A 173,807-nucleotide genomic window follows, 5' to 3' on the forward strand; every position below is an offset into this window, starting at 1 on the left:
GGGGGAGCGGTCCCCGTGTGGACCCTGGCCGCCGTGCTGGCGCTGTGGGGGTTCGCCGCCTGGGGTTTCGCGGCGCCGATGAGCGCACGGCTGCTGGGGTTGGCCGGGGAGGAGGGGACCGAGGCGTTGGCCCTCAACACCGGCGGCCTCTACGTGGGCACGGCCGTGGCCGGAGCGCTCGGCGGCGTGGTCGTCTCCTCCCAGGGAGGGGCCGGGGTGGCCGCGACCGCCACCGCGATCGGCCTGCTCGCCTTCGTCGCCATGGCGCTCTCCGTCCGGCGTTTCCCCACGTCCGGCCAGGTCGGAACGGTACGGGAGGACACCCTTTCGTAGACTGGCGTCCGGTTCGAGGAGAGAGGGGGACGGCATGCGGATCGGAGAGCTCGCCGAACGCACCGGGGCCAGCCCGCGGTCGTTGCGGTACTACGAACAGCGGGGCCTGCTCGCCTCGGAACGGTCCGCCAACGGCTACCGGGAGTACGGCGCCGACGCGGTGGAGCGGGTGCGCAACATCCGGCTCCTGCTGGAGTCCGGACTGACCTCGGAGGACGTCCAAGAGCTCCAGGCCTGCCTGGAACTGGACCTGGTCCGTGAGCCCGCCTGCGCCGAGGCCGTCGCCCTGTACGAACAGCGCCTTCAAGCGGTCCGGGAGCGGATCGACACCCTCACCGCCACGGAGCGGCGCCTGGAGGAACGGATCGCGGAGCTCTAAGAGGACTCGGCGGCCAATCCGACGGCGTGGGCCACCAGGGCCGCGTTGTCGAAGGCCTCCGAGCCGTCCGGAAGCCGCATCGTGTCCTCCAGCCCGATCCGGATGTCGTGGCCGATGTCCAGGGCCGTTTCCAACATGGGCCAGGCGGTGGCGTCCGAACCGTGCAGGGTCCTGGGCGCCGTCACCTTCGCCCGGTCCAGCAGGGACTCGATCCGCTCCGCGTTGCGCCGGGCGTCATCGACCCCGACCTGGGTCGGCTCCACCAGCACCGACGCCACCTCGAGCCCCGTGGCGATCAGAATGCGGGCCGCCTCCACCGTCCACACCCCGGCCTCGACCGCCACCCGGCGGTCGCCCAACAGATGGACCAGATCCACCGAACCGGCCTCGTGCAGGTTCACCGAAACCGAGTCGGGCAAGGCCGGGGACGCCCACCGTTGCACCAGGTCGTAGCGTCTCCAAGGGTCCGATTCGGCCGACAACGCCGTGGTCAACGACACCGGGACGTCCGGACCGTCGGCGCGCAGCCGCTCCATCAGCGCGGACACCACCGATGGTTCCAGTGACTCCGCCCCTTCGGGATCGCGCGGATGGACGTGGATCGCGGTCGCGCCCGCCTCCACCACGGCGTGGGCGTCGGCCACGATCTGGTCGACGGACACGGGCAGCGAGGGGTGGGCGCCCGGCCGGCGATCACCGTTGAGACAGGCGACGATCCTCATGGAGTCTCTCCTTACGGTGCTCTGTAAGCGAATGTGCCCGTTCGCACCCGGGTACAAGCCCCCCGTCGGATCCCCTGGCAGGATGGCGGGCATGAGAAGACCTCTCGCCCTCGCCGCGGCGGCCCTGTTCGCCCTCGCGCCCGCAGCCCCCGCCTCGGCCGATCCGGAGGCCCCCGACGACGGGACCGGCGGCCTGGACTACCCGCGTGGAGGCGAGGGCCCGGAGGGGTCGGAGATCGCCTTCGAGTTCCAGGACGAGCGCATCGCCGAGTCCAGTGGGATCGCCCCCTCGCTTCGCCATGAGGGCGTGTGGTGGACCCACAACGACAGCGGGGACTTCCTGCCCGAGGTGTTCGCGGTGAACGAGGAGGGGGAGACCCTCGCCACCGTCACCCTGAACGTGGAGTTGCGGGACTGGGAGGCGATCAGTCTGGCCCAAGGCCCGGGCGGGGAGCCCGAGGTGTTCGTGGGCGACATCGGCGACAACTTCGCGGGCGGCTGGACCGAGGTCCGCGTGTACCACTTCGTCGAACCCGAGGTCCTGGCCGACGTGACCCTGGACCCGTCGGTGCTGACCTTCACCTACGAGGACGGCGGCCGCGACGCCGAGGGGATGATGATCGACCCGCGCGACGGCCGGCTCTACGTGGTGTCCAAGGAGTTCGCGGGCGGTGTGTACGCGGCACCCGAGAACCTGGACCCCGAGGGTGGGAACGTCCTGTCCCGGATCGACTCGGCCCCGCTGTTCGCCACCGACGCCGCGTTCAGCCCCGACGGCACCCGCTACGCGATCCGCACCTACTGGGGCGTGACGATCTACGACGCCTCCGACGGGGTCCCTGGGTCCTCCCTGGGCTCCTTCGACCTGCCGGAGATGGAACAGGGCGAGTCGGTGGCCTTCACCCCGGACGGGACGGCGCTGATGGCGGGTACCGAAGGGATGAACTCCCCGGTCTGGCGGGTGCCCTTGGAAGGGAGAAAGCTCCCCGAGATGGTCGCCGTCGAGGAGGAGGCCGCCGCGAGCGACGAGGCCGAGGAGCCGGAGAGCGCCGGGGCCGGGACCTCGATCGGGGCCCTTCCGCTCATCCTGGGCGGCGCGGCCGTGGCCGTCGTGCTGATCGGCGGCATCGTGGTGCTGGCCCGGCGCGGCTGAGCCCGGAACGTCGGTGCCTCCGGGTAGGACGGGGGCGAGGGAGCGGCGCATCCGTCGCTCACGTATCGCGGGAGAAACGATGGCACTCGACTACCAGATCGTCATGGACTGCGCCGACCCGATCGCGCTCGCGGGGTTCTGGGCCGAGGCTCTCGGCTACGAACGCGAGGACAACAGCGCCCTCATCGACCACGTGGTGGCCCAAGGGCTGGCCGGGGAGGACGACTACACGCTCCTCGACGGGCGCAAGGCCTGGGTCGCGATCTCGGTGATCCGGCACCCGGACGACCCGGTGCACGGGTTCACCGGGGCCGGGCTGGGGCGACGCGTCCTCTTCCAGCGCGTGCCGGAGCCCAAGACGGTGAAGAATCGCGTGCACCTGGACCTGCGCGTGGGGCCGGAACGGCGCGCGGAGGAGGTGGCCCGGTTGGAGGCGTTGGGCGCCACCGTGGTCGCCGAGGTCGAGGAGCCCGGGGCCTCGCACGTGACCATGCGGGACCCCGAGGGCAACGAGTTCGACGTGCAGTGACGCCCGATGAGGTCCCCCGGGGCCGACTCCGGCCCCGGGGGACCTCCCCGGGCGAGCTAGTCGACGGGCTGGGGGTCCAGGAAGTGTTCGCGGCACAGGAAGGCGTGCCGGGAGAAGTCGGTGAACACCCCGTCCACGCCGACCTCGAAGAAGATCTCGTACTCGGCGGCGAAACCCCCGTAGTCCTTGGGGTCGCCGTCCGAGCGCAGGTCGGTGGGCAGGAAGTGGTTCTCGCTGCGGAAGGTGTAGGGGTGCACCAGCAGACCGGCCGCGTGGGCGTTCTCCACCAGGTCGGTGGGCTCGCCCAGAGCGCCCTCCTCGTCGGTGGGGACGATCAGGCTCTTGTGCGGGCCGATGGCGTGCGCGAAGGTCGCCACCTCGGCCAGACCGTCCGGCGTCGTGTAGTGCAGCCAGTGCTCCTCGGTGCCCATCAGGTACACGAGGGGGACCCCGGTCTCGGCGAGCCGGCGCAGGCTCTCGGCCTCGAAGGACTGGAGGAAGACCGGCACCTTCGGCTCCTCGCCGACCAGCTCCGCCTCGCGCAGCGCCGCGATCAGCGGCGGCTCCAGGTCCAGGCCCTGGGACACGTGGTAGGCGGGGTGCTTGGTCTCGGGGTAGATCCCGATCGGGCGCCCCAGCTCCTTGGTGAGGGAGAAGGCCAGCTCGATGACCTCTTGGAGCGTCGGGATCTCGTAGACGCCGTTCATGACCGCGTTCTCGGGGCGGATCTTCCCCATGCGCTCGATTGCGCGCAGGGTCTTGATCTCCGCGAGGGTGAAGTCCTGGGCGAAGAAACCCTCCACCGTGTGGCCGTCGATGGTCCGGGTGGTGCGCCGGTCGGCGAACTCGGGACGGTCGGCCACGTCCGTGGTGTCGCCGATCTCCTGCTCGTGGCGGCAGATCAGGTGACCGTCCTTGGTGGCCACCAGGTCCATCTCGATGAAGTCGCCACCGTGCCTCGCCCCCAGTTCGTAGGAGGCCAGGGTGTGCTCGGGCCGATGACCCGAGGCGCCCCGGTGGGAGATGATCTTGATGGGGGGTTCCTTCTTGTTCCTGCGCACAGTCGAACCGTCCAGACAAGCGATGAGCGGAAGTGAGATGAGGAGGCCGACCCACGTGCGGCGGGTCGGCCTCCATTCTCCAATGGTGTGGGACCGGTTCAGGACAGCCTGGTCAGGACGTGGTCGACGCACTCGGTGAGGGCGTTGACGTCACTGGGCTCGACCGCCGGGAACATGGCCACGCGCAGCTGGTTGCGGCCCAGCTTGCGGTAGGGCTCGGTGTCCACGACGCCGTTGGCGCGCAGGACCCGCGCGATCTCGGCGGCGTCGACCTCGTCGGAGAAGTCGATGGTGCCGACCACCTGGGAACGCTTGGCCGGGTCGGTGACGAACGGCGACGTGACCGGGGTGCGGTCGGCCCAGTTGTAGAGGATGGAGGAGGACTCGTGGGTGCGCGCCACGGTCCACTTCAGCCCGCCCTGGTCGTTCATCCACTCCAGCTGCTCGGCCAGGAGCAGCAGGGTGGCCACGGCCGGGGTGTTGTAGGTCTGGTCCTTGGCGGAGTTGGCGACCGCCGTGGTCAGCGAGAAGAACTCGGGGATGTAGCGACCGCTCGCGGCGATCTCCTCGACCCGGGCCAGCGCCTTGGGCGACATGATCGCGATCCACAGGCCGCCGTCGGCGGCGAAGCTCTTCTGCGGGGCGAAGTAGTAGACGTCGGTCTCGGTGATGTCGACGGGCAGACCGCCCGCGCCACTGGTGGCGTCCACGAGCACGAGGGCGTCCTCGTCGGCGCCGGCGACCCGCTTGATGGGCGCGGCCACACCGGTGGAGGTCTCGTTGTGGGTGAGCGCGTACACGTCCACACCGGCCTCGGCGACGGCCTCGCCGTGGCTGCCGGGGTCGGTGGAGATGACCGTGGGCTCCTCCAGCCAGGGGGCGCCTCCGGCGACCTTCGCGAACTTGGAGGAGAACTCGCCGAAGGCCAGGTGCTGGGACCTGGACCGCAGTAGGCCGTGGGCGGCGATGTCCCAGAAGGCGGTGGTGCCGCCGTTGCCGAGCACCACCTCGTAGCCGTCGGGGAGGGAGAAGAGGTCGCGCACGCCGGCGCGGACCCGACCCACGAGGGACTTCACCGGCTTCTGCCGGTGAGAGGTGCCCAGGTAGTGGGTTCCGGAGGAGGCGAGGGCATCGAGTTGGGCGGCGCGGACTTTGGAGGGGCCGCTCCCGAAACGGCCGTCGGCGGGCAGCAGGTTCGCGGGAATCTGAATCTCGGTCACACCGATCAGGGTAGTGGTGGGGCGGGTGATACCGCCGGTCAGGGCGGGGATCAGGGGCGTGAGAAAACGTGACCGATGTAAGGGATCGTCACAATCGATGGCTCTGGCCGATATAGGCCAATGGTTATTCATGTCCATTAGGTGCGAATCGGGCACCCCTGCTGTCTAATAAGGCCTCCGCTGAAGGTGACGAGCGCCACGATCGCGGAGGAGGGGGTGTGACGTGACCGACCGGAAGTCCGATGAGCGGAGTCCCGTGAGGACCCTGGGGGCCTCGAAGGACAGGCCTCGTTTCCTTCAGATCTTCGACGAACTGCGCAGGCGTCCGTCCCGGAGCCGCGACCGGGCCCTGCGCAGGATGGCCTCCCGCGCGACCCGTCGTCACGTTCCGGAGCGTGGCGCCCTCCAACGCGGTGACCTCGCCGAGCCCCCTCCCGTGCTCGACCTGGTCCTCGACCGGGACTCCGACCGCGCGAGGGTCCAGAGCATGCTCGTGGAGAGCTGTGCGGTCGGTCCGGTCTGGACCCTGCCCCTGGGGGGTCCGACCGCCGACACCGAGGTCGAGGAGAAGGACGAAGAGGGCGCGGAGAACCCCTCCCGGTCTCGACCCGCGAAGAGAGCCTCCCTCCGGCGGTCGCGTCTGCTGTCCCGGTGGTCTCGACCCGCGCCGGACGAGGTCGTTCGTCCGGCCCTCGCCCCTCCTCCCGGAGAGAGGGAGGGTCCCGAGGCCGACGTCACCACCGACCAGCTCTACGAGCTGATCGGGAGCCTGGTGGACGGCGGCTTCGCCTGGACGCGGAGCGAGGAGGGCCGGAAGGAGCTCGTCCCGCCACGGCGCCGTCGTTTCCCGCCCTCACCCCGGCTGCCCCGGCTGCACTCCCTCCTGTGGCTGCACCGTTGCGGCCTCGGCTCGAACGAGGACGACGGTGGCCGGGGAGTCCCGGACCGTCGGTTGGAGAATGACAGCCGCTCACAGATCGAGGTGATCGGCAGGCTGCGCGAGACGCGCCTGGAGGCCGCCGTCGAACAGCGGGACCGGGCCTTGGAGGAGGCCTCCTCGTCCACCGACGACGGGAGGGGGCGACGTTGGACGCTCCTGTACAAACGCGCCCTGGTGCACTGGCGCAGGGCGGCGTGGAGCGCCACGGCCGTCTCCCGGTGGGTGACACGGGTGTCCGAGAAGGCGACCTTCGGCCTGCTCGACGAGAAGCTCCTCACCCCACTCTCGTTCCTGGTCTCCCTCATCGTGGCCGCCACCCCCTTCGCCTTCCTCGGCCTGGCGGCCCAGCGGCTCAACGAAGTCGCCCAGCGGTTCAACGACCTCGTCTCCCTGGCGTCCGGGTTCCTCCTGGCCGCCGTGTACCTGCTCACCGTGTTCTTCTTCTTCCTCCCCTGGCGCCCCTACCTGTGGCTCGGCGACTACCGGAGCACGTTGGACGAGGGGGCGCGCAAGAGCTCGGACGGAACCGGGACGGGTCGTCTCGGCCGTTCCCGGGTCCTGGGCCTTCACCTCTTCAACGAACTTCACCACCCCGACCGTGATACGGGAAGGCTCGGAGCCGGCAGGGGGGAGAAGGGGACGCTTCCTCCCCCCGCCCACCGGATCGCCGTGAGTGCTCTGCTCGACGACCTTCACCGCCTCTACGGGGCCTCATCGCTGTGGCGAGGTGGTGCGCGGGACGCGCGTCCGGTGCTGATCTACGACCAGCGTGAGCTCGGCCCGGTCGGTCGTTACCTCGTCCGCCTGATCGAGGACGAGCGTCTGCGGCGTGCGCTTCCCGACCCTCTACTGCTGGTCCAGATCCGTGACGGTGAGCGCCCCGCGCTGGTCTCGGAGTCGATCGAGAGTGCCAGGTACGGTCACCTGCCCGAGTACGACGGGTCCGCCAAGACCTCACGAGAGGTCCGCGCGTGGCTTCGCGATCGCCATCTGGCCGGAACGCTCGGTGTCTCCCGGGTTCTGACGACGAAGGTCGCGCCTCTGGCCCGGGAGACCCGGGAGCGGAGATGGCACACCCCGCCCGCCTGGGTCCCGACCCGATCCGCCTGGGCTACCCGTGCGCTCGGAGGATGTGCCGTGGTCGTCGCGCTCGTGCTCTTCGCTCAGGAGGTCGTGAACCCCCTTCAGACGATGATGGGATTCTGCGTCGGTGAAGGGGTGACCAAACCACGGGGCATCTTCAGGGTCGACCGTTCATCGGGTGGTCCGGGCGCCAAGGAATGCGTCGGGGTGACCTATGGCGAAGTCAGGTTCCATGGTCGGCTGGACGGTGTCATCGAACTCATCCGGGAGCAGAACGAGGAGGTCGACAAGAGCGGAGAACCCTACGTCACGATCGCTCACATGGCGGACATGAGCGCTTCTACCAAGGAAGGCAAGGAAGACTACGCCCTCGCCGGGGTCCAAGGGGAACTTTTCGGGATGGCCCTGGCGCAGAGAGAGCACAACGAGGACCCCGGGGACAGGCCCATGATCAAGCTGCTCCTGGGCAACGCGGGTGAGGGTTGGGCACACGCCGAGACCACGGCGGAGGAGATCGTCAGAAGGGCGAGGAACGAACGGTCGGGTATGGACCGTCCCATCGCGGCGGTCGGTTTCGGGCAGAGCCTGGTCCCCAACGGCACCGCCATACAGAAGATCTCGGAGGCCTTCATCCCGATCGTGGGGACCACCGCGACCTACGACGACGTGGCCTTGTCCGAGCCCTGGGGGCACAGCGGGTTCTACTTCCCGATCGCGCCCTCCAACAGCCGGATCGCCGAGCAGGCCGCCTACTGGGCCCGGCACGGGGCCTCCTGGAAGGACGGCGACTCGGAGGAGGGCCTGCCCGCCCACGCGACCGCGGTGGCCATCGCCCACAACCCGCCTCCCCCGGGGGGCGAGAAGGAACACGAGCAGTACGGCCCACACCTGGCCGAGAGGTTCATGGACTTCTTCGAGGGCTTCGACGGAGAGCCGTGGAGGGGTTCCGAGGGCTTGGGCGAGTCCGAGCAGGCGGGCGTTCTGCTCTACCAGGAGGAGCGTGAGGGGGACGGGCCCACACTTCGTGAGGTGGTGAAGAAGGTATGCGCCCCGAAGGAGCCACCGGAACTGCTCTACTACGCGGGGCGTGCTCAGGACTTCAAAGCGTTCTACGAGGAGTTCCGGAAGTCCGCGTGGGAGGCCTGTCATAGAGGGGAGATGACCATCCTGGGGGGCGACGACGTCTCCAAGTTCATTTCCGATGAGGAAGTGCTGATCGAGGGCAATTCCGAGCGTCATCGGGTGTTCTACACGCCGTTGGCGCCCAGTGATTCCTGGGGCGTCCAGGCTGAGGAGGGCTCCGGGGCCGATGATGAGAGCGTCGAGAACGGTGATGAGAACGCCGGGACCGATGACGAGGAGTTCTACGACGAGGTCCGGGGGCTGGTTGCAGAGTCCCAGGGAGTGAAGAAGGAGCCGGAGGAGGGCGAAGAGGAGACCACCGAAGAGGATCCGAAGGCGAGCGCCAAGGAGGAGGGGGCAACAAGAAGGCGCCCTCTTACGCACACGCCGTCGTGGGCTACGACGCCCTGAACGTGGTCAAATGGTCTCTGTCGTCGGTGGGTTCCGAAGGAAACGTGTCATGGGCCCGAAAACTCCTGAGAGGAGTAGGGATGGATCGCTCCGCCTTCCTGAACTCCGACGAGGGGTACGAGAAGGAACGGAACGAACTTTACAGAGAGATCCGGGGCACCGAGTTCACCGGGGTCTCCGGCTACATCGCGTTCGGTTCGGGCCAAGAGGATGAAGGAGATGAAGGGGGTGAAGAGGGCAACAGGGGGAACTGGCTCGGCGGGCGGATGGTGCAGTTGGTGCTGGCCGGCGCGGAGAGGTACAACGAGGACACCGAACGTGGGCAGCGCCAGCACGTGATCCAAAGATGCGGTCTGCGCAACGCCGACAAACCCGAAGAGGGTGAGCAGTGCGTGCCTGTGGAGCTTCAGAGGGGCGACTGAGCGCCGTGTGGTGTAAGGGGCGCGCGCCGGGCCGCGGGGGCGATTGGCTCCCAGAGGCCCCGGCGCGAGATCATGCCTTCTGTGGACGACCAGAACCCCGCCGAACTGCGGAAACCGTACATGGGTGAACCCTTGCGCCGATCCGACCTGGCCGAACTGCCGATGACCCAGTTCCACCTGTGGTTCGGCGAGGCCTATGAGTCGGGCCTGGCCGAACCCAACGCGATGGTGTTGTCGTCGGTGGAGCCGTCCGGCTTCCCCCGGTCCCGCACCGTCCTGATGAAGGGCTACGACGGTTCCGGGCTGCGTTTCTTCACCAACTACACCTCGCGCAAAGGGCGGGCACTGGACGCCGACCCGCGGGCGTCGGTGGTCTTCCCCTGGCACGCGATCCGCCGTCAGGTGCTGTTCGCGGGCACGGTGGAGCGTCTCGACGACGAGGAGAACGACCGCTACTTCGCCTCGCGGCCTCGCGGTTCCCGCCTGGGGGCCTGGGCGAGCGAACGTCAGTCTCAGCCGGTGGACGACCGTGAGGAACTCGATCGGCTCTTCCACGGCTTCGACACGGTGTGGGGTCTGGACGACCCGATCCCCAGACCCGCCTACTGGGGCGGCTACCGCCTCGTCCCCCACGAGGTGGAGTTCTGGCAGGGCGGACAGGACCGTATGCACGACCGTTTCCGTTACCTGCTCCACGAGAACGGTGCCTGGGGCATCGATCGCCTTGCCCCCTAGGCCGAGGGGCCGTCGGGCGTGATGTCGGTCGCTTCGTACACGGGTTCGGAGATCGGCGGGGTCGAAGGACCGCTCGGGCCGGGGACGGGGTACTCTGCACACCTGTGACCTCAGGCCCTTGCGAGGCGGAGATCACATGGAACGACCGTGTCCGCATCGTGAGACATCGTCGAAAACCATGCTCGGCACGTCACGATATGCTGGAATCATCGGTGGTCGCTCGCGCGGTCCTGCGGACGTCCCGGTCCCCACTCGGCCCCTTGGGAATCACTCGGTCCCGGCCCGTGTTGTGCCAGACCCGCCGTACCCGCCGTGACCGTGCGTCGGGCGCAGAGCCTTGGGAGGGGAGTCTTGACCGCACACGGGCTGATCGACACCACGGAGATGTACCTCCGTACGGTCTTCGAGCTCGAGGAGGAGGGCATCGTCCCGCTTCGGGCCCGCATCGCCGAGCGCCTGCGCCAGAGCGGACCCACGGTGAGCCAGACGGTCGCCCGCATGGAGCGTGACGGTCTCCTCCGGGTCGAGAACGACCGGCACCTCGTGATGACCGCCGAGGGACGCCGACTGGCCACCCACGTCATGCGCAAGCACCGCCTCGCCGAGCGCCTGCTCGTCGACGTGATCGGCCTCCCCTGGGAGGACGTCCACATCGAGGCCTGCCGCTGGGAGCACGTCATCTCCGAGGCGGTGGAGGAGCGCCTGGTGACGCTGCTCAACGCCCCCTCGGTGTGTCCGCACGGCAACCCCATCCCCGGCCTGGACGAACTGGGCCTCGAGGGTTACGCCCCCGAGCCGTTCACCGACGACTCCATCGTCCCGATGGCGGACGTCGTCTCCAACACCGACATCACCGTCACCGTGCGTCGCATCAGTGAGCAGCTTCAGCCGGACGCCGACATCATGCTCACTTTGCGCGAATCCGGGGTACAACCGGGACAGGAAGTGGTGCTTCGTGCCGCGGACGGCGGGGTGCGCGTCATCGGCGAGAACGGGCACACCGACCTGCCCGAGGGCGTCGCCGGACACATCTTCGTCGCCAAGCCGTGAAACGTTCGTACACGTTGATCGGTTGCTCATCGGGATTGTCCCATTGCGCTGCGGGAACGTTGACGGTGTTGCTACGCTCGCCCCAAGGTGCGGTCGTTCGGGGTACCCGGAGCGGGCATGTATGCAGCTCATGACGGCGAGGTGGCGGCTAGATGACACGGTGGGGTGAGCCCTTCCGGGAGAGCGATGCGCTCGCCACGGCCGAAGTCGTCGACCAGGCGCAGATCGCCATCGTCGTCATCGACCGGTTCAGTCTCCTGCGGTACTGGAATCCCTACGCGCGCGAACTCTTCGGATTCGTCGACGGGCGCGACTACGTCGGCATGTCCCTGCTCGACATCGGCATCCACGAGTCCGACCGCGAACACGCCTCCCAGCTGGCGCGCCGCGTCCTGCGCGGAGAGCCCTGGGAGGGCACGTTCGCCGTGCTCAAGGGCGACGCGACCTGGATCCACGTCCGTGCCCAGGCGGTGCCCATGCTCGACGAGGCGGGCGAGGTCGACGGCATCGCCCTCATCGCCCGCGAGGCGTTGCGCAGCGGCCGGGTCGAGGAGCAGTACGGACTGCTGGAGCGGATCGGGAGCCGGTTGGCCGGCTCCCTCGAACTGGACTCCACGGTCAAGGGCGTGGCGGGCATCCTGGTGCCCCAGTTCGCCGACCACTGCTTCATCGACCTCTATGACCACGAACGCCTGGTCAGACAGGTGTCGGTGCACGCCGAAGGGTGGGAGCCCCCGCCCCGTACCTGGTACGAGGTCGGCGACGAGGTCCGCTACCCCGAACGCCACTTCGTCACTCAGTCGCTGCGTCGACTGGAGACCGTGGTCAGCAGCGAACACCTCTACGAGAGCTCTCCCAACGACCGTTCCGACCGGGTGTCCCGCCAGGTCGGGGTCACCTCCGCCATCGCCGCCCCCCTGCGCGCCCGGGGCGAGGTCCTGGGCGTGCTGACCCTGGCCCTGTCCGGACTGTCCCCGAGACAGAAGAGCAGCTACGGCGGTTTCGACCGGGATCTGGTCGGCGCCATCGCCTCCCGCGTCGCCCTGGCCATCGACAACGCCCGCCTGTACGAGGAGGAGCGCGGCACCGCTCTGGCCTTCCAGAAGAGCCTGCTCCCCAGCGACTTCCCGACCCTGGACGGGTTGACCCTCGCCCACCGCTACCTGCCGGCCGGACCGATCAACGGTCGCGGTCTCCAGGCCCAGGTGGGCGGCGACTTCTACGACGCCATTCCGCTGTCGGCCGGGCGCGTGGGCCTGGTCATCGGCGACGTGGAGGGACGGGGCCCGCACGCGGCGGCCGTCATGGGGCAGCTGAGGGCCGCCCTGCGAGCCTTCGCCCAGGCCGACCGGGAGCCCGCCGACATCCTGCGCGAGCTGGACGAGTGGGTGCGTCGACTGGGCGTCCCCGACGGTAACGGCGGGGTCTGGATCCCCAGCGTCAGCTGCCTGTACATGGTCTACGACGCCTGGTCCCGGGAGCTGTCCTACGCCAACGCCGGACACGCCCCGCCACTGCTCGTCACCTCCGACTCCGTGGAGACCCTGGACCTGGAGGTCACCGACCGCATGCTGGGCGTGCGGGCCAAGGGCGGTTCGGGCGAGGACATCGTCTACCACCAGGCCGATCTGCGGCTGCCCATCGGCGCGACCCTGGTCATGTACACCGATGGTCTGGTGGACCGCAGACCCGTCGGCGGGGAACCCGACCCCGAGGGCGCTCTCGTGCGGCTGAAGGAGCGGGTCTCCGAGGTCGCCGACAAGGACGTGGAACAGATCGCCGAGGCGGCCGTGTACAGCGTGCCGGGCGAACTGGAGGACGACACCGCGCTGCTGGTCGTGCGCACGCACTCGGAGGAGCTGGCGCTGCGCGAGGGCTGGTTCCCCTCGGAGGCCTCCACGGTGGGCGCCGCCCGTCATCTGGCGGCCGACACCTTCAAGGAATGGGGCGTGGACCGGGACCAGGCCGAGCTGGCCTGTCTGCTGGTCTCGGAGATCGTCACCAACGTGGTCATCCACGCCACCCCGCACCCGGTACACCGGGAGTTCACCGGCGCCGGGGTGCTGGACTCGGAGAGTCCCCTGTCCTCGAACGGCGGTGGGGCCGACGAGTTCGACGAGGACTGGAGCGACCTTCTGGAGGCCGTCGCCGAGGAGGACGAGTCCAGCGAGGATCCGGCCGAGAAGGAGTTCCTGCTCCGACTGCGCCGGGGGGCCAACGCGATCTGGGTGGAGGTCTTCGACCACGACCTGAGACTGCCCCGGATCCGTAGCGCGGCCGCCGACGACGAGGGCGGCCGGGGTCTGTACCTGGTGGAGCAGCTCGCCAGCCGGTGGGGGTCTCGTCCGACCCCGGACGGCAAGGCCGTGTGGTTCGAGATGCCCATGCACGCCGACGGCTCCGAGGGCACCGACGGGGACGCCCGAGAGGAACCGGAGCGGGCCGCCGAGAGGTGACCGACGTGTCGCGAGGGGGACCGGAGGACTCTCCGGTCCCCCCTTTCGCGTTCTCGGCGGGGGCACCCTCGAGCGCGTACGGTGTCCTTCCAGTGGCTTTCTGTGCGGCGGGGGTTTGAAACCGTTCGCTCCCGCTGGTCGGGACACCTGGCGCCCTAAACCTTTTTCAGGCCACCAAAAAATGACCCGCGCGACCTTGTTTATCCGTAGTCGTCTGGTTACTTTATTCAGTGGTAAACGGTTGTCGTGTGCCCTGGAAAGGCCCTGGAGGCATTGTCATTCGGTCGTTCGAAAGTGGTCGCCGCTTCTCTGGAGAGGGATCGGGTTCCCGGTCCCGCCGGGGTCTCGGGGCCTTCTCGGTTTCCCGAATCGGCTATGTCGCAGGGTTTGTCGGGTGTCGGTCGAAGGGTTTCGGGGGCTCTCCCATTTCCCCGAAGGTCATCGCACCGTCGACCCGTTCCACCGTCGAAGGGGCCTCGAACCGTTCTCGTCGCGAGAATCCCCGGACTCTCGGGGATGCGGTCGCGCGCCATTCGGGACCTGGTCCCATGGGTGCGGTCGAAAGCGCGGCCCCCTTCTCCCGAAGGGAGAGGCCTCCTCGTGGTGGTCCCTCCCCGAGGGAGGGCACGGTCGTGGCCGTCGTCGTCTGAGGGGGTCTCGCCGGAGCACACGTCGACGCCATCGAGACCGAGGCCCGGGCGGCCGGTCCCCACCCGCCTACGGGATCGTCCGTTCGTGCCTCGCCGGTCGTCCGAGCACCGTGGACCCACCACCCTCGGGTGGTGGGTCCACGGATCGTTCGATGTCGGGTGAGGGGTGCGGCTCAGCGCCAGGACCAGGCCCACAGCAGCAGGCAGACGAACATGAAGACCACCACGATCCCGGGGGTCGACCAGGGGACGTGGACCTTCCTGCGAAGCCTGCGGACGCCGATGATCAGCAGTACTGCCAACAGCCCCATCACGATGAGGCCGTCCCACGCTCCGCTCATGACCGGGACCCTTTCGGACGGGGGTTCTACAGGCCCAGGCCTCGGCCGACGATCTCCTTCATGATCTCGGTGGTGCCACCGTAGATCGTCTGGACTCGCGCGTCCTGCCAGGCCCGTGCCACGGGGTATTCCATCATGTACCCGTACCCGCCGTGAAGCTGAAGGCACCGGTCGATGACCCGGTTGCACATCTCGGTGGTCCACCACTTGGCCTTGGCGGCGTCCTCGACGGTCAGTTCACCCCGGTTGAGCAGCTCGACCCCGCGGTCCACGTAGGTTCGGGCCAGATCCACCTCGGTGGCCGACTCGGCCAGGACGAAACGTGAGTTCTGGAAGCGTCCGATCGGGCGGCCGAAGGCGGTGCGGTCCCGGCAGTACTCGATCGTGTGCCGCAGTACGAAGTCGGCGGAGGCCACCGCGCAGGTGGCGATGGAGAGCCGCTCCTGAGGGAGGTTCTCCATCAGGTGGATGAACCCCTGCCCCTCGGTCCCGATCAGGTTCGAGACGGGGACCCGTACGTCGTCGAAGGACAGCTCGGCGGTGTCCTGCGCCTTCATGCCGATCTTGTCGAGGTTGCGACCCCGGGTGAAGCCGGGCATGTCGCGTTCGACGGCGATCAGGGAGAAACCCTGGGCCCCCGCCTCCGGATCGGTCTGGGCGACCACGATGACCAGGTCCGCGTTGATGCCGTTGGTGATGAAGGTCTTGCCGCCGTTGAGGACGAAGTCGTCCCCGTCGCGTACGGCGGAGGTGGTGATCCCCTGGAGGTCGCTGCCGGTGCCGGGCTCGGTCATCGCGATGGCGGTGATCAGCTCTCCGGAGGCGAATCCGGGGAGCCAGCGGCGCTTCTGCTCCTCGGTGGTCAGGCCCACCATGTACGGGGCCATGACGTCGTTCTGCAAGGTGATGCCGAGGCCGCTGGCGTGGGCCCGACAGATCTCCTCGTTGACGATCTGGTTGTAGCGGAAGTCGTCGAGGCCGGCGCCCCCGTACTCCTCGGGGACCCCGTGCCCGAGCAGCCCGACCTCACCGGCCCTGACCCATACGGATCGGGGCACGATGCCGTCCTTCTCCCACTGGTCGTGGAACGGGACGACCTCCCTCTTGAGGAACTCGGCGACGGTTTCTCGGAAGAGGTCGTGGTCGGCGTCGAAGAGTTCCCGTTTCATGCTCTGCTCCAGAGGGTGTCGGGGGTCACGTTGTTCCCACACGTTAACCGAATCAGATTCGGTTTTGAAGTGCGCGAGGCAAGCCGGGGCAAAGTTCCCGTCCGCGTGGGCGGTTCCCCTGAGAAGGGGAGGAACGGGTTCCTACTCTGGCCGCAGCGGGGCCGCCGTCCGGGGCGGCCCGCCGGACCGGGGGAGACGATTCGATGGCACGCGCCGGCACCGCCGACCGAGGGGGACGGGACGGCCGGCACGGCGGTCGCATCGCGCTGATCATGACCTCCCTGATGCTCACCGTCCTGCTCTCCGCGCTGGACCAGACCATCGTCTCCACCGCGCTGCCGACCATCGTGTCCGAGTTGGGCGGGCTCAACCACCTGTCCTGGGTGATCACGGCCTATCTCCTCGCCGTCACCGCCTGCACTCCGCTGTGGGGCAAGCTCGGCGACCAGTTCGGCCGCAAACGCCTGTTCCTGACCTGTATCGCGGTGTTCCTCGCCGGGTCGGCGTTGTGCGGGGCCGCCCAGGACATGCTGCAACTGGTGCTGGCCCGCGGCTTCCAGGGCATCGGCGGCGGCGGGTTGATGGTGCTGGCCTCCGCGATCATCGGCGACGTGGTCTCTCCGCGCGAACGGGGCAAGTACCAGGGGCTCTTCGGTGCGGTCTTCGGGGTCTCCAGCGTCGCCGGACCGCTGCTCGGCGGCCTGTTCGTCGACCACCTGTCCTGGCGCTGGGTCTTCTACATCAACCTGCCACTGGGGCTGCTGGCCTTCCTGACGGTGCTGTGGGTGCTGCCGAGCCGGAGCCCCGTCGGACGGCAGAACATCGACTACGCGGGCATCGTCCTGATCGCGGCGACCGCCGTGTGCTTCACCCTCGTCGCCTCCTGGGGCGGCAGTGTCCACTCCTGGCTGTCATGGCAGATCATCGGCCTGTCCGCGGCCGGAGTGATCTTCGGGGTCGGATGGTGGTTCACGGCCCGAAGGGCCCCGGACCCGGTCATGCCGCTCGGTCTGTTCCGCGACCCCACCATCGTCGTCTCCATGGGCATCAGCCTGTGCGTGGGCTTCGCCATGATGGGTTCGATGGCGTTCCTGCCGCTGTTCCTCCAGATCGTCCACGGTCTGTCGCCCACGGCCTCCGGGCTGCACCTGCTGCCCATGGTGCTGGGCATGTTCCTCACCTCGATCACCAGTGGACGCCTGGTCACCCGTACAGGCGTGTACAAGCCGTACCCGATCGCGGGCATGGCGCTCACCTCGCTCGGCCTGTTCCTGATGTCCCGGATGGGCCCGGAGACCTCCCTGGTGGAGATGGGGCTGTACTTCTTCGTCCTGGGCTCCGGTCTGGGACTGGTGATGCAGGTGGTGGTCGTGGTCGTGCAGAACGCCGCCTCCTACGACAACCTGGGTGTCTCCACCTCCGCCGCGACCTTCTTCCGCTCGATCGGCGGCTCGTTCGGCACGGCGGTGTTCGGCGCGGTCTTCGCCGGACAGCTCGCCGGGAATCTGGCGGCACGGGCCGGCGCGCTCGACCTTCCGCCGGGGGTGGACCCCGCTCGTCTGGAGAGCGACCCGAGGGCGCTGGACTCCCTCTCCCCGGCGACCCAGGCCGGTTTCCTGGAGGCCTACGCCGACGCCATCGACACCGTCTTCCTCTGCGCGGTCCCGGTGGCCCTGGTCGGGTTCGTCCTGGCGATCTTCCTGAAGCAGATCCCGCTGCGGACCACGATCGGCACCCCGGACCTGGACGAGACCGTCGCCCCGGTCGCCACCCCGAGTCGCACGGCGATCGAACAGGTCGAGAACGAGATCTACCGGGCCTGCGGGGCGGAGGGCGCCGAGACGATGTACGGGCGTCTGCGCGAGGCCGCGGGGCTGGACCTCTCCATCGAGGCCTGCTGGGCGCTCAGCCATCTGGGCGTCAAGGGGCCGATGACCGCTGCCGAGCTGGCCCGGATGTCCGGACTGCACGATTCCCGGTGGGAGGTCGCGCATCGAGAGCTGCTGGAGGCCGGATACCTGGTGTCCGAGGAGGAGCCGTGGGAGTTGAACTGGCGCGGGGAGGACGCGGTCCGAAGCCTGTACGAGGCGCAGCGCACGGCTCTGCGTTCCCTGCTCGCCGACTTCGGGCCGGACGAACATCCCGACGTGTTCGAGGTCCTGGAACGGGTCACCGGGGGCACTCTGAGCGCCGAGAACGACATCGGTGGCCTGGGGCGTTCGGGGGAGTCCTCCTGACGCGGACGGCCTCACGCGGTCGGATCGGATGGAAAGCGGGGGGCGGGGTCTTGCCGGCCCGGTGAAACCGAATACAGTTCGGTTTATCAGGACGTCACATCCACGCCCTTTGGAGGACCCCGTGGCCGAGGCATACATCGTCGGCGCAGTACGTACCCCCGTCGGCACCAGGAAGGGCGCGCTGGCAGCCGTGCACCCGGCCGACCTGGGAGCCCACGTCCTCAAGGAACTCGTCGAGCGCACCGGGGTCGACCCGTCCGCCGTCGAGGACGTCATCATGGGCGTCGTCAGTCAGGCCGGCCCCCAGGCCCTCGATCTGGCCCGTACCGCCTGGCTGTCGGCCGGGCTGCCCGAGACCGTCCCCGGCGTCACCCTGGACCGCCAGTGCGGCTCCTCCCAGCAGGCCGTCCACTTCGCCGCCCAGGGCGTCATGTCCGGCACCCAGGACCTCGTCGTGGCGAGTGGAGTGGAGAACATGGGCATGGTGCCCATGGGCGCCAACGTCCAGTTCGCCATCGACAACGACCTCCCGCTGTACGGCGAGGGGTGGATCGAGCGTTACGGCTTCCAGGAGATCTCCCAGTTCCGCGGCGCCCAGCTCATGTGCGAGAAGTGGGGCTACAAGCGCGAACAGCTGGAGCGCTTCGCCCTGGAGAGCCACCGACGCGCCGCCGTCGCCTTGGAGGAGGGCCGCTTCGACTCCCAGATCGCCCCGATCGCCGGGGTCTCCCGGGACGAGGGCGTGCGTGCCGACACCACCATGGAGAAGATGGCCGGCCTCAAGCCGCTGCGCGAGGGCTGGGAGCTGACCGCCGCCGTGGCCAGCCAGATCTCCGTCGGCGCCGGCGCCCTGCTCATCGCCTCCGAGCGGGCCGTCGAGCGGCACGGTCTGACCCCGCTGGCCCGGATCGTCCAGCTCTCGCTGGTCGGCGACGACCCGGTCTACATGCTCACCGCTCCGATCCCGGCGACCAGGATCGCCTTGGAGAAGGCGGGTCTGGGCATCGACGACATCGACGTCACCGAGATCAACGAGGCCTTCGCCCCGGTCCCGATGTCGTGGATCGACGAGCTGGGCGCCGACCCGGCCAAGGTGAACCCCAACGGCGGCGCCATCGCCCTGGGCCACCCGCTGGGCGCCACCGGTTCGATCCTCATGACCAAGCTGGTCAACGAACTGCACCGCACCGGCGGCCGTTACGGCCTCCAGACCATGTGCGAGGGCGGTGGCCAGGCCAACGTCACCATCATCGAACGGGTCTGACCCCACGCCTCGACGGGGCCGCCTCCCATCCCGGGACGCGGCCCCGTTTCCCTCCGAGGCGCCTTCTTGATTGCAGGCATGCATGCATCTAACATGACATCATGAGTCAGATGACATGGAGAGCCGAGGAAGAGCTGATGCGCCGGGTCAAGTGCTCGGCCGAACGTCGTGGCGTCAGCTTGAACGAGTACGTGACCAGGGTGATGCGGGCCGCCACCGACCCGGACCTGGAGAGTGACGAGGCTCGGGCCGTTCGCGCCAAACTCGCGCAGGCCGGGCTGCTGGACTCCTCGGGAACCGAACGCTCTCGCCCGAGCCGCGCAGCGGTGGAGAAGGCACGTCGAGCCGCGGGCGGAGGAACTTCGTTGGAGGATCTCGTGACGGAAGGGCGTGAATGAGCGTCTTCGCCGACACGTCCGCCGTGGTGAAGCTGTACGCGGAGGAACACGGGAGTCAGGCCGTCCGTGCCATGGCCGCTCCTCTGGTGGTCTCCCAGATGACCAGGGTCGAGGTGCCCGCCGCTCTGTGGCGTAAACACAGGATGGGGGAGCTCGGGGTCGAGGACACGAGGGTCCTGGTGGCCGAGTTCGAAGCCGACTACTTCGGTGCCCCCGGTGAGGAGCGGCGCTTCTCGGCGGTCAGGGTGACGGCCGAGATTCTGGAGGAAGCGGTAAGGCTCACCGCGGTGCACGGACTGAGGGCCTACGACGCCGTCCAACTCGCTTCGGCGAAGGCGGTCCGAACGGTCGATCCGAGCTGTACCTCTTGCGCGGTGTTCGACAAGAACCTGAGGGCCGCGGCCGTGATGGAGGGGTTCTCCCCGGTCCCCGAACAGACCTTTTGAAAGCCGAGCGGGTTTGAGCCCGTGCCTCGACGGGGCCGCGTCCCACCCGGGACGCGGCCCCGTCGGCCGGTTCAGGGCAGGACCACCTTGATGTTCTCGAAGAAGGCCTCCAGCTCTCCTTCGCCATCCGACCAGGAGCCGTAGGGTTCGGAACACTGGAAGACGTAGTGCAGTTCGTCATCGCCCTGCCAGTGGACCCCGACCCGGGCGCCGGAGTTCTGAGCCTCGTCGAAGACCTCCATGCTGGTGAGCTCGACGGTCTCGCCGGTGTCGGTCGAGAGTTCGACCGGGTCGATGGTGGTGACGGTGGCCTCGGCGACGTTCCCGCCGATCTGCACGGCCACCATGTCCGTCCAGTACCCGGCGGCCTCCTCCTCGGAGTCGAACCGGGCGGCCTGCCCCTCGGTGTGGGCGAGCGTGACACTGCAACCGTCGAACAGGAAGCCCTGCGAGTCGTCGTCGGCCTCGAGGACCGACCACTCGGGGATCTCGTCGGGCACGTACCAGGCGTAGTCGCTACCGGCCGGGACCGGTGAGTACTCCCTGTCGTCCACGGCGCACCCGGTGGTCAGGAGCAGGGTCGAGGCTCCGATGAGAAGAGCGGAATTCTTCGCTGTGCGGGGGATCGTACGCATGGTGACGAATCCTGCCAGAAACCTCCGACCTTCACCGTGTCGATGTCGGAGAGGAGAGGCCCTCTCCGGCCACGCCGTTCTCCAGACCGAGCCAGACGGCCATCTCCTTCAACTGTTCCACCAGCTCGGGCATGGTGTCGGCAGGGGCGTCCGGCTCCAGGGTGACCCGACGGGCGAGCAGGGTGCCCGAGGCGCGGTCGGCCTTGAGGTCCACCCGGGCCACCAGATCGTCGCCCAGCAGGAACGGCAGGACGTAGTAGCCGTGCACCCGTTTGGCGGCCGGTACGTAGATCTCCAACCGGTAGCGGAAGCCGAACAGCTCCTCGGCCCGATCACGGGTCCACACCAGCGAGTCGAACGGACTCAGCAGCGCGCGGGCCCGCACCTTGCGCGGGATCCTGGCGTCCCGATGCAGGTAGGCGGGGCGCCCCCAGCCCCGGACGGTGACCGGGATCAGCTCTCCGGCGTCCACCAGGTCGGCGACGGCCTTGCGGGATTCGCCCGCCTTGAGCCGGAAGTAGTCGCGCAGGTCGGGCTCGGTGGCCACCCCGTGCGCGCGGGCCGCGATGGAGACCAGGCCGCGATGGGACTCCTCCGGGGTGGGGAGGGGCGCGGTGTGGATCTCGGCGGGGAGTGCGCGTTCGGGCAGGTCGTAGCGGCGTTCGAACTGGACGTTGCGTCCGTTGGAGGTGAGGTCGCCGATCCAGAACAGGTATTCCAGGCACTTCTTCACCTCGGACCAGTTCCAGCCCCAGTGGTCCTTGCGGCGCGGTGCGTCGTGCGCCAGGGCCGCCTCGACCTCGCGGGCGGTGGCCGGGCCGATCCGGGCGACCTCCTCGTGTACCGCGGTGAGCAGTTCCGGCCGCTCCTCGCGGATCCCGTTCAGCCACCCGACCCGTTCCTGCGCGCGGTTGCGTTCCATCCGGTGGCGCATCAGCAGGTGGGTCGAGGGCGGCACCAGGCTCGCCTCGTGGGCCCAGCACTCGACCAGGCGGGCCCGACCGGAACCGACGGTGGAGGTGGCGGCCCGGTCCAGCAGGGCGGTGTCGTAGCCGCCGAGTCTGGCGAAGATCGGCAGGTACTGGCTGCGGGCCAGGACGTTCACGCTGTCGATCTGGAGGATCCCGATCCGGCCCAGGACCCGGGCCAGGTGGGCGAGGGTCGGTTCCGCCCTGGGGCGCGGGTCGGCGAAGCCCTGGGCGGCCAGGGCGATCCGTCGGGCCTGGGGCAGGGAGAGTTCGGCGTCGCGACGAGGATGGGGTTCGGCCATGCCGTCAACCTAGTCCGTGCCGACGACATTTCTCGGCACCTCTCTACGGAAAAGAGCTTTTCTCCATTTAGGGTGTCCGAAAGGGGGCTCTGGAAGGCTGAATCCCCACCAAGGGGGGTTGGGAAGTCGCTATGACGTCGGATTCCTCCACTTCCTCGAAAAAACCTTGTGCACGATGCGAACCGGAGGGGGCGAGGGCCCGTCCAACGCAACGCGACGGAAACGGACCGATCATGTGCCGGGAGTCGCGTGACCCCGGTGCGGAGGACGGCCGCACCGGGGTCTTTCCGTATCCGCCCACCGAGCAACGCTCGATGACGCCGTCGCGGAGGTCCGAGCGCAGGTCAGAGCGGGACGTCGGCGCGATGATCTAGCCTTTGGCTGTGCGTATCGCGACATGGAATGTGAACAGTGCCCGCGCCAGGGCCGAACGGATCGGCGACTGGCTGGACCGGAGCGACATCGACGTCGTCGCCATCCAGGAGACCAAGGCCCGTGACGACCAGTTCCCCGCCTCGGTCTTCACCGACCGCGGCTATGAGGTCGCCCACCACGGGCTCTCGCAGTGGAACGGGGTCGCGATCGCCTCGCGGGTGGGGCTCGACGACGTGCGGATCGGGTTCCCCGGCCAGCCCGGTTACGGCGACCCCGAGGAGCGCGAGGCCCGGGCCATCGCCGCCACCTGCGCGGGCGTCCAGGTGTGGAGCCTGTACGTGCCCAACGGGCGTGAGGTCGACCACCCCCACTACGCCTACAAACTGCGCTGGTTGGAGGCTCTGCGCGAGGCGGGCGTCGCCCGGTTGGCGGAGGACCCCGAGGCGCAGATCGCCTACGTCGGCGACTTCAACATCGCCCCTCAGGACGACGACGTGTGGGACATGGCCGCCTTCGAGGGCCTCACCCACATCACCGAGCCGGAGCGGTCGGCCTTCCAGGCCCTGATCGACGCGGGGTTCGACGAGGTCGTGCGCGAGCACACGCCGGGTCCGGGCGTGTACACCTATTGGGACTACAAGGGGTTGGCCTTCCCCAAGCGTAGGGGCATGCGGATCGACTTCGTGCTCGCCTCGCCCGCGCTGCGGGCCCGGGTGACCGGGGCCTCCATCGACCGCGAGGAGCGCAAGGGCAAGGGGGCCTCCGACCACGCCCCCGTCATCGTGGCCCTCGACGGGGCCGATGACCGGCCGGTCGACCGGCAGAAGAAGTAGTGAGGACGACGGTGAACGCGAACACGGAGTCGAGAACGCCCGCGGTGGCGGTGCTCGGCAGCGTCAACATGGACCTGGTCGCCTACGTGGACGAGGTGCCGGGCGGCGGCGAGACCGTCACCGGGACCGACTTCCGTCAGGTCCCCGGGGGCAAGGGCGCCAACCAGGCGGTGGCGGCCGCGCGGGCGGGCGCCCGGGTGGCCTTCCTCGGCGCGGTGGGCGACGACCTCTTCGGCGCGGAGCTGCGCGCCGATCTGAGGGAGAAGGACATCGACGTCACGGGTCTGCGCACCGTGCCCGGGGTGTCGGGGGTGGCGCACATCGTCGTGGACGGGCGCGGCGGCAACCGCATCATCGTGGTCCCCGGGGCCAACGGCGAGGTCACCGGGGTCCCCGAGGAGCACCGGTCGCTGTTGGAGGGGGTCGACGCCCTGTTGCTCCAGCTCGAACTGCCGATGGAGGCGGTGACGGCGGGCGCGCGGCTCGGCCGTGAGAAGGGTGTGCCGGTCTACCTGACGCCGGCTCCGGCGCGGGAGCTGCCGGACGAGCTGCTGGCGCACGTGGACGTCCTGGTGCCCAACCAGCACGAGGCCGCCGCGATCACCGGGTACGACGAACCGCGCGCGGCGCTGGCCGCGCTGCTGGAGCGGGTGCCCGAGGTGTTGTTGACGTTGGGCGAGGACGGTTCCCTCTACGGCCGTCGCGGGGAGGAGCCGGTGGCGGTTCCGGCGCGTCGGGTGACGGCGGTGGACACCACGGCCGCGGGCGACACCTTCTGTGGTTCCTTCGCGATCGCGCGCGCGGAGGGACGTTCCCCGCGTGAGGCGATGGAGTTCGCCGCGGCGGCGGCCGCGATCTCGGTGGGCCGGCGCGGAGCCGGTGCCTCGATGGCGTCGCGGGACGAGGTCGAGGCGCTGCTGCGCGGATGACGACGGGGCCCTTCGGGGCCTCGTTCGTTTCGGGCGGGGATTCCTACGGCTCCGGGTGGGGACGGCACCCGGAACGGCTCAGGAGATGTGCCCGATCTGACGCAGGAAGTCGTCGGGGTCCTGGTCCTGGATCCGGACCTCCAGCACGATGTCCACGTTGTCGCCGACCATCCGGCCGCCCCAGGGGAGCGGTCCGCCGTCTCCGACCTCGAAGTCGGAGAGGGAGAGCCGGGTGGTGGCCGAGAAGAAGTGGCCGTAGGTGCCCTCGGGGTCGCCGTAGTCGGGGGCCTCGCCGACCCATTCGGTGCTCAGGGTGACGGGGCGGACCACGCCGTGCAGTTCCAGGTCCCCGTGGAGGCGGAAGGAGTTGCGGCGGCGGTCCGGCTCCACCCCGGTGGAGGTGAAGTACAGGCTCGGGTGGTTCTCCACGTCGAGGAAGTCGGCGGAGCGCAGGTGCGCGTCGCGGGCGTTCACCCCGGTGTTGAGACTGGCGGTCTCGATCTCGACCTCGACGGAGGACAGCGTGGGGTCGTCGGCCACGTGGATCCGTCCGTGAGCCTGTCCGAAGGTCCCCTGGACCCGGCCGAAGCGCAGGTAGTGGGCGACGAAGATGAGGCTGGAGTGCAACGGGTCCAGGTACCACGTACCCGGTCCGGGGCCGAAGGCTGCAGGGGTGGATGCCATTGGCGAATGCTCCCTATTTGTCTGGTATGCGTGTTTCGTCCACATACCTTAGGTGCGATGTCCCACCGGTCGATCTGGTTCCGACCGGTCGTTCGCGAGACATTCGACTCGCCTCGAACACCCTCCGGAGCCTCTCCGGACGGCCGGGAGGGCCGGAGCTAACGCCCCGACCCTCCCAATGGTGACCTCGATCACATGTACTCGGGGGCCTCCACACCGAGCAGGTCCAGACCCCGGACCAGCACCCGCAGGGCCACGGCGACCAGGGCCAGCCGCGACTCCCGCTCGGCGTCGGTCTCGGCGGTCAGCACCGGGCAGTGCTCGTAGAACGCGGTGAGCGTCTGCGCCAGCTCGAACAGGTACGTGGACAGGCGGTGCGGCTGGAGGAGGTCGCCGACCTGCTCCACCACGGCGCCGAAGCCCAGCAGCTTGAGGGCCAGGTCGCGCTCGGCGCGCTCGGAGACCGTGATCGGACCCTCGATCCGGGCCGGGTCCACCTCTCCCTTACGGAAGATGGAACGGATCCGGGCCTGGGCGTACTGAAGGTAGGGGCCGGTGTTGCCGGTCAGCGCCAGCATCCGGTCGAAGTCGAACACGTACTCGGTGTCGTGCGAGACCGACAGGTCCGCGTACTTCACCGCGCCGATGCCGACCTTGCGGGCGATCTCCGCCCGGCTCTCGGCGTCCAGGTCGGGACGGTTCTCGGCGACCACCGCGGCGGCCCGCTCGACCGCCTCCTCCAAGAGCTGCATCAGCCGGACCGGGGCGCCGCTGCGGGTACGCAGGATCTTGCCGTCGTTCCCGAGCACGTTGCCGATCTGCACGTGCGTGGTCTCCACGCTCTCGGGCAGCCAGCCGGCCTTGCGGGCCGTGGCCCAGACCATCTTGAAGTGCATGGCCTGCGGGGCGCCCACCACGTACAGGATGCGGTCGGCCTTGAGGTCGTCCACCCGATAGCGGACGGTGGCCAGGTCCGTGGTCGCGTAGCCGTAGCCGCCGTCGCTCTTGCGGATGATCAGCGGCACCGGCTTGTCCTCACGGCCGGTGAAGCCGTCGAGGAACACGCACAGGGCGCCGTCGCTGATCTCGGCGATGCCCTTGCTCTCCAACTCGTCGCACACGTCGGCGAGCATGGCGTTGTAGCCGCTCTCACCGGCGAGGTCCTCGTCGGTGAGGGTCACGCCCAGCTTCGTGTAGACCCGGTTGAAGTAGACCTTGGACAGACCCACGAGCTTGCGCCACAGACGCAGCGTCTCCTCGTCGCCGCCCTGGAGGGCGACCACCCGGCGCCGGGCACGGGCGGCGAAGTCGTCCTGGCCCTCGCCCGAGGCGTCGAACTTGTTGCGGGCCGCCTGGTAGAAGGCGTTGGGGTCGGTGGTGAGCAGGTCGGCCTCGTCGGAGGCCTCGCCGACCTCCAACAGGTGCTCGATGAGCATGCCGAAGGGGGTGCCCCAGTCACCGATGTGGTTCTGCCGGACGACGTTGTGGCCCAGGAACTCCAGGGTACGGGCGAGGGAGTCGCCGACCACGGTGGTGCGCAGGTGACCGACGTGCATCTCCTTGGCCACGTTGGGCGCGGAGTAGTCGATCGGGATGTTCAGGCGCTCCTGCTCGGGCACGCCGAGACGGTCGTCGGTGAGGAGGCGACCGGCCTGCTCGGCGATCCAGTCCTCGCGGAGCGTCAGGTTGATGAAACCCGGACCGCTGACCTCGACGTCACGGCAGACGTCGGACACGTCCAGATGTTCCATGATCGCCGCGGAGACCTCGCGGGGCTTACGGCCCAGGCGCTTGGCGAGCGCGAGTGCCGCGTTCGCCTGATAGTCGGCGAACTGGGACGGGCGGATGACGGGGTCGGTGTCGGCGAACTCGGGGCCGAAGGCGGCGCCGAGGGCGGACTGGACCCGTCGCGAGAGTACTTCCTGCGGGTCGGCCATACCTCTAAGCCTACCGACCGGCAACACCTGTCCCTACTGATATGAGGGAGGACACGATGCGGACTCCACGAGGGATGGAGGCCGCGATCCCCCGCCCCGGAACAGGGGAGGGCCGAAGAAGGGAGAGTCCATGGAGGAACACTGGGATCCGGACGCTCCCGGGGTGATGACGTTGCCCTCGGGGCGGCTGGTGCGAGGTCGGGCGTTGGCCCTCCCGCTCCCCGAGGGGCCGCGCCCGGGGTTCGCGCTGTATCTGCTGGACCAGGAACCGCCGACGGTCCCCTGGGTGTCCCGGTGGGTGCGCTGGGAGGACTTCGGACTGCCCTTCGACGATCGTGACGCCGCGGCCCGATTCCGGGAGGCCCTGGAGCGGGCGGGCACGGAGCGCGTCGAGGTGGCCTGCCTGGGCGGGAGGGGGCGTACCGGTACGGCGCTGGCCCACCTGGCCGTCCTCGACGGAGTGCCCGCGGAGGAGGCGGTCGCCTACGTGCGCGAACACTACTCGGCGGCGGCCGTGGAGACCCCCGAGCAGGAGGCCTACGTGAGGGCCTTCGAGGGCTGAGGCGGGCCGGAACGGTCGGTGGTCACTCCGACTGGCCGCGGCGGTGGAGCCAGTTCGGGGCGCGGTGCTGCACACGCCGGCGGACCTGTTCGTCGACCCGGCCCCGCGCCAGGTCGTGGGCGAGCCGGCAGGCCTGGGCGATACCGGTGGGGTGGCTGTCCCCGTGGGCGATCACCACCGTGCCGTTCAGGCCCAGCAGGGCGGCTCCGCCGTAGGTCTCGCTGTCGAAGCGGTCGCGCATCCTGCGCAGGGCGCCGCGCTGGAGGACCGTCCCCGCCTTGGCCAGGGGGGAGGAGGTCAGCGCCTCCTTCACGGCGTTCAGGGTGAACTCGGCGGTGCCCTCGACGGTCTTGAGCGCCACGTTGCCGGTGTGCCCGTCGGTCACCACCACGTCCACGCGTCCGGCGAGCAGGTCGTGTCCCTCGACGTTGCCCCGGAAGTCCATGCCCTCCGGCCCCTCGGCGGCGGCGGAGAGCAGTTCGACGGTGCGTCGGATCAGCTTGTTGCCCTTGCCGGGTTCCGAGCCGATGGTCAGCACGCCCACACGGGGGGCGTCGATCCCGAAAGCGGTCCGCGCGTAGGCGCAGCCCAGGTGGGCGAACTGGACGAGCATCTCCGGTTTGGCGTCGGCGTTGGCGCCGGCGTCCACCAGGATCGTGGGGGTGGGGAGGGTGGGAAGGGTCACCGCGAGTGCGGGGCGCAGTACGCCGGGCAGGGTCCGCAGGCGCACCGTCGAGGTGGCCACGATGCCCCCGGTGGACCCGGCCGAGACCAGGGCGTCGGCGTCGCCGCGTCGGATGAGACGACAGGCGACCGCGGCGCTGGAACGGGGGCGTCTCCAGCTCGCCAGGGCCCCCTCGTGCATCGCGAGCTCGTCCTCGGCGTGCACCACCGGGACGTCGCGCAGGGCGCCCTCCTCGGCGAGCAGGGCGGCGATCTCGGTGCGTCTGCCCACCAGCAGGACCTTCAGGCCGTGTTCGCGGACGGCGGTCACGGCCCCCCGCACGATCTCGTCGGGCGCGTTGTCGCCGCCCATGGCGTCCACCGCGATGATCGGCGACGACGTGAGCGGAGCGGGGAGGTCCGGGTCGGATGTGCCACTCATCTCGGTCGCTTTCTCACAGGGTGGATCGGTGGTCCGGGGAAGGTGACGGGACACCCGTTCACGCGGCTCGGAGGGGGCGTGGGCACGGGCCGCGCGCTCCCTTTCCAGGGTGCCTTCGAGTGGGGTGTCGCCACGTTATCGCGTCGCCCTCGTCACGTCCGTGTGTGGCGCGTTCGTACACTCATGCGAGGATACTTCCAGTATGTCCAGGTCAGAGCTGGACTTTGCGTGAGATGGGTACAAATCCCCTAGTCGGGGTATATCCGCTCGCTGGTTCCGGTGTTCGGGCTACTCCGTGCACAGGACATAACCGAATTTCCATCCCCGGGTGGCCCGGTACCCGTATGCCGGCGTCCCCGGATCAGGGCTGCCCTCCTTCTCCGGAGGGCCCCTGTCTACCGCAGGAGAGGAGAGGCGTGAGCGTTACGCCAGACGTGGCACAGGGCCCGTCCGCCGGACGTCGGTTTCGTGCCTACACGACGAAACACCTCGACGAGTTCACGGCGCGAGCCGGGCTCCCCGCCGATGAGCGGCTCGCGGTCAAGGCGGTGGCGCATGTGCTGCCGTTCCGCGTCAACAGCTACGTCATCGACGAGCTCATCGACTGGGACGCCGCTCCGGACGACCCGATCTACCGCCTGGTCTTCCCGCAGGCGGACATGCTGCCCCACGAGGACGTCTCCAGGATCGCCGACCTGCTGACCTCCGGCGCCGGGCGCAAGGAGCTCAACGAGGCCGCCAACCAGGTGCGCGCCAAGCTGAACCCGCACCCCGCGGGCCAGATGGACCTCAACGTGCCCACGCTGGGCAACGAGGAGCCCATCCCGGGGATCCAGCACAAGTACAAGGAGACGGTGCTCTTCTTCCCGAAGCAGGGGCAGACGTGTCACGCGTACTGCACCTACTGCTTCCGCTGGGCGCAGTTCGTCGGCGACGCCGACCTGAAGTTCGCGTCGGGCGAGATCGACCAGATGGTCGAGTACGTGCGTTCGCACCCCGAGGTCACCAGTGTTCTGTTCACCGGTGGCGACCCGATGATCATGGGCGAGGGGGTCATCTCCCGCTACATCGAGCCGCTGCTGGAGATCGAGCACCTCGAGGCCATCCGTATCGGGACCAAGGCGCTGGCCTACTGGCCGCAGCGCTTCACGACCGACCCGGACGCGGAGGACACGCTCCGTCTGTTCGAGAAGGTCGTGGCGTCGGGCAAGAACCTCGCGTTCATGGCCCACTTCTCGCACCCGAACGAGATGCGTCCGGAGCTCGTGCAGGAGGCCGTGCGTCGGATCCGCGCCACGGGCGCCGTCATCCGCACCCAGGCGCCGCTGATCCGTACGATCAACGACGACTCGGCGACCTGGGAGAGCATGTGGCGCACGCACCTGCGTCACGGCATGGTGCCCTACTACATGTTCGTGGAGCGCGACACCGGCCCGCAGGACTACTTCGCGGTGCCGCTGGCCGAGGCCTACGACATCTTCCGCGGTGCCTACCAGAAGGTCTCGGGCCTGGCCCGGACCGTCCGAGGCCCGTCGATGTCGGCGACCCCGGGCAAGGTGTGCGTGGACGGCGTGACGGAGATCGCGGGAGAGAAGGTCTTCGTCCTCCACTTCATCCAGGCGCGCGACCCGGAGCTGGTGGGTAAGCCCTTCTTCGCCAAGTACGACGAGAAGGCGGCCTGGCTGTTCGACCTTCAGCCGGCCCTGGGCGCCACCCACTTCCCGTGGGAGAACGCCCCGGTCGGAGACAACGGCCTGGTGGACCCCACTCGCCTGTAGGCCGGGTCCGAGGTCCCGTCCGCCGCCCCTTACGGCGGCCGGGGCCGTTCCCGCGCCGCCCCTTGGGCGCGGGCCATGGAGAACAGACGGGGCCCGGCACCTGGTTGGTGCCGGGCCCCGTTGCGTGTGAGCGCCGTGGACGGAAGGTGGCCGTCGCAGGACGGGAGTGGACCGCGCGGCCGGCGGCGCACACACGTTTTTTCCGTTGTGGTCTGTGGTTCGTACGAGGTCAGCCCAGGAGGGCGTCGAAGTCGCCCGTCTTGGCCCCTCGTACGAAGGCCTCTATCTCGGCGGAGGTGTAGACGAGCGCGGGGCCCTCGGGGTCGCGGGAGTTTCGGACCGCGATGTCCCCGTCGGGGAGGGTGGCGATCTCGACGCAGTTCCCGTCCGGGTTGCTCCAACTGCTCTTGGTCCATGTGACCTGCAGCCGGTCGGCGGGAACGCCGTTGTAGATCGGGTGCATCCTCAACCTCCTGGAACTTCGGGGGACTGGTGAGCGGGTGTCCACGATGGCTCCAGCACGCCGTGCCCGTCAGGGCCGGGCCACCATGGCCGGACGTCTCGTCCGAGAATCGGTCCGCTTCTTCCAGGGTGGTCCTCTGTCTCCTTCCGAGCCCACAGCGTAGCTCATGCACGTGCATCCGTGATTGCATCAGTAAAAACTCATGTGCACCCCATAAGGGGAGACAGGGTGAAAGGCCAGGTCATCGCGGGTTTTCGTGTTGCGAGAATGGCCGGGTGTTCTTGGATCGTTCTCCACTCGTGGCCAAAGGTGGACACGGTGAAAGTCGATGTCCAGAGCTCAGGGTGATCGAACGATCACAGAAGGTGTCGACCTCTGTGCGACGAAAGGCCCCGGTCGGAGCCGGGGCCGTGGGGATCGCGGTGTCGGGAGGATCAGTCCCGGTGGAGCTCCAGGAAGCGCTCGAGGATGCCCTGGGTGTCGGAGGGGCGCGGGGCCTGGGTGGCGAGGTGGTCCATGGTCTGCGCGTAGCCGCTGGTGTCGTCGAACTTGTCGAAGTACAGCGCGCTGTTCAACTGCTCCAGATAGACCACGTCGGGGAGCTGCGGTGTGGGGAAGCGCAGGATGCTGAAGGGGCCGCCGGCCGCCGGGTGGCCGCCCATGGCGAAGGTGGCGATCTGGATCGTGACGTTGGGGCGGCGGGACATCTCGATGAGGTGCTCGATCTGGCCGCGCATCACCCGGGCGTTCCCGTAGGGGCGGTGCAGGACCGCCTCGTCGATCACGGCCCACAGCCGAGGGGCGGTGTTCTCGGCGTCGTTCTCGATCGTCAGGCGGCGCTGGCGATGCATGCGCATGTGCACTCGACTGTCGACGTCCTCGTCGGAGGTGGCCGTGCGGGAGAGCCGTATGACGGCGCGCGCGTAGTCCTCGCTCTGGAGCAGGCCGGGGACGAACTGCACCTCGTAGGTGCGGATCATCGAGGCGGCCTCCTCCAGGCCGACGTAGACCCCGAACCAGTGGGGCAGTACGTCGCCGTACTGGTGCCACCAGCCCTGGGCATTGGCGCTGGAGATCAGCCCGAGAAGTGCCTCTCGCTGTTCGCGATCATCCACTCCATAGAGTTTCAGCAGGTCATCGACATCGCGATGTTTGAAACTGACCTGGCCCAACTCCATTCGACTGATCTTGGCGTGGGAGGCGCGGATCGCGTAACCGGCGTCGTGCCGGGAAATACCCTTCTCCTGGCGCAACCGCCTGAGCTGGGTGCCCAGCAGAATGCGCAGAACGGTCGGGCCACCACTGGAATTGGCCAGAAAATCCTGTGTGACCTGGTGGTTCTGTATCGGATCGGCTACCACTTCGCCTCCCTAGAGCGGTATTGGCGTGAGCGGCGGCTCAGTATACCTACGGAGTTCCCTCTCGAACGGTACTCGGACCCGTTTCACCGAAGGTCCAAGGTCCCCTTCTTCGCATCTCCGGTAACGGAGGTGAATTCTTCGAGTCGCCCCCTACCGATGGGGGGAGTTCGTCCTATAGGGTTGCCGAACGTTGAGCTGCACGTGCATCTGTGTCTTACGTCTGTAAGGCACGCAGGGGCACGGAGGCGGTGGACGCGTGAACCGACATCACCCGTGAGGACAGTGATGAACGTAGAGCTGATGCCCCTGGAACCGGCCGCCGGGGCATCCTGGGACCCCCCCTCCCCGGCGGAGGCCTCCAAGGCGGTCCCGGGAGGTTGGTGGGATCCCTCACTCGGGAACCTGCGGATCGACGAGGGCACCCTCGGGGTCGGCATGGCCGGTCACGCCTACGCCGCGGTCCCGACCTCGGTGAGCCGGGCCCGTCGCTTCGCGGTCGCCTGCCTGGCCGAATGGGGGATGCCCGCGGCCGCCGACGACCTCGGCCTCATCGTCTCCGAACTCGTCGGCAACGCCTGCCGCCACGCGGTCACCGGTCGAATCCCCTCACGCACACGCGTCCTCCTCCAGCTCCGTCCGCTCCCCTCCATCGACGCCGTCGTTTGCATGGTCTCCGACCCCGAGACCCGAGGGCCCGCCCAGGCGCCGACGGACCGGTTCGCCGAATCCGGACGAGGGCTCGGCCTGGTCGCCGCGTTCAGTCGAGAATGGGGTTGGAGCACCGTCGCGGGACAGGGCAAGGTCGTCTGGGCGATCTGCGGTTCCGAACCACGCTGACCGGGAACACCCCTCCCCAGGGAACGGAGCGCGCTCGGGGGCGGGGATCCACGGCTCGGGCCTTCGACCCGAGTAGGCTGTCGGTGCATGTCGGTATTTGCCCGACAGCGACAGAGGATCCCCACAGACCCCGAACAGCGGGAGTAAGGCGTGGCCGTACTGGACTCGGACCGGGAGCGCTTCCCGTGCGATGGTCTCGCCGTCGTGCGCTTGGAGGGCGAGATCGACATCGCCACGGCCGAGGACGCCTACGTCCGTCTGCGTGAGGCGGTCCTGGAGAGCTGTACGGTCGTCGACCTGTCCGAGGTCGGGTTCATCGACGCCTCCGGGGTCAACGCCCTGGTCGGGGCGACGCGTCTGGCCACCGGCCTGGGTCGTCACCTTCTCGTGGCCGGACCTCCCGGGCAGCTCCGTCGGATCCTGGACGTCCTCGACCTCAACGACCTCCTACCGACCCACCCCGACGCCGAGGCCGCCCGGGCCACGCACGTCACCCACGCGCTGTCCTGAACGGCCCCCCGAGAGGGGCCGAACGACGACGGGGCGCGCCCGGCGGAGTACCGCCCGACACGCCCCGCCCCTCGAGGACGTGAGCCCTACTCCACGGTCACGCTCTTGGCGAGGTTGCGCGGCTGGTCCACGTCGTTGCCCTTGGCCAGGGCCAGTTCACAGGCGAACACCTGCATCGGGATCGTCGCGACGATCGGCTGGAGCAGGGTCGGCACCGCCGGGATCTCGATGAGCACGTCGGAGTACGGACGCACCGCCTCGTCGCCCTCCTCCGCGATCACGATGGTGCGGGCGCCGCGGGCGCGCACCTCCTGGATGTTCGACACGATTTTGTCGTGCAGCACCCCGCGCCCCTTCGGGGAGGGGACCACGACGACGACCGGGAGGTCGTCCTCGATCAGCGCGATCGGACCGTGCTTGAGCTCGCCGGCCGCGAACGCCTCGGCGTGCATGTACGCCAGCTCCTTGAGCTTGAGCGCGCCCTCCATGGCGACCGGGTGGCCCACGTGGCGTCCGAGGAAGAGCACCGTGCTCGCGTCGGCGAGGGAACGGGCCAGTTCACGGACGGGCTCGACCGTGTCCAGGACCTTCTCGATCTGCTCGGGCATGGTGGCGAGCTGGGCGATGACGGCGTTGATCTCGTCGCCGAACTTCAGCCCGCGGACCTGGGCCAGGTAGAGGCCGACGAGGTAGCAGGCGGCGAGCTGGGTGAGGAACGTCTTGGTGGCGGCCACCCCGACCTCCGGGCCGGCGTGCGTGTACAGCACACCGTCGGACTCGCGCGGGATGGTCGACCCGTTGACGTTGCAGATGGACAGGACCTTGGCGCGCTGCTCCCGGGCGTAGCGGACCGCCATCAGGGTGTCCATGCTCTCGCCGGACTGGGAGATCGCGATGACCAGGGTCTGCTGGTCCAGGATCGGGTCGCGGTAGCGGAACTCGCTGGCGACCTCCACCTCGCACGGGACCCGGCACCAGTGCTCGATCGCGTACTTGGCGATCAGGCCCGCGTGGTAGGAGGTGCCGCACGCGATGATGACGATCTTCTCGACCGTGCGCAGCTCCTCCGGGGTCAGACGCATCTCGTCGAGGGTGAGCCGGCCGTCGGTCGAGACGCGGCCCAGGAGGGTGTCGGCGACCGCGCGCGGCTGCTCGACGATCTCCTTGAGCATGAAGTAGTCGTAGCCGCCCTTCTCGGCGGCGGAGGCGTCCCAGTCGACGTGGTACTCGTTCACCTCGACGGGCGTGCCGTCGTAGTCGGTGACGACCACGGAGTCGGCGCGCAGCTCCACGACCTGGTCCTGGCCCAGTTCGATGGCGTCACGGGTGTGGGCGATGAACGCGGCGACGTCGCTGGCCAGGAAGTTCTCACCCTGGCCTCGGCCGACGACCAGCGGCGAGTTGCGGCGGGCGGCGACCACCAGGTCGGGGTCGTCGGTGGAGACGGCGACCAGGGTGAAGGCGCCCTCCAGACGCTTGCACACATCGCGCATGGCGCCGGCCAGGTCACCGTCGCCCCGGCGTCCCAGCTCCACGGAGAGCAGGTGCGAGGCGACCTCGGTGTCGGTGTCGGAGAGGAACTTGCAGCCTTCCTCCTCCAGCTCCTGCCGGAGGGCGGCGAAGTTCTCGATGATGCCGTTGTGGACGATCGCCACACGGTTGCCGTTGTCGACGTGAGGATGGGCGTTCACGTCGTTGGGGGCACCGTGGGTGGCCCAACGGGTATGCCCGATGCCGGCGCCCTCGCCGGTCACGGGGTTCTCTTCCAAGGCCTTCCGAAGGTTGGCGAGCTTGCCCGCCCTCTTCTCGGTGCTCAGGGCACCGTCGCCCAGGACGGCCACACCCGCGGAGTCATATCCGCGGTACTCCAACCTTGCCAGGCCGTCCACGACGACCTCGAGCGCCGGTTGCGGCCCGACGTAGCCAACGATTCCGCACATGGCCGACAGCGTAAGCGAAAAGGGTGGGCGAATCGACCAACCAGCGTGTCATACCACTGCTTGTTTTCCCAGGTAACGGTATAGACCATTTGGTGTATGGGGGGTAGACCACGCAGGTGGGGCCGCTGGTCGAGACCACGAGTGGAACCGGTTCTACCCGGCTCGGCGCGGGCGAAAAAACCTTCGCCGACATGCGGACGAACATGTGGTTTCGGGCACGTTCCGGCTTCAGTCGGGAAAATGGGGGACCGTCCGCCCGGAGTGGGAGGGCGGCTCGTCTAGGGTGGTCAACCGTGTCTCACGCGACGAAGAACGGCTTCTCCTCGCCCTACGTGGAGTTGGACCGCACAGCCTGGGCCGCGCTCCGCGCCTCCACGCCCCTATCCCTCACCGAAGCCGACCTCAACGAGCTTCGCGGGACCAAGGACCCCACCTCCCTGGAGGAGGTGAGGGACATCTACCTGCCGCTGTCACGGCTGCTCAACCTCTACGTGGGCGCCACCCAACAGCGACACGCCGCCGTGCGCGCCTTCCTCGGGGAGACCGGGCGGCCCTCCCCGTTCATCATCGGGGTCGCGGGCAGTGTCGCCGTGGGCAAGTCGACCACGGCCCGGCTCCTGCGCTCACTGCTCGCCCAGTGGCCCAACCACCCCGACGTCGAGCTGGTCAGCACCGACAACTTCCTGTACCCCAACGCGGTCCTGAAGTCGCGCGGCCTCATGCGCCGCAAGGGCTTCCCCGAGAGTTACGACCGGCGGGCCCTGGTCCGCTTCGTCTCGGAGATGAAGGCCGGCGCCGACCGGATGGACATCCCCGTCTACTCCCACCTGCACTACGACATCGTCCCCGACGAGCGTCAGACCGTGCACCGCCCCGACATCCTCATCGTCGAGGGCATCAACGTCCTCCAGCCCGCGACGGCCGGACGCCTGGCCGTCGCCGACTTCTTCGACTACTCCATCTACGTCGACGCCAAGGTCGAGAACGTCCGCAACTGGTACCTGGACCGCTTCCTCGAACTCCGCCGCACCGCCTTCTCCGACCCCCGCTCCTACTTCCACCACATGGCCACGACGATCGGCGAGGAGGAGGCGCTGGGGTTCGCCTCCGATACCTGGTGCACCATCAACGAGGTCAACCTCGTGGAGAACATCCGACCCACCCGGGGCCGCGCCACACTGGTCCTGTTCAAGGGGGAGGACCACCGGGTCAGCCGGGTCCGTCTGCGCAAGACCTGACCAGAGGGCGACGAAGGCGACGAAACGGGCGGCCCCCGCCCGTTCGGGTAGGCTTTCTCCTTCGGCCTCGTCACCCCACGGGGTCTTGTACGCGCTCATGGATCGGAACGAACCGGGCCTTCACGGCGACCGGGGCGGGACCGCGCGTACGCGCGAAGCCGCGTCCTGTCCCGCCGACATCCGAGGTCCTTCATGACCGCCACCGATCCCACGATCGCGCCCGAAAACCCCGAACTCGTCGCCGAACGCCGTCATCTGGCCGCCGCGCGCGCCGCCCTTCGCCGTATGCGCGAGGAGGTCGACGCCACCGAGCTGCTCTTCGGCGACGTCGTCAAGGACAAGGTCACCGACGCCGCCCTGCGCCGCGGTCGGGAACGCCGCCTCGCCGCGCTGTCCGACATCCCCGACGCGCCCCTGTACTTCGGTCGCCTGGACTTCGACCAGGGCACCGTCTTCCTGGAGGAGGACGTGAGGCCGGACGAGGAGTACGACCGGATCCACATCGGCCGCCGCCACGTGCACGACCCCGAGGGCCGCCCCATGGTCCTGGACTGGCGGGCGCCGATCAGCATCGCCTACTACCGGGCCACCCCCGCCGACCGGATGCTCACGCGTTCCCGGCGTCGCTACGGCTTCACCACCACGACCGGCCCCGACGGAGAGCCCGAGAGCCACCTGACCGCCTTCGAGGACGAGGACCTCCTCGGGGGAGGGCAGGGCGACGGCGTCGGCGGAACGCTCCTCGACGCGGAGATCGAACGCCCCCGCACCGGTCCCATGCGCGACATCGTCGCCACCATCCAGCCCGAGCAGGACGACCTGGTCCGCGCCCCGCTGGAGACCACCCTGTGCGTCCAGGGTGCTCCGGGCACCGGTAAGACCGCCGTGGGCCTGCACCGCATCGCGTACCTGCTCTACACCGAACGCGCGCGCCTGTCCCGTTCAGGGGTGGCGATCATCGGACCCAACCGCTCCTTCCTCTCCTACATCCGCGACGTGCTCCCCGCCCTGGGCGAGGTGGACGTCCACCAGACCACCGTCCTGGAGCTCATCACCCGGGATCTTCCCGAACGCTCCCGTCCCGCCAAGGGGTGGGTCGGACGCACGGAGACCCCGAGCGCGGCGCGGATCAAGGGTTCGGCGGTGATGGCCGAGATCCTCCGTCGCGACCTGTGGTCCCACCTGCGCTCACCGGAGGAGACGATCGTGGTCCGCAGGGGAGCGCGCCGATGGCGCCTCTACCCCGAGGACGTGCGCCCGCTCCTCACCGAACTGGCCGAACGAGGGATCTCCTACGGTTCCGGCCGCGAACTGCTCTCGCACCGCATGGCGCACGTACTCCTCACCCTGATGGAGTCCGAGGGGGAGGTCTGCGACGACCGCACCCACACCAGGGTCCGTCGGGATCCGGCGGTGCGTGCGGCGGTCACCGCCCTGTGGCCCAAGGTCGACCCGCTCAGGATGGTCTTCGGTCTGCTCACCGATCCCGAACGGCTGGCCCGGGCGGCCGAGGGGCTGCTCGACCCCGAGGAACAGGCCGCTCTGCTGCTGCCGGGCAAACCCCGGGGGCCCAAGTCCGCCCGATGGTCGGAGGAGGACCTGACCCTGGTGGACGAGGCCGCCTCACTGATCGAACGGCCCTCAGGTATGGGGCACGTGGTCGTGGACGAGGCACAGGACCTGAGCCCGATGCGGTGCCGGGCGGTCGGCCGGCGCGGTGGTTCCGGTTCGTTCACGGTGCTGGGCGACATCGCCCAGGGGACCGACCCGTCGGCGGCGCGTCACTGGTCGACCCTGCTGGAGCACCTGGGCAGGCCCGATGGCCACCTGCACGTCCTGGACCGGGGCTACCGGGTCCCCGCTCAGATCATCGACTTCGCGGCCGGGCTGTTGCCGACCATCGCCCCGGGGCTCGGCGCACCCGTCGCGGTGCGCCGCTCTCCCGGCTCGTTGCGGGTCGTACCGACCACCGAGGAGGAGCGGAGCGCCGACCTGGCCCGGGCCTGTCGTGAGGCGCTCGAAGGCGACGGCTCGGTGGGGCTGATCGCCGCCGACGACCGACTCCCCGCGCTGTGCGAGGCCTTGGCGGCGGAGGGGGTGGAGGCACCCCCGATCGGCGAGGTCGGTCTGGACGGCGCCCGTCTGGTCGCCGTCCCCGCGAGCCTGGCCAAGGGTCTGGAGTTCGACGCGGTGGTGGTCTCCGAACCCGCCGAGATCGTCGAGGCCGAGGAACGCGGGGCCAACCGGCTGTACGTGGTGCTCACCCGCGCGGTGGGTTCCCTGCACGTGGTCCACGCCCGCCCCCTCCCGGAGCAGCTCGTCTGACCGATCCCCCGGACGCGTCGGGCCTCTTTCGGGGGGTCCGGCGCGCTCGCCGGAGAATCGTATGAAACCTCACACCGGTTTTCCACGTCGGACCGGGTGCGACGGACACGCGAGAAGGGGGAACGGTATGAGGGGCGTGGTCCTCGACGATCTCAGGAGGCCCTCCGGTACGGGGGACCCGGGGCTGGACCGGCGACTGTGGCGGGCGATGGAGGGCGTGGGGACCATCGATCCCGAACGGGCCGTCGAGGACCTGCGCGACCTGCACCGGGAGGTGGTGGAACGGGTGGGGGCCGGCCACCCCGAGGCGCTGACGGTCCGTGTCCACATGGCGTTGTGTCTGGAACGCAAGGACGACCCGGTGGGCGCCGCCATCGACCTCAGCGGTCTGGTGGGGGAGCTGTCCGAGGACATCGGCCCCCTGCACCCGCACATGCTGGCGTTGCGCGCGGAGATCGCCCGCCTGTGGGGCGAGTCCGATCTCGTCGACCTGGCCGCGGACAGCTACGAGAGACTGGCCCGCCTGCTCGAGCAGGCGCGCGGCGCCGACGACCCGGGGACGCTCGCCGCCCGTGAGCGCTTCGCCTGGTGGACGGGGAAGACCGACCGCCCCGAGGCGACGGCGGAGGCCTACGACGACCTGCTCGACCGGCGACGCCGGGCCCTGGGACCCAACCACCCCGAGGTGTTGGAGACCCGGACCGAGCTCGTGCGGTGGCGTCTGGCGGCGGGGGACCCGGTCGGGGCGGCCCGGTGCGGCGAGGACGAGGTGGCCGCCTACGAACGGGTGCGGGGCGCGGGCCACCCCGACACCCTGGCCGCTCGGTCGCGGCTGGTGCGTTCCTATGAGGCGGCCCACGACCCGGCGGGCGCCGTCCGGGCCTGTGAGGGGCTGCTCCGGGCCCGGCTGATGACCCAGGGTCCCGACGAGCGCGAGGTCCTCAACACCCGTCGGACGCTCGCCCACCACCGAGTCTCCTCGGGCGACCCGTTGCGCGCCGAACGGGACTACGAGGAACTGCTCACCGACCTGGCCCGCCTCCTGCCCGCGGATCACCGGATCACCCTGCTCACCCGGTTCGGCCGTGCGCGTCTGCTCTTCCTCCTCGGGGAGACCGAGACGACCGGGGCGGAGCTGACCGCGATCCTCCCCGACCTGGAGCGGGTGGTGGGGGAGGATCACGAACACGTGCTGGAGGCCGGCTTCCTTCTGGTGGCCTCACGCGTCACCACCGGCGACGCGGGGGAGGCCCTCGACGAGGCGGAGGCGCTCCTGCCGAGGCTGAGTCGCCGTCACGGCGACCGCCACTACGCGACCCTGTTCGTCCGCTCGCAGGTCATGGAGGGCCGGGGCGATCCCGCCGCGCTCGATGTCCAACGGGAGTTGCTCCGTGAATGGGAGAGGCTGTTGGGGCCGACCCACCCCAACACCCTGGTGGTCCGGTTGCGTCTGGCCACCGCGGAGGAGCCGTCGGGGGAGCCCGACCGAGGGCGCCTCGACGGGCTGTACGAGGAGTTCGTCCGGTCGCTGGGGCCCGACCACGGGCTGACGGTGATGTTCCGGGCGCTGCTCATCACCATGGACGAGGACGAGCCCACCGCGCTCGAGGAGCTCGGCGAGCTGTACCACGGGTGCGTACGGGCCCTGGGGACCGACGCCCCCGGCACCCGGGCGGCCCTGGAGGCCTACACCGAGTGGCTGGGGTTCGTCGTCGGTAGAGAGGGGGCCCCGGAGCGGCCGGAGCGGCGCCCCGCGTGACCGGTCTAGGCCGCGCGTTCGGGGATCCGGCGGGCCCGGCGGGTCCGCTTCCACTGTCCGGGCACCAGGCCCACCGCCAACAGCCACAGGGCGACCGTCACCAGGTGGAGACGTTCGGCGAGACCGAGCGCGACGCCGGGGGAACCGTCTCCGGCCGAGGCGTACAGCAGGGACGCGAGTACCAGCACGACCACCACCGCCACGGCCTGCGCAGCGGTGATCAGCGCCAGGACCGGCCAGGCGCGCTCCCCGGCCCGACGCCGGTCCAGGGTGAGCGCGATCGCCGACACCAGCGCCGCGAGGATGGAGATCACGGCGATCGGGGGCTGGACGGCCGTCGCGCCGTCGACCCCCTCGACCAGGGTCTCCACGGCGCACGCCGCGTCCGTGGAGACCACGCACCGTCCGGGCAGCAGGGAGGCGGCCAGCGAGGCCGCGCCGAACACGGCCATCGACCACCAGGCGATCGTCAGGAGTCGGCGGGGGCGCGTGGCCCCCAGGGTCAGGCCCAGGCCCGCGGCGAGCATCACCAGGATCGCGGCGGTCCGATGCGCGCTGTCCAGGAAACGGCCGAAGGAGGAATCGGGATCGGCGAGCGCCCCGCTCGTGGAGTCCGGGCTCCCGGCGAAGACGATCTCCAGTGTCCACAGGCTGTAGACGAGGGCGGCCATGACCGCGGCCACTCGCCCGTCCCGGTAGTCCCAGTGCAGGGTGCTGGTGTTCGAGTAAGGCATCGCGTCCCCAATCCGCCGATGACTCTTCTATACCTCTCGGACGCTTCGAAACACCCGTACGGTTCCATCCCCGTGCGGACACCGGCCGTTCTGGGACCCTACGTCACCCGACTCGCTGCGGCACCGTTACCCACGGGTGCGTGTTCGAGCGGCATCATCGTGGAACATCACGGGAACACCGGTCGGGCCGGAACCGGAGAAGGCCATCGACGACCGACGGAAGGGCGCATGGGATGAACGGCGCATCCACGACACGATGGATGGTCGTGGGGGTGGACGGCAGCGATTCCAGCAGACACGCGCTGGAGTGGTCGGCCCACCAGGCCTCGCTCCGCGGTCTGGGGGTGCTGATCGTGGCCGCGGCGCGCCCGTTGACGACCGACGGGTTCGAGGTATGGCCCGAGACGGAACCGCCCGAGGGCGGGGACGAGGGGGCCGGGGCCGGGCGGTTGCTCGACCACGCCCAGGACTGGGTCTCGCGGCTCTTCCCCGAACTGGCCGTGCGGACCCGATTGTCGTTCGACCGTCCGGCCCGTGCCCTGGTCTCGGCCGCCTCCGAACCCGGGGTGGCCGCGGTCGTGGTGGGTTCGCGAGGGCTGAGCGGGATCGCCGCCGCGTTCGTGGGGTCGGTGGGGATCGAGCTCGCGGCCCGCGCCCCGGTCCCCGTGATCGTGCTGCCCCGGGACCACGCCGCCGCCTACGGGGTGCGCAGCCGGGTCATCGTGGGTGTGGACGGGTCCGAACCCGGCCGTCGGGCGTTGGAGTTCGCGTTCGCCCAGGCGGAGTTCGCCGACACCGAGCTGGTGGCGGTCAGCGCCTGGCAGCCGCTGGTGGCCTTCGCCGCGGCGACCGGGCCGATCCCGCCCGAGTTGTTCGACGACGCCACCGCGGCCGAGGCGGCGCGCCAGGCCTTGGAAGAGGAACTCGCGGAGCCGAGCCTGCTCCGGCCGAACGTCCGGGTGAGCACGCGCGTGGTGCGGGCCCATCCGGTGGTCGCCCTGCTGGAGGAGGCCACTCCGGCGGATCTGATCGTGGTGGGCTCCCGGGGGCGTGGCGGGTTCCGCGGCCTGCTCCTGGGGTCGGTGAGCCACGCCGTCCTGCACGGGGCGCGGGGTCCGGTCGCCATATTGCGCTGAGCCCGTCCCCGGCGTCGTTCGCGGTCAGGGGGCCGGGCGCGACGTCGCAGGGTGTCGCGCCGGGGCCGTCGCACAGGTCTAGTCGCGATGCCGGCGGGTGAGATCGGGTATGTGACGAACAGCACCGAGTGTCGGTGTCGACCGGGCGTTTTCCCCGTGTGGTGGGAGAAACCGCCTCCGAGCAGCACCGAGAGGGGAGCGTTCGTCCCTGCTTCGGTGCACGGACTCGCGTGACCGAATCGCCTGCTGTGCAGTGGGATCGGGGGTTTTCGCGACCCAAGTTTAGACCACTGGCCTAGACCAATTGGTCAGTGTTGCCACTCGTCGTTCATGATGCGAGGGATCTCGTAATTCGAAGAGGAGTCGTTGTGACCGCTGACGTGGGTATCGATCTGGGCGTAGTCCCGACCAAGAACGAGGAGCTCGTCGCCTGGGTTCGCGAGGTCGCCGAGCTCACCAGGCCGGACGAGGTCGTGTGGTGCGACGGGTCCGAGGAGGAATGGACGCGACTGACGGACCTGCTCGTCGAGCAGGGCACGTTCACCCGCCTCAACCCGGAGAAGCGCCCCAACAGCTTCTACTGCACGTCCGACCCGACGGACGTCGCCCGTGTCGAGGACCGCACCTTCATCTGCTCCGAGCGTGAAGAGGACGCGGGTCCCACCAACAACTGGATCGCCCCCGACGAGATGCGCGCCACCTTCGGCGAGGTCTTCAAGGGCTCGATGCGCGGCCGCACCATGTACGTGGTGCCGTTCTGCATGGGCCCCCTCGGCGGCGACATCTCCCAGCTCGGCGTCGAGATCACCGACTCCCCCTACGTCGTCGTCTCCATGCGCATCATGGCCCGCATGGGCGAGGCCGCCCTGCGCCTGATCGAGGAGCGCGGCGACTTCGTCAAGGCCGTCCACTCCGTCGGCGCCCCGCTGGAGCCCGGCCAGGAGGACGTCGCCTGGCCCTGCAACTCCACCAAGTACATCTCGCACTTCCCCGAGACCCGTGAGATCTGGTCCTACGGCTCCGGCTACGGCGGCAACGCTCTGCTGGGCAAGAAGTGCTACGCGCTGCGCATCGCCTCGGTCATGGCCCGCGACGAGGGCTGGCTCGCCGAGCACATGCTGATCCTCAAGGTCACCTCGCCCGAGGGCGCCTCGCACTACGTCGCCGCCGCCTTCCCGAGCGCCTGCGGCAAGACCAACCTGGCCATGCTCCAGCCGACCATCCCCGGCTGGAAGGTCGAGACCGTCGGCGACGACATCGCCTGGATGCGCTTCGACTCCGAGGGCCGTCTGCGCGCCATCAACCCGGAGGCCGGCTTCTTCGGCGTCGCCCCCGGCACCGGCGAGAAGACCAACGCCAACGCGATCGAGACGCTGTGGGGCAACAGCATCTTCACCAACGTCGCGCTGACCGAGGACGGCGACGTGTGGTGGGAGGGCCTCACCGAGGAGGCCCCGGCCGGTCTCACCGACTGGAAGGGCCGCCCCTGGACCCCCGAGTCCGGTGAGCCCGCCGCGCACCCGAACTCCCGCTTCACCACCCCGGCCGGTCAGGCTCCGACCATCGCCGACGAGTGGGAGGACCCGGCGGGCGTGCCGATCTCGGCCATCCTCTTCGGCGGCCGTCGCGCCACCGCGGTCCCGCTGGTCAACGAGTCCTTCAGCTGGCAGCACGGCGTCTACATGGGCGCCAACGTCTCCTCCGAGAAGACCGCCGCCCAGGAGGGTTCCGTCGGCGAGCTGCGCCGCGACCCCTTCGCGATGCTGCCGTTCTGCGGCTACAACATGGGCGACTACTTCGCCCACTGGGTGAAGCTGGGCCAGAGCGCCGACGAGACCAAACTGCCGAAGATCTTCTACGTCAACTGGTTCAAGAAGGACACCGACGGTCGGATCGTGTGGCCCGGCTTCGGTGAGAACAGCCGCGTCATCAAGTGGATCATCGAGCGCCTCGAGGGCAAGGCCTCCGCCGTGGAGACCCCCATCGGGTACGTTCCGACCACCGACGCCATCGACACCGAGGGCCTGGACATCTCGGACGAGGACATGCGCTTCGTCCTCGACGTCGACCGTGAGATCTGGAAGCAGGAGGCCGCCCTGGTCCCCGAGTTCTTCAAGACCTTCGGCGACCACCTTCCCGCCGAGCTGTGGGACGAGTACCACGCGCTGCTCGACCGTCTGGAGAAGTAGCGCCTCCATGATCGGCCCCGCTTCCGCGCACGGGGCCGACCGACCACGGGGCGCGGACACCGCACGGTGTCCGCGCCCCGTTCGTGTGTCCGGCCGGTGCTCGGCGGTCCTCCGGGGCATCGGGTGATGTGTCCGGGCAGATCATGACATGGGGGAAACCGCAGGTCCGAGCGTGGGCACGGCCCGATGGCGCTTTCCCCTTTTCCACCCGGGCGGTGCCGTACGGCGTGCTAAGGATGGTCCGTCCTCTGCCGAGAACCCCCGGGAAACCCTCATGCTCACGTCGTTCGTCGTCATCGCCGTCCTGGTCGCCATGGTCGGTGGTGCCGTGCTGGTCGCCCGGCGCCACCGGATCTCCGGAGACCTCTCCGGTGGTGCTGTGGGCGTCGTCATCGCGCCCTGCGTCCTGTCCCTGTACCTCGTGGCCGCCGCCATGGCCGTGGTCATCGGATGGGAGGACTACAAGTCGGCCGAGGACGACATGATCGCCGAGGCCGGCGCGGCCCAGGCCCTGTACTGGAGCAGCACCGCGTTCCCCGGCGAGGAGGGCGAGGCCGTCCGCGGTCACCTGCGCGCCTACCTGTCGACGGTGGTGGAGGACGACTGGCCGCTGATGGAGTCGAGCGGGGAACTGAGCCCCGGTGGCGACGACGACCTCGCCATGCTGTCCGCCTCGGTGCGGACCCTCTCGGTCTCCGACACCGGCGACGGGTTGGACCGGTTGACCGCCCGCCAGGAGCTCACCAAGCTCAGCGACGCGCGCGCCCAGCGCGCCGACGCGGCCGAGGACGGGATTCCCGTGGCCCTGATGGCCATCACCGTGCTGTCGGCCGTGGTCATCGCGGTACTGCCGTTCGCCATGATCCAGAAGGGGACCAGGACCGCCTACTTCTGGGCCGGGGTGAACCTGGCGTTCCTGTTCGGAACGGTCGTGCTGTTGCTGTTCATGGGCAACCCCTACAACGGGGTCCTGGCCAATGATTCGGGGGCGATCGAGGACGCCGTGGAGGGGTTCGATCGCGCCGACCTGACCTTGGAGCGACCGTGATCGTCGCCGCGTGACCCGGGGCCCGTCCCGCCGTGCCACGGCGGGACGGGCCCTTCGTCATCCGACCGCGCCGGCCGCCACGGCGCGACCGCCGCCGACGGCCGCGCCCACGGCGACGATCGCGACGACGACCATCGTGCGCATCGGGGTGAACGCCTCGGAGGACTCGGCCGAAGCGGACGTACCGGTGTCCGGAAGGAGCGCCTCCTGGACCGGGGGCGGAAGGTCCGCGGGCGCTTCGGGCTCCTCCGCCGGCGTCTCGAACGGGTCCTCTTCGGAGGGCGGGGCCGACTCGGGCGGTGCCTCCGAGACCTCCGGGCCGGGCTCGTCCGCCTCGGGCTCCTCCGGCTCGCCGGGGGGCACACGCGGCGCCTCCGAGTCGGGCGGCGGCGCCGGTTCCTCCGGCACGGGCTCCTCCCGGGGCGGCTCCTCCGGGGCGGGCGGCTCTGGAGACGGGGGCGGCGGAGGCGGTGGCGTGCATATCGGAGCCCGATCCGTGTGGATGACCACGTGGGTGCCGTTGGCGCACACCACGACGTGCGGGCCGGGCCGGATGTCGACGTACGCGTTCGGGGTCTCCACCTGGGTGCCGGAGGGGTCCACGTCCACCTGTGAGGCGCCGGCGTCGGTGTCCGTCTCCGACGGCATGACCCGCGTGGCGGGGGCGGCCCGTTCGACGAAGGCCGACACGGGGCCGGCCGTGATCGCGAGCGCTCCCGCCGCCAGGCAGACGAGGGCCGAGACGCGACGGCGGGTGGCGGGGGTCCGTTTCCTCAAGGGGCGGTTCCGGTGCGATGCGGGGGGAGAGGAGGGGGGTCGTGACTCCTCGTGCTTCTGTCTGTTCACACGGTGATGCTACGGGGCGGGGGCGCTCCCCCAAGACGGAATCGAGCCGGTCCTAGGGGGAGTGCAGGCGCAGGACCGCGTGCTCGGCCCACTCCGGGGGACGGGTGAGACGGGAGACGACCATCATCGTCAGAAAGGCCAGTGGAATGGTCCAGGCGGCGGGCTGGGCCAACAGCACCGTGACCCATCCGGGCGGGGTGGAGAACAGGATCGACCAGCCCACGGCGCCCGTGGCGGTCACCCCGCCCACGATCAGGCCGGCGGCGGCCCCCGGCAGGGTCAGACGACGCCACCAGATGCCCAGCACCAAGAGGGGGCAGAAGGTCGACGCGGCCACGGTGAACGCCCACACCACCAGGACGTTGATGTCGATGGTCCGGGCGGGCAGCGCCAGGAGCACCGAGACACAGGCGCCGATCACCACCGCCAGCCGTAGCCGGGGCACACTGCCCTGGAAGAGGTCGTGCGAGAGCCCTCCGGCCAGGGCCAGCAACAGTCCGGAGGAGGTCGACAGGAACGCTCCGAAGGCGCCCGCGGCGACCAGCGCGGTCAGGAGGGTGCCCACCGCGCCCGGGGCGGCCTGGGCGGGCAGGACCACCGCCACGGTGTCGGTGCCCTGGAGCATCACCAGTTGGGGGGTGAGCACCCGGCCGAGCAGTCCGTAGACGGCGGGGAAGAGGTAGAACAGCCCCAACAGGGCGATCACGCCGACCGCGACGCGGCGGGCGGTACGCGCGGTCGGGCTGGTGTGGAAGCGCATGATCACGTGCGGAAGGCCCATACAGCCCAGGGTGATGGCCAGCAGGGTCGACCAGGTCTCGAACAGAGGTCGCCCGCCCACGCTCAACAACGGGGTGCTCCACTGTTCCCCGCCCAGTTCCGGTAGTCCCTCCGGGTGCGGGATCCCGGTGCCCTCGGGGAAGACGTACTCGGTGCCCGGCGCGACCGTGTGCGCCCCCGCGGACAGTTCCCGCTCCCCGCCATCGGCCGTGACGACGGTGACCGGCTCGTCGAGGGTGAAGTCGGTGGGGACGGAGAACTCGACCCGGGTGTCGGCGGGGAAGTGGGTGCCCCACTCCGGGTGCAGGGCCTCGGCCCGGGTGTCGGCCCCGGCCTGTACCACCAGGTAGATCGCGGGGACGGCGAGGAAGATCAGCTTGACGACGTAGTGGAAGGCCTGCACGTAGGTGGCCGAGCGCATGCCGCCCGCCGCGATGGATCCGCTCACCACCAGCCCCGCCAGCACCACGCCCACCCAGTAGGGGGTGTCGCTGACCAGGCTCAGCACCACACCCGCGCCCTTGAACTGGGGCACCAGGTACAACAGCATGATTACCAGGACCACGCAGCCGCACAGCTTGCGCAGCCGGGGCGCGCCCAGGCGGTACTCGGCGAAATCCGGGACCGTGAAGGCGCCCGAACGTCGCATCGGACCCGCCACCAGGGCGACCACGGCGACGTAGCCGGCGGTGAACCCCACCGCGTACCACATGGTGCCCAGACCGTTCTTGAGCAGCAGCCCCGCCAACCCCAGCACGGAGGCGGCCGACAGGTACTCGCCCGCGATCGCCAGGGCGTTCCAGTTGGGGGACACCCGACGGGAGGCCACCAGGAAGTCCGACGTGGACCGGGCGGCCCGCACCCCGTAGACCCCGATGATCAGACTCGTGACGAGCACCAGACCGATGGCCGGTACCGCAGCCGTCATGAGGCGACCTCGGCGTCCCCGGCCTCGCGCGACCCGTACGAGGGGTCCTCGCCCGGTCGGACGTCGCCCTTCTCCTCCTCGGCCCTGCGTTCCAGACCCTCGGCCGACCGCACGTGCCACAGGGCCAGGGCGAGCAGGGCCGGATAGATCGCCACCGTCAACAGCAGCCACGAGACCGGGACCCCCGACCACCTGAGCTCGCCGAGCGCCGGGAACAGGGCGAAGGCCCCGCTCAACCCGAACAACAGGGTCCCCAACGCCACCACCGTGCGTATCGCGGCGCGGCGCTGGGCCTTGAAGAGGGTGCGCGCCGCCAGGGTGTCCACCGGTCCGGGCACCGGTTGCAGGTGCTGGACCGGCCGGTTGCCCCGGGCCAGGGCGATCCTCGTCTGCGGGCTCGTGAGCTTCTCCCGGCGCGGGCTCACGGTTGCTCCTTGGCCGTCCCCGACGGACGCGCGGTCGCCGAACGGCCGAGCTGGTCCCGCTTGGCCGCCTCCAACAGACGGGCGCGCAGATGCCGTCCGTGCCTGCGGCTCACCGGGACGTCCCCGGCGGGGGTCCCGGCGACCAGCCCGGAGGATGAGGTCACGCGCAGGTCCCGGACCCAGGGGATGGCGATGAGGAAACCGCGGTGGACCCGGACGAACCCGGCGGCGGCCCACACCTCCTCCAGGTACGACAGAGACAACCGGATCAGGTGGGTGCCGTCGGCGGTGTGCAGCCGCACGTAGTCGCCCTGGGCCTCCACGAACTGCACGTCGTCGCGTTTGACGAACACGGTGCGTCGGCCGGTGTCGATCTGGACCACGTGCAGGTCCTCGGCGGGGGAGGAGTGCCCGCTCGGGTTGCGCAACTGGGCGATCCGTCCCACCGCCTCGGCCAGCCGCTCGGGTCGGATCGGCTTGAGCAGGTAGTCCACCGCCCCGATCCCGAAGGCCTCCACGGCGTGCGCCTCCGAGGCGGTCACGAACACGATCGACGGGGGGTCCGACATGACGGTCAGGACCCGGGCCACGTCCATGCCGTCCAGCCCGGGCATGAGGATGTCGAGGAAGGCGGCGTCGATGGTCCGCGTGCCCAGCAGACGCACCGCGGTGGCCCCGTTGGGGGCCACCAGGACCTCCGACACCTCGGGCATGTCCTCCAGCAGGGCCGCCATCTCCTGGCGGGTGGAGGACTCGTCCTCCACCACCAGGACACGGAGTTCGGGTCTCATCCGACCACCACTCCGGGGGCGAATCTCGGTACGCGCACGGTCACCTTCGTCCCTTCTCCCAGCGCGGTCTCGATCACCAGACCGTACTCCGGTCCGTAGACCGCCCGCAGACGCTGGTCGACGTTGGCCAGACCGACGCCGCGCGACTCCGGCCCGGTCCCGGCGAGCAGGGCCCGCGCGAGCTCGGGGTGCATCCCCACCCCGTCGTCCTCGATCTCGATCACGCACAGGGGTCCCTCGCCGAAGCCGGACACGCTGATGTGCCCGCGCCCCTCCTTGCGCTCCAGTCCGTGCCGGATCGCGTTCTCCACGATCGGCTGCACCACCAGGAAGGGGACGGCCACGGGCAGCACCTCCGGGGCCATCCGCACGGTGATGTCCAGCCGGTCGTGGAAACGGGCCCGCTGGAGTTCGAGGTAGGTCTGGGTGGCCTCCAATTCGTCGGCGACCGTCGCGTAGTCGCCCTTGTCGGAGAAGCCGTACCGCAGGTAGTCGGCGAAGTCCGAGAGCAGCCGGCGGGACCGGTCCGGATCGGTGCGGACCAGGGCCGCGATCACGGCGAGGGCGTTGTGCACGAAGTGCGGGGAGATCTGGGCGCGCAGGGTGCGCAGGTCGGCGGCGGCGATCCGGGCCCGCGCCCGTCGCAGCGCCGCGTGGTCCAGGTTGTCCGACACCAGGGCGGCGGCGGCCTCGACGTCGGCGTCGACGGGATCGCCGATCGCCACCAGGGCGCCGTCGAGCTCGTCGGCGACGTGGAGCGGCACGGCGCACATCGAGGAGCCGTCGGCCGTACGGGCGCGTACGCCACCGCCGTATTCGAAGACCTGGGCGAGGACGCCGTCGATCTCGGCCGCGTCCGGCCGTGTCCCGTTCGAGGTGACGGGTCCGTCGAGGTCGGCCAGGAGGACCCCGTCCACGGACAGGAGGCGGCGCAGGCGTCGGGCGGCCGCGCCGACACCGCGGCCGTGCAACCCGTCACGAAGGTCGGCTCCCAGGGCGTGGATCTGACGCATCAATTCCACACTCGCCCGGTGCTCCGACGTCGTGGGGCGTCGGGAGGGGGAGAACCACGACAGCCACCGATACGACACGGGCCGATCCTATCGCCGTGCTCTGTGTCGACGGTCACGTCCGGGTCTCCCTTTCCCGACGAAGGAACGCACGGACCCGCCGGTCCCCGAAGGAGACCGGCGGGCCGGGGGTACGGGCGGCGTCGTGGACCCCGCCCATGACGGTCAGTGGTCGGCGGCCTTCTCCGCCCCCGCGCCGGTGAGGGCGCGGACCTGGAGCATCGCGAACTTCTCGTAGTCGCGCTCCTTGGACATGTAGGTGCCGACCACGGCGCAGAGCAGACCCAGCGGCACCGACACCAGGGCCGGGTTGGGCAGCGGGAACCACGCGAAGTCGACGTTGGGCATGAGCGCGCTCTCGGAGCCGGAGACCACCGGCGAGAAGAACACCAGACCGACCGCGCCGATCAGGCCGCCGTAGATACCGGCCAGGGCCCCGGTGGTGTTGAACCGCTTCCAGAACAGGCTGAGCAGCAGCGGAGGCAGGTTGGCGGACGCCGCGATGGCGAACGCCAGGGAGACCAGGAAGGCCACGTTGAGGTTCTGCGCGAACACCGCCAGCACGATCGCCACCAGGCCCACGAACCACGTGACGATCCGGGCGACCTTGACCTCCTCGGCGCCGGTGGCCTTGCCCCCGCGGATCACGGAGTTGTAGAAGTCGTGAGCCAGGGAGGAGGACGAGGCGATGGTCAGACCGGCCACCGTCGTGAGGATGGTCGCGAAGGCCACGGAGGCGATGACCGCCAGCATGATCGAGGCGAACAGCGAACCGCCGATGTTGGAGCCCACCGCCTCGGCGAGCATCGGCGCGGCCGTGTTGCCGGCCGGGTTCTGTTCGGAGATCGTCTCGTGTCCCACCAGGGCCGCGGCCCCGAAACCGAGGACGAGGGTCATCAGGTAGAAGACGCCGATGAGGCCGATACCCCAGTTGACGGACTTACGCGCGGTGGTCGAGTCCGGGACCGTGTAGAAGCGGATCAGGATGTGCGGCAGACCCGCGGTGCCCAGCACCAGGGCCATGCCGAGGCTGATCAGGTCCAGCTTGTTCCACATGGTCTGGAGGGCGTCGCCCGGGACCTCCTGGCCGTACACCTGGCCAGGCTGGAGGAACGCCTCGCCCTTGCCGCTGTTGGAGGCCGCGGCGTCCATGAGGGCGCCGAAGTTGAAGCCGTAGATCGACAGGGTCAGCATGACCAGGAAGGCGACCGCGACCATGAGGAAGGCGGCCTGGACGATCTGGACCCAGGTGGTGCCCTTCATACCGCCGAAGGTCACGTAGATGACCATGAGCAGGCCGACCACGACGATCCCCATGATCTTCGCGACGTCCCCGGACATGCCCAGGTAGGTCTGGTCTCCCTGGATCCCCAGCAGCAGGGCGATCAGGGCGCCCGCGCCGACCATCTGCGCGATCAGATAGAAGATCGACACGGTCAGGGTGGAGACCGCCGCCGCGGTACGGACGGGGCGCTGTCGCATCCGGTAGGACAGCACGTCGCCCATGGTGTAGCGGCCGGAGTTGCGCAGCAGTTCGGCGACCAGCAGGAGGGCGATCAGCCAGGCGACGAGGAAGCCGATGGAGTAGAGGAAGCCGTCGTAGCCGAAGAGGGCGATGGTGCCCGCGATACCGAGGAAGGACGCCGCCGACATGTAGTCGCCGGCGATGGCGAAGCCGTTCTGGGGGGCGCTGAACCCGCGGCCTCCGGAGTGGAAGTCCGTGGCGGTGTGGGTGCGCTTGTTGGCCCAGGCGGTGATGGCCAGGGTGCCGACGATGGTGATGAGGAACAGGACCATGGTGATGGTCCTGCTGGCCCCGGTCACCGCGCCCTCTTGGGCGAGGAGGAGTCCGCTGGAGAGGATCACCTGTTCTCCTCCGACTTCTTCTCGGCGAGCCCCATGAGCTCGTCACGCAGTTCGTAGGAGAGCGGGTCGAACCTCTTGCGGGCGTACCAGGAGTAGAGGATCGCGATCCCGAAGGTGGTGACGAACTGGAGCAGCCCGAGCAGGAGAGCCATGTTGACCCCGCCGGCCACCTCGATCGCCATGAAGTCGCGGGCGAACCCCGAGAGCACGACGTAGAGCGCGTACCAGAGCAGGAACGCCACGGTCATCGGGAAGACGAAGACGAAGAGGGTGCGACGGAGTCGGTGGAAACGCGGGTCGGCGTGCATCGCGACGAACGCCTCGGTCGGGATGGGCTCGGCCGAGTGGGCCTCGTCCTCCCGTGGTGTCGGTGTCGGATCCTTCGCCGACGATGACGATTGTGTGGCCATGCTGCTCGTTACCTCCGGGGGATGGGCAGGGGTCGTGTGCGCCGACGGGTGCCGGTTCCCGATATGTGACCTGGGTTACCCGGCACTGTAAGGAGGGGCACTCGCCCTGAGCAGGGGGCTCGCGCGGGCGAGCGCCGAACGCGGACGCGGAGCGTCGAGCGGTCGTCCACCGTGCGACCAACGGTCACCTGAAGCGCCGAACGGTCGCCGGGCGGTCGCGTCCGACGTCGGACACGACGCCCGACGATGGTGACCGACCCCTCCACCCACCCCGGAATCCCCCCGTGAAGGGGGCCGTTGTACCGTTCGAGCACCTGTGGACCCCGGACGAGGGCGCCGTACCCGGTCATGACAAGACGGCGCGCACCGATCCCTGCGTTCGTGGAGGTAACAGGTCATGGCCTGGCTCGTACTCGTGATCTCGGGTCTTCTCGAGACCGCCTGGGCGGCGGCGCTCAACGCCTCTCAGGGCTTCACCCGTCTGTGGCCGTCGGTGACCTTCGTGGTCACCCTGGCGCTGAGCATGGCCGGTCTGGCCTACGCGCTGCGCACCATCCCCCTGGGCACCGGCTACGCCGTGTGGGTGTCGATCGGTGTGGTCGGCACCGCTCTGATCGGCTCCTTCTTCCTCGGGGAGGGCTTCAGCCTTCCCAAGGCGCTGTGCCTGATCGCGATCGTGGCCGGTGTGATCGGCCTCAAGCTGCTCCACTGAACCCCGGGAAAGACCCCGCCCCGGAACGTCCGAGACGTTCCGGGGCGGTTCCATGTCCGGCCTCAGGCTCCGGCCAGGAGCTCCTCGACCACGCGGCCCACGCCGTCCTCGAAGCTGGACGGGGCCACCCGCAGTCCCAGCTCCGGGGCGAGCAGCCCCGGGTGTCCGCTCTCCATCGCGTAACCGGATCCGGCCCAGGTGAGGGCGGAGAGGTCGTTGGGCATGTCGCCGAAGGCCACCACCTCCTCGCGGGCCACCCCCCACTCCTCGCACAACAGGGCGAGGGTGCCGCCCTTGTTCACCCCGGCCGCGCTCACCTCCAACAGTCCGGCCCCACCGGAGTAGGTCACCTCGGCCAGAGGGCCGACGGCGCTCAGGGCCGCCTCGTACATCAGGTTCACCGGGGTGCCCGCCGAACGGACGAGGAGTTTGGCGACCGGGGAGGCCGCCTCCAGCAGGGCGTCGGTGTCGTCGAGCACCCCCGAGACCCCGTCGGGCGACATCCACCATTCGAGCGCGTAGTCGGCGTCGTGGTAGAAGCCCGTTCCGGTCTCCACCCCGAAACCGAGGTCGGCGTCGGGCAGGGAGGCGCGGATCTTGGTGACGAGGGTCTCGGAGAGGGAGGGGTCGATCGCTCGGAGCAGGGGGTCCCGGCCGGGGATCCGGGCGTGGGCGCCGTTGCCGCAGACCACCGCGGCGCAGTCGAACAGGGCGGCGATGTGCTCGGTGTCCCGAGGCGGTCGGGCGGTCACGATCACCACCCGGACGCCCGCCTCGATGGCGGAGTTCAGGGCCCGTCGGTTGCGTTCGGAGACCTCTCCCGTGCGTCCGAGGAGGGTTCCGTCGAGGTCGGTGGCGATGACACGAGGAAGGACCATGGACGCATTATGGCGGTCGAGAAGGACGGTTTCGAGGGGATACCGATGCTTCTGACGTCCGCCCGTCAGGAGGGCCACCGGGCGGGGATCCGCTCGATCACGCCTCCCCGGAACACCTCGTACAGGTCCAACGACTCCAGATGGACGTAGCCGATGTGGCAGTCACAGCTCGTGAGAGGGCAGGCCGAGGGCCCCAGGCGCGCGCGGAAGGAGCCGTCGTACAGGTTGCCCAGCGGCACGTTCACGAAGTGACACCGTCGTACGTTCCCCTCGCCGTCCACGGACAGCACGGTGTCACCCGTACGACAGGGAAGACCCCGGGCGGGGTGAGGGAGGCGACTGTAGTGGAAGTGCGGATCGATCGCCTGCCAGAGGGCCGCCTCGGCGTCGGTGTAGGAGCGCCCCTCGGCGGCGTTCACCCACAGGTACACCTCCTCGGGCAGATCGGCGCGCATCCGCCGGACCGCGTCCAGGTGTTCGGGCAGACCCACCGTTCCCACGCTGAAGCGCACGCCCATGGCGGTCAGTTCGCGGGCCTTGGCGAGGAAACGCTCGTGCGCCACCTCGCCGGGGTGGTAGGTGGCCCACAGCGCCGCCTTCGTCCGGTCGCAGTCGGCGAGCCAGCCCGTCCGTCCGCTCAGGTTGGTCTGGATCGCCACCCGCTCCACGTGCGCCATACAGCTCAGCCGGGTGATGGCCCGCCGGTACCAGGAGCGGACCAGCCCCTCGCCCCACGGGGTGAAGAGCACCGAGATCCGGGTTCCGGGGTCGGCCTCGGCCCGGGCCGCCACCCAGTCGGTGAAGCGTTCCAGGGCGGCCCGGTCCACGCGCAGGGTCTCGGGGGAGTCCCGACGTTTGGCGAAGGGACAGTAGGGGCAGTCGTAGTCGCAACTGGCCAACGGGCCCCGGTAGAGAAGGGTGAGGTGCTCCGGGAGAGGGGCGTGCGAACCCGGCCCCGCCCGGGGGGACGGGTCGGGCAGGTCGACGAGACGGTTCGAGGTCATCGGGTCACCCGGCCTCGTACTCGTCCATGAGCCGGTTCACCCGCGCGGAGAACAGGTCCGGTCCGATCGCGTCGGAGTGGGCCAGGCCCTCCTCGGTGAGACGGAGCGTTCCGGAGTCGATGGAGTCCTCCCCGGGGACCAGCCATCCCCGGGCGTTCAGGGCGGCGAACTCGGTGGGCAGGTCGGCGGCCGGGTGGGAGCCGAACCGCTCCGTGTAGGCGGCCACGTCCAACCCCTCCACCCGCAACAGCGACTGGAGCACGTGGCGGCGGCGACGTTCCTCCTCGTCCAGGTGGAACCCCACCTCGGCCCGGGTGAAGTCCTCGGTGTCCCGGCCGACGTAGTCCTCGATGATCGACCGCACCTTCCCGATCCCCACCGCGTAGTCGAAGGAGTAGTGGGTGCCGCGGGTGTAGGAGCGGGCACCACAGCCCAGACCCACCATGCCGTCGGTCTGACAGGAATGGTCGGGGAGGACCGTCGTCGGTGCGTCCGCCCGACGGAACATCCGCATGGACACCTGCTCGTATCCGCGCTCGCGCAGATGGTCCCGGCCCTGGCGGTACAGGGACAGACGGTGGTCGTCCCAGGCTCGGGCGCGACGACCCAGACCGGTGAGCGGGCGCACGTAGAGCGGGTAGAGGTAGACCTCCTCCGGTCGCCACGACAGCGCCGTGTCCAGCGAGTACCTCCAGGTGTCCGGGGTCTGCCGCTCGATGCCGTAGATGAGGTCCACGTTGAGGTCGGCGCGGGTGTGCTCGCGGATGGCGGCCAGGGCGAGGTCCACCTCCGCGCGCTTCTGCGGACGGCCGGCGGCGTGCGCCTCGGGGTCGAGGAAGCTCTGCACCCCCATGCTGATCCGGGTGACGCCGAGCGACTCCAGGACCCGGAGCCGATCCGGGGTCGCGGTGGCCGGTGAGGTCTCCACGGACATCGGGATCCGCTTCAGGTCCACCCCGAAGGCCGATTCGATGATGGCGTAGGTCCGCGCCAGCTCGTCGGCGGTCAGGTAGGTGGGGGTGCCGCCGCCCAGGGCCGCGCGGGCGAAGGAGGCGCCTTCCGGCAGGCCGGAGACGACGGCCTCGGCCTGCCGCTCCATGGCGTCGAGGTAGGCGGTGACCTGTTCGGCCGGCGGGGTGGAGCGGGTGAACAGGTTGCAGAAGCCGCAGCGCATCTCGCAGAAGGGGATGTGCGCGTACAGCGACAGCGCGCCGACCTCCTCGTCCCGCCACAGGTCGGCCAGGCGCGGCCGTTCCTCGAACGGGCGATAGGCCGTCTTGTGCGGATAGGCGTACACGTACGAGCGGTACGGGGAGTCCGGGCGCACGGGCTCGGTCATCGGGACGACGCTCACGCGTTCTCCTCCTCGTGGACGTGGCCGTGCGGCAGGACGGCGTGCGTGTAGGGGACCGTCCACACGACCTCGTGGCCGATCCGGTGGCCCGTGTGCCCGTCCTCGCCGTAGGCGGTGCCGTGGTCCGAGCACACGATCGCGAAACAGGGGCGGCGGGCGGCCATCGCGGTGAGCAGCGGGGGCAGGTGGCGGTCCACGTACTCCAGGGCGGCGGCGTGGCTCTCCCTGGTGTCACCGGCCTCGCGGGTCGCCCCGGGCAGATGGAACCAGTTGGGCTGGTGCAGGGCGGACACGTTGAGCAGGAGGAAGAGGGGGCGCTCGGCGGGGATCGCCGTGGTGATCGAGACGGCCCGCTCCACCTGGTGCTCGAAGGAACGGGGGTCGGTGACCCCGAAGGACTCCTCCCAATGGCTCTCGGCGAACATGTCGGGCAGCACCGACCCCAGGGCCGAACGGCGGTTGAAGAAGCCGGTACCGCCCACACAGGCCGTGTGATAGCCCTCGGCGGCCAGGCCCGAGGCCAGGTCCGGGGTGTCGAACGTCCAGGTGCCCGGGGCGGTCGAGACGCTGCCGGGGAAGGCGGCGGCGAACAGGCGGGGGTGAGGGCCGGGGGAGGAGGGGGTGGGCAGGAACCCGGCGAGCATGGCCAGGTGGGAGGCGTAGGTGAAGCTCGCGGGGGAGTGCCGCTCCTCCCAACCGCCCTCGGGGAGCAGGCGGGCCAGGTTCGGGATACGGCCGGCGTCGGCGAGTTCGACCGCCACGTCGTACCTCAGGGTGTCCAGGGTGAGCAGCAGGATGTCGTGCGTGCCCACCACGGTGTTCATGTCCGGTGTGGCTCCGGGCCGGACGGCCCCGGTCGTGCTGGTGTTCAACGAGGTTCCAGTGTGGGTGAGGACGGATATCGGGACTCGGGGGACGGGGTTCGGCGGGGCGGTACGGGGAAACGACCGGTCGCCAGGGCGTGCAGCTGTTCCGCGTGGGTGCTCCGCCCCTCGTGCAGGACCCCGGGGAGAAGGTCGCCGAAGGCGTTGACCTCGCAGATCGTGAACCGACGACGGTCGGGTGAGATCAACAGGTCCACCCCGGCGTGCAGAGTGGAACCGAAGACCGCGGCGGCCCGTTCGGCGACGGACATCGCCTCGCCCCAGGAACCGGGGCCCATGCTCGAGCGCAGCGCCTCCAGGTCCCCTCGGGCGTTGCCCAGGTGCAGGTTCGTCAACGGAGAACGGGACGAGCGCACCACCACGTGGGTGGCACGACCCGCCACGACCAGGACCCGGAGGTCCACCACGCGACCATCGAGGGAGGCCTTGGGCGACCAGCGTTCCACGTGCGGGCCCTCGGCGGCCAGCGCGTCCACCACCGCCGCGACCTCGGCCTCGTCGGTGTAGGTGCGCAGGCGCAGGGAGTTGTACAGCTCCGCCCGACCGTCCTCGGAACGGCGCAGAGCGGCGGAGGTGACGGCCCTGACCCGGCCCCCCGAGGCCGTCGACAACGCGATCACCCCGGACGCGGACGAGCCGTGCGCCGGTTTGACGAACACCCGGGGCATCCGGTGCTCGGCCATGAGGGAGCGCAGGTGCCCGTATCCGGTGATCGGTCCGGGCAGGGCCGGCGGCACCGGGTTTCCCGCCGCCTCCAGCCGGGCGTGGCAGCGGCGCTTGTCGCACATGTCCACCAGGTCGGCCGGGTCCTGGAGCAGGTGGGCGTCGGGGGTGGACGCCACCACCGTGGACAGCCGTTCCAGGGCGCGCACGAACCCCCGGTGCTGCTCGGCCGCCCCCTCCACCCGGTAAAGGTCCGGATCGTGGGGGAGCCCGCGTAACAGTCGCGCGGTGGCGGTGTCCTCGCCGGCCGAGTCGACCCGCACCAGGGCGCTCTCGGGCAGGCGCACGGTCGCGGAGGGGTCGGCCAGCTCGTGCCAGGGGAGCACGGCCGGTTCCGGTAGACCGAGTCCCCGGGCCGCCTCGGCGAACAGGGCGCGCCGCCGACTGCCCGGCACGCACACCACCACCAGGGGACGGTCGATCGACGGTAGGGGCACGGTCACTCGCCCACGGACGGGTAGTAGGTGAAGAGGTCGTCCTCGTCGCCGCGGACCTCCCGCCGATCGGAGAGGTCGACCCGTACGCCCGTCTCGGCGAACGCGGCGCGCACCCGCTCGGTCTCCTCCTCCGACAGGTAGTGGTGGTGCAGGTCCAGGCTCTCCAGATGGGCCAGGAGCGGCACCGAGGCGATCAGGTGCTCGACGTCCTTCTCGCGCAGGGAGCCCAGGGAGAGGTCCACGGAGGTGAGCCGGGCCAGGAGCGGCGACGCGGTCAGACGGCGCGCCCAGTCACCGGTGTCCTGCGCGTTGCGCAGGCCCAGGTGGCGCAGGTCGGGGAAGGCCTCGCCGGACAGGATCGGCGCCAGGTCCTCGGGAACGACGTCGTATCCGTAGTGCTCCACGCCCAGCCACAGCTCCAGCCGTTCCAACGGGAGCGGGGCCGACGAGACGATCTCGCGCACGACCCGTCCGGGCAGACCGCCGCTCTGCACGGTCAGGGAGCGCAGAGAGGGGTGCGCGGGGACGTGCAACGCCAGTACGTCGGGGTCGACGTAGGTGTCGCCCACCCCGCGGACGGCCAGTTCCTCCAGAGCCGGATAGGCGACCAGGAGCGGGGCCAGGTCGGACTGCTGGAGCCACGAGATCTCGCTCATCTCGAAGGTGATGTCGCCGAGGAACAGGGAACGCAGCGCGGGGAACGCGGCGGCGTGCTCGATGAGGGCGTCGCGCGCCCCGGCGGAGGAGAGGTCGTTGCCGCCCTCGATCCCCCAGTCGCCGATCACCAGGGCGGTGACCTTCGAGGTGTCCACCTCCTGGACGAACCGGTCCACCGTGCCGAGGAACCCCTCCTCGCCGTACATGGAATGCAGCCGCCAGACGACCGAGGACGGCGTGGGCCGGTCCTCCTCGTCCTCGAGGAAGTCGACCACGGGAAGTCCCGCGTACTCGGTGAGGCGCTCGCCGATCATGGACGCTCCTTCGTCGGGGAGGGGAGAGGGGTGCGGTCGGAACGCGGCGCGCTCACTCGCCCACGGCCGGGTAGTAGAGGTCCTCGCCGGAGAAATGGGAGGGCTCGCGCTCCTCGCTCAGGTCGACCTCCACTCCGGAGGCGGTCAGCGCCTCGCGGAGCCGGTCGCGCGTCTCCTCCGGGAGGTAGTGGTGGTGCAGGTCGATCCGGCGCAGAGCGTGGAAGGCGGGCGTCTCCATCAGGATCCGCGCCCCCTCCTCCCGGAGGGTGCCCAAGGACAGATCCAGGGACTCCAGACGGGCCAGGATCGGGGCCGAGGCCAGGACCCTCACCCAGTCGTCGGTGTCCTCCGCGTTGCGCAGGCCCAGGTGGCGCAGGCCGGGGAAGGCCTCGCCGGACAGGAGCGGGGCCAGGTCCTCGGGGACGGCGTCGTAGCCGTAGGTGTCCACCCCCAACCACAACTCCAGGTGCTCCAGTCGAGGCAGGTCGGAGGAGCAGAGCTCCCGGCACGTCCGCCCGCGCAGGCCGCCCGACTCGACGATGAGACGTCGCAGTCCCTCGTGACGGGGGACGTGCAGCCGCAACACGGTGTCCTCGGTCGGCTCCTCGTCCGAAGCCCGGTACTGGGAATCGCCGGTACCGCGCGTGACCAGGGTGTCCAGCTCGGGGTAGGCGGCCAGGAGCGGAGCCACGTCCGTGTGGTTCAGCCAGGACACCTCGCTCTCCTCGAAGGTCACGTCGCCGAGGAAGATCGAGCTCAGGTTCGGGAACGCGTCCCGGTGCCGGATCAGCAGGTCACGGGCCTCCAGGTAGCCGGGCTCGTCCTCCACCGAACCGGTCATGCCCACGACCAGGGCGGTGATGGGCGTGGTGTCCACCGCCTCGAGAAAACGCAGGAAACACGGACCGAACTCCTCCTCCGGTTCGTAGGACTCGACGCGCAGCCGCCAGGCCCACGCGGCCGGATCCTTCGCCGCCTCGATCCACCGATCCCGGTGCTCCTCGTGGGTCAGGCCGGAATCCCCTCGCGGCAGGGAGTACTCGTCGAGCCCTTCGGCGGGGAAGTCCACCACCGGCAGGCCGGCGAACTCGGTCAGGTTCTGGTTGATGGTCATGCGCTCTCCTGGGTGTGCCGCGGATGTTCCATGTCTAGCGCCTCGCGGGGACAAACCCGGCACACCGTGCCGTCGCGGCCACCACCTCCTTCTCCGAGGCCGGGGGAGGGGGAGAACCGCGCGGGGCCCCGGCGCTTCGACAGGACAACACCGCCGCCCGGTGTGAGAGTTATGGCATGGCTACACACAGTGAACTGCGCGACTTCTGGGAGCATCGCCTCGAAGGGGACTGGACCGAGAGCGGGGTGGGCTACCGCGCTCTGGGCAGGCCCTTCAACAGCTGGATGTACAAGGTGCGCGAGGAGGTCTTCCTCCGCGAGATCGGTCGTCTCGGGCTCGGCGGGTCCAGTGTCCTGGACGTGGGCAGCGGCACCGGCTTCTACGTGGGGCTGTGGGACCGACTCGGCGCCGGCGAGGTGACCGGCTGCGACATGACCGACGCCGCCGTGGAACGCCTACGGGGACGTTTCCCCCGCCACCGTTTCGTCCGGCAGGACGCCTCGGAACTGGACGCCTTCGGCCGGGCCGACTTCGACGTCGCCTCCTGCATGGACGTGCTCTTCCACATCACCGACGACGACCGCTACGCCTCCGCCTTCGTCCAGCTCGGCCGGGTCGTGCGCCCGGGCGGCACCCTCATCATCTCGGAGAACTGCCTCCAACGCCCCGAACAGCGCGGCGAGCACCAGGTCAACCGGACCCTGGAGACGATCACCGCGGTGGCGGACAAGGCCGGGTTCGACATCGTCCATCGCGTACCGATGCTCATGTTGATGAACGCCCAAGTGGACGCCTCCCTGCCCTGGCGCAAGGTCTGGGGGGCCTTCCTGCGCGCGGTCACGCTCACCGGGCCGACCGGATGGCTGGCCGGAGCGGCGCTCTACCAGGTGGACCGCCGGCTGGTCCGCGGGCGTACGGAGAGCCCCACCACCGAGCTGCTCGTCCTCGAACGTCGCGAGGACGACTGACCTCGAAAGAGAGATCGGCGATACGGGCGATTCGCGGCCGGTGTCCTGCTGTGCGCAGGTATACGGTGGGACGGAACCTGTGTCGGGTCGCCGTCATGGGCGGTCCGCGGCGGACGTCCTGTTCCGGGAGGCGACCGTATGCTGAGACGCTCGACCGTCATGACCTGGGTCCGGCGAGGACTGCTGGGCCTGCTCGCCACCCAGGTCGCCGTGGTCGCCACCCTCATCGGGATCGATCACTGGCGCAAGAAGGTGCGCCCCCACCGGGCCGGTTTCCCCCGCACCGAACCCGCGTCGATACCGGTCGGCGACAACACCGCCACGGTCTACACCTACGGCACGGACCTCTTCGAGGACATGCTCGACGCCATTCGAGGGGCGAGGCGCCGCATCCTCTTCGAGTCCTACATCGTCAAGTCCGACGCCGTGGGCCAGGAGTTCAAGGCCGCCCTGATCGAGGCCACCGAACGCGGTGTGGAGGTGTACGTCGTCTACGACGGCTTCGCCAACCTCGTGGTCCCCCGACGCTTCTTCGACTTCCCGCCCTCGGTGCGGGTCCTGCGCTACCCCGCCTTCCGCGTCGGCGTGCTGTTCCTGAACGTGCGCAAATCCGGCCGTGACCACCGCAAGATCCTCACCGTGGACGGTGAGGTGGGGTTCGTCGGAGGCTTCAACATCGGTTCCACCTACGCCATCGAATGGCGCGACACCCACCTCAAGGTGGCCGGGCCCGCGGTGTGGGAGTTGGAGAACGCCTTCATCGATTTCTGGAACACCAACAAGGGCGCCCGCGAACCCGAACTGGAGGGGCTCGGCCAGGCCGAGTGGGACTCCCGCATCCGGGTCCACCGCAACGTGCCCGAACTCCTCATCTATCCGATCCGGGCGATGTTCCTGGAGGCGGTGGATCGGGCCAAAACGCGGGTGATCTTCACCCAGGCCTACTTCATCCCCGATCGGGAGCTGGCCAAGGTCCTCATCGAGGCCGCCGAACGGGGGGTGGACGTCAACGTCCTCGTCCCGGAGAACTCCAACCACGTCGTCGCCGACTGGATGGCCCGGGGCCGCTACGCCGAGCTGCTCCGGGGCGGAGTGCGGCTGTGGCTCTACCAGAACGCCATGGTGCATGCCAAGACCGCCACCGTGGACGGCCGCTGGAGCACCATCGGCACCGCCAACGTCGACCGGCTCAGCCTGACCGGCAACTACGAGATCAACGTGGAACTCTTCGACGAGGACGTCGCCGCGCACCTGGAGCGGGTCTTCACCACCGACCTCACCAACGCCCGGGAGCTGACCGAGGAGGAATGGCGGAGCCGTCCCTTCATGGCCAAGTTCAGCGAGATCGTCCTCATGCCCTGGCGCAACCTCCTCTGACCCCCGAGAACCGGGGGAAGAGGGCTAGGGTGGGTCCCCCGCGCCCCCCGTCGTCCCTGATCACACGACCCGACACGGAGTGCCCTCATGGCGTTCGACCTCGACTTCGACGACCCTTCGCTCAAAGCGGCGCTCACCCTGCACGAGGGACAGGAACGTCAGGGGCCGGGCTCGCGGGCCACCACCGAACTGCTTCTCTCCCTGGCCGCGCCCCTGCCGGAGCGGCCCCGCGTACTGGACCTGGGCAGCGGCACCGGCGCGGCGACCCTGATCCTGGCCGGGATCGAAGGGGCGCACGTGACCGCCGTGGACGTCTATCCGCCCTTCCTCGAACAGCTGAGGACGGCCGCGGAGGCCGCCGGGGTCGCCGACCGCGTCCACGCGCGACACGGATCGATGGACGCCCTGGACGACCTGCCCGACGGTTCCCTCGACCTGATCTGGAGTGAGGGCGCCGCCTACAACATCGGCTTCGGCTCGGCGCTGGCCTCCTGGCGTCGGCTGCTCTCCCCCGAGGGAGTCCTGGTGGTCACCGAATGCGGGTGGCTCACCGACGCCCCCTCGAAGGAGGCCCGAGCGTACTGGGACGCCGCCTACCCGCTGCGCGGCACCGGGGAGAACGTCGAGCAGGCCACCGCGGCCGGCTACACGGTGACCGCCACCTACCTGCTCCCCGACAGCGACTGGGTGGAGGCCTACTACGCACCGTTGGACGCGCGGGCCGCCATGATCGACCCGGAGGACCCGCACGCGATCGCCGCCGCCGAGGACGTCCGCAGGGAGATCCGGCTGTACCGGGAGCACGGCCACGAATACGGCTACGTCGGCTACGTGCTCCGACCCCGCCGTTCCTAGCCCCTCTTCTTGGGCGGGGCCAGGTGGGGGAAGTCGCGCGGGAAGAACACGTCGGGCTTGGCGCGCCTGGGTCGGGGTCCGCCCCAGTGCTGGGGTCCCGGCTGGGGGTCCCTCGTGAGCGCCGACGCGATCGCCGAGGGCGACCCGCCCCTCTGCCGCCCCCGCGATCCGGGGGCCCGCCCCGTCTCCCGTTCGGTCCGGTCGTCCTCGCCCGCCATTCGCCCACTCCCCGTTCGACCATGGTCGCGACCCCTCCGACCTGGTCGGTCGGGTCTCCATGATCGACGTCCGAGGGCTCGAAGCGACGTTCCGACACGACGCGCCGGACGATCTCCTCCCCGAAGACCGCCCACCTTGTCCGCCCCGGTTCACCGGCAGCCGTTCTCCCGTGGGCGGAAAGGGACACGGGGAGAGGGGTGGGCGGGCGGGTTTGTGAGGAGTTGGCCGCCAGTAGGGTGAATTCTGGTGCGGGAAAACGACGAGGGCGCCACCTCCGAACGGAGATGACGCCCCACGGTTCTCACGGCGGCCCCGGCAGGATTCGAACCTGCGGCACCCGCTTTAGGAGAGCGGTGCTCTATCCCCTGAGCTACGGAGCCATGATGATCACCAGAGACGGAGGTTACCCCGTCTCGGGGTCAAGCCTAACCCAGGATGGGCGTGCATGGGGTGCCGATTGGTGTTCGGCGGGTGCCTTGGGGGCACGCTGTGTACGTGGCACAGTACGCTGACCTACGATCGGTTGTCCTGGTGACGGTGTGATGTTGTTCATGTCGCGTGTCGCGATTATGGCAGGTTGAGCGTTACGGTCACTGTGGGTTGATGGATGTGACAGGTGTTGTCGCTCTGACGACCAGGTCTTCCACGGAAGGCGGGCCGGGGTGCCGCCCATCGAGGCGGCCGACGGCCCCGAGAAGCCACCTTCAGCCAGATCTGTCCAGTGTGTCCGCATGTGGACATGTAGTACCTTGCCTTGCGGTCACGAGTAGGTGTTCGAGGAAAATGCAGCCGGAGGATCTTCGTGCCGTTCACTTCTGATTCGGCGCGGCGCAGGTCCCGCGCGCCGGGTACCGGGGCGTTGGGCGCCCTGGGGACGCTTCAGCGGGTCCGGATGACGCAGGCGCTCACACTCGTCCTGTTCACCGCTCTGCTGGTCGTCCCTCTGCCGGAGTCGGGCCTGGAGCCCGCATCCGCGCAGTCGAGCCTGGAGGAACTGCGTAACAACGCCGAGGAGGCGTCCAAGGAGCTGGAGAAGGCGACCGACGAGTACGTCGAGCGCCAGGAGGAGCTGGAGAAGGCCCAGGAGGAACTGGTCGACACCCTTCACGAGCTCCAGCGCATCGAGGTGGACCTCGGTGAGATGCGCGAACCGCTCGCCCAGTTGGCCAGCACCATGTACCAGCAGCCCGAGGCCGGGGTGCTGGGCATCCTCGCGGCGGGCGACCTCGACGAGGACCTTCAGACGCAGTCCTACGCGGCCAAGCTCTCCGAGGACAACCAGGCGCTCATCCAGGACGCCACCGACCTGCGCGAGGAGCAGATCGGCCTGGCCGGCGAAGCCCAGGACCTCCAGACCTTCACCCAGCTCGAACAGGCCGAGCTCGCAGCCAAGGTGGACGACCTGCGCGCCCAGTCCGAGGAGAGCACGAACGCGCTCACCGACGAACTGGAGTCGCGAGGGCTGGACCCGGACACCTTCATGGCCGCGGCCGACTGCGACCCCTCGGCCGCCTCCAAGGCGGACGGCTACCCCAACGGCCTGCTGCCGAAGGAGGCCCTGTGCGAGCTCTACGACGGGCATTCCCTTCGAGCGGACGCCGCCAAGGCCTTCCTCGAACTGAACATGGAGCACGTGGAGCAGTTCGGCGAGAACATCTGCATCACCAGCTCCTACCGTGACCTGCCCAACCAGCACCGTGTGTACGGCGAGGTGCCGCCCGGTTTCGCGGCGGTCCCGGGCACCAGTAACCACGGTCTGGGACAGGCGATCGACCTCGGGTGCGGCATCCAGAACTTCCGCTCCGACAAGTGGAACTGGATGGAGACCAACGGGGGCCGCTACGGCTGGATCCATCCGGCCTGGGCCAAGTCCAACCCGTTCGAACCCTGGCATTGGGAGTTCGAGGGTTAGCGTTACCGAGAACGCGTGAGGGCGGTCCCCGCGGGGACCGCCCTCACGCGTGTGCGGGGTACGTGCGCCTAGGCCGTGGTGGTGATCTCCGGGGTGACCTCGCCGGTGCAGGCGGGGCAGCGGCTGGCCTTCTTGTTGATCTCGGTGAAGCAGAGCGGGCACTCGCGGGTGCTGGCCTCCTCAGCCTTGATCAGCTTCTCCAACAGCTTGCTTGTGGGCAGGACCACGAAGAAGTACAGGATCGCCGCGGTGAGCAGGAAGGAGATCAGGGCATCGATGAAGGCGCCGTAGAGGAAGCGGCTGCCGTTGATCTCGAAGTACAGGTCGCCGAAGGTGGGGACACCCCCGAAGATGCCGAGCAGCGGGGTGATGAACCCTTCGGTGAACGCGGTGATGAGACCGGAGAAAACGGCGCCGATGACGACCGCGACCGCCAACTGCACCAGGTTGCCCTGGAGCAGGAACTTCTTGAAGCCTTCCATGGAAGCTGCCCTACGTGATCGGGATTGTTCTGAGGCGTCCCCTTGGACGCCTGGGACAGCTTTCACCACCTTTGGTCATCGGTCAACCGCGGATGGTGACGGACAGTCGTGAAGTGGTCGCGTGTCCGGCCAGGAGGCGGGCCTCGCCCGGGGTGGCGGCGATGAGGATGAGCGCCCCGCCCTCCCCACCGGAGCCCTCCTCGGGTATCGAGAGCACGGGGCGGTCCTCGACCACCTCGGTCGCCGGCCCCGGGCGCGAGGACGGGCTCGAGAGGTCGTCGCCCCCTCGGGCGGCCAGGACGTCCACCCGGCTGCCGGGGGAGAGCAGTGACACCGCCCCGGGGTCGGAGACCCGGACCGGGACGGCGACCAGGCCGGGACCGTAGGGGAGGGCCGGAGGGTCTCTCAGGCGGGCGTCGGTCAGTACCTCACCGGCCCGCACCGGGGCGTTGGGCGTCAGTCCGGCGGCCCGGCCTCCGGGCCGGAGCGAGCCCTCGGGGAGAAGACGGTCGGGCAGCTCCCGGGTGTCGAGGTCGGTCTCGGTCAGGGGAGCGGAGGCGTCCAGATCGTGGGCGGCGACCAGGACCTCGGTGACGGGCTCGGGAAGGGGACGGAGGACGAGCACGGCGCAGATCGCGGCGAGCGCGGTCAGCAGCGCCGCCACGAGGCGCCGATACCGCTCCAGGAGTCGGAGAAGGCCGCGACGGTGGCGGTAGGGGGTATCGGCCATACCTCCAACGCTAGAACGGCGAAGGGCGGTCGGGGCGGTTGTCCACAGGGTGGATCTCCGGCCGTCGGGTTCCCGGACACACGAAAGCGCCGCCGAGGGGTCTCGGCGGCGCGGCCACGGTCAACGGTGCGGTGGCTCAGCTACCGCTCGCGCCACCACTGCCGGCGGTGGCGGTGGTGGAACCGGTGCTCTTGGTGCTGTTCGAGGAGTCCTTGGCCGCCCCGGAGGCGCTTCCGGAATCGGTGGACCCGGTGGCGGCACCGGACTTGGCGGTGTCGCCGGAGCCGCTGTCCTTGCTCTCGGAGGAGCCGGTCAGCGCCGAGCTGTTCGTGGTGCTCTTGCCGCTGTCGGTGCGGTAGAAGCCCGAACCCTTGAAGACGATCCCCACGGCCGAGTACACCTTGCGCAGGCGCCCCTCGCACTCGGGGCAGACCGTCAGAGAGTCGTCGCTGAAGCTCTGTACGACCTCCATCTGGGCGTCACACTCGGTGCACGCGTACTGATACGTAGGCACTGTTCCAAGTCCTCCTTGCCGGCACTCACGCCCGTTGACTGCTAAATAGTACGCGTTCGCCGACCAGGGCCGCGACAGCCCCTCGTCGACGTCGCGGAACGGAGGAGGGGAGCCGCGTGCCCGACCCCGTCGGGACACGGACGAAGACGTCAACGTTCCAGGTGGTCGGCTTAATCCCCGGTCGCCGTGGCAAGGGCCGGAAGGAGAGGGGTGAAGCGGAGCAGCCCCGCGCCCGGGCTCACCACCGCGTCCATCGGGCGATCGTGCGGTTCGGTGGGCACGGACTCGACGAGGCCCTCGTCGTGGACCAGGGCGAGGGCCGGGGCGTCCGGTCTCTTGTACTCCAGGGCGCGGTCGTACCAGCCGGCGCCCCGTCCCAGACGCATGCCGCGGCGGTCCACCGCCAGGGCCGGACAGATCACCAGGTCGGCCAGGCCGAGCGCCTCGGTGCCGCGGCGGGGGCCGCCGGGTTCGAGCAGGCCGTGTCCGGCGGGGACGAGGCTCTCGGGCCCCTCGTAATCGGCCCAGTCCATCGGACCGTCCGGTCGGAAGATCGGGAGCAACACCCGTGATCCCTCCCTCCACAGATCCTCCACCAGGCCTCGGGTGTCGGGTTCGCCGCCCACGGAGTAGTAGCAGGCGATGGTGCCGCCGAGGGGCGGAGCGGGCAGCCTCAGCAGGACGGAGCGGATCGCGGCCCCCGTGCGAGCGCGCTCCTCGGGGCTCCGCGCCCGGCGTGCGGAGAGGAGACGTTCCCGCAGCGCGCGCTTGTCGGATCGGCTCCGAGCGTTCGACTCACCCATGGGGCCAGTGTGACATCGTGCCGTCGGGGAGGGCGTTCGTCACCCCTTCGGTGAACCCAGGGTGGCGTTTTCGACGCCTTCACCCGAAAGGGCGGGGACTTCTCTCCGCCACGACCGGTGAGCCGCCGCGTGGACCTCGATATCTGCCCTAAAGTGCCTGTCCATGAGCGCCGACATCGACCGAACGCGACCCCTGTCCTCCGAGACCGTCACCAAGGCGGTCGTCCCGGCGGCCGGGCTGGGCACCCGCTTCCTGCCCGCGACCAAGGCCACCCCCAAGGAGATGCTGCCGATCGTGGACAAACCCGCGATCCAGTACGTGGTGGAGGAGGCGGTCGAATCGGGTCTTCACGACGTCCTCATGATCACCGGACGCAGTAAGCGTTCCATCGAGGACCACTTCGATCGGGCCTATGAGCTGGAGGAGGCCCTCGCGGCCAAGGGCGAGGAGGGCAAACTCCGCTCCGTCCGCGAGTCCAGCGACCTGGCCCAGGTCCACTACGTCCGCCAGGGGGAGCCTCGCGGGCTCGGGCACGCGGTCCTGTGCGCGGAGGCGCATGTGGGCGACAACCCCTTCGCGGTGCTCCTCGGCGACGACCTGATCGAGTCGGCGGACCTGCTGCGCCGCATGATCGAGGTCCGCCAGGAGCACGGCGGGAGCGTCGTCGCGCTCATGGAGGTGGAGCCCGAACAGGTCTCCCTCTACGGGTGCGCGGCGGTGGAGCCGACGGAGGAGGACGACGTCGTCACCGTCACCGATCTGGTCGAGAAGCCCTCCCAGGAGGAGGCGCCCAGCCGCTGGGCGATCATCGGCCGTTACATCTGCGACCCCGAGGTCTTCTCCGTTCTGCACCGCACCCCGCCCGGCCGCGGCGGCGAGATCCAGCTGACCGACGCCCTGTTGGAGCTGGCCCGCACCAAGCCCGAGGACGGGGGCGGTGTGCGAGGTGTCCTGTTGCGCGGGCGCCGCTACGACACGGGGAACAAGGCCGACTACATCCGCACGGTGGTGGACTTCGCCTGCCGCCGTCCCGACCTGGCCGAGGAGCTCCTGCCCTGGCTGCGCGAGTTCGTGGACCGTCAGGGTGAAGGGCGCGTCTGACCCGACCGACCGGGTGGGGGAGGGCCGGGTCCGGGCCCTCCCCGGCATGGATGGCCACAATGGGAGGGGAGCGTGTCCCGTGTGACGGAACGCTCCCAGTGAGTCTCACGACCCGGAAGGACCCCATGAAGAGCGTCGAACGGCACGTCTCCGATCTGCTGGAGCTGGTCTCCGTCCCCGAGGCGACGGAGCTCGACCTGCTCCGGGCCCACGGGACGGTGCTGGCCGAACCGGTGGTCTCCACCGTCTCCCTCCCGGGTTTCGACAACTCCTCGATGGACGGCTACGCGGTCCACTCCGCGGACCTGGACGCCGCCACCCCCACCTCCCCGGTCCGACTTCCGGTGGTGGCCGACATCCCGGCCGGCGACCCCTCTCCCGGGGCCATTCGCTCCGGCCTGTGCGCCCGGATCATGACCGGCGCCCCGATGCCCGAGGGCGCCGACGCCGTCGTCCCGGTCGAGTGGACCGACGGCGGGGCGGTCGAGGTCCTGATCGAACGTCCGACCGAGCCCGGGGCGTTCGTACGTCGCAGGGGCGAGGACGTGGAGGAGGGCGCGACGGTCCTGAGCGAGGGCGCCCTGGTCGGAGCGGGTGAGATGGGGGTGCTGGCCGCGGTGGGGCGTCGAACGGTCCCGGTCCGTCCCCGTCCCCGGGTGGTGGTGCTCTCGACCGGGGAGGAGCTGGTCGAACCGGGACACCCCCTCGGCCCGGGCCAGATCTACGAGTCGAACAGCTACATGATCGCGGCCGCGGCCAAGGAGGCCGGCTGTGAGGTGTACCGCCACGGCTTCGTCGGCGACGACCCGGAGAGCGTCCGGGACACGCTGGAGGGGCTGCTCGTCCGAGCCGACCTGGTCGTGACCACCGGTGGGGTCAGCATGGGCGCCTACGACGTGGTCAAGGAGGTGCTGAGCCGGCAGGGGACCGTCGAGTTCACCTCCGTGGCCGTGCAGCCCGGAAAACCACAGGGGTTCGGCGTCATCGGCCCGGACCGGACACCGATCATCACGCTCCCGGGCAACCCGGTCAGCGCCTTCGTCTCCTTCCACCTGTTCGTCCGTCCGGTGATCCAGAGGCTGCGCGGGCTCACCCCCGGACCTCTGCCGAGTGTGAGCGCCCGTCTGACGACCGACGTCACCTCGCCCAAGGGGCGCCGCTCCCACCTCCGGGCCGTGCTCGGCCCGGAGGGCGAGGGCGGACACACGGTCTCTCCGGCGGTCCGGCAGGGGTCGCACCAGCTCTCGGCCCTGGCCGACGCCGACGGTCTGCTGGTCGTCCCCGAGGAGACGACCGAACTCGCCGCCGGGGAGCTCGTCGAGGTCCTGCTCCTGCCCGGGCGCTGAGCCGGGGGAGGTCACGGGCTCCTGCGGGAAGTGGCGTCGCGAAGGAGTACGGTCGTCGTGGGGCGCGTCACCACGCGCCCGCCGCGGCCCGCCGTCCGGTGGGTCGTGCGCTTTGTACGCGAAGACGACGGGTGACCCCGATGACCGACACCCCGCAGCCCGAGGCGCATCCCTCGGGCCTCACGCACATCGACGAGTCCGGCGCCGCGCGCATGGTCGACGTCTCCGGCAAGCAGGTCGGAGCGCGCTCCGCCACGGCCACCGGGCGGGTCCTGCTCGCGGCCGAGGCCGTGGCCGCGCTGCGTGAGGGGGAGGTGCCCAAGGGGGACGCCCTCGCGGTCGCCCGCATCGCCGGGATCCAGGGGGCCAAGCGCACGCCCGACCTCGTTCCCCTGTGCCACCCGATCGCCGTGCACGGGGTCGATGTGGACCTGACGGTCGTGGACGAGGGGGTGGACATCACCGCCACGGTGCGTACCGCCGACCGTACGGGCGTCGAGATGGAGGCGCTCACCTGTGTGATGACGGCGGCGCTCGGACTGGTCGACATGGTCAAGGCGATCGATCCCGAGGCCGAGATCACCCGGGTCCGGGTCGAGGAGAAGGTCGGCGGCAAGAAGGGGCACTGGAGGCGTGGTGCCTGAACCGGCCGGGAGGATACACCGTGTCGCGGTGATCACGGCATCGAATCGTGCGGCGGCCGGGGTCTACCCGGATCGCTCCGGACCGGTCGTCGCGGACCGATTGCGGGCCATGGGGTGTTCCGTGCTGGGTCCCTGGGTGGTGCCGGACGGCCCTCCGGTCGGCGAGGCGCTCGTGCGCGCGTCGGACGAACGAGTGGACGCCGTGCTCACCACCGGGGGCACCGGACTCACCCCGCAGGACCGTACTCCCGAGGAGACCAGAGCTCTGCTGAGCTTCGAGATCCCCGGTGTGGCCGAGGCTCTGCGCTCCGCGGGTCGGGAGAAGGGGGTGCCCACGGCGATCCTCTCGCGTGGGCTCGCCGGGGTCGTGGAACGCGACGGTCACCGCATGATCGTCGTCAATCTCCCCGGGTCCCGGGGCGGTGTGAGCGACGGTATGGACGTGTTGGAACAGGTGCTGGGACACGCCATCGACCAGCTCGGCGGCGGCGATCACCCTCGGGTGAATGAGACCGGAGAATGACCGGAATCACATCCCGGGCATTCCGGTAGTAGAGAATTCCTTGACCTGAGACCGTCTTTCGGTGCTGGAGTGAATGGAGTTTAGAATCAGCCGATTCCTGTGTGGAGGGGGCGACGCCCGCCACCGCACACCTTCGGAGTGGAATACTGGAAGGTGTCACCGACGACGGGAGCAGGGGTGCGCCCAGGTCCGGTGTCGCATCCGCGCAGGGCGGTGCAGAGGGCCTCGGAGGGATGACGTGAATCGCAGACAGAGGTGGCCGGTCACCCTGCGGGAGGGGCCGATCGCGCTTCGTCCGCTGCGACTTCGCGACGCCCCCGAGCTACGGGACACCCGGGCCCGCAACGCCGAGTGGCTGCGTCCTTGGGAGCCGACCTATCCGGAGATGCCGCTGCGCACCACCGGCCTGGCCCCCTATGTCGCGATGATCCAGGCGATCCGTCGCGAGGCCCGACAGGGGTTGTCCATGCCGTGGGCGGTCACCTACGAGGAGCGCTTCGTCGGTCAGCTGACGATCGGTGCCATCGTGTGGGGTTCGGCCAGGTCGGCGCAGGTCGGTTACTGGATCGACAGCGCCCACGCGGGGCGCGGTATCACCCCGACGGCGGTCGCGCTGGCCGTCGATCACTCCTTCTTCCACGTCGGACTCCATCGGATCGAGGCCAACATCCGTCCCGAGAACCGTGCCAGCAGGCGTGTGGTCACCAAACTGGGCTTCCGAGACGAGGGCGTGCGCCGTAGACAGTTGCACATCGACGGGGCCTGGAGAGATCACATCTGCTACGCGCTCACCGCGGAGGAGGTCCCCCAGGGGGTCCTGCGCCGTTGGTACGACGGAACCCCTTCCGGGCCGTCCACAGAGGGTGGTTCCGGCCCTGGTTCCGCTTTGGGGCCACAGGGCCCGAACGGCGGCGGGGAACCACGCGATCCGGCGAGTCCGTACCCGAGGCCGAACTGAACATGACAGCATCACGGGTGCATCCGGAGCTTAAACCTCTCTTTAAGCACAATGCTTCATTACTTTGCGTTGAAATGGTGCTGCTCTATGCAGTCATGCCCTGACCTGGGCTTTCACTCCGGGAGGTGGAACGACCGAAACTGAGGGTCCACAATCTTGCGACACTCCGGGTGGAATGTGGCGCATTTATGGACACGGGGTCGTACCGTGCGGAACATAGACGCATTGACGATGCGGGCAACGCGTGGATATGGCGCACGGGATTCGATCCCGCCCCGACCGGGGGCAGGAACGATGTTCCTCCGGGGAACGTCTCTACTCCCGGAAGCAGGTCCAGCCACGCGCGGCGCGGTGTCGACGAAGTGTCGATCAACGTTCAGTGGCCGTCATCGTGAGGAGGGGTGATGAGCAGCTCTCCTCTGTACCTCGCCATCGTGGTGGTCTGGCTCATAGTCCTCGTCCCGATGCTGTTGCGGAAGGATCCCGTGGACCCGGTCCACGAGGACGGTCGCAGGGAGGACGAGGAACCCGAGGAGCGGGACGAGGTCTCCGATTTCGTCGAGGACGACGAGGACCCGGACCTCACCGAGACCCGGGTGATGAGGCGTTCGGAGATCGACGACGTCGAAGACGACGAGGTCGAGGAGACGGGCCGGGACGAGGTCCCCGTGCTCCCCTCGCCCGTCCCGCGGGCCAGGGTCATCGCCCGTCGTCGCCGTCGCACCAGCGCGCTCACCCTGCTCACCGTCGCCACGATGGTGGCCGTCGCCTTCGGGCTCGGCCCCTGGTGGGTGATGGCTCCGCCGGTCCTGCTGCTCTCAGGGCACCTGGTCCTGCTGCGCGAGGCGGCCAAGGCCGACGCGGAACGTCGCCGGGCCTACCTGGCGGCACGACGGCGGGCCGCCGCGCGAGAGCGGGTGCACCGGGAGCGCGAGGCCCGCGAGGCCGAACGCGAGGCCGAGGTCATCGCCCTCAAGGAGCGACGCAGTCAGGTCTACGACCAGTACGCCGACGCCCGTCTCAGGGCGGCCGGCGACTGAGCCGGTCCGGGCGGGCGAAGGCACGTTCGGACCACCCGGACTTTCCTGCTAATGTTGATCTCGTCTTCGGGGCTGTGGCGCAGTCCGGTAGCGCACCTCGTTCGCATCGAGGGGGTCAGGGGTTCGAATCCCCTCAGCTCCACCGAAGAGAAGAGACCCGCGTGGTCGACGGAGGATCTCCGTCGCGCGCGGGTCTCTTCGTTCTACCCGAAGTGAGGTGGGGCCCGGTCTCGCGAGACCGGGCCCCACCTCGTGGGCGGTCCGAACGGGGTGTCGCTGTTCCCTGAGGCGGGAGTGCGTCCGGACCTGAGCCCCGAGTGTCACCGGCGAAGCGTCTATCCCCTGTCGCGGGGGCCGGTTCGTGGTCACCTTACCCGCGAAGTCGCCCGAAGTACCCGTCCTTCGGGTGTTCCGAGACGAACGCCTAAATCTTTACAGTGGCAACTTACCGGCGTATAGTTCCATCCATGGCAGACGGATACCACCACGGGAACCTGCGGGCCGCCGTTCTGGAACGGGCCGCCCGGGTCATCGAGGAGAAGGGGCCCTACGGCTTCAGCCTGCGTTCTCTGGCCACCGACCTGGGGGTCAGTCACACGGCCCCCCGTCACCACTTCGGCGACCGCCAGGGCGTGCTCAACGCGCTGGCGACCGAAGGGTTCGCGGAATTGGCCGAACGGTTGAGGGCGAGTGCGGGGGACGGAGGCGGCTTCCTGGAGTCGGGTGTCGCCTACGTCGGTTTCGCCGAGGACCGGCCGGCGCACTTCACCGTGATGTTCGAACCCTCGCTCCTCGATCTGGACGACGCCGAACTCGTCGCGGCCCGCAGATCCGCCTTCGCCGAACTGCGCTCCGGGGTGCGTTCTCTGGGCGAGGAGGTGACGGACGAGCCGGCCGCGATGGTGGCGGGCTGGTCGATCGTGCACGGGATCGCGACCCTGGCCCTCACCGGGAACCTGGACCGTTCCGGTGCGCGAGACCTGTTCGAGGGGGCCGATCTGTCGACCATCACCCGACGCAGTGCCGGGCTCCTGTTCGGTCCGTCGGGGCCCCCTGAATCGGAAGGATGACCGTCATGTCCGCCCCAGTGCTTCTCGTAGCGGGGATCGTCCTGCTCACCGTGGTCGGGATCGCTTATGGAGGTTCCTTTCTCCTGCGTGTGGTCGACGGGGGTTTCCCCGCCAACGATCTCCAGCGGTCCTATTTCCGTGCCGGGCACGCCCACGCCGGTGTACTGGTCATCCTGGGTCTCGTGGTGGCGATCCTGACGGATCAGCCCACCGTCCCCGGATGGGGCGTCACTCTGGGGCTTCTGGTGCTCCTGGCCGCCGTCCTGATGCCCGCCGGCTTCTTCCTCTCGGTGGTGGGCCGCGATCCCGCGAAGCCGAACGGGTTTCGCCTGTTGATCGGGGCGGGAGCCGCCTCCCTGGTCGTCGGGCTGGTCGGCGCGGGTATCGCGCTGATCCTCGCGGGGGCGGGTCTGGGCTGACGGGCCCGTCGGCCGACCCGTGGCTCGGAGGGGGCTGTTCGGGGTGCTCGTCGCGCCCTGGGCGGCCCCTCTTGTTTCATGGTGCTATGTGTCAAAAGTGACAGATCATACAAGGTTTAGTGTTTGTCCGTAATGAGTAACTATGAGAAGTAAGGGCGTGTCGCATCTCTGTGGCGAGTTCGTCGATTCGCTACGTAGCGTGATGACCATCTTCGGGTGAACAGTCTGAACAGTGGTGTTATATGACTGTTTTTCCGTATCGTCCCCCCGGGTATGCCGCCTGTTGACGTCGGAGCACGCGAGACGGCGCGAGGAAACCCGGACGTAGGGGACGAATCGCTGACTCCGAGCGACAATAGCGGGCTCGTTACTCATTGTTATGTCCGGATCCTTGGACTTTGCTCTTCGTGGGTCTTGTTTTTGCAGGTCACCGGGGATGGTGTCTTCTGGTTGATTCAATCAACTCCCGGTTGAACTGCGAAAACGTCGTGTTCTGTGACTATTCAGAACCCGGTGGTGCGACCATTGGTGTCCGCTGGGCCTTAGAATGATGAATATTCTTCTTCGGGTCTTGTGAAGCCCGCCGAGATAGGACATCTTGGTTCCGGGATGGGCTGGAAACACCGAGAAAGGTAGATGCCATGACCGCGTACGCGAAGAGCAGCAGCAAGAACAACGGCGGCTGGAGCTGGTGGTAACCGGCGCCGCCTGACGGTTCCGTAGGGGGAGCGCCTCCTTGTGGGGCCGTCGAGCACCGGGGCCCGATCGACCTGTGTCGGCGGGCCCTTTCGTATGCGATGAACCGGTGGGGCCGTTCTCGGCCGAAGGGATTTGACCGTTCGCCCCGGCGGGTAGGAGACCTTTACGTCCGACGGGCCGTGCACGGGTCCCGCCGATCCGAACCGAAGGGGCGATCAATACCAGTGTCCGATTCCCCCCGACAGCAGCCAGACGGATACAGGTCACCCGAGGAGACACACGGCGAGGGCGGATACGTGCCACCGGTGGAGCCACGGCCCGGCCCCGAGGAGAGGCCGCCCCCGCAAGGCTCCGAGAGCCGGGTGGAGCCCGTCCCGGGGCGCCCGGCGCCGACGATGGCGGGAGAGGGCTTCCGGCGCACGACCAGAGCTCGGAACAAGGTCATACGAGCCGAACGCGGCCGCGGTTTCTGGCACCTGGCCATCGGAACCGTGTTCTACGTGATGGTGGTCGGCGGCATGGCCGACTACGTCGAGCCGGGGACGCGGATCGGCGCCCACCTGGTGTTCTGGCTGCTCATCGGGCTCGGATTCTGGATCGCGGTGGCCCGTGAACGTCGTCACGACTGGGGGCCGCGCCCTCGATGGCCCTGGGCGGCGGCGGCCCTGGGCGGGGCGGTGGCGGTCGAGCTGCTCATCCTGACCATGGGTTCGCCCATGATCATCGTGGGCTCGGTGATCCTGCTGGCCCTGGGGTCGTTCTTCCTGATGCTGGTGGGCTGAACGGGGGAGGGGCTCAGGTGGCCTCGTCGTCGAAGGGCGGACGCTTGCCGTTCAGGCGGGAGGCCGGCTTGGGCTCGTTCTCCTCCTCTTCCTCCCAGAAGTGCTTCTGGATGAAGCGCTTGGGGTTGAGGTCCTGGACGTCGAAGTCCTTGTACTCGGGGCCGAGCCCCGCCTTGATGTCGTTGGAGGCGGAGTTGGCCATGGTGCGGAGTTGGCGGAGGACGCGGCCCACCTGCTGGGCGGCCTTCGGGAGCTGGTCCGGGCCGAAGATCAACAGCCCGAGGAGCAGGAGGAGGACGAACTCCCCTCCACTGATGCCGAACATGTGATGTCCTCGCCTTCGGTGCTGACCGGCTTCAAGCAGGTTAACCGGTATCGCCACGCTTGGGTAACCGTGTCCCCCTCCAAGGCTCGAACGCCCCTGGTAACGGGGTCCGGCCCCCCGCTCGGGGGAGCGGAGGGCCGGGAAAACGCACGTGTGACGGTCAGACCGTTCGAACGTCCGCCGCCTGCGGGCCCTTCGGGCCCTGGATGATGTCGAACTCGACCTGCTGGTCCTCTTCCAGGTTCCGGAAGCCGGTGCCCGCGATCGCCGAGTAGTGCACGAACACGTCGGGCTGACCACCCTCGACGGCGATGAACCCGAAACCCTTCTCAGAGTTGAACCACTTCACGGTGCCCTGAGCCATGTGCTCTCCCTTGGGGACTACGACGGGGCCGCACCCTGCTGGCCCCGGGTCGCCGGGCGCCGCACCGAAGAAGGGACATCCCGAATCGATAAGCGCCCACGTGAAGTTCCGCGAGGCGCCTTGGGCATCCATGGAAACTACAACAGCAACCGGTTGCCGACAGTACCAGGGAGACCCGGGCCCTGCCGAGGCTTTTCCGCTGTGAATCCGCGATACCGAAGTGTCCTGTTTCGGCTACTCGAAACTGTTGATTTCCCGCCCTTGTGCCACTAATGGAGTTCGGTTCCGGGGAACGGTTTACGCCGTTCCCCGGAACGGATCATGAGGCGTCGCGCCCGTAGATCCATACGTCGAACCACAGCCGGTCTCCCCAGGTCTCCTCGGGAAGCGGATAGGCCGACAGAACCGGATAGAGGTAGGCGAAGTGGGCGATGATCAGGAGCACCACCACACCGAAGACCACGCCCCCCAACGCACGCGTATAGGGCGCGAAGCGTGGACTGTCGTCTCCGGCCCCCATCAACAGCCCCAGCGCCAGCACGATGCCCAGCACGAGGAAGGGCAGGATCGGCAGCGCGTAGAACAGGAACATCGGACGTTCGGGGTAGGCGAACCACGGTAGCCAGCCCGCGGCGACCGCGAGCAGTACCGCTCCGGCCCGCCAGTCGCGGAAGGTGATCCACCAGCCGAGCATCACGACCAGGGCGATGATGCTCACCCACCACACGATCGGGGTGCCGATGGAGACCACCGAGGTCACGCACTGTCCCTCGCCGCACCCGACGGCCTGGCCGTCGTAGTGGAACATCACCGGGGTGCGCATGATCAGCCATTCCCACGGCGCGGAGATGTAGGTGTGATCGCTGGTCAGGTTCTCGTGGAAGTTCATCATCCGGCCGTGGTAGTCGACCAGACTCCACAGGGCCTCGATCGGCTTCACCAGGAAACCGGGGATCCAGTCGGGGGCCATGCCGGCGGCGTACTGCCGGTTGTAGCCACCGCCGGTGATCAGCCAGCCGGTCCAGGAGACCAGGTAGACGATCCCGGCGACCACCACGGTCTGGAGGAAGGCGGGGATCGCGTCGTAGCCCAGCCAACGGCCGAAGGGGCGTCGCTGACCGACGCTGCGCCGCGCCCCGTAGTCCCAGGCGACGGTGAGCAGACCGAAGGCCGCCACGAAGAACAGGGCCGACCACTTGGTGCCGATCGCCAGACCGAAGCACAGACCGGCGGCCAAACGCCACCAGCGCATGCCGAGGGCGCCCACCATCGTCGTATCGACCCCGGCCTCCGCCAGGCGGACCAGCCGTTCCCTGGTCTTGTCCCGGTCGATGACCAGACAGGCGAACCCGGCCAGGATCCACAGGGTGAGGAAGATGTCCACCATGGCGATACGGCTCAGGGTGAAGTGCAGGCCGTCCAGGGCCAGGATCAGACCGGCGGTGCACCCCAGCAGGATCGAGCGGGTCATCCGTGTGGCCAACCGGACCAGGATGAGCACGGAGAACACCCCGGCGAGAGCGGAGGCCACCCGCCAACCCTCGGGGTTGACGGCCGTGCCGAAGGGCATCAGGCCCCACAGCTGGTCACCGAGGGCGATCATCCACTTGCCGACCGGCGGATGGACGATGAAGTCGCCGCCGCCGGTGAAGATGTTCGGATCGCCTTGGGCGAGCAGGGAGTCGGAGTTCTCCACCGTCTCGTGCTCGTAGCCGTGCGCCCAGAGCGCGAAGGCGTCCGTGGCGTAGTAGGTCTCGTCGAAGTAGATCCGGTCGGGCCGTCCGAGGTTGAAGAACCTCAGGGCTCCGGCGAAGAGCGCGACGATGACCGCCCCCGCCCACCCCACCCACCAGGGGCCGGGCATACGGGGGACGAAGCGGGAGCGGAGGTCGGAGGGCCGGGCCGCGGCCGGTGGGGTCGAGGGCTCGGCCTCGCTGGAAAGTGCGGTGGTGGTCATCTCGGCTCGTAGGTTGGGGTCAGAGATGGGGGTCCGTTGCGGACGGGCCGCGAAACCGGGTTTCGGTTGGGTCGCTCACGGCCAACCGTAGCGCGACAGGACGGGGATCACAGTGGTTGAGGGTGTTGACGGGACATGGCGCGTCGGGAGGCTCGTCCTGGCCGGGTTGCCCATCGGGAACCTGGAGGACGCGCCGCCCCGGCTTCTGCGCGCCTTGGAGGAGGCGCGCGTGATCGCGGCGGAGGACACCCGGCGGTTGAGGCAGTTCGCCTCCCGCGCCGGGATCCGCCTGGGCGGGGAGGCCGGTGCCCGCGTCGTGTCCTACTACGACGCGAACGAGAGCCGCCGGGGCGAGGAACTCCTCGCCGACATCCGCCGGGGCGAGGAGGTCCTGGTCGTCACCGACGCGGGGATGCCCGGGGTGTCCGACCCCGGCTACCGGTTGGCCGCGGCCTGCGCTGCGGAGGGTGTCCCCGTCACCGCGATCCCGGGCCCCTCGGCGGTGACCACCGCCCTGGTGGTCTCCGGACTGCCCACCGACCGATTCTGCTTCGAGGGCTTCCCCCCGCGCAAGGGCCTGAAGACGTACCTGGACGAGTTGGCGGGTGAGCGTCGCACGATGGTCTTCTTCGAGAGCCCGCACAGGATCGCCGCCACCTTGGAGGCGATGGCCGCGTCGTTCGGGGCCGAACGCAGGGCGGCGGTGTGCCGTGAGCTCACCAAGACCTACGAGGAGGTGCGCCGAGGCGGGTTGGGCGAGCTGGCCGAGTGGGCCGCGGACGGGGTCCGCGGTGAGATCTCGGTGGTGGTGGAGGGGGCCCGCCCCACCGCGGAGACGACGAGCGACGCCGACCTGGTCGCCGCCGTGTCCGCCTTGGAGGACGAGGGCGTGCGTCGTAAGGAGGCGATCGCCCGGGTCGCCAAGGAGACCGGGATCCCCAAGCGTCGGGTCTACGACCTCGCCCATGGGGTGGTGGAGGCCGAGTGAGCAGGGTGAGAACCGGGTAAAGCCTCGCGGGCGCCGGGAACCCCGAGACCTCCGGAGCGTCATATCCATCAGGCGATATAAGACGAGAAGAGGACGTCGTCATGCGTAGTGAGCTCTTTCAAGAGGCCCAGGAGATCCAGCAGCCCGGGATGAGGTTGCAGAACCGCAAGATGCTGAGGGTGGGCCTGGGCGCGGACGCGCACCGAGAGTTCTACGCCCGTCAGGGCTCGATGGTCGCCTACCAGGGCGCGATCGACTTCGCCTACTAGGGCGCCGGCAGCGTCGGTCGGTTCATGAAGAAGGCCTTCACCGGTGAGGGCCTGCCCCTGATGAAGGTCTCGGGACAGGGCGACGTGTTCCTGGCCCACGAGGCCTGGGACGTGCACCTCATCGACCTGGAGGAGGAGTCCCTCACGGTCAACGGGGCCAACGTCCTGGCCTTCGAACCCACGCTGGGCTGGGACATCAAGAGAATCCAGGGCTTCGGCGGGATGGTCTCCGGCGGTTTGTTCAACACGGTCTTCACCGGTCGAGGACGGGTGGCCGTGGCCTGCCATGGAGCGCCGGTGCTGCTCCGGGTCGACCAGCCGACCTTCGTCGACACCCAGGCCGCGGTCGCCTGGAGCAGCTCCCTCGAAGCCGGTATCCGCAGCACCGTCAAGGCCGGCGCGTTCATCGGCCGGGGCAGCGGTGAGGCCTTCCAGCTGGCGTTGGAGGGCCGGGGCTTCGTTCTCGTCCAGGCCTCCGAGGGAGCCCCCGCCCCACCGGTGGCTGACCGGGACACCACGGACACGAAGGGGCCCCGATCCGAGACTTCGGATCGGGGCCCCTTCCTGCCATGTGGGCCGGAGCCTTCCGCCCCGGGCTGCCGAGGGCCCGGGGCGGACGACACCTCCTAGACGACGGCGCCGTCGTCGGCGTCGCGGGCGGCCTTGGCCGCCACCTTCTGCTTCGCCTTGCGCTCCTTGAGCACGTGCGGTGGCGGGGTGTTGTCCCACTTCTGTAGGAAGATGGCGATCGGCACCGCGACGAACACGGTGGAGACCACACCGGTGGTCAGACCGACCAGCATCGCGATGGAGAAGTCCTGGAGCGAGGACCCACCGAGGAAGGTGAGGAAGCCCAGGATGATCCACGCGCCGACGGTCGTGTTCACCGTACGCGGCAGGGTGTTGATCACCGCGCGGTTGGCGATCTCGACGAACGAGGACTTCTCGTCCCTCGCCCATTCGTCTCGCACCCGGTCGAACACCACCACCGTGTCGTTGACCGTGAAGCCGATGACACTCAGGATCGCGGCGAGGAAGACCCCGTCGATGGGCTTGCCCAACCAGACGAACAGGCCGATGACGAGCACGATGTTGAACGCCAGCGACAGCATCGTGGACACACCGAAGGACCAGCGGAAACGCCAGGCCAGATAGATCATCTGGAGGGCCAGGGCCGCGCCGAGCGCGATCAACGCCCGGTTGCGCAGTTCGTCGCCCATGCTCGGGCCGATCAGCTCGTCGCTGACCAGTTCCACACCACCGGTCGCCTCGTCCAGGGCGTCGGCGATACCCGCCGCCTCGGGGTCGGAGATGTCACCGGTACGGACCGAGATGTCGCCGTCTCCGGCCTCTTGGACCACCGCGTTGTCGGCGCCGGGGAAGTCCAGCCCGGAGATGACGTCGCGGGCCTCGTCCACCGAGATGTGATCGTCACCGGTGACCTCGTACTCCATGACACGACCACCGGTGAACTCCACGCCGAGGTTGGTGTCCCGCACCAGCGGGGCGGCGATCGCGGTGACCGTGATCAGGGCCGCGACGATCAGGCCGACGCGGCGGTAGTTCATGATCTGCGGGTTCTTCTCGACCATCCAGGAGCGGACCGCGCCGATCCGGCTGAGGCCGCTGACGGCGGGGTGCTTCTTGATGATCGCGCGACGCACGGCCCACTCCACGAACACGCGCGCGATGATCAGCGCGGAGATCATGGAGGCGATGGTGCCGATGCTCAGCGTCACACCGAAGCCCTGAATGGTTCCGGAGGCGAAGAAGAACAGCAGACCGGCGGCCAGGAACGTGGTGACGTTGGTGTCCAGAACGGCGCTCCAGGCCTTCTGGCCACCCTGGACGAACGCCTTCTCCAGGCTCGGCGGCACCGCGCGACGGCGACGTCGGGCCAGGGCCCCGGTCTCCTTGCCCTCCTCGTCGGGGTCCTTGAGCCCGGCGGACTTGTTGGCCTCGTACGTCCGCTGTTGGCGTTGGTACTCCTCGCGCGCACGTTCGAAGATCAGAACGTTCGCGTCGATGGCCATACCGATCGCCAACACGAAACCGGCCAGACCCGGAAGGGTCAACGTGGCCCCGATGGCGACCAGCGCTCCGTAGGCGATCAGGGTGTAGAAGGCCAGGGCGATCGAGGCCAGGAAGCCGACGAGCCGGTAGACCAGGGTGATGTACAGGGCGGTGAAGGCGATGCCCAGCACGGCCGCGATGGCGCTGGCCTGGATGGCGGCGGCGCCCAGGGTCGGGCCGACGGTCTGGCGCTGCACCTCGGTGACCGGCAGCGGCAGCGAACCGCCCTCGATCAGCACGGCCAGCTCGTTGGCGGTCTCGCTGGTGAAGTCACCGCTGATGGTGGTCTGGCCGCCGGCCATACCCACGTCACAGGCGGTCTCCGGGGTCACCTGGGGCGAGGAGATGATCTGGTCGTCCAGGACGATCGCCACACGCCGGCGCGGGTCGCCCTCCTGGAAACAGGCGGCCTGACCGGTGAGCTCCTGCCACTGATCGCGGCCCTCGCCGCGGAAACCGACGTTGACGACCCACTGGGCGCGGTTGACGCTGTCGAGCGCGGCGTCGGCGCTGGAGACCCGGTCGCCCTGGATGGCGGCGGCGCCCAACTGGAGCGCGGTGCCGTCCTGGTCGGGCAGGACCATCGCGACGTCCTCGGGGTTCTCCGCGGAGGGACCCGCGGGCGCCTGGGGCATGCCCCCGCCACCGCCCAGAAGGTCCTGGAGCTCATCGGGGGACATCTCCGCGGGGTCGCCGCCCTCGGCCGGAGCCTCCTCTCCGCCGTTCTCGGAGTCGGAGGGGGCACGCGCCTCGTCGGAGGGCGGGTTGGCGAAGTCGCCGCCGCCCTGGGGCGCCTGCACGCCCTGGCCGCCGGCCTCGCCCACGCCCAGGACGGGGTGGAAGGAGAGCTGAGCGGTCTGGCCGACGATCTGCGCCGCCTCGGCCGGGTCCTGCACGCCGGGAAGCTCGACGATGATGCGGTTCTCACCCGAACGGGACATGTTCGCCTCGGCGACACCGAGACGGTCGATGCGCTGACGCAGCACCTCGACGACCTTGTCGGTGTTCGCGGAGTCGGCCTTGGTGCCGTCGGGGCCGTCCTGGGTCTCCAGGACGATCTGGGTGCCGCCGCTCAGGTCGAGACCCAGACGGGGTGGGATGAACCACGCCGCGCCGAACGCGACGAGGATGACGAGAAGGGAGATGAGCGCGCGCAGCCAGCGCGCCCCCGCTCCCGTTTGACTGGACAAGGGGTGAACCTCTCACTGCGGATGGTGGGTACCGGTCGCGTGCCCGGCGGCGCCGGGTCCACCCGAGACGTTACGGGCGACCCTGGGCCGGAACGAGGACGCGAAGGTCCGACGTCGACGCGCTCGGGGCGGTCGACGGGACCGACCGGGATGGTCGGAGGGTGGCGTGCGCGGTGAGAGGGGGCGCTCGGGTGGGCGGCAGACCCTCCGCCTCGACCTGTGGTGGTACGCGATCTTGGGGGGGAAGGGGCAACGGCCACCAGGGCTGGTCCCACACCGCCAGGCGCAGGGCGCACGGGGGGACGACATCGGGCAGGTCCCGCAGCATCGGCCGCTGGTCGCAGCCGGAGGCGGCGGGGCCGAGGGCGACCGTCTGTGAGCCGAGGTAGGGCCCCACCTCCTGATCGGTGGAGGAGGAACCGGTGTCGGCGGTCTCCGCCGCGGAGTCGATCCGACCGATCTGCGGCGGAAGGCTCGCTTCGGCGCCCCCTGGCGGGTTCGAGGCCAGGGGGAGAGCCAGAACGACCAACAGCACCACGCCGGCGATCAACGAGGCGGTGCTTCGGGCAGGGCGGGGTAGGGCACGGGCAACCGTGGTGACCACCGCCTCGGACCGGGTTGGAGGGTCGTACTGGTTCCGCCGGTACTCCGGTGGCACACGGCGGCGTTGAGCAGAGCATACGGGTAGGGGACCTCCCCGGGGAATCGCCGGTTCCGTCCCTGTGGACGAAGGCCCGTGAACACGCTGGACGACGGGGAAACCGGTACGCGGACACCCCGCTCCGCCTTTAGTCTTGAGTCATGTCGTCGAAACGCCACATCCTGACCGCGGTCGCCTGGCCCTACGCCAACGGCCCGCGCCACATCGGCCACGTCTCCGGCTTCGGGGTCCCCTCCGACGTCTTCTCGCGCTTCCAGCGAATGTCGGGTCACGACGTGCTGATGGTCAGCGGCACCGACGAGCACGGCACCCCGATCCAGGTACTGGCCGACCAGGAGGGCGTGAGCGCCCGGGAACTGGCCGACCGCTACAACCGGATCATCGCCGAGGACCTGGTCGCCCTGGGCCTGTCCTACGACCTGTTCACCCGGACCACCACCGGCAACCACTACGCCGTCGCCCAAGAGCTGTTCACCACGCTCTACGACAACGGCTACGTCTTCACGCGCACCACCAAGGGCGCGATCTCCCCGTCCACCGGACGCACCCTGCCGGACCGCTACATCGAGGGCACCTGTCCCATCTGCGGCTACGACGGTGCCCGCGGTGACCAGTGCGACAACTGCGGCAACCAGCTCGACCCGATCGATCTGCTCTCCCCCCGGTCCCGGATCAACGGGGAGACCCCCGAGTTCGTGGACACCGAGCACTTCATGCTCGACCTGCCGGCCTTCGCCGACGTGCTCACCGAGTGGCTCAAGGGCAAGGAGGGCGAATGGCGTCCCAACGTCCTCAAGTTCTCCCTGAACCTGCTCGACGACCTCCAGCCCAGGGCCGTCACCCGTGACCTCAACTGGGGCGTGCCGATCCCGCTGGAGGGGTGGAGCGAGAACGCGAACAAGCGTCTCTACGTCTGGTTCGACGCGGTCATCGGCTACCTGTCCGCCTCCATCGAGTGGGCGCGTCGCGTGGGCGAGCCCGACGCCTGGAAGCGCTGGTGGCAGTCGCCGGACAGCGAGTCCTTCTACTTCATGGGCAAGGACAACATCGTCTTCCACTCGGTCATCTGGCCGTCCATCCTGCTCGGCGCGAGCGGCGGGGGCGACCGGGGCGGCGACGCCGGACCGCTGGGCGAGCTGAACGTCCCCACCGAGGTGGTCTCCAGCGAGTTCCTCACCATGGAGGGACAGAAGTTCTCCTCCTCGCGCCGCGTGGTGATCTACGTGCGCGACTTCCTGGAGCGCTACTCCGCCGACGCGCTGCGGTACTACATCATGGCCGCGGGCCCGGAGAACCAGGACACCGACTTCACCTGGGCCGAGTTCGTGCGGCGCAACAACGACGAGCTGGTGGCGGCCTGGGGCAACCTGGTCAACCGTTCCATCTCGATGGCGGCCAAGAACCTCGGCGAGATCCCCGCGGCGGGTGAACTCACCGACGAGGACCGCGCGGTCCTGGCCGCCTCCGAGGAGGCCTTCGCCACGGTCGGGGCCCGCCTGGAGCGCTCGCAGTTCAAGGCCGGTCTCCAGGAGGCCATGCGCACCGTCGCCGAGGCCAACAAGTACATCTCCGACCAGGCTCCGTGGGCGCTCAAGAAGACCGACCCCGAGCGGATGGCCACCGTCCTGCACGTGGCCCTCCAGCTGGTCCAGGACGCCAACACCCTGCTCACCCCGTTCCTGCCGGCCGCGGCCAACAAGGTGTACGCGATGCTGGGCGGGACCGGCACCTGGACGGGCATGCCCCGTCTGGAGACCGGCCACGACACCATCGGCGGTTCCGAGGAGAAGGTGGACTATCCGGTGATCACCGGTGACTACGCCGACAACGTGGCGCGCTGGGGGTCGACGCCGATCGTCCCGGGCACCCCGCTGAACCGCCCCGAGCCTCTGTTCGCCAAGCTCGACCCCTCCGTGGTCGACGAGGAGCTGGCCCGCCTGGCCGGCCCCACCGAGTAGGGGCCTCGACGCTCAGGGCCCGGACCCCGGGGTTTCTCCGGGGGCCGGGCCCTTTTCACGCCTCCGGCCCCCGTTCCCAATTCCGACGTACGGCGTCGAGGGCCTCGTCCAGGGTGCGGCCGAGCCGGAGGACGTGCCCGATGTACTCCCGGGCGGCGGGGTCCAGGCTCGGTGAGGCCGGAGGCAGGGCCGTCGGGGCCCTCCCGAGGAGGGCGAGCGCCCGTTCCCGGGCATCGGCGGTGACCGAGGTCCCGTGTCGCCTCCGACTGGAGAGCACCCCTACGCCCTCCAGCTCCCGATAGGCGCGCGCGGCGGTATTGGGCGCCACACCGAGGTCGCCGGCGAGTTGCCGGATGGCGGGCAGGCGGGTCCCGGGGGACAGCTCACCGGAGGCCACCAGGGCCAGGACCTGGCGACGGATCTGTTCGTAGGGCGGGAGCGGATCCCGTGAGTCCACCTCGACGATCATCGGGGCGCCTCCGAAGACGTGATCGCCGGCGGCCGCCGGGACGAACGCAGAGGGGCGAGGGACCGACGCGCGGTCCGCAGGGTCACGGCCGCCCACACGAGGACACCGGCGACGGACAGGACGGTGCCGGCCAGGACCAGGAGCCCTCCCGGCTCGTAGGGGCCGGGAAGCCAGGCCCACGAATCGGGGCTCGTGTCCATGGGGTCGCACAGGGCCGGATCGACGGGCAGCACGGCGTGAGCGGCGCCGGGGACGAGGTCTCCGGCGAGGACTAGTTGCGCGCCGAGGACCGCGCCCACGGTGCGTCCGGCGGACAGCAGGCGCAGGGCCCGGTCCGCGTCGGGCTCCAAGGAGGCGATCGCGGGCCGTGCCGCGGCGACCAGGACACCGATCACGCCCACGAGGGCGATCGCCGGGGCGATGACGCCGATCATGCCCAGAGCCACGGTGTCCTCGGCCTCGGAGATCCCGAGGGTGATGGAGGGGTGGCAGTCGGCGGCCCCGCCGGCCAGGTACTCGCCGCGGGCCACGACGAACCCGCCCACGGTCACGGCGACGGTGGCCAGGAGGACCGTGACCGCGACACCGGGGGAGAGGAGCGCGCCCGGTCCACGCGGCCGCAGTTCGGCCCGCCGGACGCGGGACCTCAGCCTGAGCAGCAGGTTCGCGGAGAGATCACCGATCACGATCGAGGACAGGACGACGGCGATCAGGATGGAGGACATCGTCATGAACCCGTCGCCGCCACTGACGAGCAGGAGCGTGACCCCGGCCACCACGGTGGCCAGGAATCCCAGGAGGGAGGCGGTGCACCAGCTTCGCGCGGTCGCCCCTTGGTCGAGCGGTTCCCCGTGGGCCTCTTCGAGGAGGGAGGCCTCGCGTCGGGACCGTACGAGCAGGACGAGGCCGATGACCAGGATCACCACCAGCAGGGTGATGGTCGCCCACCCCCGGATTCCGGTGAGGTACTCGGCCGTGAGGACCGCGACGACGGCTCCGACCAGGAGAGGTACGGGTCCGGAACGGTTCCGGCCTTGAGGGGAACCGGCCCGGATGGTCCGTATGGGCAACGCGATGGCGAGCAGCGCGCCGACGAGGGCGATCCAGGGCAGAGCGGATCCGAGTGACGGGGCCAGGTGGTCGACGACCAGGGCGGGGGTGGGCTCCGGCATGGGCGGGGTCCCTTCGTGGGGCGGGCCGGTGTTCATTGACTCAATGTATTAAATCATTGAGTCAATGAAGTGTCGATCCCCGGCGGATCCGCACCGCCGGCGCGCCTAGAATCACCACGACGACCGGCGAGAAGAAGGTGGGACACGTGGGCAAGCGCAGTGGCAAGGCGGTCGAGAAGCGCAACGCGCAGACGCCGCCACCGGCGCCCGAGGCACTGCGGGTGCGGGTGGCCGACAGCCACACCCACATGGACATGCAGACCCCCGAGGTGGAGGAGATCATCGCCGCGGCCGAGGCCGTGGGGGTGACCCCGCTGATCCAGGTCGGGGTGGACCTGCCCTCCTCGCGCTGGGCGGCCGAGATCGCCGCCGTTCACCCCGGGAAGGTCTGGGCCGCGGTCGCGCTGCACCCCAACGAGGCCCCCCGCGTCGTCCACGGGGACGGCGCCGAGGGTGTGGAGGCCGACGACACCGACTGGACGGGCAAGGCCCGCCCCGCCGGAGGGATCGAGGCCCTGGAGAAGGAACTCGCCGAGATCGACGCGCTGGCGGGTCTGGACCAGGTCGTCGCGATCGGCGAGACCGGGATGGACACCTTCCGGACCGGTCCCGAGGGCGCCCGGGCCCAAGAGGACTCCTTCCGCCGCCACATCGCCATCGCCAAGAGACACGGCAAGGCGCTGATGATCCACGATCGCGAGGCGCACGAGGACGTCCTGCGGATCCTGGAGGAGGAGGGCGCCCCCGAACGGGTGGTCTTCCACTGCTTCTCCGGAGACGCCGACATGGCCCGCGTCTGCGCCGAACGGGGCTACTTCATGAGCTTCGCCGGCAACGTCACCTTCGCCAGCGCCGAATCCCTGCGCGAGGCGGCCGCGGCGGCCCCGGCCGAGCTGATCCTGGTGGAGACCGACGCGCCCTTCCTCACACCCAAGCCCTACCGGGGACGCCCCAACGCCCCCTACCTGATCCCGATCACACTGCGCACGATCGCCGAGGTCAAGGGGATGGACGAGGACGGACTCGCGACGATCGTCGCCGAGAACGCCCGCCGGGCCTTCGGCCTCTGAGGCGAGGCCCGGACAGGCGCGCTCTACAGGCCGCCGCGCTTGTGCCGGGCGCTCTCACGGCCCTGGCGGGTGAGCTTCTTCCACTCCCGCTTGCGCTCGGCGCGCAGACGGACGTCGTTGCGGGTCCGGTTCCACTCGGCCTCGCGCCGGAGCCTGAACCAGCGCTCCAGCCGGGACGCGTCGAGTTCTCCCTCGTCGACGGCCCTGTTCACCGCGCAGCCGGGCTCGTTCCGATGCGAACAGTCCCGGAAGCGGCACAGGTCCACCAGGGCGTTGATGTCGGAGAAGGTGCGATCCACCCCCTCCTCGCCCCCGGGCACGTCGATCCGGCGGACGCCGGGGATGTCCAGGAACAGGGAGCCGCCGGGCATCGGGACGAGCCGACGGTGGGTGGTGGTGTGCCGTCCCCGACGGCCGTGGCGGATCGCTCCGGTGTCCATCACCTCGTGACCGGCCAGGGCGTTGAGCAGGCTGGACTTCCCGGCGCCCGAGGTGCCCAACAGCACCCAGGTACGACCGGGGAGCAGCCGTTCGGCCAACTCCGCCAGCCCGTCGCCGGTGTGCGCGCTCACCGCGTACACGTCGGGTCCCATGGTGACGGCCTCGACCAGCTCGACGACCTCGGGCAGTCGTTCCCCGGCGAGTTCGGACTTGGTGACGGCCACGACCGGGGCGGCGCCACTGGCCCAGGCGAGGCTGAGGAAGCGTTCCAGGCGGCCCACGTTGGGGCCCTGATCGGCGGCCTCGCAGATGAGGACCCCGTCGATGTTGGCGGCCAGGACCTGGTCGTGGGAGTCCTTGGCCACGCCCTGGCGGACCAGGGTTCCGGAACGTTCCAGGACGGCCTCGACCGTCCAAGAGTCGCCGGAGCGTCGAAGGGCGACCCAGTCGCCGCTGGTGGGAGAGGTGGATCGGTCGGTCTCGGCGGCCTTGCGGACCCGCGGTGACAGGTCGGCGGTGGCGGCCTCGGGCATGGCGACGCCCACCGAACCGCGTCGGGCCTCGGTGACCCGGGCCGGGCGGAGTTCGTGCGCGTCGGCCAGGGCGTCGAAGGCCTCGGCCGTTCGGGTGTTCCAGCCCAGAGGGGCCAGAGGGTGAAGGGTCCGGTTCTCGGGCAGGGCGGAACCGTGTTCGTGGTGACTCACGTCGTCGCTTTTCTGTGCGTCGCGAGTCGTGGCCGCCGGATCCTCGAAGGAACGGGGCGGCGGCTCAGGACTCGCCGGTGGCGAAGGAAGGACTCTGGTGGGGGGTGGACACGAGAACGGGCATCGTGTGCTCCTCTCCGGTCGTTCGTTCGCCCGGCGATCCCGGGCTCGGTTCGGTCGACACTAGATGGGACGGGGCCGGGCGCGCCACCGGTTTTTCTCCGGACCCGACCCCGCCGGTCAACGGGTCCGCGACCACACGTCGTCGGTGGCGGGAGGCGTGGTCGTGTTCACGGCGCTGTGCCTGGGCGCGTACTCGCCCGGAGACGCGGCCGCGGTGGTGGGTTCGGGCTCGCGCGAACCTCGGCGCGCGGGATCGCGGGACTCGTCCTCGGAGTCGCTCAACAGGAGGAGCAGGCTACAGATCAGCAGGAGGACGAACAGCCCGATGATCATCGGGAGCAACAGGTCGAGCGCCTTCAACCCGTCGGGCGGGCCGACCGTTTCCACGTGCGGTTCGGTGACGTACACCCCGCTCATCCCGGTGTAGTGCACGGCGGTGATGGTCAGCGCCAACAACAGGGACGCGAGCGCGATCGCGCCGTAGTGGCTCAGCCGACGCGCCCCCCACAGTACGGCGGTGGCCGCGAACACGGCGATCACGGCGGAGACGGCCACGGGAACGGGGTCGTGGTGCAGGTCCCCGTGCAGATTCATCGACGCCATGCCGGTGTAGTGCATGGAGACGATCCCGAGTCCCAGCAGGACCCCGCCGGAGAGCAGCCGGACGGCGCCCCGGAACCGGATCACCAGGTACAGGGCCGCGCCCATGACGAGAATCGGGACCAGACCGCTGATCACGGTCAGCAGGGCGTCGTACCGGATGACCGTCCCGGGGACGCTGTAGCCGAGCATGGCGATGAAGTGCATGGACCACACGCCCATGCCGCCGAGGGCCAACGAGGCCAGGGCCAGCCACTGGAGGCGGAAGAGACCGCTCGCCCGGCGTGCCCGTGAGGCGAAGGACAGCCCGAGGAAGGAACCGATCGCCGAGACGGTGTAGGCGATCGCGGGGGTCAGCCAGTCCTGGGGGAGAAGATCGGCCACGTTCTCTACTCTCTATGTCACAGGTCACAAAAGTGACCTCCGTCCATGGATCGTAGAGACGAAAGTGGTCCTTCACCAGGGGGAACGCCCGTTTTCACATGACCTTTTGTGGCCATCGGCCTTTTATGGTCCCGTTCCGGCCGAAAAGGGTCTTCCTCGCTCGCGGTGGGCGAGGAGACGGTCACGGGCCGGGGTGGTCTCCGGCCTCGTTCCGCGTCCGGGACGAGCGCATGCCCTCGAAGGCGATGCGGGTCAGGGTGTCGGCGATCTCCTCACAGCCCAGTCCCCGGTCGGGCTTGTACCACTCGACGATCGAGTTGACCATGCCGAACAGAAGCCTGGAGGCGACCGCGGGGTCCACGTCGTCGCGGATGTCGCCGTCGACCACGCCCTCGCGGACCAGGTCGGCGATCAGGTGGTCGAATCGGCGGCGGCGCTCCAGGGCCCGCTTCTCCACCTCGGTGTTGCCCCGTACGCGCAGGAGCAGGGTCACGTGCGGAAGCTCCTCCACCAGGACCCGGACGCTGCCGCGCATCACGTGTTCGAGCCGGTCGATCGCCGGACCGGTGGTCGCCCCCTCCTCCCGAGTGACGGCGAAGAGGGCGTCCATGGCCAGTTCGAGGGACTGGCGCAGGAGCTCGGTCTTGCCGGAGACATGGTGGTAGATCGCGGACTTGGTCACGCCGAGGGCGCGGGCCAGGTCCTCCATGCTCGTGCCGTCGTACCCGCGCTCGTTGAAGACGCGGGCGGCCACGCGCAGTACGGAGTCGGCGTCGTGTCCCGGCCGGCCTGACCGGCGCCTTCCCGTGGAGCGGGCCGTGGACTGTTCTGGTGCGGAAGTTCGGGCCACGGTTGTCGAACCTACCTTGCGGCGGGAGCGGGACGTGCGGGGACGCGTTCCTCCCGGATGTGTCATGTGTCCGGATTCGTTCACTGAACGAAAGGTCGGTAGGTAATCCAGCATAGACCCGAGGGTCCACAAGGGGAAGTTCGGCGGGTCGGCGGGTCTCCTCGGGGTGGAGACGGGGCGGCGGGGCGCTGTTTTTTGTCTCTTTTATATCGATATATCCATGATCGCGAAGTTCGCCTGTGCCGCAATCGGCCGTCGCGCGTTAGGGGACCGTTAATCCCCCTTGTTGGCACACAGGACACAGGAGTAGCTTTTTCGGGCTTTGCCGCTGAAAGCCATTGATTTTCGTGAAACGGAAAAAGAGATCCTCATGGCCATGAGTCGTAGGGGTGCTCTCAAGGCATCCCTTCTCGGCGGCGTCGGCGCCGCCGCCGTGACCGCTTTCCCCACCTCGGCCTGGGCCGACCCCATCCCCGGCGCGCCCTCCGTACGAACCCCGGCGGAAGCGTTGCGCCTGCTCAAGGAGGGCAACCGGCGCTGGAGACGTCACGCCTCCTCCCACCCGAACGAGGGGAGAGGTCGCCGGGAGGAGATGGTCGGCGGCCAGAACCCCTTCGCCGTCGTCCTCGGCTGCGCCGACTCACGGGTGCCCCCGGAACTGGTCTTCGACCGCGGACTCGGTGACCTGTTCACCATCCGCTCCGCGGGACAGGTCCTCGACGGATCCGTCCTCGGCAGCATCGCCTACGCCGTCGAACACCTGAGCACGCCCCTGATCGTCGTCATGGGCCACCAGAGCTGTGGCGCGGTCGACGCCGCGGTCGAGGCGCACCGGACCGGCGAACTCCCGCATGGACACGTCGGAGGACTGGTCGCCGAGATCCTGGAGGTCGTGGAGTCCACCCCCGACGACGGTGAGGACTTCCTCGACGACTGTGTGAGGGCCAACGCTCAGCACATCGCCGACCTCCTCCGGGAGGACGACGAGATCGGAGGATCCGTGGCGGAGGGGCGCGTACAGATCGTCGCCGCCCGGTACGGCCTGGAGGACTCCCGGGTCTCCTGGCTCTGAGGCACGGCACTGTACACGGAGGAGAAGAGGGCGGACCGAAAATCGACTTACTACCCTTTCCAGGAAGGGGCAGGTCAAACCGCTGGTGAGCGATGAATACGGGAAAAGTCTGCGGAAGGGTGCGAGTGCGCCTATTCTCGTGGTGTCCTCAGGGATGTCGTCCGATCCGCCCGTGCGCCGACGGGGGCGGTCCCGTCTTCGCGAAGGAACCCCGTGTACGCCATCGATCACCAGATGCGACAGATGTTCCGGACCCCGGGTGTGAGCGGTGTCTGCCTCCTCGACTGGCGGAGCGGCCGTGTCCTGGAGCACCTCGGCGAATCCGAGGGGGCGACGGGCACGGCCGCGATGCTTCGGGCCATCGACCGAGGCCCTCTGTGCGTCGCCCAGGCCGTCGAGGACGTGATGATCACCGAAGGCGACCACCATCTCCTGTTCGCCGTCATGCGCGGCTCCCGGTACTGCGTACAGGTCCGCGTCGAACGTGAAGAAGGGGACGTCGCCCTCGCCCTTCGGCGCCTGAGACACTTGGCCGACAACACCGAGCTGCCCACCCGGGACCACGGGAGGCCGCCCCGCAGAGGCCGGGGTGGACACCCCCGCGTCAGGGCCAAGAGCCGTGTGGACCGACCCGTCCTGGAACGGGTCCTCACCGGCCTGCGATCCCTGGCCGTGGCCGGAGTGCGCCCGGCGATGACGGTCACGTGAGACGCTCCCTCGCCCCCCGGGCCCCGATCACGAGGCCACCGCGCCGATCGGCCTCGGGCATCGGTCCGACCGAGGAGAGAAGAGGGACATGCCCAATATCGAGATCGGGCTCCGCGAGATGATGCGGATCGAGGGGGCCATGGGGGCGGCGGTGGTCGACCACGACAGCGGTCTGCCCCTGGGAACGCTCACCTCCAACGACTCCTTCGACCTCACGGCCGCCCTGGCCGCGAACACCGAGGTCATCCGGGCCAAGGCCGGAGCCCTGGACGAATCAGAGGCCGCCCACCGGATCGAGGACATGCTCATCACCCTGTCCGGGCAGTACCACGTCATCCGGCCCGTCACCGCGCCCACCAAGCGCGACCTCTTCCTCTACCTGGTCCTGGAGCGTTCCGGAGGCGACCTGGCCTCGGCCCGTGAACGGCTGGGAGAGATCGAGCGGACCCTGGAGGTCTAAGGGCCCGCAGGGCCCACCCGCGGTAAGGGTGGAAGGGACCATCGGCCTTTCCACCCCGGCGGGTATGGGGGAGAATGCGGGTGACCACCCCCCAGCCATCCCAGGGAGACCGGCATGTTCCGGATCGCCATCAGTCGACTCACCGACGACGGCCGCCGCATCACCCCCGAACACCGCGGCACGGCCCTGTCCGTCGACGAGGCGGTCCACGCCCTCCGCGAGGTCCTGCCCACCGTGGACACCACCGCTTTCCAGAGCGACGCCGTGCAGCGCTCGGTCAACCGGGTCAACGACTTCCGCCACGACGTGGCCACCGCCGACGGCTCCCACTACCGCGTCGTCATCGCCCCCATGATGTGACCCGCCGACCTCACCTCCGCCGCGAGGGCGCGGGCCTCAGATGCTCGACCAGGGCCTGGAACCGGTGCCAAGCGTCCGGCTCCACCCCGTCCCCGATCCGGTACCAGACCGTCGGGGTCATCGGCGGACCGAACGGCACGCCCTTCACCGGCCCGGTCAAGGCGCGCTCCCGCCCCGCCGCGAGCACCCCCTCGGTTCCCACGGCCGACCCGATGGGGACCGGGACCCCCGCCCACTTCGGCGGGTAGAGCAGATCGGCGCGGCCCAGAGCACGCCGCACCGTCATGGACGACAGCCCGTCACGGTCGACCAACTCCCGGACCAGGGGTTCCAGGACGTCCAGGTCGGGTTCCTCCGTGTGCCCCACGGTGAGAGCGACGTGCTCGCGCACCCCCGACGCCGTACGCGAGAACCGCAACCGCCCCGCGAACGGCCGCCCGCTCCCCGGGATCCCGCCGAACCCCACCGTGCTCTCCCGCGGCATCCGATCACGGGCCAGGGCGGTCACCGAAGCCGTGTCCCACTCGTAGGCGAACGGCTCCGCCAGACCCCACACCGCCGGCGCGGCCCCGGCCAGACGCTCGGTCAACAGCTCGGTGGCCCCACCGACCACCAGAGCGTCATGGACCGGATGGTCCACGCGTAGATCCACGTGCAGCAGAACACCGCCGAGATGCTCCTCCGCGGCCCGGAAATCCGGATGCGGCCCCTCCTCCGCCCGCGTCGACGGATCCGGGACGTACCCCTCCTCGTCCCGCCACACCAGAGGCAGACCGTTGAACCCGTCGTAGTGGCGGCCGTCCGCCGTGCGTACCACCCAGGTGGCGTTCGGGTCGCTCAGGATCCCGCGCAGGGCGTGTGTCAGGGAGCTCGTGGACGGGGTCACCAATTGCAGGCCGAGCCCCTCCCGACCGAAGCGGGCCAGCGCGTCCACCGTCCAACCGGAGAACGACACCACCGGACGATCCTGCACCAGGACCACGTTCTTCCCGGTCACCGTGCTCACCGCGGGATGGTCGGTGCCCCCGAGCAGCCACGGGTCCCTGGCCAGGCGTGACTCGGGCTCCCACACCCTCCCGCCGTGCGCCCCGACCAGATGGTGGGCGAACCGGCGGACCAGGGCGAGCGTGTCGACGTCCTCCAACTCGCCGCCACGAGCCTCCACCCACCACGGCTGGGCGGGCAGATCGTCGGTGAACCCCTCGCCCAACAAGCGATCGATCTCGGTGGCGACGGCGTTCCGCTGCGCGGCCTGCACCGCCATGACCAGCCGACCGGAATCGTCCCGCAACTGCACCACGGTGCCCTCCGCGATCAACCGGACCCGCAGAGCGGGGTCGGCCGCCGCGAGGGCCTCCAAAAGCGAACGGCGGCCGGGGCTCTCCGCCAACACGGCGATCACGTCACGGCTCAAAAGATGCCTCCGAAAAGGGGGAAGGGGCGGGTCAAGTGGGGAATTCTCCGTACCAGGAGTTCTCGAGCAGATGCTTGGGGAGGTAGCCGGATTCGACATCGAAGTGGAAGTCGGGGTCTTGTTCTGCGGTGTCGTATCCCAGGCAGGCCAGAGCGAGCAGGGGGAGAGAGAACATCCCTTTGATGTCGTTGATCCGGTCTCCGGTGGTCCAGTAGTCGCCGTGCAGGGCGAGCCCTTGGGCCAAGGCCTGGTTGTATCGGTCGCTGTCGCGTTGGACGAGGCGGAGGAAGGTGTTCATCGGGGGGAAGGTGATCTTGTTCAGGTACTCGGGGTCACTGATCTCGGCCCGCTCCGGGGTGGACAGTTCCATTGCCGCGGTGAGGTTCTCGGCCAGGCCGGGCCGGTTGAGGACGAAGTCCTGGAGAGCGGCGGCCCAGTGGTAGGAGGAGGGGTTGTAGCGCGTTCCCTCCGACTCTCCCGCTTCGCGTAGGAGGTCGACGGGGATCTCGCAGAGGTCGCGGTAGCGCTGTTGTTCGCGGCAGACGACGGCGAGGAAGAACGCTTGCAGCCAGTTACCGACATTGGTGCAGTACCAGGGGCCGATGGCGGTGGTGTGGCGGAGCTTCCGGTTGATCATCAGCTCCAGAGGGGTGCCCTCGGGGTTGGTGGTGATCTTGAACATCGCGTACTGCATCTGCATTTCCGTGACCCAGGCCTCCCAAGTGGAGACCAGGTCCACTTCGGGGTCGGCCACGGTGCTGTAGATGGTGTCGGAGCCGAACGCACTCACCATCAGATCGACACTCTGTGGTTTCGTTTCAAGAAGATCGGAATAGAATTCTCGGTCTTCCCTTGAATCCTCTTCGTGGTCGGGTTCTGCTCGATGAGAGAGATCATGGCTCGGTACTAGGATAGAGAGCGCCTTTCCCAGGTTCGGGAGAGAATGTTCTCGGGGAGGTAGTCGGAGTTGAACCCGGGGTTGAAGTCGGGAACCCGGGCGCTTATGTCGAAAGCCAGGCATGAGATCCTGAGAAGCCCTAGGGGTATCACTCCGTTGAGGTCCTTTTTCGCTCCTCTGTTGCTGTCTGGTAAGAGTGAAATTTTTGGAAACCTTGAGCGAGGGCTCTGTTGAAGTCTTCGGTGTTATGTTCGATTATCCTGTAGAATGCATTGATCTGAGGGAAGGCGATGCTATCAAGAAATTCTCGCCCCTGAGGTCCGCTTCCGCTTGGGGAGGATAGTTGAAATGAGCCAATAAGATTTTCGGTGAGCTGAGGGCGATCAAGAATGTAGTCTTGAAGGGCTGAGATCCAAGGGTAGATGAATTCATGGTACCTGGCTCCGCCTGCGTCGGCCGCTTCGCGCATGCTTGCCACCGGAACTTTGCAAAGAAAAGAGGCTCGGTCTTGATCGCGGCAGGTAAGCGCGAGGAAGAACGCATCAAGCCAGTTTTTGGCGTTCGCCGAGTATGAAGGGCCAGTTCCCTCCAAGATCCTCTCTTTTCCATTGATCACCCTCTTTATTTTCTTTCCTTCTGGGGTCTGGCTTATTGCGAATACTGCCTCCGCGACTTCCGAGAATGTTGTCCAGGATTCCCATGTTTCAGCCTTGTGGGATGCAGGATCCATGGCCAGGTTCATGTATGCATCGAGACGTACTGAAGCCAGAACAAGGTGAGTTACGGAGGAGTTGAGTTCGAGGAGGTCTACCTGCTCACTCCTTGTTTCGTTGCTCTCCTTGATCTTTGATCGGTATGCGGAGAGGCTCGCATCGTGGCGAGAGATGAATTCAGGCATCCGGGACTCTGCTCAGGTGGTAGAGGCGGGGTGCCAGGTGGTTCTCATGGGTGCTCTGGGGGTGGAGTGACCTTACTTCCAAATTCATCCATCTTTTTATATTCATCGCAGAGCCGCATGATCTCCCTCAGCGCCTCTCGCCAGTCTTCAAGATCTTCTGCCTCGGGCTCATATCCCGCATCTCAGTGCCCGAAAATTAGATCGTCTAGTTGGCGATTGGTGAGGCTTGAGTCGATTAGTTTCTGTGCTCCATCTCTTGCCCCGTCTCGCACCCCTCCAGTCTATAGTTATTCTCGAAGACCTCTTCGAGGGTGCTCCCTTCGATTGTCCAGTCCTGGTGGAAGAATGTCTCGAACGCGCGTTTGATGTCGGCGAGGTGTTCGCCCTCGCTCGGGTTCATCTCGCTGGAGAAGTGGCCAGATTCCACCACCAGTGACCTTCCGGGATTTTTCTGGGCGCCACTTCAGGGAACCCATGAGCGTGGGGGAGTACCTCGCGCAGTGCTTCGTCCAGGGCTTCGATGTCCTCGACGTCCACCAGAGAGAAAGTCAGGCCCCCTAGATAAATTTCAAACAGATTTTCCAGAGCCGACCGATACAGGCAGGCCGAGTACCACCAGTGTTCCATGGGGGCGGAGGTGTAAGTCTGGGTACGTGAGAGGTAAACCCTGATCTCATCTGCCCGGGCTACGGCGTACTCCGCCAAGCGGATCCTCAGCTGGTCGCTTATATTTGATTCGCTCTCCTGAAGTCTGGCGCCCCACAGTAGAAGTAGCGGTCGATCTATCGGTACGCCATCATCGCTCAGGTCGGAAAGGGCCTGATCTGACAGTTCATCAGCCGTTCCCCCAAAGAGGTGAACTGGTTCACGAAGAAAGATGGGCCAGCCGTAGGATTCGAAGTAGGATCGGCCATCGGTCTCTACTTTTACTTCTACCGCCAGGTTTACAGAGACGGTCGATGTTTCGCTTGGATGGCGCTGGAAAAGCAAGATTCGAGTGCCGTCCGACCTCAGTTGGTCATCTATCAGAGATCCTTCACGGACAGTAACCGAAGCCGAATTCAGGTAGGCCCTCACGGAGATATCGGCTACGCGTTCTTCCACAGGTAGTTCGTGTAGCCTACGCTTGCTCTGTGTGGCAGCGACGATGGGGGAGTCGAACTGTAGCTGCTGAGAGCTCGAGCGCAGAGCCCGAACCAGGTCGAACTGATCCATGGCGGGATCAACTGTGACACCCGGACGATCGAGTTCTGATACCTGGGACAGGTCGCGATCCAAGTGGCGCTGTACCAACCCAGGGTCGGAGAGCAGCTTCTCCATCGCGCGTTCTTCAGGTGTTCTTCTATTCTCCATCGGATCTACAGACCGTCCCAATGAACGTATTCAAGGCGTTGCCTTATTTCTTCCTCGCTCATGTCCTGTTGTACGGGAGAGCGCCACCACCAGTGACTTTCCGGAACCCAAGCAGGGATTTCTTTTTCCCTGATGGGTGGCGCCTCATCGGAGACGTCTTTCAGGATTTCATCGATGTCTTCGATCTCCTCGATGTAGAGGTCGTGAAAATCTTCCCTCTGTGATTCACTCCAGATCATGAATTCTTCAGTGAATACTTCTAGTGTGGATCTCATTTCGCAGGCGACCTTGAAGCCACCGAGTCTTCCAAGCTCTGCATAGTTAGAGCACCTGGCGAGGTAGAGGTAAAGGCCGACTCTGTTGGGGTCGGTGGAGATAAGCTTGGAAAGCTCCCTTTTGAATGCTTCCGTGTGCTCATCTTTGATGCTGTTTCTCTTGATCTCTCGGCTTAATGGGACTAGGGCATCTAGTATTCTCCCTATTTTAGCCCCCTTGTCTATGCTCTCCTTGTTTAATGCGCTTATTATCTTGCCCATGTTGTCTTTGATGGCTTGGTGTTTGCGCATCGTTCCTCTTTTGCTGGATGCTACATCCTACCAAATGTGGGCACCAGGACTCGGCCGTCCGGTGCAACGATCAAGCGCGCTTTGATGGTGTACTGTTTGTCATTGGGATCTTTGAGAATGTCTCCATTTTTATCTGTCGAGCGCTCAAATACCATCCTTCGGGATCCATCTTCAGATATGCTCTCTTCGATCAATTTTCCACTTTGTAGTGTCGCTTCCAGGCTGTCTAGATAGTCTTTGACTGATCTCTGCGAAAATTCTGCCGCGATCCCTCTTCCTGTGGGTGGTATTGTTATTTCGGATTCTGGGAGTTCTTTGTAGTGTTTTCTGGCGTGATAGGCGGTCGAGTTTGGATCCCCCATGCTGATATTGCCCGCTTCTTCTCGTACTTCCTGTACAAGGTTTTTGAGAGGCTGGTTGGGATCGACTCTCGTGGTCGTTGTTCCACGCTCATTCAGGACGACTTCCCGATCTGCGGCCATGCGTGTTTCCAGTAGATCATGATTCTCGATCATCATGTCCTTGACGGGCTGCCTTGCCTGTTTCTTGGTGATCTTCTGGCTCTCCATGGCGTTTTCAACTGTTTCGTTGAATGTCGCCTTGTAGTACTCGTACCTATATGCAAATTGTCGGGGGTTGGATGATCCTTCGAGGGCGAATTCGACAGCCTTCGGATGGAGGATCTTGTCGACTTTCGACCCGCCGATCAGGTCGGCGTTCACGGTGGTGGCCAGGCGTTGCCACTGGTCCCCATCGCGCGGGTTTTCTCCACGTAGCTTGAGGATCGCCTCGTCCGACATCGCATCTCGAAGGCGGTTCTCAAGTTTGTCGGCTTTCTCGAGCTTTTTCCCCAGATCCGGGTCCAGAGGGTTGGATATATCTGGAGAGTGGGGAGCATCGCCGTTCCCGCTTCCGGGTGAATCTCCCGAGGTGCGGGTGCTTGGAGGGGTGCTCCCGTTCGCTCTGTCGGCTGACTCCGGGCTGGTGGGTGGTCCGATTTTTTCTTCGCCGTGACTCGAAGCTCGATGGCCGGTGCCGTCCTGGTTGTGGGCGGTGGGGGAGCGGTCGCTCATGTTCGCGCCGTGGTCGCCGCCGCGGTTGTTGTCGGAGGCCTCGTTGCCCGGGCCCCGGCCGCTGCCGGTGCCGTCGATGCCGTCGGCGCGGGCGTGGAGTGGGGAGGACGGTGGTCTGTTCGCCGCGGAGGCGTCGAAGGTGTCGTTGTGGCCGCCGCCCGCTGGAGTGAGGACACGGGAGCGGTCGCCTTCGGGACCGTCGATGATCTCGCGGGCGGTCCAGGTGCCCTCGTCGGAGGCCGGGGTGTCGTTCGACCGGGTCTTGTTGTCCCGGTCGACCTGGTCGAGCGCCCTCTGGTTCTCGGTTCGGAGCCGGTCTCCCAGGGTGGCGTTGTCCGGGTGGTTGACGATGTCCTCGAAGGTGAGCATGTCGTCGACTCGAGGGTCCTCCGCGGGGCGACGTTCCTGCCCCGATGTCTCGGAGCGGTCCTGCCCGATGGGTCTGGAGGGGGTAGGACGTCCACCGCCCGCCGCCTCGCCGGAGCCTGTCCCGCCGCTCTGTTGGCTGTTGTACAGCCGCTCCAGGGAAGCGCCGATCTCGGAGACCTGCCGGGGGTCGAATCCGCTGAGGTCGGAGGAGTCGAAGTTCAGGTTCGCGACAGGGGATCCGTTGCCGCCGAAGTTCGGCAGGTTCATCGATGGCGAGGAGATGTTCGTTTCCACACCGTCGCCGCTGCCGCCCCGGCTGCCGGAGCCTCCCATCCCGTCCACGATGGACATGCCGCGCCAGGCCATCAGGGGCACGCCCACCACAGCGCCCACACCGGTGGCGGTGAGCGCGGCGCCGCCGACCAGGCCGACGACGTTCAACGCGGCGGTGCCGATCACGTATCCGGGACGGTCGCCCCACTCCTCCCAGGGCACCACCGAGTGCGCCAGATCCCGCCAGGCCCCATGGATGGTGTCGGTGCCGGACCAGCCCAGCGAGTCGGTTTCGGCGTCGTACATCCCGATGAGGGAGGCGGCCGACGTGAGGTTGTCCCAGTGGTACTCCTTGAGGGCGTCCCCCCAGGACATCTCGAACCAGCCCTCGGAGGAGTGCATGCCCAGCATGGCTCCGGTGCCCTGGACCGCGTCCACGCCGAAGTCCCACACCGCGTCGAGCGCGTCCTGATGCCAGTACTGGTCCGCGGTGCCCGGCTCGCCCCACACGGAGGGGATGTCGGCGTCGGTGTCGATCGTGTCGAAGACGAAGGCGTCGGGGTTCGTCGTGGCCTGACTGGAGGAGCCGCGGACGAACACGGTCCTCCCGACGATCCCCCGGCTGATCGTGTTGGCGCAGATACGTTGGGCTCTCTCGTACCACTTGATCAGAGCCAGGGCCTCGTCCCGGTAGGCGTTGCTCTTCTCGACGTTGGAGCTCGTACTGGTGAACCAGTGGTCGGACTTCTTCCAGTCCTCCTCACTCAGCATGCGCTCTCGGAAGGCGGCGGCCCGATTTCTCAGGTCGTTCCATTCCATCTTGATCTCGCGGACCTCGTCGGCGAAGTCCTCCAAGGCCCCCGCCGCCCGGTCGGTCCCGCTCTCGACATCGCTTCCTTTGGCGGAGACAGGGGCCAACGCGCCGAGGAGATCCTCTGATTCGGGTGCGGTGTAGCAGGCGGAGAGACCGCCCCAGGTGGAGACGATGTCCTCTCCGGTCTCCGCCACGCCCTTCCCCGCCTTGCGCAGGGCGGAGGCCTGGTTACGGAGTTCGACGTGGTCGGTGGTGGGGATGGGGAACGCTGAGGGGTCGATGAGGCCGTCGCAGTCCTGGAGGGGCGCGGGCACATCGAGGATGCCGGTCATACGGGGGGCTCCTGGCGGGGGTGGGGGACGAGGTCAGGAGGGGTCAGATGTTGGGCGGCGGGGGAGGCGGGGAATCGGGGGGAGGGACGACCCCCGCGTTGCTCTGGGCCTCGGCCGCCATCTCGAGGTTGCCGTTGACGTAGGCGGTGGTGGCGTCTCCGGCGCCCTCGACCCCGCTCAACGTCTTGGCGGCCATCTCGCCCATCACCTCGAAGTAGTGGCCGCAGAACTCGCTCAGGGCGATGCTGATGGGGACGCTGTCCGCCATCTCGCTCACGGTCTCGGCGGTGGTGGCGATGGTGTCCATGTCGCCGACCAGTCCGTCGGTGCCGCCCTCCTCGCCGATGAGGCCGAGGGTCTCGGTGAGGATCGCGCTCACCTGTGGGGGATCGATGGACCAACTACTCAAGACCCGTCCTCCTGGGGGCGAGGGCCGAAGGCCGAGGGGCGGAACGTCGCCGGCTCCGGCTCGGGGGTGGTGCTCTCGAAAGTGGATTCCGTCCAGGACGGGGACGCCTGAACGGCGTACTGCATCCGGTTCAGCGAGGCGCGGGCCCGGTGGACGTCGGTGAAGGTCCTGCTGAGAAGGCGCTCCGAGGCCGCCGCGATGAGAGCGGAGGGAGAGAGCGGCGTGGGCTGTTCGTCTTCGGTCCCCTGCGCTCCCTCATGGCCGGTGGTCGTGTGCCGGTGCTCTGAACTCTCGTCCTCGATGAACTCGAACTTCACCGCTCTGCCTTTTCAACGTTCGGATGGTCTTGTGTGTTCAGTCGCGCCATCGGCGTGCTCGGTTCTGATTCTGTGTGCTCTTCTCTGGCCGTGGAGCTCCGGTTCCGGGTGAGTATTCGGACTCCGACGAGTGAAGTCCCTTGTTATTCCAGGTCATCGGTGTGGTGGAGGTGAATGGTGGCCGGATGTGGCCATCGATGCGGAATGAAGGTGTCGGGACGTTGGGGCTCGTGTTCGTTCCGGGGGAAGGCTCTCAGAGGGGTATGACGGAACGGTCGGGTGCGTGAAGTCGGCTCGCCGGCGATGACTCTCGCCACCGGGTCGTCATCGTGCCCGGCCTCATCGCCTCCGCGAAGGTAGGGGTCTCGCTGATATCCGACCTGGTCGTTCACGGTCGGTCGTAGGCATCACAGAGTCGTACGATCTCCCTCAGCACCTCTCGCCATCCGTCGAAGCCTTCGGCCTCCGGCTCGTACCCCGCATCCCAGTACCCGAAGATGAGATCGTCCAGTCGACGATCGGTAAGGCTCGATTCGATCAGTATCCGAGCACCATCTCTTACTCCGTCTCGTGTTCCTTCGAGTCCGTGGTTGTTCTCGAGGACCTCTTCGAGGGTGTTCCCCTCGATCGTCCAGTCTTGGTGCAATAACGTCTCGAATACGCGCTTGATGTCGGCGAGTTCTGTGCTCTTGTCCAGAGACGCCGGGTCCATGTTCAAATCGGGGTTCTCCGTTCCAGAGCGACCTGTTCTGGTGCTGGGTCGGTCTTTCAAAGTCCGTCCCGGCGGTCGTATTCGAGGCGCTGTCCGATCTCCTTCTCACCCATGCCCTGTTGGGCGGGTGGGCGCCACCACCAGTGGCTTTCCGGAACCCCGGCGGAGACGTCTTGCAGAATCCCATCGATGTCTTCGACCTCCTCGATGTAGAGGCCGGGGTAGTCCTTTCTCCGCCTCCTTTCGGTGGTGTTGAACGCTGTCCCATATGGGGATCGCGGTGGCTTCGCGCGTGGCGTCGGGGCACTTCGTTCTGATTCTGTGCGGTCTTCTCGGGCCTTGGCGTCCTGGTCAGGGGGAACGCGGGGCCCGGCGCGGGTGGGGCGGCTCGTCGGGTCAGGTCAGTGGTGGCGGTCGATGGTGGCCGGATGCGGACATCGCGCCGGGGGAGGGGCGGAACACGAAAGGGGGGCGGGCCCGTCACGGGCCCACCCCCCTTTTTCCTCCTCACCTACGGCCGGTCACCATGAGGAGAAGGCCGAGTCGAAGGAGGCCGAGGGCGGGTCGAAGGCGTTGGCCCGTACGAACCGGACCGCTTCGGCGGCTCCGGTGAGTCGGTCCATGCCGGCGTCCTCCCATTCGATGGAGATCGGTCCCGTGTAGCCGATCGAGTTCAGGGTTCGGAAGCAGGACTCCCAGGGCACGTCGCCCCGTCCGACGGAGACGAAGTCCCAGCCCCGGCGTGGGTCCCCCCAGGGGAGGTGGGAGCCCAGGCGTCCGCTGCGGCCGTCGCCCACGCGCTTACGGGCGTCCTTGCAGTCCACGTGGTAGATCCGGTCGCGGAAGTCCCACAGGAAGCCGGCCGGGTCGATGTCCTGCCACACCATGTGGCTGGGGTCCCAGTTCAGCCCGAAGGCCTCCCGGTGCCCGATCGCCTCCAGGGTCGCCGTGGTCGACCAGTAGTCGTAGGCGATCTCCGAGGGGTGCACCTCATGGGCGAAGCGGACGCCGACCTCGTCGAACACGTCCAGGATCGGGTTCCATCGGTCCGCGAAGTCGCGGTAGCCGGCCCGGACGACGGCCTCGTCCACCGGAGGGAACATCGCCACGTACTTCCAGTTGGCCGAGCCCGTGAAGCCCACCACCGTGGACACGCCCATCCGGGCGGCCGCGCGCGCCGTCGTCCTCATCTCCTCGGCGGCACGCCGCCGTACGCCCTCCGGCTCTCCGTCGCCCCAGACCCGGGCGGGCAGGATGTCCCGGTGCCGGTGGTCGATCGGGTCGTCGCACACGGCCTGGCCGAGCAGGTGGTTGGAGATCGCCCACACGCCCAGGCCGTGCCGTTCGAGGATCTCTCGGCGTTCTCGCACGTAGGCGTCGTCCACGGCGGCCCGGGTCACGTCGAGGTGGTCGCCCCAGCAGGCGATCTCCAGGCCGTCGTAGCCCCAGGAGGAGGCGAGTTCGCACACCTTCTCGAAGGGCAGGTCGGCCCACTGGCCGGTGAAGAGGGTGACCGGTCGGGTCATCGGGGTTCCTCCTGGGGTCGGGGGCGGGGCCGGGGGCTCACAGCGGGGTCGACCTCGCCGGTGCCGGCACACCGACGAGGTCGAGCATCAGGTCGCGGACCTCGGTGGCCGCGAAACGGTCCCGGGCCAGGTCCGGGTCCGTGCACAGGAGGACGGGACCGTCCTCGGGGTCGGTGTGCGGGCGTCCGTGGGTGCCCCGCACACAACCCGGGTCGAGGGGGACGACGTTCATCGCGTAACGGAGCCCGACCTTCTTGCGGACGAGTCCGGACGCCGCGCGCAGCCGCACGAGCCGGTCTGCGGGGTCCAGGAACAGTTCGGCCGGGTCGTATCCGGGCTTGCGGTGGATGTCGACGCCGCGCGCGAAGTCGGGGGCGCGGTCGTCGTCCAGCCAGTGGTAGTAGGTGAACCAGGCTCCGGGGTCGGCGAACAGCACCAGTTCTCCGGAGCGTTCGTGGTCGAGGCCGTGGTCGGCCTGGGCCCGCCGGTCCAGGACCAGGTCCACACCCTCCACCTCGGACAGGAGTCGTGCGACCTCGGGCAGGTCCGCCGGGTCGTCGACGTAGACGTGGGCGCACTGGTGGTCGGCGACGGCGAAGGCGCGGGAGGTCCAGGGGTCGAGGTACTCCATGCCCTCCTGCGTGTACACCTCCAGCAGCCCGGCCTCGCGCAGCACCCGGTTGACGTGGACGGGGCGGTCGGCCGGGGTGATGCCGTACTCGCTCAGCACCAGGACGGTGACGCCCGCCGCCTCGGCGTCGTCCAGCAGTGGGGCGAGCGCGGCGTCGAGGTCGCGGACGGCCCGGCGCGCCTGTACGGAGTCGGGGCCGAAACGCTGGAGGTCGTAGTCGAGGTGGGGGACGTAGCACAGGGTCAGGTCGGCCCTGGGGAGGAGACGACGGGTGGCGGCCACGATCCATTCGGTGGAGCGGATCGACGCGGTCGGCCCCCAGTAGTGGAACAGCGGAAAGGGGCCCAGTTCCGCGGTCAGTTCGTCGTGCAGTGCGACCGGCCGGGTGTAGCAGTCGGGGGACTTGCGGCCGTCCGCGTGGTAGACGGGGCGCGGGGTGATGGTCCAGTCGGTGGTGGCGCCCATGGCGTACCACCAGCACACGTTGGCGGTGCGAAAGTCCGGGCGATGGCGGCGGGCGGTCTCCCACACCTTCTCGCCGCCGACCAGCCGGTTGTGCTGGCGCCACAGGTGGACCTCGCCCAGGTCCCGGAAGTACCAGCCGTTGGCGACGGCCCCGTGCCGGGCCGGCGGGGCTCCGGTCAGGAAGGTGGACTGGACGGTGCAGGTGACGGCGGGCAGCACGGTCTCCAGGGTGGCCCGCGTCCCTCGGTCGGCCAGGGCGCTCAGCCGGGGCGCGTGTTCGAGCAGGCGCGGGGTGAGGCCGACCGCGTCGATGACGAGGAGGCGTCGGTCCTGGGGCATGGATGGTGGTCCCTTCCGTCGTCGGTGGTCACAGGGCGGTCAGGCCGAGCTCGATCAGCCGGTCGCGGGCCCAGGAGAGTTCGGCGGCGATGCCGTCGATCAGCCCGCGTTCGTCGGTCGGCCGTCGTTCCTCGGGGAGCACCGTCCAGGTGTAGGTCTCGACCTCGACGTGGTCGGTGAGCGCTCCGCCCGGCCCGAGGAGGAGCCCGAGGGTCTCGACGAGGTGGTCGGTGGTGCCGGTCAACGGAGGGTGCGCGGGGGAGTGCAGGGGAGCGTGGAAGTGGGTGCGCCACGGGCCGTCGCCGGGGAGCGCCCGGGGGCCGGACAGGGCCTCGGGCAGGTCGTCGCGGGCGTGGAGCCGGCCGTGCGCGCGTTCACGGGTCTGGTGCAGGAAACGGTCCTCGGCGAAGGCGGTCAGGGACGTGCGCGCCTCGGGGTCGGTGGGGTCGGGGATCTCCAGGGCCGCGGAGGCCTGGGTCTTGACCACCGGAAGGCCCGCCTCGGACAGGCGTGTCAGGGCCGCGGCGGGTTCCTCGAAGCCCACCGCCAGATGACAGGTGTCCAGGCACACGCCCAGGTGCGGGGGGAGGTCGGCGAGCAGCCGGGCGGCGTCCCGGGTGCTCTCCACGACGCACCCGGGTTCGGGTTCCAGGGCGACCCGGATCGGACGTCCGGCGTCGGCGAGCTCCTCCAACACCTTCGAGAGTTCGCTCAGGTGCCCGCGCGCGACGGTCAGACGCTCGGGGGTCCAGGGTTCGCGCCAGGCCAGGGGGAGGGTGGAGACGCTGCCGCGTGCGGCGTCGTCGGGCATCAGGCGGGCCAGGATCCGCGCGCAGTCGACGGTGTAGTCCAGGCGGGCGCGATCGGTCCAGTCCGGTCCGTACACGGCGTGCTTGACGACGGGGGCGTGGAAGCCGGTGTAGGGGAAGGCGTTGAGGGTGACGGTCTCGGCGCCGGCCTCGTCCAGGCCCTCGCGCAGGAGGTCGACCAGCGAGGGGTCGGTGGCGAGCCGACGGGCCAGGGGCGCGGGCAGCCATAGTCCCAGCCCCAGACGTTCCACCCCCAGGGCCGAGCGGACGCCGCCGCCGAACACCCGGATCTGTCGCAGGACGCCGTCGAGGTCCTCGGCCGGGTGGACGTTGGTGCAGTAGGCCAGGTGGACGACGGTGCCGTCGGGGTGGCGGAACCTCATCGGTCGTCCCCCTCGGGTCTTTCACCGCGCAGGAGCGAGTTGCCCTCGAAGGTGGAGCCTGCCGTGGCGCCCCCTTCCGGGAACAGCCGCCCGCTCCGCGCGTAGAAGTCGACCGGGTTGCGCCACAGGACCCGGTCCACGTCCTCTTCGGAGAACCCCGCCGCGAGCATGGCCCGACCGGTGTACAGGGTGGTCAGCGGGTCGCTGTGGCCCCAGTCGGCGGCGGAGTCGACCAGGATCCGTTCGGTGCCCCACTCCGACAGGATCCGCACCATCCGTTCCGGGTCCATCTTGGTGTCGGGGTAGATGGAGAAGCCCATGGCGCAGCCGGAGGCGTGCACCATGGCGACGGTGGTCTCGTTGAGGTGGTCGACCAGGACCCGCTCGGGCGGGATCCCCGACTCCTCGACCAGGCGCAGGGTGTGCCGGGTGCCCTCGATCTTGTCCCGGTGCGGGGTGTGCACCAGCACCGGCAGTTCGAACTCGCGGGCCAGCTCCAACTGGTGTCGGAAGGCCTTCTCCTCCTCGGAGGTGCGGGAGTCGAAACCGACCTCTCCGACCGCGACCACGCCGTCCTTGGTCAGGTAGCGGGGGAGGAGGTCGAGGACCCCGGTCAGGCGGGGGTCGTTGGCCTCCTTGGGGTTGAGCGCGATCGCGCAGTGGTGGGCGATGCCGAACCGGGAGGCACGGAAGCGCTCCCACCCGACGAGGCCGTCGAAGTAGTCGCGGAAGGAGCTCACGCCGGTGCGCGGCTGGCCCATCCAGAAGGCCGGTTCCACCAGGGCCCGCACTCCGGCGTCGTACATGGCCCGATAGTCGGCTGTGGTGCGGGAGGTCATGTGGACGTGCGGGTCGAAGATGCGCATTCAGGTCTCCGTCCGGTGCTCGGGGAAGCGGTCCAGGAGGGTCAGGGCGTCGTCGGGGACGGGGCGGCCCGCCGCGGAGCGTTCGTGGGCGAAGTCGGCGCACATGCGGGCCAGTTCGGGGTCGGCCCGCGAGTCCAACCCCGCCACCACCGACAGCGGGACCTCGACGAACAGGCATTTGAGCACCGCCTGGCGCCACGAGTGGTCGTCCGACAGCGCCTGGGTCGGGCTCGCGGCGGCGGCCGCGATCAATCGGGGGTCGTTGGTGCGCAGGGCGTCGGCCAGGAGCCCGCGAACGATCGAGGCGACCTCGGGAAGGGCGGTGTCCAGGTGGTGGAGGCCGTACAGGACCGCGCGCCTCTCGTCGGCGTCACCGTACTCGTACAGGTCGTGGATCTCCTCGGCCGCATCCGGCGCCGGAAGGGCGCGCGTCAGTGTCCGCAGCAGCGCGACCCGGACCAGGTCCTCCACGGTGGGTCCGCGCAGACCGGTGGGGTCTCCGGAGGGGCCGGCGCCCCGGGCCACCCGCCGGGCGGCGGCGGGGAACAGCACCGCGATCCGTGTCGGGTGTTCGGCCACCTCGGCGCACAGATCGGTCAGGGCCTCGCGGGCCCTCGCGTCCGGAAGGTGCTCCACGCTCATACCCGGTCCTTTCGAACGGCCCGCTCCCATGCGGCGTCGAGGGCGTGTTTGGAGCGTTCGGCGACCAGAGGGGCGGCGTGACCGTGGCGGGGCAGTTCCACGGAGGCGAGTCCTCGATAGCCGGCCCGGTCCAGGGCGCCCAGGACCCCGGGCAGGTCGATCTCGCCCTCTCCGAACTCCAGGTGTTCGTGCACGTGGGGCCGCATGTCGTCCAACTGCACGTTGGCGATCAGGTCGCCGGCCCGGGCGATCGCCCCCTCGGGACCGTCGGGCTCGTTGCACACCCCGTGCCCCACGTCGAGCGTCACCCGGAGCCGTTCGGGGTCCCCGAGCCGACGCCGGAGCTCCAGGACGTCGTCCAGCCGTTCGACGAACATGCCCGGTTCGGGTTCGAAGGCGCAGTCCACGCCCAGCTCCTCCGCCACCACCAGGACCTTCTCCACACCGGCGACGAGTCGTTCCCAACCCCGGTCGGGGTCGGCGCCGGGAGGGAGGATCCCCGACCAGAAGGACACCGCCCGGGCGCCCCAGGCGTCGGCGATGCGTACCGCCCGTTTGAGCAGGTCGACCCGGACGTCCCGGTCGGTATCGGAGACCAGGGTGGGTTCGTGCTTGCGCCGGGGGTCCAGCAGGTAGCGGGCGCCGGTCTCCACCACCACCGACAGCCCCAGTGACTCCAGGCGTCGGCCGATCGCGGCCGTCCGGGCCTTGACGTCCAGGCCGAACGGGTCCAGGTGCGGATGGTCCAGGGTCAGTCCGACCCCCTCGTAGCCGAGGTCGGCGATGATCGCCAGGGCGTCGTTCAGGCGGTGGTCCCAGAAACCGTTGGTGCCGTATCCGAACCTCACGTCACCACCGCCGTCCTGGCCGCACGGGCCGCCAAGGGTGCGGCCACCGCCAGCGCGCAGGCCGTCCTCGGGGCCCCGTACCGCGCCAACAGCGCGGCCTGGAGCGGGATCATCCCGCGAATGCCCGTTCCGGTGGCCTCCCGGGCCCGTCCGGCGGTCGGATCCACGAGGGCCCGGCCCTGGGCCGAACCGACGGACACGGCGTACACGCCCGCGAACAGCGCGGCGCCGAGGCCTTCCACCGTTCCGCGCGAGGCGTCGTGGCCCTTCGCGGGGGGAAGCGCCGCCACCGCCGTGGACAGCAGCGTGCAGACCAGGGATCCGGCCGCCACCTCCGGCCGGGTGCCGTGCACCTCGCCTCGGCTCAGCGCCGTCACCCCCAGGGTGTGCACGGCCATGGCCAGGGCGGGCCGCGCCGCGTCGGCGGTGCGATCGCCCGCGCCCAACAGCACGTCCAGGCCTCGGGCGGCGGCCATCCCCAACGGGGCCCACGGTGTCGGTTTGAGCACCAGGTCGTAGGTCCACACGGTGGCGGCCAGCGCCGAGGCGACCAGGGCGGCACGCCGGCCGCCGGACAGGGCCGCGACGCCCACACCGGCCGCCGTGAGCCCACAGGCCACGGCGAGGGCCTCGCCCGGCGCCACCTCTCCCGAGGGGATCGGACGTTCGGGCCGCTCGACCGCGTCCAGGTCCCGGTCGGCGTAGTCGTTGAGCGCCATACCCGCCCAGTACAGGCAGACCGAGGACAGCGGTAGCGCCAGGACGCGGGGGTCGCGCGACCGGCCCGTCGCCGCGGCGCCGGTCAGGCCGTCACCGAGGACGGTCAGGGCCGCGGGAAGGCGCACCAGGCGGGCCAGGGAACGGAGCCGGCGGTTCATCGGAGCCCTCCCCGGTCGTCGGAACACCAGGCGGTCAGCGCGCGCCACTGTTCGGCGAGCCCGTGCGGGCCGCCGCCGGCCGGATCCTTGAAGAAGAAGCCCAGCTCCGGCACCGGACCGACCCGGCCCGTCCGGTGGGCGTGGGCGGTCAGCCGGGCCAGGTCCAGGATCAGCGGAGCGGCCAGGGCCGAGTCGTGACCGGACCAGGTGAACTGGAGGGACATCCGGGCTCCCAGGAAACCCTCGAAGGAGACGTGGTCCCAGGCCACCTTGGTCCCGCCCAGGTCCGGTACGTAGTCGATGTGCAGCGGGCCGTCCACCGGATGCCCCAACAGGTGCTCCAGCCCCCGGGCCTTGGAGGAGGTCTTGCTGTCGTTGCTGCCCGGGTCGGCCAGCGTCCGTCCGTCGCCTCCGCCGAGCAGGTTGGTCGAGGACCAGGAACGCACCCGGAGCGCGCGGGTGGCGAACATCGGCGCCAGCGCGCTCTTGACCAGGGTCTCCCCGGTCTTGCCGTCCGAACCGGCCCAGGGCAGCCCCAGCCGTTCGGCCAGGGCGGAGAGGGCGGGTGGTCGGGGGCCGGCGTTGGGCGTGAACTCCACGAAGGAGCAGCCGGCGCGCAGCGCCGCGTAGGCGTAGGCCGAAGAGGCCGGGATCCGGGCGTTCCCCGCGTCCAGGGCCTCTTCCAGGCGGCCGGGGTCGGTGAGTTCGGGGGCCGGGGCCGGAGGGGGCTCGGTGCCGGACAGGTCCACGACCACCACCCTCTCCAGCGATTCCGCCTCGGCGAACTCGCGGAGATCGCGTTCCAGGGAGTCCACGTGGCGGCGGGAGAACCCTGCTGCCGGGCTCTCCACCCCCTCGCGGATCCGACGGTCCACGGCGCCCAGCTCCTCGGCGAACATCTCCGTCAGACGTGGTGGCACCGCCCCCGCCCCGGCCAGGGGCTCCGCGCCCTTGGCCAGGTGGGTGCCGTGGAGGTCGTGGCCGCCGAAGACCAGGTCGCCGATCCCGGGCAGGCCCGCCGCGGCGAACTCGGGGCGTTCGGTGACGCACCCGATCGGCTCCACGGCTCCGGCCCGGACGGCCAGGGCGCCGAGGACGGCCGTGGTGGCGACCGATCCTCGCGCTCCGATCGACCACACTCCGATACGTGTCATGGGGTCCCCTGTCAGTGGTCGTCGTGTCCGGGGGCCTCTTCGAGGGCCCCGTCGCCGTCCTCGGCCTCGTCGGGTGTCAGGGCCCCGCTGCCCGGTGCCGCGGGGAGGTACAGGTGGATATGGCCGTGACCGGCCTCGACACTGACCATGTCCAGTTGTGTGGCCGCCACCGACCACGCGCGGACCGCCTGGTCCCGCAGGTCGGCGGCGAGTTCGAGCAGATCGGTGCGCCGCTCCTCGTCGGCGCGCACGGCGGAGTCGTAGGCGTTCAGGGAGGAGGCGAGCAGGTCGACGGAGCCGCGCAGCCCCGCGTGGGTGACGTTGAAGGCGGTCTCGCCCGATTCGGCGTGCTCCAGGTGGTCGCGGGCCTCCAGGGTGGTCCCGAGCCAGGCGTCGATCTCCTCGGTGTCCGGGAGGTCCTCCGACGGGGCCGAACCGTCCGCGGGCAACACCGTGTCCAGGGACTCCAGCACCGGGAGCAGTCCCTCGTGAGCGGCACGGGTGTGGTGGACGAGCTCCTCCACCTGGTCGACGTGGCGTTCGGCCGCGGAGGCCTCCAGTTCGGCCACCCGGGCCGGGTCGGGGGAGACCGCGTCGTCACCTCCGGAGAAGACGACGATCACCGCGGCGGCGATCGCTCCGACCAACAGGACGGATCCGCCGGTCAGCCACCAGGTGGTGGCGGTGGCGTCCTTGGTCATCACGCGTTCGGTCGTGTCCGGGCCCTTTCCGTTCTCGGGCTCGCGGGGGTCTCGACTCTGGTCCTTCTCGGTGCGCACGGGCACCTCCCGTCGGTTCGGCACTCTGTCGGGGGAGAGGCGGCGCGTACCGTGCGAGCGACGCCGCCGGGGGCGGCGGGGCCGGGGAGGCCCCGCCGCGTTCGGTCGTGCTTCACCGCCGTGGACACGGCGGCTCCGGGTGTCGGTGGGGTCAGTCGGGGAGCAGGGCCCTGAGCCGGGTGGCCAGGTCGGTCAACTCCTCTCGGGCGTCGTCGTCGACCACGGACTCGACGACCGCGACGAAGCGCTCCAGGGAACGCTCGGCCTGGGCGGGCCGTCCGGTGTCCAGGTGGTGTTCGATCAGCCGCAGCTGTGGGGCGAGTCGGCGGGCCTCGGAGTGGGTCAGGGCCCCTTCGTCGGCGAGCGCGTCGATCCGCTCGGAGACCTCGGTGAACGTGATCGGCTCGACCTCGTCCTCCAGGTCCATGACCTGTACGTCGCGGAACAGGACCGTGTCGGCGTCGCCGTGGTTCTGGAGTCCGATGAACCCGGAGGACAGGTCCCGGTCCGGGTCGGTGCTCTCGAACTCGTTGACGAGCTCACCGTTGACGCTGACCCGGATCATCGGGTCGTCGACCTCGATCTCCATCGTGTTCCACTCGCCCACGACCTCGGGGTGCGAGCTCGCCTCCTGGAAGCCGTAGACGGCTCCCGTCCGGGTGAGGGGGTCGCCCGCCGGGGCGCCGAACGGGTCGATCTGGATCTCGTAGCCCTGGTCGACGGCGACCCAGGGGTCGTCCCCGGGGTCGGGGAAGCCGACGAAGACACCGGAGTTGTCGCTCTCCTCGGGGGTGAGGTAGTCCAGCTTCAGCCGGTAGGAGCCCAGTTCGGTCTCGTGATGGAGCAGGCCCATGCCGCCCTCGGTCCGGAGCACGCATCCGTCCTCGTCCGGAACGATCTCGAAGCCGCCCGGTCCGGCCATGCTCCAGCCGTCCAGGGATTCGCCGTCCCACAAGGCGCGGTACCCGTCGTCCACGTTCGGCGGGGCGCACTCCTCGGGTTCGGCGACCTCGCCGACGGTGATCGTGTGGGAGGCCGAGGTCCCGGTCGCCCCGTCGCCGTCGGTGGCGACCGCGCTCACGGAGTACTCGCCCTCGGCGACCTCCGTCCAGGTGGCCTCGTAGGGGCTCTCGGTCGCCGTGGCCACCGGTTCGCCGTCGACGAGGAACTCCACCCCTTCGATACCGACGTCGCCGTGGTCGGTGACCTCCGCCGCGAGCGCGATGTCCTCGCCCGGGGCGTGGACGGAACCGTCCTCGGGGCTGGTCAGAGCGACCTCGGGGCCCTCGTCGGGGGCTTCGTGGTCCCCGTGGCCGACCTCGAAGTAGTTGAGGTTGAACAGACCGTCGGCCACGTCCGGGTCGTCTCCGGTGAAGACCAGGAACAGCTCGATGGTCCCGCCCGGATCGGTCACCTCCATGGTCACGTCGGTCCATTCCTGCCAGCCGCCGGTGACCGGGACGTCGACCGTGCCCAGCGTCTCCCCCTCGGGGGAGCCGGCCCGGGCCTCGATGGCGCCGCCGTATCCGTCCGAGGCGACCCGGAAGGTGATCTCCTCGATCTCGTACAGGTCGACCGGGGTGTAGGAGACCCAGTCACCGTGCCCGATCCAGGAGAGGTTGCGCAGCCCTCCCTCGTCGTCCTCCGTCGCCTCGGTCTGCACGCCTCGGCTATCGGAGAAGTACTGGGCCTGCATCCGCGACGGGTTGAGCTTGACCCCGTCGGAGCCGCTCAGCGGTGGTGAGGCCGCTCCGCCGCCGTCGGTGTACTCGGCCTGGAGTACCCAGAAGATGTTCATGTCGTGGCCGTGGCCGCCGTCGGTCCCGGTGACGCTGACGCCCTCGCACGCGTCGTACTGCGTCCAGGGGTGGGCGTGGGAGTCGTGTCCCAGGGACGAGGTGACCTGAACGTCGCCGCAGTCGATCCCGTCGCCGATCGATCCGTCCTCGGTGTCCTCCACGGAGACGGAGAACGGGATCTCGTCGCCCCAGGAGAAGAACCGTCCGTCCCTCGGGGTGTCGAAGGAGACCTCGGGCGCGGTGTTGCCGGCGGTGACCGTCGTCGTCGCCGTACCCGTACGTCCCTCCTCGTCCGTGACCGTCAACGTGACGGTGTAACGGCCCTCATCGGTGAAGGTGTGCGTGGGCGAGACCTCGGTCGAGGTCGCGCCGTCGCCGAAGGCCCACGCGTACTCGAAGGGCAGGCCGCCGGGGTGGAAGGAGTCCTCGGCGGAGAACTCCACGGTCAGCGGGGCCGGACCGGAGGTGGTGTCGACCCCGATCCTGGCCACCGGGCTGTTGCCGGAGACGTAGTCGATGCGGGAGATCGCCGAGTCCTCGGCCCCGCCGAAGTAGCCGGATCCGTACTCCAACACGTACAGGGCGCCGTCCGGGCCGAACTCCATGTCCATGGGGTTGGCCAGGTCGATGTCCGGCACGGTGTCGGTGATGTCGAGGACGCCGCCCTCGTCGTCCAGGTGGATCTGCTTGATCCACTGGCGTCCCCACTCGTACATCAGGGGGACGCCGTCGTAGTACTCGGGCCACTTGTTGTCCGACTCCAGGTCGGGGTCGTAGTGGTAGGCGGGTCCGCCCATCGGGGAGCCGCTGCCCTCGCCCAGGTGCGGGAACTCCTCGGACTCCTCGTAGGAGTACCAGATCGACGCCGGGGTGACCGGGGGCAGCTCCTCCAGACCGGTGTTGCGCGGGGAGTCGTTCACCGGCGCGGCGCAGTCGAACGCCTCACCGGAGGTCCCCGACCCGAAGTCGTGGTCGACGTAGGCGGAGTTGTTCCCGATGCAGTACGGCCAGCCGATATTGGCGGCCTCGGTGATGTGGTGCCAGGTCACCGTGTTCTGCGGCCCTCGCTCGGGGTCGGCCTCATGGGCGTCGGGTCCGTAGTCGCCCAGGTAGACGCCGCCGTCCTGAGGGTCGACCGAGAAGCGGAACGGGTTGCGCAGACCCATGGCGAAGATCTCCGGGCGGGTCAGGTCCGGGTCGGAGGTCTCCGGCGGGAACAGGTTGCCCTCGGGGATGGAGTATCCGCCGTCCTCGTCGACGGAGATCCGGAGGAGTTTGCCCCGCAGATCGTTGGTGTTGGCGGAGCTGCGCTGGGCGTCGAACGCCGGGTTGCGGCTCTCGCGCTCGTCGATCGGCGTGTACCCGTCCGACCCGAACGCGCTGGTGTCGTCCCCGGTGGCCAGGAGGAGACGTCCCTCGTGGTCGAAGTCGATGTCGCCGCCGACGTGGCAGCACATGCCGCGCGTGGCCTCGACCTCCAGGATCACCTGTTCGCTCTCCAGGTCCAGGGTCGGCTCGTCACCGTCCACGAACTGGAAACGCGACAGGTTGTTGTGCGCCTCATAGGGGGCGAAGTCCTCCGGCGCGCCGTCCGAGGGCGCCTCACCCGAGGGGACCCCGTCCAGCACGGGCGCGTAGTACAGGTACACCCACCCGTTCTCCTCGAAGTCCGGGTCGAGGGCCACGCCCTGAAGACCGTCCTCGTCGTGGTCGTACACGGGCAGATCGGTGAGCAGGGCGGTGGAGTGGGTCTCGGGGGACCACAGGGACACCCGGCCGTCGCGCGAGGTGTGCACGACACGGCCGTCCGGCAGGACCGCCATGCCCATCGGCTCGCCGACGTTCTCCTCGCCCTGGGCGAGGGTGACCTTCTGGAAGTTCTCCCAGGCGGTGGCGCCGCAGTCGCCCTCGGCCCGGCCGGCCGCCCATTGGAGACCGCCCAGGAGGTGGTCGGTGAACTCCGGTTCGGAGTAGGACTCGTTCGTGTGGCCGCCGCCGGTGTACCAGGATCGGCCGCCGTCGTAGACCTGGCACCAGGCGATCGGGTGGTCGTACCCCATCTGGCCGGCCGGGTCGACCTGCTCCTCGTAGGAGCTCTCGTCGAGCCCGGCCAGGACGTGCACGTCGCCGCGCGGGTTGACGTCGTAGTCGTACCACTCGTCGTGCCGCTCCCACGAAGCGGGAAGACCGGCCGTGGAGGGGTGCACACGGTCGTTCACCATGACCGTGGCGTCCTGGGTGCCGGGCGGGTGACTGGCGAAGTAGGCGCCGACCAGTTCGCCGTACCACTCCCAGTCGTAGTGGGTGTCGGAGGCCGAGTGGACGCCGACGTAGCCGCCGCCCGAACGGATGTAGTCCTCGAAGGCGCCCTGCTGGTCCTCGTCCAGCACGTCGCCGGTGGTGGAGAGCCAGACGACCACGTCGAAGCGGGCCAGGTCCTCCTCGTTGAAGACGTCGGCGTCCTCGGTGTGCTCTGTCTCGAAGCCGTGTTCCTCGGCGAGAGCCTCGTAGAGGGCGACGCCGTGGGGGATGGAGTCGTGTCGGAAGCCGGTGGTCTTGGAGAAGATCAGCGCGGTGAACGGGTCCTGTTCGACCTCGTCCGCCTGGGCGGGGACCGATGTCAGGCCGATGGCCATGGCGATGGCCGCGACGGTCGCGCCCAACGCTCTCAGGGGGCTGGTGATCACGGGGAACCTCATCCGGAGAATGGGGGTCGATGAGTCCGTGCGGCGTGCCGGCGCCGACGGCAGGGACGGTCTGCGGGCCACGGTGTTCCGGCGCCGGTCGGGGACCGGTCGTCGGTGGACGCGTGGACGGGGTCCGTCGGGGAGTTCCTGCTATCGCGTTCGGAAGCGGGGGAGGCCGCCTCATCGGGGTGCTCAGTCCATGGCGGCTCCTTTCACCGGGGGCGTGGGGGAGGGAGACGGAGGAGGTTCCGAGGTGGTGATCGAACGGAGGAAGGCCAGACCGTCGACAGCGAGGGCGTCCTGGGAGGCGGCCAGGGGCCGCCATATGGACGCCGCCGTGGCGACGCTCACATTGTGCGCTGTGAACGACTCGATCACCAGGGGTCCCGGGTAACCGGATTCATCTAGTTTTGTCACGATCTGTAACCAGTCCAGGTGATCGGCGCCGGGCGTTCCTCGGTCATTCGCACAAACCTGGACGTGGTGGATGCGCCCGGCGGCCCGGGAGATCGCCTCCGCCACATCCTTCTCCTCGATGTTCATGTGGTAGACGTCCAAGGCGAGACCGCAGTGTTCGGCGGGCAGGTCCGCGAGCGCCTCCAACGCCTGGTCCACCGTGTTGAGCACGCTGGTCTCGTACCTGTTCAGCGGCTCCACGGCGATCCGCACCCCTGCGGCCGACGCGTGGTCGACCACGGGGGCCAGAGCCTCGGTGAGCTCCGAGCGCAGCCCCGCCCGCTCTTTCGGGGACATGCGCCAGGTACGCCCCACCGAGGCATAGGCCGGACCCGCGACGACGGTGGAACCGACCTCCGCCGCGGCGTCGACGACCCGCCTGAGGTAGTCCCTGGTCCGTCGAACGGTGCCGGGATCGGTCGCCACGAGCTCCCTGCCCGGGGACATGACCAGGACGACGGTGGCGCCGAGCCCCAGATCGTCCAGGAGCGTCCGGGCGTGGGCGGGGTTCCAGTCGCCGATCTCCTCGACCGGCAGTTCCAGCACGTCGAACCCCCACCCCGCCACGCGGGGCGCGATCCGACGCAGTTCGGCGTCGGTGAGCGGTGACGTCCAGACCCAGGTGTCGACCCCCAGCGCGCGCATCCCTACCGGTCCACCCACGCCTCGGGGAAACCGGGCAGGTCCTCGCCGCCGAACTTCGCGTAGTGCAGGGAGGGCATCTCGGAGTTGCGCTCCAGGTAGTCGTCGAGCTCGTCCTGACGGATCGGCTCCTGCGGCAGGACCCACTCGGCCGGGACCTCCTCGCCCGCGAGGATCATGCCCGCCGCGAGCATCGGGGTGCGCCACTGGAAGTTGGAGTACACCGGGGCGATCGCCGTCAGCCCCTCCTCGTCCCACTTGCGCATGAAGCTGAGTTCGTCCTCGCCGGCGATCACCGGATAGGGGCGGCCGGCGTCCTCGAAGGCCTCCAGGCCCGCGACGGCCCCGTCTCCGGCGTCCATCCAGATGCCGTCGACCTCACCTCGTTGCAGGTGCTGGGAGACCAGGTCCTTGATCTGGGCCCCGTCGCCCTCGGTGAACTCGAAACCGAGCAGCTCCAGGTCGCTGTCGCCGAAGACCTGCTGGGCCGCGGCCCAGCGGTGTTCGAGCACGTCCACGCCGGGCAGGATCCGCAGGGCCAGGACGGTCGACCCCGGCTCCAGGTTCTCGACCAGGAACTCGGCGGCGTCGGCCCCGTAGGCGTAGCCGCCGATCGGGTGGATGAACGTGACCATGCAGTCGCTGTTCACGCCCCGGTCGAAGACGATCACCGGGACCCCGCTCTCGCAGGCGGTCTCCACCGCCGGGGTCAACGTGGCCGTCGTGGACGGGGAGATGATGATGGCGTCGCAGTCCCCGGAGTCCACGAACGCCTGGATGTCGGAGATCTGCTGGTTGTCGTCGTCGGCCGCGTCGGAGGAGGAGAAACCACCGATCCGCCCCTCCTCGATCAGCGCCTCCGCCTGTTGGCGCATGGTGATGGAGCCGGTGACCCGCCAGGGGTTGGACACCGAGGCGTTGGAGAAGCAGACCCGGGCGTTCTCGGGGTCGTCGATGGCGAACTCGGCGGTGTCGATCCATTCGGGCTCGATCGCCTGGGCCCAGGGCTCGGCGTCCGGGCCCTCGGGGGTGATCTCGCGCTGGGCGAGCTGCGCGTCGAACTCGGCCTGGTCGAACCACTCGGCGTCCGGGGTCGTGGCGGCGCCGTTCTCTCCGCCGGCGCCGTCCGCCCCCTCGGGGGCGTCGGTCGTACAGGCGGTGAGCAGCAGGGTCAGGCCGGCGGCGCCGGCGAGGAACGCGGGGGGTAGGCGCATGGGGGTTACCTCCGGGAAGGGTCGAGCGGTCGATCGTTCGGGTGGACCGGCCGCCGTCGCGCGTGTCTCGGCGGTCTCCGGTCGCCACGGCGCGAGGCGTAGGCCACGGCCGCGATGATGATGAGCCCCTGCGCCGCCGGCTGGATGGTCGAGGGCAGGTAGAGCTGGTTGAACAGGGTGAAGAGCGCTTCGACGGTGAGCGCGCCGAGTACGGCCGCGATGACGCTCCCGCGACCGCCGCCCAACACCACCCCGCCGAGGACGACGGCCGTGATGGCGGTGAACTCCAGCCCCTGGCCGACCTGGGCGGTGACCCCGGCGAAGCCGCCGATGAGGATGGCCGCCACGGTGGCCGCCAGGGACGAGCCGACGAAGGCCAGGGTGCGCACCCGTCGTACGCGGACCCCGGAGAAGGCGGCGGCGGTGTCGTTGTCGCCGGTGGCCATCAGGGAACGTCCATAGGGCGAGCGCATGAGGAGGACCGCGCCGACCGTCAGGACCGCAGCGATCACCAACGCCCAGGGCAGTTGGCCGATGACGGGCACGCCGTCGAGGCCGTGCCGGCCGAACACCCGGAACCCCTCCGACAGGGCCCCGGTGGGCGCGCCGCCCGTCCAGTAGCGCACGGCGCCGAACAGGATCAGCATCGTGCCGAGGGTGGTGATGATCGACGGGACCCTCAACACCGTGGTGATCAGGCCGTTGACCAGCCCCACGACGAGACCGAAGAGCAGCATCAGGCCGATGACCGGCAGGGTCGAGGCCTCGTCGCCGTCGATCAACCGGGCCGCGATCACCACCTGCGCGCCCACCAGGGAGCCGACCGAGAGGTCGAACTCGCCGGAGACGATCACCAGGTACTGGCCGAGCGCGAGCACGACCAGGGGCGCCGCCTTCTTCGCGAACGCCATCAGCGGCGGGCCTTCGAAGAACGACGGGTTCTGTACGGCGATGACCAGGAAGATCAAGGTCAGTAGGACGGCCACGGTCCCGGTGCCGCCGCGGAGGGCGGACGACAGGGCGCCGGGGGAGAGGCGGGTCGGGCGGGTCATCGGTCTCCTCCCCGGGCCGAGGGCGTCGCCGTCGGGGGTGGTGGGGGCGGGGGAGCCGGTGGTGCGCCACCGGAGGTGAAACGGGGCCGGACGGAGGTGCGCCCGTGTCGCCCTCGGGCGTAGACGGCCACCGCGGCGATGACGATGGCGCCGCGCAGCACGTCCTTGACGAAGGGGTCGACCGAGAGCGTGTTGAACACCGTGTCCAGGGTGGCGAGGATGAACACCCCCGCCATGGTCCCGGCCACCCCGCCGCGTCCGCCCAGCAGATAGGTGCCGCCGAGCACGACCGCGGCGATGGCCTCCAGTTCGTAGCCGTTGTTGTAGACCAGCGTGTTGCCGGTGCCGAAACGGGAGGCCAGGAGCAGTCCGGCGATCCCGGCCGTCATCGAGCACAGCACGTGCGCGGTGATCACGGGGATCTCGGGACGGATCCCGGAGAGCCGGGCCACCTCGGAGTCCCCGCCCACCGCGTACATGTGGAAGCCCATCCGGGTACGCCGCAGGAAGAGGATCGCGAGCACCGCCAGAGCCAGCATGACCAGTGTGGACACCGGGAGCACGCCGATCCGGGAGAGCCCGAACGTCTGGAACTCGGCGGGTATCGACCCGGCCGGCCCCTGGAACCGTGTGTCGAGGTAGCCCTTGATGAGCAGCCCCGTCCCCAGGGTGGTGATGAAGGGGTTGACCCGCAGACGGGTGACGACGAGCCCGTTGACCAGGCCGATGAGGGCCGCCAGCCCCAGGGTGGCGCCGATGCCGAGGACGATCCGGGAGGGGTCCCCGGCCATGACGATCGCCGAGACCATCGTGGACAGGGCGGCGACGTAGCCGACCGACAGGTCGAGGGAGCGGCACAGGATCACCAGGGTCTGGCCGATGGCCAGGAAGCCCAGCAGGCTGCCCCTGGTGAACAGGTCCACCGTGTTGGCGGCGGTGAACAGGTGGGATCCCTGGAAGGCCACGAAGAGCGAACCGATCACCAGGACGCCCGCCAGGGCCGCGTAGACCGCTCCGGTGGTGCCGGCCCGATCCAGGAGGTCTCTCAGAGGTGAAGGGGAGGGGGTCATGAGACGGCCTCCCTCGCGGCGCCGGTCGCCAGGGCCATCACGGTCTCCTCGTCGGAGCCGCCCGGCAGTTCTCCCGCCACCCGGCCGTCGTCGAGCACGACCAGGCGATCGGACATACCGATCAGCTCGGGGAGTTCGGAGGAGATGAGGAGGACGGCCACACCCGCGGCGGCCAACTCGCGCATCAGCGTGTAGACGGCCTGCTTGGCGCCCACGTCGATCCCCCGGGTGGGCTCGTCCAGCACCATGACACCGGGGTCGGTGACCAGCCACTTGGCCAGCACCACCTTCTGCTGGTTGCCGCCGGACAGGTACCGGACCTCCTGGCGAGGGCCGCCCCGTGCCACCAGTTCCAGGGAGGAGAGGAGGCCGGGGACGCGCGCGGCGCGTCGGGCGGAACCGAACGGGTTCACGGCGTCCAGGACGAGACGGGCGTTGGCCGTGACGGACTGTTCGAGCGCCAGTCCCTGGGCCTTGCGGTCCTCGGTGACCAGGGCCAGTCCGGCGCGGATCGCCCGGCGCGGCGAGCGCGGATCGACCCGCCGCCCGTCGACGTGGACCTCGCCCCGGGTGAACCGGTCGACGCCGAACAGGGCGTGCGCGATCTCGGTGCGGCCGCTGCCCTGGAGCCCGGCCAGGCCGACGATCTCGCCGCCGCGCACCTCCAGGTCGATCCCGTCCAACCGGGTGTTGCCGCCGCCGGAGACCGCCAGGCGCACCCGGCCCACGTGCTCGCCGTGCGGTTCGAGCCGTTCGGGGAAGACCGAGGAGACGGGGCGTCCCACCATCCTGCGCACCAGGTCGGCGGGGGCGATGTCGTCGGCCGGGACGGTGTCGACCCGATGGCCGTCCTTGAGGACGGTGATGGTGTCGGCCAGGTCGAAGATCTCCTTGAGCCGGTGGGAGACGTAGAGGACGCCCACGCCGCGTTCGCGCAGACGGGCGATGATCCGGTAGAGGACCTCGACCTCGTGGTCGGCCAGGGCCGCCGTCGGCTCGTCCATGGAGATGACGCGCGCGTCGTGGGAGAGCGCCTTGACGATCTCCACCACCTGCTGTTCGGCCACGGACAGATGCCGGACCCTCGCCCTGGGGGAGATGCCCTCCAGGCCCAGGTCGTCGAGCAGCTCGGCGGTGGTCCGCTCCATGGCCCGGTCGTCCACCAGCCCCCGGGAGAGGATCTCCCGCCCCAGGAACACGTTCTGGGCGACGGTCCGCTCCGGGAGCAGGTTGAACTCCTGGAACACGGTGGACACACCGGCGCGGCGGGCCCGCGAGGGGTGGTCGAAGGAGACCTCCGCGCCGTCGATCTCGATCCGCCCGCCGTCGGGTCGGTGCACCCCGGCCAGCACCTTCATCAGCGTGGACTTGCCCGCGCCGTTCTCACCGACCAGGGCGTGCAGCTCCCCGGAACGCAGCTCCAGGTCGACACCGTGCAGGACTCGTACGCCCAGGAAGGATTTGTCGATGCCGGTCATTCTGAGCAGGGGCGCGGCGTTCACGTGGGATCCGCCTCGTCCGTGGGCGGGACGTCGACCCATCGCCGTTCCCGTGCCGAGAGCAGGACGGCCTCGGCGAGGACGGCGGCCCGCAGGCCGTCGGCGAAGACCGGGAGTCCCTCCGGCCGATGTCCGGCGATGGCGGCCGCGGTGTCGGCGATCAGCGCGTTGAAGCAGTCCTGATAGCCCTGCGGATGGCCGACGGGGAGCCGCACCATGCGGGCCGCCTCGGCGCTGAGGCCGGGGTCGTCCCGGGAGACGGTGCCGGTCCGGGCGCGTTCGCCCGACCACAGGGTCTCGGGTCGTTCCTGGTCGAAGCGCAGGGACCCCTCGGTTCCGGAGACCTCGAGGAACAGCTGGTTCTTGCGTCCCGGCGACACCTGGCTGATCACCGCCGTGCCGATCGCCCCGCCCGCGGTGGTGAACTGGAACGACGCCAGATCCTCGGTGGTGACGGACCGACCGCCGTCCGTCCCCCGGGAGTCGGTGATCCGCGAGGTCTGGGCGCTGACCGCGGTGACGCGGTCCCCGGTGACGAACTCGAGCATGTCGCACCAGTGCGAACCGATGTCCCCGAAGGCCCGGGTGGGGCCGCCGATGTCCGGATCGACCCTCCAGTTGTCCTCCTCGGGGGAGAGGAACCAGTCCTGGAGGTAGCCGCCGTGCGCCAGCCCGACCCTGCCGAGGGAGCCGGCGGCCACCCGGGCCCGGGCCTCGCGGGCCATGGGATGGAAGCGGTAGACGAAGGGGACCACGGCGACCCGCCCGCCCTCTCGGGCGCTCTGTGTGAGTTCGCGCGCGGTGGCGGCGTCGGTGGCCAGGGGTTTCTCGCAGACCACGTGCTTGCCGGCGGCCAGCGCCGCCCGCGTCAGCGGGGCGTGCAGATGGTTGGGGGTGCACACGTGCACCACGTCCACGTCGGGGTCGTGGACGAGTTCGAGGGCGTCCGAGTGGGCTCGGGCGATGCCGTGGGAGGCGCGGAACCGTTCGGCCTTCGCATGGGAGGAACCGGCGACGCCGACGATCTCGCCGCCGAGGGCCCGGATCGCGTGGGAGTGGACCCGTCCCATGAAGCCGGTGCCGATGATCGCGGCTCGGTATGTCCGGGGGGTGGTCGGTCCGGACGTGGGGGCGTCCGGACTTGTGACCTTCTTCACTGACATGACGGAGACGTTACGTCGCACTTATGTCGATGGTCAAGCAAAAGTTGCCGCATCTGGACAAATTAGTTGGAGGGAGGAAGAGCAATAGATCCTGTGATTCACTGGTCACATGACGGAAGACGCGCTCACCGAACCGGGAAGGGCGGGGGCGGCCGGCCCACGCGCCTCCGGTAACCCCACCGCCGCCCCCGGCGCGGGAACCCTGCTCCGACTGCTCCGGGACGGTCGCCCCCGTACCCGCTCCGAACTGGCCTCCGTCACCGGTCTGGCCCGCTCCACGGTCACCCAGCGCGTCGACGCGTTGCTGGCCGGCGGGCTCATCGGACCGGCCGGAGAGGCGGTCTCGACCGGAGGCCGTCCGCCCACGACCTTCTCGTTCCGGCCGGAGGCGCGCGTCGTCCTCGCGGCCGACCTCGGCGCCACCCACGCGCGGCTGGCCCTCACCGACATGTCCGGGGCGGTCCTCGCCGAGGACCGCGCCGACCTCGACATCGCCCTGGGCCCCGAGCCCGTCCTGGACTGGGTCGTCGAGCACGGCCTGGCCCTGCTGGACGCGACGGGACGCGGAACCGACGAACTCCTCGGCCTCGGGATGGGCCTGCCCGGTCCGGTCGAGCACTCCGCCGGTCGGGCGGTCAACCCGCCGATCATGCCCGGGTGGGACCACTTCGACGTCTCCGGCCACGTCGAACGTCGTATCGAACGCCCCGTGCTCGTGGACAACGACGTCAACATCATGGCGGTCGGCGAACACCACGTCGCATGGCCCGACGCCGACCACCTGCTGTTCGTGAAGGTCGCCACCGGTATCGGCTGCGGCATCGTCAGCGAGGGCGGTGTCTATCGGGGCGCCCAAGGGGCGGCCGGGGACATCGGGCACATCCACGTCCCCAACGCCCGGGAACTCCCCTGCCGCTGTGGCAACACCGGCTGCCTGGAGGCGGTCGCCGGCGGGCACGCCCTGGCCGAGGCGCTCACCGCAGAGGGGGTTCCCGCCGCGGGGGCCCGCGACGTGGTGGAGCTGTCCCGGAACGGATCGATCCCGGCCCTGCGAGCGCTGCGTCAGGCCGGACGTGACATCGGCGAGGTCCTGGCCGCCGCCGTCAACATGTTCAACCCCTCGGTGATCGTCATCGGCGGGGTCCTGGCCCAGGCCGGCGACCACCTCCTCGCGGGAGCGCGGGAGATCATCTACCAGCGCTCACTGCCGCTGGCCACCGAGAACCTGCGCATCGTCTCCTCCAAGGCGGGGGAGGGCGCGGGGGTCGTCGGGGCGGCGGTCATGGTGATCGACCACTGTCTGAGCGCCCGCCACGTCGAGACCCTCGTCGCGGGTTCCTGACCTCATAGGACACCGAACACGGGGGAGGGGGCGGGACCCTTCTCGGGTCCCGCCCCCTCCCGCGTTCGTGCGCTAGATGTCGCGGTGGCCGTGGCGGGCGCGTTCCTCCTCGGCGCGCCTGTGCTCGTACTCGGCGTCATCGTCCATCGCGCGATAGCGCGTGGGGTCGTACTCCTCCTGCTCGATGTCGGGCAGGACACCCTCGTGTCGCAGCGCGGGGCGCTGCGGTGGGACGGGTCGGTCGCCGCGGCGACGGACGAGCGCGCTCCGGCCCACGCCGCTCAGCAGCGAGGCGATCGCGATACCGCAGACCAGGTTGATCAGTCCGGTCGCGATCTGGCTGGAGAGCTCGGCGCCCTGGGTGAAGGGCGTGACGGCCGCGATGGCCGTGGCCAGACCGACGATCCAGCCGAAGAACGAGAGCGCCCGCGGTGCCGACAGCAACAGCAGGTGCAGCAGCGCGGTCGCCAACAGGGCGACCATGCCCGCCATGAGCGCGTAGCCGACCGTTCCGGCGTCTCCCAGGTGGCCGGCCTCCTCGGGGGCCAACACCGGGATTCCGAACACCCCGCGGACGATCAGGGTCCCCGCGAAGATGACCAACGCGGCGACCACCGCGGTGGCCAGTCCGCCGGACCAGAGCCGGGTGACGTCGACGGCTCGTTCACTTCCGTTTTCGTTCATGCCGATATCCCCAAAAGAGGGCGCTAACTCGGTCGTAAGCCACATACCCGCAGCTCCGAGGCGGTAACCCACGCGTGGAACACTGGGGGCATGGCTCCTTTCGCGCACGCTCGCGTCAACCTGGACACGATCGCCTCCAATGCCCGGCTGCTCCGTGAGATCGCCGGCGGTACGCCCCTCATGGGCGTGGTCAAGGCCGACGGATACGGCCACGGCATGCTGCCCGTGGCGCGCGCCCTCATCACGGGTGGCGCCACCTGGTTGGGGACGGCCCTGATCAAGGAGGGGCTGGAGTTGCGCCGTGGCGGGATCACCGTCCCGGTGCTGTCCTGGATCGTTCCGCCGGGTGAAGCGGTGGGCGAGGCGATCGAGGCCGACATCGACCTGGGCGTCAGCGACCGCGCCGTCCTGGACACGGTGATCTCCGAGGCACGCCGTCTGGGACGGGTCGCGCGGGTCCAGCTCAAGGCCGACACCGGGTTGAACCGCGGTGGGGTCGCCGTCTCCGACTGGGAGTCGGTCGTGGAGATCGCGGCGCGCGCCGAGGAGGAAGGGGTCCTCAAGGTCAGCGGCGTCTGGTCGCACTTCGCCTGCGCCGACGAGCCCGGCCACCCTTCGATCCGGGCACAGCTGGACGTGTTCGACCAGGCTCTGGCGTTGGTCGAGAAGGCGGGGCTGACCCCCGAGGTGCGGCACATCGCGAACTCGGCGGCGCTGCTCACCGTGCCCGAGGCCAGGTACGACCTGGTCCGCGGGGGGATCGCGAGTTATGGTCTCTGCCCGATCCCGGGTTTGGACGTGCCCGGATTGCGTCCCGCCATGACCCTGGAATCCAGGATCGCACTGACCAAGCGCGTCCCGGAGGGCAGCGGCGTCTCCTACGGACACCGGTACGTCACCGATCGTGAGACCACGCTGGCCGTGGTGCCGCTGGGCTACGCCGACGGCGTCCCCCGCGCCGCGACCAACAAGGGTCCCGTGTTCGTGGGAGGGCGCCGCCGGACCATCGCGGGAACAGTCTGCATGGACCAGTTCGTTGTGGATGTCGAGGACGACGCCGTGGAGGCGGGCGAGTACGCGGTACTGTTCGGCGACCCGGCCGAGTCCCCGGGTGTCCCGACCGCCGAGGAATGGGCCGAGGTCCTGGACACCATCCCGTACGAGATCGTCACGAGGATCGGCACCCGCGTGCCCCGGGAGTATGTCGGCGGTCACTGACGCACTCCCCGATATCGGTCACGAACCTCCTTCACCCGACCTAACCTGGGTGAAGAGGGAACTTCGGCGCGTCCGATCGTCGATCGATCCACCACCCGAACAAGCTGCGAGCCCGATGACAGACACCACAGCCACCACAGCGGGCGTGTCCCACGTCCACACGGTCACCGCCGCGACGGACGACGCCATGCGCACGCTCGGCCGTGACCTCGCCGCCCTCGCCCGCCCCGGAGACCTGCTGATCCTCTCCGGGCCGCTGGGCGCGGGCAAGACCACCTTCACCCAGGGCCTGGGTGAAGGCCTGGGCGTGCGGGGGGCGGTCACCTCTCCGACCTTCATCATCTCCCGGATCCACCCCTCCCTGGCGGAGGGCCCGGCCCTCGTCCACGTGGACGCCTACCGTCTGGGCGGCCCCGAGGAGATCGACGACATCGACCTGGACATGACCCTCCCCGACTCCGTCACCGTCGTCGAGTGGGGCGAGGGCGTGGCCGAGGGGCTGGCCGACGATCGGCTGGAGATCCGCATCGAACGCCACCCCGACGACACCCGCACCGTCCACCTGCGCCCGGTCGGCGCCCGGTGGGCCGACATCGAACTGCCCGGCACCGCCGCCGGGCGCGGATAGGCGGAACACCCGTGTTGCTCCTGGCCTTCGACACCGCCACCCCGGCGGTCACCGCGGCGATCGGCGAGACCGACGCCGACGGCGCCTTCACCCTTCGAGCGAGCGCGAGCTCGGTCGACGCGCGTCGCCACGGCGAGCTCCTGACCCCCACGGTGCGCGACCTGCTCACCGAGTCCGGACTCGCCCTGACCGACCTCGACCACATCGCGGTGGGCGTCGGCCCCGGCCCCTACACGGGCCTGAGGGTCGGCCTGGCCACCGGGCACGCGCTCGCGGACGCCCTGGGCATCCCCTGCCACGGCGTGGTCACCCTGGACGCCCTGGCCTTCGCCACCGGACGTGACGAGCCCTTCCTCGGCATGACCGACGCCCGCCGCAAGGAGGTGTTCTGGGCGCGTTACGACGACCACCTCACCCGGGTGGGCGAGGTCCGGGTCGCCCGGCCCGCCGAGATCGACACCGAGGGGCTGCCCCTGATCGGCGACGGCGCCCGCATGTACTCCGAGGTCCTGGGCGCCCCCGCCGAGGAACCGCTGCTGCCGGACGCCGCCGCCATGGCCGAACTCGCCTTGAGGCGTCTGCGCCTCGGCGAGAAGCTCCCCGCCCCCGACCCCCTCTACCTGCGCCGTCCCGACGCCGTCGAGCCCGGCGCCCCGAAGAAGGTCCGCCAGTGGGTGAAGTGACCGTGACGCCGTCCCTGCGACGGATGACCACCGACGACGTGCCCGCCGTCATGGAGTTGGAGCGGGCCCTGTTCCCCCTCGACGCCTGGAGCGAGGGCATGCTCCGCGACGAGCTCGCCGAGACGAGCACCCGCCACTACGTGGTGGCCGAGGCCGAGGACACGATCGTCGGCTACGCCGGGCTGCGCTTCGTGCCGCCCGAGGGCGACGTACAGACCATGGCCGTGGCCGAGGGCTCCTGGGGCAGGGGCATCGGGCGCGCCCTGCTCACCGGGCTCCTCGACCGGGCCGCCGAGTACGGCGTCACCCACATGTTCCTGGAGGTGCGTTCGGACAACCCGCGCGCGCAGGAGCTGTACCGACGGTTCGGCTTCGTCGAGATCGGCGTCCGCCGGGGCTACTACAAGGGCGCGGACGCCATCGTCATGCGGCGCGTCGCCGAGAGGGGAAGCCATGAGTGAGCCGTTGATCCTCGGGATCGAGTCGTCCTGCGACGAGACCGGGGTGGCGCTGGTCCGAGGCTGCGAGCTGCTCGGTGACTCGGTGGCCTCCAGCGTCGACCAGCACGTCCGCTTCGGCGGAGTGGTCCCCGAGGTGGCCAGCCGCGCCCACCTGGAGGCCATGACGCCCACCGTGCGACGGGCCCTGGACAACGCCGGGGTCACCCTCGCCGACGTCGACGCGATCGCCGTCACCGCGGGACCCGGCCTGGCCGGAGCCCTCCTGGTGGGGGTCTCGGCGGCCAAGGCCTACGCCATGGCGCTGGACAAGCCGCTGTACGGGGTCAACCACCTGGTCGGTCACGTGGCGGTGGACCAGCTGGAGCACGGGCCGCTGCCCAAGCCGTCGATCGCCCTCCTGGTCTCCGGCGGCCACACCTCGCTGCTGCTCGTCAACGACCTGGCCACCGACGTGGTCTCGCTCGGCGACACGGTCGACGACGCCGCCGGCGAGGCCTACGACAAGGTCGCCCGCCTGCTGGAGCTGCCCTACCCGGGCGGCCCGCCGATCGACCGGGCCGCCCAGAAGGGCGACCCCAAGTCCATCCGCTTCCCGCGCGGCAAGTGGGGCGACGGCACCTACGACTTCTCCTTCTCGGGGCTCAAGACCGCCGTGGCCCGGCACGTGGAGGACGCCGACCGCAGGGGCGAGCCGTTGGTGGTCGCCGACATCGCCGCCGGCTTCCAGGAGTCGGTGGTGGACGTGCTCACCCGCAAGGCGGTCGACGCCTGCGTGGAGCACGGCGTGAGCACGCTGGTGATCAGCGGCGGAGTGGCGGCCAACTCGGCGCTGCGCGCCCTGGCCGAACAGCGCTGCGCCGAGGCCGGGATCGAACTGCGGGTCCCGCGTCCGCGTCTGTGCACCGACAACGGCGCGATGATCGCCGCCCTGGGCGCCGAGGTGGTGAAGGCGGGGCTGCCGCCGTCGTCCCTGAGCCTGGCCACGGACACGTCGCTTCCGGTGGGATCGCCGCTGGCGGTGTGAACCGTCTCCCGCCCACGAGGGCCCCGTCGCGTCCACCGCGACGGGGCCCTCGACGTTCCCCCGAACCCGGGCGGGGGCTGGAATCGACGCCCGGGCCCGTGGTTGGCTACGGGCATGTTCGCCATCACCGCAGCCCGTATCGCGCCCGACGACCCCCTCTCCGGCCTGGAGGCCGGCGAGCGCCCCGACCCCGAACCCCGTGAGGGATGGACGACGGTCCGGGTCAAGGCCGCCTCGCTCAACCATCACGACCTCTGGAGCCTGCGCGGCGTCGCCCTGGGGGAGGACCGGCTCCCGATGATCCTGGGCGGGGACGCCGCCGGGATCGACGAGAACGGCGACGAGGTCATCGTGCACAGCGTGATCACCGAACCCGCCGCACCGGGGACCACCCCGCGTTTCTCCCTCCTGTCGGAGCACTACGACGGCACCTTCGCCGAGAAGGTGCTCGTCCCCAAGGCCAACCTCCTCCCCAAGCCCGCCGAACTGTCCTTCGAGGAGGCCGCCTGTCTGCCCACGGCCTGGCTGACCGCCTACAGCATGCTCTTCGACAAGGCCGACCTGCGGCCCGGATCGACGGTGCTGGTGCAGGGGGCCGGCGGCGGGGTGTCGGTGGCGCTCATCAAGCTCGCCGCCCAGGTCGGCCATCGCGTGTACGTGACCAGTAGGGACGAGGACAAACGGGCGAAGGCCCTGGAACTGGGCGCCTACGCGGCCCTGCCCTCGGGGGAGCGGCTGCCCGAGCGGGTGGACGTGGTGTTCGACTCGGTCGGCCAGGCCACCTGGAGGCACTCGGTCCGTTCGCTGAAGCCGGGCGGTGCCATCGTCACCTGCGGCGCCACCAGCGGAGACGCCCCGCCCGCCGAGCTGACCAGGGTGTTCTTCCTCCAGCTGCGGGTGCTGGGTTCGACCATGGGCACCTGGGAGGAGCTGCGGGCCCTGACCGAGATGTGCGTGCGCACCGGTCTGCGACCCGAGATCGACCGGGTCCTGCCGCTGAAGGACGCCGCCGAGGGCTTCCGCGCCATGGCCCAGGGCGATGTCTTCGGCAAGATCGTCTTCACGAACTGACCCGGTCCGACCATCGGAACGGGGCGGGGCCCGGAGCGTTCGTCGCTCCGGGCCCCGCGTGCTCCTCCGTGAGGGGAGGATCGATCACTCGTCGTCGTCCTCGTCGCGGCGGCGCTTCTTCTTGCCGTCACGACCGGGGCGCAGCAGGGCCTCGGCCAGGGCGAGCACCGTCTCCTCCAGCGAGGAGAACCGCTTGGTGATGTCGTCGTGCGAGTTCTCGACCGCCTCGGTGACGGTCTCCTCGAACTCGTGACGGTCGGGACGCTGCTTGAGCTCGCGCAGGACCGGCTCGACCGCCGAGACGACGTGCGCGTCGATCTCGTCGAGCCTGCCCGAGTGGTCGAGGAGGGGGCGGTCGACCAGCTCGGTGAGGCGACGGTGCACCTCGCTGACCTCCAGGGTCTGCGGGAGCTGGTTGAGACGCTGGTTGAGGGCCTCCAGGCGGTCGTCGATGGCCTCCATGCGGCCGTCGACGCCCTCGAAGTGTCCGCTGACGCCCTCGAACTTGCCCTCGACCCCGTTGACACGGCCGTCCAGGCCGTCCAGCCGGCCGTTGACCCCGTCGAGTCGACCGTCGACCCGGTCGATCTTGCCCTCGACGCTCTCGAAGCTGCCCTCGAAGTGGCCTTCGAAGGTGTCGAAGCGGTCGGTCAGGCGGCCCAGCTCGTGGTCGACCTTGCCGGTGATCTGCGACAGGTGGTTGTCCACCTTGCCGTTGAGGGCCTCGCGGTGACGCTCCAGCCGCTCGTCGAGCGCCGTCCGGTGGGTCTCGCCCTGCTCGGTGAGGGACTCGGCGAGGGTCCGGTGGCGCTCCTCGGTCTCGGTGGAGAGCCTGTCGTGGGCCTCCTGGACGAAGGTACGCAGCCGGGTGAGGTCGGAGGCGACCTTCTCGCCGTCCTCGGCGACCCGCGCGGCCAAGGCGTCGGTCCGCTCGGTCACGGACTCGCGCAGGCTCGTGGCGGTGGCCTCGGCGTGCTCCCGGGTCTCGGTGCGACCCAGCTCGATCTGTTCGTCGAGCTCGGCCAGCCGCTGACGCAGGTGGGTGCGCAGCTCGGTGAGGGAGGACTCGTGGGTCTCCCGCATCTTGGTGAGGGTGCCGGTGAGGTCCGCGACGGCGGCGGTGGCCTCGGCGTGGTTCTCGTCGGCCTGGGTGCTGAGGTGGCCGACGTTCTCGGTGAGCTTGGTGGTGAGGGCCTCGTCGCGCGCGGCGGCGGCGGTCTCGGTGGCCTCGATCCTGCCGGTGAGGGCCTCGTGGCGTTCGGTGGAGGTGGTCTCCAGCGCCTTGATCCGCTCGGTCAGGCCCGTGTGCCGTTCCTCGGCGGCGGTGCCGGCCTCGGTGAGCCTGGTGGTGAGGGCTTCGTGGCGTTCGGTGGAGGCGGTCTCCAGTGCCTCGACCCGCTCGGTCAGGCCCGTGTGCCGCTCTTCGGCGGCGGTGCCGAGCGCCGTGAGCCCCTCGGAGAGGGTCTCGTACCGCTCGCCCAGTTCGCCGGTGTTCTCCTGGAGACGCTCCAGCAGGATCCGGCTCTGCTCGGAGGTGCTCTCCTCCACCAGGGAGCGCAGTTCGGCCGTGCGCTCCGTCAGGGCGGTGGTGAGCTCCTCGCCGAGCCTGACACCGGTGGCGTTCAGCTCCTCGCGGCTCTCGCGGACGGCGGTGTCCAGGGTCTCCCGGCTCCGCTCGATGGCCTCGGCGAGCTCGTCCTTGCTCTCGGCCAGGGTGGTGCGGACCGTGGTGGTCAGCTCCTCGTGGCGTTCCCCGAGGGCGGTGTCCACGGCGCCGAGCGAGGTCTCGATGGCCTCGGTCCGCTCGTTCAGCCTCTTCAGGGCGGCGTCGAGGGCGTCCAGACGGGTCCCGAAGGTCTCGCCCAGTTCGGTGACGCGCTCGCCGACCTCGGAGAGCTGCTCGGCGGTCTTGGTCCCCGTCTCGGCCATGCGCTGGAGCCGGGTCAGCGCGGTGTCGAGGTGACCGGCGATGCGGTTGGTGTCGGCCCGGAGGGAGGACATGTCCGACAGGGGCTTGACCTGTCGTCCGACGACCTCGATGTGCTCGGCGAGAGCCTCGGCCCACTCCGGGGGGCGGGCCATGAAGTCGTCGATGCGTCCGTCGACCGCGGTGATCGACTCGGCCAGAGAGACGAGTTCGCGCTCGCGCAGCTCGCGCAGCAGCCACTCCATGCCCTCGAGGCGCTGACGCATCTCCTCGTTGACGGCACCCTGGGACTTCTGTTCCGAGACGTGTTCCTGAGCGGCCTGGGACAGGAGGTCGCGCATCCGGTCGGAGACACCGGCCTGACCTCCCCCGTTGAGGAAGTTGTGATTGGTCTGTTCCACCGAGGTGCTCCTTATGGTTCTGGCGCTCCCGTCCGTACCCGGATTCATCGGACGGTGGAGAGGTACCGGGGGGACGGGTTCTCGATGGTCCCCGGGCGGGCGTGGTCACGCGCCGGTCGCGTCTCACCGTGATGAAAACGTGACCGTGCGTGCACACAGCGGGTGCGGGTCGTCGCCGGACGAACCGCAGGGGAGCGGATCCGACGAGCGTGGCCTTCCGGGGGAGCCCATGAGAAGGGAAAGAATTCAGCGTTCGCCAGTTTAACGACATCCCTTGGGCGAGCCAGGGGAGACCGCCAAAGATGTCGGTGGGATAGGTAACGATATGGTTCCCGGCCGCCGTTTCGAATGCCGGAGGGCCGATCCGCACCCCGGGTCGAGGGTCCGCTCAGATCGCCTGTGGCGCGGGGATCTCACGACACAGCAGGTAGAAGGGCTTTTCTCCGATCCGGGTGAGGACGACGGTCATGGATTCCGGTCCGGAGGCCCGCAGATCACGGCGGAGTTTCTCGGTGTCCACCGCCGAACCACGTTTCTTGATCGTTATCGTTCCGGCCTTGTGCGATCGAATCGAAGAACGCAATCGCTTCAGGGAGAACGGCGCGAACTCGACGATCTCCAGCACGCGCCACAGAGCCGAGGCCTCCGCCCGCTCCGAGGTGAAGTAGGCGATGCGCTCGTCCAACAGCGCGCCGTCCACGCGTGCGGCCGCCTCCGCCACCAGGTGCGAACGCACCACGGCGGGGTCGGGGTCGTAGAGGTAGCGACGCGGGGCGTCCACCGGAGCCGGGCCGACGTCGGGGTCGGCGTCCAGGTGGGCGATCGCCCCCTCGCGTTCCAGCAGCCCCGGGCGTTCGTGCAGGACCGTCGCCCGCCGGCTCGGCCCCCCGGCCAGGGCCCCGAACCACAGGGCCGTCTCCTTCAGTTCCCCGTCCACCGAGATCCACTCGGCGGAGGCGGCGGGCGAGAGCACCTCGTGGGGGATCCCGGGGGCGGCCTTCAAGCAGGCCGCCTCGGCCCTCTCGGCCAGATCGGTGGCCACGTCCCACGAAGGGGAGTAGGCGGCCGGGTCGAACACCCGGCCACGACCGCCCCGACGGGCCGGGTCGCAGAACAGCAGGGGGTAGGCGCCCGGGGTCACGTCGTTCACGTCGCCCTCACGGACGCGGGCGTACGACTCCAGTCCGAGGGCCTCGATGTTGGCGCGGGCCACCGCCACCGTGAGGGGGTCGGCGTCCACCCCCTCGACCCTCACCCCCCGTTCGGCCAGGGCCAGCAGGTCCGCGCCGATCCCACAGCACAGGTCGCCCGCGTCCAGGGAGACGGCGGACGTCGCGGCGATCCTCGCCGCGCGATAGGCGGCCACCGAGCCCCGGGTGGATTGTTCGAGACCGTCGGGGGTGAAGAACATCCCCCGTGCGCGCTCTCCGAACTTGGCGCGCCCCCGCTCGCGCAGCCCCACCTGGGTCATCACGGCGTTGACCAGCTCGGAGACGGGGAGCTCCGGGGCCAGTGCGGCCACGGCCGGATCTTCGCGCAGGTGGGAGGCGGTCGCCAGCGGATTCCGGGCCGCCTCGGACGGATCCACGCCGGCGATGATCTCCCGCCCGGCGTCGGTGAGCAGGGCCGAGAAGGCGGGAAGGCGCATGGATCCTCCTGCGATGGGCACGACGGGGTAGGTGGCCGCCCCCTACGGGAGGGGTCCTCGCCACATTTCCATTCTGGCACTCTCGGGGGTAGAGTGCTAAACGCGACGAGGCCGGTCTGGCACCCGCGACGACAGGCCGCCGCGGTCGCCCCTTTTACATAGCCGGTCCGTGCCACCGCACGGGCCGATGTTCAGGACACCGAAACCTTGAAGGGGGAGGTCACACAGTGTCGACCGCCACCAAGACCGTGCTGAAGCCGCTCGAGGACCGCGTCGTGGTCAAGACCCTGGAGGCCGAGCAGACCACCGCCTCCGGTCTGGTCATCCCGGACACCGCCAAGGAGAAGCCCCAGGAGGGCGAGATCCTGGCCGTGGGTCCCGGTCGCCTCGACGACAACGGCAAGCGCGTCGCCCTCGATGTGAAGGTCGGCGACGTCGTCCTCTACAGCAAGTACGGCGGCACCGAGGTCAAGTACGACGGCCAGGAGTACCTGGTTCTCTCCGCTCGCGACCTGCTCGCGGTCGTCGAGAAGTAGTCCTCGGCTACTGAGCCCTCAACATCCCGCACCGGTCGGCCTTCGAAGCCGGGCGGGGCGGGATGTTCTCGTTTCGACCTCACACCGCTAAGAGGAAACACCACAGATGCCGAAGATCCTGGAGTTCGAGGACGACGCCCGCCGCGCTCTCGAGCAGGGCGTGAACCGTCTCGCCGACGCCGTCAAGGTGACCCTGGGCCCGCGCGGCCGCAACGTCGTCATCGACAAGAAGTTCGGCGCCCCCACCATCACGAACGACGGTGTGACCGTCGCCCGTGAGATCGAGCTGGACGAGCCCTACGAGAACCTGGGCGCCCAGCTGGTCAAGGAGGTCGCCACCAAGACCAACGACGCCGCGGGCGACGGCACCACCACCGCCACCGTGCTGGCCCAGGCGCTGGTCCGCGAGGGCCTGCGCAGCGTGGCCGCCGGCGCCTCCCCGATGTCCCTGAAGAAGGGCATCGACGCCGCCGCCGCCGAGGTGTCGCGCACCCTCCTGGAGCGCGCCGTTCCGATCAAGGAGCGCTCCGACATCGCCTACGTGGCGACCAACTCCGCCCAGGACGCCCAGATCGGCGACCTGATCGCCGAGGCCTTCGACAAGGTCGGCAAGGACGGCGTCATCACGGTGGAGGAGGCCCCGACCTTCGGTCTGGAGCTCGACTTCACCGAGGGCATGCAGTTCGACAAGGGCTACATCTCCCCGTACTTCGTCACGGACGGGGACCGCCAGGAGGCGGTCCTGGAGGACGCCCTCGTCCTCATCTCGCAGGGCAAGATCGGCAACCTCAACGAGCTGCTGCCGCTCCTGGAGAAGGTCGTCCAGAGCAAGAAGCCGCTGCTGATCATCGCCGAGGACGTCGAGGGCGACGCCCTGGGCGCCCTGGTGCTGAACAAGATGCGCGGCATGCTCAACGTCGCCGCCGTCAAGGCGCCCGGCTTCGGTGAGCGCCGCAAGGCCATGCTCCAGGACATCGCCGTTCTGACCGGCGGCCAGGTCATCTCCGAGGAGGTCGGCCTGACCCTGGAGAACGCCGAGCTGGACGCGCTGGGCAGCGTCCGTCGCATCACGATCACCAAGGACGCCACGACGCTCGTCGACGGTGCCGGCGCGCAGGCCGAGGTCGAGGACCGCGTTCGCCAGATCCGCAACGAGATCGAGGCGAGCGACTCCGACTGGGACCGCGAGAAGCTCCAGGAGCGTCTGGCCAAGCTCGCCGGCGGCGTCTCGGTGCTGCGCGTGGGCGCGGCCACCGAGGTCGAGCTCAAGGAGAAGAAGCACCGCCTCGAGGACGCCATCTCGGCGACCCGCGCGGCCATCGAGGAGGGCATCGTCGCCGGTGGCGGCGCCTCCCTGGTGCACGCCTCCACCGCCCTGGGCGACCTGGGCCTGACCGGTGACGAGGCCACCGGTGTGGCGATCGTCCGCCGCGCCCTGGTCGAGCCCGCCCGGTGGATCGCGGAGAACGCGGGCGCCGAGGGCTACGTCGTCACGCACCGTGTCTCCGAGCTGGAGGTCGGCCACGGCTTCAACGCCGCGACCGGCACCTACGGCGACCTGACCGCCGAGGGCATCCTCGACCCGGTCAAGGTCTCCCGCTCCGCCGTCCAGAACGCCGCCTCCATCGCGGGCATGCTGCTGACCACCGAGGTGCTGGTCGCGGACAAGCCCGAGGAGAGCGACGACGACGGTCACGGCCACGCTCACTAGGAGCGTCGGGTCGGGTACGTTTCCGTACCGATGACCTCGAGCGGGGGTGGGGCGCCACGGCGTCCCACCCCCGCTCATTACCACGCTGAGGGCGAAAAACAGGGTCGATGTGGTGGCGATTTCAGCCTATTTTCCCAAAATGTGACCATTCTGTAGTTGCCGTTTGGAGTGGTTGGGTCCCGTGGTGCGGGCATCATTCGTAACGTGACGGATGCAGGCGCCCGGGAAGGCGTTACCGCGCAGCGGACAGGGACGCCCAAGGAACACGAGGGGGCGGCCCCCGAATCGCGTGAGACGGGTTTGAACCGATTGGGTTCGCTCGCCGTCCAAGGAGATGACAGTGCCATGGACTCGCTACTGCGCGAGGTCCGGCCCATGGTGGTCAGGTACTGTCGCAGTCGCCTGGCACGGGTCTCGGGGCTGGCGCACTACTCCGACGACGTCGCGCAGGAGGTCTGTATAGCCCTGCTCTCGGCGATCCCCCGCTACCAGGACCGAGGCAGGCCCTTCGCCTCCTTCGTGTTCGGCATCGCCGCGCACAAGGTCGCGGACACCCTCCGTGTGGCGGGTCGGGTGGAGACGGTCCCCACCGACACCGTGCCCGAACAGCCGGACGAGGGGCCGGGGCCCGAGGAGTCCGCAGTGCGCGTGATCGAGGCACAGCGGGCCAGAGACCTCCTCGACGAATTGCCCGAACAGCAGCGAAGACTGCTGGTGATGCGGGTGATCACAGGATTGACAGCGGACGAGACGGGAAATCTCCTTGGAATGTCGGCAGGGGCGGTACGGGTTGCCCAGCACCGAGCTATCGCTCGGCTTCGGAAGGTGGCCCTGGCGAACCGCGTCCTCCCATAGAAGCTCCCTCGAACACGGGCGCAGGCCCGGGCCGGGACCGCGTTCCTGTCCGAACCGTTTCGTCCACCCTCTGATCGTGGGCTCCAAGGGCTACTGCCGTTACCTTCACGCCGCGCCCCGGTGATCCTCTCTTGACCTGAGGGCCGCTCAAACCGTGACGTTGGCCACTTTGGGTGCGGGGTGACGGGGCAAACAGTCCGATCCACCTGGGGCGACCGGGTCGACGACCTAGGATGAGACGACACGCGGGGGCGATCCGCGCAGGTGTTGCCGGTCAACAGCGGAGGTTGTGTCATGAGCCAGGACTACAGCGACTACGGGGACAAACTGCTCCCGCCGGGCCTGACCTACGACGATGTTCTGCTGGTCCCGGCCTACTCCGACCTCCAGCCCGGAGAGGTGGACACCGCCACGCGGCTGTCCCGCAACATCTCCCTGAGCATCCCGCTGATCTCCGCCGCGATGGACACCGTCACCGAGGCCCGCATGGCCGTGGCGATGGCCCGCCAGGGCGGCGTCGGCGTCCTGCACCGCAACCTCTCCGCCGAAGACCAGGCGGGCCAGGTCGACCTGGTCAAGCGCTCCGAGGCCGGCATGGTCACCGACCCCGTCACCTGTCGTCCCGAGGACGACCTGGCCGAGGTCGAGCGCCTCTGCGCCCACTACCGGATCTCCGGCGTCCCGGTCACCGACGAGAACGGCACCCTCGTCGGCATCGTCACCAACCGTGACATGCGCTTCGAGGACGACCGCTCCCGCCCGGTCCGCGAGGTCATGACCACCCGGAACCTGGTCACCGCCCCCGTCGGCGTCGGCCGCGAGCGCGCCTTCGAACTGCTGCGCGAGCACAAGGTCGAGAAGCTCCCGCTCGTGGACGCCGACAACCGCCTGCGCGGTCTGATCACCGTCAAGGACTTCATCAAGAGCGAGCAGTTCCCCAACGCCACCAAGGACGCCGACGGCCGCCTCGTCGTCGGCGGCGCCGTGGGCGTGGGAACCGCCGCCGAGGAGCGCGCCAAGCTGCTCATCGACGCCGGGGTCGACTTCATCGTCGTCGACACCGCGCACGGCCACTCCGCCGGCCTCGCCGACATGGTCTCCAAGCTCAAGGCCAACTCCCGCGCCGACATCGTCGCCGGCAACGTCGCCACCCGCGCCGGCGCCCAGCTGCTGATCGACGCCGGTGCCGACGCCGTCAAGGTCGGTGTGGGGCCGGGCTCCATCTGCACCACCCGCGTGGTCGCCGGCGTGGGCGCGCCCCAGCTCACCGCCATCCTCGAGGCCGCCAAGGCCTGTGGGCCGGCCGAGGTCCCGCTCATCGCCGACGGCGGTCTCCAGTACTCGGGCGAGATCGCCAAGGCCATCACCGCCGGGGCGAGCAGCGTCATGCTCGGCAGCCTCCTCGCCGGTGTCGAGGAGAGCCCGGGCGAGCTCATCTTCATCAACGGCAAGCAGTTCAAGGCCTACCGGGGCATGGGGTCGCTGGGCGCCATGCGCGGCCGTTCCTTCTCCAAGGACCGCTACGCGCAGGCCGACGTCTCCTCCGAGGACAAGCTCGTCCCCGAGGGCATCGAAGGACAGGTCCCCTTCCGCGGCCCGCTCTCGGCCGTCGCCCACCAGCTCGTCGGCGGTCTCCACCAGTCCATGTGGTACGCGGGCACCCGCACCGTCCCCGAGCTCCGCGAGCGTGGCCAGCTCATGCGCATCACCAGCGCCGGCCTGCGCGAGAGCCACCCGCACGACATCAAGATGACCGTGGAGGCCCCCAACTACAACGCCCGCTGACTTCGGGCGATGGGGCCGAGCAGAGGATGACCGCGGGCGGATAGACTCGCGTCCGCGGTCATCGCTCCGGTCGACCGGCCGGAGCCGCACGTCAGAGGGGAAGCGAAGCGTTGGCTCAGGTGGAGATCGGGCTGGGCAAGAACGGGCGTCGTGCCTACGAACTCGACGAGATCGGGATCGTGCCCGCCCGACGGACCCGCGACCCGGAGGAGGTGTCGATCACCTGGCAGATCGACGCCTACCGGTTCGAGACGCCCCTGGTGGTCAGCCCCATGGACAGCGTCGCCTCGCCCAAGACCGTGGTCGCGGTCGGTGAACAGGGCGGACTCGGCGTTCTCGACCTGGAGGGTCTGTGGACCCGCTACGAGGACCCCGAACCGCTGCTCCAGGAGATCCGGGACCTCGACGACGTCGCGGCCACCAAGCGGCTCCAGGAGATCTACTCCGCCCCCATTCAGGAGGAGCTGATCGGCCGCCGGATCGAGGAGATCCGTGACGCCGGTCTGGTCACCGCCGCGCGCCTGTCGCCGCAGCGCACCGCCCAGTACCACAAGGCGGTCGTCGACGCGGGCGTGGACATCTTCGTCATCCGCGGTACCACCGTCTCCGCCGAGCACGTCTCCGGCCGGGCCGAGCCGCTCAACCTCAAGCAGTTCATCTACGACCTCGACGTCCCCGTCGTGGTCGGCGGCTGCGCCACCTACACCGCCGCCCTGCACCTGATGCGCACCGGTGCCGCCGGTGTCCTCGTCGGCTTCGGCGGCGGCTCCGGCCACACCACCCGCTCCGTCCTGGGCGTGGCCGTCCCCATGGCCAGCGCCATCGGCGACGTCGCCGCGGCCCGCCGCGACTACCTCGACGAATCCGGCGGCCGTTACGTGCACGTCATCGCCGACGGCGGTATGACCGGCAGCGGCGACATCGCCAAGGCCCTGGCCTGCGGCGCCGACGCCGTCATGGTCGGATCCCCGCTGGCCCGCGCCACCGAGGCGCCCGGCGGCGGCTACCACTGGGGCAGCGAGGCCCACCACGAGGAGCTCCCGCGCGGCGAACGCGTCGAGGTCGGCACCATCGGCGACCTCAAGTCGATCCTCCACGGCCCCGCCTCCACCAGCGACGGCTCCATGAACCTCATGGGCGCCCTCCGCCGCACCATGGCCACCTCGGGTTACACCGACCTGAAGGAGTTCCAGCGGGTGGAGGTCGTGGTCAACCCGCACCGTTAGGATTTGGCCCTCCGCCGGCGCTTCAGGGTCTCCGGGGGTTGAGGTGGGAGGTCGTGTCACCCTTACACCCTGCTGTGGCTAGGGCCCGAAAGTGTTTGCTTTGGCCCTCCGCTGGCGCTTCGGGCCGTGTTCGGGCGCCAGGGGAGGGAGCGTTCTTCATCCTCGTCTACGCCTGGCTCGTTCCTCGCTGGCGGCTTGACTCGTCTTGCAGAACACTCCCGGCGCCCGAACGGGCAACCCCCCGTGGCGAGGTAGGGGACCGCGTACACCGACCCCCTGGGGTGCCGGAGGGTGCGGACTTCCACCTTCACCCCCAGGGGTGGGACCCGCCGCTCGATCTCCTACACCGACCCCAGGGGGTTGGTGTGGGAGACCGCGTACAGCGACCCCCTGCGGCCGGTGCAGGAGACCGCGTGCCGGTCACTACAGGGGGTCGAGGTAGGGGCGGGGCCGTTACTCCCCCGGGGTTGCTGTAGGAACTCGTGTACCGGTCGCACACCCTGAGGGTGGGCGTTCGGGCAGGTGGGGGCGGTCGCTCGAGGGTGATCGAGTGTCGGGGGACGTCTCGCGTCACGCGGGGCGTCCCCTTTTTCGTGCGCGCACGGGTGCGATTCGTAGGCGATCGTGTGCCACTATGAGGCGAGTTTTGTTGTCTCGTGATGACTCGGTGACCTTTCTTTGGGGAGGACGGGATGGGCGACAGCGCGACCGGTGCTCGACGGCGCCGCGGTCCGACGATCGCGGTCTGTATCACCCTGGCCGTGTGTCTTCTGGTGACGGCCGGGGTCGTGGTCCTGGTGGGCAAGGTCTCCAGCGCGCTCAACACCTGGGAGGCGCCGGGAGCGGCGGCGGAGGAGCCCTCGGCGGGCGCGATCGCCACGCCTCCGCACGACGAGCTCACCGGTCCCCCCGAGCACCACGACGTGGTCGCCCGTGAGGAGGGGCCCGAGGCCGACACGGCCGAGGAGGAGCCCCTCGACGCGGGCGCGGACGAGCGCACCCGACCGGAGAGCGGTCCGCCCAGACCGGATGAGGCCTGGCTCGACGAGGTCGCCGAGGGCACCGGGATCCCGGTGCGCGCCCTGGAAGGGTACGCGGGCGCCCAGTTGATCCTCGACGAGGAGCTGCCCACGTGCGGACTGTCCTGGCCGACCCTGGCCGGCATCGGCTACGTGGAATCCCGCCACGGCACCTACGCGGGCGGCGAGATCGGCCCCGACGGCACCACCACGGTGGACGTCATCGGCATCCCGCTGAACGGGCAGAACAACACCCAGGCGATCCCGGACACCGACGGCGGTGAACTGGACGGGGACACCGAATGGGACCGGGCGATCGGCCCGATGCAGTTCATCCCGAGTACCTGGGCCCGATGGGGGGACTCTCCGAGCGGCGATACCCCCGACCCCCACAACATCGACGACGCGGCCCTCAGCGCCGGCCGCTACCTGTGCGCGGACGGACGGGATCTGACCACGGCGAACGACTGGGAGCGGGCGATCCTCACCTACAACCGTTCCGGAACCTACGTGGCCGACGTCCTGGCCTACGCCCACGCCTACGCCGACGCCTCCTGAGGGGTGCTCTTGTCGCGCACCCACGCCCAGGCCGCGTCCTCTTGGTCGAGCTCGAAGAAGCGCAGATCCATGTCGACGAAGGCGTCGGCGAGGGTCGTGAGGAAGCGGATGATCCGGTCGTCGCCCACCACCGCGTAGCGCTCGATGTCGTGCAGGTGCTCCTTGGCGAACCGTAGGCGTTCCTCCAAGGTGGGCGTCTCGGTGGAGGGACGGCCGTGGATGCGGACGAGGAGGCGGGCCGCGCCGTAGCGGCGGATGACCTCGCGCACCTCGTCCAGGATCTCCTCGAAATCGTCGTGGGGGATCGTGTCCTCCACCTCGTAGCCGAGCACGTCGTCCTCGCCCGAGTCCAGTCTCCTGTACACGGCTCCTCCCTTCCTCGAAAGAGGGTGTGCGGGCGGACTACCCGTTCGAGGTGTCCCCCATGCCCTTCGAGGAAGGTCGTTCGACGTCAGGGCAGGGTGTACTCGAAGGTGTAGGGGACCGAGGGCTTCCCGTGGACGGCGACGTAGGAGCCTCGACCGCTCAGCCCCTCCAGCGCCCCGGTCCCGCTGCCGGAGACGACCTCGAAGGAGCACCGTACGTTCCCCTGACCGGTGAAGGTGCCGCGCTCCTCGATGATGAAGGCGCCTTCGCGGCCGTCCAGGGTCCCGTTCAACAGCTGGAGCCCCGCGAACGAGCCGGTGCCGTCCTCCAGGTGGACGAAGGTGTAGGCGCAGGTGCTGTCGGGCGCCTCGATCCCACCGCTGAAATGGTTGGTCACGTGGGCCCGCGCGAGAGTGGGGCCGGGGCCTTCGGTCAGTTGCTCCTCCTTCCAATCGGAGAAGGTGAAGGCTCCCTCGATCCGGGTTCCGTTCGACGATGACATGGCATGGCCCCTCGTTTCGGTGCGGGTCTCTCCCGCGTTCGAGGACCAGCCTGCTCGGGGTACCTGACATCTTCTGTCAGGTAGGCGGAGAATGTTCTCATGCGCGCCGATCGACTGGTCTCCCTGATCCTGTTGTTGCAGAACCGAGGCCGTATGACCGCGGACCGCCTCGCCGCCGAACTGGAGGTCTCGGTCCGCACCGTCTATCGGGACGTCGAGGCGCTCGGCACCGCGGGCGTCCCGGTGATCGCCGATCGGGGCCCCGAGGGCGGCTACCGGTTGATGGAGGGGTACCGCACCCGGCTGACCGGGCTCACCGGCGCCGAGGCCGACTCGCTCTTCCTGCTCGGAGCCCCCTCCGCCGCTCGCGACCTGGGATTGGACGCCGTGCTGGCGACGGCCCGGCACAAGCTGCGGGCCGCTCTCCCCGCCCCGTTGGCCGAACGCGCCGAGCGGGTCCGGGACCGTTTCCACCTGGACGCGTCCGGGTGGTTCCGCGACGCCGAGGAGGTGCCTCTTCTGGCGGAGGTCACCGAGGGGGTATGGGAGCGGCGGGTGCTGCGCGTCCTCTACCGGCGGCGGAACACCGAGGTCGAGCGGGAGCTGTGGCCGCTCGGCGTCGTGCTCAAGGGCGGGACCTGGTATCTGGTGGCGTCGGTCGAGGCCGGGGACGAGCGGGCGGTGCGGACCTACCGGGTCTCCCGCCTTTCGTCCGTGGAGACGACCGGGGAGGTCTTCGAGCGGCCGACCGGTTTCGACCTGGTCTCCTACTGGGAGGAGTCGGCCCGTCGACTGGAGGGTTCGGTGCTCCGAGGGAGGGCCCGCCTGCGGATCTCGCCGAGGGAACGGGAGCTGTTGCCGATGCGGTTCGGCGCGGTCGGGGTCCGTGCCCTGAAGGGGGCCGGGCCACCGGACGAACGGGGCTGGGTGGAGGTCGAGATGGAGGTGGAGGCGCTCGCCGTGGCCGTGGGCGATCTGCTCCGCATGGGCACGGGGGCGGAGGTGCTCGGTCCGGAGGAGTTGCGTCGAGCGGTCGCCGACGAGGTGGCGGCCTTGGGGCGTCTCTACGAGGGGAGGGACCGAGGGGGTGGTGGGGATCGGGGAGGCCCCGTGTGGCTCCGCGAGATGTCGGGGTCGTCCGGGTTAGCCTGAGAGGCCCACCGGTCGGTCGCCACACCGATCGGCCCGATGGACGGGCCTCGAGCGGGTATGCGCTCGGGAGAAAGACCCATCGAGACGGAGGACGACCTATGGCGACCACCTGGTTGGGACCGAAGGGCCGCGCCACGGCGCTGGCCTCCATGGCCGACGAGGAACTCGACGTGCTCGTGGTCGGAGGTGGGATCGTGGGGGCGGGGATCGCCCTGGACGCGGTCTCGCGCGGCCTGTCCACGGGGTTGATCGAGGCGCGCGACTTCGCCTCGGGCACCTCCAGCCGGTCCAGCAAACTGATCCACGGCGGGCTCCGTTACCTGGAACAGCTCGACTTCGAACTCGTCCAGGAGGCGCTCCAGGAACGCGGGCTCCTGCTCACCCGACTCGCCCCGCACCTGGTCCGGCCGGTGCCGTTCCTCTTCCCCTTCCAGCACCACTGGGAGCGTTTCTACATCGGGGCCGGCGTCGCCCTCTACGACACCCTCGCCATGACCTCGCGCAACAACCGGGGGCTGCCCTCGCATCGGCATCTGACCAGATCCGGTGCGATGAGGGTCTTCCCCGCGCTCAAGAGAAGCGCCCTCGCCGGAGCGATCCAGTACTGGGACTGTCAGGTCGACGACGCCCGCTACGTCACCACGGTGCTGAGGACGGCGGCCGGCCTGGGCGCGCGGATCGCCTCGCGGGTACAGGCGGTCGAGTTCCTGCGCGAGGGCGAGCACGTGGTCGGGGCGACCGCGGCCGACCTCGAGAGCGGGGAGCGGCTGCGGATCCGGGCCCGGCAGGTGGTCAACGCCGCCGGCGTGTGGACCGACGACATCCAGGAGATGGTCGGCGGTCGCGGTCAGATCCACGTGAGCGCCTCCAAGGGCGTGCACCTGGTGGTGCCGCGCGACCGTATCCAGGCCTCCTCCGGGATGATCCTCCAGACCGAGAAGAGCGTGCTCTTCGTGATCCCTTGGGGACGGCACTGGATCATCGGCACCACCGACACCCCTTGGGACCTGGACAAGGAGAACCCGGCGGCGAGTCGGGCCGACATCGACTACGTCCTGGACCACGTCAACCAGGTCCTGCGCACGCCGCTGGGCCGCGACGACGTCGAGGGCGTCTACGCGGGTCTGCGCCCGCTGCTGTCGGGGGAGTCGGAGGAGACCTCCAAGCTGTCCCGCGAGCACACGGTCGCGCATCCCGTACCGGGTCTGGTGCTCATCGCGGGCGGCAAGTACACCACCTACCGGGTCATGGCCAAGGACGCCGTGGACGCGGTGGCGCACGGCCTGGGCGGAGGTGTTCCCGAGTCGGTCACCGATCGGCTGCCGCTGGTGGGCGCGGACGGATACTCGGCGCTGTACAACCAGCGTCACCGGCTGGCCCGCGACTCGGGCCTGCACGTCTCCCGGATCTCGCATCTGCTGCGCCGTTTCGGTTCGGCCGTCCACGACGTGCTCGACCTGATCAAGGAGCGTGAGGACCTGGGCCGCCCGCTGGCCGGGTCCGACGACTACCTGAGGGCCGAGGTCGTCTACGCGGTGGAGGCCGAGGGCGCCCGACACCTGGAGGACGTCCTGTCCCGGCGGACCCGCATCACGTTCGAGACCTGGGACCGGGGGATCGCCGCCGCCGAGGAGGCGGCCGAGCTGATGGCCGAGCCCCTCGGGTGGGACCGGGCGCAGGTGGAGCGCGAGGTGGAGTACTACCGCAAGGGCATCGAGGCCGAACGCGCCGCCCAGGAACAGGACACCGACCAGGAGGCCGACGCGATCCAGCACGGGGCGCCGGAGATCGTCCCGGACGTGCACGCCGACCGTTCCTGAGCCGGACTTCCGATATTCGGAACACAGGGGGGATCGCACTGGTCACACAGTGCGGTCACCCTGTTGTGTCCCATGGCACACGGTCCCGTTAGGGTGCTTATGACCCCCTGGTGTACTTACCCTCCAAAGGACCCGCAGTCATGATCAAGGTGCTGCTCGTCGAAGACGACGTCCGGCTCGCCGACGCCCTCGCCGGTGCGCTCGAAGCACACGGTTACGAGGTGGACCAAGTCCGAACCGGAGCGAGCGCGTTGGCCGCGCCGCCCGCCGATGTCGTCCTTCTCGACCTCGGGTTACCGGACATGGACGGCATAGAGCTGTGCCGTCTCCTTCGTGAACGTCAGGACTTCGGGGACACCGCGGTCATCATGGTCACCGCGCGGGGCCGGCAGCGAGACCGTGTACTGGGGTTGCGTTCGGGTGCCGACGACTACGTGGTCAAGCCCCTGGGCATCGAGGAACTCTGCGCCCGGATGGAGGCCGTCCTGCGGCGCACCCGTAAGAGGGTCGACACCACGTTGGAGGCCGGCCCGGTCCGTGTCGACCTGATCACCCGCACCGTCGAGTGCGAGGGGAGACCGGTCGAGCTCACCCGGAAGGAGTTCGACCTGCTCGTGGTACTGCTGCGCGACGCCGGGGCCGTCGTCTCCCGTGAACACCTCCTGCTCCGCGTGTGGCAGACCGCCTGGCCCGGCACCCTGCGCACGCTCGAAGTGCACATCGGCACCCTGCGCTCCAAGCTGGGAGTACCCCGGCTCATCCAGACCGTGCGCGGGGTCGGATACCGCCTGGGAAGCGCCGGCGGACCGCACGGCGGCCGTCCGGTCGCCGCGTCCGCCCGCGCCTCTCGGAGCTGAGAGGCCGACTGGGGCCCGGTATGCGCAGACGTCTGGTGACCGTGTACGTCACCCTGCTGGTGGCGGCCTGCCTTGCTCTGGCGGTGCCCTTGTGCGGCAATATCGCCGCCCGCGGCACCTCGGACATGCTGCTCGACAGGATGAACGACACCGCGCGTTTCGCGGGGTTGGCCGAGCCGAGCGTGCTCACCGGGAACGGGGGCACCCTCGCCGGTGAGCTGGCCGCCTATGAGCAGGTGTACGGGATCGCGGCACTGGTGGTGGACCGTGACGGCGAGGTGGTGGCCTCCTCACGATCCGGCCTGACCCTCGCCGATCTGGAGCCGGACGGGTGGTCCGGCGGGGACGGCGACATGCCCGAGCCGGTGCGCACCGCCCTGGCAGGGAACCGGGTGGGCGGTGACCATGTGGTCTGGCCCTGGCAGGATCGCCCGCTCGTGGTGGCCGAGCCGATCGGTCGCTCCGGGGAGGTGGTCGGCGCCGCCGTCACCGTCTCTCCCACCGAGTCGCTGCGTCGCGCCACCCTCGTGCAGTGGGGGGTGACCTGGCTGGTGGCGTTCGCGCTCATGCTGGCCGGGATCGCCGCGGCCGGTCCGCTCACCCGGTGGATCCTGCGTCCCATCGACGACCTGGACGAGGCCACCCGCGCGGTGAGCGGCGGGAGTCTGGACATCAGGGTGCCCACGGCGGCCGGCCCGGAGGAACTGCGGCGGTTGGGGGAGTCCTTCAACCAGATGGCCGACACCATCACCTCCATGTTGGAGAGTCAGCGCACCTTCGTGGCCTACGCCGGACACCAGGTCCGCAACCCCTTGGCCGCGCTACGCCTGCGGGTGGACGGTCTCGCCCGACACCTGGGACCGGACGCCCGGCAGGAACACGAACTGGCCTTGGACGAGGTGGACCGGCTCACCCGTATCTGCGACAGCCTGCTCACCCTCGCCCGTACCGAGGACGCCGAACACTCGATGGTGTGGGAGGACGTCCGGGAGGTCGTCGAGAACCGGGTGGCGGCGTGGAGCCCCATCGCCGAACGCGCCCGCGCCGAGCTGCTCTGCGAGGGGAGGTCCGGGGTGTCGGTGCGCTGCGTGGAGGGCACCCTCGACCAGGCCTTGGACGCGCTCATCGACAACGCCCTCAAGTTCGGCGGACACGGGGTGCGGATCGTGGTCCGTGTGGGCGAACCGGTGTGGGAGGTCGACGGTCGGGAGGGGCATCTGGACGTTCACGTGGTGGACGACGGCCCCGGCCTCCCCGAGGAACAGCTCGACCGGGCCACCGAACCCTTCTGGCGGGACGGGGGCGGGGGCGGCTCCGGACTGGGGCTGTCCATCGTGGTCACCCTGCTGGAGCTCCAGGGGGCGAGCCTGTCGTTGCGACCGGCACGGCCGAACGGGATCGACGCCCGGATCCGGCTCCGGGCGATCTCCCCTCACGAGCCGGGGGAGGGGTGCGAAGGGGACCCGGAGGGGACGCCGGAGAGTCATGGGCGTACTTGACCGACCGGTAGTAGGAGACGGCGCCCGGATGCAGGGGCACCGGCAGGGTCGATATGGCCGACCTCGGATGCAGTTGCAGGGCGACCGGGTGGATCTCCGCCAGTTCGTTCCGGGACTCGAACAGCAGCCGGGTGAGCGCCTCCGCCGTCCGATCGGGCATCTGCTCGTTGGCCACCAAGAGGCTCGGTACGCCGATGGTGCGCACCGCGGGCACGTTCTCGTACGTTCCGGCGGGCACCGGTAGCTCGGAGAAGAACTCGCCGTACTCCTCGACCATGTCCGGAACGTGTTCGGACAGGTCCAACAACCGGATCGGGGTCCGTTCGGCGAGATCGGCGACGACCTTCGTGGGCAGACCGCCGGACCAGAAGAAGGCGTCGACCCGCCCCTCCTCCAAGGCCGAGGCCGAGGCGCCGATGGAGAGCCGCAGCCGGGTCACGCCCGAGGGGCCGGAGGGCGGTGTCGCCCGTTCCTCGTCCCGGGGCCCCTCCTCGTCCATCGGTATCCCGCTCTCGATGCCCTCGCCGTCCTCCCCGAGACCGGAGGCGCGGAGGAGGCGTTCGGCCATCATCTCGGTCCCCGACCCCAGCGCGCCCACGGAGACGGTGCCCCCCGCCAGGTCGGAGACGCTCTGGTAGGGGGAGTCCGCGCGGACCACCACGTGCGTGTGGTTGTCGTACAGGCGGGCGATCGCGGTGATCGGCAGTGGACGGTCGAAGGGCTCCTCGCCCTGGACGGCCAGGGCCGCCACGTCGGCGAGGGTGAAACCCGCGTCCAGCGATCCCGAGGCGACCAACCGGTTGTTCTCCACACTGGCGGCCGTCGTCAGGACACGGATGCGCGTGTCCGGATCGGAACCGGCCACGTGCGCCAGACCGGTTCCATACGTGTGGTACACGCCGCCGGCTCCACCCGTGCCGATGGACAGGTGGAGGGGGTCCGTGTAAAGGGGGTGTGACCAGGAGAGCAGTGTGACGGTCAACAGACCGACGGAGAGGGCTCGGGTGGTCGCCCACAGACGGTGGGTGGGAGGCCGCTCCATACCCGAACAATAGCAATCGGGGACGAACCTCAGGAGAGGCTCAAATTCACCTCCCCGGTTTACCCGTTTCACAGGAATGACGGTTAGGTTGCTCGCGACGGAGAGTGGTACATGCCATATCCGTACCCGGAGGGCGGGTGTGTACCGGAGTACCCATACCCCCGAAGTTCTCCGACATCCCCTGAGCCGAAAATCCGAGAGGACCCAACCGACCATGCGACGCAATCCGCTGTCCCTGGCCGCCATCCCCGCCGGCGTTCTCCTGCTGGCGGCGTGCGGGGCACAGCCCGCAGAGCAGGCCGCCGAAGACGTCGAACTCGGTGGCGGGCCCGTCCAGAACAACCTCAGCATCGTCACCGGCGGCACCAGCGGTGTGTACTACCCGATCGGCGGCGCCCTGCGCACGATCATCGGCGACAACCTCGAAGGCCAGAGCGCCTCGGTCGAGGCCACCGGCGCCTCCGTCGAGAACATCCGTCTGCTGGGCGGCGGCGACGGCCAGCTCGCCATCGTTCAGGGCGACGCCGCGGACCAGGCCTTCACGGGTACCGGTGACTTCGAGGGCGAGCCGATCGAGACCTACTCGCTCGCGGTCATGTACCCGAACGTCTTCCACGCCGTGACCCTGGCCGACATCGCCGAGTCCAAGGGCTTCGAGTGCTTCTCCGACGTGGTGGGCAACCGCTACTCCGTCGGCGACATCGGCAGTGGTAACGAGGCCACCACCAACCAGGTGTTCGAGTCGCTGGAGATCTCCTCCAAGGAGATCGAGCTCCAGCAGCTCGGTTACGCCGAGACCGCCAACGCCCTGACCAACAACCAGCTCGACGCCGGTTCCTGGGTCGTCGGCGAGGGCCACTCGGGTATCACCGAGCTCGGCACCACCGAGGACATCGCCATCATCGAGATGTGCGACGACGAGCGCGAGGCGGTCGTCAGCGGCTACGGCGGCTACACCGAGCACGTCATCGAGGGCGGCACCTACCCGGGTGTCGACGAGGACGTCGACACCATCGCCGTGTGGAACGCCCTGGTCGTGAGCGGGGAGTTCAACGAGGACCAGGCCTACGAGATCACCAAGGCGATGTTCGACAACATCGACCAGGTCATCGGCGTCTACGGTCCCGGTGAGAAGTACCTGGTCCCGGAGACCATCGAGAACAGCCCGGTCCCCGTCCACCCGGGCGCCGTCCGCTTCTACGAGGAGCAGGGCATCGAGATCCCGGCGGACCTGCTGCCCGAGGCGGACTCCTCCGGCGACGAGGACGCCGCCGCCGAGGACTCCGACGACGAGTAGGACCCGTGACCCGATGAGTACCCCGAAGAGGGTGCGCGGATCCGCGGACACCGGAACGCCCCGGCGTCCGCGGATCGCCGCGATCGGGGGCATCACCATCCTCCTGGCCCTGGGGGCGGCGGCCGCCCTTCTGCCCCTGTGGCCCGCGCTCCGGTTGAGCGTCGACGGAGAACACCTCGGCCACCTGCCCCTGGCCGAGGGGGAACGGTTCACGATCGCCTACGTGCACTCGATCGACCATCTGCCGATCGAGGAGAACATCGAGGTCCGCGAGGACACCCTGGTGGTCGACTCCACCCGCCTACGCCAGTTCGGCGCCGGTATGGGCCACATCCCCGGAGAGGGGAACGGCCGAGCCGACGGTGAATGGTGGGTCATCGAGGACATGGAACGCGACATCGGACCCGAGGTCGCGATCCGCGTGGGCGCGCCCTCGGTCGATCACCGCGTGCGCACCCCCGACGCCGAGGTACGGCTGTCACCGTGCCTGGCGACCCGCAGGGTGCTCATCGAGCCCGTCAGGGCCACCGCCCTCCAGCTGCTCTTCGATCACGATCCGCAGCCGGAGTGCGACTAGCACGACCGAGGGAGTGTTCCCGAGGACACGCCCCGCCCCCGCCTGAGACACTCCGCCGCGCGACCCTTCCGTGTCATACGCCCCGCGCGGCCCAGCGAACCGAGGAAGAACATGGCCGAGACCCCAGGACAGGCGAGGGGCGATTCGCCCCCGAGCCCGGAGAAACCCGAGGCGGACGCGACCGAAGCGACCGTCGAGGGCACCGACACCGCGACCGTCGTCACCGAGGAGGGAACGGAGAGCGACCCCGGAAAGAAGAACCGTAGGACCGGGACGTCCGCCGACGCCCTGCCCGACGTCGACGGACTCGGCGAGGACGCCCCGCCGTTCTGGCGCAGGATCTCCGCCGAGCGCTGGGGCGAGGGACGGGCCGGGATGATCATGGGCGGGATCATCCTCGCCCTGGGCATCGCCCTGACCGCCTTCCAGCTCTATATCGCCCTGCGCGCGGGGTTGGACGCGCGTCAGCAGCGCCTCATCCACCTCATGCTCGTGATGATGATGGTCTTCGTCATCATGCCGCCCTTCAAGAAGGCCAAGGTCGGGGAGAACCCGGCCCTGGTCCTCGTGGGCGCGATCCTCGACCTGCTGATGGTCGTCGGGACCGTGGTGGTCAGCCTCTACCCGATCGTCTTCCAGGCCGAGTTGGCCCGACGGGCCGGCGCCTACACCGAACTCGACTGGATCGTGGGCGCCATCGCCATCGTGATCCTGTTGGAGGCCACCCGCCGCTCGGTCGGCCTGGTCATGGTCCTCCTGGTCGCGGCGTTCCTCCTCTACGCCTACTACGGGCCCTACATCCCGGGACAGTTCGGCCACTCGGGTGTGACCCGCGAACGCATCGCCACCCACGCCTTCCTGGGCAACGACGGCATCTACGGGCTCACGTTGGGCGTGGTCGTCACCTTCGTCTTCGTGTTCATCCTGTTCGGCGCGCTGCTGTCCAAGACCGGCGGCGGCAACTTCTTCGTGGGTCTGTCCTACGTGCTCACCGGTCGCATGGTCGGCGGCCCCGCCAAGGGCGCGGTGCTGGGCAGCGCCCTGATGGGCTCGGTCTCCGGTAGCGCCATCGCCAACGTGGTCACCACCGGACCGTTCACGATCCCGCTGATGAAGAAGGTCGGCTACAAGAAGCACGACGCGGCGGGTGTCGAGGCGGCCGCCTCCACGGGTGGCCAGATCCTGCCGCCGATCATGGGCGCGGGCGCCTTCCTCATGGCCGAGCGGCTGGGTATTCCCTACGCGGACATCGTCAAGGTCGCGATCATCCCGGCGCTGATGTACTTCGCGCTGATGTTCCTGTTCGTGGACATCCTCGCCCGTAAGCACAACGTCGGTCTGATGAAGAAGGAGGACCTGCCCTCCTTCGGCGAGGTGATGCGCGCCGGCTGGCACTTCATGGCCCCGCTGATCCTGCTCATCGTGCTGCTGCTCAACTACGTGCCGCCCACACAGGCCGGCCTGGCAGCCTGTGGCTCCCTGCTGGTCGTCGCCATGCTGCGGGCGAGCAGCCGGCTGAGCCTCAAGGACTTCCTCGAGGTGTTCGTGATGGCGGCCCGCAGCACCCTGCCGGTGTCGGTGGCCTGCGCCGTCGCGGGCATCATCGTCGGCATGGTCGGCCTCACCGGCCTGGGCCTGGTCTTCTCCGACGTGCTCGTGAACGCCTTCGCCGGAAGCCTGTTCATGACCCTGGTGATGGTGGCCCTGGCCTCCCTGATCCTCGGCATCGGCCTGCCGGTCACCGCCTCCTACGTGGTTCTGGTCATCCTGGCCGGCCCGGCCCTGGAGCAGCTCGGCCTGGCGCTCATCGTGGCCCACATGATCGTGTACTGGCTCAGCCAGGACTCCAACGTGACCCCGCCGGTGGCCTTCGCGGCCTTCGCGGCGGCCGGTATCGCCGACTCCAAGCCGATGCGCTCGGGTGTGTCCGCGTGGAAGTTCGCCAAGGGTCTGTACCTGATCCCGCTGCTGATGGCCTACTCGGCGCTGATGGAGGTCGACGGTCCCATCCTGGACCTGGTCATCGCGATCGTCACAGGATCGGTCGCGCTCGCCGCCGGAGCCATGGCCATCGAGGGCTTCTTCCTGCGCCGCACCCTGCTGGGCGAGCGCATCGCCCTGGGCCTGTCCGCGGCCCTGGTGTTGATCGCCCCGGAGTGGACCGGTTGGACGCAGTCGCTGCTGTCGGTCCACGTCGCCTCGGACTGGTTCGTGCTGGCCGGCACCGTGGCCTGTACCGTGCTGATCGCCCTCCAGGTGATCAACCACCGTCGGGACAAGGCCAAGGGCCTGGTCGCCGACTTCGGTGTGGTGCAGAACAAGACCGAGGTCCCCGAGACCGCGGCGAACTGATCCCCTTTCAGGGCCCGCCGTCCTCTTCGGGACGGCGGGCCCTTCGCGTGCCCGGCCCGGGCGGACCGATCACCGATGCCCTAACCTCGCTGACATGGCTGGCATGTGGCGATTCGGATGGAAACCGACGAGGGCACCGCGCGGTGCCGACCTGGAAGGGGTGTTGGTCTCCTCCTCTCTCGGGACCGATCCGCTGTTGCGCGCCGGCTGCCGCGCCGTCCGCGAGGGCGACGTCGAGGTCGGCTCCTCCCTGCTCCTGGAGACCCGGGACGACCCCGAGGCCCGCGCCTACCAGGTCGAGGCCCTGGGCCGGGCCGCGGTGGAGCGGATCGACGAGGTGGCCGCGCTGGTCGACGCGGGCGCCGACCGGGCCGACACGATGCTGTGGCTCGGCCACACCCTGATCGCCCGCGCCATGTCCCTGCCGGGCGGGGGACCCGCCGAACGCAAGGCCGTGGAGGCCGCCCTGCACGAGGCTCGCGTGCCCTTGGAGGAGGCGGCCCGGATCCACCCCGACGACGCCGCGCCCTGGTCCGCGCTCCAGACCGTCGCCATGGGGTTGGGCGATCGGGAGGAACGCGAACGCGCCTGGAACGAGGTCGCGAACCGTACGCCCCATCTCTTCTCCGCGCACATGACCCGGGTCCGGGCCCTGGCCCCCAGCCGGGGCGGTTCGGCCGAGGAGATGTTCGCCGCCGCGGGCGCCGCGGCCGACACCGCGCCCGTGGGAGGCCCTCTCCCGTCGGTGCTGGCGCTCGCCCACGCCGAGTTCCTGAGAGGGGAACGGCGCCGTCTCGTGGACGAGGGCAATAGCGCCTACATCGTGTCCATGAGCCTGGGACGCCTGCACGGCGACGCGGTCGGCGAACTCTTCCGTCTCGCCCGGACCTGGGCCCAGGCGCCGGTGCCGCACGTGCGCGACGTCCAGGCCCATCACCTTTTCGGGTGGGCCTTCCACCGGGCGGGGGAGAAGGACGCGGCACGATGGCATCTGGAGCGGGTGGGGCGCTTCTCCACCGAGATCCCCTGGTCCTTCTTCGGCACGGCTCGGACCGAGGTGGCACAGGCCATGGCCGACCTGGGTGTGGACCCTCGCCGGGGGCCCGGAGAGGAACCCGAACCCGACCAGCGGTGACCCGGGGCGGGGGAGCGTAACGGGGCGAGGGCGGAGGGACGCCGACGAAAAGCACTGGTCCGCCCGGAACGGGATCGGTGACAATGCACGGGTGCTACTGACGATCTCGACCACGAACCGCCCGGCCACGGACCTCGGACACCTGCTCCACAAGCATCCGGACAAGGCGCAGAGCTTCGAGCAGTCCTTCGGGACCGCGCACGTCTTCTACCCCGAGGCCACCGACGAGCGCTGCACCGCGGCCCTGCTCCTGGAAGTGGATCCGCGGGCCCTGTTGCGCGCGCGTACGTCGGTGAGCACGCCCGACTTCTCCCTCGCCCAGTACGTCAACGACCGCCCCTACGCCTCCTCGTCGCTGTTCACGGTGGCGCTGGGCCGGGTACTGCGGAGCGCGATGCGAGGTACGTGCGAGCGGCGCCCCGAACTGGCCGACACCCCCATCCCCCTGGTCCTGAGTCTGCCCGCGGTGCCCTGTCACCCCGGTCCGGAGCGCGCCCGAGCGCTCTTCGAACCGCTCGGCTGGACGGTGGAGGCCGTACCGGTCCCGCTCGATCCCGACCTGCCCGATCAGGGCGACTCCCACTACCTGTCGCTGACCCTGACCGGCACCGTGCGGTTGTCCGAGGCGCTCAACCACCTGTACGTCCTCCTGCCCGCCATGGAGGGCGGGAACAAGCACTACTGGGTGGACTCCACCGAGATCGACAAGCTGCTGCGCGCGGGCGGGGCCCCGGTCGACGGGGTCGAGGGCGAGGAGGGCGCCGGCTGGCTGGCCGCGCACCCCGAACGCGACTGGATCACCCGCCGCTACCTGGCCCGCCGGGAACGGTACGTGCGCACGGCCCTGTCCCGTCTGGCCGAGTCCGAGGACCGGTCCGGCGAACCCGGGAACGACACGGTCCCGAGCGACCCGGCGGTGGAGGAACGCGAGCCCTCCCTGGCCGAGCGGCGCGTGGGCGCTGTCATGGCGGTCCTCGACGCCGAGCGGGCCACCAGCGTGATCGACCTGGGATGCGGCGGCGGCCGACTGCTGGAACGTCTGGTCGGCGACCGGAGACTGGAACGGATCACCGGCGTGGACGTCCACGTGGGCGGTCTGGAGATCGCCCACCGCAGGCTCTGCCGAGGCTGCGAGCCGGGCGGCGGTCGTGGACACCGGCCACTGTTCGCCGCCTCCCACGGTTCCGACGGGGGCGAGGGTACGCCGGGCTCCCGCCTCGCGCTCCTGGCGGGCTCGGTGGTCTACCGTGACCGTCGCTTCCACGGTCACGACGCCGCCGTGCTCATGGAGGTCGTCGAACACCTCGACCCGTCCCGACTGCCCGCCATGGAGGACGTCGTCTTCGGCGACGCCGCGCCCCGCGTCGTCGTGGTCACCACCCCCAACGTCGAGTACAACCGCCACTACGAGGGCCTCGCCGACGGCGCCCTCCGCCACGCCGACCACCGCTTCGAGTGGACCCGCGCCGAGTTCGCCTCCTGGGCCGACCGGGTCGCCGAACGGTACGGCTACACCGTCCGGTACCTGCCGGTCGGCGACGAGCACCCCGAGACCGGGTCCCCGACCCAGATGGGAGTCTTCACCAAATGACCGAGCCGAACGTCGAGGCCGCCCGCGAGCCCCGCGTGCTCGGCGTGCCCCGGATGGGGCTCGTCCTGCTGGTCGGGGTCTCCGGATCGGGCAAGTCCACCTTCGCCGCCGAGCACTTCGCGTCCACCCAGGTGATCGGCTCCGACTTCTGTCGGGGCATGGTCGCCGACGACGAGAACGACCAGACCGCCACCGGCGACGCCTTCAAGCTGCTCGACACCATCGTCGACATCAGGCTGCGCCGTGGACTGCTCACCGTCGTGGACGCCACCAACGTCCAGCGCAAGGCACGCGAGAGCCTCATCCGCATCGCCAAGGACAACGACGTCCTCACCACCGCCATCGTCCTCGACGTGCCCGAGGCCCTGGCCCTGGAACGCAACCGCTCCCGCCCCGACCGCGACTTCGGCGACCACGTCGTACGCCGGCAGCGGCGCGACCTGCGCGACGGCCTCAAGCGTCTGGCCCGCGAGGGGGTGCGCAAGGTGTACCACCTCAAGGGACAGGAGGAGATCGACTCCGTCCGGATCGAACTGGAACGCCCCTGGCCGGACCGGACCGAGCTGACCGGGCCCTTCGACATCATCGGCGACGTCCACGGCTGCCGTTCGGAACTGGAGACCCTGCTCGGCGAGCTCGGCTACGAGACGCACAGGGACGAGGAGGGGCGCCCGGTCGGCGCCCACCACCCCGAGGGCCGCACCGCCGTGTTCGTCGGCGACCTCGTGGACCGGGGGCCCGACAGCCCCGGTGTGCTGCGCCTGGTCATGGGCATGGTTGCCGACGGCGACGCCCTCTGCGTGCCCGGGAACCACGAGAACAAGCTGATCCGCTACCTGAAGAAGGGCAAGGCGACCCTCACGCACGGTCTCGCCGAGACCGCCGAACAGCTCGGACGCGAGAGCGAGGAGTTCCGTCGCCGGGTCCTGGAGTTCTGCGACGGCCTGGTGAGCCACCTGATCCTGGACGGCGGCTCCCTCGTGGTCGCCCACGCCGGGCTCAAGGAGGAGTACCACGGTCGTGCCTCCGGCCGGGTGCGCTCCTTCGCCCTGTACGGCCAGACCACGGGGGAGACCGACGAGTACGGTCTGCCCGTGCGGCTGCCCTGGGCGCGCGAGTACCGGGGCCGGGCCGCGGTGGTCTACGGGCACGTGCCCTCCGACAAGGCCGAGTGGCTCAACAACACCATCTGCCTGGACACCGGCTGTGTGTTCGGCGGACGGCTCACCGCGCTGCGCTACCCCGAGCGGGAGATCGTCGACGTCGAGGCCGAACGCGTCTGGTACGAGCCGGTGCGCCCGCTCGCGGACCAGGCGCCGAAGCGGGACGGTGAGGGGGCCGACCGGGCCATCGGCATCGACGACGTCGGTGCGGGGACCGGATCCGGGCTCTACGTCGACACCGGGTACGGGACCGTCCGGACCACGCCCGAGAGCACCCTGGCCGCCCTGGAGGTCATGAGCCGTTTCGCGGTCGACCCGCGCTGGCTGGTGTACCTGCCGCCCACGATGGCGCCCGCGCCCACCGCTACCGACCCCGCCCTGCTGGAGCACCCCGACGAGGCCTTCGCCTCCTACCGGGCCTCCGGCATCGGGCAGGTGATCTGCGAGGAGAAGCACATGGGCTCGCGGGCCGTGGCCGTGCTGTGCCGGGACGAGGCCGCCGCCGAACGCCGCTTCGTCCCCGGTGAGCTCGGTAGCCTCTACACCCGCACCGGTCGCCCCTTCTTCAAGGACGCCGAACTCGGCCGCCGGGTGGTCGACGAGCTGCGCCGGGCCGTCACCGACGCCGGACTGTGGGACCGCCTCGGTACCGACTGGGTCGTCCTGGACGGTGAGCTCCTACCCTGGTCCGCCAAGGCAGGAGCGTTGATCCGCGAACAGTACGCCTCGGTGGGGGCCGCCGCGCGGGCCTCGCTCCCCGCGGCCGGGGCGGCGCTGGCGGCCGCCGCCGCGCGCGGAATCGACGTGTCCGGGCTCGCCGACACCATCGAGCGCAGAAGTGGACAGATGGAGGCCTTCTCCCGGGTCTACCGCCGATACACCTGGGAGACCGACGGGATCAAGGGGCTGCGCTTCGCGCCCTTCATGCTCCTGGCCTCCGAGGGGAAGGAGTACACCGAGGCCGACCACCTGTGGCACATGGGCGTGGTCGAGCTGCTCGCCAAGGCCCACCCGATGATCCACCCCACCCGCTACCGGGTCGTGGACACCATCGACGGCGACGCCTGCGCCGCGGCCGCCGACTGGTGGCGGGAGATGGTCGATGCCGGAGGCGAGGGCATGGTGGTCAAACCGCTGCTGGGGGCCAGGGCCGAGGCGCGCAAGGGCCTGGCCCAGCCGGGGCTCAAGGTGCGCGGCCCCGAATACCTGCGGATCATCTACGGGGCCGACTACACCGACCCGGAGCGGCTCGCGGTGCTCAAGGACCGCGGACTGGGCCGTAAGAACGGGCTGGCCATGCGCGAGCACAAGCTGGGGCTGACCGCCCTGGCCCGGCTGACCGCCGGCGAACCGCTGTGGCGGGTCCACGAGCCGGTCTTCGCCCTGCTCGCCCTGGAGACCGAACCGGTCGACCCCCGTCTGTGAGGCCGTCCCGCACGGGGCATCGGGGCCGGGGAGGGACACGCGCGGAAAACCGCTTGCGTGTTCCACCCCGGCCCCACCAGCATGAACGTGATCCCGGCCGGCGACGGACGCCGGACACGACGGTGATCGGACCGGCACCCGACAGAGAGGTCGACGGCATGCGGCGTTCCCACGGAATCTTCGAGCCCGCCCTTCGGACACGAGACCTCCTGGGAACAGCCCTTGACCAGCACCGTCAACCTCGGGATCGTCGCCCACGTCGACGCCGGTAAGACCAGCCTCACCGAGAGGCTCCTCTACGACACCGGGGCGATCGACCGCCTCGGCCGGGTCGACGACGGCGACACCCGGACCGACACCGGCCGCGTCGAACGCGAACGCGGCATCACCGTGCGCACCGCCGTGGCGCCCTTCCACGTCGGCGAAACATAGGTGAACCTCATCGACACCCCCCGGCCACGCCGACTTCGTGGCCGAGGTCGAACGCGCCCTGACCGTCCTGGACGGCGCCGTGCTCGTCCTGTCGGCGGTCGAAGGGGTCCAGCCGCACACCCGCCTGCTCATGCGGGTCCTGGAACGCGCGCGCATTCCGACCCTGCTCTTCGTCAACAAGGTCGACCGCTCCGGCGCCGACCCCGAACGGGTCCTGGAACGGATCGCCCGCCTGACCGACCGTGCCCTGCCGATGGACCGGGTCGTGGACCCGGGCGGTCGCAAGGCCCGTGTCGTCGCCCACGACCTCGACGCACCCGACCACGCGGCCCGCGTCGCCGAGTTCCTCGCCGAACACGACGAGCAACTGTTGGCGGATCTGGTCGAGGACCGTCCGATGCCCGACGCCGGGCGGCTCCACGCGGGCCTGCGCGACCAGGTCCTGCGCGGCCTGGCCCATCCGGTGCTGTCGGGCTCGGCCGTCACCGGCGCGGGGATCCCCGCCCTGCTCGGGGCGATCACCGGGCTGCTCTCGCACCACCGGGGATCGCCACCGGGGAACGATGAGGAGACCCGGGGCACCGTCTTCGCGATCGAGCGCGCACCCTCGGGTGAGAAGACCGGCTACGTCCGCCTCTTCTCCGGGCGTCTCGAACGACGCGAACGCCGCACGTGGGAGCGGGCCGACCCCGCCGACGGCGAACCGCACGAAGGTCGCGTCACCCACCTTGAGGTGGTCGGGGCCGAACACGACCGTTCCAGGCCGCTGACCGCCGGCGGGATCGGCCGGATCCGTGGTCTGCCGGCCCTTCGGGTCGGCGACCGGCTCGGACCGCCCGTCGCGGCGCACGGGCTCTCCCGCCCCGCGCTGGAGGCCCTGGTCCGTCCCGAACGTCCCGAGGAGGCCTCCCGCCTGCACGCCGCCCTCACCGCCCTGGCCGAACAGGACCCGCTCATCGGGTTGCGCGTCGTGCCGGGCGAGGGGGTCTCGGTCCTGCTCCACGGGGAGGTGCAGAAGGAGGTCGTCGCCGACACCCTGGCCACGGACTTCGGGGTGCGGGCGCTCTTCGGTCGTAGCGCCACGGTCCACGTCGAACGTCCGATCGGCGTCGGCACCGACATCGAGGAGATCGACCCCTCTCGACAGGTGGGGGCGCCGGTCGCGGTCGGCCTGCGGGTGGAGCCCGCGTCCGAGGGCTCCGGCGTGACGTTCCGGCGGAAGACCGAGCTGGGAGCCCTGCCGCCCGCCTACGATCGCGCCGTGGAACGGACGGTGCGCACGGCCCTCGGACAGGGGCTGTACGGGTGGCCGGTGACCGACTGCGTCGTGACCCTGGTGCGCAGTGGGTACGACCCGCCGCTCACCGAGGCCGCGCACTTCCGCCGACTCGTGCCGATGGTCGTCCTGAGGGCGCTGGAACGGGCCGGGACCCGGGTGCTCGCACCCGTCCAGGACTTCGAACTGGAGACCCCGGAGGAGACGCTGAGCCCGGTGCTCTCCCTGCTCGGAGGGCACGGCGCGCGGGTGCGCGAGACCGGGATCGACGGGGACGCCTGGCGGGTGACCGGCGAGATCGCGGCCGCCGAGGCACACCGGGTCGGCGCCGAGATCGTGGGCGTCACCCGGGGCGAGGGCGTGTGGACCACCCGCCCGGCGGGGGAGCGGCCCCTCACCGGTGCCCCGCCCCGCCGACGCAGGACCGACGGCAACCCGCTGGTGCTCGACGAGTACCTGGTCCACCTGGCCAATGCCGGCCGCTCCGCAGCGGACTGACCCCACGCGGTCTGGACCGGACCGTACCGCCGTCGCCACCGACCCCCGGTCTTGGACGATCGCACCAGGGCCGGGGGTCCGATCCGTGGTGGGATCACAACAATCGGATGCCGCTTCGTCTTCTTTTCACGTGGTCTCTTTCGACCGGACATTCACGACGTACATGATGTGGCCGCACGGACCCCCGTGCTCCCCCGAGCCAACGGAAGATAACGGAGAAGGCGTGTTCCCGACCCCTTCCAGACCCGGTCCCCCCGACACCCCCGGAACCCGGCCCGCGCGCCGTGGCCGCGCCCTGGCCACCGGAGCCGCCCTGACCGCCCTGGTCCTGGGCGCCGGCCTGATCACCTCGGTCCCCGCGGCGGCCGCGGCCGACACCCCGCTCATCAGCGAGGTCTACGGCGGAGGCGGTAACAGCGGCGCCCTCCTGCGCCACGACTTCGTCGAACTGGGCAACCCCACCGACGCCGCCGTGGACGTCTCCGGCTGGAGCGTCCAGTACCTTCCGGCCCGTCCCGGCCCCTCCACCCGGGTCCAGGTCACCCCGCTCGAAGGCGAGATCCCCGCCGGCGAGCACTACCTGATCCGCCAGGCCGCGGGCACCGGCGGCGGCGCCGACCTCCCCGAGCCCGACGCCGCCGGTAACACCAACATGTCCGCCACCGCGGGCACGGTGCTGCTCGTGGACGGCACCGGAGCCGTCGAGTGCCGGACCGCCGCCGACTGTGCCGCCGACGAGAACGTCGTCGACGTGCTCGGCTACGGCGCCGCGACGATCTTCGCCGGATCACCCGCGGCCGGCACCGGCAACACCACCTCCGCCTCGCGCGACGAGGCGTTCACGCACACCGGGGACAACGCCGCCGACTTCACCGTCGGCGATCCCACCCCCACCAACTCCGCGGGCGAGACCGCCACCGAACCCGGCGAAGGCGAGCCCGGGGAACCGGTCGAGCCGGGCGAGGACCGCATCCACGACGTCCAAGGCGTCACCCGCACCTCGCCCCTGGCGGGGGAGCAGGTCACCGGCCTGCCCGGAGTGGTCACCGCGATCAACGCCTTCGGCGGCGGCCGCGGCTTCTGGTTCCAGGACACCGAGGGCGACGACGACCCCCGCACCAGCGAGGCGCTGTTCGTCTTCACCGGCTCCACCACGCCCGACGTCGCGATCGGCGACGAGGTCCTGGTCGCCGGACGCGTGAGCGAGTACCGTCCGCAGGCCGGCGCCCAGACCATCACCCAGCTCGAACAGGCCCGCTGGACCACGCTCTCGCGCGGCAACGACCTGCCCGAGGCGATCCTCCTGGAGGAGGACACCCTCCCCACCGCCTACGCCCCCTCGGACGGCGGTGACATCACCGACAGGGAACTCGAACCCGACACCTACGCCCTGGACTTCTGGGCCGCCAACGAGCACATGCTCGTCCGGGTCGAGGACGCCCCGATCATCTCGCCGACCGACGGCTACGACGCCCTGTGGGTGACCACCCGCCCCGACGAGAACCCCACCCCCAACGGCGGCGCCCACTACGGCTCCTACGACGACCCCAACGGCGGCCGGGTGAAGATCGAGTCGCTGCTGGACCGCGCGGAGCGCCCCTTCCCCGAGGCGAACGTCGGCGACACCCTCGCCGGGGTCACCGAGGGTCCCGTCTACTACAGCCGGTTCGGCGGCTACCTGATCCGCGCCACCACCCTGGGCGAGCACGTCTCGGGCGACCTGGAGCGCGAACCGCTCCGTGAGACGGCCCGCCACGAGGTCAGCGTCGCCACCTACAACGTCGAGAACCTCGGCGGCGCCGACGACCAGGAGGCCTTCGACGACCTCGCCGAGGGCCTGGTCACCTACCTGCGCTCGCCCGACATCGTCGGCCTGGAGGAGATCCAGGACAACAGCAGCGAGACCGACGACGGCGTGGTCGACGCCGACGTCACCCTGGACCGTCTGGTCGACGCGATCGCCGCCGCCGGCGGGCCCACCTACGAGTGGCGCCAGATCAGCCCCGAGGACAAGAAGGACGGCGGGGTCCCCGGCGGCAACATCCGCAACGCCTTCCTCTTCAACCCCGCGCGGGTCCAGTACGTGGACGTGGAGGGCGGCGACGCCACCACCCCCGTCGAGGTGGTCGAAGGAGAACGCGGCGTCGAACTGTCGGTCTCCCCGGGCCGGATCAGCCCCGGCGACAGCGCCTGGAACTCCAGCCGCAAGCCCCTGGTCGGCCACTTCCGGGCGCTCAACCGCGACATCTACGTGGTCACCAACCACTTCAACTCCAAGGGCGGGGACCAGTCCCTGCACGGCGTGAACCAGCCGCCGAACCGTACCAGCGAGACGCAGCGCAACGCCCAGGCGGAACTGGTCCGCGAGTTCGCCGACGAGCTCCTGGCGGCGGACCCCCGGGCCAACCTGGTGGTGATGGGCGACCTGAACGACTTCCAGTTCTCCCGTACCCTCGACATCCTCACCGGCGACGGCGCCCTCATCAACCCGATGGTGGAACTGCTGGAACCGAACGAGGGCTACAACTACAACTTCGACGGCAACTCCCAGGCGCTCGACCACATCTTGGTCAACGGCGCCCTGTCCGGTCGGATCGACTACCGGATCGCGCGGATCAACTCCGAGTTCCACGATCAGGTCAGCGACCACGACCCCCAGGTGCTGTGGATCGACACCCGCGCCGGCACCTCGCCCGGCCGGCGCTGAGGTTCCGGAACCGGCGGGGGCATCACGCCCCCGCCGGTTCCGGTCATCCCACGTCCCGTCGGGACAGGACGAACGCGGACAGCCACCACAGGAGGCCGGTGAGGGCCGAGGCGGAGAGCACGATCGCGCCCACCGCGGACGGGTCGATCTCCGCCGAGCCGGAGACGGCCCCGTTCCCCAGGAACGACGCCGAGGTCACCAGGGCCTGGGGGACCAGGTAGGACACCACACCGCCCTCACCGCCGAGCATCGTAGCCACCCCGAGCGCGCACCCGAGCAGCCCCAGGGCCACCGGCGCGGTGAACGACCGGATCAGCATCGACAGCAGGGATTGCAGGGCCGCCACCGGCAGGGCCGCGACCACGGCGAGCAGCGCCACCGGCACGTACTCCCACGGAGGGGCACCCTCCAGCCCGAGCACCCACGTTCCGGTCAGGCCTATCAACACCAGCAGCACCATCTGCATCGCGGTCACCACGAGAGCGAGAGAGACGATCTTGGCCCCCACGATCGCGCTCGGACGCGCGGGCGTGGTCATCAACAGGTTCCAGTTGTTCCCCCGGTGTTCCATCCGCCAGGCGGCGGAGGCCAGCACCGCCACCCCCATCGACATGAAGAACAGCCCGTAGAACAACACCGCCTGGGAACGGTAGGGACCCCAGCCGGAGGAGAGGACGTCCTGGTTGCCGTGGTAGTTCAGGGTCCCGGCGGTGACGGCCAGAACCGGGAGGACGACCGCCACGATCCACAGGGACGAACGCCGGAGTTTGGCCAGTTCGGAGACGATCACGCGGGACCTCCCTCGGCACGGTCCAACCGTCGGCAGGCCGTGAGGAAGAGGACCGCGGCGCCGCCCAGGAACAGGGTGAACAGGACGGGATCCGGCTGGGACTCGATCAGCCGATCTCCCCCCTCCATGCGCAACGGGGAGATGGCCGCGTAGTACCCCCACGGCAGCGCGTACGCCACCCACGAGGGCATGAGCAGGGAGAAGACCGCGTAGAAGGCCCCGAGCAGCCCGACCCCCAGACCCACGAGCTGGTTGTCCACCCGGGCCGCCAGCCACAGGTGCAGACCCATCAGCGCCAGGTGCACCGCCGTCAGACAGAGCGCGTAACGACCCCACAGGAGGAGGGGTGGCGTCGGCTCGATACCGGCGACCGTCCCCGCCAGGATCAGCAGCGCGCACTGCGCCACCACCGTCGAGACCAGGGCCGTGCCCAGGACGAGGGCCTTGGCCCGGCACAACAGCCCCGGCCCCATCCCCGCCGTCCGGGCGAGCGTCCACCCCTGCCCCTGATGCTCGATGTCCACCTGGCGTCCGGCGAGCACCGCGACCAGGATCGGCGAGGTCATCGCCGCGACCATCACGTGGTTCAGCAGGAGCCGCTCCCACGGACGCGCGTCCGGATCGGCGAAACCGGCCCGCGTCGCCTCCGACCCCAGGCTCATCCCGGCCAGGACGACGACGGCCACCACCATCACCAGGCACAGCGCCCACACCCGCATTCGTCGCGTCTTACGGACCTCCAGGTCCACGGCGGTCCGGATCACGACAACCCCTCACGTCCGGTCAGGTCCATGAAGACCTCCTCCAGCGAACGCTCGACCCGGCGTAGACCGTGGACCGGTACGTCGTGGTGGACCAGGTGGCGTACCAGGGCGGCGGTGGACCCGCCGTCCCGTCCGGCCAGCCGCAACCCCTCGCGCACGCGCACGGCGGACAGCCCCGACGCCAGCGCGCGCTCGGGCTCGGGGGTCTCCACGATCAGATCCGGGGCACTGCGGTCGAACAGCTCCTCCCGGGTGCCCTGGAAGATCAGCCGCCCCTGACCGAGGATCCCCAGGACCGACGCCATCCGGTCGATCTCGTCGAGCAGGTGGCTGGAGACCATGACGGTGACGCCCTCTCCGGCCAACGACACCAGCAGAGCCCGGATCTCCTCGATCCCGGCCGGATCCAGCCCGTTGGTGGGCTCGTCCAGGATGAGCAGACGGGGTTCGCGCGCCAACGCCATCGCGATGCCCAGACGCTGCTTCATGCCCAACGAGTAGGCGCGCACCGGCTTGTCCATCTGGTCGCGCAGCCGCACGGTGGCCACGGCCCGCTCCACCCGGCGTTCGGACAGGCCGAGCATCCGACGGACGATCGCCATGTTCTCCCGTCCGGTCAGATGGCCGTAGCCGGGCGGTGACTCGATCAGCGATCCGATGAGCGGGGTGAGCTCGTGCCGGGTGCGGCGGTCCATGGGACGGCCCAGGACCCGGATCTCGCCCCGAGTGGGCCGCACCAGGGACAGCAGCATCTTCATCGTGGTGCTCTTCCCCGAACCGTTGGGCCCGAGAAAACCGTAGACGCGACCTTCGGGCACCCGCAGGTCCAGGGAGTCCACGACCGTGCGCGACCCGTAGGCCTTGGTCAGTCCCTCGGTGGTGATGACGTGACTCATGGAGCCTCCTTCCACCGAGAAGACTCCCGTCGAGGACCCGCGCCGCACATCGGGCCGGGGGACCGGATCCCGCCTCCTACCGGGGGAGGAGGGTGCCCTCAGCGGTCGCGGAGCAGCTCGTCACGGTCCACCACACCGGCCCGGAACGCGAACAGCACGGCCTGGACCCGGTCCCGCGATCCGGTCTTGTGCAGGACGTTGCCGACGTGGGTCTTCACGGTGGGCATGGACAGGACCAGGAGATCGCGGATCTCCATGTTGGTGAGACCGCGCGCCATCAGGGCGAGGACCTCCCGCTCCCGCGGGGTCAACGATTCCAACGCCCGTCGCGTGGCCCGGTCCGCGGGCGCGAACGGACCGGACCGGCCGCTCAACAGAGGGCGTACGTGCCGCAGCAGCCGCCCGGTGGAGCTCGCCGAGATCACCGAGTCGCCGCGGTGGACGGTGCGCAACGCCTCCAGCAGCTCCTCCGGAGGCGTGTTCTTGAGCAGGAAGCCGGCGGCGCCCGCCTCGATCCCCTCGACCACGTACTCGTCGACGTCGAACGTGGTGAGCACGACGATCCGGCACCGCTCCCCGGCGTCGACCAGGGCACGAGTGGCGGTCAGACCGTCGGTCCCCGGCATGCGCACGTCCATGAGCAGCAGATCCACCGGGTCGGCGCGCTGACGTTCGATCGCGGCCGAGCCGTCGCCGGCCTCCCAGACCACCGTCATGTCGGGCTGGGAGTCGATGACCATCGCCAGTCCCGCGGTGAACAGCCGTTGATCGTCGGCCAGCCCCACCCGGATCACGCGTCCTCCCAGGGAACGATCGCCCTCACCCGCCACAGACCCGTGGCCGGATCCTCACCGACCTTCAGGGAACCTCCGTGGAGGGCGACCCGCTCGCGCATACCGATCAGGCCGTGTCCCGAAGCCCCGTCCTCGCCCTTCCGGCCCTCGGGCCCGGGCCGGTTGGTCACCGTGACCACGATCCTTCCGGAAGAACGGTCCAGATCGACGCGCGCGCTCACGGCCCCCGCGTGCTTGAGGGCGTTGGCCAGGGACTCCTGGACGATCCGGTAGACGGTCAGGGAGACACTGGCGGGAGGGGCGACGACCTCTCCCGGCGGCGGAACGTCGACCAGCCGGACGTCGAGCCCGGAGCTCCGATGGTCGTCGATGAGTGAGGGAAGGTCGTCCAGGCCGGGAACAGGGGAGGGGGCGGGGTCGTCCTCGACGCGCAGCACCCCCAGGAGTCGATGCAACTCCCGTGAGGACTCCCGACCCACACGGCCGATCGTCTCCAACGCCGTCACCGCCCTCTCAGGGGACGTCCGCGCCGCGTAACGCCCTCCGTCGGCCTGGGCGACGACGACGCTCAACGAATGCGCGAGAACGTCGTGCATCTCCCGGGCGATACGGGTGCGCTCATCGAGGGCGGCCAACCTCAGCTCCCGCTCCCGACCCTCCTCCAACAGGCGGGCGTGCTCCACGAGACGGTCGACCTCCTCCCGACGGCGCCGACGGACCGTGCCGAGCAGCGCGAACAGCAGCGTGGTGCTCCAACCGGCCACCACCGAGGTGAGCCGGGCACCGAGATCCTCGACCGGCGACAGACCCGGAACGAACAGGAAGGCCCAGGCCGTACCGGCCAACAGGAGGGCGAGGACCACACGGCGACCGGCCGGGCCCAGCTCCGTCCGCGACGTGTAGGCGCAGACCAGGACGCACACCACCGACAGCACCGTGAACATGCCCGACCACAGGACCTGGATCAACAACAGGACCGCCAACGCCGTCAACGCGGTCCACGGTCGGATCCGCCGCACGCTCAACGCGGCACAGCAGGCCAGGGAGAGAGCGATATAGAGGAGGGCGTCGACGGGCGTCTCCGAGGAGAACGGCCAGAGCGACATCGACAGGACGAACCAGAGGAGCGCCCAGAGCGCGTCCACGGCGAACACGTGGCGACGCGCCCAGGACGAGGCACGGTCCGGGAACGGGCGTGACGACGGGACGGGCATGCCGCCCCACGCTACCGAGGGCACCACCGGCCCGGCCTCATGCCCCGGTACGAGATCCACCGCGACGACCATGGCGTGGATCACCCGATGGGAGGCGCGGGGTTGCCTATCCTGGGAGGTCCGTACCGCCCACCCCAGGGAAGCGAACGATGAACGTACTGCTCACCGGTGGGGCCGGCTACATCGGCTCCCACACCGCCGTCGCGCTGCTCGAGGCGGGCCACGAAGTGGTCGTCGTCGACTCCCTGGTCAACAGCCACGAGGAGGCGCTGCACCGGGTCGAGCGGATCACCGGACGCGCGCTCACCTTCCACCGGGCCGACTGCACCGACCCCGAGGCGCTGCGCGAGGTGTTCGCCCGGAACGACATCGACGCCGTCATCCACCTGGCCGGCCTCAAGGCCGTGGGCGAGTCCACCGAACAGCCGTTGCGCTACTACCGCAACAACCTCGACGCGCTGCTCACCCTCTGCGAGACCATGGACGCCGCCGGCGTGCGCGACCTCGTCCTCAGCTCGTCCGCCACCGTCTACGGAGACCCCGAGCGGGTGCCCATCCCCGAAGACGCACCGCTGTCCACCACCAACCCCTACGGCAGCACCAAACTGTTCGCCGAACGGATCCTCGACGACCTCGCCACCGCCGACCCCCGTTGGCGGATCGTCTCCCTGCGCTACTTCAACCCGATCGGCGCCCACCCCAGCGGCCTGATCGGCGAGGACCCGCAGGGCATCCCGAACAATCTCTTCCCCTACATCGCCCAGGTCGCCGCCGGACGGCGCGACCACCTCAGCGTGTTCGGCGACGACTACGACACCCCCGACGGCACCGGCGTCCGCGACTACCTCCACGTCATGGACCTGGCCACCGGCCACCTGGCCGCCGTCGACCACCTGGCCGACGCCCCGGGCCACCGCGTCTACAACCTCGGCACCGGACGCGGCACCTCCGTCCTGGAGGGCCTGCGCTCCTTCGAACGCGCCACCGGCTCCCCGATCCCGCACCGGGTGGTCGACCGCCGCCCCGGCGACATCGCGGTCTGCTACGCCGACCCGGCCGCCGCCTCCCGCGACCTGGGCTGGAAGGCCGAACGGACCGTCGACGACGCCTGCCGAGACGCCTGGCGCTGGCAGTCCACCAACCCCGACGGCTACACGGACCGACCCGCCCCGGAGCCCGTGCCGGGCCGCACACCGGACCAGGCGTCCTGAGCACGGTGAACGGCCTAGACTGAGAGGACATCCCGATTTTCTGTGGAAGGTCCTCTCCGTGTCCGTTGGTGCTGAGAGCACGTTCGACACCGTCCTCGTCGTCGACTTCGGTGCGCAGTACGCGCAGCTGATCGCACGGCGGGTACGGGAATGTCACGTGCACAGCGAGATCGTCCCCTCGACCATGCCGGTCGAGGAGATGCTCGCGAAGAACCCGAAGGCCATCATCCTCTCCGGTGGTCCGTCCTCGGTGTACGCCGAAGGGGCCCCGAGCGTGGGGGCCGAGCTGTTCGAGACCGGGGTCGCGACCTTCGGTATCTGCTACGGCTTCCAGGCCATGGCGCGTGCCCTCGGCGGTGTCGTCGACAAGACCGACCTGAGCGAGTTCGGCCGTACCCGGCTGACCACGACCGGCGACTCGATGCTCTTCGACGGGCTCCCCGAGGAACTGAGCGTGTGGATGTCGCACGGCGACTCCGTCGTCCAGGCGCCCGCCGGCTTCAAGAGCACCGCCGGGACCGAGGGCGCCCCGGTCGCCGCCTTCGAGGACGCCGACCGCCGCCTGTTCGGTGTCCAGTTCCACCCCGAGGTCATGCACAGCGAGCACGGCCAGGAGGTGCTGCGCCGCTTCCTGTACGAGGGCGCCGGCTGCCGGCCCACCTGGACGATGGTGAACATCGTCGAGGAACAGCTCGACCGCATCCGCGAACAGATCGGTGACAAGCGCGTCGTCTGCGCCCTGAGCGGCGGGGTCGACTCCGCCGTCGCCGGAGCGCTCGTGCAGCGCGCCGTCGGCGACCAGCTCACCTGCGTGTTCGTCGACCACGGCCTGCTCCGCAAGGGCGAGGCCGACCAGGTCGAGAAGGACTTCGTGGCGATCACCGGCGCCCGCCTCAAGGTCGTCGACGCCGAAGAGCGCTTCCTCTCCGCCCTGGCCGGCGTGACCGACCCGGAGGAGAAGCGCAAGATCATCGGCCGCGAGTTCATCCGCGTCTTCGAGCAGGCCGCCCGTGAGGTCGTCTCCGAGAGCGGCGAGGACGGCAGCGAGGTCGAGTTCCTCGTCCAGGGCACCCTGTACCCCGACGTGGTGGAATCCGGCGGCGGCAGCGGCACCGCCAACATCAAGTCGCACCACAACGTGGGCGGACTCCCCGAGGACCTCCAGTTCACCCTGGTGGAGCCGCTGCGCGAACTCTTCAAGGACGAGGTCCGCCGCGTCGGCGAGGAACTCGGACTGCCCCCCGAGATGGTGTGGCGGCAGCCCTTCCCCGGCCCCGGCCTCGGTATCCGCATCATCGGCGAGGTCACCAAGGACCGGCTCGACATCCTGCGCGAGGCCGACGCCATCGCCCGCGAGGAACTCAGCCGCGCCGGCCTCGACCGCGACATCTGGCAGTGCCCCGTCGTCCTGCTCGCCGACGTCCGCTCGGTGGGCGTCCAAGGCGACGGCCGCACCTACGGCCACCCCGTGGTGCTGCGCCCCGTCAGCAGCGAGGACGCCATGACCGCCGACTGGTCGCGCGTGCCCTACGACGTGCTCGCCCACATCTCCAACCGGATCACCAACGAGGTCCGCGAGATCAACCGGGTGACGCTCGACGTGACGAGCAAGCCCCCGGGCACCATCGAATGGGAGTAGACCTCCCCTGAACGACACGGAACCCGGCGCCTCAGGCGCCGGGTTCCGTGTTTGTCGGGGGGTTGAGGTGGGAGGTCGTGTCACCCTTACACCCTGCT

The 173,807-nt window shown here is 69.6% G+C and carries 153 protein-coding genes, 2 tRNA genes, 2 pseudogenes and 1 riboswitch (1 of these 158 only partly in view); of the genes and pseudogenes, 76 read left to right on the plus strand and 81 right to left on the minus strand.

Translation table 11 applies throughout. From position 1 onward, the window contains the following. Together TR33_RS15995 and TR33_RS16000 are read left to right on the plus strand one after the other, a co-directional pair. Positions 1–333, plus strand: the 3' portion of a protein-coding gene (locus TR33_RS15995) for an MFS transporter (RefSeq protein WP_042283884.1). The gene continues 885 nt to the left of window position 1, outside the view; only the last 333 of its 1,218 coding nucleotides appear in the window; its start codon lies beyond the left edge, outside the window; its stop codon occupies positions 331–333. Positions 334–367: 34 nt separating this feature from the next. Continuing rightward, positions 368–712 carry a MerR family transcriptional regulator gene (locus TR33_RS16000; protein ID WP_017533257.1) on the plus strand — a complete coding sequence of 115 codons (345 nt, stop codon included), beginning with the start codon at positions 368–370 and terminating at the stop codon, positions 710–712. Here TR33_RS16000 and TR33_RS16005 read toward each other — a convergent pair. Next, positions 709–1,434 (minus strand): 3-keto-5-aminohexanoate cleavage protein, encoded by a 726-nt coding sequence (locus TR33_RS16005; protein ID WP_014908185.1) that lies wholly within the window; start codon positions 1,432–1,434, stop codon positions 709–711. The two genes, TR33_RS16000 and TR33_RS16005, sit on opposite strands and share 4 nt — an antisense overlap. Positions 1,435–1,525: 91 nt before the next feature. Between TR33_RS16005 and TR33_RS16010 the strand changes: the two genes are divergently transcribed. Together TR33_RS16010 and TR33_RS16015 are read left to right on the plus strand one after the other, a co-directional pair. Continuing rightward, the gene (locus tag TR33_RS16010) at positions 1,526–2,587 is read left to right on the plus strand and encodes a hypothetical protein (protein WP_014913157.1); all 1,062 of its coding nucleotides are present in this window, start codon (positions 1,526–1,528) and stop codon (positions 2,585–2,587) included. 79 nt (positions 2,588–2,666) lie between these two features. Continuing rightward, positions 2,667–3,116, plus strand: coding sequence for a VOC family protein (locus TR33_RS16015; protein ID WP_014911579.1), 450 nt, complete (start codon positions 2,667–2,669; stop codon positions 3,114–3,116). Positions 3,117–3,172: 56 nt separating this feature from the next. Here TR33_RS16015 and TR33_RS16020 read toward each other — a convergent pair whose 3' ends face one another. Continuing rightward, on the minus strand, positions 3,173–4,177 hold the full coding sequence (locus tag TR33_RS16020; RefSeq protein ID WP_014910194.1) for a glycerophosphodiester phosphodiesterase family protein: 1,005 nt from the start codon (positions 4,175–4,177) through the stop codon (positions 3,173–3,175). Positions 4,178–4,275: 98 nt separating this feature from the next. Next, positions 4,276–5,397, minus strand: a complete 1,122-nt coding sequence (gene serC, locus TR33_RS16025; protein ID WP_014913366.1) for a phosphoserine transaminase — start codon at positions 5,395–5,397, stop codon at positions 4,276–4,278. 223 nt (positions 5,398–5,620) lie between these two features. On the opposite strand from serC, the gene TR33_RS16030 reads away from it, so the two are divergent. From TR33_RS16030 to TR33_RS16050, 5 genes are all read left to right on the plus strand, one after another. Further along, the gene (locus TR33_RS16030; RefSeq protein ID WP_042283887.1) at positions 5,621–8,953 is read left to right on the plus strand and encodes a hypothetical protein; all 3,333 of its coding nucleotides are present in this window, start codon (positions 5,621–5,623) and stop codon (positions 8,951–8,953) included. 80 nt (positions 8,954–9,033) lie between these two features. Beyond that, entirely contained in the window at positions 9,034–9,375 is a 342-nt protein-coding gene (locus TR33_RS16035; RefSeq protein WP_017533259.1) for a hypothetical protein, read from the plus strand. An 81-nt stretch (positions 9,376–9,456) separates the two neighbouring features. Then, on the plus strand, positions 9,457–10,110 hold the full coding sequence (pdxH, locus tag TR33_RS16040; RefSeq protein WP_014908713.1) for a pyridoxamine 5'-phosphate oxidase: 654 nt from the start codon (positions 9,457–9,459) through the stop codon (positions 10,108–10,110). A 351-nt stretch (positions 10,111–10,461) separates the two neighbouring features. Then, the gene (locus tag TR33_RS16045; protein ID WP_017533260.1) at positions 10,462–11,160 is read left to right on the plus strand and encodes an iron-dependent transcriptional repressor DtxR; all 699 of its coding nucleotides are present in this window, start codon (positions 10,462–10,464) and stop codon (positions 11,158–11,160) included. Positions 11,161–11,312: 152 nt separating this feature from the next. Then, positions 11,313–13,616 carry a SpoIIE family protein phosphatase gene (locus TR33_RS16050; protein ID WP_017533261.1) on the plus strand — a complete coding sequence of 768 codons (2,304 nt, stop codon included), beginning with the start codon at positions 11,313–11,315 and terminating at the stop codon, positions 13,614–13,616. A gap of 823 nt (positions 13,617–14,439) precedes the next feature. Here the strand turns inward: TR33_RS16050 and TR33_RS26930 are convergent. Together TR33_RS26930 and TR33_RS16060 are read right to left on the minus strand one after the other, a co-directional pair. Continuing rightward, complete coding sequence (locus tag TR33_RS26930) at positions 14,440–14,607, minus strand: hypothetical protein (protein WP_014910921.1); 168 nt, start codon at positions 14,605–14,607, stop codon at positions 14,440–14,442. Positions 14,608–14,633: 26 nt separating this feature from the next. Beyond that, on the minus strand, positions 14,634–15,776 hold the full coding sequence (locus tag TR33_RS16060) for an acyl-CoA dehydrogenase family protein (RefSeq protein ID WP_042283890.1): 1,143 nt from the start codon (positions 15,774–15,776) through the stop codon (positions 14,634–14,636). A gap of 203 nt (positions 15,777–15,979) precedes the next feature. Between TR33_RS16060 and TR33_RS16065 the strand changes: the two genes are divergently transcribed. The 4 genes from TR33_RS16065 (at position 15,980) to TR33_RS16080 (ending at position 20,121) form a co-directional block, all read left to right on the plus strand. Continuing rightward, positions 15,980–18,013, plus strand: coding sequence for an MDR family MFS transporter (locus tag TR33_RS16065; protein WP_042283892.1), 2,034 nt, complete (start codon positions 15,980–15,982; stop codon positions 18,011–18,013). A 121-nt stretch (positions 18,014–18,134) separates the two neighbouring features. Further along, entirely contained in the window at positions 18,135–19,277 is a 1,143-nt protein-coding gene (locus tag TR33_RS16070) for an acetyl-CoA C-acetyltransferase (protein ID WP_014909548.1), read from the plus strand. A 101-nt stretch (positions 19,278–19,378) separates the two neighbouring features. Then, positions 19,379–19,675, plus strand: coding sequence for a toxin-antitoxin system HicB family antitoxin (locus tag TR33_RS16075; RefSeq protein WP_042283894.1), 297 nt, complete (start codon positions 19,379–19,381; stop codon positions 19,673–19,675). Then, a complete protein-coding gene (locus TR33_RS16080) occupies positions 19,672–20,121 on the plus strand; it encodes a type II toxin-antitoxin system VapC family toxin (protein ID WP_042283895.1) in 450 nt (149 codons plus the stop codon). The genes TR33_RS16075 and TR33_RS16080 overlap by 4 nt, the downstream gene beginning before the upstream one ends. A gap of 71 nt (positions 20,122–20,192) precedes the next feature. Here TR33_RS16080 and TR33_RS16085 read toward each other — a convergent pair whose 3' ends face one another. Together TR33_RS16085 and TR33_RS16090 are read right to left on the minus strand one after the other, a co-directional pair. Continuing rightward, positions 20,193–20,756: a hypothetical protein gene (locus TR33_RS16085; RefSeq protein WP_234305863.1), complete on the minus strand. Its 564-nt coding sequence runs from the start codon at positions 20,754–20,756 to the stop codon at positions 20,193–20,195. Between the two features lie 31 nt (positions 20,757–20,787). Continuing rightward, a complete protein-coding gene (locus TR33_RS16090; protein ID WP_042283897.1) occupies positions 20,788–22,026 on the minus strand; it encodes a winged helix-turn-helix domain-containing protein in 1,239 nt (412 codons plus the stop codon). Positions 22,027–22,409: 383 nt separating this feature from the next. Here TR33_RS16090 and TR33_RS16095 point away from each other — a divergent pair, with 383 nt between their 5' ends. Together TR33_RS16095 and TR33_RS16100 are read left to right on the plus strand one after the other, a co-directional pair. Then, on the plus strand, positions 22,410–23,234 hold the full coding sequence (locus TR33_RS16095) for an exodeoxyribonuclease III (protein ID WP_193789585.1): 825 nt from the start codon (positions 22,410–22,412) through the stop codon (positions 23,232–23,234). Positions 23,235–23,245: 11 nt separating this feature from the next. Next, positions 23,246–24,163, plus strand: coding sequence for a ribokinase (locus TR33_RS16100; protein WP_026124758.1), 918 nt, complete (start codon positions 23,246–23,248; stop codon positions 24,161–24,163). A 78-nt stretch (positions 24,164–24,241) separates the two neighbouring features. Here TR33_RS16100 and TR33_RS16105 read toward each other — a convergent pair whose 3' ends face one another. Next, positions 24,242–24,847, minus strand: coding sequence for a YceI family protein (locus TR33_RS16105; RefSeq protein WP_017533267.1), 606 nt, complete (start codon positions 24,845–24,847; stop codon positions 24,242–24,244). Positions 24,848–25,038: 191 nt separating this feature from the next. Beyond that, positions 25,039–26,784 (minus strand): arginine--tRNA ligase, encoded by a 1,746-nt coding sequence (argS, locus tag TR33_RS16110; protein WP_042283899.1) that lies wholly within the window; start codon positions 26,782–26,784, stop codon positions 25,039–25,041. A gap of 130 nt (positions 26,785–26,914) precedes the next feature. Between argS and TR33_RS16115 the strand changes: the two genes are divergently transcribed. After that, the gene (locus TR33_RS16115) at positions 26,915–27,346 is read left to right on the plus strand and encodes a protein-tyrosine phosphatase family protein (RefSeq protein ID WP_017533268.1); all 432 of its coding nucleotides are present in this window, start codon (positions 26,915–26,917) and stop codon (positions 27,344–27,346) included. A gap of 22 nt (positions 27,347–27,368) precedes the next feature. Here TR33_RS16115 and plsX read toward each other — a convergent pair whose 3' ends face one another. Further along, entirely contained in the window at positions 27,369–28,451 is a 1,083-nt protein-coding gene (plsX, locus tag TR33_RS16120) for a phosphate acyltransferase PlsX (RefSeq protein WP_017533269.1), read from the minus strand. A 434-nt stretch (positions 28,452–28,885) separates the two neighbouring features. Between plsX and TR33_RS16125 the strand changes: the two genes are divergently transcribed. Next, positions 28,886–30,229 carry a KamA family radical SAM protein gene (locus tag TR33_RS16125; RefSeq protein ID WP_017533270.1) on the plus strand — a complete coding sequence of 448 codons (1,344 nt, stop codon included), beginning with the start codon at positions 28,886–28,888 and terminating at the stop codon, positions 30,227–30,229. Between the two features lie 229 nt (positions 30,230–30,458). Here TR33_RS16125 and TR33_RS16130 read toward each other — a convergent pair whose 3' ends face one another. Both TR33_RS16130 and TR33_RS16135 read right to left on the minus strand, forming a co-directional pair. Next, complete coding sequence (locus TR33_RS16130) at positions 30,459–30,692, minus strand: DUF397 domain-containing protein (RefSeq protein WP_014912955.1); 234 nt, start codon at positions 30,690–30,692, stop codon at positions 30,459–30,461. 434 nt (positions 30,693–31,126) lie between these two features. Next, positions 31,127–32,053: a Sco1979 family transcriptional regulator gene (locus TR33_RS16135; RefSeq protein WP_014908428.1), complete on the minus strand. Its 927-nt coding sequence runs from the start codon at positions 32,051–32,053 to the stop codon at positions 31,127–31,129. 285 nt (positions 32,054–32,338) lie between these two features. Between TR33_RS16135 and TR33_RS16140 the strand changes: the two genes are divergently transcribed. Continuing rightward, complete coding sequence (locus TR33_RS16140; protein ID WP_017533271.1) at positions 32,339–32,890, plus strand: ATP-binding protein; 552 nt, start codon at positions 32,339–32,341, stop codon at positions 32,888–32,890. A 150-nt stretch (positions 32,891–33,040) separates the two neighbouring features. Continuing rightward, on the plus strand, positions 33,041–33,400 hold the full coding sequence (locus TR33_RS16145) for an STAS domain-containing protein (RefSeq protein ID WP_014908948.1): 360 nt from the start codon (positions 33,041–33,043) through the stop codon (positions 33,398–33,400). Positions 33,401–33,486: 86 nt separating this feature from the next. On the opposite strand, the gene glmS is transcribed toward TR33_RS16145, so the two are convergent. Further along, positions 33,487–35,340, minus strand: coding sequence for a glutamine--fructose-6-phosphate transaminase (isomerizing) (gene glmS / locus TR33_RS16150; RefSeq protein ID WP_081536471.1), 1,854 nt, complete (start codon positions 35,338–35,340; stop codon positions 33,487–33,489). 332 nt (positions 35,341–35,672) lie between these two features. Here glmS and coaA point away from each other — a divergent pair, with 332 nt between their 5' ends. The 3 genes from coaA to TR33_RS16165 all read left to right on the plus strand — a co-directional run bounded on the left by coaA (position 35,673) and on the right by TR33_RS16165 (position 40,662). Next, a complete protein-coding gene (gene coaA / locus TR33_RS16155; RefSeq protein ID WP_042284016.1) occupies positions 35,673–36,578 on the plus strand; it encodes a type I pantothenate kinase in 906 nt (301 codons plus the stop codon). A gap of 192 nt (positions 36,579–36,770) precedes the next feature. Next, the gene (locus tag TR33_RS16160; RefSeq protein ID WP_042283901.1) at positions 36,771–38,903 is read left to right on the plus strand and encodes a HelD family protein; all 2,133 of its coding nucleotides are present in this window, start codon (positions 36,771–36,773) and stop codon (positions 38,901–38,903) included. A 127-nt stretch (positions 38,904–39,030) separates the two neighbouring features. Continuing rightward, a complete protein-coding gene (locus TR33_RS16165; protein ID WP_042283902.1) occupies positions 39,031–40,662 on the plus strand; it encodes a tetratricopeptide repeat protein in 1,632 nt (543 codons plus the stop codon). A 5-nt stretch (positions 40,663–40,667) separates the two neighbouring features. Here TR33_RS16165 and TR33_RS16170 read toward each other — a convergent pair whose 3' ends face one another. Next, positions 40,668–41,396, minus strand: coding sequence for a DUF998 domain-containing protein (locus TR33_RS16170; RefSeq protein ID WP_042283905.1), 729 nt, complete (start codon positions 41,394–41,396; stop codon positions 40,668–40,670). Positions 41,397–41,629: 233 nt separating this feature from the next. On the opposite strand from TR33_RS16170, the gene TR33_RS16175 reads away from it, so the two are divergent. The 3 genes from TR33_RS16175 to TR33_RS16185 all read left to right on the plus strand — a co-directional run bounded on the left by TR33_RS16175 (position 41,630) and on the right by TR33_RS16185 (position 45,769). Continuing rightward, the gene (locus tag TR33_RS16175; protein ID WP_014909643.1) at positions 41,630–42,532 is read left to right on the plus strand and encodes a universal stress protein; all 903 of its coding nucleotides are present in this window, start codon (positions 41,630–41,632) and stop codon (positions 42,530–42,532) included. A 392-nt stretch (positions 42,533–42,924) separates the two neighbouring features. After that, a complete protein-coding gene (locus tag TR33_RS16180) occupies positions 42,925–44,721 on the plus strand; it encodes a phosphoenolpyruvate carboxykinase (GTP) (RefSeq protein WP_199806148.1) in 1,797 nt (598 codons plus the stop codon). Positions 44,722–44,995: 274 nt separating this feature from the next. Beyond that, positions 44,996–45,769 (plus strand): bestrophin-like domain, encoded by a 774-nt coding sequence (locus tag TR33_RS16185; RefSeq protein ID WP_014911828.1) that lies wholly within the window; start codon positions 44,996–44,998, stop codon positions 45,767–45,769. 57 nt (positions 45,770–45,826) lie between these two features. On the opposite strand, the gene TR33_RS25715 is transcribed toward TR33_RS16185, so the two are convergent. The 7 genes from TR33_RS25715 to TR33_RS16220 all read right to left on the minus strand — a co-directional run bounded on the left by TR33_RS25715 (position 45,827) and on the right by TR33_RS16220 (position 52,885). After that, positions 45,827–46,546, minus strand: coding sequence for a hypothetical protein (locus TR33_RS25715; protein ID WP_052358176.1), 720 nt, complete (start codon positions 46,544–46,546; stop codon positions 45,827–45,829). 121 nt (positions 46,547–46,667) lie between these two features. Continuing rightward, positions 46,668–48,323: a sodium/solute symporter gene (locus TR33_RS16195; RefSeq protein WP_017533278.1), complete on the minus strand. Its 1,656-nt coding sequence runs from the start codon at positions 48,321–48,323 to the stop codon at positions 46,668–46,670. After that, positions 48,320–48,748: a hypothetical protein gene (locus tag TR33_RS16200; RefSeq protein ID WP_017533279.1), complete on the minus strand. Its 429-nt coding sequence runs from the start codon at positions 48,746–48,748 to the stop codon at positions 48,320–48,322. The genes TR33_RS16195 and TR33_RS16200 overlap by 4 nt, the downstream gene beginning before the upstream one ends. After that, positions 48,745–49,539, minus strand: a complete 795-nt coding sequence (locus TR33_RS16205) for a LytR/AlgR family response regulator transcription factor (protein WP_017533280.1) — start codon at positions 49,537–49,539, stop codon at positions 48,745–48,747. The genes TR33_RS16200 and TR33_RS16205 overlap by 4 nt, the downstream gene beginning before the upstream one ends. Then, entirely contained in the window at positions 49,536–50,552 is a 1,017-nt protein-coding gene (locus TR33_RS16210; RefSeq protein ID WP_026124762.1) for a sensor histidine kinase, read from the minus strand. Before TR33_RS16210 ends, TR33_RS16205 begins: the two co-directional genes overlap by 4 nt. Before the next feature lie 222 nt (positions 50,553–50,774). Beyond that, positions 50,775–52,475 (minus strand): monocarboxylic acid transporter, encoded by a 1,701-nt coding sequence (locus tag TR33_RS16215; protein ID WP_017533282.1) that lies wholly within the window; start codon positions 52,473–52,475, stop codon positions 50,775–50,777. After that, positions 52,472–52,885, minus strand: a complete 414-nt coding sequence (locus TR33_RS16220; protein WP_014909354.1) for a DUF485 domain-containing protein — start codon at positions 52,883–52,885, stop codon at positions 52,472–52,474. The genes TR33_RS16215 and TR33_RS16220 overlap by 4 nt, the downstream gene beginning before the upstream one ends. Positions 52,886–53,184: 299 nt before the next feature. Next, positions 53,185–53,251: riboswitch (guanidine-III (ykkC-III) riboswitch) on the plus strand. 31 nt (positions 53,252–53,282) lie between these two features. Here TR33_RS16220 and TR33_RS16225 point away from each other — a divergent pair. After that, complete coding sequence (locus TR33_RS16225; protein ID WP_017533283.1) at positions 53,283–53,597, plus strand: DMT family transporter; 315 nt, start codon at positions 53,283–53,285, stop codon at positions 53,595–53,597. A 62-nt stretch (positions 53,598–53,659) separates the two neighbouring features. On the opposite strand, the gene TR33_RS16230 is transcribed toward TR33_RS16225, so the two are convergent. The 7 genes from TR33_RS16230 to TR33_RS16260 form a co-directional block, all read right to left on the minus strand. Next, complete coding sequence (locus TR33_RS16230; RefSeq protein WP_017533284.1) at positions 53,660–54,475, minus strand: HAD family hydrolase; 816 nt, start codon at positions 54,473–54,475, stop codon at positions 53,660–53,662. A gap of 65 nt (positions 54,476–54,540) precedes the next feature. After that, on the minus strand, positions 54,541–55,479 hold the full coding sequence (locus TR33_RS16235) for an STM4011 family radical SAM protein (RefSeq protein WP_042283907.1): 939 nt from the start codon (positions 55,477–55,479) through the stop codon (positions 54,541–54,543). A gap of 4 nt (positions 55,480–55,483) precedes the next feature. After that, positions 55,484–56,818 carry an STM4012 family radical SAM protein gene (locus TR33_RS16240; protein WP_042284025.1) on the minus strand — a complete coding sequence of 445 codons (1,335 nt, stop codon included), beginning with the start codon at positions 56,816–56,818 and terminating at the stop codon, positions 55,484–55,486. Positions 56,819–56,829: 11 nt separating this feature from the next. Continuing rightward, positions 56,830–57,657 carry an STM4013/SEN3800 family hydrolase gene (locus tag TR33_RS16245; RefSeq protein WP_017533287.1) on the minus strand — a complete coding sequence of 276 codons (828 nt, stop codon included), beginning with the start codon at positions 57,655–57,657 and terminating at the stop codon, positions 56,830–56,832. Between the two features lie 44 nt (positions 57,658–57,701). Continuing rightward, the gene (locus TR33_RS16250) at positions 57,702–58,883 is read right to left on the minus strand and encodes an STM4014 family protein (protein WP_042283910.1); all 1,182 of its coding nucleotides are present in this window, start codon (positions 58,881–58,883) and stop codon (positions 57,702–57,704) included. Beyond that, entirely contained in the window at positions 58,880–59,848 is a 969-nt protein-coding gene (locus TR33_RS16255) for an STM4015 family protein (protein ID WP_042283912.1), read from the minus strand. The genes TR33_RS16250 and TR33_RS16255 overlap by 4 nt, the downstream gene beginning before the upstream one ends. 52 nt (positions 59,849–59,900) lie before the next feature. Further along, positions 59,901–60,962 carry an STM4015 family protein gene (locus TR33_RS16260; protein ID WP_042283915.1) on the minus strand — a complete coding sequence of 354 codons (1,062 nt, stop codon included), beginning with the start codon at positions 60,960–60,962 and terminating at the stop codon, positions 59,901–59,903. Between the two features lie 176 nt (positions 60,963–61,138). On the opposite strand from TR33_RS16260, the gene TR33_RS16265 reads away from it, so the two are divergent. The 3 genes from TR33_RS16265 (at position 61,139) to TR33_RS16275 (ending at position 64,162) form a co-directional block, all read left to right on the plus strand. Beyond that, positions 61,139–61,930 carry a class I SAM-dependent methyltransferase gene (locus TR33_RS16265; RefSeq protein WP_017533291.1) on the plus strand — a complete coding sequence of 264 codons (792 nt, stop codon included), beginning with the start codon at positions 61,139–61,141 and terminating at the stop codon, positions 61,928–61,930. Between the two features lie 138 nt (positions 61,931–62,068). Then, on the plus strand, positions 62,069–63,307 hold the full coding sequence (locus tag TR33_RS16270; RefSeq protein WP_042283916.1) for a phospholipase D-like domain-containing protein: 1,239 nt from the start codon (positions 62,069–62,071) through the stop codon (positions 63,305–63,307). Positions 63,308–63,394: 87 nt separating this feature from the next. Then, positions 63,395–64,162 (plus strand): class I SAM-dependent methyltransferase, encoded by a 768-nt coding sequence (locus tag TR33_RS16275; RefSeq protein ID WP_017533292.1) that lies wholly within the window; start codon positions 63,395–63,397, stop codon positions 64,160–64,162. Here the strand turns inward: TR33_RS16275 and TR33_RS16280 are convergent. Both TR33_RS16280 and TR33_RS16285 read right to left on the minus strand, forming a co-directional pair. Further along, positions 64,159–64,380 (minus strand): hypothetical protein, encoded by a 222-nt coding sequence (locus TR33_RS16280; protein WP_017533293.1) that lies wholly within the window; start codon positions 64,378–64,380, stop codon positions 64,159–64,161. The genes TR33_RS16275 and TR33_RS16280 overlap by 4 nt on opposite strands. A gap of 308 nt (positions 64,381–64,688) precedes the next feature. Further along, positions 64,689–64,761: transfer RNA gene (locus TR33_RS16285), tRNA-Arg, on the minus strand. A gap of 422 nt (positions 64,762–65,183) precedes the next feature. Between TR33_RS16285 and TR33_RS16290 the strand changes: the two genes are divergently transcribed. Beyond that, positions 65,184–66,293 carry a M15 family metallopeptidase gene (locus TR33_RS16290; protein ID WP_042283918.1) on the plus strand — a complete coding sequence of 370 codons (1,110 nt, stop codon included), beginning with the start codon at positions 65,184–65,186 and terminating at the stop codon, positions 66,291–66,293. Between the two features lie 68 nt (positions 66,294–66,361). Here the strand turns inward: TR33_RS16290 and TR33_RS16295 are convergent, their stop codons facing one another. From TR33_RS16295 to TR33_RS16310, 4 genes are all read right to left on the minus strand, one after another. Next, positions 66,362–66,775 (minus strand): MscL family protein, encoded by a 414-nt coding sequence (locus TR33_RS16295; RefSeq protein WP_014911884.1) that lies wholly within the window; start codon positions 66,773–66,775, stop codon positions 66,362–66,364. An 82-nt stretch (positions 66,776–66,857) separates the two neighbouring features. Next, on the minus strand, positions 66,858–67,505 hold the full coding sequence (locus TR33_RS16300) for an SAF domain-containing protein (RefSeq protein WP_042283920.1): 648 nt from the start codon (positions 67,503–67,505) through the stop codon (positions 66,858–66,860). A gap of 136 nt (positions 67,506–67,641) precedes the next feature. Then, complete coding sequence (locus tag TR33_RS16305) at positions 67,642–68,019, minus strand: FmdB family zinc ribbon protein (RefSeq protein ID WP_014910673.1); 378 nt, start codon at positions 68,017–68,019, stop codon at positions 67,642–67,644. 170 nt (positions 68,020–68,189) lie between these two features. Further along, positions 68,190–68,822: a 5-formyltetrahydrofolate cyclo-ligase gene (locus tag TR33_RS16310; protein WP_017533295.1), complete on the minus strand. Its 633-nt coding sequence runs from the start codon at positions 68,820–68,822 to the stop codon at positions 68,190–68,192. A 163-nt stretch (positions 68,823–68,985) separates the two neighbouring features. Here TR33_RS16310 and galU point away from each other — a divergent pair, with 163 nt between their 5' ends. The 10 genes from galU to TR33_RS16360 all read left to right on the plus strand — a co-directional run bounded on the left by galU (position 68,986) and on the right by TR33_RS16360 (position 77,405). Continuing rightward, the gene (gene galU, locus TR33_RS16315) at positions 68,986–69,924 is read left to right on the plus strand and encodes a UTP--glucose-1-phosphate uridylyltransferase GalU (RefSeq protein ID WP_017533296.1); all 939 of its coding nucleotides are present in this window, start codon (positions 68,986–68,988) and stop codon (positions 69,922–69,924) included. Positions 69,925–70,049: 125 nt separating this feature from the next. Beyond that, positions 70,050–71,270: a molybdotransferase-like divisome protein Glp gene (gene glp / locus TR33_RS16320; protein ID WP_017533297.1), complete on the plus strand. Its 1,221-nt coding sequence runs from the start codon at positions 70,050–70,052 to the stop codon at positions 71,268–71,270. Between the two features lie 140 nt (positions 71,271–71,410). Beyond that, positions 71,411–71,914: a cyclic pyranopterin monophosphate synthase MoaC gene (gene moaC / locus TR33_RS16325; RefSeq protein WP_026124763.1), complete on the plus strand. Its 504-nt coding sequence runs from the start codon at positions 71,411–71,413 to the stop codon at positions 71,912–71,914. Between the two features lie 28 nt (positions 71,915–71,942). Beyond that, entirely contained in the window at positions 71,943–72,437 is a 495-nt protein-coding gene (locus tag TR33_RS16330; protein WP_014909347.1) for a MogA/MoaB family molybdenum cofactor biosynthesis protein, read from the plus strand. Positions 72,438–72,675: 238 nt separating this feature from the next. After that, positions 72,676–73,395, plus strand: coding sequence for a GNAT family N-acetyltransferase (locus tag TR33_RS16335; RefSeq protein ID WP_014908406.1), 720 nt, complete (start codon positions 72,676–72,678; stop codon positions 73,393–73,395). A gap of 404 nt (positions 73,396–73,799) precedes the next feature. Beyond that, positions 73,800–74,435: a divisome protein SepX/GlpR gene (gene sepX / locus TR33_RS16340; RefSeq protein ID WP_042283922.1), complete on the plus strand. Its 636-nt coding sequence runs from the start codon at positions 73,800–73,802 to the stop codon at positions 74,433–74,435. Between the two features lie 68 nt (positions 74,436–74,503). Further along, positions 74,504–74,577, plus strand: a tRNA-Ala gene (locus tag TR33_RS16345). A gap of 325 nt (positions 74,578–74,902) precedes the next feature. Further along, positions 74,903–75,505 (plus strand): TetR/AcrR family transcriptional regulator, encoded by a 603-nt coding sequence (locus tag TR33_RS16350; protein ID WP_017533300.1) that lies wholly within the window; start codon positions 74,903–74,905, stop codon positions 75,503–75,505. Positions 75,506–75,510: 5 nt separating this feature from the next. After that, positions 75,511–75,924, plus strand: a complete 414-nt coding sequence (locus TR33_RS16355; RefSeq protein ID WP_042283924.1) for a hypothetical protein — start codon at positions 75,511–75,513, stop codon at positions 75,922–75,924. A 1,004-nt stretch (positions 75,925–76,928) separates the two neighbouring features. Beyond that, entirely contained in the window at positions 76,929–77,405 is a 477-nt protein-coding gene (locus tag TR33_RS16360; RefSeq protein WP_355015604.1) for a hypothetical protein, read from the plus strand. Between the two features lie 13 nt (positions 77,406–77,418). Here TR33_RS16360 and TR33_RS16365 read toward each other — a convergent pair whose 3' ends face one another. The 3 genes from TR33_RS16365 to TR33_RS16375 all read right to left on the minus strand — a co-directional run bounded on the left by TR33_RS16365 (position 77,419) and on the right by TR33_RS16375 (position 80,051). After that, on the minus strand, positions 77,419–77,730 hold the full coding sequence (locus tag TR33_RS16365) for a sec-independent translocase (RefSeq protein ID WP_014909879.1): 312 nt from the start codon (positions 77,728–77,730) through the stop codon (positions 77,419–77,421). Positions 77,731–77,890: 160 nt separating this feature from the next. After that, complete coding sequence (locus TR33_RS16370; RefSeq protein WP_014911107.1) at positions 77,891–78,094, minus strand: cold-shock protein; 204 nt, start codon at positions 78,092–78,094, stop codon at positions 77,891–77,893. Between the two features lie 319 nt (positions 78,095–78,413). After that, positions 78,414–80,051 (minus strand): dolichyl-phosphate-mannose--protein mannosyltransferase, encoded by a 1,638-nt coding sequence (locus tag TR33_RS16375; protein ID WP_042283927.1) that lies wholly within the window; start codon positions 80,049–80,051, stop codon positions 78,414–78,416. A 112-nt stretch (positions 80,052–80,163) separates the two neighbouring features. Between TR33_RS16375 and rsmI the strand changes: the two genes are divergently transcribed. Beyond that, entirely contained in the window at positions 80,164–81,039 is an 876-nt protein-coding gene (gene rsmI, locus TR33_RS16380) for a 16S rRNA (cytidine(1402)-2'-O)-methyltransferase (protein ID WP_042283928.1), read from the plus strand. Between the two features lie 101 nt (positions 81,040–81,140). Then, positions 81,141–81,803 (plus strand): annotated as a pseudogene (locus tag TR33_RS16385) (AIM24 family protein); the annotation flags it as partial. A gap of 131 nt (positions 81,804–81,934) precedes the next feature. On the opposite strand, the gene secD reads toward TR33_RS16385, so the two are convergent. Further along, entirely contained in the window at positions 81,935–84,571 is a 2,637-nt protein-coding gene (gene secD / locus TR33_RS16390) for a protein translocase subunit SecD (protein WP_042283931.1), read from the minus strand. A gap of 70 nt (positions 84,572–84,641) precedes the next feature. Further along, positions 84,642–85,121 carry a hypothetical protein gene (locus tag TR33_RS16395; protein ID WP_042283933.1) on the minus strand — a complete coding sequence of 160 codons (480 nt, stop codon included), beginning with the start codon at positions 85,119–85,121 and terminating at the stop codon, positions 84,642–84,644. Between the two features lie 251 nt (positions 85,122–85,372). Between TR33_RS16395 and metG the strand changes: the two genes are divergently transcribed. Further along, positions 85,373–87,190: a methionine--tRNA ligase gene (metG, locus tag TR33_RS16400; protein ID WP_014912906.1), complete on the plus strand. Its 1,818-nt coding sequence runs from the start codon at positions 85,373–85,375 to the stop codon at positions 87,188–87,190. Between the two features lie 55 nt (positions 87,191–87,245). Here metG and TR33_RS16405 read toward each other — a convergent pair whose 3' ends face one another. Together TR33_RS16405 and TR33_RS16410 are read right to left on the minus strand one after the other, a co-directional pair. Beyond that, the gene (locus tag TR33_RS16405; protein WP_042283936.1) at positions 87,246–87,659 is read right to left on the minus strand and encodes a GntR family transcriptional regulator; all 414 of its coding nucleotides are present in this window, start codon (positions 87,657–87,659) and stop codon (positions 87,246–87,248) included. Then, positions 87,656–88,831: a hypothetical protein gene (locus tag TR33_RS16410; protein WP_042283938.1), complete on the minus strand. Its 1,176-nt coding sequence runs from the start codon at positions 88,829–88,831 to the stop codon at positions 87,656–87,658. Before TR33_RS16410 ends, TR33_RS16405 begins: the two co-directional genes overlap by 4 nt. Positions 88,832–88,977: 146 nt before the next feature. On the opposite strand from TR33_RS16410, the gene TR33_RS16415 reads away from it, so the two are divergent. Beyond that, positions 88,978–89,901: a TatD family hydrolase gene (locus tag TR33_RS16415; RefSeq protein ID WP_017533309.1), complete on the plus strand. Its 924-nt coding sequence runs from the start codon at positions 88,978–88,980 to the stop codon at positions 89,899–89,901. Between the two features lie 23 nt (positions 89,902–89,924). Here the strand turns inward: TR33_RS16415 and rsgA are convergent, their stop codons facing one another. From rsgA to TR33_RS16430, 3 genes are all read right to left on the minus strand, one after another. Next, entirely contained in the window at positions 89,925–91,046 is a 1,122-nt protein-coding gene (gene rsgA, locus TR33_RS16420; protein ID WP_042283939.1) for a ribosome small subunit-dependent GTPase A, read from the minus strand. Positions 91,047–91,286: 240 nt separating this feature from the next. After that, positions 91,287–92,153: an MHYT domain-containing protein gene (locus TR33_RS16425; protein ID WP_042283943.1), complete on the minus strand. Its 867-nt coding sequence runs from the start codon at positions 92,151–92,153 to the stop codon at positions 91,287–91,289. A 181-nt stretch (positions 92,154–92,334) separates the two neighbouring features. Beyond that, positions 92,335–92,907, minus strand: coding sequence for a TetR/AcrR family transcriptional regulator (locus TR33_RS16430; RefSeq protein ID WP_014911673.1), 573 nt, complete (start codon positions 92,905–92,907; stop codon positions 92,335–92,337). A gap of 466 nt (positions 92,908–93,373) precedes the next feature. Here TR33_RS16430 and TR33_RS16435 point away from each other — a divergent pair, with 466 nt between their 5' ends. The 4 genes from TR33_RS16435 to TR33_RS16450 all read left to right on the plus strand — a co-directional run bounded on the left by TR33_RS16435 (position 93,374) and on the right by TR33_RS16450 (position 95,603). Beyond that, positions 93,374–94,075, plus strand: coding sequence for a carbonic anhydrase (locus tag TR33_RS16435; RefSeq protein ID WP_026124767.1), 702 nt, complete (start codon positions 93,374–93,376; stop codon positions 94,073–94,075). Positions 94,076–94,288: 213 nt separating this feature from the next. Beyond that, positions 94,289–94,783: a hypothetical protein gene (locus tag TR33_RS16440; RefSeq protein ID WP_014912905.1), complete on the plus strand. Its 495-nt coding sequence runs from the start codon at positions 94,289–94,291 to the stop codon at positions 94,781–94,783. Between the two features lie 88 nt (positions 94,784–94,871). After that, on the plus strand, positions 94,872–95,243 hold the full coding sequence (locus TR33_RS16445) for a hypothetical protein (RefSeq protein ID WP_014913133.1): 372 nt from the start codon (positions 94,872–94,874) through the stop codon (positions 95,241–95,243). A gap of 114 nt (positions 95,244–95,357) precedes the next feature. Then, complete coding sequence (locus TR33_RS16450; RefSeq protein ID WP_014912897.1) at positions 95,358–95,603, plus strand: hypothetical protein; 246 nt, start codon at positions 95,358–95,360, stop codon at positions 95,601–95,603. A 10-nt stretch (positions 95,604–95,613) separates the two neighbouring features. Here TR33_RS16450 and TR33_RS16455 read toward each other — a convergent pair whose 3' ends face one another. The 25 genes from TR33_RS16455 to TR33_RS16570 form a co-directional block, all read right to left on the minus strand. Then, complete coding sequence (locus TR33_RS16455; protein WP_042283946.1) at positions 95,614–97,017, minus strand: DUF6177 family protein; 1,404 nt, start codon at positions 97,015–97,017, stop codon at positions 95,614–95,616. Positions 97,018–97,048: 31 nt separating this feature from the next. After that, positions 97,049–97,810, minus strand: a complete 762-nt coding sequence (locus TR33_RS16460) for an immunity 49 family protein (protein WP_017533316.1) — start codon at positions 97,808–97,810, stop codon at positions 97,049–97,051. 253 nt (positions 97,811–98,063) lie between these two features. Beyond that, positions 98,064–98,813 carry an immunity 49 family protein gene (locus TR33_RS26070; RefSeq protein WP_081616044.1) on the minus strand — a complete coding sequence of 250 codons (750 nt, stop codon included), beginning with the start codon at positions 98,811–98,813 and terminating at the stop codon, positions 98,064–98,066. Between the two features lie 396 nt (positions 98,814–99,209). Further along, a complete protein-coding gene (locus tag TR33_RS26645) occupies positions 99,210–100,133 on the minus strand; it encodes a hypothetical protein (RefSeq protein ID WP_152472776.1) in 924 nt (307 codons plus the stop codon). A 38-nt stretch (positions 100,134–100,171) separates the two neighbouring features. After that, on the minus strand, positions 100,172–100,732 hold the full coding sequence (locus TR33_RS26650) for a hypothetical protein (RefSeq protein WP_152472778.1): 561 nt from the start codon (positions 100,730–100,732) through the stop codon (positions 100,172–100,174). A gap of 20 nt (positions 100,733–100,752) precedes the next feature. Beyond that, positions 100,753–103,593, minus strand: coding sequence for a hypothetical protein (locus TR33_RS25725; RefSeq protein WP_052358177.1), 2,841 nt, complete (start codon positions 103,591–103,593; stop codon positions 100,753–100,755). 43 nt (positions 103,594–103,636) lie between these two features. Further along, on the minus strand, positions 103,637–104,002 hold the full coding sequence (locus tag TR33_RS16475; RefSeq protein ID WP_014912911.1) for a DUF6507 family protein: 366 nt from the start codon (positions 104,000–104,002) through the stop codon (positions 103,637–103,639). Continuing rightward, positions 103,999–104,319 carry a hypothetical protein gene (locus tag TR33_RS16480; RefSeq protein ID WP_042283949.1) on the minus strand — a complete coding sequence of 107 codons (321 nt, stop codon included), beginning with the start codon at positions 104,317–104,319 and terminating at the stop codon, positions 103,999–104,001. The genes TR33_RS16475 and TR33_RS16480 overlap by 4 nt, the downstream gene beginning before the upstream one ends. Positions 104,320–104,707: 388 nt before the next feature. After that, on the minus strand, positions 104,708–105,031 hold the full coding sequence (locus TR33_RS16490) for a hypothetical protein (protein ID WP_234305866.1): 324 nt from the start codon (positions 105,029–105,031) through the stop codon (positions 104,708–104,710). Between the two features lie 521 nt (positions 105,032–105,552). Beyond that, complete coding sequence (locus TR33_RS16495) at positions 105,553–106,557, minus strand: sugar phosphate isomerase/epimerase family protein (protein ID WP_042283957.1); 1,005 nt, start codon at positions 106,555–106,557, stop codon at positions 105,553–105,555. 37 nt (positions 106,558–106,594) lie between these two features. Next, positions 106,595–107,992: an alkaline phosphatase family protein gene (locus tag TR33_RS16500; protein WP_042283959.1), complete on the minus strand. Its 1,398-nt coding sequence runs from the start codon at positions 107,990–107,992 to the stop codon at positions 106,595–106,597. Between the two features lie 28 nt (positions 107,993–108,020). Then, positions 108,021–109,184, minus strand: a complete 1,164-nt coding sequence (eboE, locus tag TR33_RS16505) for a metabolite traffic protein EboE (RefSeq protein WP_042283960.1) — start codon at positions 109,182–109,184, stop codon at positions 108,021–108,023. Next, complete coding sequence (locus TR33_RS16510) at positions 109,181–110,050, minus strand: TatD family hydrolase (RefSeq protein WP_042283962.1); 870 nt, start codon at positions 110,048–110,050, stop codon at positions 109,181–109,183. Before TR33_RS16510 ends, eboE begins: the two co-directional genes overlap by 4 nt. Next, positions 110,051–110,692, minus strand: a complete 642-nt coding sequence (locus tag TR33_RS16515; protein WP_052358179.1) for an EboA domain-containing protein — start codon at positions 110,690–110,692, stop codon at positions 110,051–110,053. Further along, on the minus strand, positions 110,689–111,540 hold the full coding sequence (locus TR33_RS16520; RefSeq protein ID WP_014912116.1) for a sugar phosphate isomerase/epimerase family protein: 852 nt from the start codon (positions 111,538–111,540) through the stop codon (positions 110,689–110,691). The genes TR33_RS16515 and TR33_RS16520 overlap by 4 nt, the downstream gene beginning before the upstream one ends. Then, a complete protein-coding gene (locus TR33_RS16525; protein ID WP_042283964.1) occupies positions 111,537–112,418 on the minus strand; it encodes an SCO3242 family prenyltransferase in 882 nt (293 codons plus the stop codon). The genes TR33_RS16520 and TR33_RS16525 overlap by 4 nt, the downstream gene beginning before the upstream one ends. Further along, a complete protein-coding gene (locus TR33_RS16530) occupies positions 112,415–113,572 on the minus strand; it encodes an inositol-3-phosphate synthase (RefSeq protein ID WP_042283967.1) in 1,158 nt (385 codons plus the stop codon). Before TR33_RS16530 ends, TR33_RS16525 begins: the two co-directional genes overlap by 4 nt. 11 nt (positions 113,573–113,583) lie before the next feature. After that, positions 113,584–114,351, minus strand: coding sequence for a hypothetical protein (locus TR33_RS16535; RefSeq protein ID WP_042283969.1), 768 nt, complete (start codon positions 114,349–114,351; stop codon positions 113,584–113,586). A gap of 151 nt (positions 114,352–114,502) precedes the next feature. Then, a complete protein-coding gene (locus TR33_RS16540) occupies positions 114,503–118,837 on the minus strand; it encodes a ThuA domain-containing protein (protein ID WP_042283972.1) in 4,335 nt (1,444 codons plus the stop codon). 192 nt (positions 118,838–119,029) lie between these two features. After that, complete coding sequence (locus TR33_RS16545; protein WP_017533330.1) at positions 119,030–119,938, minus strand: sugar phosphate isomerase/epimerase family protein; 909 nt, start codon at positions 119,936–119,938, stop codon at positions 119,030–119,032. A 2-nt stretch (positions 119,939–119,940) separates the two neighbouring features. Continuing rightward, positions 119,941–121,149: a substrate-binding domain-containing protein gene (locus TR33_RS16550; RefSeq protein ID WP_017533331.1), complete on the minus strand. Its 1,209-nt coding sequence runs from the start codon at positions 121,147–121,149 to the stop codon at positions 119,941–119,943. A 5-nt stretch (positions 121,150–121,154) separates the two neighbouring features. Beyond that, positions 121,155–122,201: an ABC transporter permease gene (locus tag TR33_RS16555; protein ID WP_017533332.1), complete on the minus strand. Its 1,047-nt coding sequence runs from the start codon at positions 122,199–122,201 to the stop codon at positions 121,155–121,157. After that, a complete protein-coding gene (locus TR33_RS16560; protein WP_017533333.1) occupies positions 122,198–123,271 on the minus strand; it encodes an ABC transporter permease in 1,074 nt (357 codons plus the stop codon). Before TR33_RS16560 ends, TR33_RS16555 begins: the two co-directional genes overlap by 4 nt. Continuing rightward, on the minus strand, positions 123,268–124,773 hold the full coding sequence (locus TR33_RS16565; RefSeq protein WP_042284031.1) for a sugar ABC transporter ATP-binding protein: 1,506 nt from the start codon (positions 124,771–124,773) through the stop codon (positions 123,268–123,270). The genes TR33_RS16560 and TR33_RS16565 overlap by 4 nt, the downstream gene beginning before the upstream one ends. Beyond that, positions 124,770–125,927 (minus strand): Gfo/Idh/MocA family protein, encoded by a 1,158-nt coding sequence (locus TR33_RS16570; protein WP_017533335.1) that lies wholly within the window; start codon positions 125,925–125,927, stop codon positions 124,770–124,772. The genes TR33_RS16565 and TR33_RS16570 overlap by 4 nt, the downstream gene beginning before the upstream one ends. A 115-nt stretch (positions 125,928–126,042) precedes the next feature. On the opposite strand from TR33_RS16570, the gene TR33_RS16575 reads away from it, so the two are divergent. Beyond that, the gene (locus TR33_RS16575; RefSeq protein WP_017533336.1) at positions 126,043–127,275 is read left to right on the plus strand and encodes an ROK family transcriptional regulator; all 1,233 of its coding nucleotides are present in this window, start codon (positions 126,043–126,045) and stop codon (positions 127,273–127,275) included. 72 nt (positions 127,276–127,347) lie between these two features. Here the strand turns inward: TR33_RS16575 and TR33_RS16580 are convergent, their stop codons facing one another. Further along, complete coding sequence (locus TR33_RS16580) at positions 127,348–127,959, minus strand: DUF6069 family protein (protein WP_014910172.1); 612 nt, start codon at positions 127,957–127,959, stop codon at positions 127,348–127,350. 90 nt (positions 127,960–128,049) lie between these two features. On the opposite strand from TR33_RS16580, the gene alr reads away from it, so the two are divergent. From alr to TR33_RS16610, 6 genes are all read left to right on the plus strand, one after another. Next, positions 128,050–129,177 (plus strand): alanine racemase, encoded by a 1,128-nt coding sequence (gene alr / locus TR33_RS16585; protein ID WP_042283974.1) that lies wholly within the window; start codon positions 128,050–128,052, stop codon positions 129,175–129,177. A 115-nt stretch (positions 129,178–129,292) separates the two neighbouring features. Then, positions 129,293–129,805 (plus strand): tRNA (adenosine(37)-N6)-threonylcarbamoyltransferase complex ATPase subunit type 1 TsaE, encoded by a 513-nt coding sequence (gene tsaE, locus TR33_RS16590; RefSeq protein ID WP_026124772.1) that lies wholly within the window; start codon positions 129,293–129,295, stop codon positions 129,803–129,805. An 11-nt stretch (positions 129,806–129,816) separates the two neighbouring features. Beyond that, positions 129,817–130,488: a tRNA (adenosine(37)-N6)-threonylcarbamoyltransferase complex dimerization subunit type 1 TsaB gene (gene tsaB, locus TR33_RS16595; protein ID WP_017533339.1), complete on the plus strand. Its 672-nt coding sequence runs from the start codon at positions 129,817–129,819 to the stop codon at positions 130,486–130,488. 23 nt (positions 130,489–130,511) lie between these two features. Then, positions 130,512–130,949, plus strand: a complete 438-nt coding sequence (rimI, locus tag TR33_RS16600; protein ID WP_086003583.1) for a ribosomal protein S18-alanine N-acetyltransferase — start codon at positions 130,512–130,514, stop codon at positions 130,947–130,949. After that, positions 130,942–131,973 (plus strand): tRNA (adenosine(37)-N6)-threonylcarbamoyltransferase complex transferase subunit TsaD, encoded by a 1,032-nt coding sequence (gene tsaD, locus TR33_RS16605; RefSeq protein ID WP_017533341.1) that lies wholly within the window; start codon positions 130,942–130,944, stop codon positions 131,971–131,973. The genes rimI and tsaD overlap by 8 nt, the downstream gene beginning before the upstream one ends. A gap of 114 nt (positions 131,974–132,087) precedes the next feature. Beyond that, on the plus strand, positions 132,088–133,044 hold the full coding sequence (locus TR33_RS16610; protein ID WP_017533342.1) for a zinc-binding dehydrogenase: 957 nt from the start codon (positions 132,088–132,090) through the stop codon (positions 133,042–133,044). 84 nt (positions 133,045–133,128) lie between these two features. Here TR33_RS16610 and TR33_RS16615 read toward each other — a convergent pair whose 3' ends face one another. Together TR33_RS16615 and TR33_RS16620 are read right to left on the minus strand one after the other, a co-directional pair. Next, entirely contained in the window at positions 133,129–135,372 is a 2,244-nt protein-coding gene (locus tag TR33_RS16615; RefSeq protein ID WP_017533343.1) for a hypothetical protein, read from the minus strand. 388 nt (positions 135,373–135,760) lie between these two features. Then, positions 135,761–137,020 carry a class I SAM-dependent methyltransferase gene (locus TR33_RS16620; protein WP_017533344.1) on the minus strand — a complete coding sequence of 420 codons (1,260 nt, stop codon included), beginning with the start codon at positions 137,018–137,020 and terminating at the stop codon, positions 135,761–135,763. 227 nt (positions 137,021–137,247) lie between these two features. On the opposite strand from TR33_RS16620, the gene groES reads away from it, so the two are divergent. The 5 genes from groES (at position 137,248) to TR33_RS16645 (ending at position 143,133) form a co-directional block, all read left to right on the plus strand. After that, positions 137,248–137,556, plus strand: coding sequence for a co-chaperone GroES (gene groES / locus TR33_RS16625; RefSeq protein ID WP_014910929.1), 309 nt, complete (start codon positions 137,248–137,250; stop codon positions 137,554–137,556). Positions 137,557–137,662: 106 nt separating this feature from the next. After that, entirely contained in the window at positions 137,663–139,267 is a 1,605-nt protein-coding gene (gene groL / locus TR33_RS16630; protein WP_014913507.1) for a chaperonin GroEL, read from the plus strand. A 204-nt stretch (positions 139,268–139,471) separates the two neighbouring features. After that, positions 139,472–140,122, plus strand: coding sequence for a sigma-70 family RNA polymerase sigma factor (locus TR33_RS16635; protein ID WP_376737577.1), 651 nt, complete (start codon positions 139,472–139,474; stop codon positions 140,120–140,122). Between the two features lie 294 nt (positions 140,123–140,416). After that, on the plus strand, positions 140,417–141,907 hold the full coding sequence (gene guaB / locus TR33_RS16640; RefSeq protein ID WP_014912486.1) for an IMP dehydrogenase: 1,491 nt from the start codon (positions 140,417–140,419) through the stop codon (positions 141,905–141,907). A gap of 119 nt (positions 141,908–142,026) precedes the next feature. Next, the gene (locus tag TR33_RS16645) at positions 142,027–143,133 is read left to right on the plus strand and encodes a GuaB3 family IMP dehydrogenase-related protein (protein ID WP_042283978.1); all 1,107 of its coding nucleotides are present in this window, start codon (positions 142,027–142,029) and stop codon (positions 143,131–143,133) included. Between the two features lie 341 nt (positions 143,134–143,474). Here TR33_RS16645 and TR33_RS26655 read toward each other — a convergent pair whose 3' ends face one another. Beyond that, a complete protein-coding gene (locus tag TR33_RS26655; protein WP_159068794.1) occupies positions 143,475–143,630 on the minus strand; it encodes a hypothetical protein in 156 nt (51 codons plus the stop codon). Positions 143,631–143,825: 195 nt separating this feature from the next. Between TR33_RS26655 and TR33_RS16650 the strand changes: the two genes are divergently transcribed. After that, positions 143,826–144,710: a lytic transglycosylase domain-containing protein gene (locus TR33_RS16650; protein ID WP_014909244.1), complete on the plus strand. Its 885-nt coding sequence runs from the start codon at positions 143,826–143,828 to the stop codon at positions 144,708–144,710. Here the strand turns inward: TR33_RS16650 and TR33_RS16655 are convergent. Beyond that, positions 144,692–145,075 carry a SpoIIAA family protein gene (locus tag TR33_RS16655; protein WP_014910073.1) on the minus strand — a complete coding sequence of 128 codons (384 nt, stop codon included), beginning with the start codon at positions 145,073–145,075 and terminating at the stop codon, positions 144,692–144,694. The genes TR33_RS16650 and TR33_RS16655 overlap by 19 nt on opposite strands. A gap of 86 nt (positions 145,076–145,161) precedes the next feature. Beyond that, positions 145,162–145,578 carry a DUF3224 domain-containing protein gene (locus TR33_RS16660; protein WP_017533346.1) on the minus strand — a complete coding sequence of 139 codons (417 nt, stop codon included), beginning with the start codon at positions 145,576–145,578 and terminating at the stop codon, positions 145,162–145,164. A 99-nt stretch (positions 145,579–145,677) separates the two neighbouring features. Between TR33_RS16660 and TR33_RS16665 the strand changes: the two genes are divergently transcribed. From TR33_RS16665 to TR33_RS16680, 4 genes are all read left to right on the plus strand, one after another. Next, positions 145,678–146,730, plus strand: coding sequence for a helix-turn-helix transcriptional regulator (locus TR33_RS16665; protein ID WP_042283980.1), 1,053 nt, complete (start codon positions 145,678–145,680; stop codon positions 146,728–146,730). A 98-nt stretch (positions 146,731–146,828) separates the two neighbouring features. Then, positions 146,829–148,550, plus strand: a complete 1,722-nt coding sequence (gene glpD, locus TR33_RS16670; protein ID WP_014908649.1) for a glycerol-3-phosphate dehydrogenase — start codon at positions 146,829–146,831, stop codon at positions 148,548–148,550. A gap of 140 nt (positions 148,551–148,690) precedes the next feature. After that, entirely contained in the window at positions 148,691–149,407 is a 717-nt protein-coding gene (locus TR33_RS16675) for a response regulator transcription factor (protein ID WP_014909335.1), read from the plus strand. A 20-nt stretch (positions 149,408–149,427) separates the two neighbouring features. Further along, positions 149,428–150,906: a sensor histidine kinase gene (locus tag TR33_RS16680; RefSeq protein ID WP_014909145.1), complete on the plus strand. Its 1,479-nt coding sequence runs from the start codon at positions 149,428–149,430 to the stop codon at positions 150,904–150,906. Between the two features lie 10 nt (positions 150,907–150,916). On the opposite strand, the pseudogene TR33_RS26080 reads toward TR33_RS16680, so the two are convergent. Further along, positions 150,917–152,194: pseudogene (locus tag TR33_RS26080) on the minus strand (TAXI family TRAP transporter solute-binding subunit); the annotation flags it as partial. On the opposite strand from TR33_RS26080, the gene TR33_RS16685 reads away from it, so the two are divergent. The 9 genes from TR33_RS16685 to TR33_RS16720 all read left to right on the plus strand — a co-directional run bounded on the left by TR33_RS16685 (position 152,163) and on the right by TR33_RS16720 (position 166,401). Further along, on the plus strand, positions 152,163–153,245 hold the full coding sequence (locus tag TR33_RS16685; RefSeq protein ID WP_042283983.1) for a TAXI family TRAP transporter solute-binding subunit: 1,083 nt from the start codon (positions 152,163–152,165) through the stop codon (positions 153,243–153,245). The pseudogene TR33_RS26080 and the gene TR33_RS16685 sit on opposite strands and share 32 nt — an antisense overlap. 13 nt (positions 153,246–153,258) lie before the next feature. Continuing rightward, the gene (locus TR33_RS16690; RefSeq protein ID WP_014909545.1) at positions 153,259–153,822 is read left to right on the plus strand and encodes a DUF1850 domain-containing protein; all 564 of its coding nucleotides are present in this window, start codon (positions 153,259–153,261) and stop codon (positions 153,820–153,822) included. 111 nt (positions 153,823–153,933) lie between these two features. Further along, on the plus strand, positions 153,934–156,174 hold the full coding sequence (locus TR33_RS16695) for a TRAP transporter permease (RefSeq protein ID WP_042283986.1): 2,241 nt from the start codon (positions 153,934–153,936) through the stop codon (positions 156,172–156,174). 103 nt (positions 156,175–156,277) lie between these two features. After that, positions 156,278–157,309, plus strand: coding sequence for a PLC family EF-hand domain-containing protein (locus TR33_RS16700; protein WP_042283988.1), 1,032 nt, complete (start codon positions 156,278–156,280; stop codon positions 157,307–157,309). Between the two features lie 91 nt (positions 157,310–157,400). Further along, positions 157,401–158,900 (plus strand): 3' terminal RNA ribose 2'-O-methyltransferase Hen1, encoded by a 1,500-nt coding sequence (locus TR33_RS16705; RefSeq protein ID WP_042283989.1) that lies wholly within the window; start codon positions 157,401–157,403, stop codon positions 158,898–158,900. Beyond that, positions 158,897–161,488 (plus strand): polynucleotide kinase-phosphatase, encoded by a 2,592-nt coding sequence (locus TR33_RS16710; protein WP_042283991.1) that lies wholly within the window; start codon positions 158,897–158,899, stop codon positions 161,486–161,488. The genes TR33_RS16705 and TR33_RS16710 overlap by 4 nt, the downstream gene beginning before the upstream one ends. Before the next feature lie 222 nt (positions 161,489–161,710). Then, positions 161,711–161,920 carry a GTP-binding protein gene (locus tag TR33_RS27505; RefSeq protein ID WP_369386044.1) on the plus strand — a complete coding sequence of 70 codons (210 nt, stop codon included), beginning with the start codon at positions 161,711–161,713 and terminating at the stop codon, positions 161,918–161,920. 37 nt (positions 161,921–161,957) lie between these two features. Then, positions 161,958–163,694: a GTP-binding protein gene (locus TR33_RS16715; RefSeq protein ID WP_369386045.1), complete on the plus strand. Its 1,737-nt coding sequence runs from the start codon at positions 161,958–161,960 to the stop codon at positions 163,692–163,694. A 223-nt stretch (positions 163,695–163,917) separates the two neighbouring features. Then, entirely contained in the window at positions 163,918–166,401 is a 2,484-nt protein-coding gene (locus TR33_RS16720; RefSeq protein ID WP_042283993.1) for a DUF8508 domain-containing protein, read from the plus strand. Positions 166,402–166,444: 43 nt separating this feature from the next. On the opposite strand, the gene TR33_RS16725 is transcribed toward TR33_RS16720, so the two are convergent. The 5 genes from TR33_RS16725 to TR33_RS16745 all read right to left on the minus strand — a co-directional run bounded on the left by TR33_RS16725 (position 166,445) and on the right by TR33_RS16745 (position 170,859). Further along, positions 166,445–167,191, minus strand: a complete 747-nt coding sequence (locus tag TR33_RS16725) for an ABC transporter permease (RefSeq protein WP_017533355.1) — start codon at positions 167,189–167,191, stop codon at positions 166,445–166,447. Continuing rightward, on the minus strand, positions 167,188–167,955 hold the full coding sequence (locus TR33_RS16730) for an ABC transporter permease (protein ID WP_017533356.1): 768 nt from the start codon (positions 167,953–167,955) through the stop codon (positions 167,188–167,190). Before TR33_RS16730 ends, TR33_RS16725 begins: the two co-directional genes overlap by 4 nt. Continuing rightward, on the minus strand, positions 167,952–168,851 hold the full coding sequence (locus tag TR33_RS16735) for an ABC transporter ATP-binding protein (RefSeq protein WP_017533357.1): 900 nt from the start codon (positions 168,849–168,851) through the stop codon (positions 167,952–167,954). Before TR33_RS16735 ends, TR33_RS16730 begins: the two co-directional genes overlap by 4 nt. Positions 168,852–168,949: 98 nt before the next feature. Further along, positions 168,950–169,645 carry a response regulator gene (locus TR33_RS16740; RefSeq protein ID WP_042284033.1) on the minus strand — a complete coding sequence of 232 codons (696 nt, stop codon included), beginning with the start codon at positions 169,643–169,645 and terminating at the stop codon, positions 168,950–168,952. Then, positions 169,642–170,859 carry a sensor histidine kinase gene (locus TR33_RS16745; protein WP_042284035.1) on the minus strand — a complete coding sequence of 406 codons (1,218 nt, stop codon included), beginning with the start codon at positions 170,857–170,859 and terminating at the stop codon, positions 169,642–169,644. Before TR33_RS16745 ends, TR33_RS16740 begins: the two co-directional genes overlap by 4 nt. Positions 170,860–171,008: 149 nt before the next feature. Here TR33_RS16745 and galE point away from each other — a divergent pair, with 149 nt between their 5' ends. Both galE and guaA read left to right on the plus strand, forming a co-directional pair. Further along, entirely contained in the window at positions 171,009–172,070 is a 1,062-nt protein-coding gene (galE, locus tag TR33_RS16750; RefSeq protein ID WP_017533360.1) for a UDP-glucose 4-epimerase GalE, read from the plus strand. A 58-nt stretch (positions 172,071–172,128) separates the two neighbouring features. Next, complete coding sequence (gene guaA / locus TR33_RS16755) at positions 172,129–173,709, plus strand: glutamine-hydrolyzing GMP synthase (RefSeq protein ID WP_042283996.1); 1,581 nt, start codon at positions 172,129–172,131, stop codon at positions 173,707–173,709. Positions 173,710–173,807: the final 98 nt, after the last annotated feature.

The sequence above is a fragment of the Nocardiopsis alba genome, assembly GCF_000710955.1.
Lineage (GTDB): Bacteria > Actinomycetota > Actinomycetes > Streptosporangiales > Streptosporangiaceae > Nocardiopsis > Nocardiopsis alba.

Coding starts and splice junctions, on each gene's coding strand:
- TR33_RS16000 (WP_017533257.1), top strand. CDS start 368: ATGCGGATCGGAGAGCTCGCCGAACGCACCGGGGCCAGCCCGCGGTCG.
- TR33_RS16005 (WP_014908185.1), bottom strand. CDS start 1,434: ATGAGGATCGTCGCCTGTCTCAACGGTGATCGCCGGCCGGGCGCCCAC.
- TR33_RS16010 (WP_014913157.1), top strand. CDS start 1,526: ATGAGAAGACCTCTCGCCCTCGCCGCGGCGGCCCTGTTCGCCCTCGCG.
- TR33_RS16015 (WP_014911579.1), top strand. CDS start 2,667: ATGGCACTCGACTACCAGATCGTCATGGACTGCGCCGACCCGATCGCG.
- TR33_RS16035 (WP_017533259.1), top strand. CDS start 9,034: ATGGATCGCTCCGCCTTCCTGAACTCCGACGAGGGGTACGAGAAGGAA.
- TR33_RS16050 (WP_017533261.1), top strand. CDS start 11,313: ATGACACGGTGGGGTGAGCCCTTCCGGGAGAGCGATGCGCTCGCCACG.
- TR33_RS26930 (WP_014910921.1), bottom strand. CDS start 14,607: ATGAGCGGAGCGTGGGACGGCCTCATCGTGATGGGGCTGTTGGCAGTA.
- TR33_RS16060 (WP_042283890.1), bottom strand. CDS start 15,776: ATGAAACGGGAACTCTTCGACGCCGACCACGACCTCTTCCGAGAAACC.
- TR33_RS16065 (WP_042283892.1), top strand. CDS start 15,980: ATGGCACGCGCCGGCACCGCCGACCGAGGGGGACGGGACGGCCGGCAC.
- TR33_RS16075 (WP_042283894.1), top strand. CDS start 19,379: ATGAGTCAGATGACATGGAGAGCCGAGGAAGAGCTGATGCGCCGGGTC.
- TR33_RS16080 (WP_042283895.1), top strand. CDS start 19,672: ATGAGCGTCTTCGCCGACACGTCCGCCGTGGTGAAGCTGTACGCGGAG.
- TR33_RS16085 (WP_234305863.1), bottom strand. CDS start 20,756: ATGCGTACGATCCCCCGCACAGCGAAGAATTCCGCTCTTCTCATCGGA.
- TR33_RS16090 (WP_042283897.1), bottom strand. CDS start 22,026: ATGGCCGAACCCCATCCTCGTCGCGACGCCGAACTCTCCCTGCCCCAG.
- TR33_RS16105 (WP_017533267.1), bottom strand. CDS start 24,847: ATGGCATCCACCCCTGCAGCCTTCGGCCCCGGACCGGGTACGTGGTAC.
- argS (WP_042283899.1), bottom strand. CDS start 26,784: ATGGCCGACCCGCAGGAAGTACTCTCGCGACGGGTCCAGTCCGCCCTC.
- TR33_RS16115 (WP_017533268.1), top strand. CDS start 26,915: ATGGAGGAACACTGGGATCCGGACGCTCCCGGGGTGATGACGTTGCCC.
- plsX (WP_017533269.1), bottom strand. CDS start 28,451: ATGAGTGGCACATCCGACCCGGACCTCCCCGCTCCGCTCACGTCGTCG.
- TR33_RS16130 (WP_014912955.1), bottom strand. CDS start 30,692: ATGCACCCGATCTACAACGGCGTTCCCGCCGACCGGCTGCAGGTCACA.
- TR33_RS16140 (WP_017533271.1), top strand. CDS start 32,339: ATGAACGTAGAGCTGATGCCCCTGGAACCGGCCGCCGGGGCATCCTGG.
- glmS (WP_081536471.1), bottom strand. CDS start 35,340: ATGTGCGGAATCGTTGGCTACGTCGGGCCGCAACCGGCGCTCGAGGTC.
- TR33_RS16160 (WP_042283901.1), top strand. CDS start 36,771: ATGACCGCCACCGATCCCACGATCGCGCCCGAAAACCCCGAACTCGTC.
- TR33_RS16165 (WP_042283902.1), top strand. CDS start 39,031: ATGAGGGGCGTGGTCCTCGACGATCTCAGGAGGCCCTCCGGTACGGGG.
- TR33_RS16170 (WP_042283905.1), bottom strand. CDS start 41,396: ATGCCTTACTCGAACACCAGCACCCTGCACTGGGACTACCGGGACGGG.
- TR33_RS16175 (WP_014909643.1), top strand. CDS start 41,630: ATGAACGGCGCATCCACGACACGATGGATGGTCGTGGGGGTGGACGGC.
- TR33_RS16185 (WP_014911828.1), top strand. CDS start 44,996: ATGCTCACGTCGTTCGTCGTCATCGCCGTCCTGGTCGCCATGGTCGGT.
- TR33_RS16195 (WP_017533278.1), bottom strand. CDS start 48,323: ATGACGGCTGCGGTACCGGCCATCGGTCTGGTGCTCGTCACGAGTCTG.
- TR33_RS16205 (WP_017533280.1), bottom strand. CDS start 49,539: ATGAGACCCGAACTCCGTGTCCTGGTGGTGGAGGACGAGTCCTCCACC.
- TR33_RS16210 (WP_026124762.1), bottom strand. CDS start 50,552: ATGCGTCAGATCCACGCCCTGGGAGCCGACCTTCGTGACGGGTTGCAC.
- TR33_RS16220 (WP_014909354.1), bottom strand. CDS start 52,885: ATGGCCACACAATCGTCATCGTCGGCGAAGGATCCGACACCGACACCA.
- TR33_RS16225 (WP_017533283.1), top strand. CDS start 53,283: ATGGCCTGGCTCGTACTCGTGATCTCGGGTCTTCTCGAGACCGCCTGG.
- TR33_RS16230 (WP_017533284.1), bottom strand. CDS start 54,475: ATGGTCCTTCCTCGTGTCATCGCCACCGACCTCGACGGAACCCTCCTC.
- TR33_RS16235 (WP_042283907.1), bottom strand. CDS start 55,479: ATGACCTCGAACCGTCTCGTCGACCTGCCCGACCCGTCCCCCCGGGCG.
- TR33_RS16240 (WP_042284025.1), bottom strand. CDS start 56,818: ATGACCGAGCCCGTGCGCCCGGACTCCCCGTACCGCTCGTACGTGTAC.
- TR33_RS16245 (WP_017533287.1), bottom strand. CDS start 57,657: ATGAACACCGTGGTGGGCACGCACGACATCCTGCTGCTCACCCTGGAC.
- TR33_RS16255 (WP_042283912.1), bottom strand. CDS start 59,848: ATGATCGGCGAGCGCCTCACCGAGTACGCGGGACTTCCCGTGGTCGAC.
- TR33_RS16260 (WP_042283915.1), bottom strand. CDS start 60,962: ATGACCATCAACCAGAACCTGACCGAGTTCGCCGGCCTGCCGGTGGTG.
- TR33_RS16265 (WP_017533291.1), top strand. CDS start 61,139: ATGGCTACACACAGTGAACTGCGCGACTTCTGGGAGCATCGCCTCGAA.
- TR33_RS16270 (WP_042283916.1), top strand. CDS start 62,069: ATGCTGAGACGCTCGACCGTCATGACCTGGGTCCGGCGAGGACTGCTG.
- TR33_RS16275 (WP_017533292.1), top strand. CDS start 63,395: ATGGCGTTCGACCTCGACTTCGACGACCCTTCGCTCAAAGCGGCGCTC.
- TR33_RS16280 (WP_017533293.1), bottom strand. CDS start 64,380: ATGGCGGGCGAGGACGACCGGACCGAACGGGAGACGGGGCGGGCCCCC.
- TR33_RS16295 (WP_014911884.1), bottom strand. CDS start 66,775: ATGGAAGGCTTCAAGAAGTTCCTGCTCCAGGGCAACCTGGTGCAGTTG.
- TR33_RS16300 (WP_042283920.1), bottom strand. CDS start 67,505: ATGGCCGATACCCCCTACCGCCACCGTCGCGGCCTTCTCCGACTCCTG.
- TR33_RS16310 (WP_017533295.1), bottom strand. CDS start 68,822: ATGGGTGAGTCGAACGCTCGGAGCCGATCCGACAAGCGCGCGCTGCGG.
- galU (WP_017533296.1), top strand. CDS start 68,986: ATGAGCGCCGACATCGACCGAACGCGACCCCTGTCCTCCGAGACCGTC.
- glp (WP_017533297.1), top strand. CDS start 70,050: ATGAAGAGCGTCGAACGGCACGTCTCCGATCTGCTGGAGCTGGTCTCC.
- moaC (WP_026124763.1), top strand. CDS start 71,411: ATGACCGACACCCCGCAGCCCGAGGCGCATCCCTCGGGCCTCACGCAC.
- sepX (WP_042283922.1), top strand. CDS start 73,800: ATGAGCAGCTCTCCTCTGTACCTCGCCATCGTGGTGGTCTGGCTCATA.
- TR33_RS16350 (WP_017533300.1), top strand. CDS start 74,903: ATGGCAGACGGATACCACCACGGGAACCTGCGGGCCGCCGTTCTGGAA.
- TR33_RS16355 (WP_042283924.1), top strand. CDS start 75,511: ATGTCCGCCCCAGTGCTTCTCGTAGCGGGGATCGTCCTGCTCACCGTG.
- TR33_RS16365 (WP_014909879.1), bottom strand. CDS start 77,730: ATGTTCGGCATCAGTGGAGGGGAGTTCGTCCTCCTCCTGCTCCTCGGG.
- TR33_RS16370 (WP_014911107.1), bottom strand. CDS start 78,094: ATGGCTCAGGGCACCGTGAAGTGGTTCAACTCTGAGAAGGGTTTCGGG.
- TR33_RS16375 (WP_042283927.1), bottom strand. CDS start 80,051: ATGACCACCACCGCACTTTCCAGCGAGGCCGAGCCCTCGACCCCACCG.
- metG (WP_014912906.1), top strand. CDS start 85,373: ATGTCGTCGAAACGCCACATCCTGACCGCGGTCGCCTGGCCCTACGCC.
- TR33_RS16405 (WP_042283936.1), bottom strand. CDS start 87,659: ATGATCGTCGAGGTGGACTCACGGGATCCGCTCCCGCCCTACGAACAG.
- TR33_RS16410 (WP_042283938.1), bottom strand. CDS start 88,831: ATGCCGGAGCCCACCCCCGCCCTGGTCGTCGACCACCTGGCCCCGTCA.
- TR33_RS16435 (WP_026124767.1), top strand. CDS start 93,374: ATGGCCATGAGTCGTAGGGGTGCTCTCAAGGCATCCCTTCTCGGCGGC.
- TR33_RS16445 (WP_014913133.1), top strand. CDS start 94,872: ATGCCCAATATCGAGATCGGGCTCCGCGAGATGATGCGGATCGAGGGG.
- TR33_RS16450 (WP_014912897.1), top strand. CDS start 95,358: ATGTTCCGGATCGCCATCAGTCGACTCACCGACGACGGCCGCCGCATC.
- TR33_RS16460 (WP_017533316.1), bottom strand. CDS start 97,810: ATGGTGAGTGCGTTCGGCTCCGACACCATCTACAGCACCGTGGCCGAC.
- TR33_RS26070 (WP_081616044.1), bottom strand. CDS start 98,813: ATGCCTGAATTCATCTCTCGCCACGATGCGAGCCTCTCCGCATACCGA.
- TR33_RS26645 (WP_152472776.1), bottom strand. CDS start 100,133: ATGGAGAAGCTGCTCTCCGACCCTGGGTTGGTACAGCGCCACTTGGAT.
- TR33_RS26650 (WP_152472778.1), bottom strand. CDS start 100,732: ATGCGCAAACACCAAGCCATCAAAGACAACATGGGCAAGATAATAAGC.
- TR33_RS25725 (WP_052358177.1), bottom strand. CDS start 103,593: ATGACCGGCATCCTCGATGTGCCCGCGCCCCTCCAGGACTGCGACGGC.
- TR33_RS16490 (WP_234305866.1), bottom strand. CDS start 105,031: ATGGACCCGGCGTCTCTGGACAAGAGCACAGAACTCGCCGACATCAAG.
- TR33_RS16495 (WP_042283957.1), bottom strand. CDS start 106,557: ATGACCCGACCGGTCACCCTCTTCACCGGCCAGTGGGCCGACCTGCCC.
- TR33_RS16500 (WP_042283959.1), bottom strand. CDS start 107,992: ATGCCCCAGGACCGACGCCTCCTCGTCATCGACGCGGTCGGCCTCACC.
- eboE (WP_042283960.1), bottom strand. CDS start 109,184: ATGAGGTTCCGCCACCCCGACGGCACCGTCGTCCACCTGGCCTACTGC.
- TR33_RS16510 (WP_042283962.1), bottom strand. CDS start 110,050: ATGCGCATCTTCGACCCGCACGTCCACATGACCTCCCGCACCACAGCC.
- TR33_RS16515 (WP_052358179.1), bottom strand. CDS start 110,692: ATGAGCGTGGAGCACCTTCCGGACGCGAGGGCCCGCGAGGCCCTGACC.
- TR33_RS16525 (WP_042283964.1), bottom strand. CDS start 112,418: ATGAACCGCCGGCTCCGTTCCCTGGCCCGCCTGGTGCGCCTTCCCGCG.
- TR33_RS16530 (WP_042283967.1), bottom strand. CDS start 113,572: ATGACACGTATCGGAGTGTGGTCGATCGGAGCGCGAGGATCGGTCGCC.
- TR33_RS16545 (WP_017533330.1), bottom strand. CDS start 119,938: ATGCGCGCGCTGGGGGTCGACACCTGGGTCTGGACGTCACCGCTCACC.
- TR33_RS16550 (WP_017533331.1), bottom strand. CDS start 121,149: ATGCGCCTACCCCCCGCGTTCCTCGCCGGCGCCGCCGGCCTGACCCTG.
- TR33_RS16555 (WP_017533332.1), bottom strand. CDS start 122,201: ATGACCCGCCCGACCCGCCTCTCCCCCGGCGCCCTGTCGTCCGCCCTC.
- TR33_RS16560 (WP_017533333.1), bottom strand. CDS start 123,271: ATGACCCCCTCCCCTTCACCTCTGAGAGACCTCCTGGATCGGGCCGGC.
- TR33_RS16575 (WP_017533336.1), top strand. CDS start 126,043: ATGACGGAAGACGCGCTCACCGAACCGGGAAGGGCGGGGGCGGCCGGC.
- TR33_RS16580 (WP_014910172.1), bottom strand. CDS start 127,959: ATGAACGAAAACGGAAGTGAACGAGCCGTCGACGTCACCCGGCTCTGG.
- alr (WP_042283974.1), top strand. CDS start 128,050: ATGGCTCCTTTCGCGCACGCTCGCGTCAACCTGGACACGATCGCCTCC.
- tsaE (WP_026124772.1), top strand. CDS start 129,293: ATGACAGACACCACAGCCACCACAGCGGGCGTGTCCCACGTCCACACG.
- rimI (WP_086003583.1), top strand. CDS start 130,512: ATGACCACCGACGACGTGCCCGCCGTCATGGAGTTGGAGCGGGCCCTG.
- tsaD (WP_017533341.1), top strand. CDS start 130,942: ATGAGTGAGCCGTTGATCCTCGGGATCGAGTCGTCCTGCGACGAGACC.
- TR33_RS16610 (WP_017533342.1), top strand. CDS start 132,088: ATGTTCGCCATCACCGCAGCCCGTATCGCGCCCGACGACCCCCTCTCC.
- TR33_RS16620 (WP_017533344.1), bottom strand. CDS start 137,020: ATGCGCCTTCCCGCCTTCTCGGCCCTGCTCACCGACGCCGGGCGGGAG.
- groL (WP_014913507.1), top strand. CDS start 137,663: ATGCCGAAGATCCTGGAGTTCGAGGACGACGCCCGCCGCGCTCTCGAG.
- guaB (WP_014912486.1), top strand. CDS start 140,417: ATGAGCCAGGACTACAGCGACTACGGGGACAAACTGCTCCCGCCGGGC.
- TR33_RS16650 (WP_014909244.1), top strand. CDS start 143,826: ATGGGCGACAGCGCGACCGGTGCTCGACGGCGCCGCGGTCCGACGATC.
- TR33_RS16660 (WP_017533346.1), bottom strand. CDS start 145,578: ATGTCATCGTCGAACGGAACCCGGATCGAGGGAGCCTTCACCTTCTCC.
- TR33_RS16665 (WP_042283980.1), top strand. CDS start 145,678: ATGCGCGCCGATCGACTGGTCTCCCTGATCCTGTTGTTGCAGAACCGA.
- glpD (WP_014908649.1), top strand. CDS start 146,829: ATGGCGACCACCTGGTTGGGACCGAAGGGCCGCGCCACGGCGCTGGCC.
- TR33_RS16675 (WP_014909335.1), top strand. CDS start 148,691: ATGATCAAGGTGCTGCTCGTCGAAGACGACGTCCGGCTCGCCGACGCC.
- TR33_RS16680 (WP_014909145.1), top strand. CDS start 149,428: ATGCGCAGACGTCTGGTGACCGTGTACGTCACCCTGCTGGTGGCGGCC.
- TR33_RS16685 (WP_042283983.1), top strand. CDS start 152,163: ATGCGACGCAATCCGCTGTCCCTGGCCGCCATCCCCGCCGGCGTTCTC.
- TR33_RS16690 (WP_014909545.1), top strand. CDS start 153,259: ATGAGTACCCCGAAGAGGGTGCGCGGATCCGCGGACACCGGAACGCCC.
- TR33_RS16695 (WP_042283986.1), top strand. CDS start 153,934: ATGGCCGAGACCCCAGGACAGGCGAGGGGCGATTCGCCCCCGAGCCCG.
- TR33_RS16700 (WP_042283988.1), top strand. CDS start 156,278: ATGTGGCGATTCGGATGGAAACCGACGAGGGCACCGCGCGGTGCCGAC.
- TR33_RS16710 (WP_042283991.1), top strand. CDS start 158,897: ATGACCGAGCCGAACGTCGAGGCCGCCCGCGAGCCCCGCGTGCTCGGC.
- TR33_RS16735 (WP_017533357.1), bottom strand. CDS start 168,851: ATGAGTCACGTCATCACCACCGAGGGACTGACCAAGGCCTACGGGTCG.
- TR33_RS16745 (WP_042284035.1), bottom strand. CDS start 170,859: ATGCCCGTCCCGTCGTCACGCCCGTTCCCGGACCGTGCCTCGTCCTGG.
- galE (WP_017533360.1), top strand. CDS start 171,009: ATGAACGTACTGCTCACCGGTGGGGCCGGCTACATCGGCTCCCACACC.